Annotated in this window: 166 protein-coding genes, 3 pseudogenes and 3 riboswitches; of the genes and pseudogenes, 26 read left to right on the top strand and 143 right to left on the bottom strand. The window is 39.5% G+C overall.

The features are described 5' to 3' along the window. The 5 genes from ACIFPW_RS18795 to ACIFPW_RS18775 form a co-directional block, all read right to left on the bottom strand. Nucleotides 1–234, bottom strand: a 234-nt coding sequence (locus ACIFPW_RS18795) for a YesL family protein (protein WP_430246578.1), incomplete at its 3' end; no start/stop codon positions are given. Between the two features lie 42 nt (nucleotides 235–276). Continuing rightward, nucleotides 277–1,446: a Gfo/Idh/MocA family protein gene (locus ACIFPW_RS18790; protein WP_430246577.1), complete on the bottom strand. Its 1,170-nt coding sequence runs from the start codon at nucleotides 1,444–1,446 to the stop codon at nucleotides 277–279. 59 nt (nucleotides 1,447–1,505) lie between these two features. After that, entirely contained in the window at nucleotides 1,506–2,366 is an 861-nt protein-coding gene (locus ACIFPW_RS18785) for a carbohydrate ABC transporter permease (RefSeq protein ID WP_048309424.1), read from the bottom strand. Next, nucleotides 2,360–3,256, bottom strand: coding sequence for an ABC transporter permease (locus tag ACIFPW_RS18780; RefSeq protein ID WP_236690353.1), 897 nt, complete (start codon nucleotides 3,254–3,256; stop codon nucleotides 2,360–2,362). The genes ACIFPW_RS18785 and ACIFPW_RS18780 overlap by 7 nt, the downstream gene beginning before the upstream one ends. Before the next feature lie 190 nt (nucleotides 3,257–3,446). Further along, nucleotides 3,447–5,681: an FAD-dependent oxidoreductase gene (locus ACIFPW_RS18775; RefSeq protein ID WP_430246576.1), complete on the bottom strand. Its 2,235-nt coding sequence runs from the start codon at nucleotides 5,679–5,681 to the stop codon at nucleotides 3,447–3,449. A gap of 125 nt (nucleotides 5,682–5,806) precedes the next feature. Here ACIFPW_RS18775 and ACIFPW_RS18770 point away from each other — a divergent pair, with 125 nt between their 5' ends. Together ACIFPW_RS18770 and ACIFPW_RS18765 are read left to right on the top strand one after the other, a co-directional pair. Then, nucleotides 5,807–6,142, top strand: a complete 336-nt coding sequence (locus tag ACIFPW_RS18770; RefSeq protein WP_430246575.1) for a cupin domain-containing protein — start codon at nucleotides 5,807–5,809, stop codon at nucleotides 6,140–6,142. Then, complete coding sequence (locus ACIFPW_RS18765) at nucleotides 6,045–6,656, top strand: helix-turn-helix domain-containing protein (RefSeq protein WP_430246574.1); 612 nt, start codon at nucleotides 6,045–6,047, stop codon at nucleotides 6,654–6,656. The genes ACIFPW_RS18770 and ACIFPW_RS18765 overlap by 98 nt, the downstream gene beginning before the upstream one ends. A gap of 26 nt (nucleotides 6,657–6,682) precedes the next feature. On the opposite strand, the gene ACIFPW_RS18760 is transcribed toward ACIFPW_RS18765, so the two are convergent. The 11 genes from ACIFPW_RS18760 to ACIFPW_RS18710 all read right to left on the bottom strand — a co-directional run bounded on the left by ACIFPW_RS18760 (nucleotide 6,683) and on the right by ACIFPW_RS18710 (nucleotide 19,834). After that, nucleotides 6,683–8,182: a DUF4091 domain-containing protein gene (locus ACIFPW_RS18760; RefSeq protein WP_430246573.1), complete on the bottom strand. Its 1,500-nt coding sequence runs from the start codon at nucleotides 8,180–8,182 to the stop codon at nucleotides 6,683–6,685. 172 nt (nucleotides 8,183–8,354) lie between these two features. Continuing rightward, nucleotides 8,355–10,436 (bottom strand): heparinase II/III domain-containing protein, encoded by a 2,082-nt coding sequence (locus ACIFPW_RS18755; protein WP_430246572.1) that lies wholly within the window; start codon nucleotides 10,434–10,436, stop codon nucleotides 8,355–8,357. Then, the gene (locus tag ACIFPW_RS18750; protein ID WP_430246571.1) at nucleotides 10,433–10,759 is read right to left on the bottom strand and encodes a cupin domain-containing protein; all 327 of its coding nucleotides are present in this window, start codon (nucleotides 10,757–10,759) and stop codon (nucleotides 10,433–10,435) included. Before ACIFPW_RS18750 ends, ACIFPW_RS18755 begins: the two co-directional genes overlap by 4 nt. Before the next feature lie 19 nt (nucleotides 10,760–10,778). Then, nucleotides 10,779–11,984, bottom strand: coding sequence for a glycoside hydrolase family 88 protein (locus ACIFPW_RS18745; RefSeq protein ID WP_430246570.1), 1,206 nt, complete (start codon nucleotides 11,982–11,984; stop codon nucleotides 10,779–10,781). Next, nucleotides 11,974–12,915: an ROK family protein gene (locus ACIFPW_RS18740; RefSeq protein ID WP_430246569.1), complete on the bottom strand. Its 942-nt coding sequence runs from the start codon at nucleotides 12,913–12,915 to the stop codon at nucleotides 11,974–11,976. Before ACIFPW_RS18740 ends, ACIFPW_RS18745 begins: the two co-directional genes overlap by 11 nt. Nucleotides 12,916–12,930: 15 nt before the next feature. Beyond that, the gene (locus tag ACIFPW_RS18735; RefSeq protein ID WP_430246568.1) at nucleotides 12,931–13,962 is read right to left on the bottom strand and encodes an SIS domain-containing protein; all 1,032 of its coding nucleotides are present in this window, start codon (nucleotides 13,960–13,962) and stop codon (nucleotides 12,931–12,933) included. Between the two features lie 15 nt (nucleotides 13,963–13,977). After that, nucleotides 13,978–14,916, bottom strand: a complete 939-nt coding sequence (pfkB, locus tag ACIFPW_RS18730) for a 1-phosphofructokinase (RefSeq protein ID WP_430246567.1) — start codon at nucleotides 14,914–14,916, stop codon at nucleotides 13,978–13,980. Nucleotides 14,917–14,920: 4 nt separating this feature from the next. Beyond that, the gene (gene fba, locus ACIFPW_RS18725; RefSeq protein ID WP_430246565.1) at nucleotides 14,921–15,778 is read right to left on the bottom strand and encodes a class II fructose-1,6-bisphosphate aldolase; all 858 of its coding nucleotides are present in this window, start codon (nucleotides 15,776–15,778) and stop codon (nucleotides 14,921–14,923) included. Between the two features lie 137 nt (nucleotides 15,779–15,915). After that, a complete protein-coding gene (locus tag ACIFPW_RS18720) occupies nucleotides 15,916–16,647 on the bottom strand; it encodes a GntR family transcriptional regulator (RefSeq protein WP_430246563.1) in 732 nt (243 codons plus the stop codon). 174 nt (nucleotides 16,648–16,821) lie between these two features. Then, nucleotides 16,822–17,544: a FadR/GntR family transcriptional regulator gene (locus ACIFPW_RS18715; protein ID WP_430246561.1), complete on the bottom strand. Its 723-nt coding sequence runs from the start codon at nucleotides 17,542–17,544 to the stop codon at nucleotides 16,822–16,824. A 112-nt stretch (nucleotides 17,545–17,656) separates the two neighbouring features. Beyond that, the gene (locus ACIFPW_RS18710) at nucleotides 17,657–19,834 is read right to left on the bottom strand and encodes a malate synthase G (RefSeq protein ID WP_430246559.1); all 2,178 of its coding nucleotides are present in this window, start codon (nucleotides 19,832–19,834) and stop codon (nucleotides 17,657–17,659) included. Nucleotides 19,835–20,113: 279 nt separating this feature from the next. Here ACIFPW_RS18710 and ACIFPW_RS18705 point away from each other — a divergent pair, with 279 nt between their 5' ends. Further along, entirely contained in the window at nucleotides 20,114–20,998 is an 885-nt protein-coding gene (locus tag ACIFPW_RS18705) for a LysR family transcriptional regulator (RefSeq protein ID WP_430246557.1), read from the top strand. Nucleotides 20,999–21,091: 93 nt separating this feature from the next. Here ACIFPW_RS18705 and ACIFPW_RS18700 read toward each other — a convergent pair whose 3' ends face one another. The 9 genes and pseudogenes from ACIFPW_RS18700 to ACIFPW_RS18660 all read right to left on the bottom strand — a co-directional run bounded on the left by ACIFPW_RS18700 (nucleotide 21,092) and on the right by ACIFPW_RS18660 (nucleotide 31,131). Next, nucleotides 21,092–21,349: an OsmC family protein gene (locus tag ACIFPW_RS18700; RefSeq protein ID WP_430246555.1), complete on the bottom strand. Its 258-nt coding sequence runs from the start codon at nucleotides 21,347–21,349 to the stop codon at nucleotides 21,092–21,094. A 12-nt stretch (nucleotides 21,350–21,361) separates the two neighbouring features. Next, complete coding sequence (locus tag ACIFPW_RS18695; protein WP_303533281.1) at nucleotides 21,362–21,556, bottom strand: hypothetical protein; 195 nt, start codon at nucleotides 21,554–21,556, stop codon at nucleotides 21,362–21,364. Between the two features lie 21 nt (nucleotides 21,557–21,577). Next, a pseudogene (locus ACIFPW_RS18690) lies at nucleotides 21,578–22,561 on the bottom strand (aldo/keto reductase). 234 nt (nucleotides 22,562–22,795) lie between these two features. Beyond that, entirely contained in the window at nucleotides 22,796–24,598 is a 1,803-nt protein-coding gene (locus ACIFPW_RS18685; RefSeq protein WP_430246553.1) for an IucA/IucC family protein, read from the bottom strand. An 18-nt stretch (nucleotides 24,599–24,616) separates the two neighbouring features. Next, a pseudogene (locus tag ACIFPW_RS18680) lies at nucleotides 24,617–25,941 on the bottom strand (lysine N(6)-hydroxylase/L-ornithine N(5)-oxygenase family protein). Next, nucleotides 25,934–26,500 carry a GNAT family N-acetyltransferase gene (locus ACIFPW_RS18675; RefSeq protein ID WP_430246551.1) on the bottom strand — a complete coding sequence of 189 codons (567 nt, stop codon included), beginning with the start codon at nucleotides 26,498–26,500 and terminating at the stop codon, nucleotides 25,934–25,936. Before ACIFPW_RS18675 ends, ACIFPW_RS18680 begins: the two are co-directional and overlap by 8 nt. Continuing rightward, nucleotides 26,484–28,262 (bottom strand): IucA/IucC family protein, encoded by a 1,779-nt coding sequence (locus ACIFPW_RS18670; RefSeq protein ID WP_430246549.1) that lies wholly within the window; start codon nucleotides 28,260–28,262, stop codon nucleotides 26,484–26,486. Before ACIFPW_RS18670 ends, ACIFPW_RS18675 begins: the two co-directional genes overlap by 17 nt. Further along, nucleotides 28,259–29,782, bottom strand: coding sequence for a pyridoxal phosphate-dependent decarboxylase family protein (locus tag ACIFPW_RS18665; protein WP_430246547.1), 1,524 nt, complete (start codon nucleotides 29,780–29,782; stop codon nucleotides 28,259–28,261). Before ACIFPW_RS18665 ends, ACIFPW_RS18670 begins: the two co-directional genes overlap by 4 nt. Further along, the gene (locus ACIFPW_RS18660; RefSeq protein WP_430246545.1) at nucleotides 29,779–31,131 is read right to left on the bottom strand and encodes an aspartate aminotransferase family protein; all 1,353 of its coding nucleotides are present in this window, start codon (nucleotides 31,129–31,131) and stop codon (nucleotides 29,779–29,781) included. Before ACIFPW_RS18660 ends, ACIFPW_RS18665 begins: the two co-directional genes overlap by 4 nt. A gap of 282 nt (nucleotides 31,132–31,413) precedes the next feature. Here ACIFPW_RS18660 and ACIFPW_RS18655 point away from each other — a divergent pair, with 282 nt between their 5' ends. Then, nucleotides 31,414–32,001: a DUF6944 family repetitive protein gene (locus tag ACIFPW_RS18655; protein ID WP_430246583.1), complete on the top strand. Its 588-nt coding sequence runs from the start codon at nucleotides 31,414–31,416 to the stop codon at nucleotides 31,999–32,001. A gap of 28 nt (nucleotides 32,002–32,029) precedes the next feature. Here ACIFPW_RS18655 and ACIFPW_RS18650 read toward each other — a convergent pair whose 3' ends face one another. The 21 genes from ACIFPW_RS18650 to ilvA form a co-directional block, all read right to left on the bottom strand. Further along, nucleotides 32,030–33,505, bottom strand: a complete 1,476-nt coding sequence (locus tag ACIFPW_RS18650) for a flavin monoamine oxidase family protein (protein WP_430246543.1) — start codon at nucleotides 33,503–33,505, stop codon at nucleotides 32,030–32,032. A 76-nt stretch (nucleotides 33,506–33,581) separates the two neighbouring features. After that, nucleotides 33,582–34,052, bottom strand: coding sequence for a GNAT family N-acetyltransferase (locus ACIFPW_RS18645; RefSeq protein ID WP_194221706.1), 471 nt, complete (start codon nucleotides 34,050–34,052; stop codon nucleotides 33,582–33,584). 96 nt (nucleotides 34,053–34,148) lie between these two features. Further along, complete coding sequence (locus tag ACIFPW_RS18640) at nucleotides 34,149–35,336, bottom strand: thiolase family protein (protein ID WP_430246541.1); 1,188 nt, start codon at nucleotides 35,334–35,336, stop codon at nucleotides 34,149–34,151. Between the two features lie 14 nt (nucleotides 35,337–35,350). Further along, nucleotides 35,351–36,499: an acyl-CoA dehydrogenase family protein gene (locus ACIFPW_RS18635; RefSeq protein ID WP_430246539.1), complete on the bottom strand. Its 1,149-nt coding sequence runs from the start codon at nucleotides 36,497–36,499 to the stop codon at nucleotides 35,351–35,353. Between the two features lie 18 nt (nucleotides 36,500–36,517). Continuing rightward, nucleotides 36,518–37,360: a 3-hydroxyacyl-CoA dehydrogenase family protein gene (locus ACIFPW_RS18630; protein ID WP_430246582.1), complete on the bottom strand. Its 843-nt coding sequence runs from the start codon at nucleotides 37,358–37,360 to the stop codon at nucleotides 36,518–36,520. 141 nt (nucleotides 37,361–37,501) lie between these two features. After that, on the bottom strand, nucleotides 37,502–38,881 hold the full coding sequence (locus ACIFPW_RS18625; protein ID WP_430246537.1) for an FAD-binding oxidoreductase: 1,380 nt from the start codon (nucleotides 38,879–38,881) through the stop codon (nucleotides 37,502–37,504). Between the two features lie 141 nt (nucleotides 38,882–39,022). Next, nucleotides 39,023–40,570, bottom strand: a complete 1,548-nt coding sequence (locus tag ACIFPW_RS18620; protein WP_430246535.1) for a flotillin family protein — start codon at nucleotides 40,568–40,570, stop codon at nucleotides 39,023–39,025. A 171-nt stretch (nucleotides 40,571–40,741) separates the two neighbouring features. Further along, nucleotides 40,742–41,143 carry a MaoC/PaaZ C-terminal domain-containing protein gene (locus ACIFPW_RS18615; protein WP_430246533.1) on the bottom strand — a complete coding sequence of 134 codons (402 nt, stop codon included), beginning with the start codon at nucleotides 41,141–41,143 and terminating at the stop codon, nucleotides 40,742–40,744. After that, nucleotides 41,140–41,589 (bottom strand): MaoC family dehydratase N-terminal domain-containing protein, encoded by a 450-nt coding sequence (locus ACIFPW_RS18610; RefSeq protein ID WP_430246531.1) that lies wholly within the window; start codon nucleotides 41,587–41,589, stop codon nucleotides 41,140–41,142. The genes ACIFPW_RS18615 and ACIFPW_RS18610 overlap by 4 nt, the downstream gene beginning before the upstream one ends. A gap of 10 nt (nucleotides 41,590–41,599) precedes the next feature. Next, nucleotides 41,600–42,775 carry an acyl-CoA dehydrogenase family protein gene (locus ACIFPW_RS18605; protein ID WP_430246529.1) on the bottom strand — a complete coding sequence of 392 codons (1,176 nt, stop codon included), beginning with the start codon at nucleotides 42,773–42,775 and terminating at the stop codon, nucleotides 41,600–41,602. Nucleotides 42,776–42,942: 167 nt separating this feature from the next. After that, entirely contained in the window at nucleotides 42,943–43,746 is an 804-nt protein-coding gene (locus tag ACIFPW_RS18600) for a CAP domain-containing protein (RefSeq protein WP_430246527.1), read from the bottom strand. Nucleotides 43,747–43,885: 139 nt separating this feature from the next. Further along, a complete protein-coding gene (gene ppc / locus ACIFPW_RS18595) occupies nucleotides 43,886–46,636 on the bottom strand; it encodes a phosphoenolpyruvate carboxylase (RefSeq protein ID WP_430246525.1) in 2,751 nt (916 codons plus the stop codon). Nucleotides 46,637–46,896: 260 nt separating this feature from the next. Further along, nucleotides 46,897–47,175 carry a cation:proton antiporter regulatory subunit gene (locus ACIFPW_RS18590; protein WP_430246523.1) on the bottom strand — a complete coding sequence of 93 codons (279 nt, stop codon included), beginning with the start codon at nucleotides 47,173–47,175 and terminating at the stop codon, nucleotides 46,897–46,899. A 77-nt stretch (nucleotides 47,176–47,252) separates the two neighbouring features. Beyond that, nucleotides 47,253–47,555 (bottom strand): NAD-binding protein, encoded by a 303-nt coding sequence (locus ACIFPW_RS18585; protein ID WP_430246521.1) that lies wholly within the window; start codon nucleotides 47,553–47,555, stop codon nucleotides 47,253–47,255. 13 nt (nucleotides 47,556–47,568) lie between these two features. Continuing rightward, nucleotides 47,569–48,882, bottom strand: a complete 1,314-nt coding sequence (locus ACIFPW_RS18580) for a TrkH family potassium uptake protein (protein ID WP_430246519.1) — start codon at nucleotides 48,880–48,882, stop codon at nucleotides 47,569–47,571. Between the two features lie 96 nt (nucleotides 48,883–48,978). Further along, nucleotides 48,979–49,929, bottom strand: coding sequence for an MBL fold metallo-hydrolase (locus tag ACIFPW_RS18575; RefSeq protein WP_430246517.1), 951 nt, complete (start codon nucleotides 49,927–49,929; stop codon nucleotides 48,979–48,981). 108 nt (nucleotides 49,930–50,037) lie between these two features. Further along, on the bottom strand, nucleotides 50,038–50,607 hold the full coding sequence (locus ACIFPW_RS18570) for a histidine phosphatase family protein (RefSeq protein WP_430246515.1): 570 nt from the start codon (nucleotides 50,605–50,607) through the stop codon (nucleotides 50,038–50,040). Between the two features lie 27 nt (nucleotides 50,608–50,634). After that, nucleotides 50,635–51,582: a phosphotransferase family protein gene (locus tag ACIFPW_RS18565; RefSeq protein WP_430246513.1), complete on the bottom strand. Its 948-nt coding sequence runs from the start codon at nucleotides 51,580–51,582 to the stop codon at nucleotides 50,635–50,637. A gap of 74 nt (nucleotides 51,583–51,656) precedes the next feature. Beyond that, a complete protein-coding gene (locus ACIFPW_RS18560) occupies nucleotides 51,657–53,582 on the bottom strand; it encodes an ATP-dependent DNA helicase (protein ID WP_430246511.1) in 1,926 nt (641 codons plus the stop codon). Nucleotides 53,583–53,731: 149 nt separating this feature from the next. Further along, complete coding sequence (locus ACIFPW_RS18555) at nucleotides 53,732–54,694, bottom strand: LLM class flavin-dependent oxidoreductase (protein ID WP_430246509.1); 963 nt, start codon at nucleotides 54,692–54,694, stop codon at nucleotides 53,732–53,734. Between the two features lie 99 nt (nucleotides 54,695–54,793). Beyond that, a complete protein-coding gene (ilvA, locus tag ACIFPW_RS18550) occupies nucleotides 54,794–56,050 on the bottom strand; it encodes a threonine ammonia-lyase IlvA (RefSeq protein ID WP_430246507.1) in 1,257 nt (418 codons plus the stop codon). A 167-nt stretch (nucleotides 56,051–56,217) separates the two neighbouring features. Between ilvA and ACIFPW_RS18545 the strand changes: the two genes are divergently transcribed. Both ACIFPW_RS18545 and ACIFPW_RS18540 read left to right on the top strand, forming a co-directional pair. Beyond that, a complete protein-coding gene (locus tag ACIFPW_RS18545) occupies nucleotides 56,218–56,865 on the top strand; it encodes an MtnX-like HAD-IB family phosphatase (RefSeq protein WP_430246505.1) in 648 nt (215 codons plus the stop codon). Nucleotides 56,866–56,867: 2 nt separating this feature from the next. Beyond that, nucleotides 56,868–57,917, top strand: a complete 1,050-nt coding sequence (locus tag ACIFPW_RS18540; RefSeq protein WP_430246503.1) for an iron-containing alcohol dehydrogenase family protein — start codon at nucleotides 56,868–56,870, stop codon at nucleotides 57,915–57,917. Nucleotides 57,918–57,977: 60 nt separating this feature from the next. Here ACIFPW_RS18540 and kynA read toward each other — a convergent pair whose 3' ends face one another. Both kynA and ACIFPW_RS18530 read right to left on the bottom strand, forming a co-directional pair. Next, a complete protein-coding gene (gene kynA / locus ACIFPW_RS18535) occupies nucleotides 57,978–58,820 on the bottom strand; it encodes a tryptophan 2,3-dioxygenase (protein ID WP_430246501.1) in 843 nt (280 codons plus the stop codon). 174 nt (nucleotides 58,821–58,994) lie between these two features. Then, nucleotides 58,995–59,537 (bottom strand): site-specific integrase, encoded by a 543-nt coding sequence (locus ACIFPW_RS18530; RefSeq protein WP_283154238.1) that lies wholly within the window; start codon nucleotides 59,535–59,537, stop codon nucleotides 58,995–58,997. Nucleotides 59,538–59,913: 376 nt separating this feature from the next. Between ACIFPW_RS18530 and ACIFPW_RS18525 the strand changes: the two genes are divergently transcribed. Then, nucleotides 59,914–60,420, top strand: coding sequence for a peroxiredoxin family protein (locus ACIFPW_RS18525; protein ID WP_430246499.1), 507 nt, complete (start codon nucleotides 59,914–59,916; stop codon nucleotides 60,418–60,420). A 113-nt stretch (nucleotides 60,421–60,533) separates the two neighbouring features. Here ACIFPW_RS18525 and ACIFPW_RS18520 read toward each other — a convergent pair whose 3' ends face one another. The 7 genes from ACIFPW_RS18520 to ACIFPW_RS18490 all read right to left on the bottom strand — a co-directional run bounded on the left by ACIFPW_RS18520 (nucleotide 60,534) and on the right by ACIFPW_RS18490 (nucleotide 67,575). Next, entirely contained in the window at nucleotides 60,534–60,923 is a 390-nt protein-coding gene (locus ACIFPW_RS18520) for a VOC family protein (protein ID WP_430246497.1), read from the bottom strand. A 281-nt stretch (nucleotides 60,924–61,204) separates the two neighbouring features. Further along, complete coding sequence (locus ACIFPW_RS18515) at nucleotides 61,205–61,723, bottom strand: VOC family protein (RefSeq protein ID WP_430246496.1); 519 nt, start codon at nucleotides 61,721–61,723, stop codon at nucleotides 61,205–61,207. Between the two features lie 90 nt (nucleotides 61,724–61,813). Beyond that, the gene (locus tag ACIFPW_RS18510) at nucleotides 61,814–62,785 is read right to left on the bottom strand and encodes a Gfo/Idh/MocA family protein (RefSeq protein ID WP_430246494.1); all 972 of its coding nucleotides are present in this window, start codon (nucleotides 62,783–62,785) and stop codon (nucleotides 61,814–61,816) included. Nucleotides 62,786–63,083: 298 nt separating this feature from the next. Beyond that, nucleotides 63,084–64,046 carry a sugar-binding transcriptional regulator gene (locus ACIFPW_RS18505; protein WP_430246492.1) on the bottom strand — a complete coding sequence of 321 codons (963 nt, stop codon included), beginning with the start codon at nucleotides 64,044–64,046 and terminating at the stop codon, nucleotides 63,084–63,086. 377 nt (nucleotides 64,047–64,423) lie between these two features. Continuing rightward, nucleotides 64,424–65,560, bottom strand: coding sequence for an FAD-dependent monooxygenase (locus ACIFPW_RS18500; RefSeq protein WP_430246490.1), 1,137 nt, complete (start codon nucleotides 65,558–65,560; stop codon nucleotides 64,424–64,426). 618 nt (nucleotides 65,561–66,178) lie between these two features. Next, complete coding sequence (locus ACIFPW_RS18495) at nucleotides 66,179–66,445, bottom strand: hypothetical protein (protein WP_430246489.1); 267 nt, start codon at nucleotides 66,443–66,445, stop codon at nucleotides 66,179–66,181. Continuing rightward, complete coding sequence (locus ACIFPW_RS18490; protein WP_430246487.1) at nucleotides 66,442–67,575, bottom strand: bifunctional metallophosphatase/5'-nucleotidase; 1,134 nt, start codon at nucleotides 67,573–67,575, stop codon at nucleotides 66,442–66,444. Before ACIFPW_RS18490 ends, ACIFPW_RS18495 begins: the two co-directional genes overlap by 4 nt. Nucleotides 67,576–67,752: 177 nt before the next feature. On the opposite strand from ACIFPW_RS18490, the gene ACIFPW_RS18485 reads away from it, so the two are divergent. Further along, on the top strand, nucleotides 67,753–68,922 hold the full coding sequence (locus ACIFPW_RS18485) for a lactate 2-monooxygenase (RefSeq protein ID WP_430246486.1): 1,170 nt from the start codon (nucleotides 67,753–67,755) through the stop codon (nucleotides 68,920–68,922). A 36-nt stretch (nucleotides 68,923–68,958) separates the two neighbouring features. On the opposite strand, the gene ACIFPW_RS18480 is transcribed toward ACIFPW_RS18485, so the two are convergent. The 4 genes from ACIFPW_RS18480 to ACIFPW_RS18465 form a co-directional block, all read right to left on the bottom strand. After that, nucleotides 68,959–70,155 (bottom strand): MFS transporter, encoded by a 1,197-nt coding sequence (locus tag ACIFPW_RS18480; RefSeq protein ID WP_430246484.1) that lies wholly within the window; start codon nucleotides 70,153–70,155, stop codon nucleotides 68,959–68,961. A 189-nt stretch (nucleotides 70,156–70,344) separates the two neighbouring features. After that, on the bottom strand, nucleotides 70,345–70,731 hold the full coding sequence (locus ACIFPW_RS18475) for a VOC family protein (protein WP_430246483.1): 387 nt from the start codon (nucleotides 70,729–70,731) through the stop codon (nucleotides 70,345–70,347). Between the two features lie 88 nt (nucleotides 70,732–70,819). Next, nucleotides 70,820–73,042: a DEAD/DEAH box helicase gene (locus ACIFPW_RS18470; protein ID WP_430246481.1), complete on the bottom strand. Its 2,223-nt coding sequence runs from the start codon at nucleotides 73,040–73,042 to the stop codon at nucleotides 70,820–70,822. Nucleotides 73,043–73,121: 79 nt separating this feature from the next. Next, complete coding sequence (locus ACIFPW_RS18465; protein WP_430246479.1) at nucleotides 73,122–73,991, bottom strand: LysR substrate-binding domain-containing protein; 870 nt, start codon at nucleotides 73,989–73,991, stop codon at nucleotides 73,122–73,124. A 106-nt stretch (nucleotides 73,992–74,097) separates the two neighbouring features. Here ACIFPW_RS18465 and ACIFPW_RS18460 point away from each other — a divergent pair, with 106 nt between their 5' ends. Continuing rightward, nucleotides 74,098–75,126, top strand: a complete 1,029-nt coding sequence (locus ACIFPW_RS18460; protein WP_430246477.1) for a YeiH family protein — start codon at nucleotides 74,098–74,100, stop codon at nucleotides 75,124–75,126. Here ACIFPW_RS18460 and ACIFPW_RS18455 read toward each other — a convergent pair. The 12 genes from ACIFPW_RS18455 to ACIFPW_RS18400 all read right to left on the bottom strand — a co-directional run bounded on the left by ACIFPW_RS18455 (nucleotide 75,123) and on the right by ACIFPW_RS18400 (nucleotide 85,239). After that, nucleotides 75,123–75,743 carry a hypothetical protein gene (locus tag ACIFPW_RS18455; RefSeq protein ID WP_430246475.1) on the bottom strand — a complete coding sequence of 207 codons (621 nt, stop codon included), beginning with the start codon at nucleotides 75,741–75,743 and terminating at the stop codon, nucleotides 75,123–75,125. The genes ACIFPW_RS18460 and ACIFPW_RS18455 overlap by 4 nt on opposite strands. Before the next feature lie 252 nt (nucleotides 75,744–75,995). Then, nucleotides 75,996–77,420, bottom strand: coding sequence for a D-alanyl-D-alanine carboxypeptidase/D-alanyl-D-alanine endopeptidase (dacB, locus tag ACIFPW_RS18450; RefSeq protein ID WP_430246473.1), 1,425 nt, complete (start codon nucleotides 77,418–77,420; stop codon nucleotides 75,996–75,998). 146 nt (nucleotides 77,421–77,566) lie between these two features. After that, complete coding sequence (locus ACIFPW_RS18445) at nucleotides 77,567–77,716, bottom strand: hypothetical protein (RefSeq protein WP_430246471.1); 150 nt, start codon at nucleotides 77,714–77,716, stop codon at nucleotides 77,567–77,569. A gap of 234 nt (nucleotides 77,717–77,950) precedes the next feature. Beyond that, entirely contained in the window at nucleotides 77,951–79,129 is a 1,179-nt protein-coding gene (locus ACIFPW_RS18440; protein WP_430246469.1) for an acyl-CoA dehydrogenase family protein, read from the bottom strand. A gap of 95 nt (nucleotides 79,130–79,224) precedes the next feature. Next, the gene (locus ACIFPW_RS18435) at nucleotides 79,225–79,971 is read right to left on the bottom strand and encodes a pirin family protein (RefSeq protein WP_430246467.1); all 747 of its coding nucleotides are present in this window, start codon (nucleotides 79,969–79,971) and stop codon (nucleotides 79,225–79,227) included. A 63-nt stretch (nucleotides 79,972–80,034) separates the two neighbouring features. Next, a complete protein-coding gene (locus ACIFPW_RS18430) occupies nucleotides 80,035–80,595 on the bottom strand; it encodes a hypothetical protein (protein WP_430246465.1) in 561 nt (186 codons plus the stop codon). An 81-nt stretch (nucleotides 80,596–80,676) separates the two neighbouring features. After that, nucleotides 80,677–81,504, bottom strand: coding sequence for an aldo/keto reductase (locus ACIFPW_RS18425; RefSeq protein WP_430246463.1), 828 nt, complete (start codon nucleotides 81,502–81,504; stop codon nucleotides 80,677–80,679). Between the two features lie 136 nt (nucleotides 81,505–81,640). Beyond that, nucleotides 81,641–81,775 (bottom strand): hypothetical protein, encoded by a 135-nt coding sequence (locus tag ACIFPW_RS18420; RefSeq protein WP_255622435.1) that lies wholly within the window; start codon nucleotides 81,773–81,775, stop codon nucleotides 81,641–81,643. 91 nt (nucleotides 81,776–81,866) lie between these two features. Further along, nucleotides 81,867–82,058 carry a hypothetical protein gene (locus ACIFPW_RS18415; protein ID WP_430246461.1) on the bottom strand — a complete coding sequence of 64 codons (192 nt, stop codon included), beginning with the start codon at nucleotides 82,056–82,058 and terminating at the stop codon, nucleotides 81,867–81,869. A gap of 80 nt (nucleotides 82,059–82,138) precedes the next feature. Further along, a complete protein-coding gene (locus tag ACIFPW_RS18410) occupies nucleotides 82,139–83,443 on the bottom strand; it encodes a lysine N(6)-hydroxylase/L-ornithine N(5)-oxygenase family protein (protein WP_430246459.1) in 1,305 nt (434 codons plus the stop codon). Between the two features lie 147 nt (nucleotides 83,444–83,590). After that, entirely contained in the window at nucleotides 83,591–84,013 is a 423-nt protein-coding gene (locus ACIFPW_RS18405) for a DUF4395 domain-containing protein (protein ID WP_430246458.1), read from the bottom strand. A 158-nt stretch (nucleotides 84,014–84,171) separates the two neighbouring features. Next, complete coding sequence (locus ACIFPW_RS18400; protein ID WP_430246457.1) at nucleotides 84,172–85,239, bottom strand: nitric oxide synthase oxygenase; 1,068 nt, start codon at nucleotides 85,237–85,239, stop codon at nucleotides 84,172–84,174. 329 nt (nucleotides 85,240–85,568) lie between these two features. Here ACIFPW_RS18400 and ACIFPW_RS18395 point away from each other — a divergent pair, with 329 nt between their 5' ends. Further along, a complete protein-coding gene (locus ACIFPW_RS18395; RefSeq protein WP_430246455.1) occupies nucleotides 85,569–86,813 on the top strand; it encodes a YeeE/YedE family protein in 1,245 nt (414 codons plus the stop codon). 108 nt (nucleotides 86,814–86,921) lie between these two features. Here the strand turns inward: ACIFPW_RS18395 and ACIFPW_RS18390 are convergent, their stop codons facing one another. From ACIFPW_RS18390 to ACIFPW_RS18315, 16 genes are all read right to left on the bottom strand, one after another. Continuing rightward, the gene (locus tag ACIFPW_RS18390) at nucleotides 86,922–87,125 is read right to left on the bottom strand and encodes a DUF6501 family protein (RefSeq protein ID WP_430246454.1); all 204 of its coding nucleotides are present in this window, start codon (nucleotides 87,123–87,125) and stop codon (nucleotides 86,922–86,924) included. Between the two features lie 160 nt (nucleotides 87,126–87,285). Further along, the gene (odhB, locus tag ACIFPW_RS18385) at nucleotides 87,286–88,587 is read right to left on the bottom strand and encodes a 2-oxoglutarate dehydrogenase complex dihydrolipoyllysine-residue succinyltransferase (protein WP_430246452.1); all 1,302 of its coding nucleotides are present in this window, start codon (nucleotides 88,585–88,587) and stop codon (nucleotides 87,286–87,288) included. After that, complete coding sequence (locus tag ACIFPW_RS18380; RefSeq protein WP_430246451.1) at nucleotides 88,580–91,438, bottom strand: 2-oxoglutarate dehydrogenase E1 component; 2,859 nt, start codon at nucleotides 91,436–91,438, stop codon at nucleotides 88,580–88,582. Before ACIFPW_RS18380 ends, odhB begins: the two co-directional genes overlap by 8 nt. A 496-nt stretch (nucleotides 91,439–91,934) precedes the next feature. Next, nucleotides 91,935–92,918: a quinone oxidoreductase family protein gene (locus tag ACIFPW_RS18375; protein WP_430246450.1), complete on the bottom strand. Its 984-nt coding sequence runs from the start codon at nucleotides 92,916–92,918 to the stop codon at nucleotides 91,935–91,937. Between the two features lie 130 nt (nucleotides 92,919–93,048). Continuing rightward, the gene (locus ACIFPW_RS18370; RefSeq protein WP_430246448.1) at nucleotides 93,049–94,386 is read right to left on the bottom strand and encodes an aspartate aminotransferase family protein; all 1,338 of its coding nucleotides are present in this window, start codon (nucleotides 94,384–94,386) and stop codon (nucleotides 93,049–93,051) included. A 15-nt stretch (nucleotides 94,387–94,401) separates the two neighbouring features. Beyond that, nucleotides 94,402–95,868, bottom strand: a complete 1,467-nt coding sequence (locus ACIFPW_RS18365) for a CoA-acylating methylmalonate-semialdehyde dehydrogenase (protein WP_283152100.1) — start codon at nucleotides 95,866–95,868, stop codon at nucleotides 94,402–94,404. A gap of 111 nt (nucleotides 95,869–95,979) precedes the next feature. Further along, on the bottom strand, nucleotides 95,980–97,569 hold the full coding sequence (locus ACIFPW_RS18360) for a PucR family transcriptional regulator (protein ID WP_430246446.1): 1,590 nt from the start codon (nucleotides 97,567–97,569) through the stop codon (nucleotides 95,980–95,982). A 292-nt stretch (nucleotides 97,570–97,861) separates the two neighbouring features. Next, entirely contained in the window at nucleotides 97,862–98,104 is a 243-nt protein-coding gene (locus ACIFPW_RS18355; protein WP_194221659.1) for a hypothetical protein, read from the bottom strand. Nucleotides 98,105–98,118: 14 nt separating this feature from the next. After that, nucleotides 98,119–98,349, bottom strand: a complete 231-nt coding sequence (locus ACIFPW_RS18350; protein WP_430246445.1) for a hypothetical protein — start codon at nucleotides 98,347–98,349, stop codon at nucleotides 98,119–98,121. A gap of 4 nt (nucleotides 98,350–98,353) precedes the next feature. Beyond that, on the bottom strand, nucleotides 98,354–99,835 hold the full coding sequence (locus ACIFPW_RS18345) for an NCS1 family transporter (RefSeq protein WP_430246443.1): 1,482 nt from the start codon (nucleotides 99,833–99,835) through the stop codon (nucleotides 98,354–98,356). Nucleotides 99,836–99,859: 24 nt separating this feature from the next. After that, a complete protein-coding gene (hydA, locus tag ACIFPW_RS18340) occupies nucleotides 99,860–101,278 on the bottom strand; it encodes a dihydropyrimidinase (protein ID WP_430246441.1) in 1,419 nt (472 codons plus the stop codon). A gap of 15 nt (nucleotides 101,279–101,293) precedes the next feature. Further along, nucleotides 101,294–102,574, bottom strand: coding sequence for an NAD-dependent dihydropyrimidine dehydrogenase subunit PreA (preA, locus tag ACIFPW_RS18335; RefSeq protein WP_430246439.1), 1,281 nt, complete (start codon nucleotides 102,572–102,574; stop codon nucleotides 101,294–101,296). Nucleotides 102,575–102,594: 20 nt separating this feature from the next. Continuing rightward, entirely contained in the window at nucleotides 102,595–103,956 is a 1,362-nt protein-coding gene (locus ACIFPW_RS18330) for an NAD(P)-dependent oxidoreductase (RefSeq protein WP_430246438.1), read from the bottom strand. Between the two features lie 99 nt (nucleotides 103,957–104,055). After that, nucleotides 104,056–104,946: a nitrilase-related carbon-nitrogen hydrolase gene (locus ACIFPW_RS18325; RefSeq protein WP_430246436.1), complete on the bottom strand. Its 891-nt coding sequence runs from the start codon at nucleotides 104,944–104,946 to the stop codon at nucleotides 104,056–104,058. Nucleotides 104,947–105,207: 261 nt separating this feature from the next. Continuing rightward, nucleotides 105,208–106,089, bottom strand: coding sequence for a 5'-methylthioadenosine/S-adenosylhomocysteine nucleosidase (locus tag ACIFPW_RS18320; protein ID WP_430246435.1), 882 nt, complete (start codon nucleotides 106,087–106,089; stop codon nucleotides 105,208–105,210). A gap of 246 nt (nucleotides 106,090–106,335) precedes the next feature. Then, nucleotides 106,336–106,438, bottom strand: a riboswitch (purine riboswitch). Nucleotides 106,439–106,605: 167 nt separating this feature from the next. Beyond that, nucleotides 106,606–107,016 (bottom strand): thiol-disulfide oxidoreductase DCC family protein, encoded by a 411-nt coding sequence (locus ACIFPW_RS18315; protein WP_430246433.1) that lies wholly within the window; start codon nucleotides 107,014–107,016, stop codon nucleotides 106,606–106,608. A gap of 132 nt (nucleotides 107,017–107,148) precedes the next feature. Between ACIFPW_RS18315 and ACIFPW_RS18310 the strand changes: the two genes are divergently transcribed. After that, nucleotides 107,149–108,498 (top strand): MATE family efflux transporter, encoded by a 1,350-nt coding sequence (locus ACIFPW_RS18310; RefSeq protein WP_430246431.1) that lies wholly within the window; start codon nucleotides 107,149–107,151, stop codon nucleotides 108,496–108,498. A 37-nt stretch (nucleotides 108,499–108,535) separates the two neighbouring features. On the opposite strand, the gene ACIFPW_RS18305 is transcribed toward ACIFPW_RS18310, so the two are convergent. From ACIFPW_RS18305 to ACIFPW_RS18295, 3 genes are all read right to left on the bottom strand, one after another. Beyond that, nucleotides 108,536–110,155, bottom strand: coding sequence for an ABC-F family ATP-binding cassette domain-containing protein (locus tag ACIFPW_RS18305; protein ID WP_226613088.1), 1,620 nt, complete (start codon nucleotides 110,153–110,155; stop codon nucleotides 108,536–108,538). 82 nt (nucleotides 110,156–110,237) lie between these two features. Beyond that, complete coding sequence (bshB2, locus tag ACIFPW_RS18300; protein WP_194221648.1) at nucleotides 110,238–110,903, bottom strand: bacillithiol biosynthesis deacetylase BshB2; 666 nt, start codon at nucleotides 110,901–110,903, stop codon at nucleotides 110,238–110,240. A gap of 13 nt (nucleotides 110,904–110,916) precedes the next feature. Beyond that, on the bottom strand, nucleotides 110,917–111,258 hold the full coding sequence (locus tag ACIFPW_RS18295) for a YojF family protein (protein WP_160919492.1): 342 nt from the start codon (nucleotides 111,256–111,258) through the stop codon (nucleotides 110,917–110,919). 176 nt (nucleotides 111,259–111,434) lie between these two features. Here ACIFPW_RS18295 and ACIFPW_RS18290 point away from each other — a divergent pair, with 176 nt between their 5' ends. Next, the gene (locus tag ACIFPW_RS18290) at nucleotides 111,435–112,340 is read left to right on the top strand and encodes an ATP-binding protein (protein WP_430246428.1); all 906 of its coding nucleotides are present in this window, start codon (nucleotides 111,435–111,437) and stop codon (nucleotides 112,338–112,340) included. Continuing rightward, nucleotides 112,341–114,224, top strand: coding sequence for a vWA domain-containing protein (locus ACIFPW_RS18285; RefSeq protein ID WP_430246426.1), 1,884 nt, complete (start codon nucleotides 112,341–112,343; stop codon nucleotides 114,222–114,224). It begins immediately after the preceding gene. Between the two features lie 344 nt (nucleotides 114,225–114,568). On the opposite strand, the gene ACIFPW_RS18280 is transcribed toward ACIFPW_RS18285, so the two are convergent. From ACIFPW_RS18280 to ACIFPW_RS18270, 3 genes are all read right to left on the bottom strand, one after another. Next, nucleotides 114,569–115,465 carry a branched-chain amino acid transaminase gene (locus ACIFPW_RS18280; RefSeq protein ID WP_430246581.1) on the bottom strand — a complete coding sequence of 299 codons (897 nt, stop codon included), beginning with the start codon at nucleotides 115,463–115,465 and terminating at the stop codon, nucleotides 114,569–114,571. Between the two features lie 246 nt (nucleotides 115,466–115,711). Then, entirely contained in the window at nucleotides 115,712–116,212 is a 501-nt protein-coding gene (gene mug, locus ACIFPW_RS18275; protein WP_430246424.1) for a G/U mismatch-specific DNA glycosylase, read from the bottom strand. A 6-nt stretch (nucleotides 116,213–116,218) separates the two neighbouring features. Continuing rightward, nucleotides 116,219–116,995: a class I SAM-dependent methyltransferase gene (locus ACIFPW_RS18270; RefSeq protein ID WP_430246422.1), complete on the bottom strand. Its 777-nt coding sequence runs from the start codon at nucleotides 116,993–116,995 to the stop codon at nucleotides 116,219–116,221. 275 nt (nucleotides 116,996–117,270) lie between these two features. On the opposite strand from ACIFPW_RS18270, the gene ACIFPW_RS18265 reads away from it, so the two are divergent. Then, the gene (locus ACIFPW_RS18265; protein WP_430246421.1) at nucleotides 117,271–118,506 is read left to right on the top strand and encodes a dicarboxylate/amino acid:cation symporter; all 1,236 of its coding nucleotides are present in this window, start codon (nucleotides 117,271–117,273) and stop codon (nucleotides 118,504–118,506) included. A gap of 288 nt (nucleotides 118,507–118,794) precedes the next feature. Here the strand turns inward: ACIFPW_RS18265 and ACIFPW_RS18260 are convergent, their stop codons facing one another. Continuing rightward, complete coding sequence (locus ACIFPW_RS18260; protein WP_430246419.1) at nucleotides 118,795–119,397, bottom strand: alpha/beta hydrolase; 603 nt, start codon at nucleotides 119,395–119,397, stop codon at nucleotides 118,795–118,797. Next, nucleotides 119,397–120,341: a ring-cleaving dioxygenase gene (locus tag ACIFPW_RS18255; RefSeq protein ID WP_430246417.1), complete on the bottom strand. Its 945-nt coding sequence runs from the start codon at nucleotides 120,339–120,341 to the stop codon at nucleotides 119,397–119,399. The genes ACIFPW_RS18260 and ACIFPW_RS18255 overlap by 1 nt, the downstream gene beginning before the upstream one ends. A 218-nt stretch (nucleotides 120,342–120,559) precedes the next feature. Between ACIFPW_RS18255 and ACIFPW_RS18250 the strand changes: the two genes are divergently transcribed. After that, nucleotides 120,560–120,649: a putative holin-like toxin gene (locus tag ACIFPW_RS18250; RefSeq protein ID WP_224880206.1), complete on the top strand. Its 90-nt coding sequence runs from the start codon at nucleotides 120,560–120,562 to the stop codon at nucleotides 120,647–120,649. A 98-nt stretch (nucleotides 120,650–120,747) separates the two neighbouring features. On the opposite strand, the gene ACIFPW_RS18245 is transcribed toward ACIFPW_RS18250, so the two are convergent. Both ACIFPW_RS18245 and gltB read right to left on the bottom strand, forming a co-directional pair. Then, nucleotides 120,748–122,232: a glutamate synthase subunit beta gene (locus ACIFPW_RS18245; RefSeq protein WP_430246415.1), complete on the bottom strand. Its 1,485-nt coding sequence runs from the start codon at nucleotides 122,230–122,232 to the stop codon at nucleotides 120,748–120,750. A 14-nt stretch (nucleotides 122,233–122,246) separates the two neighbouring features. Next, complete coding sequence (gltB, locus tag ACIFPW_RS18240) at nucleotides 122,247–126,836, bottom strand: glutamate synthase large subunit (protein ID WP_430246413.1); 4,590 nt, start codon at nucleotides 126,834–126,836, stop codon at nucleotides 122,247–122,249. Nucleotides 126,837–127,012: 176 nt separating this feature from the next. On the opposite strand from gltB, the gene ACIFPW_RS18235 reads away from it, so the two are divergent. Further along, on the top strand, nucleotides 127,013–127,918 hold the full coding sequence (locus tag ACIFPW_RS18235) for a LysR family transcriptional regulator (protein WP_194221638.1): 906 nt from the start codon (nucleotides 127,013–127,015) through the stop codon (nucleotides 127,916–127,918). A 46-nt stretch (nucleotides 127,919–127,964) separates the two neighbouring features. Here the strand turns inward: ACIFPW_RS18235 and ACIFPW_RS18230 are convergent, their stop codons facing one another. From ACIFPW_RS18230 to ACIFPW_RS18200, 7 genes are all read right to left on the bottom strand, one after another. Further along, the gene (locus ACIFPW_RS18230) at nucleotides 127,965–129,371 is read right to left on the bottom strand and encodes an MFS transporter (protein ID WP_430246410.1); all 1,407 of its coding nucleotides are present in this window, start codon (nucleotides 129,369–129,371) and stop codon (nucleotides 127,965–127,967) included. 87 nt (nucleotides 129,372–129,458) lie between these two features. After that, the gene (locus tag ACIFPW_RS18225) at nucleotides 129,459–130,028 is read right to left on the bottom strand and encodes an HAD-IA family hydrolase (protein ID WP_430246409.1); all 570 of its coding nucleotides are present in this window, start codon (nucleotides 130,026–130,028) and stop codon (nucleotides 129,459–129,461) included. 125 nt (nucleotides 130,029–130,153) lie between these two features. Then, nucleotides 130,154–131,536, bottom strand: coding sequence for a glycine--tRNA ligase (locus ACIFPW_RS18220; RefSeq protein WP_430246407.1), 1,383 nt, complete (start codon nucleotides 131,534–131,536; stop codon nucleotides 130,154–130,156). Nucleotides 131,537–131,917: 381 nt separating this feature from the next. Further along, the gene (locus ACIFPW_RS18215) at nucleotides 131,918–132,055 is read right to left on the bottom strand and encodes an anti-repressor SinI family protein (protein WP_242057390.1); all 138 of its coding nucleotides are present in this window, start codon (nucleotides 132,053–132,055) and stop codon (nucleotides 131,918–131,920) included. Between the two features lie 25 nt (nucleotides 132,056–132,080). Further along, nucleotides 132,081–132,169, bottom strand: a riboswitch (cyclic di-GMP riboswitch). A 488-nt stretch (nucleotides 132,170–132,657) separates the two neighbouring features. Beyond that, a complete protein-coding gene (locus tag ACIFPW_RS18210; protein WP_194221634.1) occupies nucleotides 132,658–132,972 on the bottom strand; it encodes a thioredoxin family protein in 315 nt (104 codons plus the stop codon). A gap of 262 nt (nucleotides 132,973–133,234) precedes the next feature. Beyond that, complete coding sequence (egtB, locus tag ACIFPW_RS18205; RefSeq protein WP_430246405.1) at nucleotides 133,235–134,518, bottom strand: ergothioneine biosynthesis protein EgtB; 1,284 nt, start codon at nucleotides 134,516–134,518, stop codon at nucleotides 133,235–133,237. A 403-nt stretch (nucleotides 134,519–134,921) separates the two neighbouring features. Next, a complete protein-coding gene (locus ACIFPW_RS18200; protein ID WP_430246403.1) occupies nucleotides 134,922–135,131 on the bottom strand; it encodes a glutaredoxin family protein in 210 nt (69 codons plus the stop codon). 330 nt (nucleotides 135,132–135,461) lie between these two features. Between ACIFPW_RS18200 and ACIFPW_RS18195 the strand changes: the two are divergent. Continuing rightward, a pseudogene (locus ACIFPW_RS18195) lies at nucleotides 135,462–135,536 on the top strand (Crp/Fnr family transcriptional regulator); the annotation flags it as partial. Beyond that, nucleotides 135,534–135,932: a Crp/Fnr family transcriptional regulator gene (locus tag ACIFPW_RS18190; protein ID WP_430246401.1), complete on the top strand. Its 399-nt coding sequence runs from the start codon at nucleotides 135,534–135,536 to the stop codon at nucleotides 135,930–135,932. The pseudogene ACIFPW_RS18195 and the gene ACIFPW_RS18190, both read left to right, overlap by 3 nt. Before the next feature lie 392 nt (nucleotides 135,933–136,324). Here ACIFPW_RS18190 and ACIFPW_RS18185 read toward each other — a convergent pair whose 3' ends face one another. The 17 genes from ACIFPW_RS18185 to cydD all read right to left on the bottom strand — a co-directional run bounded on the left by ACIFPW_RS18185 (nucleotide 136,325) and on the right by cydD (nucleotide 159,018). Then, the gene (locus ACIFPW_RS18185; RefSeq protein WP_194221630.1) at nucleotides 136,325–137,440 is read right to left on the bottom strand and encodes an aminopeptidase; all 1,116 of its coding nucleotides are present in this window, start codon (nucleotides 137,438–137,440) and stop codon (nucleotides 136,325–136,327) included. 104 nt (nucleotides 137,441–137,544) lie between these two features. After that, nucleotides 137,545–138,993, bottom strand: coding sequence for an aldehyde dehydrogenase (gene aldA / locus ACIFPW_RS18180; RefSeq protein WP_430246399.1), 1,449 nt, complete (start codon nucleotides 138,991–138,993; stop codon nucleotides 137,545–137,547). 73 nt (nucleotides 138,994–139,066) lie between these two features. After that, a complete protein-coding gene (locus ACIFPW_RS18175; RefSeq protein WP_430246397.1) occupies nucleotides 139,067–139,936 on the bottom strand; it encodes a patatin-like phospholipase family protein in 870 nt (289 codons plus the stop codon). A gap of 122 nt (nucleotides 139,937–140,058) precedes the next feature. Next, complete coding sequence (locus ACIFPW_RS18170) at nucleotides 140,059–140,196, bottom strand: hypothetical protein (RefSeq protein WP_194221627.1); 138 nt, start codon at nucleotides 140,194–140,196, stop codon at nucleotides 140,059–140,061. A 320-nt stretch (nucleotides 140,197–140,516) separates the two neighbouring features. Next, nucleotides 140,517–141,899, bottom strand: a complete 1,383-nt coding sequence (gene argH, locus ACIFPW_RS18165) for an argininosuccinate lyase (RefSeq protein WP_430246396.1) — start codon at nucleotides 141,897–141,899, stop codon at nucleotides 140,517–140,519. A 12-nt stretch (nucleotides 141,900–141,911) separates the two neighbouring features. After that, nucleotides 141,912–143,123: an argininosuccinate synthase gene (locus ACIFPW_RS18160; protein WP_283152123.1), complete on the bottom strand. Its 1,212-nt coding sequence runs from the start codon at nucleotides 143,121–143,123 to the stop codon at nucleotides 141,912–141,914. 70 nt (nucleotides 143,124–143,193) lie between these two features. Next, nucleotides 143,194–144,162, bottom strand: coding sequence for an ornithine carbamoyltransferase (gene argF / locus ACIFPW_RS18155; RefSeq protein WP_430246395.1), 969 nt, complete (start codon nucleotides 144,160–144,162; stop codon nucleotides 143,194–143,196). Between the two features lie 4 nt (nucleotides 144,163–144,166). Continuing rightward, entirely contained in the window at nucleotides 144,167–147,367 is a 3,201-nt protein-coding gene (gene carB / locus ACIFPW_RS18150) for a carbamoyl-phosphate synthase (glutamine-hydrolyzing) large subunit (RefSeq protein ID WP_430246393.1), read from the bottom strand. Then, nucleotides 147,354–148,427, bottom strand: coding sequence for a carbamoyl phosphate synthase small subunit (locus ACIFPW_RS18145; RefSeq protein ID WP_430246391.1), 1,074 nt, complete (start codon nucleotides 148,425–148,427; stop codon nucleotides 147,354–147,356). The genes carB and ACIFPW_RS18145 overlap by 14 nt, the downstream gene beginning before the upstream one ends. Beyond that, nucleotides 148,424–149,596 carry an acetylornithine transaminase gene (locus ACIFPW_RS18140; RefSeq protein WP_430246389.1) on the bottom strand — a complete coding sequence of 391 codons (1,173 nt, stop codon included), beginning with the start codon at nucleotides 149,594–149,596 and terminating at the stop codon, nucleotides 148,424–148,426. The genes ACIFPW_RS18145 and ACIFPW_RS18140 overlap by 4 nt, the downstream gene beginning before the upstream one ends. Then, complete coding sequence (gene argB / locus ACIFPW_RS18135; protein ID WP_430246387.1) at nucleotides 149,587–150,420, bottom strand: acetylglutamate kinase; 834 nt, start codon at nucleotides 150,418–150,420, stop codon at nucleotides 149,587–149,589. The genes ACIFPW_RS18140 and argB overlap by 10 nt, the downstream gene beginning before the upstream one ends. Then, complete coding sequence (gene argJ, locus ACIFPW_RS18130) at nucleotides 150,383–151,615, bottom strand: bifunctional glutamate N-acetyltransferase/amino-acid acetyltransferase ArgJ (RefSeq protein WP_194221620.1); 1,233 nt, start codon at nucleotides 151,613–151,615, stop codon at nucleotides 150,383–150,385. Before argJ ends, argB begins: the two co-directional genes overlap by 38 nt. A gap of 27 nt (nucleotides 151,616–151,642) precedes the next feature. Further along, nucleotides 151,643–152,680, bottom strand: a complete 1,038-nt coding sequence (gene argC / locus ACIFPW_RS18125) for an N-acetyl-gamma-glutamyl-phosphate reductase (protein ID WP_430246385.1) — start codon at nucleotides 152,678–152,680, stop codon at nucleotides 151,643–151,645. Nucleotides 152,681–152,886: 206 nt separating this feature from the next. Further along, on the bottom strand, nucleotides 152,887–155,031 hold the full coding sequence (locus tag ACIFPW_RS18120; protein ID WP_430246383.1) for a DNA topoisomerase III: 2,145 nt from the start codon (nucleotides 155,029–155,031) through the stop codon (nucleotides 152,887–152,889). An 86-nt stretch (nucleotides 155,032–155,117) separates the two neighbouring features. Then, nucleotides 155,118–155,420, bottom strand: coding sequence for a hypothetical protein (locus ACIFPW_RS18115; protein WP_430246381.1), 303 nt, complete (start codon nucleotides 155,418–155,420; stop codon nucleotides 155,118–155,120). A 158-nt stretch (nucleotides 155,421–155,578) separates the two neighbouring features. Beyond that, a complete protein-coding gene (cydC, locus tag ACIFPW_RS18110) occupies nucleotides 155,579–157,288 on the bottom strand; it encodes a thiol reductant ABC exporter subunit CydC (RefSeq protein ID WP_430246379.1) in 1,710 nt (569 codons plus the stop codon). Further along, a complete protein-coding gene (gene cydD / locus ACIFPW_RS18105; RefSeq protein ID WP_430246377.1) occupies nucleotides 157,285–159,018 on the bottom strand; it encodes a thiol reductant ABC exporter subunit CydD in 1,734 nt (577 codons plus the stop codon). Before cydD ends, cydC begins: the two co-directional genes overlap by 4 nt. Before the next feature lie 257 nt (nucleotides 159,019–159,275). On the opposite strand from cydD, the gene ACIFPW_RS18100 reads away from it, so the two are divergent. Next, on the top strand, nucleotides 159,276–161,519 hold the full coding sequence (locus tag ACIFPW_RS18100) for a hypothetical protein (RefSeq protein WP_430246375.1): 2,244 nt from the start codon (nucleotides 159,276–159,278) through the stop codon (nucleotides 161,517–161,519). A gap of 47 nt (nucleotides 161,520–161,566) precedes the next feature. Here ACIFPW_RS18100 and msrA read toward each other — a convergent pair whose 3' ends face one another. From msrA to ACIFPW_RS18080, 4 genes are all read right to left on the bottom strand, one after another. Beyond that, nucleotides 161,567–162,217: a peptide-methionine (S)-S-oxide reductase MsrA gene (gene msrA, locus ACIFPW_RS18095; protein ID WP_430246373.1), complete on the bottom strand. Its 651-nt coding sequence runs from the start codon at nucleotides 162,215–162,217 to the stop codon at nucleotides 161,567–161,569. Between the two features lie 99 nt (nucleotides 162,218–162,316). Next, a riboswitch (SAM riboswitch) is annotated at nucleotides 162,317–162,430 on the bottom strand. An 87-nt stretch (nucleotides 162,431–162,517) separates the two neighbouring features. Beyond that, entirely contained in the window at nucleotides 162,518–163,921 is a 1,404-nt protein-coding gene (locus ACIFPW_RS18090; protein ID WP_194221612.1) for a Na+/H+ antiporter NhaC family protein, read from the bottom strand. A 195-nt stretch (nucleotides 163,922–164,116) separates the two neighbouring features. Next, nucleotides 164,117–165,160: a type 2 isopentenyl-diphosphate Delta-isomerase gene (gene fni, locus ACIFPW_RS18085; RefSeq protein WP_226613046.1), complete on the bottom strand. Its 1,044-nt coding sequence runs from the start codon at nucleotides 165,158–165,160 to the stop codon at nucleotides 164,117–164,119. Beyond that, a complete protein-coding gene (locus ACIFPW_RS18080; RefSeq protein WP_194221611.1) occupies nucleotides 165,141–165,659 on the bottom strand; it encodes a glycosyl-4,4'-diaponeurosporenoate acyltransferase in 519 nt (172 codons plus the stop codon). The genes fni and ACIFPW_RS18080 overlap by 20 nt, the downstream gene beginning before the upstream one ends. A gap of 179 nt (nucleotides 165,660–165,838) precedes the next feature. On the opposite strand from ACIFPW_RS18080, the gene ACIFPW_RS18075 reads away from it, so the two are divergent. The 4 genes from ACIFPW_RS18075 to ACIFPW_RS18060 are packed head-to-tail and all read left to right on the top strand — an operon-like array spanning nucleotide 165,839 to nucleotide 170,755. Beyond that, nucleotides 165,839–167,344: a phytoene desaturase family protein gene (locus ACIFPW_RS18075; protein ID WP_430246370.1), complete on the top strand. Its 1,506-nt coding sequence runs from the start codon at nucleotides 165,839–165,841 to the stop codon at nucleotides 167,342–167,344. A gap of 17 nt (nucleotides 167,345–167,361) precedes the next feature. Beyond that, nucleotides 167,362–168,174 carry a carotenoid biosynthesis protein gene (locus ACIFPW_RS18070; protein ID WP_430246368.1) on the top strand — a complete coding sequence of 271 codons (813 nt, stop codon included), beginning with the start codon at nucleotides 167,362–167,364 and terminating at the stop codon, nucleotides 168,172–168,174. Then, nucleotides 168,174–169,295, top strand: coding sequence for a glycosyltransferase (locus ACIFPW_RS18065; protein WP_430246366.1), 1,122 nt, complete (start codon nucleotides 168,174–168,176; stop codon nucleotides 169,293–169,295). Before ACIFPW_RS18070 ends, ACIFPW_RS18065 begins: the two co-directional genes overlap by 1 nt. Beyond that, complete coding sequence (locus ACIFPW_RS18060; RefSeq protein ID WP_430246364.1) at nucleotides 169,292–170,755, top strand: phytoene desaturase family protein; 1,464 nt, start codon at nucleotides 169,292–169,294, stop codon at nucleotides 170,753–170,755. The genes ACIFPW_RS18065 and ACIFPW_RS18060 overlap by 4 nt, the downstream gene beginning before the upstream one ends. Nucleotides 170,756–170,900: 145 nt before the next feature. Here ACIFPW_RS18060 and ACIFPW_RS18055 read toward each other — a convergent pair whose 3' ends face one another. From ACIFPW_RS18055 to ACIFPW_RS18025, 7 genes are all read right to left on the bottom strand, one after another. Further along, a complete protein-coding gene (locus tag ACIFPW_RS18055) occupies nucleotides 170,901–171,650 on the bottom strand; it encodes an AAA family ATPase (RefSeq protein ID WP_430246362.1) in 750 nt (249 codons plus the stop codon). A 340-nt stretch (nucleotides 171,651–171,990) separates the two neighbouring features. Beyond that, nucleotides 171,991–172,923, bottom strand: coding sequence for an alpha/beta hydrolase (locus ACIFPW_RS18050; RefSeq protein WP_430246360.1), 933 nt, complete (start codon nucleotides 172,921–172,923; stop codon nucleotides 171,991–171,993). A gap of 74 nt (nucleotides 172,924–172,997) precedes the next feature. Beyond that, nucleotides 172,998–173,555, bottom strand: a complete 558-nt coding sequence (locus ACIFPW_RS18045) for a GNAT family N-acetyltransferase (RefSeq protein ID WP_430246358.1) — start codon at nucleotides 173,553–173,555, stop codon at nucleotides 172,998–173,000. A 247-nt stretch (nucleotides 173,556–173,802) separates the two neighbouring features. After that, nucleotides 173,803–174,639, bottom strand: coding sequence for a phytoene/squalene synthase family protein (locus ACIFPW_RS18040; RefSeq protein ID WP_430246356.1), 837 nt, complete (start codon nucleotides 174,637–174,639; stop codon nucleotides 173,803–173,805). 7 nt (nucleotides 174,640–174,646) lie between these two features. Then, nucleotides 174,647–176,083 carry a phytoene desaturase family protein gene (locus ACIFPW_RS18035; RefSeq protein ID WP_430246354.1) on the bottom strand — a complete coding sequence of 479 codons (1,437 nt, stop codon included), beginning with the start codon at nucleotides 176,081–176,083 and terminating at the stop codon, nucleotides 174,647–174,649. Next, complete coding sequence (locus ACIFPW_RS18030) at nucleotides 176,080–177,582, bottom strand: phytoene desaturase family protein (protein ID WP_430246352.1); 1,503 nt, start codon at nucleotides 177,580–177,582, stop codon at nucleotides 176,080–176,082. The genes ACIFPW_RS18035 and ACIFPW_RS18030 overlap by 4 nt, the downstream gene beginning before the upstream one ends. Nucleotides 177,583–177,700: 118 nt before the next feature. After that, nucleotides 177,701–178,201, bottom strand: a complete 501-nt coding sequence (locus ACIFPW_RS18025) for a metallophosphoesterase family protein (protein ID WP_430246350.1) — start codon at nucleotides 178,199–178,201, stop codon at nucleotides 177,701–177,703. A gap of 52 nt (nucleotides 178,202–178,253) precedes the next feature. On the opposite strand from ACIFPW_RS18025, the gene ACIFPW_RS18020 reads away from it, so the two are divergent. Beyond that, nucleotides 178,254–178,739, top strand: a complete 486-nt coding sequence (locus ACIFPW_RS18020; protein ID WP_430246580.1) for a L,D-transpeptidase family protein — start codon at nucleotides 178,254–178,256, stop codon at nucleotides 178,737–178,739. 65 nt (nucleotides 178,740–178,804) lie between these two features. Here the strand turns inward: ACIFPW_RS18020 and ACIFPW_RS18015 are convergent, their stop codons facing one another. The 7 genes from ACIFPW_RS18015 to ACIFPW_RS17985 all read right to left on the bottom strand — a co-directional run bounded on the left by ACIFPW_RS18015 (nucleotide 178,805) and on the right by ACIFPW_RS17985 (nucleotide 186,181). Next, a complete protein-coding gene (locus ACIFPW_RS18015) occupies nucleotides 178,805–179,593 on the bottom strand; it encodes a serine hydrolase (RefSeq protein ID WP_430246348.1) in 789 nt (262 codons plus the stop codon). Continuing rightward, the gene (locus ACIFPW_RS18010; RefSeq protein WP_430246346.1) at nucleotides 179,593–180,375 is read right to left on the bottom strand and encodes an NlpC/P60 family protein; all 783 of its coding nucleotides are present in this window, start codon (nucleotides 180,373–180,375) and stop codon (nucleotides 179,593–179,595) included. The genes ACIFPW_RS18015 and ACIFPW_RS18010 overlap by 1 nt, the downstream gene beginning before the upstream one ends. Nucleotides 180,376–180,488: 113 nt before the next feature. Further along, nucleotides 180,489–181,589 (bottom strand): dipeptide epimerase, encoded by a 1,101-nt coding sequence (locus tag ACIFPW_RS18005; RefSeq protein ID WP_430246344.1) that lies wholly within the window; start codon nucleotides 181,587–181,589, stop codon nucleotides 180,489–180,491. Nucleotides 181,590–181,785: 196 nt separating this feature from the next. After that, nucleotides 181,786–183,417, bottom strand: coding sequence for a peptide ABC transporter substrate-binding protein (locus ACIFPW_RS18000; RefSeq protein WP_430246342.1), 1,632 nt, complete (start codon nucleotides 183,415–183,417; stop codon nucleotides 181,786–181,788). Nucleotides 183,418–183,468: 51 nt separating this feature from the next. Further along, nucleotides 183,469–184,413 (bottom strand): ABC transporter permease, encoded by a 945-nt coding sequence (locus tag ACIFPW_RS17995; protein ID WP_430246340.1) that lies wholly within the window; start codon nucleotides 184,411–184,413, stop codon nucleotides 183,469–183,471. A gap of 1 nt (nucleotide 184,414) precedes the next feature. Continuing rightward, nucleotides 184,415–185,344 (bottom strand): ABC transporter permease, encoded by a 930-nt coding sequence (locus tag ACIFPW_RS17990; RefSeq protein ID WP_430246338.1) that lies wholly within the window; start codon nucleotides 185,342–185,344, stop codon nucleotides 184,415–184,417. 15 nt (nucleotides 185,345–185,359) lie between these two features. After that, nucleotides 185,360–186,181 (bottom strand): M55 family metallopeptidase, encoded by an 822-nt coding sequence (locus ACIFPW_RS17985; RefSeq protein ID WP_430246335.1) that lies wholly within the window; start codon nucleotides 186,179–186,181, stop codon nucleotides 185,360–185,362. Nucleotides 186,182–186,692: 511 nt separating this feature from the next. On the opposite strand from ACIFPW_RS17985, the gene arr reads away from it, so the two are divergent. Next, nucleotides 186,693–187,109 (top strand): NAD(+)--rifampin ADP-ribosyltransferase, encoded by a 417-nt coding sequence (gene arr, locus ACIFPW_RS17980; RefSeq protein WP_430246333.1) that lies wholly within the window; start codon nucleotides 186,693–186,695, stop codon nucleotides 187,107–187,109. A gap of 153 nt (nucleotides 187,110–187,262) precedes the next feature. Here the strand turns inward: arr and ACIFPW_RS17975 are convergent, their stop codons facing one another. From ACIFPW_RS17975 to ACIFPW_RS17965, 3 genes are all read right to left on the bottom strand, one after another. Beyond that, a complete protein-coding gene (locus ACIFPW_RS17975) occupies nucleotides 187,263–187,580 on the bottom strand; it encodes a hypothetical protein (protein WP_430246331.1) in 318 nt (105 codons plus the stop codon). Nucleotides 187,581–188,680: 1,100 nt separating this feature from the next. Next, nucleotides 188,681–189,133 carry a VOC family protein gene (locus ACIFPW_RS17970; protein ID WP_430246329.1) on the bottom strand — a complete coding sequence of 151 codons (453 nt, stop codon included), beginning with the start codon at nucleotides 189,131–189,133 and terminating at the stop codon, nucleotides 188,681–188,683. Between the two features lie 202 nt (nucleotides 189,134–189,335). Next, the gene (locus tag ACIFPW_RS17965; protein WP_430246327.1) at nucleotides 189,336–190,211 is read right to left on the bottom strand and encodes a LysR family transcriptional regulator; all 876 of its coding nucleotides are present in this window, start codon (nucleotides 190,209–190,211) and stop codon (nucleotides 189,336–189,338) included. Between the two features lie 132 nt (nucleotides 190,212–190,343). On the opposite strand from ACIFPW_RS17965, the gene ACIFPW_RS17960 reads away from it, so the two are divergent. Beyond that, a complete protein-coding gene (locus tag ACIFPW_RS17960; RefSeq protein ID WP_430246325.1) occupies nucleotides 190,344–190,925 on the top strand; it encodes a LysE family translocator in 582 nt (193 codons plus the stop codon). 188 nt (nucleotides 190,926–191,113) lie between these two features. Here ACIFPW_RS17960 and ACIFPW_RS17955 read toward each other — a convergent pair whose 3' ends face one another. Then, a complete protein-coding gene (locus tag ACIFPW_RS17955) occupies nucleotides 191,114–191,245 on the bottom strand; it encodes a DUF3658 domain-containing protein (RefSeq protein ID WP_430246579.1) in 132 nt (43 codons plus the stop codon). Nucleotide 191,246: the final 1 nt, after the last annotated feature.

Below are 191,246 nucleotides of genomic sequence, written 5' to 3'. Positions count from 1 at the left end.
CTTTATAAATTCTTGTTTATAGGTAGTCCAAAACTCAGGGAAAACAGGAACATCTGTCTCTCCGAGTTGCCAGCGGCGTACGACTGCAAACATGCCCATTGTTGCAGGGAAAATTCCTGCGACCAAAAGCCCAACAATCGAGAATACGAGCCATAGACATTGAACGTATACAAGACGAGCGACCCATTCTGTAATGCGATAAAATTTGCCCCATAAGCCATTTAATTCAACCATTCAGATACACCTCTTTATCCTTCTTTTTCTCGTGATGTTTAGTTAAGTCATACCTGTGCTTTGTGTCTTTTCAGATCCAACTCGCTGAGTGACCTGTACCACTTTTCCTCCAGCCCGAATGGATTCTGACGCCGCACAACCAACTGCGACACTCATTCTTCCAGCATAAGGAGTTGTGAGCGGTTGTTTATTATGAAGAACAAGATTTACAAAATCCTGACATATGACTGGATCGGCTCCACCATGACTTCCCTCTGCCGTCTTTATGTCGTACGTTTGATCAGCATATTCATGCCAGGTGTTAGATTTTCTCGTCTCCACATATACTTTTCCATCCGGTTCAGAGTTTTCAATTCTTCCTTTTGTGCCAATAAACGTATAGTTGCGTTGATAATCTGGGGTGAAATGACACTGTAAATAAGAAGCTTTAATGCCACCTTCTAATTCCATAATGACCATGTTATTGTCTTCTACATCCACTTCATTGCGAAAAGCGCATTGATTCAATGGAGTAGTGCTAAATTCCGTGCAGTCATGTTTTTGATCACAAGTGGGACACGTAAGATTGTTATCTTTTTCTCCTCCGAAGAAATCAAGGCTACCAAATGCTGAGACTTTTTTGGTGTAACTTCCTGTTATCCAGTGGATAATATCTAAATCATGAGAACCTTTTTGGAGTAAAAGAGAATTCGTATTTGCAGAGTTAGCGTGCCAGTCATGGTAGTAATACTCTCCACCTAACCCTACAAAATGGCGAACCCAAACGGCTTTAATGTCACCTATTACACCAGAGTCAACAATTCCTTTCATCGTTCGAAACATATTCATGTACCTCATATTAAACCCGATCATAAGATGCTTCTCTGACTTCTCCCACTCATCGAGAATACGATCGCACCCCTCCACTGAAATGGCTAATGGTTTCTCGCAATACACGTGTTTTCCTGCTCTAAATGCTGCAATGGCATGTTCCTCATGTAAGTGATCAGGTGTTGTAATAACAACGGCATCTACGTCATTTCGTTCTAAAAGTTCCTTATAATTTGTCGTAATATAGGTTTCTTTGTTTATATCTTTTTGAAAGGCTTTTAATTTAGAGATGGATAGATCTGCTGCTGCTACAACAACGGATTCTCCATCCGGTTGATGCCAATATTTTGCAATAGAACTTCTTAATCCAATACCGATTAATCCAATTCTTACTTGTTTCATTGTTTCTCCCCTACGAGTATGGCATTCATTCTATGTTCTGCTTCTGACATGATCGTTTTCTATCCTTTGATCGAACCTAGTAGCATACCTTTTGTTAAATGCTTCTGAACAAATGGATAAATCACAATGATTGGTAAGCTTGCAATAATAACGGCTGCCATTTGAATGGTAGCTGTCGGTATAACTGCATCCACGTTCTCGATTTGATCTTGATTTTGTACAAGAATATCTCGAACCACAACCTGGAGAGGATTTAGGGCAGGGTCTGTAATGTACATAACAGCCTGGAAAAATTCGTTCCAGTGACCAACGACATAGAATAACCCAATTGTAATCATAACGGGTTTCGAAAGAGCGAGTACAATTTGCCCGAGAATTCTAAATTCGCCTGCACCATCAATTCGAGCTGCTTCGAAAATATCTTCTGGTAAGTTTTCAAAGAAGCTTTTCATGATAAGAACATTAAAGCTCCAAATCGCATTCGGAATAATCATTGCCCACACCGAATTAAGTAAACCAGTTGCTTTTACAATTAAGTATGTAGGTACGATCCCGCCGTTAAATAAGAGTGTAAAGACGACGAGGAAAATGAAAATGTTGCGACCAGGTAAATTTTTACGACTTAATGGATACGCCATTAACGTAGTAAGAATCAAGTTAATGATCGTTCCAACAACTGTAATAAAAATGGTGACCATAAACGATTTTGGTATTTTGGGTTGAGATAAAAGGTGAGTATACGCATCAAAGTTAATCGCTTCAGGAATCAGAACAAATCCACCATTTTTCAATACTTCTTCGATCGGGGTTAGAGATACTGCAACGACGAAAAGCAAGGGGAAAACGGATAGTACACCAACTAGGATGAGAGATATCGTTACAAGTAGATCAAAGGCGCGGTCTCCTTTATTTTTCACCATATGTTTTCGCCCCATTTCTTCGCAATTTGGTTCGCTCCGATGACAAGAATAAGGCCAATTGCTGACTTAAATAATCCTACTGATGCAGCAAGGCTGAAGTTCATCTGTTCAAGTCCTGTTCGGAAAACCCACGTATCAATAATGTCAGCCACTTCATATACTTGGACGTTATACATGATGTAAACTTGTTCAAAACCAGCATCAAGCATATGTCCTAGCTTTAAAATAAACAAAAGGATGATAACGTTACGTATTCCTGGTAGTGTAATGTGCCAGATCATATGAAAGCGATTCGCCCCATCTACTTTTGCTGCTTCATAGAGAGAAGGATTAATTCCGGCTATCGCTGCTAAATAAATAATGGCTCCCCATCCGAGACTTTGCCATGCTTCAGATCCTACTAATATCGAACGGAACCAGTCTGTTGATGTTAAGAAAGGAATGCTTGATGCTCCCCCTTCTGTTAACCAACGATTAAATAACCCTGTGCTTTCTGACAAGAAAGCGATACAAATTCCATAAATGATTACCCAAGATAGAAAGTGTGGCATGTAGCTTAGCGTTTGTATCCATCTTTTAAACCACATTGTTTTACATTCATTTAGAAAGATAGCGAGTACAATACTCGGAACCATTCCAAAAAGAATTTTGTATAAACTAATGATCAATGTGTTGGATAATAGTTGGTAGAAATAAGGGGAATCAAAGAAAATTTGGAAATATTTATACCATGGGTCAGCCCAGTTGCTCCCCGTGATGCCTTCCATCACGTTGTAATCTTTAAACGCGATAATAACGCCGTACATTGGTAGATACTTATAGATGAAAAACCAAATTAACCCCGGTGCAAGCATAATGTAGAAGCTTTTGTACTTCCATAAGTTTGTCATCAGCGTTTTCTTCTTTGTTTCCGATTTCGTATAAAGTGACCTCTCTGACTCTACAGCTGTTTTTGCATTCATGAATTCCCTCCTAGACTGTTCTTTGGTGACAGACTTTCTTACCTGAAAATTCGATTTCTTTTGAGATATTATTACAATAGCATATCTGTTCACCTGTGAGAGTTTATTAATTTAGATACTAGTAGACTCTCACTTCGATCAGTTCAGCGTGCTGTGAACCATTGGTTTCCTCGATAACCACACGTATTTTATCAGTAGTAAAGGTTTCTAAATGATGGACGCGCTTTCTTTTTCGGTTAGATTTGATTGAATCTACCGTTTGCCACTGACCATCCAAATTCATTTCAATACGATAGTTGGCAACTAGCTCTGGCATAATATCGAATTCTGTTTTCAAAAAGTGAAGGTTAATTAAGTATTCGTTCACATCATCATTAAAGGTTAAGTGGATTTCATTCATTTGAACCGGCTTGTCCCAGGTTAACTCGATCCACTCTTCCCCTCCAGTGGATTCAGACATCCACATATGTGGAGATCCAAATGGTCGGTGGTAACCATTAATGACTTTATCTGGTAAGTAAGTTCCGATTGGATCACTTACTTTAAAACAAAACGGCTGTCGTGTAAGATTTTTCATTGACCACTGAACGACTAACTGCTCGGGTTGTTGGGACAAGTTAGGGTCAACGATCGGAATATCTCCTTTTTCAAAAGTTAACACCCCGGATAGTGGCTGTTTTGACTTCCATAAAGCTAGCTGTTCATTTTCCTTAATCACGATAAAAGCATTTTGTTCACCGTTTGGTGTCCAGGGAATGCTAACTGTGATCCACTGCTTCTCACCTTTTGGAATGGTTACTTTCCTCTCATTATGCAATGTACGAGGAATGTAATTTTCACCTCTACCTGTATCCCATACTTCTATAATCGCTTCTGTTTCTATAGTAGCATCGACTAAAAGTTCAATTGAAGTGAGCTTCTGATCAACTGGAAACAAGATACCCACATCATTTTTTAAAGAGTACAGTTCAGCTGGTGTGTTAATGGCAATCTTTTGATATGTGCTTGATGCGCTGATCGTTGCAAGTTTAGCTTGATCCCTTTCATCTTCGTTTCTAGCTCCAATAATTGAAGCATCTTGTTTGAGCAAAGTTTGCTGCACACTTTTGAAATGATTTTCATACAGTTCACGTGGCGTCAGTTGTTTGTCCACACATAGAGCGGCGCCTACTCCAGCAGCTTCCCCCATAACCGCACAAGTTGCCATCACTCGAGTAGTTCCGAATGCTACATGGGTTGCGCTGATATTCCGCCCCGCCATAAACATGTTCGAAACGTTGCGTGAGTATAAAGAGCGGAATGGAATGTGATATAGACCATCAGGGAAAAGGTGCTTGGATGCATTTTCTCCAGTATACATGCCCTTTGGGGGATGAAGGTCAATTGACCATCCACCAAAAGCAATTCGATCATCAAATGGTCTCTGACTAATAATATCATTTTGATTTAGCATATAATCGCCTACAAATCGGCGGTACTCTCTTTTACCTGGAACAGACCCTACCCACTCAAGAACTAGGTTGTCAGCATCAAACTTCCCAGAATTTTTAATGTAGTCCCAGATTCCGTAAATGGCTGCCCATAATTCATCTCGTATTGCTTCGTTTTGATGTACGGTATCCATTTCGCCGCCCCATTCAATCCACCAATAATAGCAGCCAGAGTCCCCAGTTCGAATGATTCTTTTTTCTGGAATGAGAGTTTGGGTAATGTCTCTTGCAAATGCTGGTGCGACATATTTCACTGGTGTTCCAATATCCTTTGTATAAAATAAGATGGTACTTCCAAGTGTGATGTTGTCAGCTTCTTCTGGTGCCCACTCTTCGTCGTACTCATGTCTTGCTTCTCTACCTAACTTAAATTCGGCCCCTGCGAGAAAACCAACTAATCCATCTCCTGTACAGTCAAGGAATACCTCACTCTTGTAGGTAATTTTCCGCTCTGATCCCATCATCCAGCCAGTAACCGATTGGATAACACGATTGTCATTTTCTCCAGTGGCTTCTACTTCATGAACATCTGTATTAAGATGAAGTGTAATATTGGGTTCGTTGTACACGGTTTCATAAACGATCAGGTCCCAGTAGTATGAGTTTCCTTCAGGGTTCCGATATTGATTTTCAACAAGCATTTCTCCCATGATGCCCGTTTCTCTGGCATATCTTTGTGTTCCTACTGCGTTAGCACCGCTTACCCACACTCTTACTTCACTACTTGAATTACCGCCAAGTACTGGCCTGTTTTGGATAAGGAAAACGGTTTTACCTAATCGAGCGGCCGATACGGCTGCACAAACTCCAGCAAGACCTCCCCCAATTACCGTAATATCAGATTCGACTGTTTCATACTTCATGCGATGAACATCCTCCTTGATGTTACCTTCGATAATTTTTTAAGTTTTCTAAATATAATTGTATCGCTTGCCAACTTCTATTAAAATGTAATATAGAGTCATTTGTTTATACTTTATTTCATAAGGTGGTGAAATTAATCCTGGACTCTAAAACGTTGCAAAACTATGTTCCATCGGTCATTTATTTAGCTCATTGGAAAGAAAAGCAGCGATTTGTATTTGAAGAAGATGTCCACCCTAAGTGGGTGTTATTTGCGGTCGAAAAAGGTGAATTCGAATTTTCAATCGGTGATAAGAAAGGTGTAGCACAGGTTGGTGACCTCGTGTTTTGTCCACCTAACACACCTTTTAAAAGGAAGTTAATTGAGCCTTTGTCATTTTTTTGCATTTATTTTCGAATGGGAATTAAAAAAAGAGTACTTATCAGATCCGTCGTTACTAAAGCCATTGGAAGAAGATGAATCCATTATTAGTGGAAAATGGACGTTAAGAGATTTTAAAAGACTTTCTTCTAATTTCGAATATTTGGCTTTGTATTCGAATCATACTCACTCTCAGAATATGTCCCGTATTAATTACATACTGAGAGATATTTGGAATGTGTTTTGTTGGGAGCTTGAAGAAAAGCATGTGAAACAAATCGGCCAAAAAGATAAGCTGATGATTGATGCGAAAAATACTATTCAAGAGAAAGGCTTAATGTCTCTATTTAGCATGAATGACCTTTCTATTCAATTAGGACTTAGTCCTGTTCAACTTACTAGAAGGTTTAAAGCAGCTTTTCGGATGACGCCAAAGGAATATTTGATTTCACTAAGAGTAGAAGAAGCGAAAAAATTACTCGCCAACACGGATTGGACAATGGATGAAATCGCACGACATTCAGGCTATGAAAATCGGTATTACTTTAGCCGTGCGTTTCGAACAAAAGAAGGGAAAAGCCCATCAGAATTTAAAAAAATTCACCAAATGTAATACAAATAAACCGCCTTTCAGGCGGTTTATTTATGAGTATGAACATTTATTTCAAGCTTAATTCGTTCATTTATTTCGTCTCTTTTGGCCAGAAGCCAAGCAGCATCTTTTGGATAATGGGTGAATGTTAATTCTTGTTTCAAATCGTTTTCTAGTAGATCTAGCGTTTGTTCACGCCCAATATAGCTTTCAAGAAGTTGTAATGCAGAATGATCCTGAAAAGCCTCCATTAACACTTCTAAACGAAGTGACTCAATTGGCCCTTCCTCCCCGGGATAAACGAGAAAAGCATCGCCTGATGGAAAAGAGTAATTCGCATCCGTGTTCCGAAACGGGTCAATTAATTTTTTTGAAAAAGAAGAGTACCAGAAGTTAAATCCCCAATGAAGGAAGCCCTGTATATTAAACTTATATAATTGCATTCCTAGTATTCTATTTCTAGAGGAAGGCATGTTAAAAAAACGATTGGAAACCTCTTTGTATTGAGAAGTACAGTAATAAGTCCATAAATCGGGAACGTTGTTTTCAAGAAATGGAGTAATATGATCGTTAGATGATACTGGATTTTTAATAAGACCTTTTTCGTAAAAAGTATAATCTGAAAGTGCGTCGATTACTGGTAGGTCACCAAGGTAATCATGCATAACACGACTTGCATTCTTATAAGATTCCAAATGCTCCATTCGCGGTTCATCAGAAATATGAAAGTAACAATAATCTGTTAGATTGGATTCTTCTAGTAATTGAATAAGCGCAGGTAAGAATTGTGCTAGAAATGAACGGTAGGCTTGACTCATAGCGTCTGTTTCCCAGCCAAATAGTTTTTCTTTTTTCCCATTTACATCACCTATAATTTTAGGTGAATGCTTTGCACCCCACTGACTAAAAAGGTGAGAGAATTCGAAATAGCGAATGCCGTTATTCTGACACATTTTAAACCATCGGAGAAGCTTTTCGAAATGAAATGTATACTTCTCTCCTTCTTTTGTTACATCAACAAGCTGTACTGTCGGTCTCTCTCCACCAATCTCAGTATCTAGCGGAGGGGTGAATAAAGGGGTTAAAATCATATTAATGTGATGATCAGCAGCAGTCTTTACATACTTCTCTACTGTGTCCCAGTATTTATCACTGAAGATCTTTAATTGATAAATTGAAGCGATACAATCCGTGTGTAGCCACTCGGTGTGAATCACTTCTTGTTCTGGAAGATTTGCATCAATGACGTTCAATTGAAAAGTTTCTTTAACGTGATCATCGTTAGTGCAAATGAGGGTGATGTCAATTTGGTGGTCGCCTGGTCTAGCGTCTTGTTCTATGTCCACTGTTATCCAAATCGATCGCCACTGATTTGGAAAAGCTGTAAGCCCTTCTTCTTCTACAATTGGAAATAAGGGATCAGGGTATAATCCTGGTGTATGACGCAGGGTATGATCATCGTAATCAAAGTGACATGGGTACTCAGAAGGCACCAGTCCAACTACTCGTGCTGTTACATTTAACTGAGAGTGAATTTCGACCTTCATTTGTTTTACTAATTTATCTGACCGATACGCTACTTGAAAGGAATATGTTTCACCTAATAAAGCAGATGCAAATGAAACATATGGCTCAGTTAAATCTTCATCAGCAAAAACTTTGGTGAGTGAGCTTACTAATTTCGTCTCAATAATGATTAACCACTCCTTGATCGTTAATTTAGCTAGAAAAATAGGAATGGGTCGATGAATGGTGGTTCTTTCCTTTTGTTAATCGGAATTCACCACATATAGAGGCATGAGTGGAGACAAGTATTCTTATGTCGGATTCGCTGTGTATCACTTCTATATTCTCATCTTCTCTATTTGGTAAATCCGTAGCTATTTGAAAGACGTTAATAAACGTGATGGATTGATGTGGCTCACTTCTTTGTATAAGAGTGGCTCGATCAGAAACGGGAGGATTATCGGGAGTGTTTGCTAAATAAAGCATCGTTTTTGATGAACACCAGCTATGTTGATTTACAATTTCTTCGTTCGCCTTCCACTGTAAAAATGTAGAACCATTCGTCATCATTTCTCTCTTATTGTTGAATAAATCTTGATTTAATTTGCTTAATTTTGCTTGTGATGTTTCCCAGTTTTGGGTGTGAAGTATTTGGCCGTCGACGTGATACAAGAGATCCACTTCTCTTTTTTCTGGTACGTTTACCGTAACGATGTCAAGAAACAATCGATCAGTAATAGCATTGAAACGTTGGATAGAACAATCTTTGTAACTCTCAACATCCCAGGAACTCATTGACTCAGGTAACTGAATTAAATTTTGAAAAAGATAGGTATCACTTTTCCAGTCTACGACGCTTTCTACCCAGCTTCCCCATTCGCATTGTTCAGCTTTGATACGCTTCCCATCTGCTGGTGGTTGATCACTTCCATTTATACTAACGGTGTTATGTGAATACGTATGCTTGAACCAGTCATAGTGTACAGGAACACTATAGCGTGTTGTGCCAGGATCTCGTATAAACGGTTTGTTTTTTAAGCTAAGCGATAAACCTAGTTGATCGAGATGATCGTGTTCACCACCAAATGGCGCATGCTTTTGAAAGACCTGCCATCCATTTTCACAGGAAATTTTTGTTAAGCTAGAACTTGAAGTTAACGTCTTATTTTGATTGTTCTTACAGCATGGGACTATACAATTGGTATCATTTAAAACGAATTGGTTAATGAAGAACAATGAATAAGAATCTTGCGGAACGCGTTTAAACTTTGATGGTTGCATGCCGTATAAGCTTCTTAATATCATTTGATACTGCTCTTCCCCATAACTAGAAAAAGCGAACTCGTAGAGATGTGCATATTTAGATAAGGAAATAGATGAGGATGAGTCATTCAAAGATGGGAGCAACCCTTCATTATCAATAAATAATAAGGGCGTATCGAACATCTTTTTGATTTCTGGGAATGACCAAAGACGAGTATCATCTGTGATATGTGCTAATTGAACGATCGATTCAAGTGTATAAAAATGGTAGGAGAAGGACCCTTCATACCATAAACCATCCTCAAGTACGCCCTTACGAATCTGATTTCTTAATCCATAATCTCCATTAAACCCTTGTTCAATTAAGTGATCATTACCCAATATTGAACCGATCATACAAATAGCAACAGTTATATGGACAGCATGATTATGAATCTGTTGTTCTTTCCATGTAGATAAAAAGGTAGCCGCATTAAGAAATAGCTGATTATTTACAATTTCCAATTCTTCTTTGGTAAAATGTTCTTTACCAATGTGATAGGCATAACAAAGGTTAATCATCCAATTGGCTTCATCAAGCGTTTGAGCGAAAAGTTTACCTGGCCCATTATAAGGGATCTTTCCATGTGTTCGGTAATGAGGGTAGCACTCTGCATAATCCAAAAGGATCTTGTTTGCTTTCAATAAATAATCCTCTCTTTTAGTAGCTGCGTAGGCAAACGAAAGATGTTTAACTGCCTCTCCTAGTTTTCCGTGAGCCATTCCCATCCAGCCACCTAGAAATGGAGAGTCTTCAAAGACTCTCCTGCATGAAGGACAATCAAATTTCTTATTATTCGTCCAGCTGAAATTGAGTGCAGCTCCATCATATGGGCAGTGAAAATAGTGCCCCCAGTCTGCGATATCTGTCTTTGAAGGTCTAAATGGTATTTGTAGCGCTTCATCAGCCTCGGCGATTAGCTTTTTTTTCGCATGTAGTGTTTTTTTATGTTGAGCGTTTAAGTAAATCGTATCTGACAAACGAGAACTCATGAATCCTTTCCTTCTAATAAGTCCTCTCTTACTGGACTAAAGGAATCTAAAAGACTACCATCTGAAAGTGCTTTAACGCCATGAAGTGTATTTGGTGGGATATAAAGTGACTCTCCTTTTTCAATGATCGTATGAGCTGTGCCAATCGTGAATTCAAATTGCCCATCAAGACAATAGGAAATCTGTTCATGAGGATGCTGATGTTTATTTCCGATCGCTCCATTTTTGAAGCGAACTTCCATAATCATTAGATCTTCACCACTTGTTAAGATATTTCGTTTAACACCGTCTTCTACTGACTCCCATACACCGATTTGTCCCATAATCGAACTCCTTTCCAGATTACCAATATAAATTCCAGTCTTTCGAGAGACGAACAAGCGCTTCGAAATAATAATAATCGCCCCAAATACAACTTTCATCTACTCCGCGGTTACCACCTTTATAGTAAACGGCATGGCGCAACAATCCATTTTCATTTGAGTGCACATCTGTCGTGTAATGTTTAACTAGTGATTCGGTTGTATTATTGATAGCGTTCTCATAGAAAGGTCTCTCTTCATCTGTAAGTGGTAAATGTTTCACTAATTCAAGTAATCCACAGAGTGCGATAGCAGCTGATGAGCTATCTCTTTCTTCATTGCCATCTGTGAAAATTAAATCCCAATAACAAATATAGTCTTTAGGTAAACGATTTAAATAGTAATTTGTAAGTTTCTTAGTTAACGTGATTAAATTCCAGTCTTTCGTATAAGCATAACTTAGAGGGAAGCCGTATATTCCCCATGCTTGCCCGCGAGCCCAACAAGAGTCATCCGCATATCCCTGGTGTGTGTCACCATACAGTGGATTTCCTGAGTCTGGATCCATGTAATAAGTATGGTGCGTAGATGCATCTTCTCTCACAAGGTATTGTGCTGCCTTTTGGATATGGCTTTCGGCTACGCTCTTATACTTCTGATCTCCAGTTTCTTCTGTAGCCCAATAGAGTAAAGGTAGATTCATATTACAGTCAATAATCATCCTTCCCCGCTGTGACGGGTCCGTTAAGTCTCCCCATGCTTGAATGATGCCTGCTTTTTCATGAAAACGCGTCATGAGCAAGTCTGCTGCTTCAATAGCTACATTTTTGGCTTCTTCATTACCAGTCAATTTATAAGCACTAACACAGGAAAGCGTATAAAGAAATCCGAGATCATGGTGATTTACAGCAATTCGATTCTTTAAACGCTGTTTGAAACTAGTTAGATGTCCTTCAGCTACACTGCGGTATTTCTGATCTCCTGTTACTTCATAAGCAAGCCATAACATTCCGGTCCAGAAACTCGTTGTCCATTCATTGTTCTCAATGGACGGGTACACTCCATCTTGGCTACTTGAATCAGGAAAAGAGTTAGTAAAAGTTTCAAGATTTTGATCAATTTTCTGAAGAACATGGTGAATCGCTTGATCGACGTACGTGCGGTTTATCGTAGGCTGTTTTTGATAGCGATCTTTTAGTCGAATGCCTTCATCTAGTACACGTTGTGTATTTGTTTTAATCTTCATTTGCACCTCCATCAGATGAGTTGTGAAGTCTTAATCCGGCTCCAACAAGTCCTGAGTCTCCTTTCAATTGACTAACAGATATTCGATGAACGGCACTGCTTTGTTCAGTAATCAGGAGAGGTTTTATTGTCGCTTTAATATGGTCTATTAACTCTGGATTATGATTAATGACCCCGCCACCAAGAACAATTTGGTGAGGGTCGAGCATGCAAATCATGCCGTGAATTCCTTTACTAATATCATTTAAAACTTCAGTCATGACATAACAGGCGTATTTCTCCCCATGAAAATAATCTCTTAAGACTGTAGCTGTTGTGATTTGTTCAGTCTCTTTCATTTGAAGTCTTGCTCTTTTGGTTGCTGCCTTTGATTGAATAGCTGGACCGGATGCTACATTTTCAAGAGTAGCCACTGGATTTTCTTTCGAGGCACTTGTCAACATTAAGCCTACTTCACCTGCAAAACCAGCACCACGTAAAATGGCTCCATTATGAAGAATGCAACAAGAAATCCCTGTACTAATAGTTAAATAAGCAAACGTTTCATTTTTTTTACATCCTCTTTGATACCATTCCGCAAATGCTGCCATATGAACATCATTATCAAGGATGACAGACTTTGTAGGATAAAGTTCTTCCAATTTTGGACCAATTGGAAAATGAGACCAAGGTAGGTTGTTTTGATAGATGGCTATTCCTTTTTCAATATCGACTTTTCCAGGGACACCAATACCGATCCCAAGTAGGTGTTCTGGTTTGTAACCAGACTCTTCTAATACTTGATCAATACAGTTCTTTAGTTGCTGAAACATCTTGTCTTTATCCGTTGTTATACTTGGGACTTCTTTTCGAAATAGCACGCGCCCATCTTTTGTAATGAGCGCAGCTGCAATTTTGGTCCCCCCTACATCAATACCGAGTGAAAGATTCATGTTGACCTCCTGTTATTAAGGCAGAGATATTTTCACGACTTGATTAAGGTTACGAGGTTGATCTGGGTTTAAGCCAAGTTTGATTGACTGATAATAAGCTAGAAGCTGAAAGTAAGGAATATAGAGTGCCGCTCTCGCTTCATCTGATAAATTGCTTCCTATATTAATCACATGATCAGCCGTTAAATCTGTCCCAAGATCTCCAATCACAATCGTTTTTCCACCGTTATTTTTAATATCATGAAGTAATGTGTGGTCGATCTCGCTCATTTTCGTTGTAGAAAACAGCACCACAACGGTTTCCTCATCCACAATGGAAATCGGACCATGACGAAATTCAAGGTTCGAATAACTTTCGCATTCCGTTTGCGTCATTTCTTTGAGTTTCAGTGTACCTTCTTTGGCTAATCCATTATAAATACCTGCGCCTAAGAAGATAAACCGCTCCGCTTTTGCACCTTGAACTATATCCTTCATAACATGTGCATGACTTACATTCTCATTTAACAATTCAGGCACCTGTTTCAGTTCTTTTAATGCCTCATTATTCTCGGCAAATCTTGCAGCATATAGTTGAATTGCATAAAGCATGTTAGTGAAGGATTGAGTCATGACAACGCTTTTTTCACTTATATGATCAAGACTAATTTGATCGTCAGCTAGTTGTGCCATTTCAGCATCACTGTTGCATGTTACGGCTAGAGTGGATATATTCTCTCTAGCCTTAATGGCTTTTAAAGCCGTAATAATTTCAGAAGTGGTTCCAGAGCGAGAGATACTTACTACTCTATATCGTTTATGGGGGGTAAATACCTGCTTTTCATGAAGAAAAATTTCTGAAGCCGGCACCGCGTTGGCTTGAATTCCAGTGATTTCTTGAAAGTATCTGGCAGCTGAAATTGCAATGTAGTAGGATGTGCCGCACCCTGTAAATACATAATCGACTTCGACATTATCATTAGGAATATTCATATTGCTGACGATCTGATAGGTTTTTTCTGAAGCGTTTCCTTGAGACATGATTTCCTTCAATGTATACGTATCCACTAATTACATCACTCCTTATTTAGTAAATGAAAATTGATTGACACTCATTTGTTTTTCTAGCGATTTAAGATCTTCTAAGGAAAGGTCTCCTGCTTTTTCTTGCAGTGCATTGGCTGTGCCAGCAGCTGTGGCTCTTATTAATGATTTCTCAAAAGGCTCTCTATCATAGAATCCAGATACTAATCCAGCAACAAAGGCATCGCCACTTCCTACAGGATTGACAACAGATAACTTAGGAATAGAAATTGTATAAATGCAATTGTCATAAGCAGCCATCGCTCCATCGCTTCCTCTAGAGACTGCCACAACGGAGACTCCTGTATGGCTTAATTCCATTAAAGCATTCATGATTTCATCATCGGTTTGCAACGGACGATTGGTGATTTCACTTAGCTCATCAATATTTGGTTTTATCATAAAGGGTTTCGCTTTCAGAGCTTCCTTAAGCGGTTGTCCACTCGTATCAACAATTGCTCTTGTACCATTCTGCTGAACAAGTTCAACAAGTTCTTGATAAGCCGTCGTTAAAAGGCCCTTAGGTAAGCTCCCAGATAGAATGACATAAGTGCTTTTATTGGCCAATTCCAATAGTTTTCGTTTAAATTCAATCCATTCTCTTTCTAAAATGGTTGGACCTAACTCAAGAATTTCAGTTTGATTTGTGAATTCATCAATGATATTAAGGCAAATACGTGATTCGCCTTCAATCATTACAAAATCGGAATGAATTCCTTTTTCATCTGCTAACCGTTTAATGAATTGACCATTTAACCCCCCCAAAAAACCTGTCGATACTGTGTTTATATTTAAAATTTTCAGTATTTTTGAGACGTTAATGCCCTTACCTCCAGGTTCGCTTATGATTCTTTTCGTCCGATTTACTTCATTTATAGAAAAGCGATCCATATAGTACGTACGGTCAATCGCTGCATTTAACGTAACAGTAGTGATCATAGACTTAAGCGTAAGTTTGCTGACTTTGCAGCATTAAGATTTTTTTCTTAACAATTTCCTCAACAGCTTCTCGAGCAGGGACGAAATACTTTCTCGGATCATCTGTATGTGGATGTTCATTCAAGTAATCTCGTAATCTAGCCACGAATTCAACCTTTAATTCAGTCGAGAAATTCACTTTACTTACGCCATATTGAAGCGATTCACGAACTTTTTCTTCTGGTACACCAGAGGCACCGTGCATAACAATTGGCCGTCCTGTCGATTCTGAAATTTTTTGTACAAGCTCAAAATTAAGCCTTGGTTCCTTTTTATATAAGCCATGTGCTGTTCCAAAAGCAGGGGCAAACGAATCGATATCCGTTCGTGCGACAAAATCTTTTGCGAGGTCTGGATCTGTCAATTGAGCGTCCTGTTCGTCTACACTAAGATCGTCTTCCACGCCTCCAATGGTTCCGAGTTCAGCTTCTACGGGAACATTAACATAGTGAGCAGCTTCCACAACCTTTTGGACGAGCGCTACGTTCTCTTCATATTGTAATTTTGATCCGTCAATCATGACTGATGTATAACCTGCCCGCAAACATTGTAGAACCGTTTTGAAACTATCTCCGTGGTCTAAATGCAATGCAATTGGAATCGAGGTTTTCTCAGCTACCGAATTCACCATATTTTTGATGTTTTCGATTCCCGCATATTTAATTGTTCCTGGAGTCGTTTGAAAGATAACCGGTGTATCGATCTTCTCAGCACCTGAAATAACCGCTTTCATAATTTCAAGATTATGAACAGCAAAGGCCCCAATCGCATAATGATTTTTGTACGCATCATCGAGTAACGGCTTACTAGAAACTAATGGCATTCAATCATCTCCTTAAAGTGATTCAACCAGTCAACGGGTTGTTGGGTCAAGTTGGGTTGTACCTTGGCAACATAACGTCACCAGGTCTTTAATGGTATTGTACTGTTAATAGGTTGTTGGGTCAACCTGTTCTTTAATTAAATTAATTCTGTGTAGAAACGACAGCGATCTCCTCTTACGATAGAATGACAGAATTCCACGGGTTTTCCTGATCGATCATAGGCTGTTCTTTCTAACAACAATGCGGGGTAACCTTCTTTTACCTGGAGATATTCACTTTCATAATCTCTTATGAGGACAGGTTCAAACACCTCTTTTGCTTTTGTAACGATAATACCAAAATCACTTTCCATTACATCATATAAGGAGGTATTCATCACATGCTCCTGCTTAATACCGGGTATGAGGTATTGTGGTATATATGATGTTTCAAGAATAACAGGCTCGTCATTTGCGCAGCGTAACCTCTTTAATTCGATTAGAGTATCTCCTTCATCAACCATTAACTTACTTGCGACTCGTGGTGAAGCAGTTGTTTCAATCATATGCAAAATAATATCTGTTGGTGCCATGCCCATTTCTTTCATCACTTTACTAAAGCTATAAAAGCCCATTAGTGGTTGCTCGAGCTTCGGCTGCGAAACAAAAGTCCCCTTCCCTTGAATTCGATTCAAGACGCCAATTTGGACGAGGTCTTCAATCGCTTTTTTAGCTGTGTTTCGGCTTATATTATAGTCAGCTCTCAACTCGTTTTCAGATGGAATTTTATCGCCAGGAGCCCAGTCACCTCGTTCAATATTCTCCTTTAATATCTCCTTTAATTGGTGATAGAGAGGAATAACACTATGCTGATCTAATTCTCTTTTCATAATATCCCCCATTTCTTTTGTGTATAGTTGTATCTACCTCATTCATTTTGTACCTTAATATTCATTGTGGTTTCAAAGTGAATTTTTCTTTATTCTATCATATTAATCAAGTAAGAGAGTAAAGTCGAGCTTCGACTTTACTCTCTTTAGTAATTGTTTTCATATACAGGTTCGTCAGTCAGTTTCAATGAACTCTGAACGAATCGAGAAACCTTTTCTCATTAGCTTTCTAGCATAAGTTAAATGAAGCATCATTGCTTCTGAAGCCCCACTTGGATCTTCACAAAGTATCATTTCCATAATTAACTCATGTTGTTGATTTGTGTCTTGAATGCGTTCTAGGTCTGTTGCGATTAAGCAATGGTAATGATCCATTGACTTGCTTATCTTTGCAGATAGTGATTGGAACAACTCTAGTAAAATAGGGTTGCCCGAAGCTTTTGCAACGGCCAAGTGAAATTGAGAGTCTTGAATGCTCTTATCCCTATAACGCTCACTTCGTTCTAGAAGTTCGAGCGTATGACTCATTGTTAGGAGGTCTTGCTCTGTTCGATTAACCGCTGCCAGTTTGACCAACGTTGTTTCTAACATTACAAGTGTTTGGAATAATGATTCCAAATTCTCATGTTGAGGCATCGGCATATATTGGAAATACCGTTTCGGTGTATAGCCTGTGACAATAGCTCCTTCTTCTGCCAATAAATCAATAACCCCTCTTCCACTCAGCGTTTTTAATGCAGCTAATATAGTGGACCGTGAAACACCAAAAAACTGCGAGAGTTCCAAAACGGAGGGGATTGTATCTCCTTTATCATATTTCCTTTCTTTCAATAAACCTAATAGTTGTTTCTCAACTTTTTGGGATAATTCTTCTGAAGAAATGCGTCTAAGTTTCATTGTAAAACCCCCTATACGTAATAGCACAGTAGACGAGGTGGGTTGAAAGCATATCTGTATTATTATGTAAGTCAAAGCAAAAGCAGCCTGTTGGCTACTTTTGCAACATAAATTACTTATTTGAATAAACTTTTGCTTTCGCTTCTTTTCGTCGACTATGAAGTATTGGTTCAGTATAACCAGAAGGTTGATTAAAGCCTTTAAAGACAAGGTCACATGCAGCCTGAAACGCAATCGACTTTTCAAAGTTATCAGCCATTGCATGATAAGTCGGGTCACCTGCGTTCTGCTTATCAACTACTTTTGCCATTCGTTTCATTGTTTCTAGAACCTGTTCCTTGGAACAAATTCCGTGATGAAGCCAGTTGGCCATATGCTGACTAGAAATTCGAAGCGTTGCTCGGTCTTCCATAAGTTCAATGTTATGGATATCTGGCACTTTAGAACAGCCTACACCATATTCGATCCATCGAACCACGTATCCTAGGATACCTTGAGCATTATTATCGAGTTCTTTCCCAATTTCTTTGTCGCTCCACTTCTTCTCTCTATTAACTGGAATTTCTAAAAGATCATTTAAATAATTTGCTGTCCTTTTCTCTAGTTCATATTGAATTTCCCTCACATTTGTTTGATGGTAATGTAAGGCGTGAAGGGTTGCAGCTGTTGGAGAGGGTACCCAAGCTGTACTCGCACCAGCTTGAAGCTGTGCACCTTTTTGTGCAATCATTTCACCCATAAGATCTGGCATAGCCCACATGCCTTTTCCAATCTGTGCGACTCCTCTGAAACCTGTGTTTAAACCATGAGCCACATTTGCTTTTTCATAACTTTGAAGCCAGGTCGCGTTTTTCATTTGGCCTTTCGGTATAACAGCTCCAGCTTCCATCGACGTATGGATCTCATCACCCGTTCGATCAAGGAAGCCGGTGTTAATAAATACGACGCGTTCCTTTACTTCGTTTATACAGTTTTTAAGGTTAAGGGTAGTACGTCGTTCTTCATCCATCACGCCAATTTTGATTGTATAACGCTCTAATTCAAGTAAATCTTCTGTTCGATTGAATAGTTCATTAGCAAATGCAACTTCCTTTGATCCGTGCATTTTAGGCTTTACAATATAGATGGATCCTTTGGAAGAGTTTTGGTATCGACCATTTCTATTCAGATCGTGCTTTGCGATTAATCCTGTAATCACGGCATCGATAATTCCTTCAGGTACTTCATTTCCTGATTGATCAAGAACCGCATCCGTTGTCATTAAATGTCCAACATTTCGAGCAAACATCAAGGATCGACCAGGAAGAGAAAGTATCTTTCCATCAGGTGATGTATACTCGCGATCAGGATTCAACGATCGAACGATCTTCTTAGAACCTTTAGAAAAAGATGATTGTAAATCACCTTTCATTAAGCCAAGAAAATTCCGATAGACGAGGACTTTGTCTTCTGCATCAACAGCTGCAACAGAGTCTTCAAAGTCCATTATCGTTGTAATAGCAGATTCAACAAACACATCTTTAATTCCTGCTTCATCTGTTTTACCTATTGGATGAGAACGATCAATTTGAATTTCAAGGTGGATTTGATTGTTTTTCAATAAAATGACTTCAGGGTTTTCTTCACTACCTAGATATCCTACAAATTGTTCTCTATTTATTAAAGCGCTTTCATAGTTGTCAGTAAAGTGTACCTTAAGCATCCCTTGCTGTATAGTAAATCGTTTAATGTCTGAGTAACTTCTTTCCTTTAATGGCACGACCGAATCTAGGAAATGCTTTGCATAAGTTATCACTTTTTCACCACGGATTGGGTTATATTCCGTACTTTTAGATGCTCCTTTGTCTTCTGAAATAACGTCAGTTCCATACAATGCATCATAGAGACTCCCCCACCTTGCATTCGCTGCATTAATCGCATACCGAGCGTTATTGACTGGGACAACTAGCTGAGGACCAGCTTGAATGGCAATTTCCTCATCTACTGATTGAGTGCTAATTTTAACATCCTTTATTTCTTCTTCAAGATATTCGATATCCTTAAGAAACGTTTTATAGCTTTCTAGGTCACTAGCTCGTTTGTTCAGGTGATAAGCATTGATTTTTTGTTGTAGGTCTTCTCGAACTTGTAGAAGCTGTTTATTGATAGGTGACAGTTCAGTGATCATGTCACCAAGGCCACTCCAAAACTGTCTAGAAGAAGTGCCAGTTCCAGGAATAACATCTTCATTAATAAATTCATAGAGTTCCGTTGCAACATGCAAAGTACCAATTGACTTATAATTTTCCATTACCTGTCCCCCTCATAAGCTTGACAGAACCTTATATGGTGCTGTTCATTCGTTATATCTTATCTTATAATAAAGTAAGCTATTTATATAATACATATATCGCATATTAGGTATGCTTTCAGGTTATAATTCAGAATTTTCGAAATGTGCATTGGCTATATATATGATTCTCTACTTTGGCTCTTTCAAATAGCATCGTTTTGATCGATCAGAAATAAGCCAATAAAACAGCGTTCACTAACATAGCCTTTGAAAAAATCTCTGTGTGGAGGTATTTTGATGGAAATTCGTCACTTGGAATATTTTTCTGAAGTCGCTAGACAATTAAGTTTCACAAAAGCTGCTACTAGTCTTCACGTGTCCCAACCTTCTATTAGTAAAGCCATTAAAAATATGGAAGCAGAACTTGGAGTGCCGCTCTTCTATCGATCAAAGCAATTGGAATTAACCGATGCGGGTCACGCTGTCCTTATTAATACGCATCACGTACTAAGTGCTTTTCGTAATCTAACAACAGAATTAACCGACCTCACAGAGCTTAAAAAGGGTGAAATTAAAATAGGTATTCCTCCTATTATCGGGGCTGCGTTTTTTTCAAAGTTAATTAGTCAGTTTAAGGCGAAATATCCTTTTGTTGAAATTCTATTAACGGAAGTAGGATCAAAATCGATAAAGCAAGGGATTGAGGATGGCTCACTCGATATTGGCCTAATTTGCAATACCCCTTTAAAAAACAGTTCTTTGGAAACGGTTCAAGTTATTTCTGATCCATTGATGGTAGTTGTTCACAATGAACATCATTTAACGGAATCGACTGAAATCGATATAACGGATCTTGCATCAGAGCCATTTATTTTATTTCGTGATGATTTTTCGTTACATGATCGAATTGTAGAAGAATGCTCGAAACAGGGGTTTCATCCGAATGTCGTTTGCCACAGTTCGCAGAAAGATTTTATGATCGAGATGGTAGAAGCAAAGCTTGGCCTTGCCCTTCTACCTAGTAAAATCGCTCTTTCAATTCCAAACGATTCCATTACGTCAATTAGGCTTCGTCACTCAAATCTTCGCCTCGAACTTGGGCTGATTTGGAAAAAGAATAAATACTTGCCTTATGCGGTCAAAGAGTTTATTAACCTCGCAGATTCAATTGAAGTGAGTTGAATCCTTCAGAGCAGGTGTTTTAATTTAGGAAATGCTTCTATGATTCTACAAATTGAAAAGAGCTGATGAAGGACTTCTTCATCAGCTCTTTTCTTATTCTTCTATAATCTCCCAATCATGCTCGAAAGCAACACAGCCCTTGAGCGTTTGTGCAACAGGACAACCACGCTCAAATACATGAAGTGCCCTTTCTGCAGCTTCTCTTTTCCCTTCTGGTATGATTAATTTATAATGACATTTTATTTTAGTGATTTTGAGGACACCCTCAGGCGCTTCGATCAATCCTTCGAATTGACCAGATAGTTTGTTTGGAAAACTAGGTATTTGGCGCGCCTCCAGCGCACCGGACAATGTCCCTGTTAGTCAGCCGCCTGCAGCAGCAACGATGTGATCAAGGGTTGACGGTTGTTCCACCTCAGGTGACGCTTGATAAAAATCTTTCACCCCACCATGCACGCCGTAGTGAATCGGTTCTTTGAAATCCGCAATATATGCGCGACGGCTTTTATCTTTATCTTGCTCAATACGAATGTTTGATATTTCGATTGGTTTATCCATCGTTTGAACTCCTTTCGGTTATTAATAAGCCCCTCTAATCATTTCATGCACTTCTTGATGGTAGAAGCTAGCAAGCTTCTCCATTTCTTCCCTGGAAAAGTTAGGAACCTCTGTAGCTTTGAGGTTTTGTTCTACTTGTTGAATGTTTTTAAAACCAGGGATAACACAAGAGACTTCTTTATGTTCAAGAATCCATTTTAGCGCAGCAGTCGTCATACTCTCTCGGTCGCGAGCAATCCAATTGATTTCATCGCTTAGCTCTACACCTTTTTCAAATTCAAGTCCCGCAAACGTTTCACCTACATTAAAGGCTTCTCCATTCCGATTAAAGTTTCGGTGATCATCATCTTCAAAGGAAGTGTTTTTCTTGAATTTCCCAGTTAATAAACCACTGGCCAGCGGCACCCGCGTAAGAATGCCAACGCCTTGTTCATAAGCTTTTGGAAAAAGTTCCTCTAACGGCTTTTGCCTAAATATATTAAAAATAACCTGCAGAGTACTTACGCCAGGATACTTGAGACATAATAGTCCTTCCTCAACTGTTTCAACACTTACACCATAATAGCGTATTTTACCTTCGGCTTTCAATTTGTCCAATACCTCAAACACCTGACCTTCCTTAAGAATGTCGATTGGTGGACAATGAATTTGAAAAAGATCAATTTGATCTCGTTCCAAGCGCCTTAAGCTCGCTTCACAATAAGCACGAACACTTTGTTCTGAATAGTTGACAGAATCGTATATGTCTCCTGCACGACAAAATTTCGTTGCGATGTGAATTTTATCTTCCATCCCTTTTGTTGCTTTAGCAAGGAGTTCTTCACTATGTCCATCTCCATATACATCTGCTGTATCAAAAAAATTCACGCCAGCATGTATAGCATGTTGTAGAGAATCGAGCGCTTCTTTGTCATTTGTTTTCCCCTATGCTCCGCCAATTGCCCACGTTCCGAAACTAACTTCACTTACTTGCAAGTCTGTATGACCTAACTGTCGATATTTCATTCTTTCGCCTCCATTAACTCGAGTTGACATTACATGGTAATTTCCCTTTAAATCGTTGTTTAAACCGCTTTCATATTTGTTTTTGAATGTAACGTTCTCTAAATGAAGTTGCTCTATAGCTTGATCATTCAATGATTGGAACGAAATTGTTCAACCTTTCAAATCATCTCTACACCATACGTATGTCACTCTTCTCACTTCCAAAAAAAGACGGGGGCGGGCCCCGTCTCTCAGTTATTTTGTGATTTTTTTATAGTGACTTAGTGCATTTCTAACTTCACCAAATTCAGATGCATGAGGTCGATCTTCTCCTACTGAATAGCCCTCATCTACCATGCGATTTCGATTAAGGCAAAGCTTAGTGAATGTAGGTTTAAAGAAATCAAATAACTCAAAACGCTTCTTTAGTTGTGGGAACCTTGATTGATACGAAAGAATTGATTCCGCTAGTTTTTCCCAGAAATTCTGTTCTTCCATTAACTCACCGTTTACTAAAATGCTCGATAAATAACGGAGGTGACAGATGAATAAGCCTGTAAATATAAATTGGGTCAGTCCCTCAGGTGGTTCACTCCGAAGCACATCTTTTAATTCCTCTGTAAGATAATTAAGCTCCTCGAATGGTTGATCACTAATATTGACATCATCTACGAAATCTTTAATTGCAAGGCGTGATGGTTTGGAATCTTTTAGAACAAGAATAGTGTTTTGGCCGTGAGGAGAAAAGACTGTTCCATATTGGTACAAATAATGGAGCAATGGCTTCATAGTGACATCAAAAAATTGCGTCATCCATTCTTCTGTAGACATTCCAGATTTCTCAATCAAGCTCTTTACATAGGGCTTCCCATCATGGTCTTCGTATAGAAGTGCTGCTAAAGTAATCGCCTGTTCACCGTCCTCGAGATAAGTATAGATACTTTCTCTAAAAATAACGCCAAGCATTTCTTTGTACTGATATGGGGCATTCTCCAATTGATTATAATAGGAATGATTCACATTAATACTCGCAATTTCACCTGGTAAAATCACTCTACATTCATCTTTTAAAAAGGAGTCTTTATCATAGATGCCTTTAATGAATTCAGTTATTTTCGGAGCAATAAGAGTACGTTCTGCGGGTAATCCTCTATATACAAGTGTATTTAGTATGCTCATCGGTAATTTTACATGATGCTTGTTTGGATTGGATTTGTTAACAAATGTCCGAATGGACTGTTGTGGGAGATAACGATCACTGGATTGACCAAGCGGTATGATCGTTTGGTTTGCAATCTCCTCTGCAAAATTCTGAACCAAAATGTTTTTCCACTGCCACTCATGGACAGGCATCATGAAGTATTGATTAGGATCATCAATCTTTTTTTCTAATATATTGTGGAATGTAGAACGATCCTGATCACTTAATTCATAGTTTACTAGTTTTTCGAAGGTAAATTTCTCAATAGATTGAAATGAGCTAATGTGTCGACTAACGCCAATCCATGAAAGTGTTACTTCGTTTTGGTGTTCAGGAGCATATGCTAAATAATCATCATACCCGAACCCAATTCTCCCTTTGTTATACGTGATCCAGGGATGTCCAGTCATGTAGCCTTCAAGATTAGCGTAGTCTTCAGTAATCAATTTGTCTGATGAAACTCGCTTATTTAACAGATGAGCATCTGCAATGAGAGTTTGACTAATTTCCTTTATTAAATGCGCTGTTGTTTCCGATGACATGCCTATTAAGGGTTTGATATCAAGGAGGAAGCCAACGGCACTCACTTCTACCTCATTCCCATTATCTAGTATGCGAATGGATTTGCAGTCAACATCATAGCTATCAAATTGGCGGGGAATCGCATGGAATGAGTATGATTTCTTGTCTGAAACTCGAAGTTCATAGATGGTATAGCTATCTTTCTCTTGAACGAGTTGAGGTGAGATCATATCTTCGTACATAAATTCTGAAATCATTTTTGCTAAGAGATTTGTATTAACAAGTGTCCAGTTTTGTTTAGTAAGAACAGTATCTAGTTCGTTTTGAGAATACATACGTTCACCACTTTCCTTCTAGTTTGTTGTAAGAGCAGGTTGTTTGGCGATTCCAAAAGATTGAAAAACGTTATGTGACTGCACGGGGTATTCTTCTCTATTGGAGATTTGATTGATGATGACAGCATTTCGGTGTGCTCCGAGACCAAGGTCGGGCGCACCAACTCCGTGAGTGTGTAGCTCTCCGTTTTGAATGAATATATTGTTCTGATTGGAATCTTTCGTCATTAAGCGGTAATCTTTCGTAATCGTCGGGCGGCCATTCTCGTCCCTAAGTAAAAAAGATTCGGGTAAGAAAGTTGGAACGGTCTGTTTATATCCAGTACCAAGCACAATGATTTCAGATTCGAAATCAAATGGTTCATTTGTAATCGTGTGGCGTCCCTTGCCAAAACACACCTCCCCTTTCATTTCTAGTTGATTTACCTCACTCATAGCCTGTAAGTGTAAGGGGGAGCGTTGATTACCAATAGATCGTTCATATAATACGTCATAGATTTCTGAAATCGTTTCTGCACTAATCCCTTTGTAAAGTAAGTCTTGTTTTTCAATCACTTTGTCTTTTTTTCTTGCGGAAGATCGTAAAAGAATTCGGTGTAATCTGGTGAAAAATATTCAAGTCCTAGTTTGGAGTACTCCATTGGGAAAAAACCGTTTGATCTTGTGTACCAGCTAAGATGGTAGTCATGATGCTCCTGTTCTTTTGCTAGATCTAAAAAAATCTCAGCTGCACTTTGGCCTGATCCAATGACTGAAATGGATTTTCCTTGTAAAGCCTTTGGTTTCTTCTCCATGAACTCTGATGAATGGAAGACGGTTTCTCCAAGCGCAGGTTTAAAATGTTCTGGTACTGCAGGTACTGAGCCTATTCCCATGACCAGATGCCTGGCCAAGAACGTGTCGGTTTCTAGCGTTTTCACATCCTGGACGTGAACAGCATAAATGAATTCTTCCTCGGATGCTTCATATGATGAAACTTCAGTGACTTCATATCCAAATCGGCATGAATTTAGCTGATCACTCACCCATTTACAGTAGTGATTGTATTCCTTTCTCGGAATATGAAACTTTTCTAAAAAATAAAAGTGATACATACGACCATGAACCTGCAGGTAGTTAAGAAAACTATATTTGTTTTTAACGTCAGCCATGCTTACAAGATCCGCGAAAAATGGCACCTGCAATGTGGTTCCTTCGATGAGCATACCTGGATGCCAATCAAATTCTTTTTTACGGTCAAATAGAAGAATATCCAAATCGTCCATTTCATCTGTTAAAGCAGCTAGACCTAAATTAAATGGTCCAATACCGATACCAATTGCATCGTAGACGTATTCAGGCATTTCCCCACTTCCTTTCAAACTGCTTCCGCTCACAAATCATTAATAAGCCTGTTTTATCCGGTAGATCAATTGGTTTTTGTGGAGTGAATCCACACTTCTCAAATATATGAATCATTTTTTTATTACGTATATCTGGTTCTGCTACGATTCTCTCTGTCCGCTTCTCTTTCAATTGCATAGAAACCATTACACGTAGAAGGTGAAGGGAATATCCTAGTCCTAAATAGTCTGTATGACCGATCAAGAGATGGATGCCTTGGTCATATGGCTTGTTCTCATAAGATCCTTCAATGATATCTTCCTTTACCCAATAAGCTTCCCAGTAGCTCATTGGCACCTCATTGATAAAACCTAGATAAAGCGTCTGGTGTGTATCTTTTAGTGCCTTTTGTAAATGATTTCGAAATGAGTTAATCGGTATATTTAATTGCCAGAAAGGATGCACATGCTCTTCGTTCATCCAAGAGTGAATCATCTCGACATCGCGTTCGTAGCTCACCTTAGCAAAAGAGATCGTTTTTTGTAATTTTTGATCGAATACATTAAAGTCCATTGCCATGCCTAACTGTAACCTCCTGAGCGATCGGATTTCGGACCATCGTATACACTGATTGTGTAGCCATTGATCCAATAAGCTCATCCATATCATAGAGGCGAGTTAAGAGATTCGCTTTACAAGGAAGAACAGGATCCTCAAGTAAACTTTTAATGAGAGGTGATGACTGTATAGCTAAATAATGAGAGAGTCGTTCTCTCAGGAGATCCATAAGATGCTTTTCTTCAATTAATCCGTTTACACCAAATGCATTGATTAATCCGAATAAGTTGTTAAAAAAGAAGTAATAGCGAAAGCGTTCATTTGCTACGTCATCGGAACAAATAGTATCGCTCTTCTCATTCAAATTAGGCAGGAGCTGCGCTAGTTCTTCAGACTTGGACTCACTAAAATAATATCCTTGATTGTCTCGATAATAGAATGTAGATGGATATCCTTCTTTAAGCTTAACAACAGCATTTTGCTGGTGTGCTTCTAGTGCAATGCCATAATGTTGATGAAGCCAAAGCATCGGATCAAGTGATATGTCGAGATAGCGATCGAACCACTCGACACTTACTTCTTCTATCGCACGTCCCTCTCTTCTAGCAATAGCAGTAATGACGGAATAAATACGTGACTTGCCACTGTATGCATGATCCTGGCATAGTGCTGCTATGAGGCTTGTATTATCACTATTTTCGTAGAAAGGATTCTCTCTAAACATAACGGCGAAACCAGACTCAAGATTAGTAATGTTGATATTGAGATAAGCTGGATCCTGGATAATTTTAAAGTTAGGATGATTATTTGCTAATTTTTCACCTAATTGCGTTTGTAAAAGTCTAGAAACCTCTACGCCACGATCTAGCTCTTTCTGTTGATTTAGTCGTAGTGAATTTGTGATTTTTACCGGAACTGAAAATTTAAACATGAATCTAGATAAAGAGCTATACACAGTTCTAAAGGAAGATGTTGCTGTATACATGCGCCCTACTGGTCCTAGATAATCAAGCGATCCTTTTTGAATGTGTTCAAGCACTTCTTCTTTTTTTAGAAGAGAGTTTACTTGAAGAGGGTGCATTGGCACTAGAACACGCTCCTTAAATTGATGGAGCCATTCTGGATCTACTTCTCCACTTTTTAACTCTTCTTTAATAAGCTCGCTTGCTTGTAGCTGCAAACTGGAATCTTCATTGATCAATGAAGGGTGAACACTAAAATAGTGAAGCTGAAATTCACCTTTCAGTTCTGGAGAAAACAATTCATCCTCCTCGTGTGTTAAACCTTGTTTGCTTTTCGGCGTCGGGTGCATTAAGTGACCAAAAAGTAAAGACTGTTCTGCTTCAATGTAATCAAAATCTTCATCGGTTAATTTTCCTCTGTCTTCGAATCGCTTTCCAATGTAAGTTGTCATGCTTTGACAGCTCAACATCACTCGCAGAACCAATTCATCTTCTGCATCCGTTCGGTTTTGGTCAATTAGTAGTTTCTTTACAATCAGTGTTGTTAATGTCACATAGTCAAGAGTATGAAAAGTACCATTTAATGACCGGTAATATAATGGGAACTGAAAAATATGCCGCTCTGTTAAGGACCAATAAGAAACGGGGAAGATCATCTCAATGCCCTGATTTTCTAGTAGACAGGAAATGAATTTCTGAGATAAGGTTGTAGATAAATCTTCAGGTTTTGGTATTTCTGAGTAGTTTCCTGTTTCACGTAAATAACAATTCAGAAAGCTTTGCATAGTCGCCTGTTCTGCGATCTTTTTAGCGCTGATCACGTGTGTTCCCTCCATTTCCTTCCGAGTGTACGAATGTCATCCACGATCTCTTGGATGTGCTTCATTTTGGTTCTAGGGTTTAGTATGGTGAACTTCAAAAAGGTTTGGCCATTAACAGAAGTCTTGGCTATGGCCGCTCTGCCCTCATACAACAATTCTTGCTGTATTTTACGATTTAATTTGCATCGATCAGTACTGAAATCTTGAGGTTCATAACGAAAGATAACAGTGTTGAGTTCTGGAGAAAGGTTTTCAACTTTTATATCATCCTGACATGAAAGGTATTCCGCAGTTGCTTGAGCAAGGATAAAAGTATAATCAATCATTTCTCCGAACAGGTTTGTACCTATCGTTTTTAATGAAAGAAAGAGCTTAAAGGCGTCAAATCTTCTGGAAGTTAAAATCGATTTGTTCACCAGGTTAGGAATCCCCGCTTCAACATCTTCTAGTGGATTTAAATAATCAGCATGGTGATTTAAAAACCGGAACGATTCTTTGTTCTTCACAAGGAAAGCCCCACATGAAATGGGCTGATAGAAGAGCTTATGAAAATCGACTGTGAGCGAATCGGCATAACAAATTCCTCCTAGCTTTGACTTATGAGATTCGGAAAGAATAAGCGCGCCTCCAAAAGCGGCATCCACATGAAACCATAACGCTTCCTCATGAGCGATTGCGGCTAGTTCATCTAACGGATCTATGCTTCCGAAATCAGTTGTGCCACAAGTTCCAACTAGTGCAAAAGGAACAAGGTGTTGAGCTTTTAATTCAGCTAATTGGTACTGTAAATGCGATACCGACATTCTGTGATGTTTGTCTGTTTTAACTTTTATTACTGCTTTTCCTCCCAATCCAAGCTGTACAGCTGATTTCTGTACAGTAAAATGAGCCTCCTCTGAGCAAAGAATCCTTAATTTATGAAACTCTTCTGGTAATCCATCTTTCTGAACATTTTGCCCCCATAAGCTTAAACAACATGCATCTCTAGCTAGAAGAAGACCAGTGTAGTTCGATTGTGTCCCTCCACTTGTAAATGTGCCATCAGCATTTGATGAATAACCAAATTGACCTGCGAGCCACTTAATCATTCCCTCTTCAAGGTACGTAGCAGAAGGACTTTGATCCCATGAATCAAGTGATTGATTAAACACACTTATTGCGAGTTCAGCAGCTATGGCAGGTATAAGCGGTGGGCATTGCAAATGAGCCAGGCTTTTTTCATGAGAAATTTGCAGGTTATTTTTGAATAGAGGAGCCTTAAGCTCGTTTAGTAATGCAGTAAAATCTTGATTTGAGCTATGAAAATCGAAAAGTTCTTCAACTTCCTTTTCAATCGTTTGTGGCTCCTTTCCGGTGAACGGCGCATTTTCTTTACGAAAAGTCTCGCAAATTATGTTCGTCATTTCGTGCATTTGTGCCCGGAAAGCTGTTTGTCCTTTCTCACTGTTGTGAAGAAAAAGAGAATCATACATTTTCTCTTTTGAAATATCAGGAGGATTCTTTTCAACTGCATTTATCATAAACTTTCAACAGCAGCCTTAACTGCTTCCTCAAAAATGCTGAGTACTTCTAAAACTTGTTCGTTCGTGATAATCAGTGGCGGGAGTAGCCTTACTACACTTCCGTTACGACCTCCAACTTCTAAAATCAATCCTCTGTCAAAGCATTCTTTCTGAATCCTGCTAGCTAACGCAGGTTGAGAAGGATAGCTTCCTGATGAAGACTGGGGCTGTGTAGGATCTACTATTTCAACACCGATCATTAGCCCTCTTCCCCTTACGTCTCCAATTTCACGGAAATTCACCTGGAGCTTTTGTAAGGCAGAAAGCATTTTTTCTCCCATCGTTGCCGCATGAACATCAAGTCTCTGTTCTTTAATAAATTTCAATAAGGCGGTTCCGGCTGCCATTGCCATTTGATTTCCTCTGAATGTACCAATGTGAGCACCAGGCTCCCACTTATCGAGTTCACGATCGTAAATAACAACCGAAAGTGGGAGACTGCCGCCAATTGCTTTAGAAAGGACAATGACATCTGGTACGATCCCTGCATGTTCGAATGCGAACATTTTTCCTGTTCGTCCTATTCCCGTTTGGATTTCATCAATAATAAGGGGAATACCTCGCTCGCTTGTTATTCTTCTCATTTCCTGTAGCCATTCGATTGGTGCAGGTACGGAACCACCTTCGCCTTGAACAACTTCTAGAATCATAGCGGCCGGGGGTAAAATGCCGCTCTCCGGATCATCTAATAGATTTTCAATATAAGTACTTGAAATTTTGTGTCCTTCGCTTTCCTTCATACCAAATGGACAACGATATGAATAAGGGTATGGCATGAAATGAGTATCTGGCATTAAACCTTGGACGTTTTTTTTGGGACCGAGATTACCACTAATCGCCATTGTTCCATGTGTTGAACCGTGGTATCCTCCTTGAAACGTAAGGATACTACTTCTCCCTGTCGCAGTTTTCACTAATTTTAAGGCGGCTTCTATCGCATCGCCTCCTGTTGGTCCACAAAATTGTATTTTGGCACGCTCTGCGAAATCTCCGGGTAAATTTGAAAATATTTCATTCACGAACTCTTCTTTTATTGGTGTTGTAATATCTAACGTATGTAAAGGCCTTTTATCATGAAGGACTTTCTGCATGGCTTCTATAGTAACGGGATGGTTATGACCAAGAGCTAAAGTACCAGCACCAGCTAAGCAATCATAATATCGCTTTCCTTCCATGTCAGTAACAAAAATCCCTTCTGCCTCATTAATGGCAATTGGTATTCTTCTTGGATAAGATCTTGCATTGGACTCTCTTTTCATTTGTTGGCCGAGTAGTGTTTGATTTGTATTTAATTCTTGAATCATCATGTTGAGAACTCCTTTACTAATTGATAATGATTTTCATTATCTTACACTATTCATGATAAGTGAGAATGATTATCATAGTCAATAATACTTGAGAACCATTATCACTTAAAGATAAAGTCGGTTTTGCTAGGTAGATCGGTTGGTTTTAATCCCTAATAATGGAAAGTGGATTGTAGGAGTCCCTCCTTCTTTGGTGGTCTAAATTAGACGATCGACTTTGGTCACAATGCAAATCAAACGAATAGGATAAAAGTATGAAAAGGAGCGTGTTTAGTATTGGAGGTGTACGGAGAATTCCTCATTCTTTCGGGAGCGTGGATCCAGACGATAGGTGCAGCTATTGCCTCTATAGGGAATACAATTGTTGCAGCAAATGAAGCTGACTCACTTATGGAGGATATCGGAGGAGACCTTTATGTAATTGGTAATGGTGTCGAAGCAACAGGGAACTCTCTTCAAGCTATCGGAAGAAGCAGCTTGACTTCTAATGAGAATGAAACGTTTGGAACGCTCGGAGCATGGTTACAGTCTGCTGGTAATATTGCAAATGTTCTTGGTGGATCAGGAATTGTAACGGGGACTGATGAAGAAGCGCTGAATATTGACATTATGGGAGATATTATTCAATCAGCTGGAGCTGCTTTCGAAGCAAAAAGCTCGAGTATAAGTGAAGCCTTCTATGCAGAGCTCATCACAACCGGGCAAACGATTCAATCGTTTGCCATTGCTATTGAAGCTATTGGGCTTCTGTATGTGAAGAATGGAAATAAGAAGATGGGACAACAGATTCTTGCCATTGGAAGTTATGGTCAAACTGCAGGGGCAGCCATTGCAGCCATTGGTTTCACAAAAGAGTATTATGAACATTGAGCGATCTGTTAAATGAGATTAAAAGGATTTATAACGTGCGCTCATTGATTTCAAATGCCGCTCTAACACCAGATTCAACTGCTCCTTCAATCCACCCGTGGAAATCTGATGTGTGCTCACCTGCAAAGTGAACTCTTCCTTCAGGTTTTTTTACGATGCTTTCAAATTCGGTAATTTGATTCGGTTTAAAGAGTGTAAAGCAACCTCCTGAGAATTGATTTTGACTCCAGCTAAATGATGCGCTCGTCAAGTACTCATCAAATACTTTAGGTCCATGTATTTTTGCAAGATCTTCAAGGGATTGTGTGATTTTTTGATCATCATTTAAGCTATTCCATAACATCGCGTTATCTTCCCAACTATAACTTGCTAGTAAGACTCCAGCTCCTGGCTCATTACCTGTGCGACTAGGTGTATACGTATAGCGATTAGGAAAATCCGAAATGGTATTTGCACCATTCAACCCTTCTTTTTCCCAAAATCGGTCTTTGAATTCAATCCCAATTTTAATTGAAGCTACATAATGCAACTCACGGATCGCTTTCCATTTATCAAATGAAAAAGAACGGTACGGATAAACTTCTATAAATTGAAACACTGAAAAAGGCACAGTCATAAGAACATAATCGCTGTTAAACTTTTCAATAATTCCTGTTTGTTGATTCCTCGTCTGAATTTGAACACTTTGTGGTCTTTGAATGAGGCGGTGTACTTTTTGATTTAACAAGAGATTCTCTTCTAGCTCAGGTAGAAAAGACCGAGGCAATTGATCATTTCCACCAGTAATTTCGTTAAATTCCATGTCAGTATTAAAAACAGTATTTACGATATCGGTTAGAATGTCGATAAAGGATAGTTCCGAAAATCCTTCAATGCCTAAAAGTACTTTAACCATTCGAACAGCATTTGGAGATAGCGAAGGACCAATGGGATTGAAGCGAAGAAAATTCTCCATTGAATACTGATCAAATTTTTTACGGATGAATTTCTTTTGTTGAGCGTCACCTTCTTTATAAAGCAGTAAAAATGGATTAACTGCTGATAAAAATAATTCCGTAGCGGTTTTTCCTTTTTCGTGAGGTTCAACGGGAAATTGAAGGATATCAGGGTCTGCTTCGTATTTTTCTCTTGTAGTTCTAACTCCATTAGCATAAATGATATCTCTTGGAGAGGAATTCACGAAGCGATTCATTTTAAGTTGAAATCTTCTGATATATTCATACGTTAATTTGTGAGTTGTAGGAATACGCATAGCGCCAACATCGAGATAATTATCATCTGTAAATGGTTTTCTAAGAGTGTAAACCCTCCCGCCAACACGATCGTTTCCTTCTAGAATGGTAACTCGATGACCGGCCTTCTTTAACAAGGATGCTGATACTAGTCCTGCAACGCCAGCTCCCACAACAATAACGTTCGTTGGTGAAGACGATTTTTTCAATCCATTCTTAATGATATTAAGCATCTCGTTAGGGTATTGAGGCGTAGTGAATTCTCGAGACATCACCATCATCCTTTTTTCACTAACATATTAGTTACATTTAAAAACTATACGAACTAGTTTTTAACATCACTATTGCCTATAACTCCTTCGCCATGAGAAAATTTTTAAGTTGGATACCGTTTTTTTCAACTAGCTGACTTTTTACTAGTGAAAATCCTTGCTCTCTAAAGAACGGAACTGCCGTTATGCTTGCTTCTGTATGAAGCTGTTCCATATTGTTCAAACGTGCGGTCTGTTGCACTTTTTCTAAGAGCTCGGAAGCGATTCCTTTTCTTTGGTAGTCTTTATGAACATATAAACGGTCAAGCAGTCCTGAAGAGGTTAAATCGCAAAATCCTACGATCTGTTTGTCTAAGGTAGCAACATAAGTGAAGTTTCGTTCGAATTCCTCTCCCCATGATGCATGACGCCTATTAAGTTCAGTTTTATTTGCCCAGGCATTTACCTGTATGTTTGTATAGTCTCTCCGGTTAATAGAATGAACAGTGTCATAAAAAAGATCAATCATTTCTATTAAATCGTTTTCTTTAAAAGGCCTGATATGCATGCCATTCCCCTTCCGTGATTCTCTTTCTTTTTATTATAGAACCCAAGTGCAAACAACGCATCAAAAAAGACGGCAGATGCCGCCTCCGATAAGAGTCTATCCGTTCATACTTTCTACCATCATGGCCATGCCCTGTCCACCGCCAACGCATAATGTTGCGATTCCAAAGCGTTCGTTTCTCTTCTTCATTTCATATATCAAAGAGGTTAGAATGCGAGCACCTGTAGCACCGAGCGGATGACCTAATGCTATAGCTCCTCCATTTACGTTTACCTTGCTCATGTCTAATTCAAGTTCTCGAATAACAGCGAGTGCCTGAGCAGCAAAGGCTTCATTGAGCTCTATTAAACCGATTTCCTCGAGCGTTTTCCCTGTGCGTTCTAAAAGTTTCCGAAAGGCTGGAATTGGTCCGATTCCCATTATCTCAGGAGAAACCCCAGAAGTTGCCCAATCAACGATTCTAGCAATGGGTTGAAGCTCTAATTCTTTTGCTTTTATTTCAGTCATCACAAGCATGGCAACAGCTCCATCATTCCTCCCGCAAGAATTGCCAGCTGTCACCGTTCCGTTCTCTTTAAATACTGGTTTTAATTTGCCAAGTTTCTCAATTGTTGTACCTGGACGAGGATGTTCATCTTGATCGACAAGATTCGTTTGACGACGATTTTGAATTTCGACCGGAACAATTTCATCTCTAAATTTACCATTTTCAATTGCTTCTGCTGCTCGTCGCTGACTTTCTGCTGCAAAAGCATCTTGTTCATCCCGCGATATCTTGTAACGTTCGGCTACGTTTTCTGCTGTAATACCCATGCCAAGATGAGAACCATATTGTTCAACAGGCTGTTGTCCGGCTTCTGAATTAGAATCAACTAATTGCGTTTTGTCTCCTCCGAAACGGCTATTTCTTAAATAAATGGGAGCCTGACTTAAACTCTCTGTTCCTCCTGCGATCAGAATAGAGGCCTGCTTTGATTGGATTTGTTGGACTGCAGAGGCAACAGACTGCATACCTGATGCGCAAAGTCGATTGATTGTAAATGCAGGAGAGGATTCAGGAATGCCAGCACGTAATGAAGCGACTCTCGCTACATTGGATGATTCAGTTGTTTGTCTTACTTCTCCTAAAATGACTTCTTCTACTAAGTGAGGGGGGAGACCTGATCGAGCTAGTGTTTCTCGTATAGCATAGGCAGCTAACTTTCCAGAGTTTAGATTTTTAAAGACACCACCGTAGCGTCCTACTGGTGTACGAACTGGTTCTACGATAACGATGTTTTCCACTCCTTTTTACCTCCTCATTTGTATTCTTTACGAAGTTGACCTGCAATGATGTTTTTCTGAATTTCTGATGTACCTTCATAAATACGGGTGATCCGAGCGTCACGGAAAAATCGCTCAATCGGATAATCTGAAATGTAACCGAGCCCCCCGTGAATTTGTAGAGCCTTGTCGGCGATTCTATTGTATACTTCAGATCCATACAGCTTTAACATTGCCGCTTCCTTAATGACCTTTTTTCCTTCTTCAACCATCCATGCGACACGATAAGTAAAAGATCGAAGTGCTTCAATTTCAACTCCCATTTCAGCTACCATATGGGCAACAGCTTGGTGTTCAATGATCGGCACGTCAAATTGGATGCGCTCCTCCACGTAAGACATGCATAAGTCCAATAGTTTTTGGGAAGATCCAAGATTACGAGCAGCGAGGCCTGCACGACCATTTGCCAAAATTTTTAATGCATTAACATACCCTTCTCCTACTTTTCCAAGAACATTTTCCTCTGGTACTTCACAATGATCAAAGATAAGCTCAGCTGAATGTGACCCTTTTAACCCCATTTTTTCTTCCACTGCACCAACTTGAAAGCCAGGGAAATCTTTTTCAACGATAAAGGATGTAATCCCCTTCGTACCTTGTGAAGGATCAGTTACAGCCATTACGGTAAAAACGCTCGCTTCTGTTGCGTTAGTAATGTAATGCTTCGTACCGTTTAGAATATATTTATTACCTTGTTTGACGGCTGTCGTTTTCAAGTTAGAGGCATTTGATCCTGCAGATGGCTCAGTAAGAGCAAAGGCTCCTATCATGTTTCCTCGTGCCATTTCGGGTAAATAATATTCCTTTTGTTTCGTATTACCGAGTTCAACAATTCCAACCGAACCAATTCCCGTATGTGCCCCAATTAAAGTAGTAAACCCGTTATGCGTTTTACCTAATTCTTCATATAGAGCGCATTTTCCAACCATTCCAATTCCAAGTCCGCCATACTCTTCTGGAATACTAAGACCAAATAGACCTAATTCTTTTGACATCTCGATAATGTGTTCTGGTATTTGATTTTCACGCTCAATGGTCATGGCTACTTTTTCTACTTCGTTTTCTACAAAGTTTCGGACAGTCGTTTTTAAATATTCGATGTCTTGATCGAGCTGAAAGTCCAATCTTAACCCTTCTTTCTATTAATATGTATAAAAGCCTCTTCCGCTTTTTCGTCCAAGTCTTCCTGCCTTCACATACTTTGTTAAAATGGGACAGGGGCGATATTTTTCACCTAGCGTTTTGTATAAGTACTCCATATTGCGTAGTCGAGTATCAAGACCAACAAGATCAGCTAGTTCAAGAGGACCCATTGGATGATTTAGACCAAGTTTCATGGCTTTATCAATGTCTTCGGGTGTAGCTACACCTTCCATCACCATATTCATCGCTTCGTTGCCAATTAGACAATTCATACGACTAACTGCAAAGCCTGGAAACTCATTGATTCTTACGCATTCTTTTCCAATGGTTTCTCCAAACCGCATCGCTTTATCAATGGTATCTTCAGATGTTTCCAGACCACAAATGACTTCAATGAGCTTCATCTTTGGTACCGGATTAAAAAAATGAAGAGCAAGACATTGATCAGGGCGCATGGTTTGTGCGGCAATTTCGGTTGGACTCATTGTCGAAGTGTTTGTTGCAAGAATAGCGTGAGCTGGAGCAAACTCATCAAGTTGTTTAAAAATGCTTGTTTTTAATTCCATTACCTCAAGGACTGCTTCGATCACAAGATCACAATCGTAGACGGCTTCTTTCAATTCGTGTGTGAATTGTATTCCTTTGAATCTTTTTGTTGCTTGCTCTCTTGTTAATTTCTCTTTCTTGACCAAACGTTCAAATTGGTCTTTTACATAGATCTGTGCTTGCTTCAAAGCCTCGTTACTAACATCATGCATTTTCACTGAAAGCCCTGCAGCTGCAGTTGAGAAAGCAATCCCTTTTCCCATTGTACCTGCCCCAACAACAGCAATTTTCGTCATCGTCATTTCTCGTCCTCCTAAAAAACATATAAATGAAATCGCTTACAGTTTGTACTACACTTACTTCTCGAAGAAGACAACTAGTTCCTTTTAGGATTCAAATTAAAAAGACCGTTCAGTTGTTTGAACGGTCTTTTATATCTAGAATGAAACTTGATCAGTCACGAAAATTTTCCCCGGATTTAGGATCCCATTAGGGTCAAGCGTTTTCTTCAATGCCAGCATGACTTCGAGAGAACCTCCATGTTCTTTTTGCTGATACTGAGCTTTGCCAGTACCTACCCCATGCTCACCAGTGCAAGTTCCGCCACGATCTAGAGCATAGTGCACTAGGTGTTGGTTTAGCTTGTTTGCCTTTTCAAGTTCAATGGGGTCATCGGGATTAATCATCACAATAGCATGATAATTCCCGTCCCCTACATGCCCCAATAGAGCTCCGTCTAAATCAAATTTCTCGATGGCTTTTCGTGCATCGAGAATGGCGCCAGTTAACTCTGAAATGGGAACACATACATCTGTCACCATCATCTTTTTCCCTGGAGAACCATGACTAAAGGAGTAAGCAAGATTATGTCGCGCTTCCCAAAGAAGCGCTCTTTTCTTCGTATCGTGCTCAAATATAAATTCTTCGCAATCATTGTCTTCTGCGATGCTTTTGGCAAAGGTAACATCTTGATTTAACCCCGCTTCATTACCATGAAATTCAACAAATAACGTTGGTTTTTCGATATAGTTGGTTTCATTTGTTTTGTTCACCTGTTGTACTGAGCGTGCGTCTACTAGTTCGATTCTAGCGACCGGAATGGCTGCGTGAAGAATATTAGTAACGGTGGCTACAGCTCGCTCTACAGTTGGAAAAACGATTCGTCCTGCAAGCGTAGCTTCTGGTATGCCGTTTACGTCGAGTGTTAATTCTGTAAATGTCCCAAGTGTCCCTTCTGAGCCTACAAAAAGGCCATTTAAATGGTAACCTGATGAAGACTTTGCAGTCATGCTACCGGTATGGATGACACGTCCATCGGCAAGAACAACTTCCATGTCTCGAACCTGATCACGCATTACTCCATACCGTACTGAAGTGGTTCCGCTTGCATTTGTTGAGGCCATGCCACCTAACGTTGCATCCGCACCTGGATCTACTGTGAAAAAGAGACCGTGTTTTTTCAATTCTTTATTTAATTGTGAACGTGTGACACCTGGTTGGACGCGTACTAGAAAATCTTCTGGTCGAACTTCGAGAACTTGGTTCATTAATTGAAAATCAATTGAAATACCGCCTTGATATGGAATCACATGCCCTTCAAGACTAGATCCCAAGCCAAATGGCACGATGGGAATCCTATGCTCATTGGCCGCTTTCATAATTTTACTTACTTGCTCGGTTGTTCTTGGGAAAACAACAACGTCCGGATCGTGTGGCGTATGATAAGATTCATCCTTGCTATGTTGTTCGAGAATCGTTGCATTAACACTAATTTGATCATCGTCTAGAAATGTTGAAAGCAAAGATACGATTTTCATATAGCTTTCCTCCACTCTTATGTAAAATTAACACTTTTCTGATAATACTCTCATTACTTTATCATTACTGTTTTCATAACGTCAATTCTTATAGCAATAAGTCAAAAAGAAAAGCCTGACTTTTTCCAGACTTTAACAGTGTTACTTGTTTTCTTCTTCCGCTTGTTCAATATTTTCTTGTGCTTCTTCTTCATAAGCGGTGGCGACTTCATATTGGCTATCATATGTGCTGTGGTCCTCATCTTTCTCATCTTTAGAGTCTTGAGCATTAGCAGAGAAAGAGTCATATTGCCCTCTAGAAACAAAGCTTTCTAACATAGCTTTCAAATCCATTCCCGTTGATTCCTTCAGACTTGCTTGAAGACCTGTCATTGTTTTCGTGACGTTATCAGTTATTTTGGTTGAACCACTACTATTACTACCTCCTAGATCAATCACTTTCATTTCTGAAATCTGAGATAGCGGCTGAGCAATTTCGTGTGCATATTTCGGCAACATCTCAACAAGCATTTCAATAATCGCAGCATCACCGTAATTTTCCATTGCTTGAGCCATTAATTCTTTTGCTTCTGCCTCCGCTCGGCCACGTTCTCTTATAACTTCCGCTTCAGCTAGTCCTTTTTGCTTTTCAATATCAGCTTTTGTTTGTCCATCAATACGATCGCGCTCTGCTTCTGCTTCGGCATTTGCGCGAATATCGTATGCATTTGAATCAGCCTGAGTTTTTCGACGCTTCTGTTCCTCTTGTTCCAATTCCACTTGACGTTGACGTTCAATGTACTGAACCTGCATCTCTTCTTCTTTTACTTTCTGATTTAATCTCGCCTGTTCTAGGTTGTAAGACTGTTCAGAACGTGCGCGCCCCTGTTCAATTTCTGCTTTGTACTCGGCTTCTTTCACATCTTTATCTTTTTGAGAGCGTGCAATCTCAATTTGTCGTCTAATCTCATCTTCTTCTGCTTCTTGATCTGTTTTGGCTTTATGCATACGGGTTTCACGTCTTGCGTTTGCTTCCGCAATATCAGCGTCTTTTCGTGCTTCCGCAATTCTTGGACGCCCAAGCGCTTCTAGATATCCATTCTCTTCATCGTCATCTTTTAATTCTTTTAAAGCAAACGAAGTAATTTCAAAACCAAGATTTTTAAGATCTTCTTCAGCAATGTTTTTCACTTTTTTGTTCACTGAATTGAAGTCTTTGTAAATTTCGTCGACTGTAAGGGAAGAAATGATGGCCCGAAGGTGTCCTTCAAGAACTTCTTTTAATTCACGTTCTTTTTCTTTTTGAGGCTTACCTAGAAATTTTTCTGCATAATTCGCGACAATTTCAAGTTTACTTCCAATACTAATCTCTGCGACACTTGTCGCTCTAATTGGAACACCTTCTGAGGTATAGGCTTTTGGTGAAGCAATTTCTAATTGAAATGATGTTAGATCAATCGGTGTACTTGTTTGGAATAGCTTTAATCGTATCCCGCCACCGCGTACAATTTTCATACTCCGGCCGTTATCATCTACGAAGATTCGATTATCTTTTTCAGCATCGCCTAGTTTTGGTCCTGTAATAATCAGTGCTTGATTTGAGCTAGCGGTTTTGTATCTTCTTTTGAAAATAAAAAAGCCAATCCCACCAGCCACAAATAATATAAACAAAATGATACCGGAGATGATTAATCCGATAAATTCCATCATGCTTGCATCATCCTTTCGAAAAATTGTAAAGGTTGCTATGTAACTGCCTTCCTTAATTTCTACGATTTGGAACAAATAAAGTTTCAGAATTAATCGAATTAACGATTTTATTGCAAAAAGAAAACGAACCCGTGAATGATTCGTTTCAAATGGAGAGTTGTTTATTTAGTTTTATTGGTATCTTTTAAGTGTCGCTGATCCTTTCACAACTGTTTCTTCATTTTGATTAATAGCGAGCACATCAAAATAATACCGATCATTTTGAATGGAAACGAGTGATGATTGAAGAGTAATTTCATCGTTTAAGAAAACCATTCCTTTAAAAGCAACAGAATAATCTTCTAGGAAACCTTCTTCAAAATAGGGAGTAAATAGCTTTGATAGGTTTCCCATCGTCCACATTCCGTGAGCAATGATACCTGGGAGCCCTGCTTTTGCAGCCTCTTCGTCAATCGTATGAATTGGGTTGAAATCTCCGGATGCCCCGGCATATTTAATGAGATCTAACCTTGAAACAGGAGGGAGAGTGATTTCTAGCTGTGTCCCCACTTCAAAGTCATTAGCCATCTTCATGATTTCATCCCCTTTCTCACTGCTTCAGTAATAATAACCACTTGCTCTTCTGTAAAAATGAGTTTTCCATTTGGCTCTTCTCCGTATCGTTTTAGTATGAGAAAACCAAGCAAGCCGCTCTTTCCTTTTCGCTCATAATAGTTTTCAAGTGATGTCGAGCACATCACCGTTTCTCCAACTAGAAGTGGACGCTCATAGTGAAATGATTGTTTTCCGTGAATCAATCCGACATTTGGTAAATCAAATCCGTTTATTTCTCCATAGTCAAATACTCTTGGATATGTAGGCGGCGCAATGTTTGCTCCGTATCTTGAGCGCATTCCTACTGCTTCATCGATATAAATAGGCGATTCATCTCCAATTGCTTTTGAGAACGCTTTCAAAGAACCGCTCTCAACAATGTTTTTTACAGGATTGGACCGAGTCCCAATGAGCGATTCAAACATAAATCCCCTCCTAAGCGTATTGTCCTACTTTCACATGCCCTTTCAGCAGGTTTCTAGCAATGATTAATCGTTGAATTTCATCCGTTCCGTCGTAGATCCTCCAAAGGCGAGCTTCTCGGTACCAGCGTTCAATTGGTAGCTCTTTCGTATAGCCCATACCCCCATGAATTTGTAGAACGCGGTCTACAACACGATTCCCCATGTTAGATCCATATAATTTCGCCATTGATGCAAGTTGACGATTATCTTTCCCTTCATCAAGTGTATACGCTGCATTAAGCACCAGCCATTTAGCAGCCTCTATTTCAACAGCTGAATCGGCGATTTGCCATTGAATCGCTTGACGTTCTGCAATAGCCTTTCCAAATGTTTCTCTTTCATTTGCATAGTCAATCGCCATTTTCAACAATCTTTCGCCTGCTCCTACCGCTGTTGCACCAACAATCCAGCGAGCAAATCCGATCCACTCAAGGCCGAGATTGTATCCTCCATCTACTTCACCAAGGATATTTTCGTGTGGCACACGTACATTGTCAAAGACTAGGCCAGCAGGTCCCCATTCACCCATTGTGTGAATGTATTCAGATTTCCATCCCATCTCTCGGTCCGCAATAAAACACGTGACACCATCTCTACCTGTAGCTGCGTGTTTTTCTTTATCTGTAATGGCAATAACCATCACAAAATCTGCTTCATTTCCGCCAGTGATAAACGTTTTCTCTCCGTTAAGAATCCAATCATCCCCATCCCGTACTGCAGTCATTTTAATGTTGCGCGTATCTGATCCCGCGCCGGGTTCTGTCATAGCGAAGCATGATTTTTTTTCATCATTAATGGTTGGCAAGAGGTACTTTTCCTTCTGCTCTTCATTGGCGTAATACAAGATATTGTCTGCTGATCCACCAAAACGAAACGGTACAAATGTTTTAGAAACTTCCATCATCACAATAGCAAGCATCATTTGACCAAGGTCAGCGCCACCATATTCCTCTGGTGTATTAATTCCCCAGAATCCTGCTTTTTTCGCTTTTTGCTGAAGCTCCTCCATCTTTTCGGCGGATATGCCTGGCTTTCCTGCACGTTCATTTCGAAGTACATCATTTTCTAAAGGGATTAACTCATTTTCTACAAATTTCCGAATCGTTTTTTGAACCATCACTTGTTCGTCAGTTAATCTTAAATCCATCAGTCATCTCTCCTTGTGAGTTTATCATATTTAGACGATTACTTACTAACCGGTTAGTATCTTGATTCGACAAAGTAAAGAGACCTCCTTCTTCATCATGTAGATTCTTGAAATTTTTTCAATAAAAAAGCGAAAGAGTCATGTACATGACCCTTTCACCTGCTGTACTATTTTCCAATAAACATCTGTGTCCAATAATGACCATCCTGAGCAAGTCCCACCCCAATGTGAGTAAAACTGCTGTTCATGATGTTTTTACGGTGACCTTCACTTTTCATCCAGGCATCAACCACGGCTTCTGGTGATTGCTGACCTTGTGCGATGTTTTCTCCAGCCGTATTAAAATCTACGCCGAAGTCCCTCATCATATCAAATGGAGATCCGTACGTAGGGCTTGTGTGAGAAAAGTAATTTTTTTGTTGCATGTCGCGTGATTTTTCCTGTGCGACATCGCTTAATGATGGCATTGCTTTTAGTGCAGAAAGCCCTTGCTTTTTTCGTTCTTTGTTTGTTAAATCGATCACTTGCTGGACTTCTTTCGTGATTTCCCCTGATGGTTCGGAGGTTGGAGACTTCTCTTGATTCGGTGCGGCTTTTTGATTTGACTCTGATTGACCTGTATTTTGATCAGGTCTCATTTTTTGTTGACGCTGTTGTTCTTCCTTGCCACCGATTCCGTATTGCTCTGGGAATCCTTCAGGTAAATATTCTCTTGGATCAACATTAGGAAGTGCTTCATTGAATTCGAACTGACCATCCTGAACCATTTCACCATGAGGGAATTTACCACTTGGTGTTTCAGTGCTATATGAATTAGGATCGATCGTTAGCTGACCACTGTTTATTCGCTGAATACCCTCTGTAGGTGAACTAGTTTTATTAATATTTAACGCTTCATCGTTATTATTCGCATTACATGCTCCAAGAAGCAATAAACCCGGCAATAATAACGGCATTAACTTTTTGTACATACGTTGCCCTCCTTTGATTCTTTTGTTACCGTCTTAGTTTTTCTATTAGAGGGAAAAGTATTTGTGGTAAAAATCGAGAATACCGAGAGCATTTAACATGTAAAAAATCCCCCTCATAATAATGAGGAGGACTGTACGATCAGCCAGTATTTCGTAGGCCAGCCGCAATTCCATTGATCGTGAGGAGAATTTCTTTCAGAAGCTCGTCGTCCTCACTACCGTTGGATCGATACGTTGAGATAAGTTCCACTTGGAGAGAACTTAGTGGATCAACATACGGATTGCGTAAACGGATCGAATCTTTAATGTTTGGCGTACCATCAAGTAATTCTTCCTGTCCGGTAATCGTTAAAATGACATCTTTTGTACGATGGTATTCATCGACGATTTTTCCGAAGATGCGGTTCGCTAGCTGTTCATCATCAATTAAGAACATATATTTTTCTGCTGTAGCGAGATCTGCTTTCATTAATCCCATTTGCAAGTTATCGATAAGAGATGCAAAGAACGGCCAATTCGCATACATTTCTTTTAGACTGCTTAATCCTTCTTCTGTTGCAGCAAACTCGGTAAGACCGGTACCTGACGCATACCATGCTGGCATTAACTGGCGACTTTGAGTCCAAGCGAATACCCATGGGATTGCACGTAAGTCATCGAAGTGGTCTGTACCTTTTCTGCTCATTGGACGGGAACCAATGTTTAATGCGCCAAGTTCTGGTAATGGCGTTCCTTGTTTAAAGTAAGCCAGGAACCCATCATCCTCAAATACGAGGGATTGATAAGATTTAAGGGATACAGCCGAAATTTCTTCCATAATTTCATGCCACTTCTCTTGTCTAACATCTTTTTCGATCCCTGATACGGCAGATGATAGCAAGGTTGTCGTCGCTTGTTCTAGACTTCGATAAGCAATATCGTAAAGCAAGTAACGAGAAGATAATACCTCTCCTTGCTCTGTAATCTTTACACCAGCCGTATATGTTTCAGGAGGTTGCGACAGTAGACTTCTTCGTAGTGGACCGCCACCACGCCCAAGCGCTCCACCGCGACCATGAAAGAATTTAAGTCGAAGGTTGCGTTCAGAAGCGATCCGACTAATTTCTTGTTGAGCTTGATAAAGCTTCCAGTTAGCTGTTAGTGTTCCACCATCCTTGCTTCCATCGGAATACCCCAGCATGATTTCCTGACGTTGATCATGCTTTTCTAGATGATGTTTGTAGACTGGAAGATCAAATAGCTTCTCCATAATGGCAGGACCAGCTTTAAGATCATCGATCGTTTCAAGTAATGGAGCAATATTTAAATCACTTTCAACGCTACCGTCTGCGTGTAGACGATAAATATTCGCTTCCTTAGCAAGAACGAGTACCTCAAGAAGGTCACTAGCTGATTCGGTCATACTAATTAAGTATACAGAAATTGATTGAGGGCCAAACTCTTTGTGAGCTTTTTTAATCATCGTAAAGATATCGAGTATTTTTTGTGTTTTCTCCGAATAATCCTCATAGGTAGAAAGAACTGGTCGTGGGTCTTCAAGAAGACGATTGAGTAACTGAACCTTTTCTTCTTCATCTAATTCGGCGTAGTTGTCAGCCAGATTTACACGACTTAAAATTTCTGCGATAGCCCCCTCATGTTCACCGCTATGGTTTCGAACATCTAAAGTAGCGAGATGAAAACCAAAAAGAGATGCCTGACGAATAAGCTTATTCAACTCTGTGAAGTGGGACCCTTCAGGAAAGTGCTGTTTCAAGCTATTTCCTATTAACTTCAGATCTGTTATAAATTCTTCTGAGTTTTTGTATCCGTTCTCACGATTAACGCGCTGAAGTTTTTCTAATACATAAGCAAGCTTTACGCGATAAGCTTCATGTGGAACGCCCCACTCTTTCGTATCAGGTAGGCGATTTTGATCTTCTTCAATTGATTTTGTCAATTCTGGACAAATGGCGATGCGGTTCGTCGACTGGCTTAGCTGCCGCATTAAATTTTTCACTGAGTCTTTGTATTTTGAAATGACTACATCCCGTTGTCTTTCGAGCGTATTCCATGTCATCTCAGGGGTAACGAATGGATTTCCGTCTCGGTCCCCACCTATCCATGAACCAAATTTCAAAATGTTAGGTACTTCCCATTTAGCATCAGGATAATGGTCACGCAAACACTCTTCAAGCTCCTGATGAATTTGAGGAAGCACTTCAAATAACGTTTCCTCAAAATAAAACAGCCCCATATTCACTTCATCCATCACAGAAGGCTTCTTATGACGTAACTCGTCCGTTTGCCATAGTGTTGTGATTTCATTCAATAGTTCAGCCTTTAATGCTTTTTGCTCTCGTTTTGTAAGTAAAGGATTGTCTAGCTGTTTAAGTGATGTTGCAATTCTTTTATGAATTTCTAGCACAGATCGTCTTGTCGCTTCAGTTGGATGTGCTGTAAGGATTAATTCCAATGAAATGGAAGATAGCGTATCTTCAATCAATTCTCCAGGAACATTATTCTTTTTAAGTAAGGCAATAGCATGAGGAATTGAACCAGGTTGCGACTGCTCTTCTTCTAACATTTGATAATCTCGACGTCTGCGAATTCTGTGATTTTGTTCCGCAATATTGACAAGATGAAAATAAAGGGCAAATGCTCGAATAACTTGTTTTCTCATAGGAGGTTGGAGCGTTTGGATCGTTTCTTTTAATTGTTGAGAAGTTTCCAAATCAGCAACATTCCGGAGAGATTTTGTTTTCTCACGAATGGATTCCACCATATCCAGAAGTTCTTTGCCGCCATGCTGCACTAAAACGTCACCGAGTAGGCTTCCCAGCATGTTAATGTCACGCCTTAGGGCAACGTGGTGACTTTGTTGAGTAGAATTTGCCGTATCAATTGTCATGTCCGATCAACCTTTCTTTTTCTTCTAATAACTTAATACCAAATATTAAAAATATTTCAATAAACTTATTATAAACAAGAAATTTTATTCTTGTCATCTTTTATGACACCGTTTTTTGGAATGAATATAAGGCCTTAGTACTGGTAACAAAGGAATGAAAACGGATTCAAATATTTTTTTATTTTTTTGCATTTTCATAAAAAAATCCGCAATAGTATGCGGATTTTTTGGTGTTTATATGCTTATGGTTACCCCTGTTCCTAAATAGAAAACTTATGTTTAAAACGTTCTATTTTTTTATTCTCTCCTACCATCAAAATCACATCCCCTTTTTGGAAAGCCACTTCGGCATAGCGACTTAAGATGGGGGCTTCTTTTCGCAAGATGAGAGAAACGTTTAACTCGTATTTTCTAGAGAAATCAAGTTCAAGTAATGTTTTTCCAATCAGTTCTTCTGGTACCTCTACTTCAATAGCTGATACATTCTTTGTAATTTCAATGTATTCAAGGACGTTAGGCATCATGATTTGTTTGGCCACTTTCATCCCTGCTTCTTCCTCAGGATATATGACCTGATCAGCCCCTAAGTTAGACAGGATTTCTCCTATTTCTCGGCTCACTGCTTTAGTAATAATTTTTTTGCTTTTCGGTCACGAAGACGATTTGTAATTAAAATAGCTGAATAGGCATCAGTTCCTATAGCTACAAAAACAGCATCGTACTGTTCTACGTTTAAATCATCCATCACTCGATTTTCTCTTAAATCACCAACGATTGAATGTGTTGTGTAGTCATCTATATCTTCTAGCGGTCCCTCATCTTTATCACAAACGACAACATCACATTTTTGCTCATATAGTTCACGAATAATGCCTTTCGCAAATCGACCAGCACCGATCACTAGAAATTGTTTTCGCATGACTTCTCACTCCTTAACCTACGGCCAAATCTTCTTTAATATAGCGCGTTTTTGATTTTTCTATTTTAAATACAGCGTATATGAAGCTAAATACACCAATGCGCCCAATAATCATTAGCATACATAATAGCAACTTTGAAACTCCTGCAAGTTCACTCGTAATCCCCATCGATAAACCAGTGTTTGTTAAAGCAGATATAACCTCAAATGCAACTAAAATGATTTCTTGAGACTCAAATATGGACAGAATTATGGTTGAAAATCCAAATAAAAAGATAAAGCTTAAAAAGATCAAAAAAGATTTATTAATCGAGTCCTGCGAAATGGTCTTCTTAAATAGCGTGGTATATTCTTCGGACTTTGCTACTGAAACCATTTTTGCTACAAGAACCGCAAAGGTTGTTAAGCGAAGACCCCCGCCGGTACTTGAAGATGCTCCACCAATAAACATTAATGTCATTAATATGAGAACCGTAGTGATACTAAGCGTTGAAATGTCTACCGTTGTTAATCCACCATTCCGTGATGTAGCTGATAGGAAAATCACGTTTACAAACTTATCCCATATTGACAAATGACCAAAAACGCCATTTTGTTCTAAAGTGAAATATATGACAACCCCCACAAGAAACAGCGAACTATGAAGACGGATATTCACTTTTGTAAACAAGCTTTTCTTTTTTCGAAAGCCGAGTATGTATTCTACAATAGTAGGAAAACCGAGGCTTCCTAGAAAGATCATCGTTGCTGAAGTCAACAGCAAGAGCCAATTGTGTTGATAAGAAATCAAACTATCTCCAAATAAATCAAACCCAGCATTCGTAAAGCTCGCTACACTGTGAAATACAGTAACAAAAACAGCTTCTTTAACTGAGCTATATTGCTCACTTATCCCATTGAACATGAGACTAAAGCCAATGGCTTCGACCGTTAACGCGATCATTAAAACGGAAATACTTAATGAACGAATGGTTCTTAACTGCGACTGGTTTTGGTCTTTCGATAGAAGGACCATACTTGACATTGTTAGTTTCTTACCCATCATTAAAAAGAGGTAGCTGACGAGTACGAGGATACCAATGCCTCCTAGTTGCATTTCAATAATCAATAAGACCTGTCCAACTCGTGTAAAGTCAGACGAGATGTCAACGGAAGATAATCCTGTAACGCTGAGCGCGCTAGTTGATATAAAGAGAGAGTCAACGACCTGTAATGAGCCATAGTGGGAAAACGGCAGCATATAAAAGGTCGCAAATAAAATAATAGTACCGACATACATTAAGAAAATATAGCGGAAGGATTGAATCGTTGATTTATTTTTTAGCATAGCATCTCTCCGTACTGTTGATCTAAATGATTCATTCAATATAACATGAAAAAAAGCCTTTGCGTATTATTCACAAGAAAACCACTTAAGCAGAATCTAAGTGGTTCGAACTGATTTTCGTTTCAAATAATCGATTAGGCCAAGAGCACATACTTGTAAGTCTACTTTTATGTAATCATATACAGGATGATCGGAAGGTACTCCTTTTATTGAAAGCTTACTTGCCACATGTGCTAATAGCGCTTTTGAAAGATGCTCAGTAATTGGCGCCTCTTTCTTTTGCATGAGGTCATTTGTTATTCTCAGAAAATCGGATAACCAGCCTTTTAATTGAGCCATTACCTCATCTCGGTTAGATGTTCTTCCATAATGACCGAAATAAATGGCGTCTGGCTCATAGGACACGATTTTTTCAGCAGATGCTAGCATTGCGTCTGGATCGAATTGATTTGGTGATGTTGATGGAAGATAAAGTTCAACATCGAGATGCGGATAATAAACTCCCATCGTATCACCTACAAACACCCCGTTCGTTTTTGAGTCATAGATCGAGAAATGGTGTTTGGCATGTCCCGGAGTATCCATGAAAGTTAACATTCGATTCGGCCCAATTCGCATCGTGTCCATGTCATTCATAGCGATTAGCCGGTCTTCTTTAATCGGAATTATTGGTTCGAATAACTTCTGGAAGTTATCCCCATAAACAGCTTTTGCTCCCTCAATTAAGCGAGATGGGTTTTCTAAATGGCGAATCCCTTTTGGATGAACAAAAACACGAGCATTGGGACATTTTTCAAGAAATAGCCCTGTCCCTCCAGCGTGATCGAGATGGATATGAGTGACAATGATGTTGCGAACCTCTTCTAAATTGATTTGGAGTTTTTCTAACCCGCTAATTAAGTAAGGAATCGGTGGACTCGCGCTAGTTTCAATGATTGTAAGTTCTTCCCCATGCAGGACATAAGAACCCGTCCTTAGTTCAAGGGAGAGGTCATAGAGATCAATAAGAGATAAATCTTCCCCTATCATTTCGGGTTTTGCGTTCATGGCTTTTCCCTCCAATAATGAATGGTAACGTTCTATATTGAAGGTCTTCTCGATCATTATCAAAAATCCTCTCTAAATAAAGACTCAGGATATGGATTGATTCGTTTATTAATTAAGATGGCGTGTGGAATGGAACTTTTCATTTAACCATTTGTCTCCATCTCTTTTAAGAATCGTTAAAGAAGTATTTACAATATGATTTTCATGATTTAGTTCAGGTAGGGTGCTTTTAAAGAAATGTCTAAGAAAAGAACCGTGGCTAACTACTAGCACATTTAAACCGGAGTATTTATCATGAAAATCATTTACTGCCGCATGTGCGCGTTCAACAACAAGATGAGCTTTTTCAATACCGAGATCTAATTCGCGCCAGTTTTCTCCCCATTTCTTAATACGTTCTTGCTCTGTAGTTCCTTCAATCTGCCCACCGCCGGCCTCTCGTAAGCGATGATCGGTTATCACTTTCAGGTTGAGCTTTTTGGCGATGATCTCTGCTGTTTCTTTAGCTCGTGAAAGATCACTTGAGAAGATCACATCCCACTTGTCGTTCTTTAACCAGTCCCCAAGCTTCGCTGCGTCACTGCGACCTTGATCGTCAAGATGAATGTCTGAGCTACCTTGAGCTCTTTTCTCTTTATTCCATGCTGTACTCCCGTGGCGTATAAATCCAATCCTCATGTATATTCCCCTCTCGCTTGTTCCTACTTAATAAGATTCTATCGTTTTAGTAATAAGGTGAGTGATATCCCTTACCCTGTTTTCCCCACATACTGGTCGATCAAGCAAGCTACAAAGCGCAACGAGGTCTGCCAGTTTGGCAAGCTTTTGCCATTGTTTTGGCAGGGTGATTCCTCTGTTTAATAATCCTTGCTGAATTCCTTCTTTAAATGATGTCATGTGATCAAATTCGTATCGAATCATGTTACCTAAATCAAAATAAATGCTACCTGATAAGGCAAATTCCCAATCTAGAACGGCGCTTACTTCTGTTCCGTCCATTAGTACATTAAGTCCATTATAATCCCCGTGAACAAGGCAGGATTCGCTTTGATCTTGCTCAAGCAAATAGGCATTGTTCCTTACAAATGACATCACTCTATCAGTTAGAGTAAGAGATAACCATTTGGAAGCATGATGATTAAAAAAGGATTCAATGGTTGAGATGAATGAGGTTGGTGTTAATTGAAATTCATCTCTTACTTCAAGCGTTGAATCAAGAAAACCATATGTATTAAAACGCAGTTCTCTCATTGAGGCAAGCTGTTCTCCAATGGATTGCCCCATTGCTTTCATATGTTGTTGAGACGAAGTAGATAGATGGTCTCGCAGCAAGGAGCCTTCTTTCCATTCAAGAATACCAATATGATATCCATTCCACTTTGTGATATGAAGAAAAGCTGGTGCTCGCACATCTTTTGGCAAGGATCTGTGAACTTCATATTCCCGTTTCAAGCTTTCCTGGTTTCTAGCCACTCTGATAACAACAGAGCTATGATGAGCAATATCGATTTTATAATTCGTATGACTTAAACCTCCAGAAAGCTGGGTCGTGGTATTTACCTTTAGATGTGGCTGATAGCTTTTTACGATTGATGTTATCGCTTCATCAGGTAAATGAATGATCGAATGATGTCTTTCCCAATTTGTTTTCATGCCACACCTCCCTTTATCTATCATAACAACTTCAATATAAAAAAGCTCTTTCTCGTTTGAGAAAGAGCTTTTTATTATTTCCAGTTGATTGGTAAAGGTGAAACATCTTGGACTTGTTGTTCATACTTTATCACTTGATCTTCTGTCATCCAAATACAGACGACACCATGATCTGCACTACTTCGAATTAAACGACCAATCCCCTGTCGTAAACGAAGTAACATGTAGGGAAGATCCACGTCGCTTACTGGATCTTCTGAATGACTTCGTTTCGCCTGGAAAACAGGGTCATTTGGAGGGAATGGTAATGACGAGATTAGAACCTGAGTAAGTGATTCACCCGGTACATCAAGTCCCTCCCATAGATGATACGAGCAAAGAACAGCAGAATGATCTCGTTGAAATGCCTTGACCGTTTCGCTTATTTCACGGTCTCCTTCATAAATTAGGTTAAACGTCCAGCTTTGTTGGTCTGCCCACTCTCTAAACCTATTCATTTCTTCTAGCGAAGAGAATAGCAGCAATGAATGACCTTTATTCAGGTGAAGGGAATGGCCCATCTCTTCCCATTTTTGATATTCATTTTCAGCTACAGAACCATTCATTTTCATCTGTGCTTCATAATCAAACGGCGAATTTACAGAGAAGGAAGCATGTTTCTGAATGCCTAAGCTGCTTGCTATATAAGAGAAATCTCCAGCTTGTGAAAGCGTTGCTGATGAGAAAACAAATGGGATCTTTTGTGAAAATACTTCTTTTCGCAAAATGTCTTCTACAAGTCTTGGCATAATGACAAGAGAAGTCTGGGTTTCAGTTTCTTCAAGCCAATGAATGCCCTCTCCATCCTGGAGTAGCGTTCTTAAGCCATATGAGAAGAACTCGAGGTATTCTTCCATAATCTTGACATGGTAGTCTTCCATTACATAAAGCTCTGAATCGAAAACAAGCTGCTCTAACAAAGCATCAACTTTCTCAGCAATCGCTTTTGCAATTTCTATCATCGTTTCAGTTCGTGGGACATCTTTTCGAATCGAACCTTCTACAGCGATCGCGGACTGACTAAGATGAGCGAACCAGTTATCGTGAAGCTCCAGGATCTCTTCAACTAATGTAAGCGATTCTTCTCTTACATCCTGGTCCATGTAGCCTGTAAGAATACTGGATAGAGTTTCCGAATGAAAACGATACGTCAAGCCTTTTTGTGCTGAGAATTCCAATAAATGGCCTTCATCAAATACAACTGTGCTAGCTTCTGGGAGTAAAGGAAGTTGTCCTTCACGTTTACGTGAGTCTTTCGTCCAGATATGTTCCATATAGAAATCATGAGAACAAATAATCAAATCGCTTGAATGACGATAATATTCACGATTTAACGTTTGGCCACAGCGATGACGCCAGTCACATGTTGAACATTGTTGCAGTGGATCCCACGCAATTTTTTCCCATTTATCATTTGGTACCCAAGGGTATTCTTTCCGATCGCCATAGCGATGGAAAGACTTCATTGATGCAGCTGGTTCATAAACAAACTCTGGTATTTCATCGTGCACACTTAAGATGTCTTCATCGTCAGTACGATGAGAAAGATAGTCTAGCTTTTTCACACAAACATATTGCTCTCTAGCCTTCGCTAGACGAACATCAACAGTTAAACCAAGTGCTTTCTCAAGCTTCTCAATATCTCCGCCTTCTTTCACTAGCTGCTCAATAAGTGTTTCATCCGCACATGAAATAATCGCAGGTTTTCTTGTATACCTCGCATAGCAAATGGCATACAACAAATATACAAACGTTTTCCCTGTTCCAACGCCTGCTTCAGCAAACACAACGCTCTTATTTTTAAAGGCCTGTTCAATTTGAAAAGCCATAAAGATTTGTTCATCTCGAAGCTCATATCCATGCTCCGGTAAAATGTCGTAGAATACGTCGCCAACATAGTCGCCGAGTTTCTCGAAAAAGGAATCTTCCTTTGTGATTTCAAAAGGTAATGGTTGGGTCATGTACGGTCTCCTCTTCTAGCTTGATCCGTCCTTTTATTTTCATATCTATTGGCACTGTAAAATGGATACAGTTAAAAATTTAATCCTATAAAAAACAAAAGAAACCAAACTCTATCATAACAGATTTCCTTCTATTAGTGAAAAAAGATCTATCCTTGAATAAGCACCTCACCAAGAAGTTGAAAAGAAGTCAGTCTTTCCTTTCGATGTGGCGTAATCGTTGTGATTAAGAATTCATCTGGTTGATACTCTTCTTGGAGATCCTGTAGCTTTTCTTGGACGATTTTAGGTGTTCCACTAATAAACTTTGAGGTGTGATCATTAGGAAGTGATACGGTAAGTGCCTCTTCAACACTTGGGAGTGTTGTTTTCCCTTTAGCTCGAAATTCATTGACTACGTGAGTCCAGTGCGCAAGCTCATCTGCACGTTCCTGTGTCTCACTGCAAATAATGGACACCGCTAGAATGCTATAAGGAGATTCTCCCGCAAAGTTTGTTCGATATGTGTCGAGAAGCTCTTTCCCCTTTTGATCGCTCATAAAATAGCCAAACGCATAGGACATACTGTTTTCTGCTGCTAACAGCGCACTTTTCTTTCCTGTTCCAAGGAGCCATGGCTCGGGAAAGTGGTTAGGAACAGGCTTTGCTTGAAGATTATGATACAAATGGTCCTTTGCAAAGCCATTATTGATAAAGCGAAGTAGTTCATCTACTTTCTCTGGCATCTTCCGAACTTCTTCTAAAAATCGCGGAGATAGAGCAGAAGTCGCTTCGGCGGATCCCCCTGGTGCTCTGCCTAATCCAAGGTCGATGCGACCTGGAAAAAGGGTTGCTAGTGTATGAAATATTTCTGCTATCTTATATGGTTGATAGTGAGGAAGTAGTATTGCTCCAGCTCCAAGTCGAATTCGTCTAGTATGTGCTCCGATATAGCTTAAGAGTACCTCAGGGGTGGGACACGCTAAGTGATCTAGGTCGTGGTGTTCCGTAACCCAGTAACGAACATAGCCAAGTTGATCTCCGAGAATAGCTAACTCTTTTGAAGCTTGTAGTGCCTCAGCTGTCGTTTCTCCAAGGAAGACTGGTGTTTGATCAAGTATACTTAATTTCATTCCGCACCTCTTTTAATACATTCTCTCCTTATCATATAGAAAAAAGTGCCCCATTTATACTCGAACGACTTCAAAAGAAAAACGCCCGCTATAGGCGTTTTAAATGAGTAGGTTAAAGAGATCTTGGTCCTTGTTAATTTCAATGTAGGAAAATCCTTTTCGATTTAAACGCTCAATCAAAGGTTCATAATCTTCTTTGTGTTTGAGCTCAATTCCTGCTAGAACAGGTCCTCGATCACGATTGTTCTTTTTCGTGTATTCAAAACGGGTAATATCATCTGTTGGACCTAAAACATCAGCCATAAATTCTTTTAACGCACCAGCTCGTTGAGGGAAATGTACAATGAAATAATGTTTTAGCCCTTCATAAATTAAAGAGCGTTCCTGGATTTCCTGCATGCGATTAATATCGTTATTTCCCCCACTAATAACGCACACCACATTTTTTCCTTTAATTTGATCACGATAAAAATCGAGAGCGGCGATGGACAAAGCGCCGGCTGGCTCAGCCACAATGGCGTTCTGGTTGTATAGCTCTAAGATGGTTGTACAAATCTTCCCTTCTGGCACAAGTACGACATCATCAAGGATATGTTTGCAAATATCGAGTGTTAGCTTTCCAACTTGTTTCACAGCAGCTCCATCTACAAATTTATCGATATAATCAAGCGGTACGACCTCGTCCTTCTCAATGGAACTTTTCATTCCTGGGGCACCTTCAGGCTCTATGCCGATGATTTTCGTGTGTGGGCTAATGCTTTTGATATAAGACCCTACGCCTGATGCAAGACCTCCCCCTCCAATGCTGAGCATCACAAAGTCGACTTCATCAATATCATTCATAATTTCAAGTCCTACTGTTCCCTGTCCTGCAATCGTACGATAGTCATCAAAAGGATGAATGAATGCTTTGTCGTGTTTGTTACAAAATTCTTTAGCGGTTAGAAAGGAATCATCAAACGTATCGCCTGTTAGAATGACTTCCACAAACGATCCACCAAACAATTCAACTTGCGAGATTTTTTGACGGGGCGTCGTAGCAGGCATAAAGATATGTCCTTGAATGCCAAGTGTTTTACAAGAAAATGCTACGCCCTGGGCATGGTTCCCTGCACTTGCGCATACGATTCCATTTGCTTTCTCTTCCATCGTTAAACCTTGAATCAAATTATAAGCGCCTCTAATTTTAAAAGAACGAACACTTTGTAAATCTTCTCTTTTCAAATACACATTGCAATTATATCGATCAGAAAGAATATCATTCCGCTGTAACGGTGTATGAACAACGACTTCTTTTAAAACCTGGTTTGCGATAATGATATCTTCCACCTGGACTTTACTGATTGTTTTACTCATTCTCGCACTCCTTCAGATTAAATTGAATTGTTTAACTTTTTAAAATTCATTTTAACACAATTTAGTGCGGCTGTACGTTATTGTTCTAAAAGAATCAGATTTCTTTTGAATATGAAAGCATGCTACAATTTTAATAGATCAACGACTATATGAAGGAGGAAATATAAATGAAAAAGTGGGCATTTGTATCTGATTTTGACGGAACCATTTCAAAAAAAGATTTCTACTGGCTTGTGATTGAAACTTATTATCCTGAAGGTAAAGGGTTGTATAAGAAGTGGAAAGCTGGGGAAATGCAAGATATTGATTTTCTAAGGCAGGTATTTCAATCCATTGATCAGCACGAGGAGCAAATTATTCAAGATATCCTCTCCTTACCGATTGATGAGCATGTTCCTTCCTTTATTAAGAAAGTACAAGAAAACGGCGGGGATTTCTACATTTTAAGTGCTGGGACAGATTATTACATTCACCACATTTTGAATCATTATGGGATTCAGAATGTTCCTGTTTTCTCGAACAAAGGCTATTACGAGAATAAAAATGTCCATTTGTCGATTGATGAGAATCATAAACATTATTCGAGAAGATATGGTATTGATAAATCAAAAGTGATTTCTGATCTGAAAGAAAAGTATGAAGTGGTTTATTTTGCTGGTGATAGCGAACCAGATTCTCATCCAGCCAAAGTTGCTGATCTTACTTTTGCTAAAGACGCACTGCAAGAACTACTAAAAGAAAATAACGTGCCATTCGTAGCTATTGAATCGTTTCAACAGATTGAAGATTTCCTGCATGAGAAAGGTAGGATTTGACCATGCATCCATTAACGAATATTCCGATCCCTGCCATTTTGGAGATTCGTTCTGGTATCCGCCATCAGCTTGATATGATTCTCCAAAAGCACGGCTTTCATCATGCCCTATTTTTATTCGATGAATTTACATATGAGACTTATGGCGAGTCCTTTCAGGAGAATATGAAATATGTCTCCATCGATCTTCAAAAGATGGAACCTGGGAAAACCATTCATGATCTAATCGGGTATGCTTTTTCCCATGATTCTTATGATGTTGTGATTGCTATGGGCGGTGGTATGGTTATAGATTATGGGAAATATATTGCGTTCTCTAGAAAACTACCGTTTATAAGCATGCCGACCTCTGCCTCAAATGATGGTTTTGCTAGTAGCAACTGCTCTCTTATTGTGAATCACAAAAAAACTACTGTTCCTGCACAGGTACCTTATGGGATCATTGCTGACCTCGAAGTGATTAAACAAGCCCCTTCTCACTTCTTGCTTGCAGGAGTTGGTGATCTAATGAGTAATATAACGGCTCTTTATGATTGGGAGTTTGAAGAAAAGAACGGGAAAGGCCACGTAAATGCCTTTGCAGCGATGCTAAGTAAGAAGGCTGTTAACAGTTTCATTCGAACGCCGATGTCAGATATTCAAAATCCGATCTTTATTAAAGAACTTGTAAGCTCGTTAACAATGGGCGGTGTGGCAACGGTTATTAGCGGCAATAGCGCACCAATTAGTGGTTCGGAGCATTTAATTTCACATGCGCTCGATAAACAATTATCAAATCCGCACATGCACGGCATACAGGTCGGAATCGCAACTTATATTATGGCTAATGTGCAGAACCACAGAGCGATACGGATGAGGAAAGTATTTGAACGTACTGGTTTCTTTGATTACCTTAAGAAAGAACGTATGCAGAAATCTGACCTGGCTGAAGCTATTTTAAAGGCTCCTTCTGTTAAGCCCCATCGATATACGTACCTTCATGATGAAGATTTTCAAAGGAAGGCGCTCTCTTTCCTAGAAAGTGATGCAATACTAAATGAACTACTCATATAAAAAAACGCTCCCAAATGAGAGCGTTTTTCACATAAGTTTACATAATGATATTATAATCACCTATAGAGCAGTTCGAATATCCCAGAGCTCTGGGAAGAAACGGTGATCAAGTACTTTCTTTAAATAACCGACCCCTGATGAGCCTCCTGTACCCTGCTTAAAGCCAATAATCCTTTCAACGGTTTTCATATGACGGAATCTCCATTGCTGCAGCCAGTCTTCAATATCGACGAGCTTTTCGGCAAGCTCATAAAGATCCCAGTATGTATCGACATTCCGGTATACCGTCAGCCATGCCTGCAGCACAGAATCATTCTTCTCATAAGTTTTGGTTACATCGCGCTGAAGAACTTCCTGATCTATCGGTAAACCTGCCCTGGATAGAGCTTTAATGGCGACATCATAAATGCCGGGTTTTTGATAAGCATTCTTCAGTTGTGCGTGAAGTTCTTCATCCTTTTCATAGATTTTAAGCACGTGTGATGTTTTGTATCCTAATGAAAATTCGATCATGCGGTATTGATAAGATTGAAAACCAGATGCTTGTCCGAGCGAATCCCGAAACTCCATATATTCTGAAGGGGTTAATGTTGAAAGAACATCCCAAGCCTGAATAATTTGGGTTTGGGTCTTTGAAACACGTGCAAGCATTTTAAAGGCAGACGAAAGTTCATTATTTTCAATTGCTTCAATGGCTCCTTTAAGTTCATGCAAAATTAACTTCATCCACAATTCACTAACCTGATGAATGATGATAAAGAGCATTTCGTCATGATGGTCTGAAAGTCTATTTTGCCCAGAGAGTATTTGATCGAGACTTAAGTATTCTCCGTAAGTCATATTGTTTTTAAAATCCGTATGTATAGATGATTCGGTAGGATCAACGTGATCTTTTTTATCCAAAGGGATAACCTCCTTCTTGTTTGTAATCGGTTACAAAAACAGTAATTCAAATGAGTTTCTTCATTAATATGCTTTTGCAGCATCAAGAAGTTTTTCTTAAAGCAAAACTATATTTATACCTTCAACTCCTCCCCCCCTCTTTTATAAATTATAACATGTCTATCATTGCTTCACTTATAAACTAAAGTTGAACAATGATTCATCCATTTGCTCCTGCTCAATTCCAATATACCTTAATGTAATCGATGGTGCAGAATGTCCAAAGATCTTCTGAAGCATTGCAACATCCTTTGTTTGTTTATAGTAAAAATAACCAAACGTCTTACGCATAGTATGTGTTCCAATTTCGGAAAGTCCTGCTTCCGCTGCAGCCTGATTTAATATTTTGTACGCTTGTCCTCTTTGAATCGGTAAATCGGTTTTATTCGATGGAAATAAAAAATCACGTTCTTCCATATCAAACGTATACGACTCAATGAGTTCCTTAAGAGAATAGTTGATCGGAAATCGTTTGGCTTTCCCTGTTTTTTTCTCCTTAATAATAATGTGTGTTTGATTTCGAACGTCCCCCACGCGTAATGGAAGTAAATCACTAATCCGCAGACCGGTATTAATTCCCATATTAAATAAAAACCAGTCTCTGGAATTTCGCTTTCGTAGATGTTTTTTTACTAATTTGATCTTCTGAGGATCACGAATCGGCTGAACCGTGTTCATGAGGGCATCCTTCTTTCTCTATTTAATATGTATCGTTAATGATAAATATTTGATTAATATGTATCATTATACCTTTCTTCGTTCTGTTCGAAAAGAGAAAACCCCCTAAAAATAAGCTTTCATTCATTTTCATAATGATACACAATATATGTTTTGTATCATTGTGTTGGAATACGTGCAATTAGTTTGTTCTGAACGTATGATAGCCAATTCGTTTTTATTACCAATAAAAAGGCTATAACGACAATTATCTTTGTCAATTATTCAGTCTCAAAATAGAGTAAGGTATCTTACATCATTTATTTCTGAATTAGAGTATCATAACAACTGCCTTACATTATAAGGAGATTGTTATTATTCAAAGGAGGAAATAGTTTTGTCTAAATTTGCATTGAAAGACGCAGTCCCTAATTTTTCACTTCCTGCAGTAAACGGCGAAGAATATTCTTTTGAATCATACCGTAAAGAAAAAGGTGGATGGCACCTCGTCATTTTCTTTAGAGGTTCCTGGTGCCCCGTTTGTGTGAGTGATCTTGAAAGTCTAGAAGAAAGTACTGGTTTCTTTGAAGGGAAAAATGTTCATATTACAACTATATCAACTGATAAATTTGATGATTTAAAAGCAATGGCTGAAGAAAAGAATCTTTCTTTTCCAGTATTAGCTGATGAGGATTTAAAAGCACTTGAAGCATATGATGTTCACTATCATAGAGAAGATGATCCATATGAAGATCATGGCGCTCATGGTGAGCCAGCCTACTTCCTTATTGATGATAAGGGCGAATTGCTTTATCAACAAAGACAAACAAGTCCATTTGGTCGTCCTACTGTTACAGAGTTACGTAAGATCGTTCAGTATATCGGAAAGACTTATAAGGGATAAAGAAAACAGGCCAAATTGGCCTGTTTTTTGTATTGACGTCGCTCGTGATTTGCAATAATTTTAATGACTATTATTTTTTAATTTTGTGTATACAATACGGTAATTGAAATTTATTATATGTTAGGTGATACAATTTCTACCTTTATTCGATCTGGATCTTCAAAATAAAGCGCATAATGATTAATGCCTCCCGCATGAGGATATAGCTCGTTATATAAAATAGATGTTTGTTTTTGTACGAGCATTAATCGAATATTTTCTACCTGCTCTTTTGAATGAGCACGAAATGCGAGATGATTTATACCAATCCGTTTACGATGATATCCCACTTCTTTGTATTTCTCCTCAACTTGCACAAATACGATATAGCTTTCTTTATCTCTCCAGCTTCTCCCTTCTTTCCAATTTTGAAATGGTGTATAACCAAGTTCTTTTAATAACCATCCCCAAAATTCTGTGCTTTCTTTCAGATCTGATACATACAGCTCGATGTGGTGTATCAAATTTACCCTCTCCCTTTAATAATATAATAGTTTAAAATATTGATATTATGTAGATTGAAAACATAGTCCTTCTACTAAATTGTTCATTACAATTGCACATCAGATTGCAGGGGAGATTTTTCGCTTTCTTGTTGGTGTGAGTCGCTTTTTTTGCAAAACCCTTTTCCCTGCTTAAACTATAAAAAAAGTCAGCATAAATGCTGACTTAAATCTGAAGTGTTGTTTACATAGGAAACATAACTTGTTCCATTCAAAAGTTCAATAAAGAACAGGATCAATTTCTAGTGCTTTGGAGGGCTCCATCTCTTTGCTTCACTTTCACTCGGGTAATCAATACCATCAGGATACTTTATTAATTCTATCAAACTTCCCCAAGGGGTTGTCCCATATACTCCACTATTACGTGGTCCATCTTCCACTCCAGCCAGTGGGTGGGGTTCCGACAAAAGAGAGCCACCTGCAGCTTCGAAACGTTTAGAAGATTCTTTAATATCGTCAACATATAAAGCAAAATGATGTAGACCCAAATCAGATATTTTCGCTGGATCCTTGTCTGCTTTTGTTCCTAGCTGAAAAAGTTCAATAGTTGGTCCCTCACCGATTCTCAATAGACGCATATGAATAATTATTTTTCCAGATGGTAACCCCAATTGTTTCTCTACTTCTTCTCCTTTCATCGGATCATGTTCGGGTCGCTGCGCATCATAACAAACTTTAACGTCAAAAGCTTCCCGGAAAAAATTAGTAGCTACTTCTATATTTGGTACGGTCATCCCTATATGGTCAATACCTCTATACATCTTATTCTCTCCTTCCTTGAATTGAGCAGATTTAAGAAACCTAAGAATAGAATTGAATCATGTCACACATTGGAACTGTAAAAGTATTTTTTATTCGAAATGATACGTAAGATCCCACTTCTGACGGGCCTCATCCATTAACGACATTACCTGACGTGAAAGTGGTAAGGTCCAATTCTCTTTGTTATTCAAAATCAGGTCATTCATTGCCTGCACTTCATACATAAGGGCTCTTCTTTCTTCTCCAGCTTCAATTGTTTCTACAGAACCATCAGATGTATATGTAATTGTTGCTTTATCAGCTCTTGGAAAATTATCTACTGTGATGAACCCTTCATCTCCAGCTACGATTCCTCGCTTAGGCATCTTAGCCCTCATCGCCAATGAGACAACTGCCATTTCATCCTGATCATTTTTCAACACAATTCCGGATTGTTCGTCTACCCCTGTCTCATATTTCTTAACAGTTGTATGAAGTTCCGTTGGCTGACTGGATAGGAAAAACCTTGTGAATGAAAGAGCATAAGTACCAATGTCCAACATCCCACCACCAGCAAGGTCTGGATTGAAAAAACGATTGGTTGGATCATCTTCCTTGCAACTACCGAAGGTCACATTGACCATATTGACTTTTCCAATTTTACCTTCTTGGATAATGTCTTTTAACTTCTTGTATAGAGGCATATGATAAATCGTCATCGCTTCCGCTACGATTAGTTTCTTGGACTCTGCTAAATTAATAATTTCTTGCAGCTGTTCACCGTTCATTGTGATTGCCTTCTCACATAGAACATGCTTTCCAGAATCCAAAGCATCAATGATGAAAGAATAGTGAATACTATGTGGAGTTGCTACATATACGATATCAATGCGATCATCCTTAAATATATCTTCCGTTTTCTCATATACGTGCTCTACTCCATAACGATCAGCGAATTCCCTAGCTTTTTCTACATTTCTTCCCCAGACCCCAAAGATTTGCCCATTAACCTCATTAATCGCCTGTGCAAAATCTGTAGCAATCCCTCCTGGTCCAACAATTCCCCAATTCACTTGCTTCATTTCAAACCTCTCCTTTTAACGTGATTTTTCTAACTCTTGTTTCGACAGTATGAACACGTTAGTTACAATAGGGGTAAATAAAGATACATCTTGCCGCTTCCAATCTTATTAACCTTTCTTCAAACTGACAATTTTTTAAGAATAAATAGGCTTGTCCAATAGCTGAAGTTAACTGTTATGAAGGTACACCTCGTTTTGCACATACAAATATACTTTTAGATGAGGCGATTTTTCTAAGTGATCCCGTCGTAAAATCATGTCATAAAGCTTAAATTCGAGTTCAGCTTAATGTTCATGTTTAACCAAGCTCATCATTCAATAACTCACTTGCCGTCTCTTCCGTTGTGACAAGAACATTAAGGTGACCAGATACTAGCGCGGCGCGGATTGCTTCAACCTTTTCCTTAGATTCAGCTACTCCAATGGTGTACCTTGCCTTATGAAGATCATTCATATCAACTGAAATTGTGCGATTTGAGAGTCTCGTATCTAGAGTCTTTCCGGATTTGTCAAAGAAGTTTGAGCAAATGTCCCCTGCTACTTTACTCTTTTCCATTTCACCCTGGAATCTTTCTCCATAAAAAGCGAGCCAGTTTGGACCGTCGCTGATTAGTGGGGACCCAATACCTACAATGGCAATTGTCAACTTTCCCCATAAATCCTCAACTTCACGAAAGTGTTCAGAATCCATCAACGCTTCTTTTAACGCTTCTGATTGAACGATTGCGGGAACATCAACTAATTTAGAATTTCCTTTCCACTTTTTAGCTATTTCATAAACGATGGTGTTAGCATGATAACGACTTTCTAGTTTACCGTCCGGTCCACCTATAAGCGGGACACACATGATTCCTTCTTGAGTTCTTTGAGGATTCAATTCCTCTGCAACGGCGGCAAGAGATGTTCCCCATGAAACTCCTATAACATCATCAGTTTTGACTACTCCATCTAAGAACTTTGCACATGCTTGCCCCATAGCCTTTAAATTTTGGTCACTAGAGGCACCTTTTTTCTCGGGGATGAGAATGACTTCTTTCAGTTGATACTGTTCTTTTAGTTTTCTCCCGATGGTAACATCTTTGAAGACATCATAATTGATACGGATTTGTACGATTTCTTTTTCTCTTATTTTCTTCAACATTCTACTAATGGTTGTTCGATAGATCCCGAGTTCTTTCGCTATTTCACTTTGCGTCATATCTTGCTCGTAGTACATTTCTGCAACTTGATATAGCGTATTAATTTCCTTTCTTTCCTCCATCGCATTCTCCCCTTTGCACAAATGTAAAACAATTAGGACAATTGTGCAATCCGAAAGCACTCCCTCCTATTTACCCAGAGAGTTATTGGTAACAATCGCAAACCACTTAATCTTCAAAAAGTATAAATAAACCCCGGTATTTAGTTTCTATTGAAATTCCCCCACTTACTTAACCATTTCTACATAGAAAAGGCGTAATTTCTTAGTACGAAATTACGCCTGATTAATAAAGCTCGAACTTCAACATTTATGATGTTATGAAATAATAAAATTTTTCTCTTATGATCGGTTGAAATATTCCAATCTATTTTTCATATAAAAGTAGTTCTCCTTATAGATGCATAAGTCTTTCCGCTTTTTTCATAGAGTTGCCCGGATCATATAGCTTCATTCATATTTGCTAACGTTTCATAAGCAAATTTAGGAACATTAACATCATCAGGCATTTTTCCATCCCACTCTAAAAACTCCCACTTAACAAGTTGATTCGAGCTTTCAACAAGCATACGACACCTTTCATAACGTCTGTCATTAAATGCTTTTAACAATTGAGTCACATTTAGTCCTTGTTGAATAAGTTCAGTTAGAACAACAGCATCCTCAATTGCAAGAGACGCACCTTGTCCAAGATGTGGGGCGGTGGAGTGGGCAGCATCTCCTATTAACAATACTCGACCTTGATACCAAGGAGACGGTAATAAATAACTAAAAACCGGACGGTAAACGACTTCTTTAGGATCTACAATTTGCTCTCTAACTTCAGCTATTTTTCCACCAAAATCTCCCAATCTGTTACGTAAAATTTGATCTAACTGATCTTCTGGCATTCTTGGATTTCCGGGTTCAGAAGTTGTTAACAGCAGATACATTTCATCTTCAGACATTGGAACCAAACCTGCCTTTGCATTCGGACCGTAATACAAAGTACTTCTTGTTATGTCTTCCATCCGAGGTAACGTATAACGCCATACCGCTTGCCCGAGATATTCTTGTTCAACCTTTCCAAACATCAAATTTCTCACTTTAGAATTCTGACCATCTGAACCAATAACTAAATCCGCTGTGAGCATAGATCCATCGGTTAATTTTACTTGAGCTTGGTCATCACCTTGATGAATATCTACTATAGTTGTTCCCATCCTAAATTTTGTTCCTACAAACTTTGCTTTCTCATATAAAATGGAGTGCAACGTCCTTCGAGAAATAATATTTAGCCCAGGATACCCATCAATTTTTGGAGATTGAGGTTCTGCAAATCGGTTCCCTTCCGCATCACAATATTCCATTCCATCAAAGCTATAGCCCCATTCCATACATGTATTTGCTACTCCTAGTTCATTTAAAGCTCTAAGTGCATTCGGTGGTTGAAATATTCCAACGCCATATACTTCCCATTTTTGTTTTAGTTCAATAATCTCTGTTTCAATTCCTATCTCACCTAGAGCAATAGCAGCTGATAGTCCACCAATTCCTCCGCCAACGATCACTATTTTCTTCACCTTAGCATTTGACATATCAAATACCTCCTTTAAACGTGTGCATCTTTACATTGCGCCCCCAAAGATATTAGGGTAGTCCACATTATTCCTCTGATTCCTAATTATGAACATATGTATGTATTACCCTACGTGGTCTTCCTCGCAATTGGAGCTACCACTAAAATTTTCTAAAACAAGGTAAATCATTAGATTCAGGAGCCCTACCATAAGAGCCCTTTCTCAAATTAGCTTGTTCATAGATAAATTATAAAATGTTTCCCTGCATACGATCTACGATCCCAAAGTACATCATTAGGCCAGAATATCACTCTTCTACTTCGTTTTTGAAAAATACTCCTCCCTTCTTTCAAGCATAGTGAATAGTATAGTCATTTCAATTTTTTTACGTAAGTGAACATTTTGTGAAAAATCTCTTGATCATGGTGAGCGATTCGTATTGAATACGATGATGAACATATGCTCACTCTTCCCATCTACTGCCCTAAAACGACTTAGAGCGCTTACTTTTTATTAAGCAAGCGCTCCCCATTTGTTCAAAACATATTCTGTTGTTTATCAAAAAAACCATTTAAGTTGACCATTTAGTAATCTCTTTATTAGGAAAAGATTTATGTTCTATTATAAGTGAGTTCATTAATGAACGTCTAACGTTACTCCATTTGGAACCACCCAGCGCTTTTTAAATGCATTTTCTACGAAGGTTTGATCTTCGGCATATTCTCTTATCACATCTTTTATTTCATCAGATTGATAGGAGAAGTTCCGGTTAAATGCTAAGTCCGGATACCCAGAGCCCCTTAACAAATAATCAGAAGAGGCAATTCGATACCACTTTTCTGGATCTAACACCTCATTATTAATCGTAATAGAATGTATTTTCTTTTGATCATGTTGGATCACTGCACCTGATACATGAAGACGCCCAACATATTTACCTCGAAAGCCTGGCCCCTGCCATCTGACATACAAACCGAACTATCTAACGAGCTTTCAAGAGCAGCATATAAGTGCTTTCCCTGAATTTCAAAATAAGTCGGATTTAATGGTGAAGGACATATTTCAATGAGCTTTTTATTAGACACAAAATCAACGATTCCCCCATTAGTGATGCCGCTGTTAATTAGTCCGAGGTCACATTCAAAGCGATCTTTTAAACCGTCCGCAATTAAATTCGCCATAGGGTTTTCTTCAAGTACATCATGCCAGAGCGTTTTACTAACTGTGAAAAGTGGTTTACTCAAATTGTCGATCGCTTCTTTCTTACTTGAAAGTAAAATATCTTTAATCTCTTCATCCTCTACCGCTTTTGCTGTTGAGATCGCTCTGGAGGCTAATAAGGTTAAACCATCCTCTGTAACCTCTATTTCTACAATACCAATATGTTCCCCGTACATACCAGCTGAGTTCAGAATGGTGCCATTCACTACTTTAGCTTCATCGTAGAGAACGTGGTCATGTGCGGAAAGAATCAAATCAATCTCATCAATTGCATCGGCCAGTTCAATATCACCTTCAGTGCCAACATGGTTTAGCACAATACTAATATCATAGTTTCCTTTTTGGCTTTCTATCTCTTTCTGTATCGCTTCTATGTAATCTAAAATTTGAAAACCCATCAAATCATTAAATTCCTGCAAATCCGGTGAAGCACCGGTAATCAAAATACGTATCCCTTGCTTTTGAATAATCGTACTTCTAAATACCCCTTTAAATGACGCACCGTTTGCTTTAAGAAGATTACAACTAATGAAAGGGACAGGACTATGTACCGCCATATGCTCTAGCGTTTCATTTCCATTAAAGAGTTCATTATTTCCAATTGTAATCGCATCATAACCGGCAGATTGAAGCATTTTCACGGCCGCGATCCCCTGCGTTCCTTGAAGCTCTATACTTTTAAAATCAGCAAAGTCACCACCATCCAAGATTAGTGTTTGGTCATCTGCGTAATCCTTAATAAGTGATGTCGCTTTTGCGAAATTATCAAAATGACTATGAATATCGTTCGTATGTATAATCGAAAGCTTCATGATTGTCCTCCAATATGTTCTTAATGAACAAATTTAGTGCCATTCTACTATTTCGAAACTAATGAGCGAAATCCTTCTATTAAGCCTTTAACTTTAATAAACTTTTCCTTTTTAAGAAGGAATTGGCTTGAAAGAAAAGAAGATTCACTTAATCATATTGTTAAAGGAGTCGTTATCATGGGTAATATTGGTAATAAGATACAGTTTGGCATATATAAGCAGATGCATGCGCCTGATCCTGATCGCCTTCCAACAAGATATGAAGATTGGGAAAGAAGAGCGAGAGAAGTACTAGAGGATGGTCCTTATGATTATGTGGCTGGAGGGTCTGGTGCTGAAGATACGAAAAATTCGAATCGAGACGCCTTTAAACGTTGGAACATAGTTCCTCGCGTTTTCCGTCACGTTGAAGAACGAAATTTAAAGGTAGGTTTATTCGGTCAGATGCTCCCTTCTCCAATAATGGTTGCTCCAGTAGGAGTTCAATCGATTATCCACCAAGAAGGTGAGCTTGCTTCTGCTAGAGCTGCAGCTTCAATGGGAATACCTTACATTGCAAGCTCAGCATCAAGTCGTTCTATGGAAGAGATTGCTGACGCGATGGGCGATGCGCCAAAATGGTTTCAGCTCTACTGGAGTCGCGATCCTGAGATTGCCAAAAGCTTTGTTCAGCGAGCAGAGCATGCTGGATATTCTGCGATTGTTGTAACGCTTGATACACCAATGATGGCCTGGCGAGAATTAGATCTTCAAAATGTCTACTTGCCTTTTCTTATTGGAGAAGGTATTGGCAACTATTTAACTGACCCTGCCTTTCGAGCAGGACTTCACGTTCCGCCTGAAAAAGACGCTATGGGTGCGATTATGCACTGGACAAACGTTTTTGGGAATGCAGGATTAACATGGGAGGATTTAGCAGAACTAAAAAAATACACATCTCTTCCTATCATTTTAAAAGGAATTCTTCATCCAGATGATGCTAAGCTTGCGATTAAATATGGAGCAGATGGAATTATCGTTTCGAATCACGGTGGACGACAAGTGGATGGTGCGATCGCAGCACTGGATGCACTTCCGGCTATTGTTGAAGCTGTTGAGAATCACATTCCGGTATTAATGGATAGCGGGATTAGAAGAGGAGCAGATGTATTTAAAGCCATCGCGCTTGGTGCCGAAGCGGTGCTTGTCGGCAGACCATGTATGTACGGCCTTGCGGTTGGTGGTGAAAATGGTGTGAAACAAGTGCTTTCTAACCTTATTGCAGATTTTGATCTTACGATGGCCTTATCAGGTTGTCGAGACCTAACTGAAGTAAACAAAGACTTGATCATTCCGGCTAGTCGATAGCAAAATAAGGAACACAGACGTGTTCCTTATTTAATCTTACTTCCATTGAACAGCTTCGCTATGTTTATGAACAGCTGCACTTCTTTTTAAGTAAATGACGTAGATCACCATAGAAATGATGACAGATATTCCAGCTGTTAAATAAATATCAGCATATCCAAAAGTAGAAGCAATTAGACCGAAAAACATCGCACCAAGTCCTACACCTAAATCGAAGAAGGAGAAAAAGGTTGCGTTAGCCATACCTTTTCTGTGAAGCGGTGCTTCATTAACAGCCCATGCTTGAAGAGCAGGTTGAACGGAGCCAAATCCTATGCCAAATAGCACAGCCGCAAGAATGAGCATAAATTGATTGGCTAATAAAGTTAGATCTACCATAGCCAGTAAAATCAAAAATGCACCTGGAAGAAATATAGCTTTATGACCTTTTCGATCATAGATTTGTCCAGCGAAAGCACGTACGAGCATAAGCGAAACAGCAAATACGACAAAGTACCATTCAATTCCATCAATTCCTAGCTGTTCTGCATACAACGGAAGAAAAGTAGCGATTCCTCCAAAGACCATTGTAATAAAGAAAAGAAGAATTGAAGGCATTAAAGCTGTCTTCTCAAATATATCCCATTTCTTTTTCTCAATCGGTGTTTTATTCGCAGGTTTATAGCGAATAAAGGCAGCGATGATGAATGAAAGTAAACCGGCAGAAGCGGCAATCAAAAACATCGTTTGAAATCCAGAAAGAGCGATTAAGAATAAACCGAGAGCTGGTCCAAATGCCATCGCTAAATTCCCTGCAAGGCCAAAATAACCCATGCCTTCTCCCCTTCGCTTTTGAGGAATCAAGTCAGTTGCAATTGTACCAACCGCCGTTGTAGACATTCCCCAGCCAAGGCCTTGTACTACTCTCATAAGAAACAAAAGAATCAAACTTCCTGTAAACGCATAAGAGCCAACGGAAATGACAAAAACGATTAAGCCAATTAAAAAGATTATTCTTCTTCCGAGTGACTCTAATACATGACCGCTCCACGGTCGTATAAGCAAGGCAGATAATGTGAAAATACCAACAACAAAACCGATAAGCTGGTCGCTCCCACCAAGTTCATTCACAAATAAAGGCAGCGTTGGGAGGGTCATTTGGAATCCTGCAAAAATAAAAAAGTTTGCCATACATATAAAAATAAAGTCCCGCGTCCAGATCTTCTCTTTTTGAAGACCCTGCTGTTTCGCCATACATATTCCTTCTTTCTCTCACATAAGTTCTCTACCATCTTACAACATCACTGTTTTGATTAAGAGTTTTCTGCTCAGACAACAAAAAGCGAAGACGAGCGGTCAGAAACGAATGGATTGGAGCTCTTGAACAGAAAAAAACAGCATCCTTCTGAATGGGACGCTGGTTTTTAGTCATTTCACTCGTAGTTAATAAGTAGCAGATTCAAAGAATTCAAGCCATTCTCCATCAGGTCCTGCGAAGAACAAATATTTTGCACCGTTTGGTAATGTATTGATTTCTTCATCGATAAACGTTACACCAAGGTCATGAAGACGAGTGCGTTCTTGTTCGATATTTTCAACCGTAAAGGCAATGTGATGAACTTTTCCTTCTGCGGGTAAATCAGGATGATAACCTTCTATTAGCTCTACTAAAATTTGCCCGTTTAAACCAAGAAAGGCTAGCTTTTTATCACCATCAGGATGATCGAATTCATCAAGTAACTCTAATCCAATAATCCCTTGATAGAAACCTTTCGAAGCTTCAATATTTCTTACTTGTACCCCGACATGTTCCAGTTTTTGAATCCCCATAAGTCACCAGCTTTCTTTTCATATCGTTATTCTCTGTAACTTTATCACAGTAACGTAAACGAAGAAAAGCAAAAGGAACATTATTCTATTAATCTCGGGGAACAATTTGATTCAATATTTCTCCAGTAAAAAGTGTAGACTCAAGTCTCAAGGCAACTGCGGGTGGAAGGACATCTTTCATCCCTTCAAATGGAACACCAAGCCAAAACACATTTCGATCAAGCGCTATAAATGGGAATGCCAGACTATGGTCGACATGGTGAGCAATCGGGACTGACTGAACGATCTCTGGTGAAATAATGGACAGCTTACCTTTTGCTTTTTTTAATACGTTCACCCACTCGGCTGTTAACCTTGTTCCCTTAGGAATTGAAATAACGATTTCTTCCGAAGTTTGAATATCTTGAAAAATCATGTCAGTATTCAGTGCGTGGTGCCACTTCAATTTGGGATGCTGATTCTTTACCCACTTTCCTATATGCGTAGGAGAGATTCTCTCTTTTTTTAATAGCTGATGATCAACTAATTGTCGTAGTGTTTTTGATGGAGACATCCGTTTTTGTATATAATCAACATTGCTAATTTGTATAAATTTCCCCTTCGTTCTCGTCATCGCAACATTGATAAGTCTTTCACTATTGTGACCGCTCAATAACATGCCAGGACGTGATTCTGGTTCTCCATCTACTGTATCAAACACCATCATATCTCGCTCACTTCCTTGAAAACGATGAACCGTGGCTGAGAGAATGTCAGCCTCAACAAAAGAATGTTTTAAAAGATCATCTATTAATAAATTCATCATCTTCGCTTGAGCGCGATAAGGGGTAACATAACCAATTGATGACATCCCCGCTTGTAACGCTTCGTAAATTGCCTGAAAAGCTAGAAAAAGCTGCCATAAATTCATTCGTGACTTCGATGAATGTCCCGTCATACAAAAATAGCCAGTATGACTTGTGTCAATTAGAGCAGATGCCATACCTTCAAAAGGAGCTTGGTCTGATATCGGTGCTCTAAGTACGGCAGTTTTCGGATGATCTGTTACAAGTGAATGATAAATTTTATTGTTTGTAAAGTCTGAAATAACCGGGTGCATTCGTCTTTGTTCATTTAACAGAAAGAGTTGAGGATGAAGTTTACCGGTTTCGACAGTTTCAACAATTCCCGAACAGTGAAATACGTCTTCTCTTAACCATTTTGAAACAAGCGGGTGCCGTGCAGACGCTATAGGAGGTAGCTGTTTAAAATCGCCACATATAACAACTCGTTTTCCAAGTGAAGCAGCAAATGCTGCCTGGGGCACATAGGCCACACTCGCTTCATCGATGATCACTACATCTACCCTCTTCCGATAGATATTCTCATCAATAGCGGCTTTTGTTAGTGTTGTGCCTATAATCGTTGCTTCTTTTACAAACTGAGTTTCTTTCCGACGAATCTGCTCTAAAACATTTCCTAATTTTGATTCAAGCTTTAATAACTGATCAGAATCGCGTTTACTAAAGGAATTAGATAAGTCCTCCTTCAGTTTTTTTCGTTCATCAAGAATACTCTCTTTCTCGTTGGCAAGGTCTGGATGCTTCGTCATAAGCAATTGATCTGTAAAAAGCGGCAGATTTGATGAAACATCGCGCTGTTGTCCATACCGCACAATTTTTCCTTCTTCAAATTTCTCTCTATTATCCGCAAATGAGGCTGTTTCCCGCATTAATACATCAACAGCTTGATTACTATGAGATAAGATCAGGACGCTATTTCCTTTGAAAAAGTGATTTGCAGCGGCTCTTGCTAGATTATGAGTTTTCCCAGTCCCTGGAGGTCCCCACACGTACGTCACTGGGTTATATTTGGTTCGTAGAATCAGCTCATGAAGCCGGCTTTTGATCTTATCATCAGGATACTTCACAGAATTGGGAGGATTCATTACTCGATTAACCCTAGCTAACCTTCTTTTGCTTTTTTTTATTTCTTCAAGACGCTCATGCAGTTCATCTAGCAGTTCCCATGGGTCATGATAGAGATCTGCCTCTCCAATTCGCTCTCCAAAACCAGCTTCAAGAGCTAGAATGACATTCTTTCCTTCTGAAGACAGTACCCTGCCTTCGCGCTTAATATGTTTCATCTCAAGCCGAACCTTTGATCCAGTTGGGATTTGAATTGGGGTACGTGCATCAAAGTAATATCTAAAATCGTCACCTGAAGACAGCAGCCTTCCATTGACAACTCTAATTGGTCTGCTACCAAATTTTTTAAGGTGTGCAATTTCAGCGCGAAGCGCTAATTGCCATTCATCAATTAATTCTTTCATCTTACATCGCTTCCTTTTATCCGTTCCTTTTTCAATTCCCTAACTATATCACGCTAACGAAAAACTCTCTATATATGTGCTACGTTCTATGATGAGAATGAACATAGTCTAGAAAAACTTCAAGTACTTTTGTTTGAAAGGGAGAGCGCATCAAAATTGAAAACGTCCTTGAATAGGTGAAATTCGGTATTTCCAGAATTTGTAGTGTACCAAGTTCTAACTCTTTCCGTATTGTCCACTTCGATAAAATACTTATACCAATTCCAACTTCGACAGATTCTTTAATTAACTGCGTACTCCCAAAGGCTAGTTTTTGAGTAGGCTCTATATTGAGCTGCTTCCACATCTTCTCTGTAGCTTCTCTCGTCCCAGACCCTTCCTCCCTCACAACCCACATCTCTTGTTCAAGTGTCTTTCCACTGTTCACTTGATGATGTGTTGGTGATGCTACGATAACCATTTCATCCTCAGTGAAGCTATCCACTTGCATGTCCCTAGCAGGATAGTCACCTTCTATGATGCCAACATCAAGTTGGTGTGAGTAGACAAGATCACCAATTTCTCTTGAATTCCCAATCGTTATAGATGGTGTAATTAATGGGTATTTTTCTCTAATAGCTGCAATCACATGTGGAAGGACATATTCACCGTAGGTATAACTTGCACCAATTGTAATTTTCCCACTCGCTCGGTTTGTTAGGTCATCCAAAAGATACGTCATCTTTGAATAAAGATTTAAGAATTCTTTCGCATGGTGGTAGACAATTTCTCCTGCCTTGTTCATTTCCACAGATCGGTTGTTTCTTTCTAACAGTTTAGTACCAAGCGCCTCTTCCAGGCTTTTGATATATTGACTAACCGCGGGTTGAGTCATGTGTAACTCCTCTGCCGCTCGAGAGAAATTGCGTTTTTCTACGACTGTAACGAAAACGTGTAACTGCTGATCCACGTCATCACCCCTTACTATAAGTTAATACTTATAGTACATATTCTATTTAATTATTTCACTTATAGCAATAGCTGAAGTAGACTAAAGAAAGAGAAACGGGGGGGACATGATGATTAATACTTTAAGACAACAACAAACTATACCTGAGAACATACGATTTTTCCTCGGCATAGCATTTACCTTTTTTATTGCACTATTAGGTTATTTCCTTGCTATGGTGCCAGGCTTTAGTCTTACAGGACAACTCGCATCAGCCATTCTGATCGCAATCGTTTATCGGCAAGTAGCCGGGTATCCCGAATGGTTAAGAAGAGGAATCACTTTTTCATCTAAAAAAATACTTAGGTTCGCCATCATTTTATATGGAATTAAACTAAATGTAAGCCTGATTCTTCAAGATGGATTACCCATATTATTATTAGGCGCGCTTATCATCGTATTTTCTATCTTATCGTCTGTTTGGCTTTCTAAAGTGATGAAAGCTAATACATCCATAACCTTTTTACTTGGTGCTGGTACAGGGATTTGTGGAGCTGCAGCCATTGCAGCAATTGCGCCGATCGCGGAATCTAAAGAAGAGGATACGGCAATTGGAGTGGGGATTATCGCTCTATTTGGAACGGTATTTTCAATCGGATATACGATTCTTCGCCCATTCCTTCCATTAACTGAAAGTCAATATGGAGTATGGTCAGGTATTTCACTACATGAAGTTGCTCACGTTGCATTAGCAGCAGCGCCAGGAGGAGAAACAGCTCTTGCAATGGGGCTCCTTGCAAAGCTAGGAAGAGTCTTTCTCCTCGTACCAGTTTGTTTTCTTCTCATGTACCTAATGAAACGCAAAAACGCGGGCACAAAACAAAAAGTCTCTTTTCCATGGTTTTTAATCGGGTTTATCTTAATGAGTCTCGCAGGAACTTATCTCCTAGGACCCATTATTCCCTTTTCTGAATCTGCAACAAATGTAGTAACCGAAATAACAACGTGGTGTTTGACGGCTGCTATGGTAGGCCTAGGATTGAGTGTTAGTCTGAAGGATTTGAAAGATAAAGCACTAAAGCCAATGGCCATTATTACAATTGTATCAGTTGCTCTTTCCATTTTTACATTCTTCATCGTAAAATGGTTTTACTAGGCTTCATTTGAATGGTCATCCTCTGTGGATGACCATTTTTTACGAAGGTAATCCACGTAACGAAATACAGTTCTCACAATAAGCGCATGAAGAAGTATTCCTACAATTGTAAGTAAAATAATCACAAATTTACCTACAAAAGAAGTTGGTTCTACTGAAAATCGTCCAACAAAAATGATCGAACCTAATGACCAAACCGCTGCATCTTGAAAAGAATCCACGACAGGTTCATAGAAATAGAATGGAAATGTTGAGACGATAACAAATACAAAACTAGTTAAAAACCACGTTTGAGGAGACATACCCATCGCTTTACCTAGAATGGGATTACTAAATCGCTTGGCGATTGTTTTAATTCGCCATAGTCTATAAAGTCTCGCAAGCTTAGCTCCTTGAAAGATTGAATCTAGCGGAATTAGAGCTATTAAATCAAATGGATGCTTTTTTATATATTCCCATCGATCTTCAGATAAATAAAGAAAGACCGTATAATCAATAAAAAAGACGATCCAAGTGCCGATGAGGATCGCCTGTTGAAAGGGAGATTCATACCAAATCGTTGAAACGGATAAAATCACACATACAAATAAAAGATATTGATACAAACGCTTCAACATTTAATCCCCCTTCCCTTGCTACTCTTTCTTTATGAATATCTAACTTTGAAGTCGTCATAAACAGCTTTGATCGCTGATAGATTGGCTTGAAGTTATGACTGAATGGCTATTTTAAATTGCCTCCGTATTAGTAATGTCTACTACTATTATACCAGTCATGTAGATGACCGGCTTCACGATTCGACAATTCAATCTGTTAAATTTCTTTTTTCGATTTTCAACCCTTCAACTCTACCAACCACTAATGACCCATTACATAAAAGTAGAAGATAATACGATCATCAGTTCATCCTCTATCTTTTCCATTTCTTCTTCATCTAGAAACTTATTAATAATAATTGAAAAAATGAGCGAATTATTCGTTTTAACATATCCAGATAAAGAAGTAACACCAATTAGAGAGCCAGTTTTAGCAAAAACAACGCCTTCTGCTGATGTAGCCCTTAGACGCTCTCGCAAAGTCCCTCCCACTAGCCGATCAGGGATTCCCGCTACAGGAAGTGAGTTCATAAATGATGAGAACCAGGGTTTGCTTTGAAGTTTGAATAAAAGCAAAGATAGCTGATTCGGCTGTATCAAGTTCATTTGTGAAATACCAGAACCATCTCTTAAACACATGTTATCAGGATCTAATCCTTCTTCTCTTAAAAATGTTCTCACAACTTCAAGTCCTGCTGAAAAACTTCCTTCTCCCCTAACTTTCCTGCCCATTTCTTTTATAAGAACTTCTGCATGCCCATTATTACTTAGTTTCATAAATGGCAGTAGCAATTCAGAAAGAGGCATAGACTGTTTAGTTAAAAGCGTTTTGATTTCAGTTGACTTATTTTTTAAGGCTTCCTCACTTATGTAAATACCAAGTCCTTTTAAGGAATCTTTAAACAGATGTAGGGCGTAACTATCTGGGCTCCATAACGCAATCCACTTTTTTTCTGGTGGAGCATCCTTCGAAATGGTACCGCTGATTGTAAGCGTATTCGTACCATGCTGACGAATGATATGTAATTCCCCTTCCCCGTGAGAGGGTGAAGTCGTAAGAGCGTTATTCACTAATTGTATATCGTTCGCCGTGGGAGAAATAACTACTTTAGGTGAATCGCCTTCTTCTCCTGGTGCAACCTCAACAATAATGGTTCCTGCGTCAAAATCCGTATTAGGAGAGATAGTGAGGGCAGAGATTTGAGCACCGTAATACTCATGTTCATCACTCCAAACCATATCTTCTGATAGGTACTGCTCGTCATACCAGGAATAATCACCTATAACATCACCTTGAATACGTTCAATCCCAAGAGCTTTCAATTCTAAAGCAATTTGATCTAAATCTTCCTGTAAAACCGTTGGGTCTCCTTTCCCCTTTAGATAAAGGTTCCCCATTAAACGACCATCCTGTATTTCTCCATCTGTTTGTACCTCAGTGCTGAATCGATAGTCAGCACCAAGTTTCTCTAGAGCTGCCGCCGCTGTAATGAGCTTCATATTTGAAGCGGGCGTCATTCTTAAATCTCCAAAATGGTCGTAGAGAAGCTCTCCACTATGATTACTACGGATGCTTATCCCAGCAATCGCGCCATAAAGACGCTCATCATTTACTATGCTATGTAGAGATTGAGACAATGTCTTTCCGTTATTTATTTTACCACTTCTTTTTTTGCGATATCGACCTCCTAAAAACAAACTAGAAATTAAGGCTCCACAAGCTAGTTTTTTCTTTATACCGATCTTCTACACAACCTTTCCAATTAAAATAGAGCCGAAGCGATGAACATTTCGCACGGCTCTGATCTATGAGACTTCTTTTGTAAGAATATAATGGATAAGCATCATTTGCTTTCTTTCAACTCCTGCTGTTTGTGATTATTGATTACGTAAGATCCGTCTTCTTTAGGATTTTGTTCATCTTTAAGATCAATACCCCATGGATGCGTTAACAGCAAGCTTCCACTTAACGAAACGGTTTGACGTTCCCTCACCATACTCCCCTCCTTTCGCTTATTAATGATCTATTTCGCTATTCGAATGACTTTTTCCTTCTTTTCTGTCTAATTTAAAACTAATGACCTAGAATGCTGTATTATTTGAAGGCATTGAGGAAGAAATAGGGCTATAAAGGGTCTATTTTACTGCTTTTTATCGAAAGTTAGAACGATTTGAATTTGAGCTCGCGCCACCTGAACAATTCAGTGAGTTTAAAAAAGAACCCTCCATTAGGAAGATTCGTCGAATTTTGAAAAGGCATTGCTAGCAAGCATCGAAATCACTGCATCATCCATAGGAGGATTATGCAATCCTGCTCTTACATCCCGATAATAGCGCTGCATAGGATTATCTTTAAATAATGCTCTTGCACCTACAACTCTCATGGCCATATCGACTACATTTGCTGCACTATTGGTTGCGACGTGTTTTACAGCCGCTAACTCAGGGCCCATTTCATTCCTCTTCTCCGGATCTGAAACCCACCGTAATGCAACAGAATACATCATTTCTCTAGCTCTCATTAACTCTAATTCCATTTCCCCTATTTTCCTTTGAACTTCAGGGACTTCTTTAATAGGACCCGGCAGACTATTTGGTGAATAATGTGATGCGAAAGCAACTGCTTCATTACGAGCAGCAATCGCGACACCAAGATAGCAGGCTGGTATGTGTAAGAGCCAGGCTTTTGGCAATTCACTTTTGGCAGTATTAGGTCCTTCAATAAGGGCATCTTGCGGTAATTCAACATTTTCTAGGACAAGATCATCACTTCTCGTACCTCTCATCGACATCGTGTCCCATTTTTCTTCTATCGTAACACCAGAAGCTGTCATATCTACAAGGAAGAAGCCTTTTTCTCCTGTCTCTCCAATTTGGGATGAGACAAGTGCATATTGAAGACCTGGCGCCATTGAAGTAAATGATTTACGACCGCTTATAATCCATTTATTCTCTTTAAGTACAGCTTTCGTTTGAGGCATCCCACCACGGGTCGGACTACCAGTTGCAGGTTCAGAAGCCGCCCGGTTAAACAAAGCATTTTCTTCAACGATGAGATGCGAAAGTCTTTCAAATACTTGATCTGTCCAAATTTGTTCTTCTCTCATTTCAAGGATGATTCCAAGATGCCATCCGATTGAAAGTGCTGTAGCAGCATCACCTGTTGCAAGTCGTTCTTGAAGCATCACGTACTCATACAAATTGATGCCCTTACCTCCAAATTTTTCTTGTACAGTTAACGAAAGATATCCAGATTCTTTCAGCTCCTCAAAATTTTCAAAAGGAAAGCGCCCCTCTTGATCAATTTGGTCTGCCCTTGTTGCAAATGAATTCGCAAGATTACTTCCCAATTCAAACAACTGCTTTTGTCGATCGTTTTTAATAAAAGAGTTATAAAGATGATTCATAAACAAACGCCAGCCTTTCCGATTAATCTGTACTTACTATCGTACACTAGAAGAGGAATTAATCTCCAGTAAATCGATCGGAAAAGCACATTTTTCTATTTTCGATACAAAGGATAGGTGACAGTAGTCGGTACTTCGATCACGATAAGCCTTGTTTTTGCTTCTGCTTGAATGTTCATTTCTTCTAACTCGCTTGCTTCAATAACAAAAAATTCCTTTGCTTCATAAGAAGTCTCGTTTATCCGTCCTCTTCCTTCTAAAACTAAGATGCTTACTGAACGTCCTTTTCCAATGTGTTGTTTATAAATGAATGGATGGCTTATATGGATATCCCACATATGAACGTCTGTTTCGAGAGCAACAGGAGAGTCGTCACCAAGTATTTCCTTAACACGTACTCCATCGTGAACGTCTATCTGGAACTCTTCATGCTCAAATTGTTGGTAGGTAGGTTTCCGGCGAAGAGCTTCTCTCAAATGAGGTTCAAACCAAATTTGGAACCCTTGCATATCGGGTCCAACAAACCCCTCCTCATGGGATACACCAGAACCTGTCTGCATCACTTGTAAACCACCAGGACCTACGATACTTCTCGTACCAAGTGAATCTCCATGCTCCGCCTTCCCACTGATCACATAAGTAATAATTTCAAAACCTTGATGAGGATGAAGCGGGATGTATCCTTCATGCTCAGACTTCGCCCATGCCCAATAAAATAAAGGACCTACTCGTTTCACTTCAGAGCCTTCACCTGGAAAACCAATTGGTTTCTGTTCTGTGATTTTTCCACCGTCAAATTGGCCTACACCTTGTTGCTCTACGTTATACCGCTGAATCAACATATAGATCACCACCCTGTGTTTATCTCGAATTCGAGATAATTTTATCTTGAATCCAAATTATTGTCAACTCGTATTGTCTACTTTAAACAAGATGTCTTTGTAAGAAAACTCCGGTGTAATGATTAATGTCATTTCTTTAGCATTTCGGTCGACTGCATAAATTAAGACGATTCGAAAAGAACCTCCTCCCTTTATCCAATATTTGTTCCAGCCATCTTGATCAATAATGACAAATTCCTCTGGTTTTATGTAAGAACTGTCTACTTTTAGTTTCGAGTAATATGGCTTAAAATCAATTGCAGCATCATCGAAGTTTTTTGCGTAAATTTCAAATCCAATATATTCTTTCTCTTTTTCTAATTCAGGTAAATCTTCTTGTCCTGGAATTTGATCAACTTCATTTACTTCTAGTCTAAACATTTCCTTCCCATCCATATCTTTTTCAACATAAGGCTCGCCTAATTTGTAGCCGTTTCCATTCGAGGGTTTTTCTATCTTCTGAATTAAAGCAGACTCTGTTGTTTCTGCCTCTGGGTAATAGTTACGAATCATTGTAAACCAAACCCCTGTAAAAAAACCTACAATTAATAAGATAATCGTTGCTCCGATAATCCATTTCCCCACTCTTTACTCCCCCTTTTAATTGTAGACGAGGCCAAAAAGAAATGGTTGCATACAAAAGCCGGCACGTTGGCCGGCTTTATTTTAGAAATCAAAGTTATCAGGATCAGGTCCCATTCGTTCATTTTGATTTAGCTCATCAAGAGCTCTAATATTATCTGTTGTTAATTCGAAGTCGAAAACATCAAAATTTTGTTTAATGCGTTCTGGATTCGAAGATTTAGGAATCGTTACGACCTCATGTTCAAGATCCCAACGAATAATCACCTGAGCAGTTGATTTGCCATGCTGCTCAGCAATACCTTTAACCACCTCATGATCCAACAATTTCCCTTGAGCAAGTGGTGACCATGCTTCCATTTGAATGGCATGTTGCTTACAATAGTCTCGAAGCTCTTGTTGATTTAATAGTGGGTGAAATTCAACTTGGTTAACCATTGGCTTAATTTCTGCATCCTTCATTAGATCTTCAAGGTGATTCGGATGGAAATTACTAACGCCAATAGCGCGAATACGACCGTCTTTATAAAGCTTCTCCATAGCTCTCCACGTTTCTTTATACTTTCCTTCTACCGGCCAATGAATTAAGTAAAGATCTATCGTCTCAATACCAAGTTTTGAAATAGTTTCTTCAAAGGCTTTTATTGTCGATTCATAACCCTGATCATCATTCCATACTTTTGAAGTAATAAAGAGTTCTTCACGCGGGATGCCGTTCTGTTTAATCGCAGCACCAACGCCTTCCTCATTTTTATAAGCTGCTGCTGTGTCGATCGCTTTATACCCAGCGTCAATAGCAGCATTAACCGCGTTTTTCACTTCTTCATTGTTTTCCATTTTCCATACACCTAAGCCAAGTGTTGGCATTTTAATACCGTTGTGTAATGTAGTTGTTGTCCATTGTTTAGCCATTTAAAATCTCCTCCAATTTACTTTGTATCACAATCGAACTGTTCCCCATTTTTTTCAATCTTACACATTTTTATGTAAATGGATATGCGTGCTTAAACGAAATAAGCGAAATAAAAAAAACCATCCAAAAGGATGGCTATATTTTCGTAGGTTTTTGCTTCAATCTAGACTTCTTGTTAAATTGAGCAGTAGGAGACGTTTGAACTTTTTCCTTCTCTGCTTTAGCGTCCTGTTCGAACGCCTGCATGCCTTTTCCAAATAAAAGACTCATTGTTTTCCCTCCTTGTGTAAAGCGTTAGTTCACCATTTCCGATTTTAATTGAGCTAAAACTATAATTTACAAATTTACTCAATAAAATTTTTTATCGCTGCTCAAGAACGTTTGCAGTCTCGTTACAATGAGTCTGAACAGTCATCAACTCATCTAGAGACTGCTGAATACGATCACGATTTTGCCCTTTTTCAACTGTCGAAAGAGCATCCTCTAAGTATTTACTCGCTTCTTTTAGAGCCCTACAGCTATCTTGAACATAACCTCGTGCATTTTTCTCCATATGGCACTCCTCCTTTCCATTAGTTTCTATCAAAAGGTTATTTTCATACAAAAAACCAGCCAATTTGGCTGGTTTTCATCCTATAGTTCAAATTGTTGGAAAATATTACCTTCCAAAACTGGATATATTTCTTTCTCAGCTAGTTGATTAATAATGATTTTATTTCGATTTACAGCAAGTCCGAGATTCGTTGAGCCCACGCCATGAGTATGCTGCATGCCACTATGAACATAAATGTGAGAAGAAGCTTCACATGTTAAGTTAAGGCGATAATCTTTTGAGACATGGTATCGCCCGTTCTCATCCCAATCAATAATCTCTTCTAAATCTTGAAGGCACTTAGGAATCAACGGGCGATAACCTGTACCAGCAATAATAACTTCACTATCCAAAAGGAAATTTTCTCCTTTTTGCCATTGTCGACACTCTACTTCATACCCTGTACCCTCTTCTTTTTCTCTAACTCCATTGATTTCAGTTAATGGCATTAGCATCACATCCATATCTTTACCTCCCACGGACTGTTCATATAGAAGGTTATAAATATCGGTAATGGTATGAGGACTAATGCCTTTATACAATAACTGCTGTCCTTTAAAGATATCATCTTTTTGCTCCTGAGGTAGATCATAGAAATAATCAACATATTCAGGAGAAAAGTGCTCTAAACTTAATCTCGTTTCTTCCATTGGGAAAAATCCTTGAGACCTTGTTACCCAATTAAGGGAATACCCGTACTCTTGTCTTTCTTTTAACAACTCACGGAAAATCTCTGCAGAGCTTTGCCCGGACCCAATAACCGTGATTTTCTTAGCCTGTTTACACCGCTCTGTGTGATCTAGAAATGTGGAAGAATGAAAAACGTCTTCTTCAGGTAAATCCTGCAACGCCTTAGGTAATGACGGAATAGTCCCTACTCCAAGGATAATATTTTTAGCTACATATGTTTCTGTTTCACCAGTGGTAAGCTTTTCAACCGTAATTTCATAACGCTCGACTGGTTTACCTATTGGAACTACAGCTAATACTTTAGAGCCGAATTGACAGCTTTCCAATTGATTGGCTGCCCACTGACAATAATGATTGTACTCATTACGTGGCATTTCAAGACGCTGTAGAAAATAAAAATGATACAAACGATTATGATGTTTTAAATAATTTAAATAACTATACGGATTAGTTGGATCAGCCATTGTGACAAGATCCGCCATAAAAGGTACTTGGAGCCGCGTCCCTTCAATCAACATTCCCGGATGCCAATTAAATTGTTCTTTCTGCTCAAAGAAAAGTGTATCCATTTCTTTAATTGGATCCATCAAAGCAGCTAACCCTAAATTAAATGGTCCAATCCCAACACCAATTAAATCGTATACTTTCTGTTTCATCCAATCCTATCCTTTCTCTTCTTGCATCTATTATCTCCTTTTATTATACCAGAAATGCTATTATCTGTTTTTTCTAAAAAGCGAGAGATTAATGAGCAATTTGAACATACCATTCAAAACTAAAAAAACAGCCTAATTAGGCTGTTTTTAAGAAGAATGTTGAGAACGACGATATTGATACTGCTTCCATTGAAAGCGAACAAAGCAACCGATACAAAAACCAAGAATAGCAATTAGTGAAGCAAGTGCCACCATAGTGGCAGACGTGATCGCTAACCAGTTCACGTTAAGGTAATAGGCGATTAATGAAACAGACAACAACGTCACAGCTATTTTTTGATTGAATTGCTGTTGATCTTTATCTTCAGGAATATATTGATTAACAGGCTTCTTTAAGAAAAGTTTACCCGCCTTCATAACTGGATTAAAGTTCATAAGTAGCCCCATTATTCCAACAATGAGAGGAATAATAAGAAATAACCAGTGATTAAAAAAGACAAATGACGTAGCAAATATAAAAATAAACGATTGATTTAGTCTCACTAGAGGTCTAGGTATAGATGAAGGCAATTTAATACCAACCTTTCTTATAGGAATATATTTATATTAAAGGATACTGCTTTTTAAGACTTTTGTATAGTCTAATGCTCATAAGAAAAAACCACCGACAAGTGGTTTTTAAAGTTAGCATCAAATATCAATGCCCCATATTTACGTTCAAGACTCTTTTAGTATGGTTTGTCTTGATAAAAATAGTTAGGAGTTACAATTTTATTTTTATATGGTTTGTGAAAAATATGCGTTGTAGCAGGTGATACAGGTGGAATGAGCCAAGTCCAATTACCCGTTACTTCTCGTTCTGCTTTCGCTTCATTTTGTTCAAATTTGTGAAATTGTTTTGCAGCAGTATGATGATCAACGATACTAATGCCATCCTTTTGATAGGAATACAAAACAGCACGATTTAACTCAACTAAAGCGCGATCTTTCCAAAGAGTCGCATTCGAACGAGTATCGAGATTTAAGATTTTAGCGACTTCTGGTAGAAGGTTATATCGATTCTTATCTGCAAGGTTCCTAGCACCGATTTCTGTGCCCATATACCAGCCATTAAATAGGGCTGCATTGTAATCGATCCCTCCGATTTCTAATCGCATATCTGATATGATAGGCACACCATACCACTTAACATTTAAAGGAGAAAAATCATATTCCGGATGCTTAATTTGTACCTGAATAACTTCATTAGCAGGGATCTCGACGACGTTTGGACTTCCAGCATCTATACAAAAAACAAGCGGTAAAACGTCGTGTTGCGTCCCTTCACCTCTCCAACCCAGTTCCATTACTTTCTTAGTAAATGATATTGAATCAGGATCACCAATGATGCCATTCTCGGTTTCATACCCTGCGTAACGTATGAGTTGGTGATTCCAAATTTGCACTTTACCAGGTGCGAAAATGGTGATGGAAGGTTTAATTTTACCTCCATTAGACGCCATTCGAATATGATTTATTAATGCTTTAGATACTTCTTCTACAGTACAAGCCGATCGAGCATCTAAAACAGTCATCGTATTCCAGAAAAGGCGACCGATACACTTATTGCTATTTCTCCAAGCCATTTTTGCACCTTGAACTAGCTCTTCATATGTATGTCTATAAGATCCTGTATCGGTAATTTCTCTATTTATTTCAGTTTTTCGTTTTAATAATTCGGCTGGATCTTTGTTTAATTCATAATAAGCTTGATCGACAAAGTCATATGCACTATCTAATAAATGTTCTTTTTCCATTGTCTCAACCTCCAATAGCCTGAGACGGTTGTAACACCTGATCTTAAGCTGTATATCTTTCTATTAATTCTATGAAAAAACGTTATTTTGCACAGAAATATTATATCACACCCCCTCTATATAGGACGAATGGTGCATATCAACCGATCGGTTTTAAGAAGCTATGTTTCTTTATATTGTTAATACCTCATTGTTTGGTTCATTCAAGTGAAGCTGTTCATTATGATAGCTTTTAGGAAAGAACACGTACTTGTTTACAAAAAGGGAAATATCATGTAGGATGTATAAATCAATTCACACTAAATACATCGGAATGAGGTGCATTATATATGGCTATGGAACAGCCGATACATCGTTCAAAATCTAATTTACAATTACCGTTTTTAAAAGCGCCACAAAAACCTGTTTTAACTGGTGGCTTTATCGTTATTGGTTTACTAGCACTAATTCTGTGGCTGGATCAAGGCATTCAACAATTTGTGCTGTTTGGTTTAGGCCTATTACTTGGGTACTGTCTCTTACATGCAAGATTTGGATTCACTTCCGCCTTCAGACAACTTCTAAGTGTAGGCAACGGGACAGCTATTCAGTCACATATGCTTATGTTAGCTGTGGCAAGTACGTTGTTTGCGCCAATACTCGCAAATGGTTTTGGTTTATTTAATACAAATCCAACAGGATATGTTTTTCCAGTGGGAACTAGCGTTGTAGTAGGATCTTTTCTATTTGGTATAGGCATGCAACTTGGTGGAGGTTGTGCTTCTGGGACACTCTATACAGTTGGATGGGGAAAGTCTGAAATGCTGCTAACATTATTTGGTTTCATTGTTGGTTCTGTCATTGGTGCCTGGCACTTTGATTTCTGGGTAAATCAAATGCCATCTTTTGAGGCCATCTCGTTAGCAGAAGACACGGGCTTAGGTTATTTTGGTGCTTGGATTGCCCAACTATTTTTATTTGCTATCATATTCATTGTAATAAGAGGTATTGCAAAAAAACGAAAGCCCCCTAAGATGAAACCTTTGCCGACATCAACTGGATGGAAACGGATCTTCCGCGGCTCATGGCCGATTTGGACAGCTGCCATTGCCCTCGGTATCCTAAATGCATTAACACTTATCTCGCGTGGAAATCCTTGGGGTATTACGTCAGCTTTTGCTCTATGGGGATCTAAGATTGCGCTGTTTCTTGGCATAGATGTTACGCAATGGGGTTATTGGTCTGGAGGAAAAGCTGCTGCTCTTGAACAATCAATCCTTACAGATTCAACTAGCGTTATGAACTTCGGTGTCATTTTAGGTGCTTTTGTTGCAGCAGGTGCTGGGGGCGCATTCGTTATGAGAAGAGTTCCATTGAAATTAGCTGCTGCTTCTATTATAGGCGGTTTATTAATGGGCTACGGTGCTCGTCTCGCCTACGGCTGTAACATAGGGGCATACTTTGGCGGGATTGCATCCTTTAGCCTTCACGGCTGGGTATGGATGATTGTAGCTCTTGCAGGTTCATATGTTGCGCTTTATTTAAGACCACTATTCGGTTTGAAAAATCCTAAAAAAGATGATCAATTTTGCTAACGTAACTGGGCACTGGATAATATCCAGTGCCCTTCATAATGGTGAAAAATCATTGCGTATAATAAAAAGACCAGATCATTAATAATCTGGTCTAACCGATATGGAATACTAAATTTCCTCAAAATACTCTTTATAAAATCCGCCAACTTTTCCACTATTATCAACTACAAATAAAAACTCTTCTGTTTCATTCTTAACTTCATATGTTTTACCTTCTGTTAATACGCGATTGACCATATACTTCTTTGCATCTGTATGTACACACTTCACATTATTAATAGTAGGTGCTTCTTTCCATGAATGATGAATCATCTTGTTTCACTTCCTTTCAACTTTCTTTTTATTTTACATGACAGAACCAATAAGATAAAGGAAGATCATCTATTCCTTTTCAAACAAGTAAATGGCGGAATCACCAACTGGCTTCATGTAAAAAGAACCTGAATCAGAAAGATTCAGGTTCTTCAATACATTACCCTTCTAGAAGTAGCTGTTCTGGATCTTCAAGAAGGTCTTTGATTTTAGCAAGGAAGCTAACCGCTTCTCCTCCATCAACAATACGGTGATCGTATGAGAGGGCGATGTACATCATCGGACGGTTTTCCATTCTTTCCTGATCAATTGCCATAGGACGCCATTGAATTTTGTGCATTCCTAGAATACCAACTTGAGGAGCGTTCAAAATCGGTGTCGAAAGCATTGATCCGAAAATCCCACCATTAGTAATAGTGAATGAACCACCCTGAAGTTCATCAAGCTTTAATTTATTATCACGAGCTTTTTTTGCAAGGTTACCAATTTCCTGTTCGATTCCAGCAAAAGATAGCTTATCTGCATCACGAACGACAGGAACGACAAGTCCTTCCTCTGCTCCAACTGCAATACCGATATCATAAAACTTCTTCAAGACAATATCAGTATCTTGAATTTCTGCATTTAGACGTGGATACTTCTTCAGTGCGCCAACAACCGCTTTCGTGAAAAATGACATAAATCCGAGCTTTACATCATTATCTTCTAGAAACTTGTCTTTGCGACGCTTACGAAGTTCCATAATCGCTGTCATGTCAACTTCATTAAACGTTGTTAACATAGCTGCCGTGTGCTGTACTTCCACAAGACGCTTAGCAATCGTTTGACGACGACGTGACATCTTCACACGCTCTACTGGCTTGCCTTCATTTGCATCAGGAGATTTCTTTTCTTGTTTCGGAGTCTCCTGTTTCTTTTCTTGCTTAGGTGCTTCTTTCTGGTTCGCTTTATCTGCATGTGCCTTCACATCGTCTGGACGAACACGACCTAATGGATCGCGTGTTTCAACATTGTTTAAATCAACACCTAGTTCACGGGCAAGCTTACGCGCAGAAGGTGAAGCAACAGTGCGACCATTCTCGGATTTTTCTTCACTTGATTCAGTTGCATGTGCTTTAGATTCTTGCTCTGACTTCGCATCCTCAGGTGTTTCTTTTTCTTCCTGTTTTGCTTCCGCATTTTCAGTGGATTTCTCTTCTTTTGTTTCAGAAGAACTATTTTCTCCACTTCCGCTGCCAAGATAAGCAATAATTTCGCCTACTTCAACATTATCTCCTGGCTCTTTAAGAAGTTCTTCAATCACGCCATCATTTTCTGCGCTCACTTCAATGTTTACTTTATCTGTTTCAAGCTCAACAAGGTTGTCACCTTTTTCAACTTTGTCGCCTACTTTGATTAACCATTGAGAAATGGTACCTTCTGTAATGGATTCTGCTAGTTCTGGTACTTTAACTTCAATCACGACGATTACCTCCTTGATGGGAAACAGTTTTGGATGGTTCTAATACTTCTTGAATAATTCTTTCCTGGTCTTTCTTATGCACGTTAGGCTCTCCACCTGCAGGACTTGAACGATCAGGACGTCCTACATAGGTAACGGAAACTCCATCAGGTGCTGAATCGTGAATTCGAGATGCGATATAATTCCATGCTCCCATATTCTTTGGTTCTTCTTGTAACCAAATGATTTCTTTCACATTTGAATACCGTTCAAAAATCTTCTTCACTTCATCCTCAGGGAATGGATATAATTGCTCCACTCTTAAAACATGTAGCCAGTCATACTTTTCATCAGATGACTCAATTTCAGCTGCAAGATCAACAGCTACTTTCCCAGTACATAAAACAATACGTTCGACTTTCGTTTTCTTCTCACCAAGACCCGCTTGTTCAACAACGCTTAGGAACTGACCTTGACTAAATTCGAAACCAGGTGATGATGTACGTTGATTACGAAGTAGGCTCTTAGGAGTCATAATAACGAGCGGACGAACTTCTTGTTTCTCTAGTATCGCAGCTTGTCTTCGCAATATGTGGAAGTATTGTGCCGCACTAGTAAGGTTCGCAACTGTCCAGTTGTTTTCTGCAGCTAAAGTAAGGAAGCGTTCAACTCTACCACTTGAATGCTCAGGACCTTGACCTTCATAACCATGAGGAAGTAGAAGAACCATTCCTGATTTTTGTCCCCACTTAGCTCTTCCAGCAGAAACAAATTGGTCAAATATAACTTGAGCAGCATTAGCAAAGTCACCATATTGTGCTTCCCAAATAACGAGTGTTTCTGGAGCAAAAACATTATATCCATATTCGAATCCAACAACTGACGCTTCAGATAGTGGACTATTATGAATCGCAAAGGAAGACTCTGCCTGCGGTATTTCGTGTAGCGGACAGAACGTCTCTCCAGTTTCTTTATCATGAAGAACGAGATGACGTTGCGCGAATGTACCACGCTGTGAGTCCTGACCCGTAATACGAATTGGAGTTCCATCACCTAGAATAGAAGCAAATGCTAGCGTTTCACCAAGGGCCCAATCCACTTTTCCGCCCTCTTCCAACATATCAAGTCTTCTTTTTAAAATCCGCTCAAGCTTTGGATATACATTAAAGCCATCAGGACGAATTAGAAGCTTCTCATTAATATCTTTCAATGTTTCAAGTTGAACAGATGTATCAATAGTTGGTATTCCTTTAACGATTTCTTTAGGCGGCTGCAGTTCTTTTACATCTGTATCAGCTTCGCCACCCTTAGCCACCTTATCGTATTGCTCTTGTAGCTGTGCAAGAATTTCCTCATCATATTTCTCGCCATCACCACTCTCGATGACTTTCTGCTCAGTAAGATACTTCGCATAGCTCACTCGAACAGTAGGGTGGTTTTTAATCTTTTCATATAAATGCGGCTGCGTTACAGCCGGATCATCCATTTCATTATGGCCAAATCGACGATAGCCGATGAGATCAATTAGAAAGTCTTTATTAAACTTCATGCGGTATTCGTATGCTAGGTGCATAGCAGCGAGACACGCCTCTGGATCATCCGCATTAACGTGAACAATTGGAATTTCGTAGCCTTTAGCAAGATCACTTGCGTACTTTGTAGAGCGAGAATCCGTGCTTTCAGTCGTAAATCCAAGCTGATTGTTAGCTATGATATGAATCGTTCCACCAGTATGATAGCCTTTCAGCTGACTTAAGTTAAGCGTCTCAGCAACCACTCCCTCACCTGGGAAGGCCGCATCGCCATGAATTAAGATAGCAAACGATTTACGGAAGTCCTGCTTTGGCTCACCTTTTTCTTCACGTGTTTCTTGAGCAGCTCGAGCATAACCTTCTACAACAGGATCGACGAATTCAAGATGACTCGGGTTGTTTGCTAGTGTTACCGTTGCTTTAGCAGTATCAGACTCTTCAAATTTCCGGTCTGCCCCCATGTGATATTTAACGTCACCAGTCCAACCGTAGTTAATTCCCATTGAACCTTCTGAAGGAACGAGTTCCTTATTTGGTGCATGGTGAAATTCAGAGAATATTTTCTCGTAAGGCTTGTTTAAAACGTGTGTTAGAACATTCAAACGCCCTCGGTGCGCCATACCAATCATAACGTTCTTTGCACCATCACTTGTCCCGCATTTAATAACATCGTCAAGCATCGGCACCATGGCATCAACGCCTTCGATTGAAAAGCGCTTTTGACCAACAAATGTTTTATGAAGGAATTTCTCGAATCCTTCTACTTCCGTTAATCTGCGTAGGAGCTCCTTACGATCGTCATTCGTAAGTGTACGACTTACAGAGTCGTTTTCTACCATTTCATCTAGCCATTTACGCTCATCGTCTGAATGAACATGAGTGAACTCATAAGACATAGATTTTGTATAAAGATCTTGCAATTTTTGAATCGCTTGCAATCCATTGTTTACTTCATCAGGAGCATTTTCCCAAATCACTTGTGCAGGAATCGCTTTCAGGTCTTCATCAGAGAGACCGTATTTCTGTGGTGTCATGAAATCCTGATCAGATTTTTCATTAGAAAGCGGGTTGATCGCCGCAGCTAAATGACCGTATGTACGAATATTGTCGGCTAATTTAACAGCAGAAATAACCTTTTTGAGATTAGCTGGCTGACCTGAAGTTTCAACTACTTCTTGTGAAGAAGGTGGGGGTCCCCACTGGTCAAATTTTTGACGCATGTCTGGATCAACAGATTCAGGATCCTCTTGATATTTTTCATATAATTCAATGGCATAGCCAAGGTTTGGTCCATAAAATTCTTGCCATGGGTGTTCCACTCTGGACTGTTTGGTATTCAAAGCATGCTACCTCCCTGCTGGGTTTAAACTCGATTAGTGCAATGGTCTAATTGCACACCACTTTAAGCATGGTTTCTTACTTGTTCTTTACACTCATTTCGCGATTTGAAACATTCAATTTAAAAAAACGCTTACATTGATATTTTAGCATAATTTTAGACTGCTCACAAAACTTTCAAGCAAATTATCGAAAAAAATTTCAACGAACAATGATAAAAGTCGAAAAATTTTTCGAATATTAACACAGTGCAATACTAAATTACCACAAAGTGTTACCATAGTGAATAGCTAATATCGATTTTCTACCAATGAATATTTACAGCGGTTTATTTCTTTAGTGTCATACGAGCGAAATGCGGTCCATTTTTTTCATTCATCCTATAGGATTCGTTAAAAATTAGTTGTATGTGGAAAAGCGAAGTACTACTTACCTAAACGAATATCAGCTATAACTAAACAAAGCCGACCTTTATAGGTCGGCTTTGTTTATGTTGAATTAAGGTGTTAAGATTAGTTTTCCTTTCGTTTGACGCCCTTGAAGCATACGATGAACGTCAGATGCTTCTTCTAAATTAAATACACCACCAATTGTTAATTTCAATTCTCCACTTTGCATATAATGTAGCAATTCTTCGAGACTCTTCTGATAAAGGGCTGGTTTGCGCATCATTTGTGGCAGAAAAAAACCAACTACTGATTGATTTTTCTCCATAAGAGAGGATGGGTAGAAGCGGCTTTGTTCTCCGCTCGCCACGCCATAAATAACGAGTCGTCCAAATGGAGCAAGACACTTTAACGATTTTCTAAAAACGTCTCCGCCTGCCATTTCCAGAATAACGTCCACTCCATTACCATCTGTTGCATCTAAAACTTCTTGCTCCCATCCTTCTTTCGTATAGTCCACAGTGTGATCTGCACCCATATCAGCAGCAAGCTTTCTTTTTTCTTCACTACTCGCTGTTCCAATAACCGTTTTAGCTCCCCATAGTCTTGCTAGTTGAACAGCTATTGTTCCAACGCCACCTGCAGCCGCATGAATTAAGACAGTTTCCCCATTTTCAAATCGTCCCATTGTTTTGAGTGTATGGTAAGCACTCAAACCCTGTAGCGGTAACGCAACAGCATACTGAGGTTCAACACCTTCAGGAACGGCAATCAACCCTCTTTCATCAGCTAGCGTAAATTCTGCATAACCCGTCGCATTTTTCGTGCCTAGTAACGTCACAACAGATGATCCTGGTTTTACGGAAGTCACCTTCTCTCCAACAGCTTTCACTATACCTGCTACTTCGGAGCCTGGAATGTAAGGAAGCGGGGTTTCAACAACATATTGCCCTTCTCTTCTCGCTGTATCAGCGTAATTTACTCCAATAGCTTGAATTTCAATTAATACTTCATGACCTTTTGGTTCCGGAACATCCATGTCAATGAGTTGTAAAACTTCGGGTCCACCAAATTCCTTCAGTTGGATCGCTTTCATTATAATTCCTCCTTTTAAACTAACCAGTCAGTATGTAACACTTTCACTATAATATAAGATATTCAAATATTCAATCTTTTTTAATTAATACCACTGCCTTGCAAATAAAAAGTGCGCCCTCGGCGCACTGTTATAAATGTAGGAGACCTTCAATTACGGTTTGAGCAAGTAAATCGACATCCTTTTCTTTGATCGTTAGTGGAGGAGCCATCGTTAAAACATTGTTATAACCTGCTACCGTGTCACCATTCTTCCCTATAATTACACCTTGTGATTTGCAATAGGCGATTACTTTATTTAGCTCACTGACTGCTAAGGGCTTCTTAGTGCTCTTGTCTTCGACGAGCTCAATGCCAACCAATAATCCTTTCCCTCGAACATCACCAACATTTGGGTGAGTGGCTAAGCGCTCTGTTAACTGCTTCTTTAGCTTATCACCTAATGTAAGTGACCGATCAAAAAGCTGCTCCTGCTCCATTATTTCTAAATTCTTTAGGGCAAGTGCACATGAGGCTGGGTTGCCGCCGAATGTATTGATATGTCTGAAATGATCATAAGAATCTTTTCCCTTAAATGCTTCGTAGACCTCTTCTTTAACAGCTGTTGCGGATAATGGGAGGTAACCACTTGTTAAACCTTTTGCCATTGTCACTATATCTGGCTTCACATCATAATTCATAAAGCCAAATGCTTTTCCTGTTCTTCCGAAGCCACAAATCACTTCATCACAAATTAACAGAGCGCCGTGCTTTTCACATATTTCTTTCACGGATTTCATGTACTCTTGTTGAGGCATAATAATACCTCCACCTGTGATGATCGGTTCCATAATCATAGCGGCGATTGTCTGGCTAAGTTCCCATCTCATTATGTCATCAACGGCTTTGACCGAAGGTAGTTGTCCTTGATGATCTTGATTCTCTCTATACGTATCTGGTGGCTGTACATGTAAAAAACCCTGACCAAGTGGTTCATATTTGTATTTTCGTTGCGCCTGACCTGTTGCAGCTAATGAACCCATTGTATTACCATGATACGCTCTATAGCGGGAAACAATTTTATGTCTACTTCCTTCTCCCTTTTGCTCATGGTATTGCCTTGCAATTTTGAAAGCTGTTTCGTTTGCTTCAGACCCGCTATTAGAGAAAAAGATAACGTATCCTCCACCAAGCATCTCATTTAGCTTTTCTGCTAACTTAATAGCCGGGGCGTGTGTATGCGTTAACGGATAATAAGATAACTCTTTAAGCTGATCGAAAGCTGCTTGAGCCAGTTCGTCTCGACCGTACCCAACATTGACACACCAGAGTCCAGCCATAGCATCGAGAAATTGATTTCCTTCGTAATCAGTTAACCAGGCACCATTTGCTTTCTCAATCACCATAGTAGACTTTGGATCATATGGACGCATCGCATGCCAGACGTATTTCTCATCTTTTCCTGCAAGATTCTCGTGAGCAGTATGCATACTCTTCACTCCCCTCTAGTAGTCAAAGCGAGTTGTAATCATTTTTCTTTTTGTATAGAAATTCACACCATCTTTTCCATTTGCATGAAGATCTCCATAGAAAGAATCCTTCCATCCCGAAAAAGGGAAAAATGCCATAGGTGCTGGAACACCAACATTTACGCCAAGCATGCCAGCATCGGCTTCTTCACGGAATTTCCTAATCGCCCCTGCATCCTTCGTATAAATTGTTGCGCCGTTACCATACCGAGATTTGCGGAGAATACCAAGCGCTCCATCAATCCCATCAGCATGTAATAAACTAAGAACAGGTGCAAAAATCTCTTCTTTTGCAATCGTCATCTCTGGTGTCACTTCATCAAAGATAGTAGGTCCAATAAAATTCCCCTGCTCATGCTCTTTCATGTCACTGCGTCCATCACGAATTAACGCTGCTCCTTCTTCTAAACCTTTATCGATGTATCCAAGAACTTTTTCACGATGTGATGCTCGAATGACTGGCGTTAGCAACACCTCTTCATCTAATCCATTCCCCATCTTCAATTCATTTGCTTTGTCTTTTAAAGCAGAAATAAACGCTTCACCGTCTCCAACAATAACCACGGCACTACAAGCCATACAACGCTGACCTGCACTACCAAATGTCGAACTAATGACTTGTTGAACAGCCTTTTCGATATCTGCATCAGGCATCACAATATGATGATTTTTGGCACCAGATAGCGCCTGCACTCTTTTACCTCGTGATGCCGCTTGTTCATAGACATATTTAGCAACGGGCTGAGAGCCTACGAATGACACTGCTTTTACTTCTTCATGTTCTATCAATCCATTTACAACGTCATGAGCACCGTGCACAATATTAAATACACCTTTTGGTAAACCAGCTTCTGTTAACAGTTCCGCCATACGGTTAGCAAGAATGGGCGTACGTTCAGAAGGCTTCAAAACAAACGTATTCCCACAGGCAATGGCAAGAGGAAACATCCAATGAGGTACCATCATTGGAAAGTTAAATGGAGTAATTCCCCCAACAACACCCACAGGATAGCGGAACATCTCTGAATCTATACTTTCAGCGATCGTAGACAGATTGTCTCCCATCATTAAAGAAGGTGCTCCAGTCGCAAACTCCACACATTCAATACCACGAAGCACTTCTCCATATGCTTCTTTATAACTCTTTCCATTTTCTTTAACAACGAGCTCAGCTAGTTCCTCGTGGTTTTTCACTAGAAGGGAATGATACTTAAACAATACTCGTGCCCTTTTTGGAACAGGAACTTTGCTCCATGTTTCAAATGCAGTGGTCGCAGCATGAACAGCAAGATCAACGTCTTCTTTTGACGATAGTGGCACATATGCGAGGTTCTCTTCTGTTGCAGGATTTGGGACGTCAAGCGTATCTTTACTTTTGGCGTTTACCCATTCCCCATTAACAAAGTTTTTTAATACGGCCGTTTCCTTCTTTACAACTGTCATTACATGCCCTCCTTTGATTCGTTCATATCTTTATTGTAGGGGATGTAATGGCACTCATACATTAGACAAAACGTAACATGGATGAGGAGCCTATTGTACACGTTGCACATTTTATCCATTTTGTTTCAAATAATCGTATGCATGTAACGAGAATTCAATAGCTTGCCGCTTAGGAGAGCACATAAAATCACTCCCAAGTAACTCTTCCAATTTTTCTAACCGATGATAAAGGGTCTGTCGTACAACGTAAAGCTGTTCAGCCGTTTCCTTTTTTGATCCATTGCAACACATGTAGACTTTCAACGTATTTAGTAAGTTGCTGTTATTCTTCGAATCATATTGCATAACGGGGTCTAAATAATCAAACATAAATTCATTAAGTTCTCTCCCCTTAGCTAGTTGGAAGATCATACGGTAAATATGGAAGTCATTGTAGTAGGTCACTATAGATGATTGTGAGAATAGTTTCTCATTCATGACAAGTGTCTCAAGAGATGAATCATAGCTTTTATGCATGTCTTTTAAGAGGTGGACATGTTTACCTACTCCTATTTTCTCCACTTCTGGTACAGACTCTTTTTGTAAGATGTCGCTTTGAAGAAAACGTTCAAAGGCCTCTCGTAAACGGTGATCAACATCTGCTTCAGATCGACGATTTAGAATGATGATTATCAGTTTATTCCTTGATGTTAACGATAATACAAAGAAACCTTCCTGTTCAAAAACAGACCGCATGAGAAGCATAAAGTATGTCATCTGAGAAGAAGTGTAGGTATCATGATGTTTTTTGAATTTACACGTGCATACATGAAGACCTCGTGGAATAAGTGTTTCATCCACATCTACAAGATAGGATAAAACTCTTTCTTCAGAATGCTTTCCTTCAATCCAATCGTATAACCATTCAGTTTCAAGAGCTCGCTTCTTCTCTTCAATATATAATTCTCGTAAAAGATATTGAGCGATTGCCGTAGCACTTCGATCAAGTAGTAGCATATCGTAATCAGAAATCGAAGCATGTTGCGCAGGGACAAGTATGAGATTCGCAAAGTGATAATCCATTGCACGAACATGTTGGAGCACGAGGCCTTTACCCTCTGGTTGGATCGTAAGAAAATGCAAAAACGTATCCTTTTTTTCTTCCGTTGCTTCAGGTGCAAAAATAGGCTCAGCTTCTTTAGGGTTATAAATCACCTGCATACCTGTTTTTATGGAAAGTAGCGTTAAAATCTTTGTTAAACATCCTGGTACAAGAAGAAGGTTATTGAGTTCCTGTGAAAACTGCTCCAGATCTGAAATCATTTGATAGTGATGGGCAATTAAGAGGGAGTGAAGGTCCTGTGTGATATCAACGAATCGAACTTCTCTTGTAAATGCAATAATGGGGAAATGATACTGATCGGCAAGTTCGATTATTTCTGAAGGGATATGATCCATGTATGTACCTATTTCAATGCAAAGACCAGCAGCTTTACTTTGTATCAATTGCTGCACAATAGAGCGAAAAACACTTATGTTATCTTTCCAAACAAATCCTGTGGATAAAATCAATTCTTCACCGTGTAATAGCTGCTTTACACTGGTTACTTCCATAACGTGAACCCACTTAATTCTTCGATCTAATCCGTTTTTTCCAGCTAAGACAGTAGCATGATGAAAATGTTCTCTCTCTAACACTTCATGGACCGTTAAACTAGTCATTCGCAGCATCCTACCACTTCCTCTTCTGAAGATTATATGGTTAATCTAATCATGAAGTTTTGCTATTCAGGGGTTTTACGGCACATAATCTTTCAACCATCATTTATGATAGCGCTTACATCTTGTGAGGATAACTTTACTACATCGTGAAAATCATTTCTAGGTATTCTCTAAATAATGACATTATTAGTCATAATTACTTAAATATTTTACATTACATTACGGTATATGAAATTTTTTCGTATGGTATCATTTGCATCAGTACACGAAAAGTAAAAAAAACACCGGGCAACTACTGCCCAGTGTCTACTTCCCATTCGTATTCGTCTAATAACTCCATTAAATAATAATATTGTTTCTTACTCCGGAAGTCCGTCTCTTTCCAATTTGATCGAATCCAGAGCGTTAACTCAGCTGCTGAATTGAAAATCTCTCCGCTCGTATCCGCCTTTCTTATCATATAACGACCATTTTCTTCATCAATCGTTACTTCGCATGGATAAGCGCTATCCTTCGAATATAAAGTGTACTCCATGAGCTTCCTCCTCTCTAAGTAACGGATTGCATCTGTTTTAAAAGAAGAGCTGAGAAGTATTTTCTCCCATCAGGGGTTTGAATATGAAGAATTTCCTTTGTAATTTCATCAGATTTCATGTCTTTATGAATAAACTCTATAAATGCCCCACTTAAATTCTCGGTAATACCATTGATTCGATATCCACGGTCAATAAAATAGTCGACCTTCTCGCGTTCGATTAAATAATGCTGATGTTCTCTCATTTCTTTAGCTCCTTTCGTCAAGTGCACTCCCCACTTCTTGAACAGCATGAGATTCACTGTCACTCATGATAGTCCAATCACGACCAACTGTTATCCCAAGGTATTTCTCATCACTTGGGTCTATCATTTCAGCTTGTTCATATTTCTTAAACCACCAGTATTTTGCTAAGACAAAGTAAGTTCCAGCACCTACAATAAAGCCTACAAGAAATGAATAGTTTGAGAGAAAATAAGCAGCTAATCCTCCGAGAACCCAGGCGATAAATCCAGCGGCATTTACCCCATTCATATAACGATACTGACCGTTTTGCTCATACAAATCTGGAACGTTGACGCGACGCTTTCTTAGAAGATAATAGTCAGCAAAAAGAATTCCAACAATCGCAGATAAGATCCCACCAACTATGAGCAAGATCGGTATGAGAATATTAAATAAGCTCCACGGCTGAACAACTGATCCTATAATACCTGCAATAAATACACCTGCCCAGAACGGAACTTTAGGTCCACCTACATTGGAGAAAATTGTGGCAGCTGGTACTAGGTTGGCAGATACATTAGTTGACCATTGAGCAAGAACGATCATTAATAATAAAATGCCGAGAACTAAACCAGTGGCGGCTTCCTGCAGTGCAACGACTGGATCATAATTCGAAACAGCAATGTAGGATACACCACCAATAATAACCATAAAGGTTTGCGTTATCGGTAGCGCAATCATACTACCTACTAACGTTCCTTTATTACGCTTCACCCAATTCCGCTCGAATTTAGGAGCCTTGATGAATCTTGATATAGAAGGAATGTCCGCTGAAATGGTTGCCCAAAATCCCATATTACTAAAGATAACGACAAGAAAAGCAGTAACTGCCGCTCCACCGGTCACAGGGCTTTCAATCCACGCCCATACTTCTCGCCCCTGTGCAACTGCCTGATCGGATAATGAAGCATACATCCATACAGAGATGATAATGATCACTGGTGCAGCGAGATCTGCGAATCGTTCAACTGCTTTGATACCTAGTGCAGTGTTTACGAGCTGAAGCGTTGCGAAAATCAGAAAACACACAAACCAGTTATCAAATCCAAAAAGTACATATAGAATTGCATTCATTGCCGTTGCACCAAAATACGTATTGATTCCAAACCAAAATGAAGCAGCAAGTCCTCTCACAATGGAAGGAATGTGTGTACCGATCGTACCAAAAGGTGCCCTCATATATACCGGAAAGGATAGACCATGTTCAATACCGATATCACCTATAACTGTAATAAATAAACCAATCCCAAGGGTTCCGATAATCGTTGCCGCTACAACCCACGTAAGTGACAGTGATTGAACACCGGCTCCACCAATTGCAAACGCGGCAAGAACAACAGCCATCCCAACCCACATCATTGCAAATCCGCCCGTCCCTATCTTTCTATCTTTATGAGCAATGGGCAAAAGATCCGGTGACTTTAAATAGCTTTCATCTTTTTTCATTCAGCTATCCCCTTTTTCGGTCTGTTACTGAATCATCATCGGCTTATCAGTGACGTTTTTTAGCTTGCCATATTTTGCTCGCTTCATATACTTCCCTGACCCCGGTGTACCTACAAACTGTTTGTTTTTAATTACGAATTCTCCTCTTACAAGAACTGTCTCTGGCTCACCTGTAATTTCCATTCCTTCAAAAGCATTGTAATCTACAGCCATATGATGTGTTTCAGCAGAGATTTTGCGTTTTGTTTCAGGGTTAAATATAACTAAATCTGCATCTGCTCCAATTGATACTGTCCCCTTCTTAGGAAATAATCCAAATAGCTTCGCTGATTTTGTTGAAGTAATATCAACAAACTGGTTTAATGAAATTCTTCTTTTCAGTACTCCTTCCGAGAAAAGAATACTAAACCGATCTTCAATCATTGGACCGCCATTAGGGATTTTTGTAAAATCATCTCGACCGAGGTCTTTTTGACCATTAAAATCAAATGAACACTGATCAGAACCAATCGTCTCAAGCTGTCCAGTTCGAAGAGCAGTCCAAAGAGCTTCCTGGTTCCACTTTTCACGAAGTGGCGGACTCCATACATACTTTGCACCTTCGAAATTCGGTTTCTCTAAGTAGGTTTGATCTAAAACAAGATATTGCGGACAAGTCTCGCCATGGATGTCATAGCCTTTCTTTCTTGCTTCAGCAATTTTATCAGCCGCTTCCTGACAGCTAACATGAACAACATATAGTTGAGAAGAAGCAAGACCAGTTAATTGGGCCGCACGACCTGTTGCTTCTCCTTCCACTTCTGGTGGTCTCGTTAATGCGTGATAAATAGGTTCAGTCTGACCTTTCGATAGCGCTTCCTTCGTTAAATATTCAATCACATCACCATTCTCAGCATGAACCATCACCAATGCTCCGAGTTCTTTAGCTGCTAAAAGAGTTCGATAAAGGGTTTCATCATCTGATTGAAAAACGTTTTTGTAAGCCATGAAAACTTTGAAAGATGTGATCCCCTCCTGATTGATCACATCAGGAAGCTGCTCTAAAACACTGTCGTTTATTTCGCTAATCATTAAATGAAAACTATAATCAATGACCGATTTATCCTTTGATTTGTCGTGCCATGTCTTAATCGCTGTTGATAGAGGCTTTCCTTTCTCAGTAAGGCAAAAATCGATGACAGATGTGGTGCCTCCAAAAGCTGCAGCAATCGTCCCTGTTTCAAAATCATCTTTTGAGACCGTACCACCAAAAGGCATTTCTAGATGTGTATGTGGATCGATTCCTCCAGGAAATACGTAACGATCACTCGCATCAATGATTTCAGCTCCTTCTTCTTCGATGTTCTTACCAATTGAAGAAATAATACCATCAGATATTAGAATATCTGCCCGGTACGTTTCACTGGCCGTTACAATGGTCCCATTTCGAATGATTTTTTTCATTTAAAATCCCCCTACTTATTTGGATATTTTGATATCTTTAAGCGAACCGATAAGAGATTGACGTTCGTTCCAGGTCATTTTTGGCAAATCATTTTGCACTTCAATCATATCGATTGCTCCATCAACTGGACAAACAACGGAACATAAATTGCAGCCTACGCAATCCTCTTCTCTTACTTGAAGAATCGCATGCCCATTTGGGTCATTTAGCATATCGATACATTGATGCGAGGTGTCCTCACATGCAATGTGGCATTTATTGCAATTGATGCAAACGTCATTGTTAATACGCGCCACCACTTTATGGTTAAGATCAAGATTACCCCAGTCAGAGAAGGTTGGAACAGATTTCCCAATGATGTCTTGGACCGAAAGAATGCCTCGTTCGTCAAGGTAAGAGGACAATCCGTCGATAAGATCCTCCACAATTCGAAAGCCGTGATGCATGGCGGCTGTACAAATTTGAACATTGCTTGCCCCCATCAACATAAATTCAATTGCATTTTGCCAGTTAGATACACCGCCCATTCCAGAAATCGGCACGTTAATACGGCTGTTTCTCGCACATTCACTTACCATATTTAGCGCAATCGGCTTAACCGCTGGACCACAGTAGCCGCCATGCGCTCCTTTTCCGCCAACATGCGGAATCGGTAGCCATGTATCAATATCAACCCCAGCAAGACTATTAATTGTATTAATCATACTCACCGCATCAGCTCCGCCTCTAACAGCTGCCTCAGCCGTCGCTGTGATATCTGTAATATTAGGCGTTAACTTAACGATGACTGGAGTTTCTGCAGCTTCTTTTGCCCAAAAAGTTTGTTTCTCCACAAGCTCAGGGACCTGCCCTGAAGCAGAGCCCATTCCCCGTTCAGCCATTCCATGTGGACAGCCAAAATTAAGCTCAAGGCCATCAACGCCAGCTGCTTCCGTCTTTTTAACGATTTCATGCCATGCTTCCTGATTAGGCTCAACCATTAATGAAGCGACAACGGCGTGGTTAGGAAATTTTTTCTTCGTTTCATAGATTTCTTTCAAATTCACTTCAAGTGGCCGATCTGTAATTAGCTCGATATTATTAAAACCCGCTACTCTTTGGCCATTGAAATGAACGGCTGCGTATCTCGAAGAAACATTCAGGATCGGGTCTCCAAGCGTTTTCCAAACAGCTCCTCCCCATCCCGCTTCGAATGCACGTTGTACTTGGTACCCGGAATTGGTAGGCGGAGCGGATGCTAACCAAAATGGGTTCGGTGAAGTGATACCCGCAAGATTCGTTCTAAGATCTGCCATCGATATTCCCCTTTCTCCTCTTACGCTGAGTACGTTGCTTTTAAGCTTTCATGCATATGATAAGCAGCCGTTTTCCCCTGTTGAGCCGCTGAAACAACCATGGCTTCTCCCTGTCCTTTTCCGAAAATAACATCTCCACACGCATAGATTTTGGGATTCGATGTTTCCATCGTTTCTTGGTTAATTAAAATGACACCGTCTTTATGAGCAAGACCAAGCTCTTCTATAAATGGAAGATGCCGCTTTTGGCCAATCGCTTTCACAACAACATCACATTCAATAAGGAATTCAGAATCAGGAATAGGCTCTGTCCTCCTTCGCCCATCTTCAGCCGCTTCTCCAAGCTTCATCTTGACGCATTTCATTCCTTCTACATCGCCAGTTTCATTTGTCATTATTTCAACCGGCTGTGTTAACCAGCGAAACTCAACGCCATCCTGCTTGGCAAATTCATATTCAAAGTCATAAGCAGTCATTTCTTGTTCAGATCGACGATAAAGTATTTTGACGTTTTCTGCACCGAGTCGAACAGAGCAGGTTGCCCCATCAATCGCTGTATTCCCTGCTCCTACCACAACAACTTTCTTTCCTTTTAAGTGAGTTGGAAATGGCGCATTCTTTGTCATTTTGACGAGTTCAATGGCATCGTAAACACCATCAGCTTCTTCCCCTGAAATTTGAAGATCTGGAACATTTGCCATGCCAATTGCTAAAATAACACGGTCATTTGTTGAAACTAACTCTTCAAATGGAAGATCAACGCCTATTTTCACACCCGTTTTAATGGTGACGCCTAACCTTTCAATTTGCTCCACTTCCCAGAGTGAAATGGCTTTTGGTAACCGAAAAGACACGATGCCATACGTATCAAGTCCACCTGCCTGTTTCTCGGCTTCATAGATTGTGACACTATAGCCAAGTAGCGCAAGTTCGCGAGCAGCTGATAGACCGGCTGGGCCGCCACCTACAATGGCGACTTTCTTCCCGTTTGGTTGTCCTTGTTTAAATAGCACTTGATCATTTTTAATTGCCCAATCTGTAGCGTAACGCTGCAAATTACCAATTAAAATTGGTTTTGTCGAATGATTTAACACACATGCACCTTCACATAGTTCTTCTGTCGGACATACTCTCGCACAGCTCGCTCCTACTGGGTTTGCAGTCATAATTGTTTTTGCTGACCCTTTCATGTTTCCTGAAGCGATTTTTTTAATGAAAGTTGGTATATCTATGCCGGTTGGACACGCCTTGATACAAGGAGCATCATAGCAATAAAGACATCTTTGAGATTCTTGAAACGCTTCCTGATTCGTGAGAGGTGGAACAACTTCAGTAAACCTTTTCTGCAGTTCCTTTTGGATCGCTGGTTCGCTTGTATTCATATTCGTCCCCCCTGTTTAAATTACGCATTTCCGCTTGATAAACTAATAGATCCTTAAATGAAAAAGCAGGCGGCGAAGCCACACCTGCTTTCACTCCCATCAAGGCAATAGTGAAGTCATTTCCCCATAAGTCTCAGGACGGCGATCGCGATAAAATTGCCACGTATCTCGAACTTCACGAATCATCTTTTTATTTACATCACCGATAATCACTTCATCTTCATCCCTTGAACCCATCGCTACAAAATTGCCTCGTGGATCAACAAGATAAGATTGTCCATAGAATTCACCCATGTTCCAAGGTCCCTCTGTCCCAACTCGATTAATGGCTCCAAGATAGTAACCGTTCGCAACAGCATGAGCTGGCTGCTCTAGCTTCCATAAGTACTCAGAAAGTCCAGCTACCGTTGCAGAAGGATTAAAAACGATCTCTGCGCCGTTTAAACCAAGCAGTCTTGCTCCTTCTGGAAAATGACGATCATAACAAATATACACGCCTATCTTTGCGAAAGCCGTGTCGAATACCGGATAACCAAGATTACCAGGCTTAAAGTAGTATTTTTCCCAGAATCCGTGTCCGTTGTCTCCAACTGCTACATGTGGAATGTGTTGTTTCCGGTACTTACCAAGATAAGAACCATCAGCATCAATAACCGCAGCAGTATTATAATAGGTTGAGATGCCTTCTCGCTCATAAATAGGTAGAACAATGACAATACCAAGTTCTCGAGCAAGCGCCTGAAATCTCACTGTCGTTGGACCCTCGGGGATCTCTTCTGCAGCGTCATACCACTTTGTATTCTGCTCGGCACAAAAATACGGTCCATAGAAGATCTCCTGAAGACAAACAATTTGAGCTCCTTTTTCACTTGCTTCTCTTACAAGGTGAATATGTTTTTCAATGGCTTTTTCTTTGTGAAGGTCAACTGATTCACTACCTTCCACATCATTTTTTGCCTGAATTAGGCCAATTTTCACTGAATCTGCCATATGTATGCCCTCCTATTCACATTAGTTAACTGAATTTTCTTTCTAATAAAAGTGTAGAAGATTCATTTCCTCCATGCACTATACAAAATGTAAAATAAAATGTACAAAAAACTAGCATTCTGTCGCGAGTCTTTAAAAGAAGATGGATCAAAAAAACAGCCTAAGTGAAGTACGGCTCTCTCCGCACTTACTACTTAAGCTGTTTTTGTTAAATCCCATGGTTGTATTTATGGTCTACGATTACTAGACACTTCATGGATGCTAGTTATCTTTTTGATCCTTAATATATTGTTGAACGACCTTATAAACATACTCCTGATTTGCTTCAGCAGTATTTGGGTTGTATTCTCCTCCATTTACTTTATTATTTGAAAGAATACGAATCCCTAGGAAAGGCACATCGAAAGCTTGAGCGATTTGTGCTCCTGCAGCACCTTCCATTTCTTCAACGGATGTACCATAATTTTCATGAAACCACTTGATACGATCAATTTCATTATTCCATACATCCGCTGAACCAATTGTTCCTTCCACAACTTCTCCTTTTGTATATTCATCCTTCACGGCGTTCGCGGCAGCAAGTAAGTCCTTATCTCCATCAAAGTATCGGATATTTTCTGCATCTGGATCTTCTCCTGCGCTACCTTCAGACGCCATTAAGTCCATTGGTTTCCATTCCGTTGGCTTAATACCCTCATTCTCCTCGAGATTAGTTGTTTTTAATGAACCCGTGTTTGTGGTTCTTTGCCCTAATACGATATCAAATACGTCCAATTCAGGATCATGTCCTCCTGATGTTCCTTGATTGATAATCGCGATCGGGTTATACTTCTCTATTGCTAGTGCAGTTGCAGCTGCCGTATTCTCCATTCCCTTACCTGTTTTCGTAACGATAACAGGATAATCATCCACCGTTCCTTTGTAAAAAACGAACGAACCTGAATTTTCTTCTGTTACATTCTCTAATTTTTGTGCGAACTCTTCTGCTTCAATTGGCATTGGTCCCTGTACAATGATTGGTCTTTCTGTTTTCTCTTGTTCAGCTGAAGATTCTGGTGCAGAGTTACAGGCTGACAAAACAACTAACAAAAGTAAAGTTATCATAGCTGATGTAGCGTATTTTTTAAAAAATGGTTTCCTCATCGATTTTCTCTCCCTAGTATGTAAGTTCGGACACTCTTCTTCATCAAATACGTGATTTGTGACTGACAATAGTAAACTTTTCTTCCGTCGTCATTCTTCCTTTCTAGAATGTGATTCTCGTATTAAAATCAAAAGAAATAGGCCAGGATTTTGTAGAAGATGTTCTACCGTCCAGACCTACGAAAGTTAAAATATGCGTCAAATATCCCTGCCAAAGTTATTAGTAAAACTAAATGTTAAGTCAGCTACATGCATACTTCAACTCGTAGTCCAGTACTTTAACGGGAACCGGGTAGAAACACTCAGACCATATTTCTGAGAATATACGAGTAAGAAATGATTAAGTTAGTACTTTAATACCATAACAGACATTCTTGATCATCACAACTAAAACATGAACATTAAATATATTTTTAATAAAATCGTTCGCCATTCATTGCTTTCGAGAAGTATATAGAAAGATTTAATGGGAATTAACGATAATTAACAATAACTATTAAAAAGTTAGACCTAAAATTATAGAAACCTTTCTTTTTGTTTTTTTGATGGAATCATACAACTTTCATTTTCCCCAAACCATTTGTAACGGCGCTTTGCAATGCCGTCATAAATTTTGTCTCTTAGCCGTAATGGTAAAAGTCGAAGTACAAGAAAAAGACTAAAAAAGCCTCCTAGCTGCTTTACAATATAAAGAGCTGCATCTGATTTAACGAGTGCCTCTCCATTCTTAATAACAATCACACTATCCGGAACGTCTGTTAGTTCAGCGTCATGAAGGAGACGCTTAGCCGTATCCGATTGGAGAGAAGCAAAAGAAAAAACAGCTTTTTTATCATACTTAAACATAAACTTCACTAATCCATTGCATAAATTACAAACCCCATCAAAAAGAATAATGTTTGTTTTCGAGTCTCTGGTAGTAGCCACAGATCCATTCACCTCACTTCAAAACTATGCTCAACACTTCACATACTAAGTATATCATAACTACATAATCTAAGATGGGGAATATGCTATAATTTCCATGTTCAGTATTCTACATAGCAAGGATGTTGCACCATGTATCCAACTAAAACGATCAAGGAAAAGATCAAATTATTAGTCATCATTCTTTATCCCATTTTAATCACTCAAGTTGGTCTCTACTCAATGAATTTCGTAGATACGATTATGAGTGGAAGAGCTGGAGCAAATGATCTTGCAGGAGTTGCCATTGGTTCAAGTCTCTGGGTTCCTGTATTTACAGGATTAAGTGGCATATTGCTTGCCATCACTCCGATTGTTTCGCATTATATCGGTGCAAAGCAGGAAGATCGGGTTTCATTTTCAGTACTTCAGGGCATTTATCTTTCGGTTGCTCTTTCCGTTAGTATATTAGTTGTTGGTTATTTTATATTAGACCCTATTTTAAACACCATGGATCTTAATAACAAAGTTGCTCAAATTGCAAAAGATTACCTCATCGGACTTTCCTTCGGGATTATTCCACTGTTTATTTACTCCGTTCTAAGGAGTTTCTTTGATGCACTTGGAGAAACAAGGACGACGATGCTAGTCACGCTCACGTCTCTTCCAATCAATGTATTCTTCAATTATGTTTTGATTTTCGGTAAATGGGGATTCCCTCAATTAGGAGGTGTTGGTGCTGGATATGCATCAGCGATCACTTATTGGTTTATTCTTTTAATCGCCTTACTTGTTGTCATTAGAGTAAGGCCATTCCGAGCGTATAGGATTTTCAAACGTTTTTATCCAATATCCTTTTCTACCTGGAAAGAACAGCTAAAAATCGGTGTTCCGATAGGTTTTTCTATCTTTTTTGAAGTCAGTATTTTTGCAGCCGTTACACTTTTAATGAGCACGTATACAACCGAAACGATCGCTGCTCACCAGGCAGCCATTAATTTTGCCTCTCTTCTATATATGATCCCCCTTAGTATATCAATGGCGTTAACAATTGCTATTGGATTTGAGGTTGGGGCAAGAAGATTACAGGATGCAAAGCAATACAGCTATATGGGCATTGTCTTTGCTGTTCTAATGGCCTTACTATCAGCTCTTTGTTTATTTCTCTTCAATGACACCGTCGCGAGTTGGTATACAAGCAACATGGAAGTGTTTGATTTAATTAAAGTATTCCTTATTTACGCCATCTTCTTTCAGCTTTCCGATGCCGTTGCTGCTCCCATACAAGGAGCGCTCAGAGGATATAAAGATGTTAACGTAACGCTTGTTATGAGTCTCATTTCTTACTGGGTGATTGGCCTTCCTTCAGGCTATTTACTAGCGAAATACACAGCGTTCGGTCCATACGGCTACTGGGTTGGGCTTAGTGCGGGACTTTTCGTTGCTGCTATTACGCTCTTCCTGCGTCTCCGTCACGTACAAAGAGTCGGAAGAATTATATAAACAAAAAGCGGCTCCCGGAAGGGTGCCGCTTTTTGTATTACTTGTACATTTCTTGTGCTTTTGCTTGTAATTCAGTGTTTTCAAGGTACTCATCATAAGTTGCTTCTTTATCAATGATCCCTTTAGGTGTTACTTCAATTACTCTATTTGCGATCGTTTGAATGAACTGGTGGTCATGAGATGTAAAGATCATTGCACCTTTGAAATTCATAAGACCATTGTTGAGTGCAGTAATTGATTCAAGATCCAGGTGGTTTGTCGGATCGTCAAGTACAAGAACATTCGCACCGCTAAGCATCATTTTTGAAAGCATGCAGCGAACTTTTTCGCCACCGGAAAGAACGCTCGCTTTCTTCAATACTTCTTCACCAGAGAAAAGCATTCTTCCAAGGAAGCCGCGTAGGAAGCTTTCGCTTTGATCTTCTGGGGAATATTGACGAAGCCAGTTAACAAGGTTCGTATCCACACCCTCAAAGTAATCAGAGTTATCTTTAGGGAAGTAAGCTTGAGAAGTGGTAACACCCCACTTGAACGTTCCGCTATCTGCTTCCATTTCACCCATCAAGATTTTAATTAGCGCCGTATTCGCAATTTCATTACGACCTACGAGTGCCACTTTATCGTCTTTATTTAGCATAAAGCTTACGTTATCAAGTACTTTTACACCATCAATCGTTTTTGTTAAACCTTCAACGTGAAGCACGTCGTTTCCGATTTCACGATTTGGTGTAAAGGCTACGTAAGGATATTTTCTTGAAGAAGGCTTAATATCATCAAGCGTAATCTTATCAAGAAGCTTCTTACGTGACGTAGCCTGTTTAGACTTCGACGCGTTCGCGCTAAAGCGCTGGATAAACGCCTGAAGTTCCTTTACTTTCTCTTCTTTTTTCTTGTTCGCATCCTCTTTCATCGTACGAGCAAGCTGGCTTGATTCATACCAGAAATCGTAGTTACCCACATACACTTGGATTTTACCGTAATCAAGGTCAGCCATGTGCGTACATACTTTGTTTAGGAAGTGACGGTCATGGGACACAACAATAACGGTATTCTCAAAGTTAATAAGGAACTCTTCTAACCATTGAATTGCGCCAAGATCAAGGTTGTTCGTAGGCTCATCCAGTAGAAGAATATCAGGAGAACCAAAAAGAGCCTGTGCAAGAAGTACTTTCACTTTTTCAGAACCAGTAAGGTCTGCAAGCTTCTTATCATGAAGATCTTCAGAAATACCAAGTCCTCTAAGCAATACAGCTGCATCTGATTCAGCTTCCCACCCGTTAAGGTCAGCAAATTCACCTTCAAGCTCTGCAGCTTTCATACCATCTTCATCAGAGAAATCCTCTTTCATGTAGATCGCATTCTTTTCCTGCATCACTTCATGAAGACGTGCATGTCCCATAATTACGGTGTTAAGAACCTCATACTCTTCGTATTCAAAATGGTTCTGTTTCAGGACGGCAAGTCGTTCTCCCGGTCCCATATGAACATCGCCAGTTTGTGGTTCGATTTCACCTGATAAAATCTTAAGAAACGTTGACTTACCAGCACCATTAGCACCGATTAGTCCATAACAGTTTCCTGGAGTAAATTTAATATTAACATCTTCAAAAAGCTTACGATCACCATATCGTAAGCCGACATCTGTAACTGTAATCATTTAGGTCGTATTCCTCCATCTATCGTAATATAGTGCAAATTATAACATGTTCTACACGGAATAGATATGAACCCAACAGATCTTATTCATCAAATGGATAGATCCAGAAGGATTCTTGTTTAATAAACGACATCATTTCAGAATTCGGATCCATTGAACCATCTTCAAGTCTTGCCACCATCGCCTCTGTTTGGGAGCGGTGAGCTTCAATGGTTTTGATCTTCGTTTCTAACACATCCGTTACGTCAAAAACTTTATCAGGTTTACCAAGTACCACTTCACGGTCCGGAGTAATTGGTAAAGCATAAACCGTTGGACGTTTTTCCTTCGGGATCCGTTTTAACGTTTCTATGACAGCTGCAGAGCAAGCATCATGATCCGGATGGATACCGTATTCTGGATAAAATGTAATAATTAATGATGGGTTTAATTCATCAACTAGCTCTCCAATTGTAGAAACAAGCAGTTCAGGGTCTTCAAACTCAAGCGTCTTGTCTCTAAACCCGAGCATGCGAAGATCTTTTACGCCCATAGCGTTGCAGGCATCTTGTAATTCTTTCTTTCGTACTTCTGGAAGTGTTTCTCTTGTCGCAAAAAATGGATTCCCCATATTGCGTCCCATTTCTCCGAGCGTTGCACATGCATAAGTGACAGGCACGCCTTCATTTACAAATTTCGTTATCAACCCTGCAGTTCCGAAAGCTTCATCATCCGGATGCGGGAAGACAACGAGGACTTGTTTCTCCATAATCGTTTCCTCCTTAGTCGAATGGTGTATAGCTTAATTGAACAGCTACTGCTAAACGGCCGCTCGAATCATGACCTGCCATTAATAAACGACCATCATCCAATTGATAATCCGTTAAGCCTTCAGCATACATCCAACCGTCATTTAATTTAAACCCAACGCGGAATGGACCGCTACCTGCCATTTTGACATTGGTGAATTTGATTGAGCCATTTCTTATGTAAGCTCCAACCGCAAGCTTTTCTTTATCTTGAGCAGCATAGGCTCCACTCGTTGTTTCTAAGTGAAAATACAGTTCTTTGTTCTCAAATGTTTCAAGGATTTCTTGTACTTTTTCTATTTGAATAGGCTTCATTCTTATGCCCCCTTCTTTCTTAGGCCTACTTGCTAGAACTAGTATAGCTCATCTATTCCGCCTGGTAAAATGATTGACGTTGGCATTAGAACGACTTTCATTAGACAGAGACTGTTTTTTTTCCGTTATAGTTAACTTTTGAATAGACATGAATTCGAAACTCGGAGGTATAAAAGATGCAATTATATGAAACGTTTGATATTCCAGATAAAATACAAGACCGTATTGAAGCAAGACGCGAGGCAAACTCCAATCCAGAGCACTATCTCATCGGATCTGAAGGCTATACAGCACCAGATATGTCGATCGTAAAAGATGCCGTCACAGCTTTGATTCTAGGTAAAAATGTGCTTCTTAAAGGTCCAACAGGTGCTGGTAAGACAAAACTTGCCGAACTAATTAGCTACTTCTTTAACCAGCCAATGTACTCGATTAACTGTTCTGTTGACCTTGATGCGGAAGCGCTTCTAGGGTATAAAACGTTAACATATGACGAACAAAACAATGCTCATATTACATTCATTCCTGGACCAGTAGAAAACGCGATGAAAAACGGCGAACTTCTCTATATTGATGAAATTAATACAGCTAAAGCAGAAACACTTCCCATTCTAAATGGTGTACTTGACTATCGTCGTATGGTTCTAAACCCTTTCACAGGAGAAACGGTTCGGGCAAAAGAGAACTTTGGCGTCATTGCTGCAATTAATGAAGGATATATTGGAACAGCACCATTAAATGAAGCATTAAAAAATCGTTTTATCGTGATAGAAGTACCTTACCTACAGGGAGAAGCTTTAAAAGAAATGTTAAGTGAACAATCGCTTTTAGATGATTCAAAACAGCTGGATCAGTTTGTTACGTTATCTGCTGACCTTCAATCAAAAGTAAGAGATGGTCAAATTTCAGAGGAAGCCGCCTCTCCTCGTTCACTTCTAGACGCTTGTGACTTAACAACATTTATGGAAGCGAGACGCGCGATTAAACGAGCGATTACAGATAAGCTTGAAGATGAGCGTGAAAAAGCTGCAGTGGAAAACATCGCAGAAACAATTTTCGGACGTTATCAGGAGAAATCATAAATGAAGTTTCTAAACTTTGCTGAGAATCAGACTGATCCGTTTCTTCATCTAAGTTTATCTGATCTCGCGGAAACACTGAGTCATCTAGAGAGTGAAGTTCAGTTCGCTTTCCATTCTTACTACAGACCAGCTGAACAGTTGATTACGGTCAGTCATTATTGGAATGATATTTTTGATGGAACGCAATATGATGGTATGAAAAGTGATATCTACCTTCGTGCACTTGGTAATGTTCATTATACGAATTTCAATGAAGTAGATCACTACCTCTCCACTATCAAACAACAATCACATCCTCTTTTCCGTAAACAACTGTTTGCATTATTAGAGGATATAAGACTCGAGCAGATTTGTATGTCTATCCGACCAGGAATGAGCGCTGCTTTTGATACAAGACGAATGTTATTTCAAAAGCGTTTTCGTGGTCGTCTTGAAGTTCATAATCGCCAGAATCAGCTGCTTGATGCATTATTCTGCGCAATCTATCTACAAGCGATCGGTAAACCAGTTGCTCTAGGAAATGAACTAGCAGAATATAAGCCCTATCTGCGCCATTTAATTATAGAGATTTCTAAAGCTAGTTCAACAAAAGACGTTGCCACTCTCACAAGCGCATTTTGTCAGGAGCTGAATGTTGATCATTTCGATATGACAACAGAATATTTAACGATGTATGGAACCTCGGTCAACGCTTCCACTGTTGTTGAAGATGAAGAAGCTCGTCAGTTAAAAAGTGACGATACGATGGAAACGACTGATAAAGAAGATAAAGAAACGTATGATGAGGAAATGAATACGTGGCATGAAGAGCAGGAGCAAGAAGGATCCAACTTCCTTCAATTTGACTTAGAAGAAGGCGCTAAATCAGATCTGATCGGAGAAGGCGAGCGAAAAGAAGAATCTGGTGATCAGGCCTTTGTCAGTGTCCAAGGTGCTTCTAAGCAGTCAGAGGGCAGTCAGTTTGATGAAGAGGCAATTCTTGAAAGTCGTGATACAAAAGCAGTTGCTTCTTCACAGGATCCTCTAGGTGAAGCGAATCGAAACGTAAAAGAAGTGATTCGTCATGCCGAAAAACCAACTTCTGAAGAGCTTTCGAATTATCGAACTGCGAAGGCTGACATCCAATACGCTGAAAAATCACTTCGTGCTGCGATCCAGAAAACGATCGAGCAAAAACAAATTGCTCCTAGAAGTGATCTTCATTTTGGACGATTGAACCGCAAGCTACTAAGGCTATTAACAGACGAAAACCCTCGTCTCTTTTATAAAAAGAATGCGCCTAGTACAGAGCTTGATGTAACGTTCTCGTTACTCGTCGATTGCTCGGCATCGATGTACGACAAGATGGAAGAAACACGACTAGGTATTACGCTTTTCCATGAGACGCTAAAAGGACTAAATATTAAACACTCGATCACTGGATTCTATGAAGATGCATTCGATGCTGATGATCAGGAACAACCGAATACCCTGTTTCAAATTGTTGATTACAACCGATCGACTCAAGCTCATGAAGGGGCTAAAATTATGCAATTGGAACCTGAAGAAGACAATCGGGATGGGTATGCGATTCGAAAAGTTGCTCAAGAATTAGCTGAACGAAATGAAAAACATAAAATTTTACTTGTGTTTACAGACGGCGAGCCTTCCGCATACGATTACAGCGAAAATGGTATCATTGATACTCATGAAGCCGTGATGCAAACAAGGAAAAAAGGCTTTGAAGTAATCGGTGTTTTCTTATCTAACGGGGAACCACAGGAAAAGGAAAAAAATACGATGCGAAATATCTACGGCACACAAAGCCTTGTGATTCCTTCTGCTAATGAGATTCCCGCTTATTTAACGCCTCTGTTGAAGCGATTGTTGCTACGATTTGTATAGAAAATATGAACGGTTATCACTTTGTCCCTAAATGGTGATAACCGTTTTATCTATAATAAATATACTTGACATCCCTTTTATTGATGGACCCCATTTCTATATCCTGTCTCATCCAACTAATAAACCAATTCGCTAAACCGCTAAGAAATAATGGTAGAAATCGTCAGTAAAGTATATCAAAATAAAATTAAATACTACATAAATAGAAATAAAAGCAGTTTATGCTGGTGCTAAGATTAACGGTTTGGCAAATTGATTTTCTCTTCTATTTACTCGTTTAATAAAAAAATTACATCGTAAAGGATATAGTACCTTACGCGATTTAGCTCGAAGATCTTTGCATTTTAATACACAGAAGTACAGTAGCTAATATAGGATGACATTTCCCCACGAACGATCTGGTCATACGTTTTTTGGATTTTCTGTGTAATCAGACCGATTTTACCATTTCCTATTATTCTCCGATCTATCTCCACTACTGGCTTAATTCCAATAGCCGTTCCCGTAAGAAACACTTCATCTGCCTCGTATAACTCAACTCTCGTAATACTCTGTTCTCGCATTGATAATCCTAACTCTCTGTATACAATTTGAGCAACGGTATTCCGAGTGATTCCAGGAAGAATATCATCTGATACTGGAGGAGTCACAACTTCATTCCCTCGTACGATAAAGAGGTTATTAGTAGCTCCTTCACTAACATTCCCTTCTCTAGTTAAAAAAAGAGCCCCATCATAACCGTTTAACATCGCTTCATTAATTGCCAACCCTGAATTCAAGTAACCAGCTGTTGATTTTGTTTGTGGAGGAATCATATTACTTCCTACTCTTGTCCAAGAGGAAACACATACATTTATAGAAGCTTTTGGCTCATACTCGGTAAGATCCAGATAGATTGCTAGATGATTTAATGGATCATTTAAATCTGGACGTAACGTATTAGCTCCTTTGAAACAAAGCGGCCGTATATAAACGTCTTGAGTCACTTGGTTGATTAATAGTAACTGTCTGGTAATCTCAGACAACTGATCTATAGAATAGGGAATGGGAATATACAAGCTTTTTCCAGAGCCGTGGAACCTTTTAAAATGATCATCTAATCGAAAAACAAAAAGTTGCTTTTGTTCTTTATTCCAAAATGCACGGATACCTTCTATGCAACCTAAACCATAGTTTAGCCCTTTGTTTTTCACGCTCAGACTTAAGGAACGATCATCTACAAATCGATCTTTATCAAACATAAAAGCCACACCATTCACCCTCTTTAATGGCTAGATTGAACGTTGTTGTTTTTTACCGAAAGCCGATATATCATCACTATTAACTAACATAGCTTTTTAAATAATATATGCTCGTAATGGGTAATCATTAGAGGATTTTCGATTAATGTTGCACCAGTAATGTACGACATGTTCTTACGAAGGGACTATTTCTCTGTACTTAGCTAGATATTGTTGATTCTCGAATGAGTACAAAATCTATGTCGTTCATTTTCTTAGCATTGTACTTAAATGCCGATAGATTTCTACTAATTCCTCAAGCGTCATCCTAACTAATCCGCTAGTTGATGGTGCCACAAAATCTTGCACACCACCTATTTGAGTAACGGGTTGATATCCCCACTCAGCCTTTCTAACACCCGAGAATTTCTGGTAAACTCCTTTTCCTACAAAACAATTGACTTTGGGCTTGTACAACCTAATTTTCTTGCTAAGCTGCTCTCGTCCTTTTGTGTAATCATCAGACGTTAAGTCAGCCGCTCCTCGCGTAGGACGATCTACGATATTCGTGAGTCCATATCCATATTCTAAAAGCCTATGATCTTCCTCTGGTAAGAGCTTACGATCTGTAAGACCCGCTTCTTTTAATACAGAATAAAAACGATTTGTTGGGTTTGCATAATGATGCCCCTCGTTCTCGGACTGGAGTCCAGGGTTAAAACCGATAAACAAAATTTTCAACTGGTGATCAAGATGGTCTGGTAACAAAGCGCCTCACTCCTTGCATTCAAGTATTCCATAATGAAATTTCGATGTTTTTCGAATTTGTTGTTGAAAACCTAACTGTTCAAACCGCGAGCTTTTCCAAGAATCTTTTAAAATGACTCTTATGCGAGCAACTCGTCTAGCTTCTATCACCATATTTTCTGTGAGTGCACCATAAATCGCAACCTGTTTGATGCCACAAACGCCGTCAGATGCTAAAATAGAATCTTCAAACATTGGGTCAAAATATACAACATCAACCGAGTTCGCCATTAAATGAGGTAATACGTCTTCATATTTATTACTTCGAACTGTTATTCGCCTCATCGCCTTATCTACGTAGTTATTATTACTTTCCCATTTTTTTAATCCTTCTTGAAGTAATAGTGCGTGCTCTGATCCCTCAATTGCTTGGACACTACCGAATTCGCCTACTACTAAACTCGCAACGATGCTGTCAGAACCAAGACCTGCTGTACAATCTAACAAGCTCATTCCTTCACTAAGCCCACTCGCTTTAATGAACGCATCATCACGTCCATTTAGAACCGCCCTGCAACGAAACATGGCTGAGTTTGGATGAAAGAAAATCGGTGTTTCAGCGCTTTCTTTATACAAATATAATCGATCAAAACCGACAACCACAACTATTTCCTGATAAAGGTCAATGATTTGTTGAATCGATCGTTTTTCTCTTGATATGTAAGTACCTTCATAATAATGACTCAGTTTTATAGCCTCTTTAATGAGTGCTTCAGTCGGTCTCCCTGCAGTTGTAAAAATCATCCGATTATCTCCTTTAATTTCCTTCAAAGCTAGTATACCATGTCGTTTAAGATGATTTCCGGAGAGAACAGCTCCACCTTAGAAACTATATTGAAATAAAAAATGAAGTGAAACTGTATTCGGTGGACACGTGCTATCAACTAACATAAACACCATTGGCTCATTGTTATATAAACCATATAATTTTAACAAATACGATAAATGAAAATTTAAATTCTAAACAATTTATTATCTAGCTGTTATACTAATAACACTATTTAATAAGAGGTGGAACAATGCAAAAAATGTGGCATATGTATAAAAATTCTTCATTCATACTAAAAATGACGCTTGGCTTTATACTTGGTATTACAGCGGGAATTCTTTTTGGCTCAAGTATAGAATTCATTAAACCGCTTGGCACCATTCTAATCAACTTGCTTAACCTGATAGCCATTCCAGTTATTTTTCTAACAGTTGTGCTCGCAATCAATCAAATGAACCCAAAATACCTTGGGAAATTAGGTGGGAAACTGTTAGTATATTACGGATTAACAACAGCAGCCGCTGTTTTAATAGGTGTTACAATCGCTTTATGGATTAGCCCTGGGTCTGGTCTAACACTTCCGGATACGAAAGTTGAAAAGCCTGACACTCCTGGTTTTTCTGATGTTCTCTTAAATATCGTTCCGAATAACCTTTTTGAAACCTTTTCTTCAGGACAACTCATGGGTATACTCTTTCTTGCTGTAATCATTGGATTAACTATGGGGAAAATGCGCTATTCTGAGAAAAATGACCTGCGCGAATCTGGCGAGAGACTTCATAAGCTATTCTCCGCTGCAAATGACTTATTCTTTTTGTTACTGCAAGGTATTTTGCTTTATGCACCGATTGGCATCTTCGCCATTAGTGCAACATCCTTCGGCAATCAAGGCTGGCAAACGTTCCAATCTTTACTTGCTTTCACAGGTGTTTTTTATTTAGGCGTTCTATTACTTTGGGCATTGATTTATACTTCTTTTCTAAAGTACGCGAAATTAAGTATTAAAAACTTCTTTTCTCAAACGAAAGATGCTTACTTAACAGCATTTTTTACATCAAGTAGTATCGCTTCGCTTCCAATCGCGATTGACTCTGCTAAAAAAGCCGGCATCTCAGAACGAATTGTGAACTTTTCTTTACCAATCGGGGCCGTCTTCAATTCAGATGGAGGGGCGTTAAGAATGGGTGTGTCGATCGTTTTTGCTGCAAACGTCACCGGGTTAAACTTCTCCGTTATGGATTATGTGACCATTGTTGCCATAGGTACACTTCTCTCCATAGGAACGGCAGGGATTCCCGCTGCCGGCCTAGTGACATTATCAGCAGTGTTAACCATGTTTAACCTTCCCTTAGAAATTGTTGCTTTAATCGCTGGAGTTGACGTCATGATTGGCATGGCTGGTACAGCTTCGAACGTACTTGGTGATATTATTGGGGCAGCTGTCATCGATCGTGATAAAAAGAAAACATCCAAATCAGTTGCTTAAATGAAAATGCGGCCCTGTTATCGGGATAACAGGGCCGCATTTCTCTAATTAAACGATTAAGCTCTATTAACAATGAATTTCCGCTATTCTTCTATCGTTCCAAAACAACTTTCCGATACTAAGTAAGCCAACGATGATGAGCTACTACGTAATCATTCCTAACTTTATTGATGAAAAATTCTAGATAAATCACATGAACATATAAAAAAACGAGCAACAAAATCATTTGATTTTGTTACTCGCTTCCACTTTTTTTATTGTATAACTAATTAATATCAACCAGCTGTTCTAATAGTTTTTCTTAAACCATTCTGCCGCTTTTTCTACTTCTGATCTCGTTAATTGATGACCTGCACTTTCCCAATGAACCGTTACCTCTGCCCCAGCATGAGAGAACATTTCCTGAAGTTCCTTTGTTTCTTGAGGGGCGCAAATGGGATCATTTTCACCAGCGCCTATAAAAATTCGTTTTTGCTTAAGGTTCGGTAGCTCCAGATGACGCAGTGGCACCATAGGATGATGTAGGACAGCGCCTTTAAGCGCCTTTGCATCGTGGAATAGAAGGCTAGCTGCGATGTTGGCGCCATTCGAGTAGCCTATTGCAATAACGTTGTTACGCTCAAAATCGTATTTTTCTGATGATTCATCGATGAAAGCATTTAATTCATGTGTTCTCTCTATTAAATCCGCTTCATCAAAAACGCCTTCTGCTAATCGTTTGAAATAGCGCGCCATCCCGTTTTCTGATACATTCCCTCTCACACTCAGAATGGAGTGCCCAGGCGCAATAAGCTCAGCTAAAGGAACCAAATCTTCTTCTGTTCCGCCAGTACCATGAAGTAGTAACAGGGTCGGAAGCTCTTTCTTTCCTTGTTTAAAAAGATGCTTCATCATTTGTCACCATTTAGAACTCTTGCTTCTGCTGGTTCAAGATGATTTTCAATTTGAGATCGTTTCTCTTCTAGCCATGGTGGTAGAAGAAGCTTTTTCCCCATTTCATCAGGGTCTTCATCTTTTGCAAACCCTGGAGGATCCGTCGCTATTTCGAACAGTATTCCACCTTCTTCTCTGAAGTAGATGGCATTGAAATACTGTCGATCCACGACCGGAGTTGGATTATACCCTTTTTCTTCGAGTAAGTTTCTCCATTCTTCATGATCATTGAAGTCATTAGCCCGAAACGCAATATGATGGACGGTACCTGAGCCCATGCTTCCAGACTCTAGCGGTGTTTTCTTCACGTCGACCGTGTTGCCTATCGAATCACTGGATTTAAATCGAACAAAATCTTCTTCTTCAGCTACACGAATAAAACCAAGAACTTCTTCTAACACATTCATAGTTGCTTCCGGCTTGCCGGTCAATAATGTAGCACCAGCGAATCCTTTGATTGCATGTTTTGTGCTAACACCGCCAAAGCTCCACGTGTTTCGCTCCCCTTCTTCTCTTTCAACGAGTTCAAGGTGTAGTCCATGTGGATCATCAAAAGCGAGAACCTTTTCACCAAACCGAGTCATCTCACCGTTTTCTACATTTAATTTATCAAGACGCTTTTTCCAGAACGTTAAACTGCCTTCTGGCACAACGAAGCTAGTTACGCCAACTTGACCCGAGCCAATCTTTCCATCATGTGCTTTCGACCATGGGAAAAAGGTCATGATTGTACCCGGTGCCCCTTCTTCATTTCCGAAATAAAGGTGGTATGTTCCTGGATCATCGAAGTTCACTGTTTTTTTAACGAGACGAAGACCAAGAACCCCACTATAAAAATCAATATTTTCCTGAGGATTTCCTACAATTGCAGTAATATGATGTATTCCTGTTGTATGCTTCATAAATGACAAGTCTCCTTTTCAATATTACATCCACTTTAGAAGGTTCCCGTATAGTACGGTTTTTAATCGTCTAATTTGTTCTTTTAGATGCCTTTTATCTCGAATTCGAGATATTTTATTTAAGTGTATAAAATTTGTATTCTTATGTCAAATCTTTTCCACTTATGCGTATAGGACAACCCCTGCTGGTGACATTCTATATGTAAAGGAGTGATGTGATGCTAAGCGTATTTGAGGCCCTGTCGTTAATGGTCAGCTTTTCCGCTCTTGTGCTCGCCATCATCCACACGAAAGATCGTTCATCGTAACAAAGTGAAAAAGCACCCCTTCGGTGATGACCCCCGGAAGTTAGTTTTACTCTAACTTTCGGGGTCACTACCTTCATAGGAGTGCTTTTTTATTTCAATTAAGGCATGACAGTTTTATTCATAAGATAACGATCGGTCTCGCGTGCAACGCCGCGACCTTCATTTATCGCCCATACAATGAGACTCTGTCCTCTGCGAACATCACCTGCTGCAAAAACACCATCAACGTTTGTGCGATAGTCATCGAATTCAGCCTTCGCTCGTTTCCGATTGTCCTGCTCTACTTCAAAATGTTCGAGAACCCCTTCTTCAGGTCCAGTAAATCCAATAGCAATGAATACAAGCTCAACTGGCCAAACTTGCTCTGTACCAGGGAGTTCTTTCATGAACACATTGCCCATCTTATCAACATGCTTTTCGATTGTAACCGTATGAAGTTCCTTCACATTGCCATCTTCGTCACCAACGAATTTTTTCGTCATGATGGAATATTGACGAGGATCTTCCCCGTGCTCTGCTTGCGCTTCTTCATAAGCATAGTCAAGAGTAAAAACCTTAGGGAATTCTGGCCAAGGATTATCGATCATACGGTCGGCAGTTAGCTGCGGGTGTTTACCAAATTGGTGTACACTTTTGCAACCGTGTCTGAGCGCAGTTGCCACACAGTCCGCTCCAGTATCTCCGCCACCGATGACAATAACATTTTTACCTTCTGCAGAAACATACTTGTTATCTTGAAGCTTAGAATCAAGCAAACTCTTCGTATTCTGTCTTAAATAATCCATGGCATAATGAATGCCACCGAGCTTACGACCTTCAATCGGAAGATCACGGTGCTTTTGAGCACCTGTACAAAGAATTACAGCATCATGCTGATCACGAAGCTCATCTTGAGTGACATCTTTCCCAATTTCGGTATTCGCAATAAAGGTTACTCCCTCATCTTCAAGAAGCTTCACACGTCGCTCAACTAATTCTTTATCAAGCTTCATATTAGGAATACCGTACATTAGTAAACCACCAATACGATCGTCACGCTCAAATACAGTGACAGTATGACCAGCTTTATTTAGCTGATCAGCCGCTGCTAAACCAGCAGGACCTGATCCTACAATGGCAATCTTCTTACCTGTACGATTTTTGGGAGGCTGGGGTGTCATCCAACCTTCTGCAAACCCGCGATCAATAATTTCCTTCTCGATGCTTTTTATTGCAACAGCGTCGTCAGGAATAGCTGCTACGCAGGCTCCCTCACACGGTGCCGGGCAAACTCTACCGGTGAATTCCGGAAAGTTATTCGTTTTAAGAAGTCGATCTAGCGCATCTTTCCATTTCCCTTGATATACAAGGTGATTCCATTCAGGAATCAAATTATAAAGTGGACAACCCGATGCACTCCCATTTAGTTCTATACCTGAGTGGCAGAAGGGCGTGCCACAATCCATGCAGCGTGCCCCTTGCGTTTTCAGATTTTCTTCAGATTGAGGAAGCTGGTATTCTTCCCAATCTTTTAAACGTGTTGAATGATCTCTTTCACGTGCTTTTTCTCTAGGATAGTCTAAAAAACCTGTTGGCTTACCCAATCGAATACCTCCCCTTATACCGGTTCCAAGTCGCTTTGACGTGGCTTCATTTGACCGTTCTTAGCCTGTTGGAACACCTCATATGCTGCGTCGTCATCTTCATAGCCTTTTTCTTTCAATTCTTCTAATGATTCTGTGATTCTCTTAAATTCTTTCGGAATTACTTTCACGATCTTCCCGACAACTTCATTCCAGTTTTGAATGAAACGGATCGCTTTTGGACTATCAGTAAAGTATGCATGCTGCTGAATCATATGCTTCACTTCAAGAATCTCGTCATAGTTACGTAGTGATTCAATGTGAACCATTTCAGCATTTACATTGCGCTTAAACGCCTCCTGGTCATCTGAAAGAACATAAGCAATTCCACCTGACATACCTGCTGCAAAGTTCTTCCCGGTCTCGCCAAGAACAACAACACGGCCACCTGTCATATATTCACATCCGTTGTCTCCAATACCTTCAACAACCGCACTTGCACCACTATTTCTCACACAGAATCGCTCTCCTGCGAGACCACTAATATAAGCTTCACCTGAAGTTGCTCCGTAGAAAGCAACGTTACCTACAATTGTATTTTCATCACGAGCAAATTCAGCTTTAGCTGACGGATGGATGATCAGTTTCCCACCTGATAACCCTTTACCTACATAATCATTTGCATCGCCTTCTAGTTGCATTGTGACGCCATTTGGTACGAAGGCTCCAAAACTTTGACCTGCTGAACCTGTGAAGTGTAAGCGAATCATATCTTCTGGAAGTCCTTCTGCGCCATAGCGCTTCGTAATTTCATGTCCTAGTAGAGCACCTGCAACGCGGTTTGTATTACGAATAACATAAGATCCCTCAAACGGCTTCTGTTCTTCGAGCGCACCGAGTGCTGCAGGAATAATTGACGTATTGTCAAGTGCAGCTTCTAACTTGTGATCCTGATCACGCTGTTTGAAGCGTCCAACTTCTTCTGACACATGCGGCTGATAGAGAAGCGGTTTTAGATCAAGGTATCTTGCTTTCCAGTGATCTTTCGTGCGACGACTTACTTTCAGTACATCCGTACGTCCAATCATCTCCTCGATCGTTCTAAAGCCTAGCTCAGCCATGATTTCACGAACTTCTTGTGCAATAAACTGCATGTAGTTCACTACGTGATCCGGATTCCCCATAAATTTCTTACGTAGTTCAGGGTTTTGAGTAGCTACACCAACCGGGCACGTATCAAGATGGCACGCTCTCATAAGAATACAACCAAGAACGACTAGCGGTGCTGTCGAGAATCCAAATTCTTCAGCGCCTAGAATAGCTGCCATCACGACGTCGCGACCAGTCATCATTTTTCCATCAGCTTCTAGAACAACACGATCACGTAAATCATTTAATACGAGTGTTTGATGCGTCTCCGCTAGACCAAGTTCCCATGGAAGACCAGCGTGTTTGATACTCGTTCTTGGAGATGCTCCTGTTCCACCCTCATATCCGCTAATGAGAATAACATCTGCAAGCCCCTTAGCTACACCTGCAGCAATCGTTCCAACGCCTGCTTTTGAAACTAGCTTTACGTTGATTCGTGCAGATGGATTTGTATTCTTTAAATCATGAATTAGCTGGGCAAGATCCTCAATCGAATAAATATCATGGTGTGGAGGTGGTGAAATCAGTCCAACACCTGGAGTCGAGCCACGAACTTCAGCAATCCACGGGTATACTTTCTTCCCTGGTAGCTGACCACCTTCACCAGGCTTCGCACCTTGAGCCATTTTAATTTGAATTTCATCTGCATTGCTTAAGTAGTAGCTTGATACACCAAATCGACCTGATGCTACCTGTTTAATAGAGCTTCGACGAAGATCACCATTTTCATCAGGAGTGAAACGAGAAGGGTCCTCTCCACCTTCACCGCTATTGCTACGTCCACCTATACGGTTCATTGCAATCGCAAGAGCTTCGTGAGCTTCACCACTTAAGGCACCATAGCTCATTGCACCCGTTTTAAACCTACGAGTAATCGATTCAACACTTTCAACCTCATCAATCGAAATCGCATCTTTCGAACCAAAATCAATCGCCTGTCTTAAATAAGTGAGGTTCTCTTCTAGCGCCATGCCAGAGAATTTCTTATATAATTCATAGTTATTACTTCTTGCAGCGTGTTGGAGTGTATGAATGGTTTTCGGATTGAATGAATGGTGCTCTCCGCCATTTCTCCACTGCAATTCACTACCTGTTTCAAGTGTAAGATCACTATATTCAGAATCATGATAAGCAAAGTGATGCCTCATTAACGTTTCTGTTGCAATAATATCGATTGGAATACCATCAATTTGCGAAGCTGTACCAGCAAAATAACGATCGATTACTTCGTTGCTAACTCCAATTGCCTCGAAAATTTGCGCTCCTCGATAGCTTTGAATTGTTGAAATGCCCATTTTAGACATCACTTTTACAATTCCAGTTGTCGCAGCATCAATATAATTATCAATGGCATCATCGAAAGAAAAGCCCCCAATCGTCCCGTCGTTAATCATATGGTCAATCGAGTCATAAGCAGCATATGGATAAATGGCGTCTGCTCCGTAACCAATTAACATAGCAAACTGATGAACGTCCCTAGCTTCACCTGTTTCTACGATCAAACTTACTTTCGTACGCGTCTCGCGTTTAATCAAGTGATGATGAAGGCCACTTAGAGCAAGTAAAGAAGGAATCGCCGCTTTCTCATGATTCACTCCAAAATCAGAAAGAACAAGTATGCTTTTCCCGTTTTTAATTGCGCGATCAGCTTTACGGAATAACGCCAGAAGTGCATGCTCCATTTCCGTTTCACCACGTGCTGCATTAAACAATAAACTAAGTGTTTCAGGATGAAAGTCCTCTTCATCTAATGCCTTAATCGCTTCAAATCGACTATCTGTTAAAATAGGTGTTTCAAGACGAATTCTTCTAGCGCTTCCTGGTTTTGTTTCAAGTAAATTTCCTTCAGGGCCAAGCAGCGTCATTGTTGAAGTAACGGATTCTTCTCGAATCGAATCAATTGGTGGATTCGTTACTTGAGCAAACAGCTGTTTAAAGTAGTTAAACAGTAACTGTGGGCGCTCAGAAAGAACAGCTAACGGAACGTCATTTCCCATTGAGCCGATCGGATCCTTTTTCTCAGTAACCATCGGCGCGATATTTTTTGTAAGTTCTTCATATGTGTACCCAAAAGCACGCTGTGTTTGGACGAGTTCTTTCTCATCTATCTGTCTTGTCTTCACTTTTTCTGGTGAAAGGCTCATAAGGTTTTCATCAAGCCATTTACGGTAAGGTTTATCAGTCGCAATTTGCGCTTTAATCTCCTCATCGTCAACAAGGCGCTTTTCCTCTAGATCGAGTAGTAGCATTTTCCCAGGACTTAAGCGGCCTTTTTCTGTAATCTTCTCTTCTTCTATTTCAATAACGCCAACTTCAGAAGAAAGAATAAACGTGTCGTCGTTTGTGATAACGTATCGTGCAGGACGCAAACCATTACGATCCAGCATCGCTCCTATTTGACGACCGTTAGTAAACGCAATAGCTGTTGGACCATCCCATGGCTCCATCAATGTACTATGATACTCATAAAATGCTTTCTTTGGATCCAGCATCGTAGCATCACGGTCCCATGGCTCTGGAATCATCATCATTGCCGCATGTGGTAATGAACGGCCTGAGAGATTCAAGAATTCAAGACAGTTATCTAATGAAGAGGAGTCACTTCCATTTGGACGGACAATTGGAGCAATGTCTTTCATGTCATCTCCAAATACTTCCGATTGAAGAGCTCCTTCTCTTGCTCTCATCCAGTTCACATTTCCACGAAGAGTATTGATCTCCCCATTATGAATAAGATAACGGTTTGGATGGGCACGATCCCAGCTTGGGAAAGTATTTGTACTAAAGCGTGAGTGCACCATTGAAAATGCTGATTTAAAACTAGGATCTTTCAAATCAAGATAAAATTGATCCAGCTGTTCTGGTGTTAACATCCCTTTATAAACAATCGTATCTTTGGAGAAGCTCGCTGCATAATACTTTGTTTTTGATAACTGTGAATCTTGAGCAACTTGCTTCTCTGCTTTTTTACGAATAACGTATAATTTACGTTCAAATTCTTCAGCTGAAATATCGCTTTTCTTAATAAAGACCTGTCGAATGACAGGCTGAGCAATACATGCCGCTTCTCCAATTGTCGTTTCATCTACAGGAACCGTTCTCCAGCCAATAAACTCTTGACCTGCTTCCTTGATTGCTTTCTCAACAATTTGTTTTGCACGCTGTCTCAGCTGATTATCTACCGGAAGGAACATCATTCCTACTCCGTACTCACCTTTATCTGGTAGGTTGAATCCTGAATTCTTTTTGAAAAACTCGTGTGGAATCTGTAACATAATACCCGCACCGTCACCCGTGTCAGGATCGCTTCCCTGCCCTCCTCGGTGATCTAGCTGGCGTAACATATAGACTCCTTTTTCAATAATGTCGTGTGCAGGCACATTATTCATATTGGCGATCAGTCCGATGCCACAAGCGTCATGCTCATGAATTGGATCATATAATCCTTGTTTCTCTGGAAAATTACTTCTATCCATAATCCCACTCCTCGCTCTTATCCCAATTCATTATGGTTTCTCGCTTTAACGCCATAACGTCGAAATTGTTTAAATATTCTACACTTATTGTACATTGCTTTAACCAATGCTTCCAATATATAATTTAGATATAATTAATCTAATATTGATATGAATCAAAGGAGAGATTGTTTTAAATGGAACTCAGGCAATTGTATTATTTTATGGAAGTGGCGAAACGAGAGCATGTGACAGACGCAGCTAATTCCCTTCACGTCGCACAATCAGCTGTAAGTAGACAAATTGCCAACCTTGAATCTGAGCTTGGAGTGCAGTTATTTATTCGAGAAGGCCGGAATGTAAAGCTAACACAAGTAGGACATATATTTATGGATCATGCTGAAACGGCCATTTCAGAAATTGAACGCGCGAGACAAGCCGTATATGAATTTTTAAATCCTGATACAGGGACGATTCGAATTGGATTTCCAAACAGCCTTGCCGCTAAAACATTACCTACCGTTATTTCCGCATTTCGAAAGGAGCACCCAAGCGTTGGATTTCAATTAAGACAGGGATCTGTACAAGATCTTACCGATGCAGTAAGTAAAGGAGAGATAGATATTGCTTTCGTGTCCCCAGTGCCGAAAGATCGAACTGATGTTGATGGACATATTTTCTTTACAGAAAAACTATTAGCCCTCCTCCCTATATCTCATCCCCTGGCCGATTATCCAATGCTACGGCTCGGACAATTAAAAAATGAACCATTTGTGCTGTTTCGCTCTGGTTATGCCCTGCATCATCTCGTTACTTCAGCCTGCCAGCAAGTTGGATTCAAACCACGTATTGCATTTGAAGGTGAAGATATCGATACGATCAAAGGACTAGTTGCAGCTGGACTTGGCGTAAGTCTACTACCTGAGATAACCCTTTCTGAGCAGCTCCCAGGTGAGACAGTCAAAATTGAGTTATCAGAGCCAAACGTCACGAGAACAGTCGGCGTCATTATCCCGCAAGGAAGAGAGCTAGCTCCTTCTGAAAGAAAGTTTTTTGAATTTCTTACCCATTTTTATGAAGTTCTTAACCGATTTGGACAATAAAAAACCATGTCGAGCGAATACGCTCGACATGGTTTTTTTAAATCAATTAACTTTGTGAGGCTTTTGCCGGCATTTTTAGAAAGACGCCGAGAATAAGTCCAGTTAGAAATATAACCGAAGCAGCTAGATACATATGCTCATATCCTGATAGAATCATATCCCTTACTCCATCCGTTATTTTGCTACCGCTAAATGTACTTGAACCTGAAGTCGCAATGAATCCTGCAAGGATAACAGGACCAAGTGATGTTCCAACAGATCTAAATAAACTTACTAGAGAAAGCGCTGCGCCAGCTTCTCGATCAGGAGTTAACTCAAGGATAATGTAATTAAGCGGTGTGCCCATTGTAAATCCAATTCCAACACCAGACAGCACCATACCAAGCGAAAGGGTTAGCCATCCATCTGCTAGATAAGTAAAAACGAGTGAGCCAAGAAGACTTAATGAAAAGCCTAATAACACAACTTGTTTGGCGCCCCACTTATCAAGAAGAACACCTCCTATAGGTGCTGCGAATCCAGATGCAACGGCTAAAATTGTCATCACATAACCACCCTGGCCCCTTGATAATGACAAGATAATTTCAGAGAATGACGGTACGAAAATCATACTAATGATCCCAATACCGGTAATCGTTGAAATAAGTAATGCGAGAACAATATTCCGATCAGTAAAGTAGCTTAATTTCAGTATAGGATCCGCGGCCGCTTTTTCGACCTTGATCAATGGGTAAATAAGCACAAGACTGATAAGTAACAATGGCCATACAAGCAATGATTGGATGGATTGAAGAAATTCACTCGTTTCAAGGTTGGTTAGACCTAGTAAAAGGGACACAATGAGAAATGATAGAACAAGCGCCCCGCCCCAATCAAGTGTAGGTTTCTTACTCTCTGTTCGGTCATCCGGAAGCTTTAACCCCATTATGATAATAACAACAGCAATTGGAAGGTTGATAAAGAAAATCCAGCGCCAGCTAAGCTGCGCAACGAAGAAACCTCCAACGTTCGGTCCCAGTATAGTCGCTACGCCAAACATCGCACCTACTAAACCCAGAGCCATACCTCGCTTTTCTTTCGGAAAACTACTTCCAATCACAGCATTCGCTATTGGAATGATTCCCCCTCCTCCGAGGGCTTGAATCGCTCTTCCAGCTAATAGAACAGGAAGTGATTGACTAAGTCCCGCAAGAAGGGAACCTAGTGCAAATAACGTAATCCCTGCAAGAAAAATACGCTTTCTTCCAAATAAGTCAGCAAGTTTTCCTACAATCGGCATGCTTACCGCATAAACAAGTGTATAGATCGTAACGACCCAAACTGTCCATTTCAAATCGATGCCAAGATCTTCTATAAGCGTTGTTAAGGCAGGAGAAACGATTCCTGAATCAAGCGCGCCTAGAAAAACCCCTAATAAAAATGTAATTAAAATAAACCGAAGTTTTTTATCCACGGCAAAACCATCCCCTTCATATTCATATGTGTATTATCACATATGAATATGAAGGACTTCAACTTTTAAATGGCCATAAAAAGCTTTTTACGAAGATGGCCATAACAGGTTTTTCAAGTCCTCATAATTAGTAACATATAGATCAGCGCCTGAAGAATCATTCTGAAATAAACACGTTTTCATTCCCACTTCTTTAGCAGGGAGAATATCAAGTACTCTGTCACCAACGGCAAGATCAAGCTGATGCTTGTTATTCAAATGGTGATAGGATGCAGGATCAGGCTTACGTGGAAATCCATCATCTCCCGCAACAAGATCAGCGAAATAATGCTCCATATTAAAATACTTTAAAATCGTGATCACCTCTTCACGCGGTTTATGAGTCATGATGACATTTAATTCAGCTTTTCGAAGAATAGTTTTCAAACCAGGAAATGGTGGTTTATCTTCTGGTGACAAAGCATTATCCATTTCACGAAACGTTTTAATTTGTTCTTCAGTTAATTGAAACACTTCCGTCGCATGACGAAAAGACACTTTTAGCTCTTTTAAGATATCTTCTTCCTTTACATCTTTAGAGACTAATTCTTTCATCACTTTTGTAAAAGCAGGGTATGTATCAAATAATGTGCCATCAAAATCCCATAGAATCCTCACTTACTATTCACTCCTTATTAGTTATACAACAAGTTAGTTTAATCTCGCGGGTAAACGATCAATAAGAATCATTGTCATTTTTTATTATAAAGAAAAGCCGCTCGAATTTTGAGCGGCTTCCTACATTAAAATTGTGTTTTTTCTTCAAGAAAGCTTTTCAGTTCAGAAATCGGCATTCTCTTTTGTTCCATTGTGTCACGGTCACGAATCGTCACTTGTTGGTCTTCAACAGAATCAAAATCAAATGTAATGGCGTACGGTGTACCAACTTCATCATGACGACGGTAACGTTTACCAATTGAGCCAGCCTCATCATAATCAATCATAAAGTATTTCGAAAGTTCCGCATGAACAGCACGCGCTTCTTCAGAAAGCTTCTTAGATAGAGGGAATACAGCAGCTTTAAACGGAGCGATCGCTGGATGGAAGTGCATCACACTTCTAGTTGTGCCATCTTCAAGCTCCTGTTCTTCATATGCTTCAATCAAGAAAGCAAGAGTGACGCGGTCAGCACCAAGTGAAGGCTCAATGCAATAAGGTACATACTTCTCACCTGTTTGTTGATCGTGATAAGTGAAATCTTCATTGGAATGTTCCATATGCTGCTTTAAGTCGTAATCTGTTCGAGAAGCAACACCCCAAAGTTCGCCCCAGCCAAATGGGAACTTGTACTCGATATCAGTTGTTGCATTACTATAATGCGACAGTTCATCTTCTGCATGCTCACGCAGTCGGATGCTATCTTCTTTTACACCAAGATTTAGAAGCCAGTTTTTGCAGTACTCTTTCCAATACTCATGCCACTCTAGTTCGTTACCTGGCTTACAGAAGAATTCAAGCTCCATTTGTTCAAATTCACGAGTACGGAATGTAAAGTTACCTGGTGTAATTTCATTCCGGAAGCTTTTTCCAACTTGTGCAATACCAAAAGGCACTTTCTTACGCATAGAGCGTTGAACATTTTTAAAGTTTACGAAGATTCCCTGCGCCGTTTCTGGGCGAAGGTAAATTTCACTCGTGCTCGATTTTGTTACACCTTGATGGGTTTTAAACATAAGATCAAATTGACGAATTTCTGTGAAATCTTCACTGCCACACTCCGGGCAAGTAATATGATTTTCTTTCATCAAACGCTCCATTTCTTCAAATGAAAGGCCGTCTGCAATCATGTCATCTTCATCAGTAGAAAGAGCGTCCTCAATTAATTTATCTGCACGGTGACGTGTTTTACAGCTTTTGCAATCAATTAAAGGATCATTGAAATTACCTAAATGTCCTGAAGCTTCCCACGTTTTTGGATTCATTAGAATGGCGGCATCTAGACCACTGTTATAAGGTGATTCTTGAACAAACTTCTTCCACCATGCATCTTTAATATTTTTCTTAAGTTCTACACCAAGTGGTCCATAATCCCACGTATTTGCTAGTCCACCGTAAATATCAGAACCAGGGAAAATAAATCCTCTGTGCTTTGATACTGAAACGATCTGATCCATTGAAATTGTCATGTCATTCTCTCCTTTTTTCTCAATCAATATAAAAAGCTCCCAATCCATGGACAAAAAATGTCCAGGGACGAGAGCTTATGCACCCGCGGTTCCACCCTAGTTGATGCAAATAAGGCATCCACTTTGAGAAACGTAACTCCAGACTGCCGTTTCATCAGACCTCGTTCGGGCTTCCACCGTCCCCGAATCGCTAAAATCAAGGTTATTCTGACTACTATTTATCCTTCATAGTTAGTATGGTTTATGTATGCAATTGATATGACATATGATACAAAAAATATTGCCCTAAAGTCAAGGATTATTCATTTCACACCGTATTTGCTTTCATCAAAGCTTATCACAAAAAAACGACCTTATAGGTCGTCATGCATTTATGTATATTCATAGATGTCGGTTTTTGTGTTGTCTTAAGAATGCCTGTACCTCTTCTTTCTTCAATCCAAGTTCCCTGGCAGCCCTCATGAGAATAACCCATTCTTGATCAAGTACCTTCTTAGGCTTAGGTTTAGCCATGGTCATTCTTTTCTCCTCCTTCATGGGTTTTCCAGGAGGACCAGCCGTCATCGTTGGAGAACCAACATTAGACCTGTGTCTTTGCGTCCCACCCTTTAGGATGGTTTGCCCTTGTCTGGAGAATTCAGAAATGACACATTCCGACCATAAACTTACAAAACACACAACTTTTTAGTGAATCGATGCGATTATTGAGAAGTTTGACGTTATATGCTACTAATATACCAGTTATTCGATGAAAATTCAAAATATTTTTAAATTTTCATTTCTACTTCTAACATCCTACGATTTCACTCATATCCTAACTGTATTCCCTGAATATATTTTTCGCAAAGGAAGAGTGATATGCATAGAAATCACATTAGTACCGCTTGGAGCGGTAAACATGTTGTACTACTTCGTTGTGAACCCATCTCTAGCACCGTAAAAACCATGTATAAAAGTATTCATGCCCCAACAGAACCATTACATCCACGTTGTAGTGAGACACTCTCTACTTACCTTAGCATTGGATATACAGTTGCATTTGTTCATTCATTAATCGACGGGTCCATTGAATATGTTCTAACAAAATAAGAGAAGGTTGCCTTCGCAACCTTCTCTTTTATTTAAAATTGACTTAAATATTCTTTCACCTGATCTGGATTTTTGGTATTCGCACTATGCAAGTGACCAATCTTTTTGCCGTCTTTATAGACAAGAAGGCTCGGGATACCCATGACATCATTTTCCTCTGTTATTTCAGGGAATTGTTCAATATCGATTTGAGCCCATTGTTTTTCATGATGAGCATTCATTATATCATCAATAAAAAAGTCAAGACGCTTGCAATCCGGGCACCAGTTTGCTTCATATTTAAGAATGGATACGTCATTATTGTTAATGAATGACTGATAAGAATCAGCTGTTTCAATCTTCTTCATGATTATCTCTCCTTCACCTATATCTTCATTAACAATTATATCGAAATAATCATTGAATGTCTGTAAGAAAGCTTACGTTATTTCACACTAAGATAGTACAAACTGAAAAGCTGTTCTTGACCGGTCCATGTTTTCATTGGTGTGAAACCTGAATTCTCTGCTAACAGTTTAAGTTCTTTAAGATTCTGTTCGAGTCGGATAGTATTCTTCTGGCTATGTGATTTCTTCAAATAGCTCTGATCCATTGCGAAGTTTTTAATGATTACTTATCATCTGCAAGACGAATGCCGGTAAATTGCCAGCGTTTATCTGGACCAAAGAAATTTCGATAAGTCGGACGAATATGAGATACGGAGGTAACACATGATCCGCCTCTTAGAATCATCTGACTGCTCATGAATTTTGCATTATACTCACCCAACGCCCCGTCAAGCGGTTTATTACCAGGGTAAGGCATATAAGGACTTTTCGTCCATTCCCACACATCTCCATAGGCTTTTTTTATTCTACCTTCATTTTCCTTGACCGATGCGACGGGATGATAGATGCCATCTTCAACAAAATTACCCGCAATCGGCTGATCGCGAACTGCAAGTTCCCATTCGGACTCAGAAGGAAGTCTTTTACCTACAAAGCTTGCATATGCTTCAGCTTCGTAGTAGCTAATATGTGTAACAGGTTCTTCTATATTTAGTGGAACTAACCCATGAAGCGTAAAGGTATACCACTCCCCATCCTTTTCAACCCAATGCAACGGTGCTTGCCAATTTTCTTTCTTTACTGTTGCCCAACCATCTGATAACCAGTAGGTCGCTTCTTTATAACCACCAGCTTTAATAAACGCAAGATATTCCCCGTTCGTTACTGTTCTAGTCGCTAACTTAAATGGCTCAAGCCAAGATTTATGTATTGGACGTTCATTATCAAAGGAAAAACCATCATCTTCATTTATACCCGTTTCAATCAGACCTCCCTCAAACGAGATCCACTCTAATGGTGTAGCTTTTTCTTTAGAATTAACCTCAAGTGAACGGTAGACGGGTTTCAATGGATTAATGGAAAAATTATATTTAATGTCTGTCATTAAAAGCTCTTGATGCTGTTGCTCGTGATTCAATCCGATTTCTACTAAATCAGCAACTTGGTGAAGTTTACTATCGTCAATTTCTTGAATAAGAGTGACCATTTCTTCATCAATATCAGATCGATAGCTTCTAACTTTATCTATACTTGGCCTGCTCAGCAAACCTCTTGCATGGCGAGGGAAATAACTTCCTACACTTTCATAGTACGAGTTAAATAAGTATTCGAATTCTTCGTGAAATGACTTGTAGTTTTCACAGTATTCTTTCAGAATAAACGTTTCAAAAAACCACGTTGTGTGTGCCATGTGCCATTTGGGAGGACTTACATCTGGAATCGATTGAATAGTGAAATCCTCCGTTTCAAGTGGTTCCACTAAGGTGTTCGTCATTGTGCGTGTTGCTTCATAAGCATGAAGCAATCGTTCTCGTAATTCGTTTAATTGAATGGATTGTTGTACCATAAGTTCCTCCCCAAAATCTAAATAATGTGTGAACACCAAATTTTACCCTTGCTTCAAATAAATTAAACATTAAAAGACATTTTCCTGTTTCCAAGAAAACATTTAAAATATCTTATGCCCCTTTGTAGTTAGGAGAATGCCTTCTGAAGCCAACAATTGCTTTTCTCTCACTTTAGAAAAGTATTTGCAATTTCAAGAGTTTCTCTAGTTGATTATGTTTCAATATGACGGTTACATGCCTTTATCACAAAAACTAAAAAAACAGGCGAAAACACAACCCTTTTCAATACCTAATGCAACTGAATCTATCATTGCCGTATAAAGGATTGGAGAATGTGAATTTAACATAGCATCTTTAATAGGTGCTCTACATTATGCCTCTCATCCTCTCATTATTGCTTGGCTATTCAAGGTCTTCTAAAGAAAGAGCTTCTTTTCCACCTACAAGAAAGGGCACATTGAATTCCCCAGCGACCTTAATGAGTTCATCCTGTCGATCTGGCTGTTCCATTAAATTAACTTCTTCAAACGGGATGTTTTTCACCTTAAGATGCTGTTTCATTTTATAGCAATCGATACAACTTGTAATCGTAAATAACGTAACCTGTTCCATGTTAGACTTCTAACCTCCTAACATAGTTGAGTATAAGTGATAAAATAGGTAAAATGATGTAAGCTAAATTACGGAGTACAACTACTTTGACATGAATGAAGGTGATGAAAATAGATAAATTAACAATGTTATCTCAGATCAACTTATTTGAAGAACTCGAAATGAATGATTTAATGCAAATTGATCGCGTAAGTGACATGCAACCTTTAAAAAAAGGAACAGTCATACTGGGACCCGAAAAACCGATGAAAGCCCTCTTCCTTTTAAAAAAAAGGAACGGTACGTCTCTATCGCTCAAACGCTGCAGGTAAACAATTAACTGTTGACCTTCTAGGAGACGGCAACATATTCGGTGAAACATCTAGTTTCTCTCTCAATGATGATTCCGTATATGCGGAAGCCATGTCTGACGTATATGTCTGCGTCATCGGTAAAGATCAATTTGAAGAACTTATTTCCGAAAACCCCAAGCTCGCCATAAAATTCATTGAAATTCTTTCATCTCGTTTAAAAGAAATCTATGAAATGAGTGAAAACCTGGCGCTTAGAAGTGTAAAATATCGAATCCTATCGCTTTTAATGAAACTCAGCGAAAAATTTGGTAAAAGAAAAAATGAATGGCAAACCATTGATATTAAGTTAACGCATTATGATATCGCTACGATGATCGGTTCCACAAGAGAAACAGTGAGCGCCACGATTAGCGAACTTAAAAAAGCTGGCTACATAAAAAAAACGCCGCTAACATTTGCGATCCATGCAGAACAGGCAATATCCTACATGGAAGAAAATGGCGAATAAGAAGCAGAGACATCAGATATCCTCTTCACAAGAAAAGACGCTAAGTTTCATTAGCGTCTTTTCTTGCCCCTCGATCTAATTTGCAGTTTTTCCATCTGAGTCTTTCTGGTTATCCTTTTTTCCTTCTAGTTTATCCCACTTAATCGGTCTATTGAGATTTAATTTTTTTTCAAGTTCAATAAACAGTTGAAATGACCAACATACCATTTATCGAACTTCACCATATGAATGGTTTCCCAGTCTCTCATCTCCTTCGTACATCCATCACAATGTATTTCCATTGGAAGGCACTTCCTGTCTTAAGTAGTTTTCTTTATTTATATTCAAAGAACTGAAAATGTGATTGGTCATCTGTACGAAAAAAACGCATCCAATGGATGCGTTTCTCTTCTTTATTTTAGATTCTCTGGATTTAACACTTGAAGTGCTTCAGGGACAAACTTGCCATCTTTGCGAATTAACTCATCATCAAACCAGATTTGCCCGCCACCATATTCCGGGCGTTGGATTAAAACAAGATCCCAATGAACGGAAGAATCGTTGCCGTTTGGTGCTTCATCATAGGCTTGTCCTGGGGTGAAATGGAAAGATCCATCGATTTTCTCATCAAAGAGAATATCTTTCATTGGCTCACGAATGAAAGGATTGACGCCGATAGCGAATTCTCCGATATATCGTGCACCTTCGTCCGTGTCGAGAATTTGATTAAGTCTTTCTGTATCGTTTGCAACTGCATCAATCACTTTTCCGTTTTCAAAAGTAAGCTGGACGTTTTCAAACACAAAACCGTTATAAGGAGAAGGTGTATTATACGTAATAACGCCATTGACGCTATCTTTTACAGGTGCTGTAAATACTTCTCCATCAGGTATGTTAAGTTCACCCGCACATTTTACAGCTGGAATATCTTTAATAGAAAAACTTAAATTTGTATCCGGGGAAACGATTCGGACTTCGTCAGCTTTGTTCATACGCTCAACAAGGACATCCATTGCCTCACTCATTTTTGCGTAATCCATTGTACAAACATTGAAATAGAAATCTTCAAATGCTTCTGTACTCATACCTGATAGCTGTGCCATTGATTCATTAGGATATCTCATCACAACCCATTTCGTATGTTTCACACGTTGGTTGCTGTGAACTTTTGTTTTGTAGATCTGATTATAGAGAGCCATTTTCGCTTCAGGAACGTCAGAAAGTTCATTAATGTTCTCTGAACCCCGAATGCCAATATACGCATCCATTTTCTCCATTTGATTTAAGTCGATTTCAGCCCATTCTGTTATTTGTTCTTCTGTGGCATTCATCAATAGCTCCCGAAGAATTTGATTATCTCTTAAATTCACATGAGGAAAGCCCCCTGCTTTATGTACTTCTTTTACAATGCTCCGCACTAACGAATTATTCACATCAAAGGCTTCAATCAAGACATGTTCACCTTGTTGGATTTTTGTAGAATACTGCACAAGTTTCTCTGCAAACTCTATAATACGAGAATCAAACATATTCTCCCTCTTTTCATCAAATTAATATTCTTATCCCTTTCTATTATACGCTCTAGACCGGAGATTCTTCAAACATTAGAAAACCGGGCATACGCCCGGTTTTCTTATTTGATATCTTGATCGTACTCCATATAGATTACGTGTGTCTTAAGATATTCATTAAGACCATGTTTACCATCTGCACCACCGATACCTGATTGTCCCATACCTGCATGGAACCCTTGAACCGCTTCAAAGTTCTCACGATTCACATACGTTTCACCATACCGAAGGACGTTCGATGCTTTCATCACTTCGTGCATGTTATCACTAAAGATCGATGAAGATAGTCCATAATGAGTATCGTTAGCCATTTCTAGAACTTTGTCAAAATCGCTATATACAACAATCGGTAAGACTGGTCCGAAAATCTCTTCTTGGATAACGTTCATATCCTGGGATACATCAGTAAGAACAGTAGGTTCAAAGAAAAAGCCTTTGTCCCGATCTACACGCTTCCCACCTGTTTTCACAACAGCACCAGCTTTCACTGCATTATTCACCATTTCTTCGACAGAATCGATTTGCTGTTCGTTCGCAAGTGGACCAATGTCACATCCATCTTCGTTTAAAGAGTCCCCTACTTTTGTATTCTTAAAAGTATTAGTAATTTTCGAGATGAATTCTTCGGCTACATCTTCATGCACATATACACGTTCTGCATTTGTACAAGCCTGACCATTGTTGGTTATACGAGATGTCGTAATCTTCTCAACGGCTAGGTCAACGTTCGCATGTTTCGTTACGATCGCTGGCGCTTTACCACCAAGCTCAAGATTCACTTTTGTAATGTTTTTAGCAGCCGCTTCCATCACTTTTGAACCTGCTGGATAGCTTCCCGTTAAGCTAATCATTTGTACGTCTGGTGAAGAAGCAAGTGGCGTACCAATGTCTGAACCTTTACCAGTAACTAAGCTAAATACTCCTTTAGGAACGCCAATTTCATGGATAATACTTGCTAGCTCACATGCTGTATTTGGCGTATACTGACTTGGCTTAATAATAATCGGACAGCCTGTGACAAACGCTGGCGCTACCTTTCGAGCAAAGATAAACATCGGGAAGTTCCATGGCACGATACCGCCAACGATTCCGATCGGCTTTTTGAAAACAAGAATATTCTCATTCGGGCGATCACTTGGGAGTACTTCTCCTTCATATCGTCTTGCCCAACCTGCCATATAGCGGAAGTAATCAATCGTTAATTCCACTTCTGCCTTTGAAGCATCTACTGTTTTACCATTTTCTTCAGTCAACATGTTAATAAAAGCTTCTTTTTTCTCTTCTATTTTATTTGCAATCTTATATAAGTATTCAGCTCGTTCAATTGAAGGTTTCTTTTCCCAATCTCTTTGGGAAGCTTTAGCGGCTTCAATTGCATGCTGCACGTCATTCTCATCACTTTTCGGAATTCGTGAAATCACTTCTTCTGTGGCTGGATTGATCACTTCGAGCATTTCTTCTGAATGACTGTTTGTAAATTGACCGTTAATGTATAGTTGATAGCTTTTCACTTGAAAGACCTCCTACATAGTGTTGGAGAACTGTTCCCAAGTTAGTTATATTCTTAAACATATGATCACACATTCAAACAGTTTCTTTCGCTAACTCCCTCTTTTCAAGCCAAGCTTCTAGTCCTTTATGATGCCTTTTCATCTCTTCATATCCTTGATTGTATAAAGTCGTGAGACGAAGCTGTGACTTTTCTATCCAAGCTACTTCAAGAGGTGTGGAAGGTTGAATGATAAAATAATTCTCCCGATTTGCTTCTATATGATCAAGTGTTTGATTGTAATGAATATATCGCTTTGTAATGGCTTGTGCGAGCGCAGGATTTTTCCGATAAAGACGTTGAATCATCCATGATAACTTTGATTTCTGCTTTCGATATCCTTCATTGCGGGTCAAAACGACTACATGACTTTTATTGCCATCGACTTCCGATTTTTGAACAGGGATCGGATCTGTAATACCGCCATCCAGATGAAAACGATTATTAATTTGAACGGGCGGCGCCATGAATGGTAATGAGCTCGATGCTCTTAGAATCGAAAGAATCTGTTCACCATCATCTTTCTTATTAAAGTAATAAGGTTTCCCAGTAGAGATATCTGTTGTGCCAATAACAAATTGCTCAGTAGCATTCTGAAATGCATCAAAATCGAACGGCACATGAGTAGAAGGAATTTCATTAAAGATCAAATCCATACCAAACAGCTGTTTTTTACGAAATAAATTCTTGTATGAAATGTATTCTGGATGATTCACATAATCAATAAGTACTTTGCGGTTCCTTCCATTTTGCCTTGAGAGGTATGAAGCTGCATTACAAGCACCAGCAGATACGCCAATCACGTAAGGAAAATACAAATCGTGCTCCATCATATACTCTAAAACGCCTGCCGTGTAAACGCCTCTCATCCCTCCGCCTTCTAGTACAAGACCTACTAAATTCATTTAAAAGTCCCCTTTTCAATCATCTATATTTAATTTTACTGGAGTTGGAAATGAACCTCAAGAAAGCAAGCTTAGTTTCTCGTCAAAAGTAAAAAGCTCCCTGCCAGTGCAGGAAGCTTACTTTATTCTTCGCGTTCTTCATTCTGAATTGTTTTATGCCCTGTTGATGCTTCGTGAGGGAACTTTGTTTGATCTGCTGTTTTAGGTCGTTCACGTTCCATTCCTTTTTTCTTATGATCAAATGCCTTTCCTCGGCCCATCTTACCCCTCCTTTCACCTCTTCGTATTTTCCCACTTACGGAAAAAAAGTATCCGAAAAAAATGAAATGGGCATGTATAGAACCAGATGAAAGTGGCCATGATAATTAGTGAAGAGGGAAGAACAAAAGTGCATAAGGAAAACGGAAGCTTTTAAGGAGATGGTCGCGTTGAACTACTCTGTTGGTAAAACAAGGCTCTAACAACTTTCATTAGAAAGAGGTGTCTCCAAAAGACAACTACCGTTCTACCCCATCGCTTGTTTAGCAAACGCTAATAACTTCCTTCTTCATGAGGGTCTTATCCTTTCGGATAGGGCCCTTTATGCGTTCTCTTTCACATGCTGATGAGCTAAACTAATCTGAATCGCGATTTGCTCTGGCGACGTACCTCCATAGCTTTTTCTTGCGTTCATCACATTAGCAGGCTTAAGCACTTCAAAAACATCTTCTTCAAATAATGGCGTAAATGATTTAAATTCTTCCATTGTAAGATCAAGTAAAAATTTCTTTCTCTCAATACCGTAAAGCACAATCTTTCCAATGACTTCATGTGACTCACGGAACGTCATTCCTTTGTTCACAAGGTAATCCGCAATATCGGTTGCATTAGAATAATCTTCATTAACAGCTTGCTTCATGTTTTCTGTCTGTACAGTCATTGTTTCAATCATAGGCGCCAAAAGTTGAAGAGCGCCATCAAGCGTCCTAGCTGTATCAAACATGCCTTCCTTATCTTCCTGCATGTCTTTGTTATAAGCAAGCGGTAGTCCCTTCAATACAGTTAACAAGCTAAACAAATTTCCATACACTCGACCTGTTTTCGCACGAAGAAGTTCAGGAACATCCGGATTCTTTTTCTGGGGCATAATACTCGATCCCGTACAGAAAGAGTCGTCTAGTTCGATAAATTGGAATTCCTGACTGCTCCAGATCACCATTTCTTCCGACAAACGGGACATATGCATCATAAGCATGGAAGCATTTGAAAGAAACTCGACAATAAAATCACGATCACTAACAGCGTCCATGCTATTCGGATAAACGGCGTCAAAACCTAACAGTTCTGCCGTGCGATGGCGATCAATCGGAAAGGTTGTTCCAGCTAGTGCGCCTGCACCAAGCGGTAACATACTCGTTCTCTTTAAGCTGTCTTGAAACCTTTCCTTATCACGTTCAAACATCCAGAAATACGCTAGCATATGATGGGCAAATGATACAGGTTGAGCACGCTGCAAATGTGTATAACCTGGTAAAACAGTTTCAACATGAGATTCAGCCTGGCTTAGAATCGCCTGCTGAACCTCTTCAATATGTGAAATAAAATGATTAACCTTTTTTATAAGGTACATATGCATATCCGTTGCAACCTGGTCATTACGGCTTCTACCGGTATGCAGCTTTCCTCCAACAGGTCCTATTTCATCAATAAGTGCTTTTTCAATGTTCATATGAATGTCTTCTTGTGATACATCGTATTCAAACGTTCCATTCTGAATGTTCTCAAGAACCACATGTAAGCCTCGCTTGATTTCTTCCATGTCAGAGGAACTAATCACACCGCATTCACTAAGCATCTGAACATGGGCAAGACTGCCTTCGATATCTTCTTCTGCTAGTTCTTTATCATACTGGATCGAAGCTGTATATTCTTCTACAAGCTTATTCGTTTCTTTCGTAAAGCGTCCACCCCATAGCTTAGACACACTAACATCTCCTTATTGAGTTACTTTTTGTTTCTTATGAACTTCCGCATTCACTTTTGTAGGTAATCCCCATAGTTTAATGAATCCAACTGCTGCATCATGATCAAAGAGATCACCTTTAAGATATGTTGCAAGTTGTTCGTTATAGAGAGAGTTCTCTGATTTACGTCCAACTACTGTGTTTGACCCTTTGTGTAGTTTAAGACGAATCTTACCACTTACTACTTTCTGGGTTTCGTTAATGAACCCTTCAAGCGCCTGACGAAGTGGTGAATACCATAAACCATCATAGATCAGTTTTGAAAGCTGCTGATCAATCGTCGTTTTGAACTGTGATACTTCACGAGTATGTGTTAGAAATTCTAGTTCTTTATGAGCGTTAATCAAAATGAGCGCGCCTGGATTTTCATATACTTCTCTTGATTTAATCCCAACGAGACGATTTTCAATATGATCAATACGTCCAATACCGTGGACGCCGCCGATTTCATTTAACTTCTCAATAAGATCAACTAGCCCCATCTTTTGGCCATTAAGTGCTGTTGGGCAGCCTTCTACAAAATCAATTTCAATGTATTCTGGCTCATCAGGTGTTAGGTGAATTGGTGCTGTCCAATCGAATGCGGCTTCTGGAGCCTCAGCCCACGGATCTTCAAGTACACCAGCTTCACATGCACGTCCCCAAATGTTGGCATCAATTGAAAATGGATTATCAAGTTTAACTGGAACCGGGATCCCTTTTTCTTGTGCGTAAGCAATCTGTTCATCACGCGTCATTCCCCATTCACGAACAGGAGCGATCACTTTCAAGTCCGGATTCAACGCTTGAATCGATACTTCAAAGCGAACCTGATCATTTCCTTTTCCTGTACATCCATGTGCCACTGCCGTAGCTCCTTCACGTTCAGCCGCTTCAACTAGAAGCTTTGAAATGAGGGGACGTGACAGTGCTGAGGATAGCGGGTATTTCCCTTCGTATAATGCATTTGCTTTTAATGCTGGTAAAAGATAGTTCTCAGCAAGAAGTTCTTTCGCTTCAATCATATAAGCTTTTGAGGCACCCACATTCAGTGCCTTTTCCTTGATCGTCTCTAGATCTTTCCCTTCACCTACATCAAGTCCAAGAGCAATAACCTCGTATCCATATTTTTCTTCTAACCATTTTATCGAAATGGAGGTATCAAGACCTCCGGAATAAGCAAGAATGATTTTCTCTTTTGCCATGTCATCCACTCCTTATCTTTGTATTAATATCTATGATAACGTATATTTATTCAAATTGCACGAAAAAAATTTAACTTTTTAATAAAAGTTTCAAAAGTGCTTTTTGAGCGTGGAGACGATTCTCTGCTTCCTGGTATACAACTGAATGAGAACCATCAATAATTTCCGCTGTAACCTCTTCTCCTCTATGCGCTGGAAGACAATGCATAAAGATGTAATTTTCATCAGCATTTATGCATAACTCCTCATTCACCTGATAAGGTTCGAAAACGCCCTCACGTTCAGCTTGCTCGTCTTCTTGCCCCATACTCGCCCAAACATCGGTAATCAAAACATCCGCATCCTTAGCAGCTGCAAGGGGATCAGCGGTTACTTCAATGACCGAACCATTTGTTTTCGCTACTTCGTTCGCTTTCGCTACGATCGCTTCATCTGGTTCATACCCTGCTGGACAGGCGATAGTGAAATTCATGCCCACTTTCGCTGCCCCTTCAATAAGTGAATGAGCCACATTGTTCCCATCTCCAAAATAAGCTGCTTTCAATCCACTTAAATGACCTTTATGCTCGATAATCGTAAGTAAATCAGCAAGAATTTGTGCTGGATGATGTGTATCTGTTAAGCCGTTAATAACAGGAACGGCAGAAGCTTTGGCAAAACGTTCAATCGTCTCATGGCCAAACGTTCGAATCATTACTCCGTCAAGGTACCCTGCTAGCACATTAGCGGTGTCTTCAACAGTCTCGCCTCTTCCAAGCTGGATGTCTTTCGAACTAAGAAACAAAGCATGCCCGCCAAGCTGAAGCATCGCTACTTCAAATGATACACGCGTTCTTGTTGATGACTTTTCGAAGATCATCCCAAGCACCTTTCCTTTTAATTCTTCATGAGGGATCCCTTCCTTTTGAAGTTTTTTCAACTTTTCAGCTTCTTGCAAAAGATAATGAATCTCCTCACTGCTAAGTTCAGCGATCGTTAGAAAATCTTTCCCCTTCATTCCTTCTGCGATTTCATTTTGCGTTTTTACCGACTGCATCATTAAATCATCCTTCCTGCCCGATTGGAGTTTCTTTCATTTGGTGCCAATGCTCTAGACTGTTGACTTCAAGTGTCTTGGATCCTTCTAAGACCAGTAACTGAAGCGTGTCAAGATGCGTAAAACATGGAATTTTATATCGTGTGGCGAGTGCGCGCATTTGAAATCCAGAACGTTCTTTTTCTCTGCCGATTGTCGGAATCGATACAACTGCGCTTAGCTCTTCTTTCATTAGCGCCTCAATTTCATCTAAATCTTTTTTTATCACGATTGATTGGATACCTTTATCATTTAGCAATTTGGCTGTTCCAGAGGTTGCGTAGATTGCAACACCTTTTTCTTTAAGCTTCATTAGTACATCACATGCAGCTTCTTTATGCTCTTCACTAATTGAACATAGTATGGAAGAAGGTAGCTTATTCGGATCCCACGTTGATACAATCGCTTTTCTTAATGCTTCTTCCGATGTTTTTGCCATAGCAAGGACTTCTCCTGTAGACTTCATCTCTGGTCCAAGAACATGGTCAACGTTTTTTAACTTTCCATTTGAGAAGATAGGAAACTTCACAGTGTAATAAGGTTTTTCTTCTAATAATCCCGTTGCTTCTAATGAGTTACTTTGCAATTGAGCTTTAATCGCCCATTCAACCATTGGAATGTTCGTTACTTTACTGATAACGGGTACAGTTCTCGAAGATCTTGGATTAATTTCAAGAACATAAATGATGCCTTGATCGATGACAAATTGAATATTCATTAACCCTCGACATTCGAGCGCTTGAGATAGCTTTTCAGAATACATCGTAATCGTTTCTTTCTGCTCTTCTGTAATGGATACAGGTGGATAAATTGCTGTGCTATCTCCAGAATGAACGCCCGCTCGTTCAAGGTGCTCCATAATGCCAGGAATGGCGATTGATTCTCCATCGCAAATCACATCGACCTCACATTCAATTCCTTCCACAAAGCGGTCGAGAAGGAATGGCCACATTTTCTTTGAACTGCTCTCTAATTTTTGCGTATACCGTTTCAGTTCATCCATATGACGGAAGATAAACATGTTTTGTCCGCCTATCACATAGGAAGGTCTTACAATGATCGGGAATCCTAACTCTGCGGCAAGCTCCTCCATTTCATCTGGCTGATAAGCCATTTTCCCTTCAATATAAGGAATCGAAAGAGAATCCAACAATTGATAAAATTGATCTCGGTCCTCGACTTTATTAATGTTCTCAACAGGTGTACCGAGGATTGGAACTCCGCGCTCGTGCAACTCTTCCGCTAAATTAACAGCAGTTTGACCACCAAATTGTACAGCCACTCCTATAATATGTTCCTTCTCGATAACCGCAAGGACATCTTCAAGTGAGAGCGGCTCAAAGTAAAGACGATCTGCAACGCTATAATCTGTACTAACCGTTTCTGGGTTATTATTCATAACAATCGCGCGATAGCCTAACTTCTTAACTGCCTGTGTCGCGTGAACGGAGCAATAGTCAAACTCCACACCTTGCCCGATTCGAATGGGCCCTGAACCAAGAACGAGGATGCCTGGCTCACTGATCTGCTCCATCTCATCGCTCCCTAAATACGTAGAGTAGAAATAAGGCGTGATGGCTTCAAACTCACCCGCACACGTATCAACTTGCTTCATTCCCCTCTGAATGCCAGCTTCTTTACTCATACTCATGATCGAATCGATCGTTTTTCCAGTTGCTTTCGAAATGTAGGCATCACTAACGTTTAATTGCTTAACATGAATCAGCAATTCTTCAGAAAGATCGGTTTGATTCATTATCTTTACTTCCGCTTCAACAATTCGCTTCACCTTATGAAGAAACCAGCTATCAATGGCTGTAAGTGATTTAATGTCCTCTACAGAATAACCTCTTCGAAAAGCTTCACTAATTAAAAAAAGTCTTTCATCTGTTGGCGTCATTAGCTGTTCATTTAAATACTCTTGACTTACCTCTTCATATAAGCCTGTTAATGATTGATGACCACTCTCAAGAGATCGAACAGCTTTGTTTAAAGCACCTTCAAAACTTCGATCAATTGCCATCACTTCTCCTGTTGCTTTCATCTGCGTTCCAAGTACGCGATCACCTTCAGGAAACTTATCAAATGGGAACCTCGGTATTTTGACAACTAAATAATCAAGGGCAGGCTCGAATGCTGCATACGTATTACCTGTAATTGGATTTGGAAGCTCATCTAATGTAAAGCCAATGGCACATTTTGCAGCCATACGTGCAATCGGATAGCCAGTAGCTTTAGAAGCTAATGCAGACGAACGACTTACCCGCGGATTCACCTCAATGATGTAATAATCGTTTGATTCAGGGTTTAATCCAATTTGAATATTACAACCACCAATAACGTCAATGGCACGAATCACTTTCAACGAAACGTTTCGTAGCATCTGGTATTGGTAATCATTCAGCGTCTGAGATGGTGCGACAACAATCGAATCCCCTGTATGAATTCCAACAGGATCCATATTTTCCATGTTACAGACGATCATGCACGTATCGTTTTCGTCACGCATCACTTCATATTCGATTTCTTTCCAACCAAGCATGCTTTTTTCAATGAGTACCTGGTGAATAGGACTTAAGGAAAGGCTGCGATCAACAATTTCAAGCAAGGCGTTGTCATCAGCTGCAAATCCACCGCCTTCACCACCCATTGTATAGGCTGGGCGAACCATGATCGGATAGCCAATTTCTCGAGCGAATGTTAACGCCTCTTCCCTTGTCACGGCAATTTTCGACTCAGGTACTGGTTCGCCAATATCAAGCATGAGCTGTCTAAACTTCTCACGGTCTTCCCCATTTTGAATGGATTCAACAGAGGTGCCAAGAAGTTCCACATTCAATTTTTCTAGAATCCCTTTTTCGTAAAGCTCTACGACAAGATTTAAACCTGTTTGACCACCAAGTGTGCCAATGATGCCATCAGGCTTTTCTTTTTTGAGGATTTCCTCTACATAAGGAAGCGTCATTGGTTCCATATAAACATGATCCGCGATCGATGAATCCGTCATAATGGTGGCTGGATTGCTATTTATTAAAACAACCTCAATCCCCTCTTCTTTTAGCGCCAGGCACGCCTGTGTACCTGCATAATCAAATTCCGCTGCCTGACCAATGACAATAGGGCCAGACCCTAAAATGACAACTTTTTTTAACTCTTTACGTAAAGGCATAGTGCTGGTCTCCTGTTCTTGTAATCTGGTTCATAAATGCGTCGAACAAAAAGGCTGTATCTGAAGGTCCCGCGTGTGCTTCTGGATGGAATTGCACCGATTGAATGTTGTAATGGTGATGTTTTAATCCTTCAACGGTTCCATCATTTAAATTAACAAAAGTAAGCGCAAACCCTGTATCTTCTAAGGTCTCCTGTACGACTTCATAACCATGGTTTTGGGAGGTGATAAACACTTTCCCCGTCTCCAAATGCTTCACCGGGTGATTCGACCCACGATGTCCAAATGTTAGCTTTCGAGTGGACGCCCCGTGTGCAAGAGCGAGAAGCTGATGACCAAGACAAATCCCGAAAGTTGGATATTTTTCACTAATAAGCCGTATCGTCTCAAAAGTTGCAGATAATGCTTCAGGATCTCCAGGACCATTACTTAACACCACTCCGTCTGGTTGTAGGTCAACAACTTCCTCAAAAGTTGTATTAAATGGCATGATTGTTACAGCACAACCAAGAGATTGAAGGGACGTAAGAATTGATTTCTTATACCCGTAGTCCATCAGCACAATATGTGGCCCTTCACCTGGATAATGTGTTTTTTCTTTTACTGATACATTTGGAACAAAAGATTTCTCTGATTTCCATTCAAAGTTGTTATTAGGAAGTTGAGCCGTTATCTGTCCTTTCATTGTTCCATAATCCCGTAGCATTTTAACGAGGGCTCGTGTGTCTACACCTGTTAAAGAAGGAATTTCATTCTGTAATAGACCATTTGAGAAGGAACCTGTTGCTAAATAATGACTAGGTTCCTCACACTGCTCTCCTGTAACCACACCATGAAGATGAAGGTGTTCACTTTCACTATCAAGTTTATTTATTCCATAGTTACCGATTTGTGGGTAACAGAAGACGATGATTTGCCCGGCATAAGAAGGATCCGATACAATCTCTTGATAACCGGTCATGCTTGTATTGAAAACAACTTCACCAGAAGCTTCTAAAGCTCCTATTAGATCGCCTTCAAATACTGCTCCGTTTTCTAATACAAGATAGCCCTTTTTCATGCCTTATCCTCCCCTTCAGCTGACTTAAAAACGTCGGTTAGCTTCTCCAAAAATTGCTCTACTTCCTTCTTACTCACATTAAGAGGTGGAAGAATGCGAATGACGTTAGGTCCTGCACTTAAAACAAGAACGTCTTTTTCTCTAAGCTTACTAACAAAGGGCGCGGCATCCGCCACTTCAATTCCTAGAAGTAAACCTAGTCCCCTCACTTCATTAATGGAATTGTGCTGCTCCGACAAACTTTTTAATTCATTTATAAGCATGTCTCCCATTTCTTTTGCGTTGTTAAGTAAAGAACCGATCTCTTTTACCGTCGCAGTTGCAGCGGCAGAAGCAAGTGGATTTCCCCCAAATGTACTTCCGTGAGTTCCTGGACCAAATGTTGACGCTACGCTTTCCTTCGCAAGCATCGCGCCAATCGGGAATCCTGAACCTAACCCTTTTGCAAGCGTCATAATATCTGGTTCAAACCCATATTGCTCATGAGCAAATAGCGTTCCGGTTCGGCCCATCCCGGTTTGCACTTCATCAACGACGATAAGAATATTGTTCGATTTACAAATCGACACAAGCTCCGAAATCCACTCCTGATCTGCTGGACGAACGCCTCCTTCTCCCTGGACGAGCTCTAACATGACGGCTGCTGGTTTTAGTTCCTCGATTTCTGATAAACGATCAAAATCGTTGTAAGGAAAGTATTCAAAACCAGGAAGCATAGAGCCAAATCCATCTTGAAGGTTTGGTTGAGCTGTAGCGGAAAGGGAACCTAACGTTCTTCCATGGAAGGACTTTGTAAACGTTGCAATTGTTTCTTTACCGCTCCATTTTCGAACGAGCTTAATCGCTGCTTCATTCGCTTCCGTACCGCTATTACAGAAGAACACCTGGTCAAAACAGCTTTGCGCTGTTAGAACCTCAGCGAGTTCCTGCTGTTTTGGGATATGGTATAAATTCGAACAATGCCAGAGGAGATCCAACTGTTCTGTAACGGCTGTTTTAATCGCAGCTGGTTGATGACCTAGATTACATGTGGCAATTCCGGAAGTAAAATCAAGATACTTTGTTCCGTCTTCACTATATAGGAAGCTTCCTTCACCTTTAACGGCAGTAATCGGAAGTCGATTATATGTTTGCATGATGCTTGTTTGTGACGTTTCAGTTAGTGACATTCTAAAGACTCCTTTCGAACAATTCGCGTTCCAACAGGTTCATGTGCGACTGCTTTTAGCAGGGCATTCTCTTCTCGACCATCAACAATAATAACCGAGGAGACTTTATCCGAAAGAGCGGCAATCGCTCCTTTCACTTTAGGGATCATTCCACCAATAATCGTGCCTTTTTCTATTAAACTTGTTATTTTTGGATCATCTAGTGTGCTGAAAATAACTTTTTGCCCATCAATTTCTTCATACACACCTGGCGTATCGCTAACGAGACAAATATCTGCATGCAGCGCCTGAGCGACAGCTGATGCGGCTTCATCCCCATTAATATTAAGAGGTTCGAAAGATTCATCCGTACTGATTGGTGAGATAATAGGTATGTACCCAGCTTGAGAGAGTTGTTCAATTAGTGATTTATCTACATGGATGACTTCCCCAACACGGCCGAGTGATTCATTAGACTGTTTGCATGTAAACAGCTTTCCGTCTACGCCACTAATGCCAATGGCTTTCGCTCCTGCATGGTGGATCTTCCTCACGAGCTGCTTATTCACCTTACCGCTCAGTACCATTTCAACTGTATCGACCATCTCATCCGTTGTGACACGTAGTCCATCGACAAATGTTGTCTGAATTGATAGCTTATCAAGCATCCTTGAGATTTCAGGGCCTCCACCATGAACGAGTACGGGATGATATCCTTGTTTTTTCATAGCTACTAGGTCAAGGTAAAATGAGTCTGGAAGCTGATTTAATATACTTCCACCACATTTAATAACAAAATACTTTTGATTATGTTCTGTAGGAGGCATTGATTCTGACATAGTCATAAGAAAGGTCACACCCCCATGCTGTTGCTTCTTCATTTCCGTTATGCAAATCAATATAGATATGAATGTTCTCGTTTTCTAAATAGGTTTTTGCCTCTTCCTCACTAAATTCCGTTGTAATACCATAATCCACTACTTTAATGGGTCCAAGTGATATGGAAAGAGAATCCTCTTGGACAGATTCACCACTGTACCCAATCGCACAAACAATTCGTCCCCAGTTTGCATCGGTTCCATAAATAGCTGTTTTTACTAAACTAGAACCTACAACAGATTTGGCAATGGCTTTCGCCCCGTTTTCGGTTTTCGCACCTTTTACGTGAACTTCAACGAGTTTTGTAGCCCCTTCGCCATCTTTAGCGATCAATTTCGCTAACTGTTGACAAACATACTCTAGTGAACTTAAGAACGTTTGCCACTCAGGATGACTTTCTGATAATTCTTCATTCTCCGCCTGACCATTCGCTAGAAGAAGGACCATATCATTTGTACTCGTTTCACCGTCAACTGTGATCATGTTATAAGTCGTGTCAGTCACAGAGCTTAATGCGGACTGAAGAGCGTTATTTTCTACTTCTGCATCGGTCGTTACAAAAGCCAGCATCGTGGCCATGTTTGGCTTGATCATTCCTGATCCCTTTGCAGCACCACCAATGGTGATGTCTTTTCCATCAATCTGACACGTTACGGCTACCTGTTTTGTCATTGTATCTGTCGTAACGATCGCTTCAGCAAAATCGGTGCCACTCGTTTTTTCTGCATAGTTTGGAATGTGATGAATCCCTTTGATAATGGCTTCCATGGGCAAATACTCCCCAATGACCCCCGTCGAAGTAACAGCCGTTTCCGTTTCTTTTAGACCCATCACAGTTGCGAATTGTTTACGCATTTCATATGCGTCCTCAAGGCCTTTCTTTCCTGTAAACGCATTGGCGTTTCCCGAATTAACAACTAGGCCTTGAAGTTTTCCATCTACTAAACTTTCTTTTGTCACTTTTAATGGCGGTGCCTGGAAAGTATTCATTGTAAACACTCCTGCAGCATTCGCTGGTACAACCGATTTAATCCAGCCAAGATCTTTACGCTTTCGTTTTAAACCTGCATGAAACCCACCAGCTTCAAATCCTTTAGGAGAAGTAACTGTGCCATCTTTTACGATTGAAAAAAGTTCCTCACTTACAGTCGATGTTGCCAAAGCATTCAACCCTTTCGTTTAGTAGATTTATGGAAATACTGGAGATAAACTAAGACCTGCTGTCTCAGGATAACCAAATCGTAGATTCATATTCTGTACCGCTTGACCAGCGGCGCCTTTCATCAAATTGTCAATCACCGAGATGATCGTTAAGCGATTTGTTCTCGGATCTACAGAAAGACCAATATCACAGTAGTTAGAACCGGAAACACCTTTTGTTGAGGGGCATTTCCCTTCAGGCATCACGCGGATAAATGGATGATCCTCATAGATTGATTGGTAAAGATCAATCACTTCTGCTTCGGATCGATCATGAGATAGATTGACATACATGCTGCACATCATCCCTCTTGTAAGCGGGACGAGGTGAGTAGAGAACGATACATTTACATTTTCGCCGATTTGATTCGATATGACTTGTTCTATTTCAGGGATATGCTGATGTTTGCCAAGTTTGTATGCTGATACATTTTCATTAACTTCAGAGTAATGGGCTGTAAGACTCGTTTTACGTCCTGCACCTGAAAGGCCCGACTTTCCATCGATGATTAAAGACGATGGATCAGCCCATCCTTTTTGAATGATTGGAAGAATACCTAGTAGCGTTGCCGTCGGATAGCATCCAGGATTGGCAATTAAGTTTGCGGATTTGATGTCTTCTGAATAGTATTCCGATAATCCATATACCGCTTCTGTTAAAGCTCCTTCTGGTGGAGATGAATGGTTATACCATTTTTCGTATAAATCTCCACTCTTTAATCGGAAGTCTCCGGATAAATCGATCATTGGAACACCCGTATTTAGTAGTGAAGGAACAGATTGACTGCTCACGCCAGCTGGTGTTGCGAAGAAGATAACATCTGACTCGGAAGCAAGCTTCTCTGCATCAAGTGCTTCAAACTGACTTACTTGTATATTCGTGAGATGTGGGAAAACATCATGGACATTTGTTCCTGCGTTAGATGGAGATACAATTGTATTAATTTCTACTTCAGGGTGACTAAGCAATAAGCGAATTAATTCAAGGCCGCTATATCCGCTAGCACCGACTATACTTGCTTTCACTATTTCCACTCCCTCTTTCATTGCTTATTGAATGATTATACATATATAAGTATATATATACAACAGGTTTTTTATTATTTTTTCAAATTTATGAATTTGTCACAACGTATTAACAAGCGCAACTTGTTTATCATCCTGATAAAGAGTGTGTTAGGTGAGAAAATTAGTTCAAAAAAAGCATGCCCCTATGAAAGGCATGCTTAAAATTACTTCTTTTCAAATTCAAATGTTAGTTTTTTCTCATCCGGACTCCATACAAGCGCGGCATTAAACGTCCCTTTTTTACTTTTCAGCCCTTTGATTACATTGGATTTTCCTTCAGTTAGAATTTTTTTAGCGTTCGTTTGCGAAATAGGTTTACCAAGAATTCGTTTGGAGATTGTAAACGGGCAACTTGTTTTAGCATAACTACTACACCCAAATAATTTCCCCTTATCCAGTACGTCAGAACCGCAAAGTGGGCATGTGCCAACCTTTTTTCCTAGTGATTTTTTGGATGGCTGTGCTTCTATCTTAATATCTTTTAAATCCCATGATGCAGAAGATTCAACTGCATCGGAGGTTAGCTTCGCTGCAAGTTTCTTCACAGATTCCATGAACGCTTGTGGAGAAGCCTCGCCACTTCCAATTTGTTTTAGCCGCTGCTCCCATTTCGCTGTCATTTCAGGACTTGAAAGAACGGCATTTCCGATCGAATCGATCAATAACATGCCTTTTTCCGTTGCATATACCTGGTTTTTTACAACATCGATGTATTTGCGATCTTTGAGCATTGTGATGATGCCCGCTCTAGTCGCTTCAGTCCCAAGTCCTTCTGTGTCTTTCAAGATCTTCTCAAGAGATTCATCATCTAGATGCTTACCGGCCGTCTTCATCATTGTAATAAGCTGTCCTTCAGTAAATCGTTTTGGCGGCTGTGTTTTGCCTTCTGTTACTTCTACAGATACAACTTTACCTTGTTCGTTCTTTTCAATAGGTGGTAACTCTTCATCCTTCTGACTCGATGGGATAATTCGTTGCCATCCTTCCTGAATTCGCACCTGTCCTTTTGATTGGAATAGGGCTCTATTATCAACGAGGGTGAGCACAGTTGTATAATCGACAATCGATGCCTCTTCGTGCGCCGCTAGTAAACTTCGTGCGATTAAATCATATATTTTAGCTTCATCACCTGATAATTTATCCAGGTTTGGCACCTGTTCTGTTGGAATGATCGCATAGTGATCACTTACTTTCGCAGCATTCACAAATCGCTTGTCCGTTAAGAGCGAGTCACGTTTTAGTGGAAAATACTCTTGATAAGCTCGCTGCTTCTGAAGCTTTGATAAAATCGAAGGGAATTCTGCCGCTTCATCCTTGGTGACAAAACTAGAATCACTTCTTGGATACGAAATGTTCCCCTTTGTGTAAAGCTTCTGAGCAATATCCAACGTTTTTTTCGGTGAAAATTTATAGCGCTTGTTGGCAGTAGACTGAAGAGATGATAGTTGATACAAGAAGGGAGCTTTGTACTGCTTCCGTTCTTTCTTAACCTCACTCGCTAAACAGTCCTTATTTTCACAAAATTGAGCAATGGCTTGGGCCATTTCGGGCGACTCAAGTCTCGTTTGATCTTCATTGATCCATTTTCCAACAATCATTTTTCCATTGTAATCAAATGTGCCCTTCACTTCCCAAAACGGCTCTGAATTAAAGTTCGCAATCTCTTTCTCTCGTTGAACGACTAATGCTAGTGTAGGCGTTTGAACCCTTCCTGCAGAAAAAACATCCTGTAACCCTTTTTGTTTAAAAAGAAGTGTATACACGCGTGAGGCGTTAATTCCTACGACCCAATCTGCACAAGATCTTGCATAAGCCTCGTAATAAAGATTACGCGTTTCTGTTTCTTCTAACAGTGATTGAAATCCTTCTTTTACTGCACGTTCTGTTAGTGAAGAAATCCAAAGTCGCTTCATTGGTTTCTTGCAACGAGCCTGATTCAAAATCGTACGGACGATGAGTTCACCCTCTCTCCCAGCATCACCCGCGTGAATAATAGATCCTACTTCTTTTTTGTTAACGAGTTCTTTAATGACATTAAATTGTTTCCATTTTCCTTTCGTTACCTGATATTGAAATTGTGTCGGAATCATCGGAAGGGTTTGAAGAGACCACTTCTTCCATGAAGATTCGTATGTTTCAGGTGGAACGAGTTCACACAAGTGTCCTACAGCCCAAGTCATATAGGCTCCATCAGGAAAATCAGGATTAGGTTTAATATAGAGATATCCTTGTTTTTTTTCGGTTGGATAAAGGGCGGCAAGACGCGTTCCCTGATCTGGCTTTTCGGCGATAATACAAACAGCTGCCAAAGGTAACATTCCTCTCTCAAAAAAATACGCTAGCTATTAGTATATCGTACATGTGATCGTATATGGTAGTAGGTGTTTTAACGATCCTAACTATATTCAACTATCGCTAAGGCGCTTGGATCAAAAGGATCCTGACGAATGCTAGTAGATGGAATTCCGAGCAGCACGTTTTTATTATCAGATTGAACCGCTTCCTCTTCTATAACAATTGGTATGTTTTCATGAACAAGGCTCACAATTTTAGGGCCACCCTCTTTTGATACCTCGAAATTCAAAACTTTCGTACAAAAGGCTAGCGCTTGTTTCATATTAGGTACTTTCACGGTTACACACTCACGTTGTTTAACAATAAACCCCCTCCTTTTCAGATCATCCCTATAAAATTCCATATAAAGAAGACTTCCCCCTTCTTTTTGTCATAGCATTAGTTCTAAGGTCGATTCTCTATTGATTCACAAATCAACATGTCCATTAAAAAAGTCAACAAAAAAACTTCCAATCGCTATTTTCCTTCAGTAAGCGATTGGAAGATGAGACTCCATCAATATTAAAGAAGGACACTTTTCTCAATTTCTCTCATTTGATAGAAATAGCCCTTTATTTTCATCAATTCTTTATACGTACCACTTTCTACGATTTGCCCTGAATCCATTACGATAATTTGATCCATTTGTTCAAGATTGTTTAAACGATGACTGACCAGTAGAAGCGTATCTTCTTTCGCTTGTTCAAAAAGATGCTTGAGAATTGACCTTTCAGTAAGAAGGTCGACTGAGGAAGTCGGTTCATCTAATAACCAGACTCGTTTACCCTTTAAGAAGGAACGGGCGATAGCGAGGCGCTGTTGCTCACCACCAGAAAGGTTCGATCCTTTTTCGTGCACGCTATAATCGAGAGAAAAATGTTCTAGCTGGACAGCTTGAAGACTTTCCATTAACTTTTCATCGGATAATGACTCTCCGGCTAGAAGCAAATTATCACGAATCGTACCTGAAAAGAAATGATTTTGTTGCAGGACGACATTCGTCTTGCTCCAGATATTCTCTTCGGAAAGCGATTGAATGGAACGATCATTCATCTCTAATGCGCCACTTCCCTCAAAGAACTTTAAGAAAAGTTGTAAAAGAGTCGATTTTCCAGAACCACTTGGTCCAACAATAGCCGTTTTTCCTCCTGCTGGAATATGAACCGTTACATTAGTTAATGACTTTCGTATTTCATTTGGATAAGAAAAAGTGACATTTCTTGCCGACAAAGAAAAAGCTTTCTCATTAGGAAGATCCACCTTTTCTTTCTCTTCCACCCTTGGCTTCCCTTCTACAGATGACAGTCTTTTCGAAGCTACTATGCTATCTTGCAAATAAGCAGGCATGATAGCCAATGGCACTGCGTTCTCAAAGGACGTTAAAGAGATCAGGACAAGCATGGCGAGAAACACGCCATCTAGTTCTCCCGTTGTAACAAGATATGAACCGATCCCAATAACACTCCAGGTTACAAATAAAGACACAAATGAATTAACGGCTTGATGAAGCACTTCTGCTTTTCCTTCTTTGCTTTGAGCAATCCCATAGTCGTTGGATTTTGTTCTAAGATCGCTTTTCTTTCCTTCAACCTCATTCATGATTTTCAAATCACGATAACCAGCGAAAAACTCAGCTGAATCAGCAGCAAATTCTCCTCTACTTGAACGAACCTTTCGATCCTTTTTTCGAATACTCCACGCAAAGTAACCCGGAATCACAATCCCTGTAAAAATTACTCCAAGTAACATTAGAAGTGCAATTTCGAAAGAATAGAATAGCGTAAACCAAATCGTAACAAGGAATATGAGAATAAAAACAATAGGTGGATAAAAAACGCGAAGGTAAAAATGCTGCAGTCGATCAATATCTCCTACAATTCTACCTAGCAGATCTCCACTGCGATATCTCTGTGACAACCCTGCCGCTATTGGCTCAAGCTTTTTATAAAAGGAGACGCGCATGTTGCTTAAAATGGAAAACGTCGCGCGATGAGAATATATCCTTTCAAAGTAGCGTCCAGCTGCGCGGGCAAGTCCAAAAAATTTCACAACAGCTGTTAAAATCGCTAATGCAAACACAGGTAACGATAAGGCTGCCTTCGAAATTAAATAGCCGCTAGAAGCAAACAAGGCAACAGCTGTTATTCCCGCAATAAAACCAAATAATATTGAGAGGAGGATATCCCGTTTTTCTGTCAGCATCTCACGCCATACAAATGCTAGCTCTCTCATAAAGTGACCTCCGCCTTCTGCGTATCAACCATATCACGATACAACTCACTTGAAGCGTAAAGCGATTCATCGGTTCCTTCCGCGATCAAGTTTCCCTTATCAAGGAGTATAATATGATCGGCATTTCGTATTGTATGGATACGGTGTGCTACAGTAATCATTGTTGCGTTTTTTGATAGTTCTTTGATCGAAGTATGAAGAACTTTTTCTGTATATAAATCAAGTCCCGTTGTTGGTTCATCAAATAAAATAATCTCTGGTTGTTTTATAAATGCTCGAGCAAGCGCAATTCTCTGCTTCCCTCCTCCAGATATCCCTCTTCCGGATTCACCAATAACCGTCTCATAACCATTTTCAAGAGAAGCAATAAACGAAGAAATACCAGCTTTCTCAGCCGCCGCTTCGATTTGTATTTTATCCCTACTTTTTGATCCAATCGCGATATTTTCAGCGATCGTTCCAGTAAACAAATACGGGTTTTGTGATATAAAGCCTATCTTTGAAAACCAGCTTTCTTCTTCTAAACTTGTTAGGGGAATTTCGTCGGCGGTAATGGCACCTTCTTGAGGTGGAAGCAATCCACCAAGCAAATTCAAAAGCGTCGATTTTCCAGATCCACTCCGACCAATCACGGCCGTATTGCTATAAGGTTTAATAGTTAGATCAATAGAGGATAACCCAAATCCACTCTCCTGATAGCGATATGAAACGTTCTTAAACGCCAACAGTGGTGGCCTCTCCTTCGTTTCAAGTAATCGATCTCCCCATTTCATTTCGTCACTTTCACGATGAAGTTCTTCACTTACCTTTTTCATTGCACTCATGCTACCTCTACCAGTATGAAAAGCACTGCCTAGTTCCTTTAGGGAAAGATAGAACTCAGGAGCAAGCATAAGAAGGAAAAAGGCTGTAGCAAAAGACATGCTATTAAACACAATGAGACGAAGACCAATCTCAAGAGCGATAATCCCAATGCTTAACATTGAAATAAGCTCAAGCATAAGGGATGAAACAAACGCAACCTTAAGAACTTCGAGCGTTGCATCTCGATAATTCAAGCTGCTTTCTTCCATAATCGAGCGATATTTCTTCGATTGACGAAACAAGTTCAACGTAGTCAAACCCTGAATTGTATCAAGAAAGCGACCAGAAAAAACGGTCATCTGCTCTAGCTTCTCCTCGGATTTTTTCTGAGTACGAATGCCGATAATAATATAAAAGAGTGGAATGAATGGAGCCGTCACGATCATTATTAGCCCTGTTTCAATATGCTGAGTTGAAACTGCGATTAGAATAAAAAAAGGAATAACCGCCGTTTTAAACACTTGTGGAATGTATTGACTATAATAGGAATCAATCTCATCCACCGCATCTAGTAAAACGCTCACTTTCTGTCCAGATTGACCCTGGTAAGACGTTAGAAGTGCGTCTCGAGAAAATTTATTCAAAAGCGCTTCTCTTATTCTTTGTTTTACAATAGCGGCCATGTTAACGCCTGCTTTTCCCATTAAATAAGATACGCAAGGGCGTAGCGCCATGACAATCAGTAAGCCAATGAGATACGATGAAATGTCTGAATATGCTAGTTTTTCAATAAATACCCGATTCACTATTTCTACTGTAAGAAAAGCCTGTACAATAATGGATGCGCCAATCATAAGAGCACCTAAAATCATAAACAAGTGTGTGATTTTAAAACCTGAAGCATACGCTTTAAGTTCGTTCTTCACCTGATCCCCCACCTTTAGTTTCACAACAAACATACGTTTGTGAAATATTTCACATTAATTCTTAATTCCTATTGTACGACTTATACAAAGGAGAAGCAAATACTACGCAGCGATTATTTTTACAATTAAATGAACGAAATCTGTGCTAGAGTCATCGAGCCACTACTTATTCAATTGAGGCATTCTTAGATTTAGCATTCTTCCTTATTTCCTATTTGCTATAATGAAAGCAGCAGGATAAGAAATGGAGGATTAGCGTGGAACACGAACCTGAATTTGAAAAAACGCGTAAAAATACACACAAACGAAATAAATTAAAGCATTTATTGATTTCTTTTACTCAACCATTACAATCCTTCTTTAAAACCATATGGAAAGGAGCTTCTTACGGCGCTCTTTTTATGACAATGCTGCTAATCTTTTCGATTGGGTTTGATTTTCATACTGGACTGGGTCAAATAATGGACGTTATTCTTTTCCTATTAATTGCAGTTGTCAGTACACTGCTCACCGTTAAGATTGGTACATGGTTCATAGAGCATTTCAAAAGATTACCCTCTCTTCTCATTGCAAGTATTGGAGTCTCGCTTGCTATAACCATTTATACATTAGATCAATTTCGTCAATTAGAGAACATCCTTCCGCTCTCCTATCTCTTAATTGCAGTCGGTATCATCCTTGGCGCTATGTTCGGATACCCTCTTTCTAAAGGCATCAAAAAGCCAATGTCTATGATCATGCTACTGTTTGGTGTTTTAGCAACGTCAGCTTTTTCATACTGGTTATTCACACCTGGTTTAATGAATGATCGTCTCTCTATTAATGTAGAGCCGCTCTCACCTGTTAGTGATAACCCTTCAGAATACGGCTCATTTGATGTAACTACTTATACATATGGAAGTGGAAAGGATAAGCAACGTCCTGAATTTGGGGAGCAAGTAGATATTCAAACGATGTCAGTTAACGCTTCAAGTATGATTGGAGAATGGTCCAAAGAACGCGAGTGGTTCTGGGGCTTTAAAGACACCAATGTGCCACTTAATGGACGTGTATGGGTGCCTAAAGGAAATGGTTCTTTTCCTCTTGTCCTTATTGTCCATGGAAACCATAAGATGGAGGACTTCTCAGATGAAGGCTACAATTATTTAGGTGAGTTACTCGCTAGTCGTGGCTTTTTAACAGTATCAGTAGATGAGAACTTCTTCAATTCAACATGGTCTGGTGGCCTCGCAGGAGACATTAATGGACGCGCCTGGTTGCTGCTTAAACATATTGAAGAAATGGAGAAATTATCTTCTCAAAAAGATAATCCATTATTCAACAAAGTGAAGATGGATCAAATTGCTTTAATAGGTCATTCTCGCGGTGGTCAAGCTGCCATTTTAGCAGCAAAATTCAATGACCTTGATCGTTACCCAAATAACGGGAACATGACTTTTGATTCCCATTATAATATTGAATCTGTTATCGCACTTGCACCGACGGATTATCAAACACTTTCAGATCGAAAAATCGAAGTGGATGATGTCAATTATTTATTACTTCAAGGTTCTTATGATAGTGATTTATCGGAATTCGAAGGCGACCGACAGTATAATGGGATTGATTTAACTGGCAGTAAAGAAGCTATGAAAGCAGCCCTTTATATTGATCGCGCCAATCACGGACAATTTAACACAACGTGGGGAGAAAACGATACGTATTTCCCTTTCACGCTTTTATTAAATAAAGAGCCTCTTCTTAAAGGCACTGAACAACGACAAATAGCCCGCACATATGTTGCTGGCTTTCTTGAGGCGACGCTTCATCAAAATGAGTCCTATCAACCGATGTTTGAGGATTATCGCTATGCTCTCGAATGGCTACCTGATACAACATACATTAGTAAATATGAAGATCCTTCGTATCATATCTATAGCACCTTTGAAGAGGACGTTGATGTCACAACAGCGACATCTCCCTATATCACCATAGAGACTAATAGCTTGCTGCAATGGTATGAAGGAGAGCTTGAATTTCGACGCGATAAAGAAAGAGGTACTCATGGGGTCTTTTTGAAATGGGATCATTCCTATTCAAAGAACGGCGCATACAAATTAAATTTCAAGAAAGCCCTTCAGGATCCATTTGCTTATACAATGAACAGTTCATTAACATTCACAGCAGCAAACCTTTCAGATCCATCTGACCAGCAACCTGTTGATTTCACAATCACGGCTAGTTCAGATAACGGAGCATCCGCTAGTGTTAAGCTGAGTGACGTCATGCAGTTGCAAGGTGTTCTTCCTATTCAACACACAAAAACAAAATACTTCGAAGAAGGACGTTATGGTGAACCTACTGAACCGGTTCTCCAAACCTTTAATATTCCGATGCAGCGATTCTTAGAAGCAAACAATGCCTTTAATCCGAAGAAGATGAATGCTCTTACATTCGAATTTAATGCATCAGAGAAAGGAAAAGTCTTTATTGATCAAATAGGTGTCAATCAAGGTGATTAACTAAAAAAGGCCTTCCCTCATGACAATGAGAGAAGGCCTTTTTTCTATTATGAAATTTTGCAAGAAGACTGTCCACGCTTAGCAAGATAGCTTTGATGATACTCATCTGCACGATAGAATGAAGTGATTGGTATAATTTGCGTCACAACTGGTTTTTTGAAGCGTCCAGATCGCTCAAGTTTTTCTTTCGCAAATAATGCTATTTCTGCCTGCTCATTTGAGTGGTAAAAGATCGCTGAGCGATAGCGTGTTCCGACATCTTCTCCCCGTTTGTTTAAGGAGGTTGGATTATGATTTTCGAAGAAAACCTCTACAAGTTCTTCATAAGAAATGAGAGAAGGATCATATTCAACTTGTACGGATTCGGCATGGCCTGTTAATTCAGAATAAACATCTTCATAAGTTGGATTAATCGTCTCTCCTCCTGTAAACCCTGCTGAAGTTGAAATAACACCGTTCAATTGTTGAAATAGCGCTTCTACTCCCCAAAAGCACCCTGCTGCAAATGTTGCTTGTTCCACTATGACCACTCCGTTTCCTTTTCTCTGTATGGTTTTATTTGATCGAGCATATATGTTTTCTAATTCATTTAGTGATAACATATAAAGTTGCTTTTCACCCTTCTTATATATCCCTTGTGAGAGAAGGGTCTTAATAAGCTGTTGTTTTCTTGCTTCGTTATCCAATAGTGTATGCAATATCAGTCGCTCCCTCTACTAAAACATATTTCCAAATGAGGGTGCATAAAAAAACCCTCATCTGCTCGAACAGAAGAGGGTTTGGATAGACCGAGCCTCTTCTCATTTTTCGACTTTCGTCGCAGGAATTAGCACGGTTCCAATTGAACATAAGTTCATAGGTCCGTTGCCGAGGTATCTAAGGGCCAGTCCCTCCACCTCTCTGAATAAGAAGATCCTTTAAACAAAGGATTATTAAGTTAGTCCCAATAATAAATGGTTTTAAAACGGATGTCAATACAAAAGTACTCATAAAAATAATTATATTACAAAAGAGATAACAAAGTAGCCAGCTGCTGCTAATCCCGCCGCTAATAAAGCTGGGCCAAGCTTAAATTTCGCATATGTCATAGGATTCAACTGCAAGATCCTCGCAACTGTATTCGTATTGTCACTTAGCGGAGAAGCAAAAGCGCCAAATGTCCCACTCGCAAACACGGCTCCAATGACAACAGGTAGATCTGCTCCTGTAGAATACCCTAATGAAATACCGAGCGGCATTAAAATTCCCCATGTGCCCCATGATGAGCCAATAAAGTATGAAATAAACGCCCCAACGAGAAATAAGACTGGTGGTACAAATAAAGTAGGAATCCAATCAAGGTTTGAGGTAACAAAAGACGAGAAGCCAAGAGCTTCTGTTGAAGCTGCTAAGCCCCAAACGACAGTAAGCAAGACGATGACCGGCATCATCTCGTTACCACCTTCGATAAAATAAGTAACAAGGTCCTTTAAAGAAAAACGCTGAAATAAATAGAAAATGAACGTTAAGAGTACTGTAGTGAGAAGTGCAAAGACCATCGCGTCGAGGACATCTGCCTCAATAAACGCCTTGATTAAAGAAGTAAACCCCTTCTTATAACCACTCCAATATGTAAGAAGAAGTGTTAGGAGAATTACTCCTCCAAGAGGTATTAATAAATTCATCGGTTTCGTAGGAAGATCCTTCGCCACAGCTGGATGACAATCTTCCCATTGATCATCAAGCTTTTTTTCCACATTACCTGCGTCTGTAGCTGGCGTTTTTCGATGATGGAAAAAACTCAAATAAAAGCCAATCAATAAAATACTAATCGAAAAAAAGTTGTAAGGGATACTTTGAAGAAAGTAACGATAGCCATCTCCTTCAATGCCTTCTGCTTTTAGTGAAAGCTGCACAACAGATGACATATAGCCGACAAAAGCGGTAGCAATTGGCATTAAGACAATAACTGGAGTTGCTGTCGTTTCTATCACAAATCCAAGCTCCTGAGGAGTAATTTTCACTTTATTTAAAAGAGCTTTCATGATTGGGGCTACCGTTACAATGCGGAAACTAGGAGCACTAAATGTTCCTAGCGTTGACACCCACGTCAGAAATAACGCTCCTTTTTTTGAGTTGATTTTGGATGAGGCAACTTGAACAAATCCTTTTATCCCACCAGTATATTTCATCAATCCGATTAAGCCCGTAAACATATATAGAAAAAGGACGATTTTAACATTATTTTCATCTTTCAAACCAGTCATAATAAATTCATAGAACTGTTGTAAACCAATGATCAATCCAGGTTTGTATATAAATGATGCTGTTAGCAAACCCGCCGTTAATCCGGGGATCACTAGTTTTGTTTTCATCGCAATGATAATGACAACGATAAACGGAAAAATGGATAACCAGGCCATTAGCGTCGCCCTCCTTAAGCTCTAGTTTGCTCTCTAGAGAACGACCTATACTACGGGAACCGATAATGTTGATTCCTCATTCGTCTGAGCAAGTGGAGTTGCTCGAAGTCATTGGTGCCATATGGTTTAAATAAGACAAATTGAACATCGTTCCTTAACTTATTCATACAAAAAAGCCAGAGCTCAGTGCTCTGGCTATTTCTTTTTTAATGCGCTATTGTATTTTAATCTATTGATCGATGCAGCTCCAATTCCAAACATAGCTGTTCGTAATTCGAACTCAATTCGCTTTAATTGATCTGATAGCGCTTCTTCACTATCATCTACTGCATTTTCAAGTAATGCCCTACCAAATCCGGACACATCCGCCCCGAGAGCAATAGCTTTAGCTGCATCCACACCATTTTTTAGTCCGCCACTTGCAACCATCGGGACATCGGGATGCTGTTTCCTTACATCAATAATACAATCAGCTGTCGGGTTACCCCAATCTTGAAAAGCTTCGGCAGCTTGTTGTCTTAATGTTTGATGGGAACGAAAACTTTCAACTTGAATCCAGGATGTTCCACCCGCTCCAGCAACATCAATAAAACTGGCACCTGCACTTATAAGACGCTGAGCACTCTTCGCATCGATTCCCATGCCAACCTCTTTAATACCGAGTGGAACAGGGATCGCTTTTGCTACTTCTCGAATTTTATCGATTAAATCTTGGAAATTTGTATCACCCTCAGGTTGGAATACTTCTTGTAATGGATTTAAATGAAGCAGAAGCGCATCAGCTTGAATGAAGTCAATCGCTCTCTTACACTCTTCTACTGTAAAACCATAATTGAGTTGAACAGCTCCAATATTGGCTAGTATAGGAATGGTTGGTGCATGTTTTCTTACGTCAAATGAATAAGCGGATTTCGATTCTTGAATAGCGGCACGCATTGAGCCTACACCAAGCGCCCAACCATGTGCTTCAGCAGCTTTGGCAAGACGTTTATTAATCTCCCAAGATCGCTCTGTACCGCCTGTCATTGAGCTGATCAGAAATGGCGTCTTCAATTTCTTATTAAGAAATTGAGTGGAGATATCGACTTCATTATAATCAATTTCTGGTAGTGGATTATGCTTAAAACGATATTTTTCTAACCCCGTCGTAAGTCCCTGTCCTTCCACGTCTTCCGTTAGACAAATATCAATATGTTCGTTCTTTCTTTTTTCGGTTTGATCAAACCCCAAGTGTTCCAATGGAATTCCCCCTGCGCTGCTCTTTTTTCAACTGTCGATGTAATAATGGTTTTAACCTGAGTCGATTGTACCTTTGTATAAGAATAAATGGAAGATTAACTATTAAAGAATACCCAACCATTACTAAACCAATACTCAAAGGATTCCATAAGAAAAACAAGAATGAAGGTGGTATGAGAAGCCAATGGGTCACCTCTGCACGTCTTGTCTCTAAGATAAATTTCCTTATATAAGAAGAAGTGAGCGTTTTGAGTTCTTTCTTCCGAAATCCTCCTTTAAACACATCTCCCCCATCAGGTAGTATTGTTTTCCACTTCCTTATCTGGATACGATCATACACTTTCAGTTCCCATTTCTTATTTTGTAACATTGATTTTTTAGATTCATAAAAGGAATCTGGCAACCGAAGGCAAATATAAGAGATAGAAACATGAATGATCAGCCAGGCAAAAATATTCACTAAGATTAACCCTACGATCGATAAGTGGATGACCTGCATACACATTCCTCGTTTCAAAATTGTTTAACATATCCAAGATTAGGTAATTATTATGTCAGGAAAACCTATTATACACTGTAACAGCGTTATGATTCCTTTACAAAGGTTATACCCACACTATACAATTACAGTGTATAAATGTCGACGCTTGAAGTTAATTCGATGAAGGAGGAGATGGAATGAGCAAAAAAACAATCGTTATTGGTGCTGGACTAGGAGGTCTTTCGGCAGCTATTCGTCTGGCAGCCGATGGACATCAAGTTACCGTACTGGAAAAAAATGAGCGCGCTGGCGGCAAATTAAACAAACGTTCTGGCCAGGGGTTTAAATTCGATACGGGTCCTTCCATTCTAACAATGCCTTGGGTCCTTGAGAAACTATTCAAAAGCGCAAACCGAAATGTAAACGATTATATGACCATTAAACGGATTGAACCTCAATGGAGAACTTTCTTCGAAGATGGCGCCCAGATTGATGTAACAAGTGATATAGCTGTTATGTTATCTGAAGTACATAAGCGCTCAGAGAAAGATTATTCCAACTTCCTCTCCTATTTAGATTATTGCAAAACGATGTTCGATTTAAGCTTAAAAAGCTTTTACAAAAAAAGCTTGTCAGGCATTCAAGATTTGCAAAAACTGCATTCATTTAAAGATCTTCTCACAATGAACCCTATGAAATCAATGAATCAGGCAACGGAAAAATATCTGGATGATAAACATCTTCAGCAGCTCTTTAACTTCTTTATTATGTATATTGGCTCATCACCTTATCATTCCCCTGCCATTCTTTCACAACTTGTTTATGTGCAGCTTGGCCTTGGTATTTATTATGTTGAAGGCGGTATGTATAACATAGCAGAAGGAATGCTTAAGCTACTTGATGAGCTAGGTGTGGACGTACAAGTCAATACAGAGGTCGCTGAGATTCTCACAGTGAACAAAAAAGCAGCTGGTGTAAAACTTGCGAATGGGACGATGATGGAGGCAGACTTAATCGTTAGTAATCTTGAAGGCATCCCTGCCCACGAGACGCTTCTTAGAGGAGAGCCTGGTGCTGAAAAAGTGAAAGATGAATTGAAAAAATATACTCCTACCGTTTCAGGCCTTGTGTTGTTACTTGGTGTAAATAAGACGTTTGATCACCTTCAACACCACAACTTTTTCTTCTCGAAAGATCCCGAGTTAGAATTCAAACAAATATTTGATGAAGGGGTCCCTGCTGACGATCCAACGGTCTATATTGGTGTCTCATCAAAATCTGACCCTACTCAGGCACCGGCTGGAAAAGAAAATCTCTTTGTCTTAACACATGTTCCACCATTAGAGCCTGGTGAGAGCTTTGAGAAACATCGCGGTAGATACCGTGAAATCGTCCTAGATAAATTAGAACGAATGGGTATGACAGGTCTTCGCGAATCAATTGAATTCGAATATCAGTTCATTCCAGATGATATTAAGAATTTATATGGTTCTAACGGCGGCTCTATCTATGGTGTAGCAACGGATCGTAAAGTAAACGGTGGTTTTAAAATACCATCTAGAAGTTCACTAATTGATAATCTGTACTTTGTAGGCGGTTCAACACATCCAGGTGGTGGTGTACCAATGGTTACACTTTCAGGTCAGTTAACTGCAGATTTAATTGCTGAAGATCAGAAATTGAAAGATGAACAAACTGGCTAAGAAAGGGACTTCGCAACATGATGAAATGGGATAACGTAATCTTTCGACTATTTATTTTTTGGTACTGCTGTGGGTTGATCCTTGTTGGCTTCGACCTACTTCCATCGTTTCTTAACTGGGCAAATGCCTTCTTCCTTATACTCTGTGGAATATTAGGCAGCTTTTATTTTGTACGTACGTTTGGGGCTTTGCGGGGGCTTTCAACAGCCTCCTTTATCTTTGCTTTCAGCATGATCGCAGAGGGCTTAGGCGTTCATTATGGTTTAATCTTTGGTAAATATGATTATTCCGGTGATTTTGGGTTTAAATTAGCTGACGTTCCAATAGGGATTGGTTTTGCTTGGATTATGGTGATCGCCGTTACCCATGTGCTATCGCTTCAAATGACCGAAATACTAAATCCTGGAATCATAAGATGGATCGTCTACTCCCTTGTAGGCTCCCTTATTGCCGTTTTAATTGACTTAATCATTGATCCCGTCGCCTATTTAGTGAAGGGTTATTGGGGATGGGACGGAAACGGCGTTTATTATAACGTTCCTTTCCAAAATTTCACGGGCTGGTTCTGGGTATCCCTTTTCTTCCATGCCTTACTCTATCCTCTCTATATGAGGAATAAGGTTCCAAATAGGACTTCTTTCATTATATGGAAGCATCGAATGGCTATGTTATTTGGTATGGTCATGGGTATGTTTATTTTCCTTGCACTACTTGATGGACTTTGGCTTGCGGTCTTTGTAACATCGATTCCTACACTGCTTCTGCTAATTACCTATAAGAAAAAAGCGAAGCAAAATGGACACGCTAAAGTGGAAGAGGTGACCGTCTAATGTTGCTCATCTATATTAGCATTCTTACAGCGTTTGTCTTGTGGACGATCATCAATTCACTCTTCATGCCACGTCTATCAAATCGAAGTATTCAGGGGGATGAGAATGGACGTGTATCCATTCTTATCCCTCTTCGTGATGAAGAACGAAACGTAGGGGAACTCCTTCAAAGCTTAAAAAAGCTCACATATCAAAATATTGAATTTCTTCTACTTGACGACCACTCTAGTGATCAAACATTGAATTTACTGTATGAAGGAACAAAAAATGATCCGCGATTTATGATAATTCGTGGTAAAGACCTACCTGAAGGTTGGACTGGGAAAGTATATGCTTGTCACCAGCTAAGTGAACATGCTAAAGGACAATACCTACTGTTTAATGATGCAGATTTAAGACTGTCGCCAAATGCGGTTCAAGCTGCCCTCTTATTAATGAAAAAGCGGAAGGCTTCCATGATAACAGGGTTTCCTGCTTTTCCTGTAAGCTTGTTTCTTGAAAAGCTTCTTGTACCACTTCAGCATTTTGTCGTTCATTTCCATCTTCCATTAGCACCAGCTAATTGGACGAACCTTCCCTCCTTCACCGCTGCTCATGGGGCTTTTATAATGGTTCATACGGAATCATACAAACACGTTGGTGGTCATGAAGGGATTCGCGAGACCCTCCTAGATGATATTGATTTAGCAAAAGCATTTAAGAAAAAAGGACAAAGAGTTATTCTTGCCAATATAACAAATGTGGTCACTTGTTATATGTATCAAACAAATCGCGAAGTCTGGAATGGTTTCACTAAAAACCTTTTCCCAGGTCTCGGGCGCTCTCGTTACCTAATATGGATCCTCTTTATTTTTTATGGTATTTTCTATGTCGCCCCTTTTATTTTATTACTTGCAGGGCTTTATACAGCATTAACAGGTTCACTAATAGTCGCACTCTTTTACCCCTATGTCCTAATCGTGCTTCAAAAAGCATGGATTGACTTAAGAACGAATCAAAGAGTCACGTTATCGCTCCTCATGCCACTTAGTGCTGTCGCGTTTATGACTCTGTTGATTCATTCTATGCGCACAGGTTTAAGGCAGAAAGGTTATGTTTGGAAAGGAAGAACATACTCATGAAAACAATTGCTGTTATTGGGGCAGGACTCGGTGGGCTCTCTGCTTCAATTAAGCTAGCTAGCAAAGGATACAACGTACACGTTTATGACAAAAATGAATACGCAGGTGGGAAAATGATGCCTGTTAACCTGGGGACACATCACTTTGATTTCGGGCCAAACACAATGACAATGCCTGAAATTTTTGATTCTTTATTTGAAGAAGCAAACCTTAACCCCAGGGATTATTTCACGTGGATGAAGCTCGACCATCATACAAGAAATGTAGACTATGATGGTCAATCTTTTATGATGAGCACAGACGAATCTTTCATGATAGAACAACTACAGAAGCTTGATTCATTTGCAGCGAATCATTATCTCGCATATCTCAAAGAAATTGAACGACTCTATCATTTATCCAAATCATCATTCTTTCCGAGGATGTTTACAAAGTGGAATGATTACTTGTCTCCTACATTGTTTCGTGCGGTTATGAAAGTGAGACCGCTTGAGAAAATGAATCACTTTCATGAACGCTATTTTCAGCATCCTCTTTTATTAAAAGCTTTTAATCGCTATTCTACATATATTGGTTCCTCCCCCTTTCTCTCGCCAGCTACTTTTGCGATGATCGGATACCTTGAGATGGTGCAGGGAGTTTATTATGTTAATGGGGGAAACACCAAACTTGCTGAAAGTCTAGAATCCGCGGCAAAACAGCTAGGTGTCACTTTTCATTTAAATACTGAAGTGAATCAAGTACATGTTGAAAATAAAAAAGCGAAGCAAATTGAAACGGCTTCTGATCGTTTAGACGTAGATAAGGTTATTATTAATGGAGACTTATTAAAAGCCTATCCAGCATTAGTTAATGAGAAAGAGCGGCCATCCATGCCTAACATAAAAATTGAGAGATCATCTCCTTCCATCTCTGCTTTTGTCATCATGGCTGGATTATCAACAAGACTTCCTAATCTCGTACATCATCAAGTATACTTTGCTCAAAATTACAGTCATGAGTTTGAAACGCTATTTAAGGGAGAATGGCCTGACGATCCGACGATCTATATTTCAAATTCTTCAGCAACAGACCCTTCTGTTTCTCCTGATGGAGATAATCTCTTTATTCTAGTAAATGCGCCTCCTCTGTCCGAAAATAACCAAATTTCCTTAGAGGAATATAAAGAGAAAATATATGATAAGTTGGAGAAGCATGGATTACCTATAAGAAAGCATCTTGTCACGGAGAAGGTCATCGGACCTGAAGAAATTAAAGAACGTTTCTACGCTTTCAGAGGGGCACTCTATGGCATTTCTTCGAATTCTTTAAAAAATAGTTTTCTTAGACCTTCCAATCAATCAAAGGATATCTCGAATATCTACTTTGCTGGCGGAAGCACCCATCCTGGTGGTGGTTCTCCAATGGTCGTCATTAGCGGGAAAAATGTGGCGAATCGAATCATATGCGAAGATCACTAGTGCACAAGTACAAATTGTTCAGTAAAGAACGCCATTTATGGTAGACAATCTAAACAAATTTAAAGTGCCTTCCAAATGAAGCTTGCGTTTGGAGGGCACTTTTCGATTTAATTTTTCAATTATTTCGTTTGAACACCTTTTACCCTTAATTCTTCAACAAATGATGCAACAGGCGATCTTTATCTTCAAAAAATTGTTTCATCGTCACAAAATGATCAGTTTCTTCTAACGTTACGTCACTCATGCTATCGGCGTTAAGCTGTAGGATTCTTGCCTCAGGGTATGCCATTAAAATTGGTGAGTGTGTCGATATAATTAGTTGAGAACCTTCTTGAACAAGCTCATGTATTCTCGTTAACATCGATAGCTGCCTAATCGGTGAGAGCGCCGCTTCGGGTTCATCTAAAATGTACAACCCTCTTCCTTGAAATCGGTACATAAATGTAGCAAAAAAAGACTCTCCGTGCGATTGTTGATGAAGTGATTTCCCTCCAAAAGAATCAATAATTTTCGGACCAAATCCCTCTTGATCTAATGCTTCAATATTCGTAGCTAAATTGTAATACGTCTCGGCTCGAAAGAAAAAAGAATCATCTGGTCTATGAACTCCTCTTGTTAATTTCAAATACTGATGCAAATTTGAGTGAGAATCATAGCTAGAAAAATTGAAATTCTTCGTGCCACCTTCAGGATTCATACCTAGTGTCCCAGCTATCCCTTCTAGCAGCGTTGATTTCCCCATTCCATTCTCACCAACAATATACGTAACATTTGGGTGAAAGATAAGTTCATCCTGTAGACTTTGTACAGCAGGTAGTGAGAACGGAAATTCATTGGCTTCAGTTTTTTCTAAACGGACACTTCTGATATATTGTGTCTCTTTCGTTAGTTTCACTTGACTCCCCCTTATGTCATAACACTTAAGAAACCCTTTATGCACATTCTGGAAAAGGTTTGAGGAATCTTCTATTGAATAAAGTATGATCCCACTACATCGATCAAGACTATGACGGCGGCTGACCTTCATGTTTTTCAAAGCAAGTAAAGCAGTATAGCTGACCATTCCAACTAACTCCATCGAGAAAACCATTCAAGCAATAAACTAATTTCTGACAGTTTGTACACTCACCAATTTGTTCTCTCATGCGATCATCCTTCCAGAGGATTGAACTTTTGTGATCAAAAAGAATTCGGACTTAGAATAAATGAAACTTGGCTCTATCTAAGGTCTTTCCCTAATCCCTTTTATTAATAAATTGCAGAGCTCGGTGAAGCCATTCATTGAACTCCTCCGGGTATTCATGATCCAGACCTTGAATAATTTTCAGTTCATGTGCAACCTCTTGAGCTTCCAACAACTCGGATAAGGCTTTAGACCCCTCAAGACAGTCATCATCTTCCTCACCACATATGATATAAGCCTTTATATTTGAATTCTTTAAAGAATCGATAGTATCTCGCCATTCATCAATATTAGGAATCCATGGTGCTACGAAAATAAAACCATCCACACGTATACGCTGCTCGAGAATCGCTCTAAGTGCTACGTGACATCCTGCTGAAAAACCTCCAATAATCAAGTTTTCTCTAGAGGAAAGGGAATTCACATGGTCCTGTATTTCTTGTACCCCTAAAGCAGCGTCTTCCCATTCATAAGCATCTGAAAACTGGATTTGAGATGATTGAGGAAAGGCGAGTTTATACTTTTTCGTTGCTGTTCGGTTCCAAGCTACAGCGGTCATTTCAGCATTCTCTTGATCTCCATGAACAGCCATAAGAACGGGACGTTCTTGTTCACCCTCGTTATTTAAAACCGTTAACGCTGGCTTTGCTTGTTCCATCGCCTTTTCTTCTCTTTGTTTACAAAGCTGAACCAATTCTTGAAACTTTTCAAACTCACGGAGGGAATCCAAGTCTTCATCCGCTTGTAAATACTCATACGCATACCAGTATCCCTTATCAATAATGGCTTCCTCCATGATCCCAAGGGCTTCTTTTTTTAGGTCAGATGCAGCTGCAAGAGCATATTGAAAATTGTAGAGCTGCGCTTGATTGCCTTCCACATTCTTCGCATGCTCTTTCATAAATTGATAAGCTTTTAAACTACCACTTTCTTCATAAATTGTGATCGTTTCATTCAATAAACGTGTATAAGATCGTTTTTTCATAATTTCCCCCAAATGATTAATAGCAAGCTACCTCTATCATGCCATAAGTCCTTCAAAAACAAAACGCCTTACAATTAAAACCGAAGTTGCTCCCATTCACTTCGAAGCATCCCCATTTTGATGGCATCGTAGTAAACACCTTCTACTATTCTTGCATCTCTTATTCTAGCTTCTTCTTTCATTCCAACCTTCCCTGCCACCTTGATCATCCGTTCATTCCCAGACCAGGTAGACATGCCAAGTCGATGAAGCTTTGTTGATCGAAATAGAAAATGGATCCATTCTCTATAAGCTTCAGAACCGTATCCTCCATTCCAGTAAGATGGATCATAAATAACAATTCCGGTTTCAAGCCAGTTAGTGAACTTATCAACCCAGTATGATCCCACTGTACCTATCACTTTATTGTCTGCTTCAATAACTAACGTATCTGGAACTCCGAGACTAATTTCACGCTGTTGCTCCCACTCTTTCTTGTACTCTACTTTGGATATCTTCTTCTCAATGATGTATGGGCCGTTCCATTTTTTTGCTTCTTGCTTCTCCTCTTCATATTTCCAATAGTATAAAGTACTAATATCCTCCAATGTTGCCTCTCTTAATGTTACTTTCTTCTTCTCAATATAAATCAACAGGCTTTCCTACCTTTCTTTGTCGATAACATAGCTCTTTCTAGAATAGCTTTCTTGATTACTTGCGTCACCCTTTTTGAAAAAAATTAGAGATCATTACCCCTAATGATGCATAGAACATTCATTACCTCCTAATCATTTCAAATTCTCTCAAATGTTACAACTCCTTTTCGCTTAGATTCCTTAATCTTAAAGACATTAAGGATATAACAAAAAGCTCTCCTCCAATTGGAAGAGAGCTTTTTTGTTAATTTCCGGCAATCGCCGATAAAAGCGCTTCTTTTTCTTTTTCCGATACAAATGCTCGCTGGTGAAAGACATTATACTCTTTTTTACGAATGGACTGCAAAATGGCTTTGTAAAAAACCGCTGAGCTTTTCACTGGAAGGCGAGCATCTAGAGGATAATGATGCATAGCTGAGAAAGCTGTTTCGTAATGCATTTCAGCTCGAACAGCAAGCTTTTCCCAAACTTTGATAAATGCCTCATTCATTCTTCGACTTCTTAAATCTTCAACACCATAACCTAATGCTTCCATCTCTGCAATTGGCAAATAAATTCGGTCTCGGTCTAGATCTTCAGAGATATCTCTTAAAATGTTCGTGATTTGCATGCCAAGACCTAACGCTATGGCACTCTCTCGAAGTTCGTCTACCTTTTTTGGAGCAAGAATTGGAAGAAGCATAAGGCCAACGGTGCTTGCCACATGATAAGAATAATGTTCAAGTTCCTCAAGCGTATAATACTTCGTTTTATATAAGTCCATTTCTTGCCCAGCAATCATATCGTGAAAAGCTTTCGTATCCATGGAGAAATTACGAAAAACATCTTCAAGAGCTAGCCACATAGGATCAGTTTTTGGTATTTCACCTTTTAGAAAAGAGGCAAATTCAGAACGAAAGACCTTTAATTCTGCTTCAGGATCTGTGCCTTCATCAATGATGTCATCAACCTGCCTGCAAAAACCATAAACAGCCCAGACTGCTTTCTTCTTTGAAGAAGGCAATAAAGAAAACGCTTTGTAAAACGTTTTGGAATGATGTTTAATAATGGCTTCACAGTGAGCATAGGCTTGTTCGAGCATCTCTCGTTCACACCCTTTCAATTTCTTTTACAAGAAGATCCGCCCCCTGCATAACGATTGGGATGCCACCTCCAGGATGGATCGATGCTCCCACCGCATAAAGGTTTTCAAATTTAAAAGGTTTCACTTGTGGTCTAAAAGCGCCTGATTGTGTAAGCGTTGGGGCGATACCGAAGCTCCCCCCTTTATATAAGCCTTCCACTTCTGCATCAGCAGGTGTGCGAATTTCTAACCACTCTATAGATTCTTTTAAACCTGGAAAACCTCTTGTTTCAAGAAGTTCAATCATTTTTGATGCAACGTTTTCCTTTTCATCCCATTCGACTGCTTCACCTGATGGTACGGGGATCAGCACGTATAGCACGCCTTTACCAGGAGGTGCTAGCGTTTCATCAATGAGAGAAGGATGGAACGTGTAAATAGCCGGTTGGTCTGTCAATTTACCACCTTGAAAAACGTCCTTCATATGGGATGTAAAGTCATTTGTCATAAAAAATTGATGAACATCAGCATTATCATATACACGATCAAGCCCCATATAGAGGAGTAGACAACCTGAGGAGGCTTTGTATTTCTTCCGAGGAACTTTCTCTTTTTTTATCAGATTCTTGATCATAGGGAAATCTCCATTGTACACTACTTTATCATAATAATGTTCTCCACTTGTAGTACGAATTCCTCTACATGTCTTCCCATCAATGAGTAATTCTTCCACGTTAGATTCTAAATGAACCGTTACGTTTTGAAGACGAAGATGTTTTTCTAATACAGTAATCAAGCTTGCATAGCCACCTTTTAAATACCAGATGCCATGTTCATATTCGCTAAAAGGAACTAAAGAATAAAGTGCTGGTGAAGCAGATGGATTTCCACCAATATAAAGCGTTTGTAGGGCAAAGGCGTCTTGCAACCGTTCATCATTAAAATAATTAGATACTTGAGATTGAACAGACTGGTAAGCTTTAAGCTCGAGTAAAAGCTTCATATTACTTGGAGTAAAGAAATCTTTTCTATTAATAAAAGACTGTTCGAGAAAAGCCGCCTTTCCTTTCTTAAATCGAACGCGCATATCTTCAAGATAAGAAAGAAAATGTTGCTCTTCTCCAGGAAACATTCGAGTGATCTCTTCCAGCTGCTTCTCGATATCACTTGTTTTCGTAAAAGTAGAACCGTCTGGATAAATCATGCGATATAGTGGATCACACCTTACCATCTCAACTTCCTCACGAGGAACTCCCGCTTTATCCAAAAACTCATAGATCATCTCTGGAAGAAGCACGATCGTAGGGCCTTTGTCGATCTTGAACCCATCTCGTTCAACAAATGAAAGTCTACCTCCAAGCGTAGGCGCTTTTTCATGCAGCTCAACGTTGTAGCCTTTTTGTGAAAGGAGTAGCGCGGAAAGCATGCCACCTATGCCTCCACCTACTATACCAATCGTCATTTCGCACTCTCCAAAAGCGCTGCTTGTTCATGAAGCATTCTGCTCGTGATGCGTGCAGATTCCATAATTGTTGGAAGTCCACTCCCCGGGTGAGTTCCTCCACCAACAAGCCAGCAATGATTTAATTCTTTAAATTGGTTAGGTGGACGGAAGTACATCATTTGAGGAAGATTATGAGCTAAATTAAATGTGGCTCCTTTATAAACATTTAAATCCATCTCCCAATCCGTTGGCGTGTACATTTCCTCAACTTCGATATGCTTTTCAATATCCTTAAATTCCGTTCTTTGTTCAAGCTGATCAAGAACTAATCTTCTAAATTCATCCTTACGTTCTTCCCAATCAACTAAACTAAAGTTATTCGGTACTGGAGCAAGGATATAAATGGAAGATTTACCTTCTGGAGCAAGAGTATCGTCAGTAACGGAAGCATTTTGTACATAAATGGAAGGATCTTCTGATAGAATTTTCTTCTTAGTAAGCTCTTCTACGTTCTTTTTATAATCAGAGGAGAAGATAATAGAGTGATGCGGTAAGTCGTACTTTTTATCTACACCAAGGTATAGCATAAAGGCTGAGCAAGAATATTTTTTCTGTTCCATTTTTTTAGGTGTATATTTTTTTACAGAACCAGATGGAATGAGATGATTTACAGCATGTGCGAAGTCAGCATTTATAATGACTTCATCGGCATAATCCGTCGTACCATCTTCAAGTTCCACACCTTTCACTGTCTTCCCATCAAGTAAGAGCTGCTTCACACCTTTATTCGTATGAACTTCGCCGCCCTCTTCCTTAATAACCCTGGCCATAGCTTCTGGAATTTGACTCAATCCGCCAATCGGATGAAAAATGCCGTAAGCATGTTCCATATAAGAAAGAATCGTAAAAGCACCTGGACACTCCCACGGTGACATTCCAAGGTATTTTGCCTGGAAAGTAAAGGATAGCCTTAAACGCTCATCATCGAAATAATGGGAAAGTCGCTTGTAAACACTATCTGTCACCGTCAATTTAGGTAAAGCCTTCACAAACCGCCATCTACCATAATCAAGAAGTGAATCATGCTTATTTTGAAGAATAGGCATGAGCGCTTCGAATTTTTCTTTCTCTTCTTTCATAAAACGTCTATACCCTTCACCGTCTCCAGGAAATGTCTCTTCGATTCTTCTAACCATTTCATCCTGGTCACGCGTTGGATAAAAGGAAACATCATCGAATTTCAATTCGTACATTGGATCGATTTCAATTAAGTCGATATAGTCATGGACATTACGTCCAGATTCCTCGAACATTTCTTCGAGAATATGCGGCATATTAAGGAAGGTTGGTCCTCTGTCAAAGCGGTAGCCACTTTGCTCAAATCCAGAAGTTCGCCCCCCCACATAGGATTGTTTCTCATAAACTGTAACCGAATGTCCTTTGCTCGCTAGAAGCATAGCAGCTGTAAGCCCTCCCGGACCTGCACCGATTACGATGACTCGTTTTGTTGTTGGCATCATTTTTCCCCTTCCATCCGCATATGAAACTTCGCACATATATTATACAAACATTATACATATTAACGCTATTTTGTTCAACAATTTATGCACAAAACCATCTAATTAACGTATTGCCCTATTTTTCATTAAAGAAAACATGTTCAATGTGGAGAGGTTTATTTCGTTCAATAGTAAGTTTTCCGAATGAATATCGAGCTTGTCTCCGCTTATCAGTAGGTGATCCAGGGTTAAAAATGACCTTCCCATCATATTCTTTATGAAGAGGTATATGGGAGTGACCAAAGAGAATTAATTCGACATCATCATCTTGAAATTGAGAAACGGCTCTTTGTTCTGTTGTTTTACCTTTACCGTGACCATGCGTAATGCCGATTCGATGAGATTCTAAATTCAATATGAGTTTTTCATTAAACTTATTATTAAAAAAAGCTTCGTCGACGTTTCCATAAACTCCTTTAATAGGCGCAAATGACTTTAATTCTTCGTAAACTGCCTGTGTTTGCCAATCACCTACATGAATAATGAGTTCTGCATGGTACAGCTCATTTTTTAGTGCTTTGGGAAGCTCTTTCGCCATCCGTGGCATATGTGTATCTGAAACGATAACGACGTTCATTAGTATTCATTCCTTTCATTTAATAGCGCTAGGGGGGCTACTTTTGCAGCATATGGTGAAGTCAGGTGAAACATTATCTTCTATTAGTGGGGATTACCGAGTTCCAGTCACTGAAATCATAAGGGCAAATTCCATACAAAACCCTAATCTTATCTATCCAGGCCAGCTTATCCAAATCCCTGGATACCCTGACCCTGCAACACTTCCATATACCATTTATGTATCTCTTACACAGCGAACGCTTACACTTCAAAAAAATGGATCTACTGTAAAGGTATACCCTGTTGGTGTGGGGCGTATGCTTCACGATACGCCAACTGGACAATTTATTATCATTAACAAAGCTCCAAACCCCGGCGGACCATTCGGTACGATGTGGATGAGTATTTCTAAAATACATTATGGTATACACGGGACAAATGATCCTTCCTCTATTGGGAAATATGTATCGAAAGGATGCATACGAATGTATAACCGAGATGTCGAAGAACTTGCAAATACGATTCCAATTGGAACGGCCGTTTCAATTGGTCCTTAATTTGGATTATTGCAAAACAAAAACGCCGTCTACAAACGGCGCTTTTGTTCATTTCATTCATCGTTTCAGTCTTCTTTATAAAAGTCATAAAGTAACCGACCCGCATTCGCAATAGCATCTCTTCCGTACCGGTTTTCTAGCAATCCAGCTGTTAAAAAAGCATAGATAACCGGACCTCTTGATGTAAATAAAATACCCGCGTCATGCTCCACTCCTGCAAGTTCACCAGTTTTATGAGCAAGCGTGTTTTTCTTTAGGGTAGAAATCTTACTTGTAAACTTATCCTTAAATTGCTGCTGAAGCAAAACGTCTATCGCCCATTTCATAGATGAGTTTGATAGAAGGTGTTGTTCAACTAGTTGATTTAATAGTAAATAAGTATCTTTTCCACTCATCATATTATCTTTTCCAGCTTTGACGGCTTCTCGGTCCATCATTTTCCTCATTAGCTTTGAATGAAAGGCCCCCGCTCCTTTCATAGTATGATTAATATTCGCTATGCCGACTAAATCAATTAACTGATTTGTAGCTGTATTATCAGAAGAAATAATCATCAGATGAATCAGATCAGTCAGTCTCCATTCGAGTTCTTTACCTAGATGGTAGATCACACCAGCGCCTTCGACTCGATTGACATCTTCAATCTCTACTACTTGATCTAATGTGAGCGCACTTCTATCCACTTGTCTTAAAGCTTCCAGCATAATAGCAATTTTAATAATACTAGCTGATGATACAGGCTGATCTTCATGATGAGTTAATTCTCCATCAGGCGTTGATACACACACGGATTGGTTTCCTTCAAGACCCTGGAAACATGCTATAATTTTCTCTTTTACTTGTTCAAACTGCATTAATTCGTCTCCCAGTAGCGGCAAACGCCACAAAGTTCTTCCTCATAGAGCGTACCTTTAAGAGGGGTAATTTCTATAAAGCGTCCAGTGCTAGGAGAATGAATCATTTTTCCTCCACCGTAATATATGCCTACATGATGCACAGATCCCTTTCCGTGCTCATAAGCAAAAAAGAGAAGATCACCTCTTTGCCAGTCACCTTCTTCTACTAGCGTTCCACTCTTTAACTGATCATGGGCATCTCGCGGAATCGTACAGCCAATAGTTCTAGCCATATTGTAACTAAATCCAGAGCAGTCATATCCATAAGATGACATACCTCCCCATAAATAGAGGAGACCAATAAATTGTTCAGCTTCGCGAACAAGGTCTAAGCCTGTTCCAAATGGGCCATTTGTTGGACGAGGCGTAACGTCTTCTTTGTTCAAAATCACCTCTCCATGTGGAGTCCAGACAAGGTAAGTTCGTTCACGCTCTTCTAAAACAGGAAGGATCGTTTGATAACTTAATCGCATTTCACTTTTTCCATTTTGAGTTGTAAATTGAACACCATGCTTATTTGTAGCTACAACTTCAGTAAATACTCCTGGTACATTTTCAGAAAGTTGGATCGTTGGAATCCATCCAGGATAGCCTCTTTCATCTTTTGAAGAGGGTTGTGAAGGGACGAGTACATAAGACCAATTTCCTCGCTGATCTAAAACTAAGACCTCTTCCCCGTACAAAACTTGGGATTGAACGTGGTTATTATCGCACAGTTCCAATCTATTCGAATAAGACAATGGTTCCAACCATTCTGTTAATTTCACTGGATTGGTTAGAGCATTATGATCAATTGTCCTTGCCTTCTCCGGAGTTGTCCATAAAGTTGCTACGGCTACCGCAATTGTTTTTTTTAGTCCATTCCAACTGTAATCCCACCCTTTTCTACATAGTGAATTCCTAAACCATAATCTTTAGTAAACGTCATCATATTTTTAGTATATTGAACCCCGCCATTCACAAGATCGTAATCAAGCATCAATGGCGCATCGAAATCAAACCTCGTTATATTTCGTTGGCTAGCGGCAAGGTGTGCGGCGGCAGTTATACCGACTCGTGATTCAATCATACTTCCTACCATACACTCCATTCCAGCACTCTCCGCTAACGCGTTAATCTTTAATGCTTGATGGATACCGCCAGACTTCATTAATTTAATATTAATAAGGTCACTTGCTCGGGTGATGATTACTTTAAGTGCGTCCTCAGGTGAAAACACGCTTTCATCTGCCATAATTGGGGTGTAGACAGCATCAGTCACTTTTCTTAGACCTTCAATATCTTTCGCATGAACAGGCTGTTCAACTAATTCGATGTTAAGACCTTCATCCTCCATTTTTCGAATGGCATAAATTGCTTCCTTAGCTGTCCACCCCTGATTGGCGTCAAGACGAATAACGGCATCGTTTTGAACGCGCTTTCTAATTTCTTTGATTCGACTTAAGTCGTTTTGAATGGTGTCTTTGCCTACCTTTACTTTCAAAATTGAAAACCCATCTTTTATGTATTGAACAGCGTCAGTTGCCATCTCTACAGGTTCGTTTACACTAACGGTGTAGTCTGTTTCCAGGGCATTCCGATATCCTCCAAGAAATTGATAAAGAGGGAGTTGACTTCGCTTAGCCAATAGATCATAAATAGCCATATCAACTGCTGCCTTTGCGCTCGTATTTCCAATCATTGATTTCTGTAGAGTGTACATGACGGATTCATATTCCGTTAAATCCATTCCAACCAATTTCGGCTTCACGACATGTTGAATGGCCGAATCAATACTAGCAAGACTTTCACCAGTAATGACGACTGTTGGAGGTGCTTCTCCATAACCGACGTATTTCCCAGCTGTTATTTTTACAATGATCGCTTCGGCATTTGTCACTGTACGAAGCGCCGTTTTAAAAGGTTTCTTTAACGGAACGGATACAGAAAACGTTTCAATATTAGTAATCTTCATAGATATCTCCTTTAAAATATTCATAGTTTCATCAAATGTAATGCCTAGCTGTTACGAGATAGATAGTCTGAAGTGTGTGGCGCATAGCTCAAGCTAATTCTATCAATGATGCGTGTAAAACTATAGCCCTTTTGCCAATATCGTATAATGACAGAAAAAAAAGAGCCTGGTTTTCGTATCACCAGGCTCAACTGTATTACTGCATATCTGCCCATTTCAATTCCATGTAGCCAACAGGATGACGTACAATTCCCGTCACATCTTCGTTCTGAAGATAAACCTGATTGTAGAAATGAATCGGGAAGATTGGCATCTCTTCGAACAAGAGTGCTTCAGCATCATGCATGTATTCAAATCGTTTAGCTTCATCTATTTCTTCTTTCGCCTGTGCAATTAAGGAATCGTATTCTTCATTACTCCAGCCAGTACGATTCATGGAGTGTCCAGATTGGAAACTTTCAAGGAAGTTGATTGGATCAGCATAATCTGCAAGGAAAGAACTCCTTGAGAACTGTAAGTTTAATTGCTTTTGTTCATCTGAGAATACGTTCCATTCCTGATTAGCAAGCTCTACATCAACACCAAGAACTTCTTTGTACATTTGTTGAAGAGTTTCAGCAATCTTTTTGTGATCATCACTCGTGTTATACGTTAATGTTACGGCAGGAAGCTCATCATAACCTTCTTCTTCCATACCTTTTTCTAGTAGTTCTTTTGCTTGATCAGCATCATTGGTTACAAGATTACCGCCAACCTCTCTGAAGTCGCCGCCTGCTGCATCTTCAAACCCATACGCCACAAAGCCATTTGCTGGCTTCTCTTCATTTTTTGTAACAAATTCCACGATTTTCTGCTGATCGACTGCCATAGCAAATGCTTTTCTAATATTTTCATTTTGGAATGGCTCCATTTCAAGATTAAAGCGATAGAAGTATGTTCCTGACTGATCTTCAACCTGAGCTTGTCCATCACTGAAAAGCTCTTCACTTAAGTCAGCTGGTACATCAGAAGTATGAAGTTCACCAGTTTTGTACATTTGATATTCTGTATTCGTGTCATCAACCATAGCCCAATCTACTTTATCGAGCTTTACATTTGCAGCATCCCAATAATTCTCATTCTTACTAAATTCGAATTTTGAATCATGTTCCCATTTCGTTAGTTTAAAAGGACCATTACTTACATACGAATCAGCTTCTGTATGCCATTCCGGATTTTCTTCTACTGTTGCTTTATGAACAGGGAAGAAAGCTGGGTTTGAAATAACACTAGGGAAATAGGCTACTGGACTTTCAAGAGTTACCTCAAGTGTTGTTTCGTCCACAGCTTTTACCAACATATCTTCTTCTGATCCATCTCCAGTGTTAAATGCCTCTGCGCCTTCAATAAAATAAGCAAGAAAAGCTGCAGGTGAAGCCGTATCAGGATTCGCTAGACGCTTCCAAGCATATTCAAAATCTTCCGCTGTAACAGGCTCTCCGTTAGACCACTTGGCATCTTCACGAAGGTGGAAAGTATATGTTTTGCCATCTTCTGAAAGATCCCACTCTTTAGCAGCGGCAGGCTGTGGCTGATCTTCCTTATCTAGACGCGTCATACCTTCCATTAAATTGTTTAAAGCGTTCCACGAAACGCTATCAAAACCAATTGGTGGATCAAATGATGTTGGTTCACTTCCATTGTTTAACTTCAGTACTTTCGCTCCATCCTCTTGCTTTGCATCATCATTTCCTGAATTTGATTCTGATGAACTATTTTCCGTAGTTGTACAACCAACGATGCTAATAAGTAGCACTAGAGAAAGTAGCATTGTAATAATCTTCTTCAAAAAAATTCCCCCTTAGTATTTGTATCAGTGAAAACTCATCGAGATGAGGATTTACTTACGTAGTTTAGGATCAAGTGCATCTTGCAAACCGTCACCGAGAACATTAAAAGCAAACATCGTTAATGAAATAAAGAATGCTGGAAAAAACAGCCTCCACCAGTGCCCTGATAAAATAACCGATAATCCATCATTTGCCATTACGCCCCAACTCGCTACGGGTGCTTGTACACCTAGTCCTAAGAAACTTAAGAAGGCTTCGGCAAAGATAGCTGTAGGAACGGTTAAAGTCATTTGAACGATGATCGGCCCCATCGTATTAGGAAGGAGATTCTTTCGAATAACGCGACTTGCGCTTGCTCCAAACGTACGAGATGCGAGAACATGCTCTGCGTTCTTTAACTGAAGAACCTGTCCTCGAACAATTCGTGCCATTCCGACCCACCCTGTTACAGTTAACGCAATAATAATCGTAAAGAGCCCAGGACCCATGACGACCATCAAAAGAATAACCATTAGGAGATATGGAAGACCGTACAAAATTTCAATGATTCTCATCATGAAATTATCCGTTCTTCCACCTTTATATCCTGAAAACCCTCCATAAGCTACTCCAATAACAAAATCGATAATCGCTGCCATAAATCCAACAAACAATGAAATTCTAGCTCCATTCCACGTTCGTGTGAACATATCTCGACCAAGGTTATCTGTTCCAAACCAGTGCTCAGAAGATGGAGGTAAGTTCCCTTCGGTCAAAACCTGATGATCGTAAGAATATGGTGTTAGCAACGGACCAAATATGGCCATTAAGACAAGCAATACTAACATGATAAGACCAGCCATAGACAACTTGTTCCCAGACAACCTCATCCATGCATCTTTCCAATAAGAAATACTTGGCTTTGCAATCATCTCTGCATTATTAGAGGAATCTTTTAACGGAAGAAAGAGGTCTTCTGATAGCTCTTGTTTCGTATCTTTTCGCTCCGGTATCATGCTATTCCCCCCTCTTATGTAGCTTAATTCTCGGATCTAGTATCCCGTAAGCAATATCTACAATAAAGAGCATCATAATGAGGAAGGCACTATAAAAGACTGTTGTTCCCATAATGACAGGATAATCACGATCATTTATACCGTTGATAAAATATTTACCCATGCCAGGAATGGCAAAGATTTTTTCGATAACAAAACTCCCAGTTAATACTCCAGCAACAAGTGTTCCAAGTATAGTAATAACCGGCAGTAAAGCATTTCTCATAGCATGCTTCATAACAATTTGGAATGTTGTCATCCCTTTTGCCCGAGCAGTCATGATGTAATCTTGATTGAGAACTTCGATCATACTTGATCTAGTAAGGCGCGCTATGATGGCCATTGGCCCAGTTGCAAGCGCAATAGAAGGTAGGATCATATGCATTGGCGAGGCCCAAGTAGCCACCGGGAAAACTTCCCAGTTCACAGCTAGCTGTTGAATAAGTAAAGTCGCCATAATAAAGTTCGGTACTGAAATGCCAAAGACCGCAAAAGTCATCGCTATGTAATCAATTGCACCATTGTGACGAAGGGCAGCCATAATGCCTAGAATAATACCTGAAATAATCGCAATCAAAAGCGACGTAACCCCAAGTTCTGCCGAGACTGGAAATCCTCTACCAATCATTTCGTTAACCGACGTAGATGATTGTTTAATAGAAGGCCCAAAATCAAGTGTTGCAAGTGATTTAATGTAAATGGCATATTGAATAAAAACTGGTTCATCCAAATGGTAGTGCGCTTCAAGGTTTTGCTGCACCGCTTCACTGGTGTTTCTTTCCTGGTTAAATGGTGACCCTGGTACCGCATGCATTAAGAAGAACGTAATGGTTACGATAATCCACAATGTAATCACCATGGCGAAGAGACGATTGATAATATATTTCGCCACAGGCATCCCTACTTTCTAGCTAAATGTTGTTCTTGATGCCAATTCAGTCATCACAAGCATAGCTTGATAGACTTCAAGCATATTTTTCGCTTGATATTTAACTGTCGTTTCTTTTTCAATCTCAACACCAGGCATAAGGCTGGCCCACTCGGCATGTCCATGATTCGCAAATTCAATGCGAAATACAGGCTCGCGAGGAGGAACTAAAGGTTCGACATTGTGTCTATTAAGCATTGCCTTTTCTGTTTGTTGACGTAACACTTGCCCTGTTTTTTGTGGTGATAACAAAAGAGCGGAAGATCGAGAAATCGTTTCTTTTACAACAGCTGTTGTTATGTTTGGGATAAGCTCTTCGGCTTCTAGTGCAGCTCTGTCATCGCCTGCAACGAACAAAATCGGAACACCAAAGTATCCCGCAACGTATGCATTCATCCCTAGCTCTCCTACAACTTGATCATTTATGTAGAAATTTCTCACATTGTGGAACATGGAATGAGACATTACGCCCGGCATACCGGCGCGTGCATGATAACCGATCATCCCCATACCTTCATATGTACTGTCTAACCCCTGAACCATAGAAAAAGGCTTCACATCTCCTGAAATGAGCCTTGCTTCGGGATGAAGCTTCTCAATAAGTAAGTTGTTCATTTTTGAGTGACTATCATTTACCGTCACAGCTGAGCATCCACTTCCAAAGGCGGCTTCGATTACGTGATTGGCTTCCTGCGTCATCATTTCCTGACCACGCATATAATTCTGTTTATTCGAATCCACAAACGTCTCATCTACAAGACCGGTTACGCCTTCCATATCTACCGATAAATAAAACTTCACAAATGTTCTCCTTTCTCTCTAGATTCGTAACTTTCTGAATAATTATACCACTATTTACTTCATTTCTCAAAATATTCTAAGGAGATCGCGAAGTTTTATTTCATTCTGCAAATGCTCCTCAATGTTCGTAGAGTTCACAAAAAGGGGGATCCTAAAAATATATTTACAATATATAAAACCACACCAGTATATTGATAACCGAGTTACTTCAGATGGACAAATCGTGAAATCACATAGCTCTTCAAAGGCCAAAACATATATTAAATCATAAAAAAAGAGAGCTTAGAGGCAAAATGCCATTTCAAGCTCTGTAAATTTTGTTATTTTATTAAAGCCCCAACAACCATTGACGGTGATTGCTAATGAAAACGCAAATTATAGTTACTTGTCGTTCAACTACATTTTCTCTACTTATATTATACCGCTAATTTCCAGGTAATTATAGACTACTATTTTTATACTTGCTGCTCTATACTATTTTATACAAATCAAAAAAGAAAGGTGTATTAAAATGAATGACAAAAAAGATGTCTTAGATCATGGACCTTTCTTTCATGGTACGAAAGCAGAACTAAAAATTGGAGATCTATTAGTACCGCAACACTTATCTAATTACCAAAACAAAAAAGCGAACCATATTTATTTCACTGCTACATTAAATGCCGCTAAATGGGGGGCTGAATTAGCAATATCCACATCAAAAGAAAGAATATACATTGTAGAGCCATTAGGTGAATTTGAAAATGATCCAAACGTAACTGACAAAAAGTTTCCGGGAAACCCTACACGTTCTTATAGATCGAAATCGCCCTTAAAAATAGTAGCTGAATTAAGTTCATGGGAAAGACATTCCGATGAAGAAATAAATCATATGCTTGCATCTATAAAAAGGTTACATGAACAAGGGAAATTTGTCATATATGATTAATCTTCTAAATCTCTCAAATCATAAATTGAAAGAAAAACTAGGTATCTCAATACTAGCGATGCCTGGTTTTTAACAAAAAGTTCTATTGTGTATCTAAACTTGCAGCCTCTCTTATTGCATGCAAATAAGCTCCGAGTTTCTGGAAGGCAGTTATTATGAATAACTATCTTCCTTCTTGCTGTAAATTTCATAAGCAAAATATCCTAATAACATACCTATACCAGGTCCCCAAGTAATTGCAGAAAGAAAGGAAAAGGTGCTAAATATGCTGAGAAGTATAGCAACAGCCAAACCAAACATCATTCCGAATGGTATTAAGCTATCTAATATAGTTTGAGCACTTCTTGTTTTTTTCTTACCTAGAGTTCCTTGCTTAGACTTATGTTTCATTCTTAGAATTACAAATACTCCAATCCCACCCACTATGGCAACTGGCAGTATAATACGCGCAATTTCCAAAGATAAATCCATATTATAAACCCTACTTTCCTTCGCTTATTATGTAGATTAATTTTCAACATAGTTTATCCCGTTAAACTGTCCTCTTAATCAACTTAAACAAAAAGGAGCGTAATCCTTTATAGATTAACGCTCTTTTTTGTAGAATACTTCAAATCAAGATATTTTTCTTTAGTTTTAGCAACCGTTCGTGAAAATACCTAGTAGAAGATTACTCATATATCTATTCCAAAAAAATTAAATAGTTCTGAAATGATTTCATCACTTCCTGGTGTAAACATAAATATTGAGAACGCAATACTTATGACCCCTATCAATACCAAGGCATTTCTTTTATTCCCAAATAGCCCCTTAACAACTAAAAATATTCCTACAAATAATATTAAGAAATACCAAAACCCCATAACCTCACCCCTTAATAGAATAACGTTTCGTCAAATATTACACCAGCTTGCTAACCGATAACCACTGTGTAGCTATCCCTCCGAGATAGTTCAAGACTCGATTTCAAGATACCTACCTTATAAGAGGCCTTATCCTCCCATTATTATCGATAAATAATTTATAAAAGCAAACCACCCAAAGGAAGCTAAGTTTAATGTAAGCACCGTAATTGACAGATAAAGATGATAGCACGAATTTTGTCTAAATCGTATTAGGGAAAATATTGACCCCAGAATACTTACTACAAATATCAATCCCAATAAAACATTCATTCCATTGGACTGCCTGATTCCTAAACTAGCAAGTACATTAATTAAGTAAAGCAGGTTAACAATTATTGATATAGTTAATAATACTTTCTTCATACTACCTCCTTAAGTAAATAGTTCTAGTGATTGTTTAATGCGGTTACCTCACACAAATCCAATTATTTCAAATGGAATCCAGGGTATCAATTCTTTTTCACTAAAAGAGACTTATTTTACTGCAGATAAGTTCCGAAATTGTTTACTTAGAATTCTCTTCGAATCGAGACGTATTCTCATATAACGTTTTCACGTGAATCTGTTTCCCTACTTCTTCAAATAACTTTCACACTGCTTGTCAGTTTCAATTTTCGCTTCAGTAATTTATATTTGAGTAAAGTCTCTTTATGAGACCTCGCTTACTTATTTGTTACCGAGTTGTTCTGCCAAACCAATTAGAAGTCCTTCGATTCCACGAATGTAGCAGAGCCGATACGAGTCCTCGTATTGAACCATTTTGCCAACGAGCTGAGCGCCATACATAGTAAGTCTGGATACCATTTCGTCAATGTCTTCAACGGTGAACATTAGGCGTTGATAACCGAGTGTATTTACAGGATGAGTCCGATGATCTGATATAGTTGGTGGGGTGATAAATCGCGAAAGTTCAAGTCGGCTGTGACCATCTGGGGTAACCATCATAGCAATCTCTACGCACTGAAAACCCAATCCAGTTACCCGACCAGCCCATTCACCTTCGACAGTGGCTCGTCCTTCGAGGTTCAAGCCAATCTCCTCGAAGAATGAAATTGCGTCATCAAGAGATTCTACAACGATGCCGACATTGTCCATTCTTAGTAATTTGTTTTTTTCCATAGTTAGATCACTCCTTCTTAATTTTGATCAAAGCTATCGACTAGTAGCACCGGACTCGGGTGAATTTATATTAAGTTATAACGTTCTTGGTCTTGAAATCAAGATAATTTTACAATTAGATAAATTCTTAATTAATAATAGTGCCACGGAATGAGTCTATGGCTTCTCGAACCGACGTTATTCTTTAAGTTAATTCTCTCTGTTAATATTCTTTAGATTTTAAAACGATTTCAGCGAAGGCTTCTACGGAAGGGGACACCCACTTTTTTCTTTTTATCAACATATGAGAATAAATGGGCTCTAAATTTTCAGAATGTTGAAGTATTTTCAGTTTTCCATTCTCTACTTCTTCTTTCAAAGTCATGTAAGGCAAAACTGCAAATCCGAGTCCGCTCATTACCATTTGTTTGATAGCTTCTATGCTCCACAGCTCCATCGTTGGAAAGTGATGAATGTCATGCTTTAAGAGATATCTTTCAAACATAGTCCGATAACTACAGCCTTCTTCATTTGTTATAAAAACCTGATTTTCATTATTTTTATAGTCCTCAAAGTGATCCGGACCATCATTACTGCTTACAACAACGATCTCCTCTCTACCTAAAGAGTAATGGATGCATTTATCTATACTTATTGCTGGATAAACCATCAAAGCAATATCTACCCGTCCGCTCAACAAATCCGCTTGGTTTTGTCCACATGTACCGTTAGTTAATATAAGTCTTACGTTGGGATGTTTTAAGGAATATTCCCTAATGATAGGTCCTAATGTAGAGATGGTTAATGACTCAGGAGCTGCCACTCTTAATTCGCCTTTAACTTCTCGATCCGTTTGTATATTTTTGATTTGGTCATGCGTAGAGAGTAAATCCTCTGCTAAAGGAATTAATTCCCTGCCTAAATGAGTCAGCTGAAGTTTTCTTTTTACATAAGTAAATAGAGCCCCGCCTATTTCATTTTCAAGCGCTTGGATATGTGATGTTATCGTAGATTGGGTGTAACCTAAGTTCGAAGCTGCCCCCGTATAACTTCCGGATTCTATAATGGACTGAAATGTGATGAGCTGTCTAATTTCCATCTTCTCTCTCCTTGAAATCTAGTCTATCGAAAAAAATGATAATACTATTTTTAATTTCAATTTTATTTATAACTAATAACATCATACAATAACAGATGTCAGAATGAAAATTATTGAGTGAAGGTGAATGATATGAGTATTGTAGCTTTTCTTTCATATGTAATTATTACGTCGATTACTCCGGGACCAAGCAATCTATTAATGATGAATGAAGCACGTAGATTTGGTTTTGTAGGAGCATGGCAATTTAATAGCGGCATCATGGCAGGTTTTGCCGCACTCGGAATGATAAGCGGAGTATTTACTACGGGTCTATATAAGTGGATTCCTATTGTAGAACCATTTCTTAAAATAGCAGGTGCAGCTTATCTTCTTTATTTAGCTTGGAAAATTAGTTTTCCCGAGAACTCAAAGAAAGAGACAGGAGTCATGCAGTCTTCATTTATTTCAGGATTTATTTTTCAGGTAATTAATGTAAAGAGTATCCTGTTCTTTTTAACAGTGATGAGTGCATTTATTCTACCTTTTCATAAATCAATCCCATCAATCGCATTTTATTTGGCAATGGCCATATTATTAGGTTGGCTGGCTTTGCTTCTATGGTCAGCTTTCGGTTCTCTATTAAAAAACTTCCTTTCTAAACATGACAGGCCGTTTCGAATTATTATGGGAGGACTACTGATTTACTCTGGGGTAACGATTTTTCTCAATTAATCTTTAAATCGAGCAAACTATCATTACTTATATTTCTGAAAAATAGCTATGATAAAGCTTACATCTGATATTGGAGAAAAAAAGTGGAACCACGTCAAAAAATGTGGTTCCCCCCTTATTTAATCAATAATTGCTCCGAGTTTCTTGAAGACTCGTTATCAATATAATCTACTAAAGTTAAATACTATTTATCTGAGTTTCACACTATAATACCTCATAGCTTTTGGAATACCCTTGATTTCAAAGGCTGCATCTAATATTAAATTTCTTAACCTGTACTCAATATACTGATCACCGATACATTGATCTAGATGTCCGATG

It is taken from the genome of Pseudalkalibacillus sp. NRS-1564, from assembly GCF_050467905.1.
GTDB classification, from domain to species: domain Bacteria; phylum Bacillota; class Bacilli; order Bacillales; family Guptibacillaceae; genus Guptibacillus; species Guptibacillus hwajinpoensis_B.
The sequence above is the reverse complement of the archived record's forward strand: the minus strand, read 5'-3'. Positions and strand labels throughout refer to the sequence as shown.

Excerpts from the sequence above, each read along its gene's own strand:
- ACIFPW_RS18790 (WP_430246577.1), bottom strand. The coding sequence starts at position 1,446 with ATGAAACAAGTAAGAATTGGATTAATCGGTATTGGATTAAGAAGTTCT.
- ACIFPW_RS18785 (WP_048309424.1), bottom strand. The coding sequence starts at position 2,366 with ATGGTGAAAAATAAAGGAGACCGCGCCTTTGATCTACTTGTAACGATA.
- ACIFPW_RS18780 (WP_236690353.1), bottom strand. The coding sequence starts at position 3,256 with ATGACAAACTTATGGAAGTACAAAAGCTTCTACATTATGCTTGCACCG.
- ACIFPW_RS18775 (WP_430246576.1), bottom strand. The coding sequence starts at position 5,681 with ATGAAGTATGAAACAGTCGAATCTGATATTACGGTAATTGGGGGAGGT.
- ACIFPW_RS18760 (WP_430246573.1), bottom strand. The coding sequence starts at position 8,182 with ATGAAGGTCGAAATTCACTCTCAGTTAAATGTAACAGCACGAGTAGTT.
- ACIFPW_RS18755 (WP_430246572.1), bottom strand. The coding sequence starts at position 10,436 with ATGAGTTCTCGTTTGTCAGATACGATTTACTTAAACGCTCAACATAAA.
- ACIFPW_RS18750 (WP_430246571.1), bottom strand. The coding sequence starts at position 10,759 with ATGGGACAAATCGGTGTATGGGAGTCAGTAGAAGACGGTGTTAAACGA.
- ACIFPW_RS18745 (WP_430246570.1), bottom strand. The coding sequence starts at position 11,984 with ATGAAGATTAAAACAAATACACAACGTGTACTAGATGAAGGCATTCGA.
- ACIFPW_RS18740 (WP_430246569.1), bottom strand. The coding sequence starts at position 12,915 with ATGAATCTTTCACTCGGTATTGATGTAGGGGGGACCAAAATTGCAGCT.
- pfkB (WP_430246567.1), bottom strand. The coding sequence starts at position 14,916 with ATGATCACTACTGTTACGTTAAATGCAGCGATTGACCGTACGTACTAT.
- fba (WP_430246565.1), bottom strand. The coding sequence starts at position 15,778 with ATGCCATTAGTTTCTAGTAAGCCGTTACTCGATGATGCGTACAAAAAT.
- ACIFPW_RS18720 (WP_430246563.1), bottom strand. The coding sequence starts at position 16,647 with ATGAAAAGAGAATTAGATCAGCATAGTGTTATTCCTCTCTATCACCAA.
- ACIFPW_RS18715 (WP_430246561.1), bottom strand. The coding sequence starts at position 17,544 with ATGAAACTTAGACGCATTTCTTCAGAAGAATTATCCCAAAAAGTTGAG.
- ACIFPW_RS18710 (WP_430246559.1), bottom strand. The coding sequence starts at position 19,834 with ATGGAAAATTATAAGTCAATTGGTACTTTGCATGTTGCAACGGAACTC.
- ACIFPW_RS18705 (WP_430246557.1), top strand. The coding sequence starts at position 20,114 with ATGGAAATTCGTCACTTGGAATATTTTTCTGAAGTCGCTAGACAATTA.
- ACIFPW_RS18695 (WP_303533281.1), bottom strand. The coding sequence starts at position 21,556 with ATGGATAAACCAATCGAAATATCAAACATTCGTATTGAGCAAGATAAA.
- ACIFPW_RS18685 (WP_430246553.1), bottom strand. The coding sequence starts at position 24,598 with ATGTATTCTCAAAACGAACTAGATACTGTTCTTACTAAACAAAACTGG.
- ACIFPW_RS18675 (WP_430246551.1), bottom strand. The coding sequence starts at position 26,500 with ATGGCAATGGACTTTAATGTATTCGATCAAAAATTACAAAAAACGATC.
- ACIFPW_RS18665 (WP_430246547.1), bottom strand. The coding sequence starts at position 29,782 with ATGATAAATGCAGTTGAAAAGAATCCTCCTGATATTTCAAAAGAGAAA.
- ACIFPW_RS18660 (WP_430246545.1), bottom strand. The coding sequence starts at position 31,131 with ATGATGATTCAAGAATTAAATACAAATCAAACACTACTCGGCCAACAA.
- ACIFPW_RS18650 (WP_430246543.1), bottom strand. The coding sequence starts at position 33,505 with ATGTCTCGAGAATTCACTACGCCTCAATACCCTAACGAGATGCTTAAT.
- ACIFPW_RS18645 (WP_194221706.1), bottom strand. The coding sequence starts at position 34,052 with ATGCATATCAGGCCTTTTAAAGAAAACGATTTAATAGAAATGATTGAT.
- ACIFPW_RS18630 (WP_430246582.1), bottom strand. The coding sequence starts at position 37,360 with ATGACGAAAATTGCTGTTGTTGGGGCAGGTACAATGGGAAAAGGGATT.
- ACIFPW_RS18625 (WP_430246537.1), bottom strand. The coding sequence starts at position 38,881 with ATGAAAATCGTATCTTTGCTTTCAACATTTCTAGACGATGATCAAATT.
- ACIFPW_RS18620 (WP_430246535.1), bottom strand. The coding sequence starts at position 40,570 with ATGATGGAATTTATCGGATTAATCATCTCCGGTATCATTTTGTTTATA.
- ACIFPW_RS18615 (WP_430246533.1), bottom strand. The coding sequence starts at position 41,143 with ATGAAGATGGCTAATGACTTTGAAGTGGGGACACAGCTAGAAATCACT.
- ACIFPW_RS18610 (WP_430246531.1), bottom strand. The coding sequence starts at position 41,589 with ATGTTTGAATCGCTCATTGGGACTCGGTCCAATCCTGTAAAAAACATT.
- ACIFPW_RS18605 (WP_430246529.1), bottom strand. The coding sequence starts at position 42,775 with ATGGATTTAAGATTAACTGACGAACAAGTGATGGTTCAAAAAACGATT.
- ACIFPW_RS18600 (WP_430246527.1), bottom strand. The coding sequence starts at position 43,746 with ATGTACAAAAAGTTAATGCCGTTATTATTGCCGGGTTTATTGCTTCTT.
- ppc (WP_430246525.1), bottom strand. The coding sequence starts at position 46,636 with ATGACAATTGATACGGCAAATTCTACTCAACAAAGTCACCACGTTGCC.
- ACIFPW_RS18585 (WP_430246521.1), bottom strand. The coding sequence starts at position 47,555 with ATGCGAAAACAATTTCTAGTGATCGGTGCTGGTCGATTTGCGAAAGGC.
- ACIFPW_RS18580 (WP_430246519.1), bottom strand. The coding sequence starts at position 48,882 with ATGCTAAAAAATAAATCAACGATTCAATCCTTCCGCTATATTTTCTTA.
- ACIFPW_RS18575 (WP_430246517.1), bottom strand. The coding sequence starts at position 49,929 with ATGAACGCAAAACCCGAAATGATAGGGGAAGATTTATCTCTTATTGAT.
- ACIFPW_RS18570 (WP_430246515.1), bottom strand. The coding sequence starts at position 50,607 with ATGAGGATTGGATTTATACGCCACGGGAGTACAGCATGGAATAAAGAG.
- ACIFPW_RS18565 (WP_430246513.1), bottom strand. The coding sequence starts at position 51,582 with ATGAAAACAAATTGGGAAAGACATCATTCGATCATTCATTTACCTGAT.
- ACIFPW_RS18560 (WP_430246511.1), bottom strand. The coding sequence starts at position 53,582 with ATGACCCAACCATTACCTTTTGAAATCACAAAGGAAGATTCCTTTTTC.
- ACIFPW_RS18555 (WP_430246509.1), bottom strand. The coding sequence starts at position 54,694 with ATGAAATTAAGTATACTTGATCAAACACCAGTCTTCCTTGGAGAAACG.
- ilvA (WP_430246507.1), bottom strand. The coding sequence starts at position 56,050 with ATGAGTAAAACAATCAGTAAAGTCCAGGTGGAAGATATCATTATCGCA.
- ACIFPW_RS18545 (WP_430246505.1), top strand. The coding sequence starts at position 56,218 with ATGAAAAAGTGGGCATTTGTATCTGATTTTGACGGAACCATTTCAAAA.
- ACIFPW_RS18540 (WP_430246503.1), top strand. The coding sequence starts at position 56,868 with ATGCATCCATTAACGAATATTCCGATCCCTGCCATTTTGGAGATTCGT.
- ACIFPW_RS18530 (WP_283154238.1), bottom strand. The coding sequence starts at position 59,537 with ATGAACACGGTTCAGCCGATTCGTGATCCTCAGAAGATCAAATTAGTA.
- ACIFPW_RS18515 (WP_430246496.1), bottom strand. The coding sequence starts at position 61,723 with ATGTATAGAGGTATTGACCATATAGGGATGACCGTACCAAATATAGAA.
- ACIFPW_RS18510 (WP_430246494.1), bottom strand. The coding sequence starts at position 62,785 with ATGAAGCAAGTGAATTGGGGAATTGTTGGACCAGGAGGGATTGCTACA.
- ACIFPW_RS18505 (WP_430246492.1), bottom strand. The coding sequence starts at position 64,046 with ATGGAGGAAAGAAAGGAAATTAATACGCTATATCAAGTTGCAGAAATG.
- ACIFPW_RS18500 (WP_430246490.1), bottom strand. The coding sequence starts at position 65,560 with ATGTCAAATGCTAAGGTGAAGAAAATAGTGATCGTTGGCGGAGGAATT.
- ACIFPW_RS18490 (WP_430246487.1), bottom strand. The coding sequence starts at position 67,575 with ATGAAGCTTTCGATTATACATACGAACGATATTCATAGTCATTTTGAT.
- ACIFPW_RS18485 (WP_430246486.1), top strand. The coding sequence starts at position 67,753 with ATGGGTAATATTGGTAATAAGATACAGTTTGGCATATATAAGCAGATG.
- ACIFPW_RS18480 (WP_430246484.1), bottom strand. The coding sequence starts at position 70,155 with ATGGCGAAACAGCAGGGTCTTCAAAAAGAGAAGATCTGGACGCGGGAC.
- ACIFPW_RS18475 (WP_430246483.1), bottom strand. The coding sequence starts at position 70,731 with ATGGGGATTCAAAAACTGGAACATGTCGGGGTACAAGTAAGAAATATT.
- ACIFPW_RS18470 (WP_430246481.1), bottom strand. The coding sequence starts at position 73,042 with ATGAAAGAATTAATTGATGAATGGCAATTAGCGCTTCGCGCTGAAATT.
- ACIFPW_RS18460 (WP_430246477.1), top strand. The coding sequence starts at position 74,098 with ATGATGATTAATACTTTAAGACAACAACAAACTATACCTGAGAACATA.
- ACIFPW_RS18455 (WP_430246475.1), bottom strand. The coding sequence starts at position 75,743 with ATGTTGAAGCGTTTGTATCAATATCTTTTATTTGTATGTGTGATTTTA.
- ACIFPW_RS18440 (WP_430246469.1), bottom strand. The coding sequence starts at position 79,129 with ATGAATCATCTTTATAACTCTTTTATTAAAAACGATCGACAAAAGCAG.
- ACIFPW_RS18435 (WP_430246467.1), bottom strand. The coding sequence starts at position 79,971 with ATGTTGATTCAGCGGTATAACGTAGAGCAACAAGGTGTAGGCCAATTT.
- ACIFPW_RS18425 (WP_430246463.1), bottom strand. The coding sequence starts at position 81,504 with ATGGCTAAACAATGGACAACAACTACATTACACAACGGTATTAAAATG.
- ACIFPW_RS18420 (WP_255622435.1), bottom strand. The coding sequence starts at position 81,775 with ATGAGTCTTTTATTTGGAAAAGGCATGCAGGCGTTCGAACAGGACGCT.
- ACIFPW_RS18415 (WP_430246461.1), bottom strand. The coding sequence starts at position 82,058 with ATGGAGAAAAATGCACGAGGTTATGTTCAAGATAGCTGTAGGGCTCTA.
- ACIFPW_RS18410 (WP_430246459.1), bottom strand. The coding sequence starts at position 83,443 with ATGAAACAGAAAGTATACGATTTAATTGGTGTTGGGATTGGACCATTT.
- ACIFPW_RS18400 (WP_430246457.1), bottom strand. The coding sequence starts at position 85,239 with ATGGAAAAAGAACATTTATTAGATAGTGCATATGACTTTGTCGATCAA.
- ACIFPW_RS18395 (WP_430246455.1), top strand. The coding sequence starts at position 85,569 with ATGGCTATGGAACAGCCGATACATCGTTCAAAATCTAATTTACAATTA.
- ACIFPW_RS18390 (WP_430246454.1), bottom strand. The coding sequence starts at position 87,125 with ATGATTCATCATTCATGGAAAGAAGCACCTACTATTAATAATGTGAAG.
- ACIFPW_RS18375 (WP_430246450.1), bottom strand. The coding sequence starts at position 92,918 with ATGAAAGCGATCCAACTGAAGGAATTTGGTGGACCCGAAGTTTTACAA.
- ACIFPW_RS18370 (WP_430246448.1), bottom strand. The coding sequence starts at position 94,386 with ATGCATACTGCTCACGAGAATCTTGCAGGAAAAGATGAGAAATACGTC.
- ACIFPW_RS18365 (WP_283152100.1), bottom strand. The coding sequence starts at position 95,868 with ATGACAGTTGTAAAGAAGGAAACGGCCGTATTAAAAAACTTTGTTAAT.
- ACIFPW_RS18360 (WP_430246446.1), bottom strand. The coding sequence starts at position 97,569 with ATGACTAGTTTAACGGTCCATGAAGTGTTAGAGAGAGAACATTTTCAT.
- ACIFPW_RS18355 (WP_194221659.1), bottom strand. The coding sequence starts at position 98,104 with ATGGAGTACACTTTATATTCGAAGGATAGCGCTTATCCATGCGAAGTA.
- ACIFPW_RS18350 (WP_430246445.1), bottom strand. The coding sequence starts at position 98,349 with ATGAGAGAACATCAGCATTATTTAATCGAACGCGAGAAGGTCGACTAT.
- ACIFPW_RS18345 (WP_430246443.1), bottom strand. The coding sequence starts at position 99,835 with ATGAAAAAAGATGAAAGCTATTTAAAGTCACCGGATCTTTTGCCCATT.
- hydA (WP_430246441.1), bottom strand. The coding sequence starts at position 101,278 with ATGAAAAAAATCATTCGAAATGGGACCATTGTAACGGCCAGTGAAACG.
- preA (WP_430246439.1), bottom strand. The coding sequence starts at position 102,574 with ATGGCAGATCTTAGAACGAATCTTGCGGGTATCACTTCACCGAACCCA.
- ACIFPW_RS18330 (WP_430246438.1), bottom strand. The coding sequence starts at position 103,956 with ATGAATACAAGCGAACCAGCGATCCAAAAGGAACTGCAGAAAAGGTTT.
- ACIFPW_RS18325 (WP_430246436.1), bottom strand. The coding sequence starts at position 104,946 with ATGGCAGATTCAGTGAAAATTGGCCTAATTCAGGCAAAAAATGATGTG.
- ACIFPW_RS18320 (WP_430246435.1), bottom strand. The coding sequence starts at position 106,089 with ATGAGGAAACCATTTTTTAAAAAATACGCTACATCAGCTATGATAACT.
- ACIFPW_RS18310 (WP_430246431.1), top strand. The coding sequence starts at position 107,149 with ATGTATCCAACTAAAACGATCAAGGAAAAGATCAAATTATTAGTCATC.
- ACIFPW_RS18305 (WP_226613088.1), bottom strand. The coding sequence starts at position 110,155 with ATGATTACAGTTACAGATGTCGGCTTACGATATGGTGATCGTAAGCTT.
- bshB2 (WP_194221648.1), bottom strand. The coding sequence starts at position 110,903 with ATGGAGAAACAAGTCCTCGTTGTCTTCCCGCATCCGGATGATGAAGCT.
- ACIFPW_RS18295 (WP_160919492.1), bottom strand. The coding sequence starts at position 111,258 with ATGAAGCCTATTCAAATAGAAAAAGTACAAGAAATCCTTGAAACATTT.
- ACIFPW_RS18290 (WP_430246428.1), top strand. The coding sequence starts at position 111,435 with ATGCAATTATATGAAACGTTTGATATTCCAGATAAAATACAAGACCGT.
- ACIFPW_RS18285 (WP_430246426.1), top strand. The coding sequence starts at position 112,341 with ATGAAGTTTCTAAACTTTGCTGAGAATCAGACTGATCCGTTTCTTCAT.
- ACIFPW_RS18280 (WP_430246581.1), bottom strand. The coding sequence starts at position 115,465 with ATGTTTGATAAAGATCGATTTGTAGATGATCGTTCCTTAAGTCTGAGC.
- ACIFPW_RS18270 (WP_430246422.1), bottom strand. The coding sequence starts at position 116,995 with ATGATTTTTACAACTGCAGGGAGACCGACTGAAGCACTCATTAAAGAG.
- ACIFPW_RS18265 (WP_430246421.1), top strand. The coding sequence starts at position 117,271 with ATGCAAAAAATGTGGCATATGTATAAAAATTCTTCATTCATACTAAAA.
- ACIFPW_RS18260 (WP_430246419.1), bottom strand. The coding sequence starts at position 119,397 with ATGAAGCATCTTTTTAAACAAGGAAAGAAAGAGCTTCCGACCCTGTTA.
- ACIFPW_RS18255 (WP_430246417.1), bottom strand. The coding sequence starts at position 120,341 with ATGAAGCATACAACAGGAATACATCATATTACTGCAATTGTAGGAAAT.
- ACIFPW_RS18250 (WP_224880206.1), top strand. The coding sequence starts at position 120,560 with ATGCTAAGCGTATTTGAGGCCCTGTCGTTAATGGTCAGCTTTTCCGCT.
- gltB (WP_430246413.1), bottom strand. The coding sequence starts at position 126,836 with ATGGATAGAAGTAATTTTCCAGAGAAACAAGGATTATATGATCCAATT.
- ACIFPW_RS18235 (WP_194221638.1), top strand. The coding sequence starts at position 127,013 with ATGGAACTCAGGCAATTGTATTATTTTATGGAAGTGGCGAAACGAGAG.
- ACIFPW_RS18220 (WP_430246407.1), bottom strand. The coding sequence starts at position 131,536 with ATGACAATTTCAATGGATCAGATCGTTTCAGTATCAAAGCACAGAGGA.
- ACIFPW_RS18215 (WP_242057390.1), bottom strand. The coding sequence starts at position 132,055 with ATGACCATGGCTAAACCTAAGCCTAAGAAGGTACTTGATCAAGAATGG.
- ACIFPW_RS18210 (WP_194221634.1), bottom strand. The coding sequence starts at position 132,972 with ATGAAGAAGATTGAAACAGCTGATTCTTATCAGTCATTCATTAACAAT.
- egtB (WP_430246405.1), bottom strand. The coding sequence starts at position 134,518 with ATGGTACAACAATCCATTCAATTAAACGAATTACGAGAACGATTGCTT.
- ACIFPW_RS18200 (WP_430246403.1), bottom strand. The coding sequence starts at position 135,131 with ATGGAACAGGTTACGTTATTTACGATTACAAGTTGTATCGATTGCTAT.
- ACIFPW_RS18190 (WP_430246401.1), top strand. The coding sequence starts at position 135,534 with ATGTCTGACGTATATGTCTGCGTCATCGGTAAAGATCAATTTGAAGAA.
- ACIFPW_RS18185 (WP_194221630.1), bottom strand. The coding sequence starts at position 137,440 with ATGTTTGATTCTCGTATTATAGAGTTTGCAGAGAAACTTGTGCAGTAT.
- ACIFPW_RS18175 (WP_430246397.1), bottom strand. The coding sequence starts at position 139,936 with ATGAATTTAGTAGGTCTTGTACTAGAAGGCGGAGGGATGAGAGGCGTT.
- ACIFPW_RS18170 (WP_194221627.1), bottom strand. The coding sequence starts at position 140,196 with ATGGGCCGAGGAAAGGCATTTGATCATAAGAAAAAAGGAATGGAACGT.
- ACIFPW_RS18160 (WP_283152123.1), bottom strand. The coding sequence starts at position 143,123 with ATGGCAAAAGAGAAAATCATTCTTGCTTATTCCGGAGGTCTTGATACC.
- argF (WP_430246395.1), bottom strand. The coding sequence starts at position 144,162 with ATGATGCAGTCGGTAAAAACGCAAAATGAAATCGCAGAAGGAATGAAG.
- carB (WP_430246393.1), bottom strand. The coding sequence starts at position 147,367 with ATGCCTTTACGTAAAGAGTTAAAAAAAGTTGTCATTTTAGGGTCTGGC.
- ACIFPW_RS18145 (WP_430246391.1), bottom strand. The coding sequence starts at position 148,427 with ATGAAAAAGGGCTATCTTGTATTAGAAAACGGAGCAGTATTTGAAGGC.
- ACIFPW_RS18140 (WP_430246389.1), bottom strand. The coding sequence starts at position 149,596 with ATGTCACTAACTGAAACGTCACAAACAAGCATCATGCAAACATATAAT.
- argB (WP_430246387.1), bottom strand. The coding sequence starts at position 150,420 with ATGACTATGTCAGAATCAATGCCTCCTACAGAACATAATCAAAAGTAT.
- ACIFPW_RS18115 (WP_430246381.1), bottom strand. The coding sequence starts at position 155,420 with ATGGAATTTTATAGGGATGATCTGAAAAGGAGGGGGTTTATTGTTAAA.
- cydC (WP_430246379.1), bottom strand. The coding sequence starts at position 157,288 with ATGAGAGAGCTAGCATTTGTATGGCGTGAGATGCTGACAGAAAAACGG.
- ACIFPW_RS18090 (WP_194221612.1), bottom strand. The coding sequence starts at position 163,921 with ATGGCCTGGTTATCCATTTTTCCGTTTATCGTTGTCATTATCATTGCG.
- ACIFPW_RS18080 (WP_194221611.1), bottom strand. The coding sequence starts at position 165,659 with ATGCAGGTCATCCACTTATCGATCGTAGGGTTAATCTTAGTGAATATT.
- ACIFPW_RS18075 (WP_430246370.1), top strand. The coding sequence starts at position 165,839 with ATGAGCAAAAAAACAATCGTTATTGGTGCTGGACTAGGAGGTCTTTCG.
- ACIFPW_RS18070 (WP_430246368.1), top strand. The coding sequence starts at position 167,362 with ATGATGAAATGGGATAACGTAATCTTTCGACTATTTATTTTTTGGTAC.
- ACIFPW_RS18065 (WP_430246366.1), top strand. The coding sequence starts at position 168,174 with ATGTTGCTCATCTATATTAGCATTCTTACAGCGTTTGTCTTGTGGACG.
- ACIFPW_RS18060 (WP_430246364.1), top strand. The coding sequence starts at position 169,292 with ATGAAAACAATTGCTGTTATTGGGGCAGGACTCGGTGGGCTCTCTGCT.
- ACIFPW_RS18050 (WP_430246360.1), bottom strand. The coding sequence starts at position 172,923 with ATGAAAAAACGATCTTATACACGTTTATTGAATGAAACGATCACAATT.
- ACIFPW_RS18040 (WP_430246356.1), bottom strand. The coding sequence starts at position 174,639 with ATGCTCGAACAAGCCTATGCTCACTGTGAAGCCATTATTAAACATCAT.
- ACIFPW_RS18035 (WP_430246354.1), bottom strand. The coding sequence starts at position 176,083 with ATGACGATTGGTATAGTAGGTGGAGGCATAGGTGGCATGCTTTCCGCG.
- ACIFPW_RS18030 (WP_430246352.1), bottom strand. The coding sequence starts at position 177,582 with ATGCCAACAACAAAACGAGTCATCGTAATCGGTGCAGGTCCGGGAGGG.
- ACIFPW_RS18025 (WP_430246350.1), bottom strand. The coding sequence starts at position 178,201 with ATGAACGTCGTTATCGTTTCAGATACACATATGCCACGGATGGCGAAA.
- ACIFPW_RS18020 (WP_430246580.1), top strand. The coding sequence starts at position 178,254 with ATGGTGAAGTCAGGTGAAACATTATCTTCTATTAGTGGGGATTACCGA.
- ACIFPW_RS18015 (WP_430246348.1), bottom strand. The coding sequence starts at position 179,593 with ATGCAGTTTGAACAAGTAAAAGAGAAAATTATAGCATGTTTCCAGGGT.
- ACIFPW_RS18005 (WP_430246344.1), bottom strand. The coding sequence starts at position 181,589 with ATGAAGATTACTAATATTGAAACGTTTTCTGTATCCGTTCCGTTAAAG.
- ACIFPW_RS17995 (WP_430246340.1), bottom strand. The coding sequence starts at position 184,413 with ATGATACCGGAGCGAAAAGATACGAAACAAGAGCTATCAGAAGACCTC.
- arr (WP_430246333.1), top strand. The coding sequence starts at position 186,693 with ATGAATGACAAAAAAGATGTCTTAGATCATGGACCTTTCTTTCATGGT.
- ACIFPW_RS17975 (WP_430246331.1), bottom strand. The coding sequence starts at position 187,580 with ATGGATTTATCTTTGGAAATTGCGCGTATTATACTGCCAGTTGCCATA.
- ACIFPW_RS17970 (WP_430246329.1), bottom strand. The coding sequence starts at position 189,133 with ATGGAAAAAAACAAATTACTAAGAATGGACAATGTCGGCATCGTTGTA.
- ACIFPW_RS17965 (WP_430246327.1), bottom strand. The coding sequence starts at position 190,211 with ATGGAAATTAGACAGCTCATCACATTTCAGTCCATTATAGAATCCGGA.
- ACIFPW_RS17960 (WP_430246325.1), top strand. The coding sequence starts at position 190,344 with ATGAGTATTGTAGCTTTTCTTTCATATGTAATTATTACGTCGATTACT.